This is a genomic window from Evansella sp. AB-P1, from assembly GCF_029688925.1.
Lineage (GTDB): Bacteria > Bacillota > Bacilli > Bacillales > Salisediminibacteriaceae > Evansella.
The window spans coordinates 1-230,686 of record NZ_JARUKY010000001.1 but is presented as its reverse complement, the minus strand read 5'-3'; the positions used below and the strand labels follow the sequence as shown (position 1 = coordinate 230,686).

General features: G+C 35.8%; 204 protein-coding genes, 5 pseudogenes and 8 riboswitches (1 of these 217 cut by a window edge). Of the genes and pseudogenes, 58 read left to right on the top strand and 151 right to left on the bottom strand.

Annotated features, from left to right (window positions below; translation table 11 throughout):
* Positions 1-1,635: the 3' portion of a hypothetical protein gene (locus QA612_RS01045; RefSeq protein WP_278282109.1), read on the top strand. It extends 45 nt beyond the left edge of the window; the window shows 1,635 of its 1,680 coding nt (coding positions 46-1,680); the start codon falls outside the window, past its left edge; the stop codon is at positions 1,633-1,635.
* Positions 1,636-1,930: 295 nt separating this feature from the next.
* On the opposite strand, the gene QA612_RS01040 is transcribed toward QA612_RS01045, so the two are convergent.
* The 6 genes from QA612_RS01040 to QA612_RS01015 form a co-directional block, all read right to left on the bottom strand.
* Complete coding sequence (locus QA612_RS01040) at positions 1,931-2,953, bottom strand: thiazole biosynthesis adenylyltransferase ThiF (protein ID WP_278281873.1); 1,023 nt, start codon at positions 2,951-2,953, stop codon at positions 1,931-1,933.
* A gap of 21 nt (positions 2,954-2,974) precedes the next feature.
* The gene (gene thiS, locus QA612_RS01035; protein WP_278281872.1) at positions 2,975-3,178 is read right to left on the bottom strand and encodes a sulfur carrier protein ThiS; all 204 of its coding nucleotides are present in this window, start codon (positions 3,176-3,178) and stop codon (positions 2,975-2,977) included.
* The gene (tenI, locus tag QA612_RS01030) at positions 3,175-3,786 is read right to left on the bottom strand and encodes a thiazole tautomerase TenI (protein WP_278281871.1); all 612 of its coding nucleotides are present in this window, start codon (positions 3,784-3,786) and stop codon (positions 3,175-3,177) included. Before tenI ends, thiS begins: the two co-directional genes overlap by 4 nt.
* Before the next feature lie 71 nt (positions 3,787-3,857).
* Positions 3,858-4,961, bottom strand: coding sequence for a 2-iminoacetate synthase ThiH (gene thiH / locus QA612_RS01025; RefSeq protein WP_278281870.1), 1,104 nt, complete (start codon positions 4,959-4,961; stop codon positions 3,858-3,860).
* Positions 4,962-5,294: 333 nt separating this feature from the next.
* Positions 5,295-6,062, bottom strand: coding sequence for a thiazole synthase (locus tag QA612_RS01020; RefSeq protein WP_278281869.1), 768 nt, complete (start codon positions 6,060-6,062; stop codon positions 5,295-5,297).
* 161 nt (positions 6,063-6,223) lie between these two features.
* Positions 6,224-6,330, bottom strand: a riboswitch (TPP riboswitch).
* 156 nt (positions 6,331-6,486) lie between these two features.
* A riboswitch (TPP riboswitch) is annotated at positions 6,487-6,624 on the top strand.
* 353 nt (positions 6,625-6,977) lie between these two features.
* Positions 6,978-7,514 (bottom strand): hypothetical protein, encoded by a 537-nt coding sequence (locus QA612_RS01015; protein ID WP_278281868.1) that lies wholly within the window; start codon positions 7,512-7,514, stop codon positions 6,978-6,980.
* A 314-nt stretch (positions 7,515-7,828) separates the two neighbouring features.
* Here QA612_RS01015 and thiD point away from each other — a divergent pair, with 314 nt between their 5' ends.
* The 4 genes from thiD (at position 7,829) to QA612_RS00995 (ending at position 10,818) form a co-directional block, all read left to right on the top strand.
* Positions 7,829-8,674, top strand: a complete 846-nt coding sequence (gene thiD / locus QA612_RS01010; protein WP_278281867.1) for a bifunctional hydroxymethylpyrimidine kinase/phosphomethylpyrimidine kinase — start codon at positions 7,829-7,831, stop codon at positions 8,672-8,674.
* Complete coding sequence (gene thiE, locus QA612_RS01005) at positions 8,647-9,297, top strand: thiamine phosphate synthase (RefSeq protein WP_278281866.1); 651 nt, start codon at positions 8,647-8,649, stop codon at positions 9,295-9,297. Before thiD ends, thiE begins: the two co-directional genes overlap by 28 nt.
* A 474-nt stretch (positions 9,298-9,771) precedes the next feature.
* Positions 9,772-9,978 (top strand): DUF1657 domain-containing protein, encoded by a 207-nt coding sequence (locus tag QA612_RS01000; RefSeq protein ID WP_278281865.1) that lies wholly within the window; start codon positions 9,772-9,774, stop codon positions 9,976-9,978.
* A gap of 141 nt (positions 9,979-10,119) precedes the next feature.
* Positions 10,120-10,818, top strand: a complete 699-nt coding sequence (locus QA612_RS00995; protein ID WP_278281864.1) for a DUF421 domain-containing protein — start codon at positions 10,120-10,122, stop codon at positions 10,816-10,818.
* Positions 10,819-10,938: 120 nt separating this feature from the next.
* Here the strand turns inward: QA612_RS00995 and cshA are convergent, their stop codons facing one another.
* Both cshA and QA612_RS00985 read right to left on the bottom strand, forming a co-directional pair.
* Positions 10,939-12,465, bottom strand: a complete 1,527-nt coding sequence (gene cshA, locus QA612_RS00990; RefSeq protein ID WP_278281863.1) for a degradosome RNA helicase CshA — start codon at positions 12,463-12,465, stop codon at positions 10,939-10,941.
* 471 nt (positions 12,466-12,936) lie between these two features.
* Positions 12,937-16,212: a DEAD/DEAH box helicase gene (locus QA612_RS00985; protein ID WP_278281862.1), complete on the bottom strand. Its 3,276-nt coding sequence runs from the start codon at positions 16,210-16,212 to the stop codon at positions 12,937-12,939.
* Positions 16,213-16,537: 325 nt separating this feature from the next.
* Between QA612_RS00985 and QA612_RS00980 the strand changes: the two genes are divergently transcribed.
* The 5 genes from QA612_RS00980 (at position 16,538) to QA612_RS00960 (ending at position 21,715) form a co-directional block, all read left to right on the top strand.
* Complete coding sequence (locus QA612_RS00980; protein ID WP_278281861.1) at positions 16,538-17,473, top strand: TraB/GumN family protein; 936 nt, start codon at positions 16,538-16,540, stop codon at positions 17,471-17,473.
* Positions 17,474-17,887: 414 nt separating this feature from the next.
* A complete protein-coding gene (locus QA612_RS00975; RefSeq protein ID WP_278282108.1) occupies positions 17,888-18,826 on the top strand; it encodes an AAA family ATPase in 939 nt (312 codons plus the stop codon).
* The gene (locus QA612_RS00970; protein WP_278281860.1) at positions 18,823-20,040 is read left to right on the top strand and encodes a DUF58 domain-containing protein; all 1,218 of its coding nucleotides are present in this window, start codon (positions 18,823-18,825) and stop codon (positions 20,038-20,040) included. Before QA612_RS00975 ends, QA612_RS00970 begins: the two co-directional genes overlap by 4 nt.
* Complete coding sequence (locus QA612_RS00965; RefSeq protein WP_278281859.1) at positions 20,021-21,232, top strand: hypothetical protein; 1,212 nt, start codon at positions 20,021-20,023, stop codon at positions 21,230-21,232. Before QA612_RS00970 ends, QA612_RS00965 begins: the two co-directional genes overlap by 20 nt.
* A 9-nt stretch (positions 21,233-21,241) precedes the next feature.
* Positions 21,242-21,715 (top strand): DUF3231 family protein, encoded by a 474-nt coding sequence (locus QA612_RS00960; RefSeq protein ID WP_278282107.1) that lies wholly within the window; start codon positions 21,242-21,244, stop codon positions 21,713-21,715.
* Between the two features lie 234 nt (positions 21,716-21,949).
* Here the strand turns inward: QA612_RS00960 and QA612_RS00955 are convergent, their stop codons facing one another.
* Together QA612_RS00955 and QA612_RS00950 are read right to left on the bottom strand one after the other, a co-directional pair.
* The gene (locus QA612_RS00955; RefSeq protein WP_278281858.1) at positions 21,950-22,789 is read right to left on the bottom strand and encodes a hypothetical protein; all 840 of its coding nucleotides are present in this window, start codon (positions 22,787-22,789) and stop codon (positions 21,950-21,952) included.
* A 99-nt stretch (positions 22,790-22,888) separates the two neighbouring features.
* On the bottom strand, positions 22,889-24,031 hold the full coding sequence (locus QA612_RS00950) for a DEAD/DEAH box helicase (protein ID WP_278281857.1): 1,143 nt from the start codon (positions 24,029-24,031) through the stop codon (positions 22,889-22,891).
* Positions 24,032-24,313: 282 nt separating this feature from the next.
* Here QA612_RS00950 and QA612_RS00945 point away from each other — a divergent pair, with 282 nt between their 5' ends.
* The gene (locus tag QA612_RS00945) at positions 24,314-25,870 is read left to right on the top strand and encodes an ABC-F family ATP-binding cassette domain-containing protein (protein ID WP_278281856.1); all 1,557 of its coding nucleotides are present in this window, start codon (positions 24,314-24,316) and stop codon (positions 25,868-25,870) included.
* A 158-nt stretch (positions 25,871-26,028) separates the two neighbouring features.
* Positions 26,029-26,754: an SIMPL domain-containing protein gene (locus QA612_RS00940; RefSeq protein WP_278281855.1), complete on the top strand. Its 726-nt coding sequence runs from the start codon at positions 26,029-26,031 to the stop codon at positions 26,752-26,754.
* Positions 26,755-26,871: 117 nt separating this feature from the next.
* Here the strand turns inward: QA612_RS00940 and QA612_RS00935 are convergent, their stop codons facing one another.
* From QA612_RS00935 to QA612_RS00925, 3 genes are all read right to left on the bottom strand, one after another.
* A complete protein-coding gene (locus tag QA612_RS00935) occupies positions 26,872-27,477 on the bottom strand; it encodes a flavin reductase family protein (RefSeq protein WP_278281854.1) in 606 nt (201 codons plus the stop codon).
* On the bottom strand, positions 27,477-28,097 hold the full coding sequence (locus QA612_RS00930; protein WP_278282106.1) for an alpha/beta hydrolase: 621 nt from the start codon (positions 28,095-28,097) through the stop codon (positions 27,477-27,479). Before QA612_RS00930 ends, QA612_RS00935 begins: the two co-directional genes overlap by 1 nt.
* A gap of 169 nt (positions 28,098-28,266) precedes the next feature.
* Positions 28,267-28,713 (bottom strand): hypothetical protein, encoded by a 447-nt coding sequence (locus QA612_RS00925; RefSeq protein ID WP_278281853.1) that lies wholly within the window; start codon positions 28,711-28,713, stop codon positions 28,267-28,269.
* A gap of 310 nt (positions 28,714-29,023) precedes the next feature.
* On the opposite strand from QA612_RS00925, the gene QA612_RS00920 reads away from it, so the two are divergent.
* Positions 29,024-29,644, top strand: coding sequence for a methyl-accepting chemotaxis domain-containing protein (locus tag QA612_RS00920; protein WP_278281852.1), 621 nt, complete (start codon positions 29,024-29,026; stop codon positions 29,642-29,644).
* A 173-nt stretch (positions 29,645-29,817) separates the two neighbouring features.
* Here the strand turns inward: QA612_RS00920 and QA612_RS00915 are convergent, their stop codons facing one another.
* The 3 genes from QA612_RS00915 to QA612_RS00905 form a co-directional block, all read right to left on the bottom strand.
* Positions 29,818-29,952, bottom strand: coding sequence for an anti-repressor SinI family protein (locus tag QA612_RS00915; protein WP_278281851.1), 135 nt, complete (start codon positions 29,950-29,952; stop codon positions 29,818-29,820).
* A 32-nt stretch (positions 29,953-29,984) separates the two neighbouring features.
* Positions 29,985-30,087, bottom strand: a riboswitch (cyclic di-GMP riboswitch).
* Positions 30,088-30,328: 241 nt separating this feature from the next.
* Positions 30,329-31,039 carry a response regulator transcription factor gene (locus QA612_RS00910; RefSeq protein WP_278281850.1) on the bottom strand — a complete coding sequence of 237 codons (711 nt, stop codon included), beginning with the start codon at positions 31,037-31,039 and terminating at the stop codon, positions 30,329-30,331.
* 35 nt (positions 31,040-31,074) lie between these two features.
* The gene (locus QA612_RS00905; RefSeq protein WP_278281849.1) at positions 31,075-34,416 is read right to left on the bottom strand and encodes an ATP-binding protein; all 3,342 of its coding nucleotides are present in this window, start codon (positions 34,414-34,416) and stop codon (positions 31,075-31,077) included.
* Positions 34,417-34,642: 226 nt separating this feature from the next.
* Between QA612_RS00905 and QA612_RS00900 the strand changes: the two genes are divergently transcribed.
* A complete protein-coding gene (locus QA612_RS00900; protein ID WP_278281848.1) occupies positions 34,643-35,050 on the top strand; it encodes a DUF4870 domain-containing protein in 408 nt (135 codons plus the stop codon).
* Positions 35,051-35,197: 147 nt separating this feature from the next.
* Here QA612_RS00900 and QA612_RS00895 read toward each other — a convergent pair whose 3' ends face one another.
* Positions 35,198-37,840: a winged helix-turn-helix domain-containing protein gene (locus QA612_RS00895; protein ID WP_278281847.1), complete on the bottom strand. Its 2,643-nt coding sequence runs from the start codon at positions 37,838-37,840 to the stop codon at positions 35,198-35,200.
* Between the two features lie 289 nt (positions 37,841-38,129).
* Positions 38,130-38,723: a hypothetical protein gene (locus QA612_RS00890; protein ID WP_278281846.1), complete on the bottom strand. Its 594-nt coding sequence runs from the start codon at positions 38,721-38,723 to the stop codon at positions 38,130-38,132.
* 184 nt (positions 38,724-38,907) lie between these two features.
* Here QA612_RS00890 and recQ point away from each other — a divergent pair, with 184 nt between their 5' ends.
* Positions 38,908-41,058: a DNA helicase RecQ gene (gene recQ, locus QA612_RS00885; protein WP_278281845.1), complete on the top strand. Its 2,151-nt coding sequence runs from the start codon at positions 38,908-38,910 to the stop codon at positions 41,056-41,058.
* 183 nt (positions 41,059-41,241) lie between these two features.
* On the top strand, positions 41,242-42,345 hold the full coding sequence (gene desB, locus QA612_RS00880; protein WP_278281844.1) for a Delta(10) desaturase DesB: 1,104 nt from the start codon (positions 41,242-41,244) through the stop codon (positions 42,343-42,345).
* Positions 42,346-42,485: 140 nt separating this feature from the next.
* Here the strand turns inward: desB and QA612_RS00875 are convergent, their stop codons facing one another.
* Positions 42,486-43,130, bottom strand: a complete 645-nt coding sequence (locus QA612_RS00875) for a thioredoxin domain-containing protein (protein ID WP_278281843.1) — start codon at positions 43,128-43,130, stop codon at positions 42,486-42,488.
* Between the two features lie 173 nt (positions 43,131-43,303).
* Positions 43,304-44,386, bottom strand: coding sequence for a nitric oxide synthase oxygenase (locus QA612_RS00870; protein ID WP_278281842.1), 1,083 nt, complete (start codon positions 44,384-44,386; stop codon positions 43,304-43,306).
* 317 nt (positions 44,387-44,703) lie between these two features.
* Between QA612_RS00870 and QA612_RS00865 the strand changes: the two genes are divergently transcribed.
* Positions 44,704-45,981 carry a helix-turn-helix transcriptional regulator gene (locus QA612_RS00865; protein ID WP_278281841.1) on the top strand — a complete coding sequence of 426 codons (1,278 nt, stop codon included), beginning with the start codon at positions 44,704-44,706 and terminating at the stop codon, positions 45,979-45,981.
* Between the two features lie 245 nt (positions 45,982-46,226).
* Here QA612_RS00865 and QA612_RS00860 read toward each other — a convergent pair whose 3' ends face one another.
* Positions 46,227-46,688, bottom strand: coding sequence for a cupredoxin domain-containing protein (locus QA612_RS00860; RefSeq protein ID WP_278281840.1), 462 nt, complete (start codon positions 46,686-46,688; stop codon positions 46,227-46,229).
* 219 nt (positions 46,689-46,907) lie between these two features.
* On the opposite strand from QA612_RS00860, the gene QA612_RS00855 reads away from it, so the two are divergent.
* Both QA612_RS00855 and QA612_RS00850 read left to right on the top strand, forming a co-directional pair.
* Positions 46,908-48,056 carry a trypsin-like peptidase domain-containing protein gene (locus tag QA612_RS00855; protein WP_278281839.1) on the top strand — a complete coding sequence of 383 codons (1,149 nt, stop codon included), beginning with the start codon at positions 46,908-46,910 and terminating at the stop codon, positions 48,054-48,056.
* Between the two features lie 224 nt (positions 48,057-48,280).
* Positions 48,281-48,625 carry a hypothetical protein gene (locus QA612_RS00850; protein ID WP_278281838.1) on the top strand — a complete coding sequence of 115 codons (345 nt, stop codon included), beginning with the start codon at positions 48,281-48,283 and terminating at the stop codon, positions 48,623-48,625.
* 40 nt (positions 48,626-48,665) lie between these two features.
* Here the strand turns inward: QA612_RS00850 and QA612_RS00845 are convergent, their stop codons facing one another.
* The 3 genes from QA612_RS00845 to cax form a co-directional block, all read right to left on the bottom strand.
* Entirely contained in the window at positions 48,666-49,439 is a 774-nt protein-coding gene (locus QA612_RS00845; RefSeq protein WP_278281837.1) for an ABC transporter permease, read from the bottom strand.
* Positions 49,417-50,400: an ABC transporter ATP-binding protein gene (locus tag QA612_RS00840; protein WP_278281836.1), complete on the bottom strand. Its 984-nt coding sequence runs from the start codon at positions 50,398-50,400 to the stop codon at positions 49,417-49,419. Before QA612_RS00840 ends, QA612_RS00845 begins: the two co-directional genes overlap by 23 nt.
* Positions 50,401-50,622: 222 nt before the next feature.
* Positions 50,623-51,672: a calcium/proton exchanger gene (gene cax / locus QA612_RS00835; RefSeq protein ID WP_278281835.1), complete on the bottom strand. Its 1,050-nt coding sequence runs from the start codon at positions 51,670-51,672 to the stop codon at positions 50,623-50,625.
* An 859-nt stretch (positions 51,673-52,531) separates the two neighbouring features.
* On the opposite strand from cax, the gene QA612_RS00830 reads away from it, so the two are divergent.
* The 4 genes from QA612_RS00830 to QA612_RS00815 all read left to right on the top strand — a co-directional run bounded on the left by QA612_RS00830 (position 52,532) and on the right by QA612_RS00815 (position 54,220).
* Entirely contained in the window at positions 52,532-52,876 is a 345-nt protein-coding gene (locus QA612_RS00830) for a cupin domain-containing protein (protein ID WP_278281834.1), read from the top strand.
* 114 nt (positions 52,877-52,990) lie between these two features.
* Positions 52,991-53,263 (top strand): hypothetical protein, encoded by a 273-nt coding sequence (locus QA612_RS00825; RefSeq protein WP_278281833.1) that lies wholly within the window; start codon positions 52,991-52,993, stop codon positions 53,261-53,263.
* A gap of 37 nt (positions 53,264-53,300) precedes the next feature.
* Complete coding sequence (locus QA612_RS00820) at positions 53,301-53,594, top strand: type II toxin-antitoxin system RelE/ParE family toxin (protein WP_278281832.1); 294 nt, start codon at positions 53,301-53,303, stop codon at positions 53,592-53,594.
* A gap of 293 nt (positions 53,595-53,887) precedes the next feature.
* Complete coding sequence (locus QA612_RS00815) at positions 53,888-54,220, top strand: hypothetical protein (RefSeq protein WP_278281831.1); 333 nt, start codon at positions 53,888-53,890, stop codon at positions 54,218-54,220.
* A gap of 99 nt (positions 54,221-54,319) precedes the next feature.
* Here QA612_RS00815 and QA612_RS00810 read toward each other — a convergent pair whose 3' ends face one another.
* The 6 genes from QA612_RS00810 to QA612_RS00785 all read right to left on the bottom strand — a co-directional run bounded on the left by QA612_RS00810 (position 54,320) and on the right by QA612_RS00785 (position 60,309).
* Positions 54,320-54,481: a hypothetical protein gene (locus QA612_RS00810; RefSeq protein ID WP_278281830.1), complete on the bottom strand. Its 162-nt coding sequence runs from the start codon at positions 54,479-54,481 to the stop codon at positions 54,320-54,322.
* 84 nt (positions 54,482-54,565) lie between these two features.
* Positions 54,566-54,934 carry a YybH family protein gene (locus tag QA612_RS00805; protein WP_278281829.1) on the bottom strand — a complete coding sequence of 123 codons (369 nt, stop codon included), beginning with the start codon at positions 54,932-54,934 and terminating at the stop codon, positions 54,566-54,568.
* 306 nt (positions 54,935-55,240) lie between these two features.
* Entirely contained in the window at positions 55,241-57,088 is a 1,848-nt protein-coding gene (locus tag QA612_RS00800; RefSeq protein WP_481804404.1) for an ABC transporter ATP-binding protein, read from the bottom strand.
* An 8-nt stretch (positions 57,089-57,096) separates the two neighbouring features.
* A complete protein-coding gene (locus tag QA612_RS00795) occupies positions 57,097-58,824 on the bottom strand; it encodes an ABC transporter ATP-binding protein (RefSeq protein ID WP_278281827.1) in 1,728 nt (575 codons plus the stop codon).
* 230 nt (positions 58,825-59,054) lie between these two features.
* A complete protein-coding gene (locus tag QA612_RS00790; RefSeq protein WP_278281826.1) occupies positions 59,055-59,993 on the bottom strand; it encodes a PadR family transcriptional regulator in 939 nt (312 codons plus the stop codon).
* Positions 59,980-60,309, bottom strand: a complete 330-nt coding sequence (locus tag QA612_RS00785; RefSeq protein ID WP_278281825.1) for a hypothetical protein — start codon at positions 60,307-60,309, stop codon at positions 59,980-59,982. The genes QA612_RS00790 and QA612_RS00785 overlap by 14 nt, the downstream gene beginning before the upstream one ends.
* Before the next feature lie 95 nt (positions 60,310-60,404).
* Between QA612_RS00785 and QA612_RS00780 the strand changes: the two genes are divergently transcribed.
* Positions 60,405-60,695 (top strand): transposase, encoded by a 291-nt coding sequence (locus QA612_RS00780; RefSeq protein ID WP_278281824.1) that lies wholly within the window; start codon positions 60,405-60,407, stop codon positions 60,693-60,695.
* A 50-nt stretch (positions 60,696-60,745) separates the two neighbouring features.
* On the top strand, positions 60,746-61,285 hold the full coding sequence (locus QA612_RS00775) for an IS3 family transposase (protein WP_278282105.1): 540 nt from the start codon (positions 60,746-60,748) through the stop codon (positions 61,283-61,285).
* Between the two features lie 125 nt (positions 61,286-61,410).
* Here the strand turns inward: QA612_RS00775 and QA612_RS00770 are convergent, their stop codons facing one another.
* The 9 genes from QA612_RS00770 to QA612_RS00730 all read right to left on the bottom strand — a co-directional run bounded on the left by QA612_RS00770 (position 61,411) and on the right by QA612_RS00730 (position 70,321).
* Positions 61,411-62,838 (bottom strand): amidohydrolase family protein, encoded by a 1,428-nt coding sequence (locus QA612_RS00770; RefSeq protein WP_278281823.1) that lies wholly within the window; start codon positions 62,836-62,838, stop codon positions 61,411-61,413.
* An 89-nt stretch (positions 62,839-62,927) separates the two neighbouring features.
* On the bottom strand, positions 62,928-63,419 hold the full coding sequence (locus QA612_RS00765; protein ID WP_278281822.1) for a YajQ family cyclic di-GMP-binding protein: 492 nt from the start codon (positions 63,417-63,419) through the stop codon (positions 62,928-62,930).
* 321 nt (positions 63,420-63,740) lie between these two features.
* Complete coding sequence (locus tag QA612_RS00760; protein WP_278281821.1) at positions 63,741-64,073, bottom strand: hypothetical protein; 333 nt, start codon at positions 64,071-64,073, stop codon at positions 63,741-63,743.
* A gap of 591 nt (positions 64,074-64,664) precedes the next feature.
* Positions 64,665-66,287 (bottom strand): ABC1 kinase family protein, encoded by a 1,623-nt coding sequence (locus QA612_RS00755; protein WP_278281820.1) that lies wholly within the window; start codon positions 66,285-66,287, stop codon positions 64,665-64,667.
* 837 nt (positions 66,288-67,124) lie between these two features.
* Positions 67,125-67,922 carry a hypothetical protein gene (locus tag QA612_RS00750; protein WP_278281819.1) on the bottom strand — a complete coding sequence of 266 codons (798 nt, stop codon included), beginning with the start codon at positions 67,920-67,922 and terminating at the stop codon, positions 67,125-67,127.
* Entirely contained in the window at positions 67,919-68,461 is a 543-nt protein-coding gene (locus QA612_RS00745) for an RNA polymerase sigma factor (protein WP_278282104.1), read from the bottom strand. The genes QA612_RS00750 and QA612_RS00745 overlap by 4 nt, the downstream gene beginning before the upstream one ends.
* Positions 68,462-68,710: 249 nt before the next feature.
* On the bottom strand, positions 68,711-68,965 hold the full coding sequence (locus QA612_RS00740) for a hypothetical protein (RefSeq protein ID WP_278281818.1): 255 nt from the start codon (positions 68,963-68,965) through the stop codon (positions 68,711-68,713).
* 170 nt (positions 68,966-69,135) lie between these two features.
* Complete coding sequence (locus tag QA612_RS00735) at positions 69,136-69,912, bottom strand: class I SAM-dependent methyltransferase (protein WP_278281817.1); 777 nt, start codon at positions 69,910-69,912, stop codon at positions 69,136-69,138.
* A gap of 22 nt (positions 69,913-69,934) precedes the next feature.
* Entirely contained in the window at positions 69,935-70,321 is a 387-nt protein-coding gene (locus tag QA612_RS00730; RefSeq protein WP_278281816.1) for a VOC family protein, read from the bottom strand.
* A 168-nt stretch (positions 70,322-70,489) separates the two neighbouring features.
* On the opposite strand from QA612_RS00730, the gene QA612_RS00725 reads away from it, so the two are divergent.
* Positions 70,490-71,338: a LysR family transcriptional regulator gene (locus tag QA612_RS00725; RefSeq protein ID WP_278281815.1), complete on the top strand. Its 849-nt coding sequence runs from the start codon at positions 70,490-70,492 to the stop codon at positions 71,336-71,338.
* A 33-nt stretch (positions 71,339-71,371) separates the two neighbouring features.
* On the opposite strand, the gene QA612_RS00720 is transcribed toward QA612_RS00725, so the two are convergent.
* Entirely contained in the window at positions 71,372-71,647 is a 276-nt protein-coding gene (locus QA612_RS00720; RefSeq protein ID WP_278281814.1) for a type II toxin-antitoxin system RelE/ParE family toxin, read from the bottom strand.
* Entirely contained in the window at positions 71,648-71,932 is a 285-nt protein-coding gene (locus QA612_RS00715; protein ID WP_278281813.1) for a hypothetical protein, read from the bottom strand. It abuts the gene before it with no gap.
* Positions 71,933-72,151: 219 nt separating this feature from the next.
* Between QA612_RS00715 and QA612_RS00710 the strand changes: the two genes are divergently transcribed.
* From QA612_RS00710 to QA612_RS00700, 3 genes and pseudogenes are all read left to right on the top strand, one after another.
* Entirely contained in the window at positions 72,152-72,292 is a 141-nt protein-coding gene (locus QA612_RS00710; protein WP_278281812.1) for an LPXTG cell wall anchor domain-containing protein, read from the top strand.
* Between the two features lie 164 nt (positions 72,293-72,456).
* Positions 72,457-73,038: pseudogene (locus QA612_RS00705) on the top strand (HD domain-containing protein).
* Positions 73,039-73,111: 73 nt separating this feature from the next.
* Positions 73,112-73,339: pseudogene (locus tag QA612_RS00700) on the top strand (HAD family hydrolase); the annotation flags it as partial.
* A 122-nt stretch (positions 73,340-73,461) separates the two neighbouring features.
* Here QA612_RS00700 and QA612_RS00695 read toward each other — a convergent pair.
* From QA612_RS00695 to rlmD, 24 genes are all read right to left on the bottom strand, one after another.
* Positions 73,462-74,913: a phospholipase D family protein gene (locus QA612_RS00695; protein ID WP_278281811.1), complete on the bottom strand. Its 1,452-nt coding sequence runs from the start codon at positions 74,911-74,913 to the stop codon at positions 73,462-73,464.
* Positions 74,914-75,232: 319 nt separating this feature from the next.
* Positions 75,233-76,297 carry an Ldh family oxidoreductase gene (locus QA612_RS00690; RefSeq protein ID WP_278281810.1) on the bottom strand — a complete coding sequence of 355 codons (1,065 nt, stop codon included), beginning with the start codon at positions 76,295-76,297 and terminating at the stop codon, positions 75,233-75,235.
* 222 nt (positions 76,298-76,519) lie between these two features.
* Positions 76,520-77,251 (bottom strand): response regulator transcription factor, encoded by a 732-nt coding sequence (locus QA612_RS00685; protein WP_278281809.1) that lies wholly within the window; start codon positions 77,249-77,251, stop codon positions 76,520-76,522.
* Positions 77,252-77,256: 5 nt separating this feature from the next.
* Positions 77,257-79,077, bottom strand: coding sequence for a sensor histidine kinase (locus tag QA612_RS00680; RefSeq protein ID WP_278281808.1), 1,821 nt, complete (start codon positions 79,075-79,077; stop codon positions 77,257-77,259).
* Positions 79,078-79,195: 118 nt separating this feature from the next.
* Complete coding sequence (locus tag QA612_RS00675; RefSeq protein WP_278281807.1) at positions 79,196-80,224, bottom strand: TRAP transporter substrate-binding protein; 1,029 nt, start codon at positions 80,222-80,224, stop codon at positions 79,196-79,198.
* A 193-nt stretch (positions 80,225-80,417) separates the two neighbouring features.
* Positions 80,418-81,701: a TRAP transporter large permease gene (locus QA612_RS00670; protein ID WP_278281806.1), complete on the bottom strand. Its 1,284-nt coding sequence runs from the start codon at positions 81,699-81,701 to the stop codon at positions 80,418-80,420.
* A 1-nt stretch (position 81,702) separates the two neighbouring features.
* Positions 81,703-82,209 carry a TRAP transporter small permease gene (locus tag QA612_RS00665; protein WP_278281805.1) on the bottom strand — a complete coding sequence of 169 codons (507 nt, stop codon included), beginning with the start codon at positions 82,207-82,209 and terminating at the stop codon, positions 81,703-81,705.
* A 211-nt stretch (positions 82,210-82,420) separates the two neighbouring features.
* Entirely contained in the window at positions 82,421-82,978 is a 558-nt protein-coding gene (locus QA612_RS00660) for a DUF1404 family protein (RefSeq protein ID WP_278281804.1), read from the bottom strand.
* Positions 82,979-82,980: 2 nt separating this feature from the next.
* Positions 82,981-83,613, bottom strand: coding sequence for an SCO family protein (locus QA612_RS00655; RefSeq protein WP_278282103.1), 633 nt, complete (start codon positions 83,611-83,613; stop codon positions 82,981-82,983).
* Between the two features lie 73 nt (positions 83,614-83,686).
* Positions 83,687-85,369: a cbb3-type cytochrome c oxidase subunit I gene (locus QA612_RS00650; protein WP_278281803.1), complete on the bottom strand. Its 1,683-nt coding sequence runs from the start codon at positions 85,367-85,369 to the stop codon at positions 83,687-83,689.
* Between the two features lie 13 nt (positions 85,370-85,382).
* Positions 85,383-85,850: a cytochrome c oxidase subunit II gene (locus tag QA612_RS00645; protein WP_278281802.1), complete on the bottom strand. Its 468-nt coding sequence runs from the start codon at positions 85,848-85,850 to the stop codon at positions 85,383-85,385.
* Between the two features lie 13 nt (positions 85,851-85,863).
* Positions 85,864-86,010, bottom strand: a complete 147-nt coding sequence (locus QA612_RS00640; RefSeq protein WP_278281801.1) for a cytochrome c oxidase subunit 2A — start codon at positions 86,008-86,010, stop codon at positions 85,864-85,866.
* Positions 86,011-86,538: 528 nt separating this feature from the next.
* Entirely contained in the window at positions 86,539-86,691 is a 153-nt protein-coding gene (locus QA612_RS00635) for a hypothetical protein (protein ID WP_278281800.1), read from the bottom strand.
* Positions 86,692-87,121: 430 nt separating this feature from the next.
* The gene (cyoE, locus tag QA612_RS00630; RefSeq protein WP_278281799.1) at positions 87,122-88,018 is read right to left on the bottom strand and encodes a heme o synthase; all 897 of its coding nucleotides are present in this window, start codon (positions 88,016-88,018) and stop codon (positions 87,122-87,124) included.
* Between the two features lie 57 nt (positions 88,019-88,075).
* Complete coding sequence (locus tag QA612_RS00625) at positions 88,076-89,509, bottom strand: DHA2 family efflux MFS transporter permease subunit (protein WP_278281798.1); 1,434 nt, start codon at positions 89,507-89,509, stop codon at positions 88,076-88,078.
* A gap of 72 nt (positions 89,510-89,581) precedes the next feature.
* Positions 89,582-91,390, bottom strand: coding sequence for a DNA methyltransferase (locus QA612_RS00620; RefSeq protein WP_278281797.1), 1,809 nt, complete (start codon positions 91,388-91,390; stop codon positions 89,582-89,584).
* Between the two features lie 39 nt (positions 91,391-91,429).
* Positions 91,430-91,714: a DUF6407 family protein gene (locus tag QA612_RS00615; RefSeq protein ID WP_278281796.1), complete on the bottom strand. Its 285-nt coding sequence runs from the start codon at positions 91,712-91,714 to the stop codon at positions 91,430-91,432.
* Between the two features lie 45 nt (positions 91,715-91,759).
* On the bottom strand, positions 91,760-92,644 hold the full coding sequence (locus tag QA612_RS00610; RefSeq protein ID WP_278281795.1) for a DUF6671 family protein: 885 nt from the start codon (positions 92,642-92,644) through the stop codon (positions 91,760-91,762).
* A 284-nt stretch (positions 92,645-92,928) separates the two neighbouring features.
* Positions 92,929-93,879 carry an NAD-dependent epimerase/dehydratase family protein gene (locus tag QA612_RS00605; RefSeq protein ID WP_278281794.1) on the bottom strand — a complete coding sequence of 317 codons (951 nt, stop codon included), beginning with the start codon at positions 93,877-93,879 and terminating at the stop codon, positions 92,929-92,931.
* A gap of 260 nt (positions 93,880-94,139) precedes the next feature.
* Entirely contained in the window at positions 94,140-94,484 is a 345-nt protein-coding gene (locus QA612_RS00600) for an ASCH domain-containing protein (RefSeq protein WP_278281793.1), read from the bottom strand.
* Positions 94,485-94,837: 353 nt separating this feature from the next.
* Positions 94,838-95,692, bottom strand: a complete 855-nt coding sequence (locus QA612_RS00595; RefSeq protein WP_278281792.1) for a malate synthase — start codon at positions 95,690-95,692, stop codon at positions 94,838-94,840.
* A gap of 565 nt (positions 95,693-96,257) precedes the next feature.
* A complete protein-coding gene (locus QA612_RS00590; protein ID WP_278281791.1) occupies positions 96,258-96,950 on the bottom strand; it encodes a M23 family metallopeptidase in 693 nt (230 codons plus the stop codon).
* Between the two features lie 128 nt (positions 96,951-97,078).
* Positions 97,079-97,714, bottom strand: coding sequence for a TetR/AcrR family transcriptional regulator (locus QA612_RS00585; RefSeq protein ID WP_278281790.1), 636 nt, complete (start codon positions 97,712-97,714; stop codon positions 97,079-97,081).
* Positions 97,715-98,236: 522 nt separating this feature from the next.
* On the bottom strand, positions 98,237-99,610 hold the full coding sequence (gene rlmD / locus QA612_RS00580; RefSeq protein WP_278282102.1) for a 23S rRNA (uracil(1939)-C(5))-methyltransferase RlmD: 1,374 nt from the start codon (positions 99,608-99,610) through the stop codon (positions 98,237-98,239).
* Between the two features lie 678 nt (positions 99,611-100,288).
* On the opposite strand from rlmD, the gene QA612_RS00575 reads away from it, so the two are divergent.
* The 5 genes from QA612_RS00575 (at position 100,289) to QA612_RS00555 (ending at position 105,801) form a co-directional block, all read left to right on the top strand.
* Positions 100,289-102,034: a carbon starvation CstA family protein gene (locus QA612_RS00575; RefSeq protein ID WP_278281789.1), complete on the top strand. Its 1,746-nt coding sequence runs from the start codon at positions 100,289-100,291 to the stop codon at positions 102,032-102,034.
* 66 nt (positions 102,035-102,100) lie between these two features.
* Positions 102,101-102,397: a cory-CC-star protein gene (locus QA612_RS00570; protein WP_278281788.1), complete on the top strand. Its 297-nt coding sequence runs from the start codon at positions 102,101-102,103 to the stop codon at positions 102,395-102,397.
* Between the two features lie 26 nt (positions 102,398-102,423).
* Positions 102,424-103,374, top strand: a complete 951-nt coding sequence (locus QA612_RS00565; RefSeq protein ID WP_278281787.1) for an ArsA family ATPase — start codon at positions 102,424-102,426, stop codon at positions 103,372-103,374.
* A 519-nt stretch (positions 103,375-103,893) separates the two neighbouring features.
* A complete protein-coding gene (locus tag QA612_RS00560; protein ID WP_278281786.1) occupies positions 103,894-104,361 on the top strand; it encodes a DUF948 domain-containing protein in 468 nt (155 codons plus the stop codon).
* Positions 104,362-104,562: 201 nt separating this feature from the next.
* Entirely contained in the window at positions 104,563-105,801 is a 1,239-nt protein-coding gene (locus QA612_RS00555) for a DUF418 domain-containing protein (RefSeq protein WP_278281785.1), read from the top strand.
* Between the two features lie 319 nt (positions 105,802-106,120).
* Here QA612_RS00555 and QA612_RS00550 read toward each other — a convergent pair whose 3' ends face one another.
* From QA612_RS00550 to QA612_RS00530, 5 genes are all read right to left on the bottom strand, one after another.
* Complete coding sequence (locus QA612_RS00550; protein WP_278281784.1) at positions 106,121-106,618, bottom strand: P-loop nucleotide/nucleoside kinase family protein; 498 nt, start codon at positions 106,616-106,618, stop codon at positions 106,121-106,123.
* A 249-nt stretch (positions 106,619-106,867) separates the two neighbouring features.
* On the bottom strand, positions 106,868-107,083 hold the full coding sequence (locus QA612_RS00545; RefSeq protein ID WP_278281783.1) for a hypothetical protein: 216 nt from the start codon (positions 107,081-107,083) through the stop codon (positions 106,868-106,870).
* Between the two features lie 889 nt (positions 107,084-107,972).
* Positions 107,973-108,932, bottom strand: a complete 960-nt coding sequence (locus tag QA612_RS00540; protein WP_278281782.1) for an ABC transporter permease subunit — start codon at positions 108,930-108,932, stop codon at positions 107,973-107,975.
* 15 nt (positions 108,933-108,947) lie between these two features.
* Positions 108,948-109,886, bottom strand: coding sequence for an ABC transporter ATP-binding protein (locus QA612_RS00535; RefSeq protein WP_278281781.1), 939 nt, complete (start codon positions 109,884-109,886; stop codon positions 108,948-108,950).
* Between the two features lie 518 nt (positions 109,887-110,404).
* A complete protein-coding gene (locus QA612_RS00530; RefSeq protein ID WP_278281780.1) occupies positions 110,405-111,319 on the bottom strand; it encodes a diacylglycerol kinase in 915 nt (304 codons plus the stop codon).
* A gap of 334 nt (positions 111,320-111,653) precedes the next feature.
* On the opposite strand from QA612_RS00530, the gene QA612_RS00525 reads away from it, so the two are divergent.
* The 4 genes from QA612_RS00525 (at position 111,654) to QA612_RS00510 (ending at position 114,484) form a co-directional block, all read left to right on the top strand.
* Positions 111,654-112,133, top strand: coding sequence for a hypothetical protein (locus QA612_RS00525; protein WP_278281779.1), 480 nt, complete (start codon positions 111,654-111,656; stop codon positions 112,131-112,133).
* A 281-nt stretch (positions 112,134-112,414) separates the two neighbouring features.
* A complete protein-coding gene (locus tag QA612_RS00520; RefSeq protein WP_278281778.1) occupies positions 112,415-113,272 on the top strand; it encodes a dimethylarginine dimethylaminohydrolase family protein in 858 nt (285 codons plus the stop codon).
* A 416-nt stretch (positions 113,273-113,688) separates the two neighbouring features.
* Positions 113,689-114,180 (top strand): GNAT family N-acetyltransferase, encoded by a 492-nt coding sequence (locus QA612_RS00515; protein ID WP_278281777.1) that lies wholly within the window; start codon positions 113,689-113,691, stop codon positions 114,178-114,180.
* A 52-nt stretch (positions 114,181-114,232) separates the two neighbouring features.
* A complete protein-coding gene (locus tag QA612_RS00510) occupies positions 114,233-114,484 on the top strand; it encodes a hypothetical protein (protein ID WP_278281776.1) in 252 nt (83 codons plus the stop codon).
* A gap of 230 nt (positions 114,485-114,714) precedes the next feature.
* Here the strand turns inward: QA612_RS00510 and gatB are convergent, their stop codons facing one another.
* From gatB to QA612_RS00460, 10 genes are all read right to left on the bottom strand, one after another.
* Positions 114,715-116,148: an Asp-tRNA(Asn)/Glu-tRNA(Gln) amidotransferase subunit GatB gene (gene gatB / locus QA612_RS00505; protein WP_278281775.1), complete on the bottom strand. Its 1,434-nt coding sequence runs from the start codon at positions 116,146-116,148 to the stop codon at positions 114,715-114,717.
* A 13-nt stretch (positions 116,149-116,161) separates the two neighbouring features.
* The gene (gatA, locus tag QA612_RS00500; protein WP_278281774.1) at positions 116,162-117,616 is read right to left on the bottom strand and encodes an Asp-tRNA(Asn)/Glu-tRNA(Gln) amidotransferase subunit GatA; all 1,455 of its coding nucleotides are present in this window, start codon (positions 117,614-117,616) and stop codon (positions 116,162-116,164) included.
* A gap of 14 nt (positions 117,617-117,630) precedes the next feature.
* On the bottom strand, positions 117,631-117,921 hold the full coding sequence (gatC, locus tag QA612_RS00495) for an Asp-tRNA(Asn)/Glu-tRNA(Gln) amidotransferase subunit GatC (protein WP_278281773.1): 291 nt from the start codon (positions 117,919-117,921) through the stop codon (positions 117,631-117,633).
* Positions 117,922-118,257: 336 nt separating this feature from the next.
* Positions 118,258-119,490, bottom strand: a complete 1,233-nt coding sequence (locus QA612_RS00490; protein ID WP_278281772.1) for a CamS family sex pheromone protein — start codon at positions 119,488-119,490, stop codon at positions 118,258-118,260.
* A gap of 40 nt (positions 119,491-119,530) precedes the next feature.
* The gene (gene ligA, locus QA612_RS00485; RefSeq protein WP_278281771.1) at positions 119,531-121,543 is read right to left on the bottom strand and encodes an NAD-dependent DNA ligase LigA; all 2,013 of its coding nucleotides are present in this window, start codon (positions 121,541-121,543) and stop codon (positions 119,531-119,533) included.
* A gap of 14 nt (positions 121,544-121,557) precedes the next feature.
* On the bottom strand, positions 121,558-123,849 hold the full coding sequence (gene pcrA / locus QA612_RS00480; RefSeq protein WP_278281770.1) for a DNA helicase PcrA: 2,292 nt from the start codon (positions 123,847-123,849) through the stop codon (positions 121,558-121,560).
* Positions 123,850-123,915: 66 nt separating this feature from the next.
* Positions 123,916-124,602 carry a heptaprenylglyceryl phosphate synthase gene (gene pcrB, locus QA612_RS00475; protein ID WP_278281769.1) on the bottom strand — a complete coding sequence of 229 codons (687 nt, stop codon included), beginning with the start codon at positions 124,600-124,602 and terminating at the stop codon, positions 123,916-123,918.
* Positions 124,603-124,839: 237 nt separating this feature from the next.
* Positions 124,840-125,145, bottom strand: coding sequence for a YerC/YecD family TrpR-related protein (locus QA612_RS00470; RefSeq protein ID WP_278281768.1), 306 nt, complete (start codon positions 125,143-125,145; stop codon positions 124,840-124,842).
* 40 nt (positions 125,146-125,185) lie between these two features.
* Positions 125,186-126,304, bottom strand: coding sequence for a DUF3048 domain-containing protein (locus tag QA612_RS00465; protein WP_278281767.1), 1,119 nt, complete (start codon positions 126,302-126,304; stop codon positions 125,186-125,188).
* A gap of 49 nt (positions 126,305-126,353) precedes the next feature.
* Positions 126,354-128,102, bottom strand: coding sequence for an adenine deaminase C-terminal domain-containing protein (locus tag QA612_RS00460; protein WP_278281766.1), 1,749 nt, complete (start codon positions 128,100-128,102; stop codon positions 126,354-126,356).
* Between the two features lie 106 nt (positions 128,103-128,208).
* On the opposite strand from QA612_RS00460, the gene QA612_RS00455 reads away from it, so the two are divergent.
* The gene (locus QA612_RS00455; RefSeq protein ID WP_278281765.1) at positions 128,209-128,466 is read left to right on the top strand and encodes a YgaP family membrane protein; all 258 of its coding nucleotides are present in this window, start codon (positions 128,209-128,211) and stop codon (positions 128,464-128,466) included.
* A 118-nt stretch (positions 128,467-128,584) separates the two neighbouring features.
* Complete coding sequence (locus QA612_RS00450; protein WP_278281764.1) at positions 128,585-129,316, top strand: hypothetical protein; 732 nt, start codon at positions 128,585-128,587, stop codon at positions 129,314-129,316.
* A gap of 108 nt (positions 129,317-129,424) precedes the next feature.
* Here the strand turns inward: QA612_RS00450 and purD are convergent, their stop codons facing one another.
* From purD to purE, 12 genes are all read right to left on the bottom strand, one after another.
* Complete coding sequence (gene purD / locus QA612_RS00445) at positions 129,425-130,702, bottom strand: phosphoribosylamine--glycine ligase (protein ID WP_278282101.1); 1,278 nt, start codon at positions 130,700-130,702, stop codon at positions 129,425-129,427.
* Between the two features lie 71 nt (positions 130,703-130,773).
* Positions 130,774-132,309: a bifunctional phosphoribosylaminoimidazolecarboxamide formyltransferase/IMP cyclohydrolase gene (gene purH / locus QA612_RS00440; protein WP_278281763.1), complete on the bottom strand. Its 1,536-nt coding sequence runs from the start codon at positions 132,307-132,309 to the stop codon at positions 130,774-130,776.
* Positions 132,310-132,312: 3 nt separating this feature from the next.
* On the bottom strand, positions 132,313-132,894 hold the full coding sequence (gene purN, locus QA612_RS00435; protein WP_278282100.1) for a phosphoribosylglycinamide formyltransferase: 582 nt from the start codon (positions 132,892-132,894) through the stop codon (positions 132,313-132,315).
* On the bottom strand, positions 132,894-133,925 hold the full coding sequence (gene purM / locus QA612_RS00430) for a phosphoribosylformylglycinamidine cyclo-ligase (RefSeq protein ID WP_278281762.1): 1,032 nt from the start codon (positions 133,923-133,925) through the stop codon (positions 132,894-132,896). Before purM ends, purN begins: the two co-directional genes overlap by 1 nt.
* Positions 133,926-133,940: 15 nt before the next feature.
* On the bottom strand, positions 133,941-135,356 hold the full coding sequence (purF, locus tag QA612_RS00425; protein WP_278281761.1) for an amidophosphoribosyltransferase: 1,416 nt from the start codon (positions 135,354-135,356) through the stop codon (positions 133,941-133,943).
* Positions 135,341-137,563 (bottom strand): phosphoribosylformylglycinamidine synthase subunit PurL, encoded by a 2,223-nt coding sequence (gene purL, locus QA612_RS00420; RefSeq protein WP_278281760.1) that lies wholly within the window; start codon positions 137,561-137,563, stop codon positions 135,341-135,343. Before purL ends, purF begins: the two co-directional genes overlap by 16 nt.
* The gene (gene purQ, locus QA612_RS00415; protein ID WP_278281759.1) at positions 137,547-138,230 is read right to left on the bottom strand and encodes a phosphoribosylformylglycinamidine synthase subunit PurQ; all 684 of its coding nucleotides are present in this window, start codon (positions 138,228-138,230) and stop codon (positions 137,547-137,549) included. The genes purL and purQ overlap by 17 nt, the downstream gene beginning before the upstream one ends.
* Complete coding sequence (gene purS, locus QA612_RS00410) at positions 138,227-138,481, bottom strand: phosphoribosylformylglycinamidine synthase subunit PurS (RefSeq protein ID WP_278282099.1); 255 nt, start codon at positions 138,479-138,481, stop codon at positions 138,227-138,229. The genes purQ and purS overlap by 4 nt, the downstream gene beginning before the upstream one ends.
* Positions 138,481-139,197 carry a phosphoribosylaminoimidazolesuccinocarboxamide synthase gene (gene purC, locus QA612_RS00405; protein ID WP_278281758.1) on the bottom strand — a complete coding sequence of 239 codons (717 nt, stop codon included), beginning with the start codon at positions 139,195-139,197 and terminating at the stop codon, positions 138,481-138,483. Before purC ends, purS begins: the two co-directional genes overlap by 1 nt.
* A gap of 24 nt (positions 139,198-139,221) precedes the next feature.
* The gene (gene purB / locus QA612_RS00400; protein ID WP_278281757.1) at positions 139,222-140,517 is read right to left on the bottom strand and encodes an adenylosuccinate lyase; all 1,296 of its coding nucleotides are present in this window, start codon (positions 140,515-140,517) and stop codon (positions 139,222-139,224) included.
* Positions 140,518-140,540: 23 nt separating this feature from the next.
* The gene (purK, locus tag QA612_RS00395; RefSeq protein ID WP_278281756.1) at positions 140,541-141,665 is read right to left on the bottom strand and encodes a 5-(carboxyamino)imidazole ribonucleotide synthase; all 1,125 of its coding nucleotides are present in this window, start codon (positions 141,663-141,665) and stop codon (positions 140,541-140,543) included.
* Positions 141,662-142,147 carry a 5-(carboxyamino)imidazole ribonucleotide mutase gene (purE, locus tag QA612_RS00390; protein WP_278281755.1) on the bottom strand — a complete coding sequence of 162 codons (486 nt, stop codon included), beginning with the start codon at positions 142,145-142,147 and terminating at the stop codon, positions 141,662-141,664. Before purE ends, purK begins: the two co-directional genes overlap by 4 nt.
* 334 nt (positions 142,148-142,481) lie before the next feature.
* Positions 142,482-142,583: riboswitch (purine riboswitch) on the bottom strand.
* 293 nt (positions 142,584-142,876) lie between these two features.
* Between purE and QA612_RS00385 the strand changes: the two genes are divergently transcribed.
* The 4 genes from QA612_RS00385 to QA612_RS00370 all read left to right on the top strand — a co-directional run bounded on the left by QA612_RS00385 (position 142,877) and on the right by QA612_RS00370 (position 146,881).
* Positions 142,877-144,379, top strand: coding sequence for a spore germination protein (locus tag QA612_RS00385; protein ID WP_278281754.1), 1,503 nt, complete (start codon positions 142,877-142,879; stop codon positions 144,377-144,379).
* 5 nt (positions 144,380-144,384) lie between these two features.
* Complete coding sequence (locus QA612_RS00380; protein ID WP_278281753.1) at positions 144,385-145,476, top strand: GerAB/ArcD/ProY family transporter; 1,092 nt, start codon at positions 144,385-144,387, stop codon at positions 145,474-145,476.
* A complete protein-coding gene (locus tag QA612_RS00375; RefSeq protein ID WP_278281752.1) occupies positions 145,473-146,582 on the top strand; it encodes a Ger(x)C family spore germination protein in 1,110 nt (369 codons plus the stop codon). Before QA612_RS00380 ends, QA612_RS00375 begins: the two co-directional genes overlap by 4 nt.
* Positions 146,583-146,695: 113 nt before the next feature.
* Positions 146,696-146,881 carry a hypothetical protein gene (locus QA612_RS00370; RefSeq protein ID WP_278281751.1) on the top strand — a complete coding sequence of 62 codons (186 nt, stop codon included), beginning with the start codon at positions 146,696-146,698 and terminating at the stop codon, positions 146,879-146,881.
* Positions 146,882-147,260: 379 nt separating this feature from the next.
* Here the strand turns inward: QA612_RS00370 and QA612_RS00365 are convergent, their stop codons facing one another.
* From QA612_RS00365 to QA612_RS00270, 20 genes are all read right to left on the bottom strand, one after another.
* Complete coding sequence (locus tag QA612_RS00365; protein ID WP_278281750.1) at positions 147,261-147,473, bottom strand: hypothetical protein; 213 nt, start codon at positions 147,471-147,473, stop codon at positions 147,261-147,263.
* A 451-nt stretch (positions 147,474-147,924) separates the two neighbouring features.
* Positions 147,925-148,128 carry an NETI motif-containing protein gene (locus QA612_RS00360; RefSeq protein WP_278282098.1) on the bottom strand — a complete coding sequence of 68 codons (204 nt, stop codon included), beginning with the start codon at positions 148,126-148,128 and terminating at the stop codon, positions 147,925-147,927.
* A 125-nt stretch (positions 148,129-148,253) separates the two neighbouring features.
* Positions 148,254-148,778 carry an isoprenylcysteine carboxyl methyltransferase family protein gene (locus QA612_RS00355; protein ID WP_278281749.1) on the bottom strand — a complete coding sequence of 175 codons (525 nt, stop codon included), beginning with the start codon at positions 148,776-148,778 and terminating at the stop codon, positions 148,254-148,256.
* 6 nt (positions 148,779-148,784) lie between these two features.
* Positions 148,785-149,873: a type III polyketide synthase gene (locus QA612_RS00350; protein ID WP_278281748.1), complete on the bottom strand. Its 1,089-nt coding sequence runs from the start codon at positions 149,871-149,873 to the stop codon at positions 148,785-148,787.
* A 153-nt stretch (positions 149,874-150,026) separates the two neighbouring features.
* Entirely contained in the window at positions 150,027-151,337 is a 1,311-nt protein-coding gene (locus QA612_RS00345) for an NCS2 family permease (protein WP_278281747.1), read from the bottom strand.
* Between the two features lie 158 nt (positions 151,338-151,495).
* Positions 151,496-151,598, bottom strand: a riboswitch (purine riboswitch).
* 130 nt (positions 151,599-151,728) lie between these two features.
* Positions 151,729-153,267: a glutamine-hydrolyzing GMP synthase gene (guaA, locus tag QA612_RS00340; protein ID WP_278281746.1), complete on the bottom strand. Its 1,539-nt coding sequence runs from the start codon at positions 153,265-153,267 to the stop codon at positions 151,729-151,731.
* Positions 153,268-153,613: 346 nt separating this feature from the next.
* Positions 153,614-153,714: riboswitch (purine riboswitch) on the bottom strand.
* Between the two features lie 169 nt (positions 153,715-153,883).
* Positions 153,884-156,169 carry a DUF4129 domain-containing transglutaminase family protein gene (locus QA612_RS00335; RefSeq protein WP_278281745.1) on the bottom strand — a complete coding sequence of 762 codons (2,286 nt, stop codon included), beginning with the start codon at positions 156,167-156,169 and terminating at the stop codon, positions 153,884-153,886.
* Positions 156,170-156,185: 16 nt separating this feature from the next.
* Entirely contained in the window at positions 156,186-157,418 is a 1,233-nt protein-coding gene (locus QA612_RS00330) for a DUF58 domain-containing protein (RefSeq protein WP_278281744.1), read from the bottom strand.
* Positions 157,418-158,362 (bottom strand): AAA family ATPase, encoded by a 945-nt coding sequence (locus QA612_RS00325; RefSeq protein ID WP_278282097.1) that lies wholly within the window; start codon positions 158,360-158,362, stop codon positions 157,418-157,420. The genes QA612_RS00330 and QA612_RS00325 overlap by 1 nt, the downstream gene beginning before the upstream one ends.
* 642 nt (positions 158,363-159,004) lie before the next feature.
* Positions 159,005-160,375, bottom strand: coding sequence for a magnesium transporter (gene mgtE, locus QA612_RS00320; protein ID WP_278281743.1), 1,371 nt, complete (start codon positions 160,373-160,375; stop codon positions 159,005-159,007).
* 23 nt (positions 160,376-160,398) lie between these two features.
* On the bottom strand, positions 160,399-161,112 hold the full coding sequence (locus tag QA612_RS00315; protein WP_278281742.1) for an MgtC/SapB family protein: 714 nt from the start codon (positions 161,110-161,112) through the stop codon (positions 160,399-160,401).
* Positions 161,113-161,233: 121 nt separating this feature from the next.
* Positions 161,234-161,396, bottom strand: a riboswitch (M-box (ykoK) riboswitch).
* Between the two features lie 2 nt (positions 161,397-161,398).
* Entirely contained in the window at positions 161,399-162,769 is a 1,371-nt protein-coding gene (mgtE, locus tag QA612_RS00310; protein WP_278281741.1) for a magnesium transporter, read from the bottom strand.
* 158 nt (positions 162,770-162,927) lie between these two features.
* A complete protein-coding gene (locus QA612_RS00305; RefSeq protein WP_278281740.1) occupies positions 162,928-163,068 on the bottom strand; it encodes a hypothetical protein in 141 nt (46 codons plus the stop codon).
* A 114-nt stretch (positions 163,069-163,182) separates the two neighbouring features.
* Positions 163,183-163,348, bottom strand: a riboswitch (M-box (ykoK) riboswitch).
* 114 nt (positions 163,349-163,462) lie between these two features.
* Positions 163,463-164,833, bottom strand: coding sequence for a UDP-N-acetylmuramoyl-tripeptide--D-alanyl-D-alanine ligase (locus QA612_RS00300; RefSeq protein ID WP_278281739.1), 1,371 nt, complete (start codon positions 164,831-164,833; stop codon positions 163,463-163,465).
* Positions 164,834-165,013: 180 nt separating this feature from the next.
* Positions 165,014-166,102: a D-alanine--D-alanine ligase gene (locus tag QA612_RS00295; RefSeq protein ID WP_278281738.1), complete on the bottom strand. Its 1,089-nt coding sequence runs from the start codon at positions 166,100-166,102 to the stop codon at positions 165,014-165,016.
* Between the two features lie 228 nt (positions 166,103-166,330).
* Complete coding sequence (locus QA612_RS00290) at positions 166,331-167,314, bottom strand: siderophore ABC transporter substrate-binding protein (protein WP_278281737.1); 984 nt, start codon at positions 167,312-167,314, stop codon at positions 166,331-166,333.
* A 139-nt stretch (positions 167,315-167,453) separates the two neighbouring features.
* A complete protein-coding gene (locus QA612_RS00285) occupies positions 167,454-168,209 on the bottom strand; it encodes an iron ABC transporter ATP-binding protein (RefSeq protein WP_278281736.1) in 756 nt (251 codons plus the stop codon).
* Positions 168,203-169,156, bottom strand: a complete 954-nt coding sequence (locus QA612_RS00280) for an iron chelate uptake ABC transporter family permease subunit (RefSeq protein WP_278281735.1) — start codon at positions 169,154-169,156, stop codon at positions 168,203-168,205. Before QA612_RS00280 ends, QA612_RS00285 begins: the two co-directional genes overlap by 7 nt.
* Positions 169,149-170,099, bottom strand: a complete 951-nt coding sequence (locus tag QA612_RS00275) for an ABC transporter permease (RefSeq protein WP_278281734.1) — start codon at positions 170,097-170,099, stop codon at positions 169,149-169,151. Before QA612_RS00275 ends, QA612_RS00280 begins: the two co-directional genes overlap by 8 nt.
* A 315-nt stretch (positions 170,100-170,414) precedes the next feature.
* A complete protein-coding gene (locus QA612_RS00270; protein WP_278281733.1) occupies positions 170,415-170,882 on the bottom strand; it encodes a MarR family winged helix-turn-helix transcriptional regulator in 468 nt (155 codons plus the stop codon).
* Positions 170,883-171,177: 295 nt separating this feature from the next.
* Between QA612_RS00270 and QA612_RS00265 the strand changes: the two are divergent.
* A pseudogene (locus QA612_RS00265) lies at positions 171,178-171,507 on the top strand (antibiotic biosynthesis monooxygenase).
* A gap of 32 nt (positions 171,508-171,539) precedes the next feature.
* Here the strand turns inward: QA612_RS00265 and QA612_RS00260 are convergent.
* The 7 genes from QA612_RS00260 to sufU form a co-directional block, all read right to left on the bottom strand.
* Positions 171,540-171,707 (bottom strand): aspartyl-phosphate phosphatase Spo0E family protein, encoded by a 168-nt coding sequence (locus QA612_RS00260; protein ID WP_278281732.1) that lies wholly within the window; start codon positions 171,705-171,707, stop codon positions 171,540-171,542.
* 527 nt (positions 171,708-172,234) lie between these two features.
* The gene (locus tag QA612_RS00255; protein WP_278281731.1) at positions 172,235-172,363 is read right to left on the bottom strand and encodes a cyclic lactone autoinducer peptide; all 129 of its coding nucleotides are present in this window, start codon (positions 172,361-172,363) and stop codon (positions 172,235-172,237) included.
* Positions 172,360-172,983, bottom strand: a complete 624-nt coding sequence (locus QA612_RS00250; protein WP_278281730.1) for an accessory gene regulator B family protein — start codon at positions 172,981-172,983, stop codon at positions 172,360-172,362. The genes QA612_RS00255 and QA612_RS00250 overlap by 4 nt, the downstream gene beginning before the upstream one ends.
* Positions 172,980-173,813: a sensor histidine kinase gene (locus QA612_RS00245; RefSeq protein ID WP_278281729.1), complete on the bottom strand. Its 834-nt coding sequence runs from the start codon at positions 173,811-173,813 to the stop codon at positions 172,980-172,982. The genes QA612_RS00250 and QA612_RS00245 overlap by 4 nt, the downstream gene beginning before the upstream one ends.
* A 785-nt stretch (positions 173,814-174,598) precedes the next feature.
* Positions 174,599-174,991, bottom strand: a complete 393-nt coding sequence (locus QA612_RS00240) for a (2Fe-2S) ferredoxin domain-containing protein (RefSeq protein WP_278281728.1) — start codon at positions 174,989-174,991, stop codon at positions 174,599-174,601.
* 15 nt (positions 174,992-175,006) lie between these two features.
* On the bottom strand, positions 175,007-175,993 hold the full coding sequence (locus QA612_RS00235; protein WP_278281727.1) for a CobW family GTP-binding protein: 987 nt from the start codon (positions 175,991-175,993) through the stop codon (positions 175,007-175,009).
* 104 nt (positions 175,994-176,097) lie between these two features.
* Entirely contained in the window at positions 176,098-176,547 is a 450-nt protein-coding gene (gene sufU / locus QA612_RS00230; RefSeq protein ID WP_278281726.1) for a Fe-S cluster assembly sulfur transfer protein SufU, read from the bottom strand.
* Positions 176,548-176,827: 280 nt separating this feature from the next.
* Between sufU and folE2 the strand changes: the two genes are divergently transcribed.
* Both folE2 and QA612_RS00220 read left to right on the top strand, forming a co-directional pair.
* Positions 176,828-177,724, top strand: a complete 897-nt coding sequence (folE2, locus tag QA612_RS00225; protein WP_278281725.1) for a GTP cyclohydrolase FolE2 — start codon at positions 176,828-176,830, stop codon at positions 177,722-177,724.
* A gap of 90 nt (positions 177,725-177,814) precedes the next feature.
* Positions 177,815-178,741, top strand: coding sequence for a CobW family GTP-binding protein (locus QA612_RS00220; RefSeq protein WP_278281723.1), 927 nt, complete (start codon positions 177,815-177,817; stop codon positions 178,739-178,741).
* A 109-nt stretch (positions 178,742-178,850) separates the two neighbouring features.
* Here the strand turns inward: QA612_RS00220 and QA612_RS00215 are convergent, their stop codons facing one another.
* From QA612_RS00215 to QA612_RS00190, 6 genes are all read right to left on the bottom strand, one after another.
* Positions 178,851-179,261, bottom strand: a complete 411-nt coding sequence (locus QA612_RS00215) for a Fur family transcriptional regulator (protein WP_278281722.1) — start codon at positions 179,259-179,261, stop codon at positions 178,851-178,853.
* A gap of 116 nt (positions 179,262-179,377) precedes the next feature.
* Positions 179,378-180,187 (bottom strand): TIGR03943 family putative permease subunit, encoded by an 810-nt coding sequence (locus tag QA612_RS00210; RefSeq protein ID WP_278281721.1) that lies wholly within the window; start codon positions 180,185-180,187, stop codon positions 179,378-179,380.
* A 12-nt stretch (positions 180,188-180,199) separates the two neighbouring features.
* Positions 180,200-181,201 carry a permease gene (locus tag QA612_RS00205; protein WP_278281720.1) on the bottom strand — a complete coding sequence of 334 codons (1,002 nt, stop codon included), beginning with the start codon at positions 181,199-181,201 and terminating at the stop codon, positions 180,200-180,202.
* A gap of 211 nt (positions 181,202-181,412) precedes the next feature.
* Complete coding sequence (locus tag QA612_RS00200) at positions 181,413-182,402, bottom strand: CobW family GTP-binding protein (protein WP_278281719.1); 990 nt, start codon at positions 182,400-182,402, stop codon at positions 181,413-181,415.
* A gap of 103 nt (positions 182,403-182,505) precedes the next feature.
* Positions 182,506-183,057, bottom strand: a complete 552-nt coding sequence (gene dcd, locus QA612_RS00195; protein WP_278282096.1) for a dCTP deaminase — start codon at positions 183,055-183,057, stop codon at positions 182,506-182,508.
* A 21-nt stretch (positions 183,058-183,078) separates the two neighbouring features.
* Positions 183,079-184,278, bottom strand: a complete 1,200-nt coding sequence (locus tag QA612_RS00190) for a GTP-binding protein (protein ID WP_278281718.1) — start codon at positions 184,276-184,278, stop codon at positions 183,079-183,081.
* A gap of 201 nt (positions 184,279-184,479) precedes the next feature.
* On the opposite strand from QA612_RS00190, the gene rpsN reads away from it, so the two are divergent.
* The 4 genes from rpsN to QA612_RS00170 all read left to right on the top strand — a co-directional run bounded on the left by rpsN (position 184,480) and on the right by QA612_RS00170 (position 187,939).
* Positions 184,480-184,749, top strand: coding sequence for a 30S ribosomal protein S14 (gene rpsN / locus QA612_RS00185; RefSeq protein ID WP_278281717.1), 270 nt, complete (start codon positions 184,480-184,482; stop codon positions 184,747-184,749).
* 99 nt (positions 184,750-184,848) lie between these two features.
* Positions 184,849-185,715 (top strand): CobW family GTP-binding protein, encoded by an 867-nt coding sequence (locus QA612_RS00180; RefSeq protein ID WP_278281716.1) that lies wholly within the window; start codon positions 184,849-184,851, stop codon positions 185,713-185,715.
* Between the two features lie 248 nt (positions 185,716-185,963).
* Positions 185,964-187,448, top strand: coding sequence for a transposase (locus QA612_RS00175; protein ID WP_278281715.1), 1,485 nt, complete (start codon positions 185,964-185,966; stop codon positions 187,446-187,448).
* Between the two features lie 248 nt (positions 187,449-187,696).
* Complete coding sequence (locus QA612_RS00170) at positions 187,697-187,939, top strand: hypothetical protein (protein WP_278281714.1); 243 nt, start codon at positions 187,697-187,699, stop codon at positions 187,937-187,939.
* A 139-nt stretch (positions 187,940-188,078) separates the two neighbouring features.
* Here the strand turns inward: QA612_RS00170 and QA612_RS00165 are convergent, their stop codons facing one another.
* The 11 genes and pseudogenes from QA612_RS00165 to QA612_RS00115 form a co-directional block, all read right to left on the bottom strand.
* The gene (locus tag QA612_RS00165) at positions 188,079-192,419 is read right to left on the bottom strand and encodes an InlB B-repeat-containing protein (protein WP_278281713.1); all 4,341 of its coding nucleotides are present in this window, start codon (positions 192,417-192,419) and stop codon (positions 188,079-188,081) included.
* Positions 192,420-192,825: 406 nt separating this feature from the next.
* On the bottom strand, positions 192,826-194,811 hold the full coding sequence (locus QA612_RS00160; RefSeq protein WP_278281712.1) for a glycoside hydrolase family 127 protein: 1,986 nt from the start codon (positions 194,809-194,811) through the stop codon (positions 192,826-192,828).
* Between the two features lie 426 nt (positions 194,812-195,237).
* The gene (locus QA612_RS00155; RefSeq protein WP_278281711.1) at positions 195,238-197,589 is read right to left on the bottom strand and encodes a TOTE conflict system archaeo-eukaryotic primase domain-containing protein; all 2,352 of its coding nucleotides are present in this window, start codon (positions 197,587-197,589) and stop codon (positions 195,238-195,240) included.
* Between the two features lie 554 nt (positions 197,590-198,143).
* Positions 198,144-199,526 carry an ABC transporter substrate-binding protein gene (locus QA612_RS00150; protein ID WP_278281710.1) on the bottom strand — a complete coding sequence of 461 codons (1,383 nt, stop codon included), beginning with the start codon at positions 199,524-199,526 and terminating at the stop codon, positions 198,144-198,146.
* Positions 199,527-200,089: 563 nt separating this feature from the next.
* Positions 200,090-200,398: a type II toxin-antitoxin system RelE/ParE family toxin gene (locus QA612_RS00145; protein ID WP_278281709.1), complete on the bottom strand. Its 309-nt coding sequence runs from the start codon at positions 200,396-200,398 to the stop codon at positions 200,090-200,092.
* A complete protein-coding gene (locus QA612_RS00140) occupies positions 200,388-200,672 on the bottom strand; it encodes a type II toxin-antitoxin system Phd/YefM family antitoxin (protein ID WP_278281708.1) in 285 nt (94 codons plus the stop codon). Before QA612_RS00140 ends, QA612_RS00145 begins: the two co-directional genes overlap by 11 nt.
* Positions 200,673-201,298: 626 nt before the next feature.
* Positions 201,299-202,769: pseudogene (locus tag QA612_RS00135) on the bottom strand (transposase); the annotation flags it as partial.
* A 76-nt stretch (positions 202,770-202,845) separates the two neighbouring features.
* Positions 202,846-203,247 carry a cupredoxin domain-containing protein gene (locus QA612_RS00130; RefSeq protein WP_278281707.1) on the bottom strand — a complete coding sequence of 134 codons (402 nt, stop codon included), beginning with the start codon at positions 203,245-203,247 and terminating at the stop codon, positions 202,846-202,848.
* 857 nt (positions 203,248-204,104) lie between these two features.
* Entirely contained in the window at positions 204,105-205,025 is a 921-nt protein-coding gene (locus QA612_RS00125) for a cytochrome b family protein (RefSeq protein WP_278281706.1), read from the bottom strand.
* Positions 205,026-205,635: 610 nt separating this feature from the next.
* Complete coding sequence (locus tag QA612_RS00120) at positions 205,636-206,280, bottom strand: TVP38/TMEM64 family protein (protein WP_278281705.1); 645 nt, start codon at positions 206,278-206,280, stop codon at positions 205,636-205,638.
* A 16-nt stretch (positions 206,281-206,296) separates the two neighbouring features.
* Positions 206,297-206,442: pseudogene (locus QA612_RS00115) on the bottom strand (multicopper oxidase domain-containing protein); the annotation flags it as partial.
* A 648-nt stretch (positions 206,443-207,090) separates the two neighbouring features.
* Here QA612_RS00115 and QA612_RS00110 point away from each other — a divergent pair.
* Positions 207,091-207,219 carry a hypothetical protein gene (locus QA612_RS00110; protein ID WP_278281704.1) on the top strand — a complete coding sequence of 43 codons (129 nt, stop codon included), beginning with the start codon at positions 207,091-207,093 and terminating at the stop codon, positions 207,217-207,219.
* Between the two features lie 448 nt (positions 207,220-207,667).
* Here the strand turns inward: QA612_RS00110 and groL are convergent, their stop codons facing one another.
* Together groL and groES are read right to left on the bottom strand one after the other, a co-directional pair.
* Complete coding sequence (gene groL, locus QA612_RS00105) at positions 207,668-209,308, bottom strand: chaperonin GroEL (RefSeq protein ID WP_278281703.1); 1,641 nt, start codon at positions 209,306-209,308, stop codon at positions 207,668-207,670.
* Between the two features lie 66 nt (positions 209,309-209,374).
* Positions 209,375-209,659, bottom strand: a complete 285-nt coding sequence (gene groES / locus QA612_RS00100; RefSeq protein WP_278281702.1) for a co-chaperone GroES — start codon at positions 209,657-209,659, stop codon at positions 209,375-209,377.
* Positions 209,660-210,329: 670 nt separating this feature from the next.
* Here groES and QA612_RS00095 point away from each other — a divergent pair.
* Entirely contained in the window at positions 210,330-211,049 is a 720-nt protein-coding gene (locus QA612_RS00095; protein WP_278281701.1) for a CPBP family intramembrane glutamic endopeptidase, read from the top strand.
* Positions 211,050-211,250, top strand: coding sequence for a DUF4305 domain-containing protein (locus tag QA612_RS00090; RefSeq protein WP_278281700.1), 201 nt, complete (start codon positions 211,050-211,052; stop codon positions 211,248-211,250). It begins immediately after the preceding gene.
* A gap of 58 nt (positions 211,251-211,308) precedes the next feature.
* Here QA612_RS00090 and QA612_RS00085 read toward each other — a convergent pair whose 3' ends face one another.
* From QA612_RS00085 to moaC, 3 genes are all read right to left on the bottom strand, one after another.
* Positions 211,309-212,742, bottom strand: a complete 1,434-nt coding sequence (locus QA612_RS00085; RefSeq protein ID WP_278281699.1) for an MDR family MFS transporter — start codon at positions 212,740-212,742, stop codon at positions 211,309-211,311.
* Positions 212,743-212,915: 173 nt separating this feature from the next.
* Complete coding sequence (locus tag QA612_RS00080) at positions 212,916-213,551, bottom strand: redox-sensing transcriptional repressor Rex (RefSeq protein WP_278281698.1); 636 nt, start codon at positions 213,549-213,551, stop codon at positions 212,916-212,918.
* Between the two features lie 73 nt (positions 213,552-213,624).
* Positions 213,625-214,113, bottom strand: coding sequence for a cyclic pyranopterin monophosphate synthase MoaC (moaC, locus tag QA612_RS00075; protein WP_278281697.1), 489 nt, complete (start codon positions 214,111-214,113; stop codon positions 213,625-213,627).
* Positions 214,114-214,259: 146 nt separating this feature from the next.
* Here moaC and QA612_RS00070 point away from each other — a divergent pair, with 146 nt between their 5' ends.
* Positions 214,260-216,197, top strand: coding sequence for an ATP-binding cassette domain-containing protein (locus QA612_RS00070; RefSeq protein WP_278281696.1), 1,938 nt, complete (start codon positions 214,260-214,262; stop codon positions 216,195-216,197).
* 56 nt (positions 216,198-216,253) lie between these two features.
* Here QA612_RS00070 and QA612_RS00065 read toward each other — a convergent pair whose 3' ends face one another.
* From QA612_RS00065 to QA612_RS00035, 7 genes are all read right to left on the bottom strand, one after another.
* On the bottom strand, positions 216,254-218,482 hold the full coding sequence (locus QA612_RS00065; protein WP_278281695.1) for a hypothetical protein: 2,229 nt from the start codon (positions 218,480-218,482) through the stop codon (positions 216,254-216,256).
* A gap of 341 nt (positions 218,483-218,823) precedes the next feature.
* Complete coding sequence (gene tsaD, locus QA612_RS00060; RefSeq protein ID WP_278282095.1) at positions 218,824-219,837, bottom strand: tRNA (adenosine(37)-N6)-threonylcarbamoyltransferase complex transferase subunit TsaD; 1,014 nt, start codon at positions 219,835-219,837, stop codon at positions 218,824-218,826.
* A 5-nt stretch (positions 219,838-219,842) separates the two neighbouring features.
* Positions 219,843-220,295, bottom strand: coding sequence for a ribosomal protein S18-alanine N-acetyltransferase (rimI, locus tag QA612_RS00055; RefSeq protein ID WP_278281694.1), 453 nt, complete (start codon positions 220,293-220,295; stop codon positions 219,843-219,845).
* Position 220,296: 1 nt separating this feature from the next.
* A complete protein-coding gene (gene tsaB, locus QA612_RS00050; protein WP_278281693.1) occupies positions 220,297-221,022 on the bottom strand; it encodes a tRNA (adenosine(37)-N6)-threonylcarbamoyltransferase complex dimerization subunit type 1 TsaB in 726 nt (241 codons plus the stop codon).
* Positions 221,019-221,480, bottom strand: a complete 462-nt coding sequence (gene tsaE, locus QA612_RS00045) for a tRNA (adenosine(37)-N6)-threonylcarbamoyltransferase complex ATPase subunit type 1 TsaE (RefSeq protein ID WP_278281692.1) — start codon at positions 221,478-221,480, stop codon at positions 221,019-221,021. Before tsaE ends, tsaB begins: the two co-directional genes overlap by 4 nt.
* Before the next feature lie 15 nt (positions 221,481-221,495).
* Entirely contained in the window at positions 221,496-222,482 is a 987-nt protein-coding gene (gene thiL, locus QA612_RS00040) for a thiamine-phosphate kinase (RefSeq protein WP_278281690.1), read from the bottom strand.
* Between the two features lie 265 nt (positions 222,483-222,747).
* A complete protein-coding gene (locus QA612_RS00035; protein WP_278281689.1) occupies positions 222,748-223,878 on the bottom strand; it encodes a trans-sulfuration enzyme family protein in 1,131 nt (376 codons plus the stop codon).
* A gap of 599 nt (positions 223,879-224,477) precedes the next feature.
* On the opposite strand from QA612_RS00035, the gene QA612_RS00030 reads away from it, so the two are divergent.
* The 3 genes from QA612_RS00030 to QA612_RS00020 are packed head-to-tail and all read left to right on the top strand — an operon-like array spanning position 224,478 to position 229,230.
* Positions 224,478-226,097: a gamma-glutamyltransferase family protein gene (locus tag QA612_RS00030; protein ID WP_278281688.1), complete on the top strand. Its 1,620-nt coding sequence runs from the start codon at positions 224,478-224,480 to the stop codon at positions 226,095-226,097.
* Between the two features lie 14 nt (positions 226,098-226,111).
* The gene (locus tag QA612_RS00025) at positions 226,112-228,253 is read left to right on the top strand and encodes a M20/M25/M40 family metallo-hydrolase (protein WP_278281687.1); all 2,142 of its coding nucleotides are present in this window, start codon (positions 226,112-226,114) and stop codon (positions 228,251-228,253) included.
* Between the two features lie 14 nt (positions 228,254-228,267).
* On the top strand, positions 228,268-229,230 hold the full coding sequence (locus QA612_RS00020; protein ID WP_278281686.1) for an N-formylglutamate amidohydrolase: 963 nt from the start codon (positions 228,268-228,270) through the stop codon (positions 229,228-229,230).
* A 153-nt stretch (positions 229,231-229,383) separates the two neighbouring features.
* On the opposite strand, the gene QA612_RS00015 is transcribed toward QA612_RS00020, so the two are convergent.
* From QA612_RS00015 to QA612_RS00005, 3 genes are all read right to left on the bottom strand, one after another.
* On the bottom strand, positions 229,384-229,677 hold the full coding sequence (locus tag QA612_RS00015; protein ID WP_278281685.1) for a hypothetical protein: 294 nt from the start codon (positions 229,675-229,677) through the stop codon (positions 229,384-229,386).
* A 267-nt stretch (positions 229,678-229,944) separates the two neighbouring features.
* Positions 229,945-230,226 carry a DUF6773 family protein gene (locus QA612_RS00010; protein WP_278281684.1) on the bottom strand — a complete coding sequence of 94 codons (282 nt, stop codon included), beginning with the start codon at positions 230,224-230,226 and terminating at the stop codon, positions 229,945-229,947.
* 28 nt (positions 230,227-230,254) lie between these two features.
* Positions 230,255-230,449 carry a helix-turn-helix transcriptional regulator gene (locus tag QA612_RS00005; protein ID WP_278281683.1) on the bottom strand — a complete coding sequence of 65 codons (195 nt, stop codon included), beginning with the start codon at positions 230,447-230,449 and terminating at the stop codon, positions 230,255-230,257.
* Between the last annotated feature and the right edge of the window lie 237 nt (positions 230,450-230,686).

Genomic DNA, 230,686 nt, shown 5'->3' with positions numbered 1-230,686 from the left:
CAATTGGAGTGGTGGCGAGGAAAGTTTTTTAGAAAATGGATACCTGCCCGATACATTTTAGGATTTATTTACGGAATTATGTTGTTTTATGTTGGTTTATTAGACCAAACGGTAACTGCAATTATTACGTATTATCTACCAATTATCGGTATTGGCTTAATCGTTGATAATTCTATTGTTTTTTCCTTTAAAAAAACGTTCCGAAAACAGTCAGCAGTAACTGGAGCTGGAGCTGGGGTTGTTATTCTTTTAGCCTTTATTATTTTTTGGATCATTCAACCGCTATTCTTAGCTGACGCAAAGTACAACATAGCTGGTGGGGAAGAAGTTACAGTTGAAGACTTAAATCCCGTTAGCGAACAGAATATACCTGTAGTTCCTTTGAATTTTGCACGTTATCGTTCAGATGTGCTTATGGGGCAATTAGATAACCCTGCTTTTTACGACTTAGGAGAAACTAGAATACAACGTATTAATGAAACACTTTTTTGGGTAACACCAATTGAATATGATGGAATTTTTCGTTGGTATCGCAGTAACGCAGCTCCTGGATACATTATTGTAAATGCAGAGAATCCACAATCGGAGCCTGAATTAGTTCTTCATGATATGACGTATGTGCCATCTGCTTTTTTTCATGAAAACTTAGAACGTCATGTCCGATCGGCATATCCTGATGTATTGATGCTAGATACTACATTTGAAATTGATACTGAAGGTAATCCATATTACATTATAAGTTATGGACATTATACAGAATTTCGTCGCGTTGCAGATGTAGATGGTATTATAATCGTTGATCCTGCAACTGGGGAGATGGAGCAATACCCAAAAGAAGATGCTCCAGAATGGGTAAATCGAATTTATCCTCCTCATATTGCTGACGAACGTAACAATTGGTTCGGTGTGTATAAGCACGGTTTAATGAATCGTTATATTGGACGTGAAGGCTTAACACAACCGACAGCTTGGGGAGTAGATGATTCAGTGACTGGAGTTATTGATTCTGAATTGAATCAAAATTGGTTTACAGATCATATGCGACTAGTAGGGGAAGGACAAAACTCTAATTCTATGGTAGGATTCACAATGTTTGATGCTAGAACCGGTGAGCTTCGATATTTCCGTGACGCCAGTGGTATGTTAAATGGTCGAACAGCAATGAACCTTGCTGAACGTACCTTTGTCCGCGATGATTATGTAGCCGGTGCACCAACCCTTTATAATATTTATGGGCAGTATACTTGGGTTGTTCCGTTAATGGACCGTAACTCTGTTTTACGACAGATAATGCTTGTAAACGCAAGCAGTGAAAGTGTTTATGGTTACGGCCCTACAAAAAGAGAATCCTTTAGCGCCTATTCATTAGCATTATCTTCTAGAATTGACGATGATGTTATACCTGGTGAAATTACGGACCTTGTTGAAATTACGGCTAATGTTGAACGGGTATATAAATGGGACCGAGAAGATACTGTTACTGTACGTATTTTGATTGAAGGCTACGATCGAATATTTACAATTAATTCTTCCTCCTATCCTCGTGCAGTTTTTATCGATGAAGGTGACGAGATTACGATCCGATTTATGGACACTGGTGAGGACGTCCAGCCAATTGAGGAACTAGAATTTTAATAGCTAGTCTAATTATGAAGCCAAATAAAGAGAGATTTCCTTCAATAATTGATGGAAATCTCTCTTTCTGTATAAAAAACTATATACTCTACCCTGAAAATAGAACCGTTCAGTAGTGGAAGGCAGCGACTCCAGTGGGATCAGAGTGCGAGCCGAAAATCCCCTAAAAGCTTACTGTGTAAGTTTTAGGAAGTTGAGGCCGCGCCCCACGGAAAGCGCCTGCCTGAAACGAATGAACACCTTAGTAAGAACATTTTCATCCCCCATGGTGCAAATTTCCACTTGCATTGGAGGTCTACCCTATGATTCGATGATACAGCGTCTTTGCTTCTGAAATATCATTTGTACCATGAACAAGAACACGACCATCCTTAAAAAATACCATTCTTTTTTCTCCAAAGGTATATGAAAGTAAATAAGGATTTTGCTCAATAGTTCCTGTTCCTTGATTTGTTAAAATATCCTTTAATTGATTTAAATCTCTGTCCACTGGCTTTGGTGGACGAATTTGCACAGTATTCCTTCCACATAAAACCGTTGACTTCGTTTCATGTTCATATGATAAAAATGGATAAGTAGGATTGTCGCCACAAGATGGACAGCTTGATTTTTTCACTTTATCTACATTAATAGACATATGATCATTTTTCCATAAATCAAAAGATACAAGTTTCTTCCGAAGTGATTCCTTATCACCAACGAGCAATTTAAGTACTTCCGTTGTTTGATGGGCAACCACCATTTGGACGACAGGACTAATAACTCCTACCGTATCACAAGTAGCTCCTCCTAATGGAACCGTCTCTAATAAGCAATTTAAACAAGGGGTTTCTCCTGGTATAATTGTATAGCTTAATCCATAACTGCTTACACAAGCACCATACACCCAAGGTATATTGTATTTCTGTGCAATATCATTGATTAATAAACGAGTGTCAAAGTTATCTGTTCCGTCAACGATAATATCTACACCTTTAATTAAGTCTTCCAGTTCTTCCTTCGTAACATCTAGTACATGACTCACAATCGTCACATCTGAATTAATTTCTTTTAATCTTTTTTTAGCAGCAACTGCTTTAGGAATGCGATTTATAGCATCACTTTCAGTATAAAGCTGTTGTCTCTGCAGATTGCTAAATTCCACGTAATCACGATCAACAATTGTTACTTTTCCTACACCTGCTCGAACAAGATTTTCTCCTAAACCTGTTCCTAGAGCTCCTGCACCAACCACTAGAACATGTTTACTTTGTATTTTTTGTTGACCTTGCTCCCCTATATTTTGGAACAAGATTTGCCTTGAATAACGATTAGTCACGCTGACTGCACTCCTTCTTTATCATCCACCACCAACGAATTGAACGAGTTCTATTTTATCTCCCTCTTGGATAATTGTATTGTCATGTTCGTTTCGATCTACAATCGTTTCATTCATTTCGACAATGACTACTTTTTTATCCAATTCATAATGAGCTAAAAGCTCAGCTATTGATTTAATTGAATCAGGGAGCTCACTTCTCTTCCCATTGACTTGAACTATCATTCTTTATTCCCCCTATTCACATATGATTTTATCATAGATAGCGGCTCTTCTGCCTCTAGAATACCTGACATAATAGCAAATCCGTTTGCTCCCGAGTCTACTATTTCGTTTACATTATTCGGATCTATACCACCAAGTGCTATTACAGGTATGTTTATTAATTCTGTCATTTCCTTTAATACTCCCGTTCCTCTAGGCTGAAGATCGGGCTTTGATTTAGATGGGAAAATATGACCGAATAGAACATAATCAGCACCAGCTCTTTCAGCTTCTTGCGCTTCTTCTATAGAATGGACAGATTGACCAACCCGTAGTTTTGGAAATGTGGATTGTACTTGTTGAGTAGCTAAACTATGATAAGCCAATTGGACACCCACTGTTTTCATTGCTACTGCAACATCTACTCGATCATTTATGATGATTTTTGATAAAGGAATCCCTGCATGAACAAGTAATTTAACTCCTTCCACAAGTTCCTTTGCTGAACGTTCTTTTTCCCTAATATGAAAATAGCTCACGTACGGGTCAATTATCGTTGCCTTTTCAGCAAACTCATTTAAAGACAGCTTTCCATTAGAAATAACATGAATCTCAATGTTGTTACTCATTATTACACTCCTAAGTAATCATGCTTCCGTTCACAAAATTGTCGGGGAACAGGTTCCCGACAATTTTGTGTCTATACGAGTTCCCAGTCTTTTAGTACTGGTTGGTAGCCCTTTGATTTAAGAAGGTTCTTTATTTCTTCCACAGAACGATCATCTGAAATTTCAAATTGACTTTGAGTCACATCTGGTTCAGAATATCCCCCTACAACAGTGGAGGATGCAGCTGACATTTTCGTTACCCCTAAAGGAAGCAATGCTTCTCTAAATTCAGGTGTTTCTCTTGTAGAAATATTAATGCCCGATCGAGGTAAGAATAAACGAATTGCCAATAATGCTTGCACAAGATTTTTATCCGTAACGTTGACTTTCGGTTGGAAGCTTCCTGCATGCGGGCGCATTCGCGGGAAAGAAACTCCTACCTCAGTCTCTAAAAATTTATTTTGCAAATAGCTTGCATGTAATCCTGTAATGTAGCTTTCCTTTCTCCAGTCATCCATCCCAAGTAATGCACCAATATTTAACGATCTCATTCCAGCTTTTGCACCACGTTCTGGTGTATCTAGCCGATAGCGGAAGTCCTTTTTCGGACCTTTCACATGAATGTCACGATAAATTACTTCGTTATAAACCTCTTGATAAACAGTTAACCCATCAATTCCATGTTTAAATAATTCCCCGTACTCATCTTGATCAAGTGGCTGAATCTCAATTGCTATTGATGAGAAATATTTTTTTAATACCTTTAAGCTTTCCTTTAGGTAATCGATAGAAGAATGTAGCTTTGATTCTCCTGACAATAAAATAATGTGTTTAATACCCATATCTGCAATGACCTTTGATTCTCTATCAATTTCCTCCATCGTTAAACGACGTCTTGGAAAATCATTGTCTAAGCTAAAGCTACAATATTTACATATGTTCACACAGTGATCAGACAAATACAACGGAAGATATAATTGCATTGTTTTCCCAAAATGCTGTACTGTAAGCTTGTGTGCTTTTTGAGCCATTTGCTCTAAATAATTTTCTGCAGCCGGTGATAATAGAACAAAATAATCTTGTTCTGTTAACCGTTCTTTTCCAAGAACTCGTTCCACATCTAATGGTGTTACTGCTTGGAACATATCATGGAAAGGTAAATCTTTTACCTCTACGAATTTATTATAAAAAGTCATTTTAAAACCACCTTTTTTGTTCATTTGGTGCCTTAGCTGATTCATTAAAAGCTAATTAGTTTTCAATGAAGGTCTACCCTGAAAATACACAGGTTCAGTTGTGAAGGGTGACGACTCCAGTAGGATCAGTGCGACATCTGCTCTGCTTCACTACGTTCCGCAATCACAGTGTCTTCTCCGCTGGTGATCTGCCAAGCCTCCTCAGGCTATGCCTTGCCGGTGTCTCGTCTCGATCACTCTCCCGCAGGAGTCTCGTGGGATTCCACTCATTCCAATTGGATTGTAATTAGCTTTCATTCTCCATGGTGCAAGTCTTCACTTGCATGGGCCGGCCTACCCTAAAAATCCTGTTAGCGGTGAAGATGCGTTAGCCTTTGTTGATACAGGACCTAGTCCAGATAAATAACCGATTCGGCCAGCTTTAACCGCATAATCAAAGGCTTTTGCCATTTGAATTGGATCTGCAGCTGTTGCAATAGCAGTATTTACTAGTACTGCATCTGCTCCCATTTCCATCGCTTCCGCTGCTTCTGATGGTTTACCAATACCAGCATCCACAATGATAGGCAAGTCCATTTCATCAACCATAATCTGAATCATTTCCTTCATGCGAATCCCTTTGTTAGATCCTATTGGGGCACCTAAAGGCATAATTGCAGCAGCACCAGCATCCTTCATCCGTTTAGCTGCCATTAAATCAGGACTCATGTAAGGTAAAACAACAAATCCTTCCTTTGATAAAACTTCAGTTGCTTTCGTTGTCTCATCATTATCTGGTAATAAATATTTGTGATCTGAAATCACTTCTATTTTAATCCAATTCCCCATGCCACATGCCTTTGATAAACGAGCAATACGAATCGCTTCCTCTGCATTTCGAGCACCAGACGTATTTGGCATTAACGTTATATTCTCTGGAATATCTGATAAAATGTCCTCTTCATTTGCCTCTACGTTTACTCTACGTAGAGCAACTGTCACTACCTCTGAAGAAGACGCTTGAATCGCTTCTTTCATTTCCTTATGATCCGCATATTTACCAGTACCTACAAATAGTCTGTTTTGCAGTACCTTCCCTCCAATAATTAATTCATCTTTCATTTTGGATCCTCCATTCTTGGGCTGTTAATTACTTTATTAAAAATAAAGTTATGAATTGTTACGTTATGAACAAATATGACAGTGTTCTGACTAAATATTCACTGATAAATATAGAAAAGCCCGCCGTTGGAGGCGAGCTCAATAAACTGTAAAAATAAATTACGTCTACTAGTTCGCTTCCCTACGTTGGTTTTATCCAAGTCAGGTTCAAAGGGTTGGATTTTTCATCATCCTCTCAGCCAAAACATGGGCACCCCTAGCTAATATTTTTCTATACTTATTAACTTTCCATTAACATCATAACAAACAACCTCACTCTTGTGAACCATTTCTACGACTAATCCAAGTTTAAAACCTTCACATCATCCTGAACTATATGGTAGGATTAAATAAACTCTGTATGTGTTCATTTTTAATATAAAAAAATAGCCACTAGGGGCGCTATACGAACATGGATTATAAACATTAGTATCAAGGCATGTTGAGCTGAGACAAGGATTTCCTTGGTCCCTTGGAACCTGATCTGGTTCATACCAGCGTAGGGAAGTGGGATGGATTAGTTAAAATTAAATGAGATTCAGAATATTGATTTTTACTCTCATTTGGATTTTTAATTTCACCGTTCCCAAAATGGAATGGTGTTTTTTAATGACTAATAACAGCGACTTCTGATTAAAGAATGATTCGGCAAAATAACTTAGACGTGCAATTTTCATACGTCCTGGTGCAAACTTCACTTGCATCGGGTCTACCCTGAAAATAAAAACAGTTCAGTAGTGAATGGTGACGACTCCAGTGGGATCAGTACGAGTCCGAAAATCCCCTACCACTTACTGAGTAAGTGGTAGGAAGTTGAGGCCGTGCCCCACGGAAAGCGTTCACCAGTAACGAATGAACCAACCTGATGTATAATTTTCATCCTTCATGGTGCAAGTTTTGCTTGCATCGGCGGTCTACCCTGAAAATAAGATAGAAGCCGCCAATGAGCCTGCAAATCGGTAAAAGAAGTTTGCGGTAATATAGATGGCCGCCAATAAGCCTGCAAATCGGTAAAAGAGGTTTGCGGTAATATAGATGGCCGCCAATAAGCCTGCAAATCGGTAAAAGAGATTTGCGGTAGTATAGAAGGTCGTCAATAAGCCTGCAAATCGGTAAAAGAGATTTGCGGTAATATAGAAGGCCGCCAATAAGCCTGCAAATCGGTAAAAGAGATTTGCGGTAGTATAGAAGGCCGTCAATAAGCCTGCAAATCGGTAAAAGAGATTTGCAGTAGTATAGAAGGCCGTCAATAAGCCTGCAAATCGGTAAAAGAGATTTGCAGTAGTATAGAAGGCCGTCAATAAGCCTGCAAATCGGTAAAGGAAGGTTTGCAGGAATATAGAAGGTCGCCAATGAGCCTGCAAATGGAGATAAGAAGAATTGCGGGAAGGTAGTATACTTTAGAAAGAACATTTTCATGCGCCATGGTGCAAGCCTTCACTTGCACGGGCGGTCTACCCTGAAAATACGAAAATGCGGGAAGAATGAAGCCGTCATTCTTCCCGCAAACGGCGGAAGATCACAAATACGGGAAGGGAATGTACCTTAGAAATAGATTTTCATTCCACATGGTGCAAGCCTACACTTGCATATGCGGCCTACCCGTAAAATAGAAACGTTCAGAAGCGAAATTCGGCGACTCCAGCGTGTGAAAAGTAAACGTTTAATAAATACAAAAAAACACTTTATTATAATTAACTATTATTATTTGAAAGGGTGAACGAAACATGATAGCAAGAGCATTAACAATAGCTGGATCAGACAGTGGCGGAGGGGCAGGAATACAAGCAGATTTAAAAACCTTCCAGGAATTAAAAGTATTTGGTATGTCTGCAATTACGGCTATCACAGCTCAGAACACATTAGGTGTTCAAGGTGTATATCCAGTTGATGTGGAAGGGCTACGTCAACAAATTACTTCTGTTGCGGAGGATATTGGTGTAGATGCTGTAAAAACTGGGATGCTTTTTGATGAAGATAGAATTCGTGTTGTTGCTGAAAAAATTCGTTTTTATAAATGGAAAAACGTTGTGGTTGATCCCGTGATGATAGCAAAAGGTGGTGCTTCTTTATTAACAGAGAATTCAACGAATGCTTTAATTGATGAACTTCTCCCTTTAGCTACCGTTGCAACTCCAAACATACCCGAGGCAGAAGCAATTACCAGACGGAAAATAACAACGATAGATGATCGAAAAAAAGCTGCCCAAGATTTCTTATCAATGGGTGTAGATAGTGTTGTCATTAAAGGTGGGCATGATGCAGATAATAACAATACAATCGATCTTTACTTTGACGGGAAAAATTATCATTATTTCGAATATCCAAGAGTTGATACGAAAAATACACACGGTACTGGCTGCTCCTTTGCCTCTGCAGTGACAGCAGAATTAGCAAAAGGCTGTACATTACTCGAAGCAATTCGAAACGCTAAGGAATTTATTCATTTTGCTATACTGCACTCCTTAAATATTGGCGGCGGACATGGACCAACTCACCACGGAGCATATGGACTATTTAAAAATCAAGGTTCGGAGGGAAAAACATGGCAAGAGTCTCTGCACAAGCAATAAGAAATATGCTGAAAGTTTACTTTATTGCAGGAAGTACCAATGTAACTATATCTCTTCCATCAGTCCTTCAACAAGCAATAGATGGAGGAATTACACTTTTTCAATATCGTGAAAAAGGCTCTTCAGCATTTGTTGGGATAGAAAAAGAACAGTTAGGTTTGGAATTAATAACTATTTGTAAAAATAATGGAATACCATTTATCATGAATGATGATGTGGAACTAGCATTAAAATTAGATGCAGATGGCGTACATATCGGTCAAGAAGATGGTAATGTAGAAGAGATAAGAAAAAAAATTGGAGACCGTATTCTTGGGGTTTCTGCACATAATTTTGAAGAAGCCAAAGCTGCGTTAGAAGCTGGTGCTGATTATTTAGGGGTTGGACCAGTTTTTCCAACTACCTCAAAAACGGATACAAGTGAAGTATGTGGACCGCAGTTTATTGCTGAGCTTCGTGAATTGGGCATCGAAGCACCGATTGTAGCTATCGGCGGTATTTCAATAAACAACGCTTCAGAGGTTGTAGCAGGAAAAGCAGATGGATTATCAGTAATATCTGCAATTTCAAGTGCGGAAGCACCTGCTATTGCAGCAAAAGAATTAAATAAAGCTTGGGAATAGCATTAAAAAATATAAGGGTGCTAAAGTAGTGGACACTCATTTCAGATTCCAATGAAATACATTATTACAGAAAGGAAGTCTAGTCAAAACTAGACTTCCTCTCTTTTTGTATTTAGGGTGTTTGAGGTTTTAGAGGCTAGCTTGTTTTGGTCCTAGTGAATCAGCAACTTATTTCCATTTAAATATAAAAACTCTTTCTTGATCACAGCACTAACCTTTATATTTTGACTCTTTAACATATTAAGTTAACTAGCTCCTTTTTGAGCTATGAGCAAAATGAGCATTTTCAATAAACATTAATAATTCTCTATTATTTTCCAAATACTATGCATACATGCTAATCAATAAGGGGTTTCACGGTTATGCTAAAATACGCATCCCCTATTTAATTCCAATAAAATTTACACAATATAATTTTCAAATATGGAAATCATATAATCGTAGCTTTTTATTAAACATAAGGAGATCTGATCCATGACCGTTAAAACACAAGTTCAACAGGCAATTGCATCTGCTCAAAGTGTACAAGCTAGTTTAACACAATTTTCATTAGAAACAGAAAACCAACAAGCTAAACAATTGTTTGAGCAATTAGCTCAACAACAGAAAAATATTACAACTCAATTAGAAGGTCGCTACCAACAAATTTTAGAAGAAGAACCGCAATTTAATCAAAGCTAAGTTATTCAATGGAGGACTCAAGATGAAGGCTTGAGTTCTTCTCTATATACATAAATGGAATATAAATAGCTAATCTTTATTATCCGATAGTATGAATTCCAATGGTCATTTTATTACTTCAGAAAAGAAAGGTGAAAATCTATGTTTGAGTTTTGGTCTGGTGCTGAGGATCTTCCTATTTACGGCTTTTTAATTCGAGCTACTATTATTTATGTATACGTTTTTATTTTAATAAAAATTTTAGGACAACGTTCTATGGGATCTATTAACCCAATCGATTTTATTTTTGGTGTCATTATTGGTGATGTTCTTGGGGAGCCTCTATCAAGTGGTGAAATCCCTCTAGGTGGGCCTTTAGCTGCAGCAGCACTAATAGGTGGTTTTCATTTAGGGTTATCATACTTAGCCTTAAAGACCCCTCGATTTCGAAGGGTTATTGAAGATGAACCAATTATACTAATTGAAAAGGGTAAAGTCTTGCACAATCAAATGGCAAAGGCAAAAGTAACCGTTGAATCCTTAATGATGGATCTACGACTTATGAGTGCTTCTATAAATGAAGTTGACTATGCTATCCTGGAAGCAAATGGTCAAATTAGTGTTATTAAGAAAAGTGAATATCAGTCATTAACACCTAAAGATATGTTAAAAACTCCTTCTCCTACTGGATATCCAAAGGTATTGATACTTGATGGGCGGATCATACACGCCAATTTAAACAAGGTTGGCACTATATCTTGGCTAAATGACCAAATCATGAAACATGGTGTTAAAAATGTTGAAGATGTCTTCTTATTAACAATGGATGAAGGCGGACAGTTTTATTTTAGCGAAAAATAAATACACATCCCATATATTAATTTCTCCCATCGATCGCAACAAAAATAAAAACCTTTAGACATTTAATATTAAAAATGCCTAAAGGTTTTTTCTTTTTCACTACTTGAATTTAACTCGGTACTATCGCTTTTTACGACTTCTTCTCTCGTCACGTCCACCGCTGTGTCCTGATCCTCCACGACCAGAACCGGCACCACCACCAGTACCTACACGATCTCGTTCCTTTTTAGAAGAACGTTTTTTAGCATTTACTCTTAAAGGTCCTCCAGTACCACGATCCTTCTTACGACGGCCACCACTTGATTCTCTTTGTGGCTTTCGTTTAGAACGTACTGGTGCTTCTCCAGTGATTTTAACCTGTGTTTTACTAGGTTCTTTCGTTACCATTTTAAGAGCTGCTGCAATTAACATAACAGGATCATTTTCAGATAAAAGCTTCTTCGCTTCACCAGTCAGTTCATGATTTCCTGGATCATTTACTGCATCCATCAACTGCTTTACAGCTTGGTCATGTCTTCCACTCAACGCATCTGCATACGATGGTGCATCAACTTGCTTCATTTTTTTCTTCGTGCTCTGCTCGATATAAAGAAGATGATCCTTTTCCTTAGGTGTAACAAAACTGTAGGAAATACCCTTCTTTCCAGCTCTACCTGTACGTCCAATACGGTGAACATAACTTTCTGAATCTTGAGGTAAATCAAAGTTAATAACGTGAGAAACATCGTTAACATCTAATCCACGTGCTGCAACGTCTGTAGCTACCATTACTTCAATAGTTCCACGCTTAAACTTACGAATAACCTGGTCACGACGTTCCTGCTTCATGTCTCCATGAAGACCCTCTACTCGGAATCCACGGATACTCAAGGACTCCGTTAATTCATCTACTCGACGCTTCGTACGCCCAAAGATAATAGCAAGCTCTGGTGTTTCCATATCTAGTAAATTACATAGTACATCGAACTTTTCCTTCTCAGGTGAAACAATATAGCGCTGCTCAATATTTTCCACAGTCAATTGTTTCGCTTTTACTGCCACATTGACAGGATTTTTCATAAAACGATCTGCAATGGTCTTTAAACGAGGTGGCATTGTTGCAGAAAATAACATCGTATGTCTTTCTCCAGGTACTTCTTTAAGAATCGTTTCAATGTCCTCAATAAAGCCCATACTAAGCATTTCATCCGCTTCGTCTAAAACAACAACCTTTAAATATTCAGGTCGAATTGTTTTTCTGCGCATATGGTCCATGTAGCGACCAGGTGTAGCCACAATAATTTGAGGCTTTTTCTTTAATGCAGTAATTTGTTTATGGATTTCTTGCCCTCCATAAATAGGTAACGAGTGAATTCCTTTGTATCGACCAAGTTTATTTAACTCCTCAGATACTTGAATTGCTAACTCCCTTGTAGGAGTTAATACTAATGCTTGTGGATGCTTTTCATCTGTGTTTACCTGCTCTACACACGGAATTCCAAAAGCAACAGTTTTACCCGTACCAGTCTGTGCTTGCCCAATAATATCCTTACCTTCTTTTCCAATAGGAATTACCTTTTCCTGAATGGGAGTTGTCTCAGCAAAACCCATTTTTTCAATAGCTTTGACTATTGATGGTTCAATGTTTAATTCATTAAAAAGTGCCAAATTTTATTCTCCTTTACTTATCGCATTTTCTATACGATGTTGAACATCCTAATAAATGTTTCTATATGTTAACTACGCTTATTATTTATCCAATAAAAAAAGCTTATTCTTCCTACATGGAATAAGCTAAAAAATCGAAATTTTATGTTCTTATTCGTATAAAAAAGACTCCATTTTTGTAATTTATATACAATATGAAGTTACATGCAATTCTTTTAACTTTTCTACTCTACCACACTTTGCCAGCAAATGATAGTTTTTTTTAAAATCCAAGCTTAAAGCCATTATAATTAAGGGATAGGAAGCTTCTTTTGAGCTGTCACATAAAGATTCTTTTGCTTCATAAAACGACTGCCAAAATGTTTACACAACACAGTTCAGCAGTCGTTTTGCTTTTTCTAAATGTTAATAACGTGAAGATTTCACAGCTTACTGCACTTTTAAACTTCAGTAGTTTAATACAGCTTTAAATTAAATTTCTAATAGCTCTTCAATGTCCTCTTTACTTAAGGATGAAATCATCGTTTCTCCAGGTTGAATCACCCGATCAAGAAGCTCTCGCTTTTGCTCCTGAAGCTTATGAATTTTTTCCTCAATCGTTCCTGTTGTAATGAGCTTCGTCACTTGAACCACATTCTTTTGACCGAAGCGATATACACGGTCTGCTGCTTGTTCCTCTACTGCAGGATTCCACCATGAATCAAACAAGATTACAGTATCCCCACCCGTTAAGTTTAGTCCGGTTCCACCAGCTTTCAAAGAGATGAGGAAGAGATTTTTTTCACCATTATTAAACCTTTCAGCTAGATCGACCCGTTCTCGCGAAGGTGTGGAACCGTCTAGGTAATGATAGTCCCATCCCGACACCTTTAAGCGTTCTTTAATTAATCCAAGCATTTGTGTAAATTGACTAAATAAAACGATTCTTCGTCCAGATGCAATGGCCTCCTCTAAATATTCAAATAAACGTTCCATCTTACCTGAACCACCATCGTATTCCTTCATAAATAAGGATGGATGGCAGCAAATTTGCCGTAGTCTTGTTAATCCAGCAAGAATTTTCATCCGATTTTCCTGTAACGTCTGTGAATCAATGGCTTCCTTTGCATCACTACGAATGAGTCTTAATTGGGCTAAGTATACTTTCTTTTGCGTTTCTGTCAGTTCCGTATACTGAACGGACTCCATCTTATCAGGAAGCTCTGTTAGTACATCCTTTTTCAAACGTCTTAGTACAAAAGGACGAATTCTTCTTGCTATTTTCTCCTGGTCCATTGCTTTAAATGCCGCTTTATTTTTAAATAACCCTGGTAAAACAAGATCAAAAATAGCATTCAATTCATTTAAGGAGTTTTCAATTGGTGTTCCACTTAAGGCAAAAACTCGTTTTGCCTGAATTCCTTTAACTACTCTCGATGTTTTCGTCCAATCATTCTTAACGTATTGGGCCTCATCTAAGATTAATGTAGAAAATACTTCATCTTTATAAAAGTCAACATCACGTCGAATAAGTGGATACGACGTAATAACTATATCAACGTTACTCGTTTCCTCAAGAGCTTGCTTCCGTTCCTCTATGGAACCACTAACGACAGTTGCTGAAAGCTCTGGTGCAAAACGTTCTATTTCCTTTTGCCAATTGTAAACAAGACTAGATGGGCAAATGATTAACGTTTTTTCTAATAAGCCCTCTCTTTTCTGATCCACTAAATAAGTGATCATTTGCAACGTTTTCCCTAGGCCCATATCATCTGCTAAAATTCCACCAAAACCATAGTAGGACAATGTTTTCAGCCATTTGAAGCCTATTTTTTGATAATCGCGGAGAATCGGATCTAACGTTTCTGGTACGACTACATCTACTTCTTCTGGATGGAGCATTCTTTCTAGCAAGCTTCGAAGAGTCTTCCCTTTTTTTACAGCAAAATGGTTGTTTTCCGTTAATTGAAAAGCCTTCATCATAGGCACCTTTGTACGATGATGAATGTCCGATCTAGACATATCTAGCTCTTCAAGCATTCCCTTCATCTGCTGAAACTCATCATTTTCTAAATTTAAGAAGGAACCACTTGATAAGCGATAATACTTTTTATTCGCTAACAGTGCTTGTAAAATTTGATCAATCTCTTCTTCCTCAATTCCATCCATCTGAAACTCAACATCTAACAAATTTAGACGTTCATCTGCCTCTACTTTAATGGAAGGTCGATCAGGGGGATCATAAACTAAACCTTTTACTCTCGATGTAGCAAAAACATCTAACCACTGTGAAAACAGGGGTAGATCATCCATTACAAAATCTAATATTTCATCAAAGTCCTCTAAATATAACTCACGCCCATTATACTTAAAGGGAACCCTTTCTATATGAGATAGTAAGAAATATTCCTTCTCCATATCCCTTACAGTCACCCGTCCACTGAAAGGTTGTGGTGGATCAAAAGGTGAATACTGCTCCTCACCATATTGAAAGAGCAGCTCTGCAGTTAAGCGATCATCCTCATAATCTACATATAGCTTCCCCTTTAATGGTGCCATATGGATTTTTTCCCGAACATTCTCTACCACATCAACTTCTCCAACATTTTGGAGCTGTGGTAAAACAAGAGAAGCAAAATTTTCTAGCTGATCTTGAGTTATTGTCATCTCTGCTGGATGATACTTTGTCAGATGCTCAATTAACAGCTCAATCGCTTCCCCTTGGCCTTTCTCCAATTGAAAAAACTTTCCTTGGTAAAATAACACCTCGTAATCTGTACCAAAAAAACCAATTTCCTCATCATTGATCCATTTAAAATAAAACTGTCCTTCGTGCTCATCAGAGTTTCCAATTGAAAATTGTAAGGGAAGTGATCCCTCTACAATTTCAAAGCCTTTGTATTCATACCCCTCTATTTCCACAATCACATCTCTTGATTGTGATTGGAGCATTTCTAATAACTCCATTACAACTGGAGCTGGAATATCCAATGATCTCTTTTCTTCCTTACGACTTGAACGATAATAGCTAAAGGAATAGCTCCGATGATCATCACGGAGATGAAATAACCTCCAAAGCCAGCTTAAAATAGCTTCGTCTTCCTCAGAAAATATATAGTCCGCTGGATCATACGTAAAGTGCTTTGCGAATTTCAAAGTTTGTTCCCCGTGGACAACACGAAGAAACTCCTTTAAATCTTTTACAACGTATAAGCGTTGAGGACCCACTTTTACTTCAAGCTCAATAGAACCTGTGTGGTGTGAATAGAGCTTAGGTTCTAGCTTTAATATATATTCCACTCGTAAGGTTTCTCTATCATGATATGTTTCTTGTTTCTTTAAATATATTTGTTGAAAAGACTTTATAATGCTGTTTGCCTTCGTTCTTTCATAGTAATCCACTACGTTTGTCATCTCCAATTTTTCATCTGTCCAAGAAGATTCTATCGTCTCTTCCTTATTTAAGAATGATTCCCCACCATAACTTTTTATTTCAAAAAGTACTGCAACAATATGCTTACATATACCTGGATACTTCTCATAAGCAGGGCATGTACAATCATATTCCATTATCTCCCCATTTGCTTTAACAGAAACATCAATTTCATACATTGCTGATCCGTGTACAACTGCAGTGAAACTCCTACTATTATCATCAAAAAACAAATCTTCTACTTCACTTCGATAATAATAATTTTTTCCTCGCTGTAATATGGACTCATTACAAAGCTTTTTTATTTCCTTTTCCGTTATCGTATATATATCCATATGTTATCACCTAAACCCTTAAACATGACTTTTGAGAAGATCGGTTATGTAAAAAAATAAATTGAAACGTAATGCTCCTTTACCCGTAGCAATACTATGTGTAAATATTGGGAATTCCACCTATCCTTCTATCATTCTTTCATTCTAACAATGTTTCTATACTATATTAAAAGATTTCCTAAAATTAATAAAATTTTATAGTATATTTTAACAAGATTAGGGAGGAGATAACAAATATTCAGGATAGAAATTAAAGAAAAGGTAGTCTATGGTAAACTAGCTTAGTAGATTTAATTTAAACTGGTGTTAAGGGGGACTTCTATTTATGAAAAAATATTATACATTCTTTTTTACAATCCTAACGTTTCTTATCCTTATGGGATGTACAGCCACAAATGAAGCAGTAAACCAAGAAGACATCACTGACGATCCATCAAAAGGTGTTTTTTATAAATTGGAGGAGGGGAGTAATACTGTTTATTTGTTAGGCTCCATTCATATTGGAATGGATGAATTATATCCCCTTCATGAAACAATTGAAGAAGCCTTTTCAGGGGCAGATTACTTAGCAGTAGAGATTGACATGACAGAAATAAATGAAATGGAAGTTGGACAATTTATGCAGGAGATCGGTATGTACCTTGATGGGAGAACACTAAATAGCGTCGTTGGTGACGAAACCTTTGGTGAACTTGTTTCTATACTTGAACCTCATGGCTATAGTGCTGGAATACTGAATATGTTTAAGCCATTCATTGTTCAAGACTTACTTACGATGACTGCTGCATTGGAAGCTGGATATGATTCTGATGAAGGAATTGATATGTACTTTATGAACCAAGCTGTAGAAAATGATATAGAAATTATTGGATTAGAAACATATGAAGACCAATTAACTATTTCAACGATTTTATCAGAGGATACACAAGTTCAACAGCTAGAAGAGACTGTTACGAACTTTGATGAATTGAATACAGAAGTGGAAGAAATGATGAATATTTGGATAACTGGAAACATAGAGGCACTCCTTGAATTTAGAGAGGTGGATGAATCTGCTCCAGAGGATTATCACGAGTATATGTATGCACTTATGGACGAACGTGATAGAAAAATGGCAGAAAAAATTGAAGCATTTCTTTTAAGTGACAATGAAGAAACTTATTTTGTTGTTGTAGGTGCTATGCACTTAGTTGGTGATACTAGTATTGTAGGTTTACTGGAACAACAAGGATATACCGTTCAAGAAGGAATTGCATATTAGAATAATCTTTATTTTCAGGGTAGACCTCGATACAAGTGAAAAAATATGCACCATGAAGTATGAAAATTAATTTTAATCCAATTGGAATGAGTGGAATCCCACGAGACTCCCGCGGTAAAGAAGACACTGTGATTGCGGAACGTAGTGAAGCAGAGGATATGTCGCACTTATACCCTTGTGGTGAAAGCGAAGTGGGATGGAACGAATGATTAACCTAACCTTTATTTGCTAATATTGATAAGTTCGATAACAGCTATTTTCAGAGTAGCTATACCCACAAGCAAATCACAGAATATTATGATAAAATCGAAACCGAACTCTTTCGTTATTCGTAATAATAAGAGATTACACTAAGGAACTTGTTTACAAATTATCAATTTATGAGGGAGTGTAATTATGTTGAAGCAACAAGAAATGTTACATGAAATAAAAAATTCAATCAGTAAAGTGCTAGTAGGGAAAGAAAAAGTAGCTGAGCTCGTTCTAATAGCGTTATTAAGTAGAGGTCACATTTTACTAGAGGATGTACCTGGAACAGGAAAAACAATGCTAGCCAAAACGATAGCTAAGCTTATGGAAGGAAAATTTCGCAGAATCCAATTCACCCCTGATGTACTTCCAAGCGATGTTACTGGAATACATTTTTTCAACCCAAAGGAACAAGCATTTGAAATGAGACCAGGACCAGTTATGACAAATATTCTCTTAGCAGATGAAATTAATCGCGCTACCCCTCGTACACAGTCTAGTTTGTTAGAGGTTATGGAAGAAGGACAAGTGACGATAGATGGAGAAACGCTACAATTACCAAAACCTTTTATAGTTATTGCTACGCAAAACCCGATCGAATCTCAGCAAGGAACATTTGCCTTACCAGAGGCTCAAATGGATCGATTTTTGATGCAAATAAATGTAGGCTATCCCACATTTTCCGAAGAACAAGAAATGATGAAAATGTATAAAGAGCAAGAGCCAATTGAACATTTGTCATCTATTATTTCTTTAAAAGAAATTGAAGAAATGCAGGCTGAAGTTCGAAAAGTAACTATCTCTGACGTTATGGAGAACTATTTATTACGAATCGTTCATGCAACGAGGGATTCAGAATATGTTGATGTAGGAGTTAGCCCTAGGGGAACCATTGCACTAATGCACAGTATCCAAACTAGAGCCTATTTAAAGGATCGAGATTATGTCATTCCAGAGGATATTAAATTTCTAGCACCTTTCGTATTAAGTCACCGACTCGTACTAACGATGGAGAGCTCAATGAGAAGGACAAAGGAAGAGATTTTTGAAGAAATCCTAAACAGCATTGACGTTCCAGTGGAGTCAGGAGCTGTTCAAAAATGAAGCAATGGAAAAAGGAAGAGCACTTTTCCAAGCTTTATTATTTTCTTAGCTATACCCTTCCATTGATCATTATTTTAGCAATAACGCTAAATGAGCTATTCTTATATAGTATTGCCTTTCTATTTATACTTTTTATTACGTTTAATAAGCTTTATTTGAATTACATTACAAAAAATATAGTAATTCCTAATGAAGCAGTGGTTAAAAAAATGTTTATAGGAGATCAAGTGAATCTAGCTATCCCTTTTGAAAACCGGGGAAAGCTTCCTATTTTTAACGCAAAATGGCTGCTATTTTTATATGATTCTGATGAATGTGTAAAGTTACTCGAAGACGATGAAAAAAATAAATACTTGTCTAACCAAGAAAGATACTTATTTATTCCTCCAGCAACACGTCGTTATTTTACTGTACCACTTCAAGCCGAAAAAAGAGGAGTTGCACAAGTCCGTTCTATGGAGGTTGTGCTGTATGACTTCTTTAAATTGAATTTTGTCCGCTTGTCGTATGAAGGACAATACCGAGGAGAAGCAATCGTTTACCCTACACCTCAAACTATTATCGGATTAGAGAATATGATACAACAACAAAAAGGGAACAAGCCTCAACGCTATTCCTATTATGAGGATGTTATGATGACGACAGGGAATAGAGATTACACTACTGGAGATCCCTTTAATCAAATAAATTGGAAGGCATCTGCCCGTTCCCAAAGTTTACAAACAAAAATGTATGAAAAAATGACATTGTCCCAGTATACATTAGTTTTAAACATAAAAAATGAAAATCCTTATCGACAAACCTTAGAAAATTTAGAAGAAGTATTAAGCTCTGCAGCATATGCCTGTCAATTCGCTACAAAAAAGCAAATCTCCTTTGACATGTATATTAACGTAAAAATCCCAGGGTCTTCTACTGGACTATATTTACCTCTTGGCAGTGGGGAAGCTCATTTAATGAGGGCTTTGGAAATGCTAAGTCGAATTAGGAAATCAAATGTTATCGTACCAATTGAAAATACACTCTATACGATTTTTAATGGGAAAAATACCTCACCTTACATTATACATTTTGGAACTTATACGCCAGAGATAGACGAGAGTTATAGAATGTCGAACCGTAATAGATCTCATATTTATCGGATAGATAGTAGTAATGGTCAAACTCAGCTTTTTCCAGTTGGGAGGCATAGTAGTGAAACGTTGGCAAATTGAATTTATTCGTTGGTATAGCTATAGTGTTGAAATGGTGCTATTATACGTATTGCTCCTTCCACTCTATGCAATTTTAGATGGTGTACAATCCATTCTTCCTTTCCTCCTTGTTGCTATTACATCTGCAATTATTTATGGAGGTATTCTATATAAAACTCGTTCTATCGTTCTATCTGGCATTGGTATCATTGCCATAACTAGTATTGGTTACTTCATGGGAATTGATTTTTTTGTAGCACTATTTTTATCAGTCGTCATGTTTTGGCGGGCCGTCTATTACTATGAGGGCTATGATCAAGCTAATGAATTCCTTCTTTTCTTAATAACTATATTAATTGGAGCTTTTCACTACTTGTTCTTTCCAAACCCAGAAGTAAGAGCAGCAATTTTAATTGTTGTTTTTATACAATTCCTTTTAACTATGGGGCTTAAAAGTATTTCCGTTGCTTTTCATTCCACAGACAACTCTGACCAAAGAAAATATCAACTTAAATGGCTTGGAGGTATACTTGGAGTTATTGGAGGGGCATCTATCCTCCTTGGGTTTATTTTCGTTTTAGGTGAAGGCTTAATAGGCAGATTTTTTCAGCTATTAGCTATGCTAGGTGGATTAATTGCCATGCCAATATTATATTTAATCTCTTTCATAGATGTTGATTTTTGGATTCCTGAAGAATCTCAGGTTATTGATGTGACAGCTGAAGGAGAGCAGGCTGAACGTGGTATTTTTGAACTAGCAACAGAATATTCGAACATGCCATTCTCAATTATTGCAGGCATATTAATTGCAGTAGCACTATTTTTTATTTTAAGAAAGTTCAAAAGGTCAAAACAAAAAGAAGTAGATTTACAATCCTTTAGGGATGAAAGACTTTATGATGTTGATCATAAAACACCCTCCTTTTTATCCGCATTTCGAAATAGATTCACGACAAAAAATGAAGTCCGAAAGCTTTTTTATGAACTAGAAATATCATTAGCAAACGATGGATTTGGTAGAAAATTTAACCAAACTGTAGATGATTGGTTAGACGGTTTAAACATTGATGAATCGTTACGAAATCCTATTTCAAAAACATATAAAAAGGTTCGTTATGGTGATAAAGACATTGAACTCGATGAACGAACCACCTATAAGAAAGCAATTAAACAAGTAAAAAAGCAGCTAAAAAAAGAAAGACAAAAAACTTAATAATAATTTATAGAAAAAGCTTTAGAATTTCTAAAGCTTTTTTCAATTGCAGAAGCAAATGCTCTTGGAAAAGCTACAAATATGGCATTCGGTCAAGTAGCACAAGACAAAAAAGTTCAACAATTCATTTTAAGAGGAAAAGAAATGGCACATAAATATGTAGATGTATTCAATTCCATATTATTGGAAGGAGACATTTCTACCGTCAAAACATATGATGGTGAAGTTACTGACAGTACGGAGCCACCTTTTTCAGACAGACTTATGTTGTTTCATACAAACTTACTAATAACTTCTGGAATTGGCACATATGGAATGGCAATGGCTAAAAGTAATAGAAAGGATTTAGCCGTACACTACTCTAAAATTTTGGCAGAGGTTTCTTCTTACGCTTTAGATGGTGCCAAACTCCTTATAAAAAATGGCTGGATGGAACAGCCACCAATGGCAGCAGATAGAGACAATTTAGCTAATAAAAAGTAATCGTTACGGGATTTTTTCACCTATAGTGCGTGTTCAAAAGGAGGATAAAAATAGCCGAGTCGGCTAAAGTCACAACGTCCTGTTGCAACGCCGACACTAGCACGTCCTGTGCGTCGAAAGATCAAGGCGGCGTAGCTTTGAGTACCGCAGCGTATGCGTTTAATACGTGAGGAACGGAAAAGCAAGCCAACGCAGAGATTCGACAGATGTTTTTCCCGGACTTTATGAACATCCTCATATAGTTTTCTTTCTACTATCATCCTGATAAAATTGGTTAATTCCTTTTCCGAATACAATGAGGAAAGCGTGTAATGGGAAAAATGTCCATAACCAATTTTTTACCTTAAGGACTTTAAAGTTTATTAATAGCATATCAATTGTCACTAGGAGAATAAGAAAATAAAAATTAGTCATAAATGACTTCCTAAAGGAGTTAATTGTATAGAGAACTGATAATATTAGTGTATAAAGTGGTGTAACGATAAAATGCTCTCTTAAATCAACTTTCTTAAAGCCAAAACGAACAAACTTTTTAACAACATAAAAGTATAAAGTATTGATATGGATTACAACAAATGCCAAATAAATGGAGATCGTTGTGAATGGACGAGACCCTATTCGTAATTTTTTATACCAAAAGTCAACGATATAAAAATACACCGGGATTAAAAAACCTGTATAAAACGTTTTCCACCATAAATTATTGTGAATTTTCAAATGGAGAAAAACCCTTTCTACAATGACTAAATAAGTAGTAAATAACCCTTTCCAAACAAAACCTAATCTAAATATAGTTATGAATATTGCTGATATGGGGACATATACAGCCTGCGATAAGATAGCACCAAAGACATTATCTAGGTGAGTATCCTTGAAAATTTTTGGAGAATAAACATATGACCTAAATAGATTTAATACAAAATATTCAAAAATATAAGCCATTCCAATACTACTAATTAATAGTCGTACTGTATTCTTGAAGCCACGCTTATATATGGTGAATAGTAATAAGAAAATATGGACTAGCAAAATAAATAGAAAAGGAAAGCTTTTTTTGTTTAGTTTATAAAACATTACAAGCCCCCCTAAAGAATAATGTTCATTTTATTTTGGTTTTATCATAAAACCTTTATTCGTATTATGAACATTTATTTAAAAGGGAGGCTTGTTTATTCATTTACTAGTGGTATAGTTTAAATTTCCTTTGTAGAAATTTTTCTCTTGAAGATTTATATTAAGCTTTTTGCTTAATTTTAATAGTATTGATGCTTCACGACTTGTGACGATAGAAATGACAGTTCCTTTCTTTCCTGCCCGTCCCGTTCTTCCAGCTCGATGGGTATACTGCTCCATATCTTTAGGGACATCAAGCTGAATAACATGTGTTAAACCTTTAATGTCTAATCCCCGTGATGCCACATCGGTGGCCAATAAAAGGGGATAATTCCCTTGTCGAAAACCTTTGATAGCATTTTCTCTTTCCTGTTTTGTCGTGTCACCATGAAGAACAGCCAATGATTTCCCTTGATACGAAAGCTTTGCAGAAAATGTTTCAATTTGGTCCGTATTATTCGAAAAAGCTAATCCTTGAAAGTTTTCTAAATTCATCAATTTCTTTAATGTTGAAATCTTATCTCTTTCTTCACAAACAATGTACGCGTGCTCTAAGTTTTCTCCCCGTAAAACATCCTCGTTTATTCGAATTACTTCTGGGCTATTCATTCTTTCATATGCCTTACTTTCAACCCCTTTACTTAAAGTTGCAGAAAAAACAACAATCTGTCGGTCTTTTAAAGTTGACTTTATAATTAGGTCTACCTCTTTAATATGCTCTGAAGAAAAAAGCTGATCTCCTTCATCAAACACTAGTGTTTTTACTTCGTGAACCTTAAGCTTTTTAGACTGAATTAATTCAACAATTCGTCCTGGAGTTCCAACTATAATCTGAGGCTTTTTCTTTAATTTATCTAACTGTCGCTTTACGTTAGCTCCACCAATAAGGGATATGCGGTCTATTCCACTACCTTCAGACCATATTCGAATTTCCTCCAAAATCTGCATTACTAATTCACGAGAAGATGCTAAAATAATAGCTTGAGCATCTTTTTTCTGTGGATCTATTTTCTGAAGTATGGGAAGTAGATATGCTAAGGTTTTCCCTGTCCCTGTAGGAGACTCTCCAATGAGATCCATCCCTTCTAGTATTTTAGGAACAGTCTCATATTGAATCGTCGTAGGCTTGGTAAATTTTGATTTATCCCAAGCCTCTTGTAAAAATGGCTTTAAACTAGGTATGATAGACCATGTATTGTTCATTTATAACTAACTCCTTTTTTATTGTCTTTTTATTTTCAGAATACCCTGTAATAGCAATTACTTAAAATAAAGGCCAGTAAATATAGTATCAATAATGTTTAAGGAATAAAAGGCAGCAACTCCTGTGACGAGCAGAGGTTATTTAATACACTGATTTTATCTCACTTTAGTTACATGATGCAAAATTGTGTTAGGAACAAAGCTATCAAAGGATGAACAAATGTTAGTCAATCAATCTTTTTTTAAGATAAATTTACGTGGTAAAGGTGTGTGTATATAGAAATGAGTATTTTAACAGTAAAAAATTTAAGTCATGGCTTTGGTGATAGAGCAATTTTTAATGATGTTTCCTTTCGTCTTTTAAAAGGAGAACACATTGGATTAATTGGTGCAAATGGCGAAGGGAAATCTACCTTTATGAATATTGTAACTCGTCAGCTAGAACCAGATGCCGGGAAAATTGAATGGGCTAAAAATGTTCGTATCGGTTTTCTTGATCAGCATACAGTTTTAGAAAAAGGACAAACCATTCGTGACGTATTGAAGGGCGCCTTTCAATATTTATTTGATTTAGAATCAAACATGAATGGAATGTATGAAAAGATGGGTGAGGTTGGGCCTGAAGAAATGGAGAAGCTACTGGAAGAGGTAGGAACTATCCAGGACATGCTCACGAATAATGATTTTTACACCATTGATGCTAAAGTGGAAGAAGTTGCTCGGGGACTAGGGCTAGATGAGATTGGATTAGAACGGGATGTAAATGACTTAAGTGGTGGTCAACGAACAAAAATATTATTAGCAAAGCTATTACTTGAAAAACCAGATATTTTACTATTAGACGAACCTACAAACTATTTAGATGAACAACATATAGAATGGTTAAAGCGTTATTTGCAGGAGTATGAAAACGCATTTATTTTAATCTCCCACGATATTCCTTTTTTAAATAGTGTAATTAATTTAATTTATCATATGGAAAATCAAGAGTTAAATCGCTATGTTGGAGATTACGATCACTTTATGCATGTTTATGAGGTGAAAAAACAGCAGCTTGAGTCAGCTTATAAAAAACAACAACAGGAAATTTCAGAGCTTAAGGATTTTGTGGCTAGAAATAAAGCTCGTGTGGCTACACGTAACATGGCAATGTCTCGCCAAAAGAAATTAGATAAAATGGATGTCATTGAATTGGCAAAGGAAAAACCAAAGCCAGAATTTCACTTTAAGAAGGCACGAACACCTAGTAAAACCATATTTGAAGCGAAAGATCTTGTTATTGGTTACGATGAAGCCTTATCACAGCCTTTAAATCTACGTATGGAACGTGGACAAAAAATCGCTTTGGTTGGTGCAAATGGTATTGGTAAAACGACCTTACTACGAAGTTTAATTGGAGAAATTACTCCTTTAAGCGGTAAAGTAGAACGTGGAGAATTTTTGGAGATTGGTTATTTTGAACAAGAAATAAAAGTAGATAACCAAAATACATGTATTGAAGAAGTCTGGAGTGAATTCCCAAGCTTAAATCAAGCAGAGGTTCGATCAGCTTTAGCAAAGTGCGGTCTCATGACAAAGCACATTGAGAGTAAGGTTTCCGTCCTCAGTGGTGGGGAAAAAGCAAAGGTACGTTTGTGTAAGTTAATGAATAACGAAACAAATGTCCTTGTCCTAGATGAACCTACAAACCATTTAGATGTAGATGCGAAGGAAGAATTAAAACGAGCATTAAAAGAATATACTGGAAGCATCCTACTAATTAGTCATGAACCTGAATTCTATAACGATGTCGTAACAGACATATGGAATGGAGAAAGCTGGACAACAAAAGTATTCTAAAAATTGTCAGAGACCTGGTTCCGAACAATTTTGTGACTTTATCACAAAATGTTCACGAACCAGGTCTCGTAATATTTTGTGAACATGTTGGAACGGTGGATAAGTAATCGGAATATAGTGGAGAAACTAACACTGTGATGAAGAGGAGGTTCCTTCCTATGTATGGTTCAACAGTAGGTAACATTTCAAGCCCCACAATTAATGAATCATCCTATTCTACAAACGTAAGTAAACATCAATTTGATAATGAACTAGGAGAGGTAAAGGTTTTTGGAGAAGGAGTCATTACGGTCCAGCCCAATCAAGCTACAATTATCTTAGGTGTTACCCTTGAAGAGCAATCCCTTCAAAGGGGACAGCAATTAAATAGTGAACGAATATCTCACATTAAACAAGCACTTTCTGATCTTGGTATACCACCTAATGATATACAAACCTCTGATTACCGCATTGATATTAATTATGATTATATAGATGGGAAACAAGAATTTAGAGGATTTCGCATATCACACCTCTTAACCATAACAACAAATTCAACAAATCAAGTTGGTATGATCGTAGACACAGCAGTAAAGGCAGGAGCTAATACAGTGAGAAATCTCGCTTTTTCATTGACTTCTCATTCTAGAGATGAGCTATATAGACAAGCAATAACTGCAGCTACAAACAACGGTCTAGAAAAAGCTAGGGTCATAGCTAGTTCTCAAAACCTCCACCTTCACTATCCACCTAAAAAAATTGTGGAATGGGTTGATCACCACCCAATCATCCCTTTTCACGAAACGGTTCTTTCCCAAAGTGAAGTATCTTCCACACCTATTCAACCAGGAACAATTAAAGTGGTTTCAAAAGTGGAAATGACATACGCTTACAGCTTGAATTAAAAGAAATACAAGTTTAAAAAGTTCAGAGACATGGTCTAGTACAATTTTGTGACAAGTTCACAAAATATTCCATAACCATGTCTCTGACATTTCCGTGAAAGTTTAGGATAAATTATTTTATTCCGGTCGTTCTAACGAGAAAATTTCCCCAAGCTTCATGTAATCTTTCCCTGATAATCGTCCGATTGGCTTCATTTCCGATACGTCAATTTTCCCATCGTTGTACACATTTTCAGCAACATGATATTGTACTACTCTTCCTACGATAAAATCCGTTGCTGTCTCTCCTTCTTCAAACGTTAAGTGCTTCTCAAGCTTACATTCGAATCTAACAGGAGCTTCCTTTAAACCCGGTACCTTCACTAGGTCACTCTTTACTGGTGTAAGCCCAACCTTTTCAATTTCACTCTCATTCGGAGGAAGATTCATAGCCGTATCGTTCACTGCCTTCACATTCAGCTCATCCGTAATATGAACAACAAATTCCCCTTGCTCTAAAATATTTCTAGCTGTATCCTTTTTCTCCGTCCCTTTCCTACCAATTGAAATAGAAATCAACGGTGGTTCTGAAGAAACAACATTAAAAAAACTAAAGGGAGCACCATTTAGAACTCCATCTTTATTTATAGAAGTCACAAAAGCGATAGGGCGGGGTAAAATTGCCCCAGCTAATAAGCCATAATTCTCTCGCTTACTAAGTGACTTAGGATCAATTGATTTCATTAAGAATCCTCTCCCTTCACCTTTTTCTTAAACCAAACAGATGCTTGTTCAACCTCTTCTCTCGTTAATTGATGCCCCATATTCGTCCAAAAAACCTCAACAGATGCACCAACTCCACTTAAATCCTTTTCTAAATCTACCGCTTCTTGAGCTGAACAAATAGGATCATTTTTTCCTGCACCGATAAAAACAGGTATCCCCTTTAATGATGGTAAATTAATTCCTCTAAGAGGGACCATGGGATGTAACAGTGCCGCACCATTTAAAGCATTCTCATAATGATATAGAATGCTACCAGCAATATTAGCACCGTTAGAATAACCAACTGCTACAACTTTACTTCGATCAAAACCATATTTTCTAGCAGCATCATCTAAAAAATCCTTTAATTCCTTTGTACGAAAGATGAGGTCCTCCTCATCAAAAACCCCCTCAGCTAGTCTTCTAAAAAAACGGTTCATTCCATTCTCATTCACATTTCCTCTCACGCTTAGGACAGATGCATCAGGATCTATCATGCCCGCCAATGGCATCAAATCATTCTCATCTCCACCTGTTCCATGTAAAAGTAAAAGAGTCCACTCGTTGCCTTCTTTCCCTTTTTCAAAAATATGCTCCATTGTCATATGCTTTTCCTCCCTTTTATAATAAAAACCGTTTAGTCACTATACAAAAGTAAGTAATACAACTTCCATTTTAAACGTTTCCATTACATAGTTCAAAATATTGATATTCCTTATAAGGATAGTCAATGAGAAAACAAGCATATAGTTTTAACAAAATGCTGCTTTAAAATAACCTCTCAATTGTTTGACGTATCGTTTCTACATGTTGAAGATATAAACGAGTATAAGAAACAAACAGTATTACAGCACCTAAAATATTTATCATTTGTAGAATTTCAATTTTGGACTTTGGATACAAGGTCATTTCTTTTTTCACTAAAAGAATGAGAAAAAATATACAAAAAGATAAACTTAAAGCAACTGTTAATGCTGTATTTCGTAATTGATCTATCTCGCTAGCAACGATGTAAACAGAAAGTTCATCTACTTCACTTCTATCAAAAACATAATTGGTAGGAGTTAAAACCCCTTCCTGGACGACAATCTGGTCCTCCATCATTTCATAAGAAAAGCTATATGGATAAATATCAAAAAAATAAACAATAGAAATAAAGACAATGGAAATAATAAAGTATGTAATTGACATAATAAAACCACGATTGTTCTTCACATTTTTTCCCGTTGAAATTGCTATCACCCCATTGCAATAATTAAAACAAATATTAGGCTCTCTATCAAATTTATGTAACTCGTCTAAAATACATCTACTTAAATTACATAGTTACATACCCTTTCACACATTTATTTGACATATTTTTAATTTTTCATTTTACACTAATGCTCTTCAAATGGTAAACTTCAGGTAAATAATAGTATATTTTGGAGTAATTTGTCCTTTTCACTTCTATTTTTAAAAAAGTACATAGTCGTAATATATAATAATTAACCTTGTTGAAGAATGAAGTATAGGAGGAATTTATATGAAACTCCTTACTGCTATTAAGCAGATGGATGAAATTGTTAAGCATCTTAAAAAGCGTTCTTCTGAGATGGAGCATACAGTAGATGATATTTCTTACATTGTCGAACAAACGAAGCTTTTACTAATTAAAACTGCCATGGATATATCTCAAACAAGAGAAACTTCAGAGAGTAATGATTCAGTTTTAGAAATTGGTCTTTTAACAGATCATACTTATAAACACGTAACTATAATTTCTAATAAGATTAAAAATTTATTAATGGAAACAAATGAAACGAGTAAGATATTAATGGAAACAAATGAACTCGTTTATGAGGAATTAGAGGATCGGTCTGAAGCAAGAGATTTATTTAATAAAATTGTAGATGATATGAATACCGTTCATAATAATGTTGTAAGGATGAATGAGAAAAACAGAGATAATATTAACAAGTTAATAAACTCTAAACAAAATTTACAGCAAATCACTTTAACTTTTAAAGATTTTAGTTACGAATACATTTCTGCGACTATCGAAATGGAGTTAACGAATTCAAAGTCACAAGCTAATTATAATAGTGAAGTGAAACACAAAGTTAAAGAGCTATTAAAGAGATTAGATCAACTTGCCAAGAATTAAATAAAAGGAATAAGACTTTCCTCTATAATATAAAACCATAAAACTATCCATTTAAAAAAACATTCATTAATTTTACATCTAAATAAATTACACATAAATAAGTTCTTCCTACTAATCTAGGAAGAACTTTCATATTGGTAAGTAATACCTAATTATAATTACACAATTTTATTTCATGGTTTTTTATTACTTCCTTTTAATAAAAATTCCCGTACTTCACTTGGTGTTAAGCCAATCTTCCTTGCTTCTTCTAGTAACAAAACCCATTCCCTGTCTAATCCTGCCTTTTTAGCCTTTACTTTTTCCATTCCCCAATAAGTCTCCCTTCATAGTTACCTTGCTAGGTAGCCTGGCAGTCGTAGAAATTAATATTAATGAAATTAATCACCCTTAGACCCAAGGTTTTGCGCCTCTATTTTTCAATAGATTTGCCCTTATCTAGAAGGAGCCTTTAATGTACTCAAGATAAAACGTATTCATTACATAATAGGCCAAAAATAATACTATTACTTTATGAATTCTTTTGCACTACCACCTCTTTCTTTTTCACCTAATATGACAATAAAAATAAAATACACCAAAAAGGTTAAAAATGGTTAAAATAAATCATGAAATTTTTAAAATATACAGTCTATTATGGTCTTCAGTATACTTTTTTCATCAATCTGAAATAAAATACTCTTATTAATTGTCTGTTCCACCAGGAGGACTAAATTTGTAACCAAACCCTCTAACTGTCTGAATAAGCTTCGGTTTAGTAGGATCCTTCTCTATTTTCCTTCTTAAATTACTAACATGAACCATTACTGTTTTTAAATCTCCTAAACTATCTATTCCCCATATTTGGTCATACAACTGTTCTGCACTAAACACTTGGTTTGGATTTTCCACTAACAATAATAACAATTTCAGCTCTTTTTTAAATAATGCTATTTTCTTTCCTTCTACATAAACATCATAACTATTAAAGTCAATTTCTAGATGGCCAAATACAGCTATTCGATTATTATTACTAGAGAAACTTTGTAATTTATTTCTCCTTAAATTGGCCTTCACGCGAGCTTCAAGCTCTGCCAAATCAAATGGCTTTGTTATATAATCATCTGCTCCAACCTCTAATCCTTTCACCTTATCTGCAGAATCACGTTTACAGCTAAGGAATAAAATTGGAACATCGGAATTTAACCGTATTTTTTCACATATTTCGTAACCCTGCATGCCAGGTAACAATATATCCAATATAACGAGTTGTGGGTTTTCATTATTCAATTTATTTAAAGCATCATAACCATCACCTGAAGTTAGAACCTCATAACCTTTATTATTTAAATACAGCGAAGTTAATTCACGAATATCTCCATCATCTTCTACAATTAAAATTTTTTCCTTCGTCATTTAATCTCCCTCCTTGTATGAGTATCTAACTTATATTAATCATTTTGACTCAATTCAATTGGTAGAGAAAAATAAAAACTGCTTCCTATACTCTCTTCGCTTTCAACCCAGATTTTCCCTTTATGATATAAAATTATTTCTTTCGTTATAGCTAATCCAAGTCCTGTTCCTCCATTAGAGGTTTTACTCGTTCCTTTGTAAAAGCGATTAAATAAATATGGAATATCTTCTTCTTTTATACCTGAACCATTATCAGCTATTTCAATTACTACTTCTCCGTCAAAGTCATCATTCTGAAATTTACTTAAGTTTTCCACATTTACGTGAGCAATGATTGAAATCTCTCCACCAGGTCCCGTATGCTTTATTGCATTATAGATTAGATTACTAAAAACTTGATCAATTCTATCCGTATCAATAAATATGGATATGTTTTGCCGTTCTTCTAGTTCATATATAATTTGTTTTTTAAAATTTAGATTACTTTTTTGAACATCTAATTCGAATTTGCCATATACTTGATTTAACCACTCCTTCAAGTCTCTACGTTCTATATTCAATCTATTTTTTCCTGACTCAAATTTCGCTAAATCAAATAAATCTTGAATTAGTCTATCAAGCATTTTAATTTTATTTTGTACAGATTCTAAGTATCTACTATTATTCGCCTCAATTATTCCAGCCTGAACAGATTGGATATAGGATTGTAAATACGTTATAGGTGTTCCTAATTCATGTGAAATATTTGATAATAAATGCTTTCTTGATTCTTCCATCTTCATTAACCCTTCATTCGCTTTCTCTAATTCACGATTCGTTCGCTGGAGCTCCTTCGTTCTTAATTTTACTTTTTCCTCTAAGTTTTCATTTACATTAAATAATTCTTGATTTATTCGATCAAGTTCAACAGCATGTTCCTCTACCTCACTCATTGCTTTTTTCATATTAACTAATGTTTGAACTCTTGAAAGTAACTCATTTTTATTAGCCGGCTTTGTTAAATAATCATTAGCACCCATTTCAAAAGCAGTAACTCGGTCTTCCATTTGATTTTTAGCTGTTAACATCAGAATAGGTAGTTTCGTTAATGAGTAATGCTTTCTCAGAGTACGACACACTTCATAACCAGACATTTTCGGCATCATAACATCTAAAATTAATAAGTCATAGCCATCTTGTTTATTAACACGATCTACTGCTTCAACTCCGTCAAAAACAGTGTCCACTTCATAGTCATGTAATGATAATTGATCTACTAAAATTTGGAGATTTATTGGTTCATCATCTGCTATTAATATTTTACTTCCCTTCTTCGATTGAGGTAGTAAAATGGGAGAGTCATCGTTTATATCGTCCGCTTCACTGTTAAATATTGAGGGAGGTGCTGTAGCTGCAACTTCATCTCCATCTCCATATATCTCTTCTTGATAAATTGGGAGAGTAAACTGAAATACAGAGCCTTGCTCTATTTTAGAATGACAGGAAATTTTCCCATTATGTAATTCAACTAAACGTTTCGTTATACTCAATCCAATGCCTGTGCCACTATACTCCTCAATAATTTGGTTATTCCCTTGATGAAATGGTAAGAATATCTCATCTATAAATTCCTCAGAAATACCAATTCCAGTATCAGACACAAGGACACACACCATATTTCCCTCTAGTGTTGCATCGACACATACATGACCACTTTCCGTATATTTAATTCCGTTACCAACTAGATTATATAAAATTTGTTGAATTCGGTTTCCATCTGCATATATAGGTGGTAATTTACTGTCTACTTTATTAATAAGGACAATAGATTTGTTCTTAACTAAGGACTGGCAAATTGATAAAACAACTTCAGTAATATCTTTTAAATGTACTTTTTTAGCATTTATTTCTAAACTATTATTCTTTAACTTAGAAAAGTCTAAGAGGTCATCAATGAGATGAGATAATCTTTGTCCACTCTTAATAATCATAGACAAATGATGCTTAGATGGTTTGTTTAGCGGACCTACTGCACCATCATACATGGATTCTGCAATTCCAATAATACCGTTTAATGGGGTTCGTAATTCATGAGAAGTAGAAGCTAAAAACTCATCCTTTAATTTATCTGTTCTTTTTAAACTTTCTAAAGCTAACTTATGACTTTCGACAGCGTCTTTTTCTGCAACCTCCTTTTCCTTTCTCATCGTATTTATTTTATCTGCTAATGCAAACGAAAGGAGGATAAATTCAATAGAAAAAGTGAGTTGCCATGCATACTTCGTACCAAAATTAAGAGGAATGATTCCTGAATCTGCTAATAAAGAAATAACTGTACCAATAATAGACACATGCCATGCTAACAAAAAATAACGTGATGGACGATAGCCTTGCCCATAGCACAACAACGCTGCAAGTATTATGGTTGCTGCAGCTACACCTGTCCCTACAACAACTAAGGTTAGTGCAATTGGATAATTTATAAATAAAAGAATAATAATAAAGAAATTTCCAATTGCTAAATAACTCATTGCATCATCTAGTTTTTTCACATACTTTTTTGTATCTAAAAAGCTCTTCGCAAATAATAAGCCAATAATACTAGACATAGCCATGAAAAATACAATGGAACGATTATTCCACCAGCTATATTCTGGCCAAATGTATTGATAAGCCGCACCTGTAAATGCTAAATGGATAAAAATATTAGATACAATGAATAAGACATAATACAAATAGCTTCGACTTCGAAGGGAAAAATATAAAAACAAATTATAGATAACCATGATGATTGTAAATCCAAAAAATATTCCTAATAATGAATACTCAATTTGAGCTTTTTTAATAAATTCGTCTGGATGCCATAGTGTTAAAGGAAGTTGCATTGCCCCTTCCGATTCAAAACGCAAATAAATTTCCATCGATTCCTCTTTTGGTATTTCTAAGCGGAATATAAAGTTCCTATGCTCAACATCCCTTTCTTCAAAAGGGAGCAGGTCTCCAGTATAGCTTCCCTCTTTATAATCCATCGAATTAGTTGAAAAATATAAAGAAATATAATCCATTGTGGAGTTATCGATTTCTAAAAGCCAGTCATTAAACATAGATGTATTGTTTACTTGAAAGCGAACCCAATAAGCAGAAGAAGAATAACCAAAGTTAGGGATACCTTTATAGTAAGGGTGAAACTGATTATCAAATTCTTCAGAGCTTACATCCTCAATAGTCCACGCCTTCCTTTCATCCTCTAAAATTTCTATGTAATCATTCAAATTTATACTTTCGGTAGAATCCATTAGATTGATAGATTCTTTAGAAAAGGAATACGTAATTTCAGAAAAAAATGTAAGGAAAAATACTAATAATAACGTTACCTTAACAAAGGATCGACCTAGCAATGAATTCACCTCCTACTATTTTCAGGGAAGACCTCACATGCAAGTGTGAATTTAAGTTTATTCGTGAAGCATAAGCTCGTCACTGGAGTCTCCGCCTTCCACTCCTGAATCAATACTTATTTTCAGGGTAGGCCTTAAAAAAGTACAAATAATTATACTTTAGGATAATATGTTTATTTAATAAGATTTGCTACGATGAAACCACAAAATGTGCAGGAGGTATAATATGAGTCCAGAAACAGAAAACAAAAATTCAACAGAAGAAACGGAAAAAACTGTAAATGAAAAAAGTGCATCTTCAACTGGTTTAGAACCAAATATCGGCGGTGTTGTAGCATATTTATTAGGAGCTCTCTCTGGCATTATTCTATTCGTAATGGAAAAGGAAAACGACTTTATTCGTTTCCATGCCCTCCAATCTGTTATTGCATTGGGAGGACTTACCGTCTGTGCGATGATCTTAAGCATCATACCATTTTTAGGGTGGATCATAGTTCTTCTATCTGTTCCTCTATACATGGTTTTATGGATCTTCTTGATGTACAAAGCTTACCAAGGAGAACGATATAAGCTTATGTTTGTTGGCGATATCGTTGAACAACAATTAAATAAAGGTAAAAGTGAAGAAATATAAGAAACGTCCTACTATGCTTCTTGCTACATGAAAGGATGCTCAATTAAGGAGTATCCTTTCATTAGCGAGAATTTAAAGCAATCAGCACCATGGCCGATTGCTTTTTTATATAGAATAATAAATAATCATATAATATAAAGACGAGACCTAATGAAACAAATTTTGTTCATTTGCAGTTAGAATTGCATTTGTACGGTTTTTCACTCCTAATTTTTGATAAATATGCTTGAGATGAACCTTCACAGTAATAACACTTATGAACAACCTTTCTGCAATCTCTTGATTTGAATAACCGTCACATAATTGCTTCAATACTTCTAACTCTCGTTTCGTCAGTTGAGAATCTTTATTTTTTGTTTTTCTATTTCTATTTCCTAACTCCGATCGTTCTTTCTGTTCTGTAGGAAAACCATCGAGAAGTTTCTTTACATACTTATTTGATCCTACATCCTTGTGCATTTGACTCTCACTATTTTTATTAAATTGTTTTAGAAGCTTTTTCATAGGTTCTCCCTCATCTAAGTAAAGACGATAGTAACCATTATTAGCTCCCAACATAACACTTTTTAATAGAAGTTCATTGCCTTTCTTTTGCTCCTTCTTATTATGCAAGCATAGTGCTTTTAAATTGTATACTTCGATTAAAGTTCCTACTCCTCCCTCTTGTTCCACGGTAGGTAACAATCGCTGCAGTAGCAATAATCCTTTATCAAAGTCCTTTTTCCACATCAAAGCACGAACATAGGTGATAAATTCAAATGCTTTATCAATTTTGATTTCTCCGTTTACTGATAAATCACATTGATCTAACCATTCGTTTATTTGTTCTTTTTCATTACTTTTCATGTAAATCCTAGTTTTTTGAGCTCTTATGATTCGTAGCCAATCGTAATAGTTTAATTCTAACGCTTTCGTTTCAACTTTCTTTATAACTTCCAAGGCAGAATAGTAATCCCCTTCAGCTAATTTAACTTTCGAATTTATAATCTGGACTGGAGCTAATAATCCAAAATCAGATCTAGAAGTTCCACTTTTATTCACTCTAGTCACATATTCCATGGCCTCATTTAAGTTATTTCTTTCATAAAATATTTCACTTAACATGGCATTCACATGGCATATTGGAGCTAAATTTACTCTCGATGATTCCATTCTTGAGATAAAATCATGGTAGTAATCCATAGCTCTATTCAAATTCCCCTTTTTACCTAATTCACTTTGCAGTAGGGATGCTTGGTTGTTTTTATACGTTACAAAGGAATAACCTTTAAGACCAGTATTCTTAAGGAAATCACAAGCTTCGCTATAAAAACGCACTACATTTTTATCTCCACGAATAAAAGAAAGTATGGCTTCAATAATTAAAAATTCATATTTAAAGCTTTCTGTGTTATGGTCCTCAGAAAATGTCTTCATAGCGCTTTTAAGCTCACCAAATGCTGCACAAGCTTTATCAAAATCACCGTTATAAATCATCAATTTAATTTGATAAATCCATATTATAGGAAACCTTTTAATTACTTCCGTAGGTATTTCTTTTATCCATTCACTAACTTCCGCTACATCCTTTAAGTGGGAAAATCTTAGCGTATATTTTTCTATTAACTTCCCTGCATTTTCATATTCTTTTCCTTTTATTGAATGGTAAATAGCTTCTCTAAGGTCATCATTTTTCTCATACCAGCTTCTGGCTTTTTTGTGAAGATTGACTAATAAGTCCGGATAGTCTTTTTTTAAGCATTCGTATAAACTTTCTTTAAACAAATAATGATACCTATACAAATTTCTCTCCTCATCTAACGGTACAATAAATAAATTTAAGTCCTCAATCTCTTCTAATGTACTCTGTGAATTATCACTCCCAATAACGTAATCACACAAAGTTGAATGAAAGGTCCTAAAAATGGAAGTTTTTAATAAAAACATCTGTAATTGTTCCGTCTGCTTAAGTATTATTTCATCTGCAAAATAGTCTTTAATATGCTTCTGATTCGTTTTTACTTCCTTTACAATCTGCTTATTGTCAATTACATTCTTTATTGACTGAGAAACTAACTTCAAAGCACAGATCCAGCCCTCTATCTTATTATCTAAATTAGTAATTTGCTCTTTTGATAAAGAAACATCCAATGCTTTTTTGAAAAACTCATATTCTTCAGTCAAACTGAAACGTAAATCCTTCGTTTTAATTTCTACTAATTCTCCTTTGGCTCTCATTAAGGATAACGGTAGCTTCGGAATTGTTCTTGTAGAAATAATGATCCGAACATTTGTTGGAAGATACATAAGAAAATAACTCATATGCTTATCGATCGACTGATTTTTTATATGATGGTAGTTATCTAAAATAATCGTTACTATATCTTCTTGTGCATTTAATTCATTGATTATTGTCATAATTATTTTTTTGTAGTTTGGTACATTCGAATGTAGTAGCATATTTAATATTTTTTTTCTAACATTAGAGTTAAGTTTTGGAATGGACTGAATGAAGTAACTCCAAAACTGGGGTTCATCATTATCTTCATCATCTAATGTTAACCAACAAACTGGTAGACTGTATGTTGAAGCCCAATCAGCTAATACAGTAGACTTTCCATAACTTGCAGGAGCACTTAATAAAATTAACTTTGTTAATCTTTGATTCATAGCTTCATTAACTTTTTTAGTAAGTCGGTCTCGAGATAATAGATCTGAACATAATAATGGCATGGTTGACTTTGTTTTTAATAGTTGTAAATTATCATGCTTGAATGGCAGTAAATGTTCCGAACCCCGGACATTTTCCATTTCTCATTACCTCCTTTTTATCAAGTTCCTTTAGCACTTATAAACTATATACGTCAAAGGTTAAAATTACTTAAAATTAACTGAATATTTTTTATTTTTAATTTTATGTTGCAGTAACATTACCGAGACTAAATCTATAGAACTACGTTAGTACAGAATAAATAGGGATTTTTGTCGAATTAAAAAACCGCCAAAAAAGTTAGTTTATAACTATTTAGCGGTAAAAAGGTATAAATGTTTTTAGTTATTGCTAAATGAAAAAATTCTCCTTCGTAATAAATAGGATTAATTACTCATTTTCGTTTTCATCTGAATCAGTCGGTTCTTTTTGTTCTACTAATTGAACCGTGAACACTTTTTCTTCATCCTCTCCCATTACAGCAACATTCATCTGTTCATTTCCTCTTTGTCCTCTTAAAACAATATTGCCTAGTTCATGTTCATCTTCAAAAATTTCGTATCCATTACTCGTTATATAGTCTCTATATTGTGCCAACAATTGATCCGCTTCATCACTATCTACTTTAAACGAAAGCATAAACCCTTCCCCTTCATTATTAGAAAATTCTGTTACAAAGCTTCCTACAGCACTAACATCATCTCGATTAGGTACAGGAATACCACTTGGAAAGTGATCTGGTATTTCATTATAAGTTTTTAAGCTTCCTTCATCAGAAGAAAAAGAGATACCATCCTCACTTCCAGAAAATTCAAAGTACCCGTCCTCCCCATCTACAGCAATGCTAAAGACACCATCATCTCCACCGATTTTAATAGAATTACCGTCCCCTAACGGTATAGTAATTCCACTAAAATTAAAACAACCTGTAAGGAGAAAAAGACAAGTAAAAGTGGAAGCAAAAAATACTACTGTTTTTTTCATTTTTATTCGTTCCTTTCATTTTTACATTAGAATTATTAAAGCTTTCATAAAAAAAATTTTACAGATGAATGAAAGAAATAACTATTATCCTTTCGTATAGTTTTTTTACTTTACTTTCTTGTCGAAATTCATTGCATTGCCATGTACAATATAGACAGATATAAAAAAACATATGGAGGTAACTATGATTGACCAAGCTAAATCTCTTCTAAAACACCATTACGGATATAGCTCCTTCCGACCTGGACAAGAAGAGATTATTTTAAATCTCCTAAACAATATACGAACGATGGGGATCATGCCAACAGGTGGTGGGAAGTCTATTTGTTATCAAATCCCATCCCTTCTTTTACCAGGACTGACTGTAGTCATTTCCCCTCTCATATCATTAATGAAGGATCAAGTAGACGAATTAAGCGAAATAGGAATACCCTCCACTTTTATTAATAGCTCCATTTCTTCTAATGAGGTTAACGAACGCCTCAATTTAATGAGAAATGGCCACTATAAATTAGTGTATATTGCACCAGAGAGGCTCGATACAGCCTCCTTCACACGAGCATTGAGAAGCCTACATGTTTCACTAGTGGCAATTGACGAAGCCCATTGCTTATCTCAATGGGGACACGACTTTAGACCAAGTTATATGCGAATTCCAGAGCTCCTAAATGGTATGGAAAATACCCCAGCTATTCTGGCATTAACTGCTACAGCTACCCCTACAGTAAGAAAAGATATTTGCGAAGCGTTATCCATCGATGACAACGCAGTAGTACAAACTGGTTTTAGTCGTGAAAATTTATCCTTTCACGTCCTAAAAGGTATTGATCAGGACGCATATATTAAGGAATATTTGCAAAGGAACAAAACTCAGTCAGGGATTATATATGCTGCCACCAGGAAAGAAGTAGAACGTCTTTATCTAGCCATTGAAGGTTCTGGCATATCCGTAGGAAAATACCATGGTGGGTTAACGTCTGAGGAAAGAGAGAGAATGCAAGAACAGTTTGTTTATGATGAAATTCAAGTAATGGTGGCTACCAATGCTTTTGGTATGGGAATTAATAAATCGAATGTTCGCTTTGTTATTCATTTTCAAATGCCTCGTAATATTGAAAGCTATTATCAAGAAGCTGGTCGCGCCGGAAGAGATGGAGAATCAAGTGAATGTATACTTTTATTCTCCCCTCAGGATATTCGTATTCAACAATTTCTTATCGAACAATCTATGTTAAGTGAGGATAGAAAAGAAAATGAATATCGAAAACTACAGGAAATGACAAACTATTGTCACACAGAAAGCTGCTTACAGTCCTTTATTCTGTATTACTTTGGAGATACTCCATCGGAAGCTTGTGGTAAATGTCATCACTGCATGGACGATCGAGAAACGGAGGATGTTAGCCGAGATGCACAAATGGTGTTCTCTTGTGTAAAACGAATGAGAGAACGTTTTGGAAAAACAATGGTTGCTCAAGTATTAGTAGGATCGGCAAATAAAAAAATAAAAGAAATGCACTTCAACCAGCTCTCAACCTATGGACTGATGAAGGGAAAAACACAAAAAGAAGTGAGTCAATTTATTGATTATCTCGTGGCTTCTCAATACTTGTCTTTAAGCGATAGTAGCTATCCTGTACTTCAATTGACAGACAAAGCAGTGTACGTTTTAAAGGGAGAACAACAGGTACAGCGTAAAAAAGAGAAGAAGCCTACTCAAATTGTTAAATCTCATCCATTGTTTGAAAAACTAAGAGAATTACGTTCTCAATTAGCAAAAGAAGGAGCAATCGCGCCTTATATGGTTTTCTCAGATAAAACGTTAAATGAATTATGTAGCCATCTCCCTACTACTAAAGCAAAAATGCTTTCCATAAAAGGTGTTGGAGATCAAAAGTATGAACGCTATGGGGAACAGTTTTTAGACGAAATTATACTATTTATTGATGAAAATCCTGATTATTCTACTACTCAAACAAGTGTAGAACGTAATGAAAGTGACAGTGTTGTACAATCTAAAGAAAAGGAAATGGATGATAAAATTCCAAGCCATATTCAAAGCTATACCTTATATGAACAAGGGAAATCATTACAACAAATAGCTGAATTACGAGGTATTAAATTAACTACAGTGGAAAGTCATCTCCTACAAGCTTCTTCTGAAGGTAACGATATTGACTTTTCAAACTTAATAAATAAAGATACCTTGGAACTTATACAGCAAGCAGTGGAAAAAGTAGGCATGGAAAATGGTCTAAAACCAATAAAAGAGTCACTTCCAGAGGAGATTAACTACTTTTCCATTCGAGTGTGTTTACATCTGATAAACAACTAATAAAAAGTTCCACATTATATATAATGTGGAACTTTTTTTATATTTTTTTTTGAAAAAATGTTTAATTTCCCCTCATTTTTCAAACTATACTATATAGAACTTTAATCATAGAATATTGTTTAAGCTAAAAAAGCTCTTTTAAAAAAAGTAAATGGAAAGAGAGAGGAGTTAATAAAGAATATTATGAAAGACCTTCACACATTCGGTTGGTACGCAGCACGTATTTCAAAACATTTACCAAAAGAAGCATTTAAACCAGTACCTAAACGTCTATTAGGGGGATTAGCTTATTTATGTATCGTCATCCTTGGTTTTCTAACGATAGGATTTTTTCCCCTTCACCCATTCGTTAATTTACTTATTTCTTTGATCATTGGATTTTGTTTTTCAGGACTAGGATTTTTAGGTCATGAAATTCTTCATGGAAATGTTGTTAAAAAACCTTGGTTAAGAGATTTCCTTGGCGCTATTGCTTTTTGGCCCCTAAGTACTGGCCCGCAGCTTTGGAGAAAATGGCATAACATGAACCATCATGTACATACTCAGCACGATGAAAATGACCCAGATGCCTGGCCTACTTTAGAGAAAATTTCACAAACAAAATTTTTAAATTGGATATATAAACTACCCTTTTTCATTCGTTCACTTTGTGCATTTGCATCTTTAGGAATTCAATTTACTGCACATTCAATAAAGTGTTTCACCATTTATATAAGAGATTTCCATCCAAAAAAACAGCCAAAGGTATGGATACAAGCAATTTTACCTTGGGGAACGTGGATTGGATTATTATTCGTTATGGGCTTTAGCAATTGGTTTTTTGCTTATTTACTTCCACTGCTCATCGCTAATTTTATTGTAATGGCATATATTGCAACAAACCATCGGTTAAACCCACTCGTACCTGTGAATGATCCACTAGCTAATAGTTTGACAGTCACAGTTCCAAAATGGGTTGATGTATTACATTTTAATTTTTCGTATCATACAGAGCATCACATATTTCCAACAATGAGTTCAAAGTATTATCCACTAGTAAAGAAGCATATAAAGCGAATGTGGCCAGAAAGGTACCATGAGATGCCTATGTCAAAAGCCTTGTTAGCCCTGTTAAAAACTCCAAGAGTCTATTATCAACAGGATGACCTCGTTGATCCAAATGGAGGGAAAATATATGGTTCCCTCGGAAAAGGATTAAATCCTGAAAATATTCAGCATAAACAAATAGACGGCTTTTACACAAACAAAAAGGATACACACATTCAATCAAATGACAAATCGTTATAATGATTAAGAAAAGCGTAAGGCGCCTCCTTACTAAATAAAGTCAGTTCTACGAAAAAAGGGTGTACCACCAACTATCAATGATGGTAACACCCTTTTTCGTTTTATGATTTCCCACTAAAATACACATCATGTAAAATTCACTACTCTAAGCCGATCATATGCTCCTTCATTAACTCTAAATCAAAAGGATCTTCCATTTTCACACCATTTATGAATACTGCTGGAACACTCTCTATATCAAGTGCTCTCGTGTACCTTCTAGTAATATTAATCGAATCTCTCTCTGGCTTTGTACGCCATAATTCATCTGACAAGTTAAATTTTGAAGCTTTTTCTTTAATATATTCTTCTGAACCCCAACCTTCTGGTCCGTCATCCCCTGCCTCAGATATGATATCTATAATAACAGGAAAATAATTATCTGGATCATGCTTTTTTATGTTTTGGTCAAAATCTGAGAGGCGTAATGAGTTTTCATTTAGAAAGACCATTGTTTGTGTTCTAAATTTTGCATTCCCATTTTCAATCCAGTTTTCATCAATAATTGGAAAAACATCGTCCATCCAAACTTTACACCAGGGGCATGAATAATCAAGCACAAACAATATTTCGTTATCTGCTTCTTCGTCACCTAAATAAACAAGGTTTTCATCATTCCCTAATACGTTTGTATCTAATGAATTGGAAGCCTCCTCTTGCCCTTCGGAGTTTTTATCACTACAACCCGTGATCACTAGTAACAAGGCAAATAATAAACTCAGTTGTTTAACAATTAATTTGTTCATTCCATTTCTCCTTAAAATTGGTATGAAGTAAATTGAATTTAATCCAATTATTTCTATCATACTTCTCCATTTCGAGAAAACAATAAATTTCTATAATAATTCATAAAAAAGCCACTAGTTGTCATTTAATTTACTATTACTATGTTGCTAACGACTATTGATATCTCCTTATTTTATTCATAGGGTGGTTTTTGATAAAAGAAATTTGGCATGATCAGTTCATCGTTGTAGTTATGATGAAAAATATGTGTAGCTGCTGGGGATATAGGTGGAATCAACCAGCTCCAATTTCCTGTTACCTCTCTTTCAAGCTCCTTTTCATTTCTTTCAAATCGCTTAAATTGTTCCGCAGCAGTATGATGATCAACAATGCTAACTCTAGCTTTTTGATACGAATAAAGGACGGCTCTATTTAATTCAACTAGTGCTCGATCTTTCCACAGAAAGGAATGACGAGAAATATCTAAATCAAATATAGAAGCTACCTTTGGTAACATGTTATATCGATCTTGATCAGCCAAATTCCTCGCCCCTATTTCCGTACCCATATACCAGCCATTAAAAGGAGCAGCACTATATACAATCCCACCAATTTCTAATGACATATCTGAAATAGCTGGTAAAGCATACCACTTTAGCTGAAGATCCTTAAATTGATCATTTTCTGGATGCTCCAGATCAACCTCCATTATTATCTTTTTTGGGATATCTCTCAAAATTGGTTCAGAGTCCTTTAGTTGTAGGACAAGTGGAAGAATATCAAAATGACCATTCTCCCCCTCCCAACCTAACTCTTCACAAACTTCTGTAAATCGCACAGACATGGGATCCCCTATTATACCTAATTCTGTTTCATATCCAGCATAGCGAACCAATTGATGATTCCATATTCTTACTTGATCAGTTCCTTTCTGCTGTGGTGCAAATACTGTAATCATAGGTTTGATTTTTCCCTTATTGGTTGCTTCAACAATATGTTGTTCCAAAGATTCTATAATTTCCTGTGCTTCCGTAAGGTGTCGTTTATCTCTTACCGTTAACGTATCCCAGAATAAGCGCCCAATACATTTATTACTATTACGCCAAGCCATTTTTGCTCCGTGCTCCAATTCCATCATAGAGTGAGTATAGGAGCCAGTTTCGTTAATTTCTTTTTCTATTTCAGTTAAGCGCGATGAGATCATTTCTGCTTTGTTTTTTTCTGTGTAGCATTGAACAATAAATTTTTTCCCTTTATCAAATAATGCATTTAACATACTTCACACCTCTTTTTAACACCATTCGTCAAAATAATGCATGATTATAATCTTTATTAATATTTTTGGTGAAAATATTGCGTAATCTTGTAAAATCTTGGATGCTTGCTTATACTATAAAAAGTATTCATTTTCAATCACTTTGATTTTAGAATCATACTCAAAAAAGTAGTATCTCTATTTCAATTCGAATTTATTAATACATAATTCTCTTCTCTAAAATTTACCCTACTATACCACTTAATTTAATACTTTTATTTCATAAAATAAAACATTTTATTAATCCAGTGTTTTATTCCTTGAAAGGAGGATTTGTTTTGCACCTTGGCAATAGATTAAAAAGGATGAGAAAATTAAGAGGACTATCTCAAGTGAAGGTTTGTAAAGGTATAGTGTCGCCATCACATTATAGCAATATCGAAAGTGGACGTTACGATGCTTCCAACGATATACTAGAATTAATCGGGGAGAGACTACAAGTTCCGACGAATTATTTAATTGATATTCATGAACAGCCAAATGCCATGGACCTTCTTATCCGGCGTTTTGAAGATCTAGTGAAAACAGATTTAAAAATGGCAAAACAATTTCTTGAAGAGAATGAAAAAGAATTCGACTATATTCCTTCTATTCATCAAGAAATGGAGTATCTATTAATTCGATGCTTATATGAACTAAAAATTCGTAATATTGAAAAAGCAAAAAGCGTTCATACAGAAGTTTCTTTTTATATACAAGAAGATAATATAAGTGGTCTTTCAAAAAAAATAAAGTATCATTATTACTTTGTTGCTGGACAATTACATTTTTTTCAACGTAATTTTGTTGAAAGCTTTGATTTATATAACGAATCATTAAAATATGTTTCATCCGAGATGGAAGGTGCAAAAATTCGTTTTAATTTAGCTCTCATTTGCTACAATTTAAACGATATAAATAAAGGACTATTGTTCGCTTTTGAGGCTAAAAAAACCTTTATGGACCTCCATAAATGGAAAGAAACGATTGATGTATATATTCTTTTAGGCATACTTTATACTGAAATGAAAGAATATACCGACGGAGAAAAAGTGTTAAAAAAAGCACTAGATTTATCTAGAGAAAATTCATTAGATTTATTAGCTTCTAAGGCTTTGCACAACCTAGGACTCATTTATTTTTATACAAAAGAATTTGATAAAAGTTTGAACTACTTTTACGAAAGCTTAGAAAAGAAAAAAATATGTGATCCATCAAATCTATTTCTAACTTACTTATGTATACTTAATGTCAATATAGAAAATAAACAATTGGATAATATAGCAGAAATTATTTATTCAGCACAAGAATTGTGTAAAAATGACTTTGAGAAATATCGACTAAAAAAGATTATTGCAAAAAAAGAGCTTCAATTACAAAATTATGATAATTATGTGAAACTAATGGAAGATTGCATCGTATACTTTAAAGAAGAAAAGTATTGGGATGAAATAATAACAAATGCTAAAGAGCTTAGTGAATTTTTTTATGAACAAAGAAAATACAAAAAGGCTTACTATTTTTTAGAAGTTGAGCTAGAGGCGAATATTAATATGTATAGGGAGAGGCACTTATGATCAAGATGATAATAAGAATTATTTCTATTAACTATATATTCGTACCTATTCATCTTTATAATTCGAGGGCTAAGCTTGGTGACCAACCTGATCCAATGACAGTCCAGTTAACTTAGATAAAAATTCTGTAATTTTTAATTTGTATGTTCTCTTACCATGAACATAAATGTTGTTGTCATGCAATCAAAAGAGTGATGTCCTGTGCATCACTCTTTTGGTTTTCTTAGAAGAAATTTATTTGCTTATTAATCTACAACAATATAAGCAATCATTGGACCATTATGATCTTTATCTGCATGCTTTGGACAAATTAATCTGTATACCCCTTCCTTCTCAAACTGGAGAGACACCTTCGTTTCCTCTCCCTTTTTAACTGTCCCTTGAATATTCGTTCCTTCAATAATAAACGGATGCTCTTCTCCATTCACTCCATAAATGATTAAATCAACCTTTTCACCAGCTTCCATAAAAATTGTTCCCGGATCCCAACGATACGATTCTATTTCTTTCCCATCCTTTGTCGTTGTCTTAAACTCTGTTGTAATCATGTGAATTTCTCTTACATCGCCTTTATTTTGTTCTCCCTCCGCTGTCATTGCTGGAACATCCTTTAGAAAAACATTAGATGAAACCCATACTGACACAAGTGCCAACCCTAATACAAAGAATCCTAAAATCGTCTTCTTTTTTAAAACTAAAAATTTCATAGTTTTTCTCTCCTTCCTCCTATTCACATACTCCTTTCATGTATATGCATGACTAGGTAGGAAACTTGTCTATTTTTTTGGACAAATAATAAGAAAAGCGCAAGGGGCCTCTATTTTACCTAAAAAGACTTCCTCCAAATTTTTTCATTATTCACCGAAACTCATTAGTAGTATGATATAATTATTATTTAATAATTTTGTAGAAAGGATGAGGTGACTATGTACTGTCCTCATTGTGGAAAAGAAAGGATAGATAATACTCGCTATTGTCCACATTGCGGGAATAAAAGACAACGTGATACGTTAGTCGTCTCCCTAATTTTTTCTGTATTAATTAGTACTGTAATTATAAGTGCTACTATTTTTATAGTTCAAAATCAATCAGCAGAACCGCCGCCTGATGTACCTTCTGCTAATCTACAAATGCTACGATCGAATGATTTTTATAAGGGTGAACTATCTTCACTTCCAGTAGCAGTAAGAAGAGAGTTAGAAGAGGATCAGAGGCGTGAATTAACTGAAATTATTGCAGACGCCCAACAAACCGTTTTCACAATTTACGGTAATTATAATCAAGGATCTGGGTTTTTATATAATGATCAAGGTATTGTCATTACAAATGCTCATGTAGTAGAAGGGGATTATGAGGTCACAATTAGAACCATTAACGGTGTGGAGTATATGGGAACAATTATTGGCTATTCAAACGAAACTGATATTGCTGTCGTTAATGTTCCTGAACTCGTTGGTACTAATGCGTTAACTTTAGAAACCTCTGAAAGTGTTATGGTTGGTGAGGAAGTAATTGCTTTAGGAAGCCCACTCGGCTTTGAAAACACTGCAACAATGGGCTATGTAACAGGTATCGATCGAAATTTTGTAATTGATAGTTATATTTACGAGAACTTATATCAAATTTCTGCACCAATTTCACCTGGTAGCAGTGGGGGACCATTACTGGCAAAAAACACAGAAAAAATCATCGCAATTAATTCTGCTCAAAATATTGATGATACATCTATTGGATTTAGTATTCCACTTTATACAGTTGTTGAACGGATAGAAGAATGGATACATACTCCAATGGACGAGGAAGAAATACTGGCACAATATTACAGAATGTATGACGAAGATTATTTCGATGAAGAATCACCTTTTGGAGAGTGGTTTTTCGATGGTGGATATTATTCAGAGGAAGATTATTACGAATACTGGGAGTATGACTTTTACGACTTTTGGAATGAATACGGATATGATTACTGGGACGATTACTTTGAAGAATGGGACTATGAAGACGAAGAGTGGTATTATGATGAAGATTTCTTTGATGAATGGATAGAAGAATGGTACAGAGAGTATGGTTATTAATAGAAGTAAGATAGCTCGCTGAACATCACCGTATTGGGCTAACTAATTAGGATTACCTTAGAAGTTACAAGTTACAAAACTATTTTAATGGGACTACCTTTGATGGGAAAACAATTCACTGGTAGTAGCGAAGTAGTAATGAAGATTACTAGTTACTTCTCTACCAAAACTGAATTTCTTCCTATTGTCGGTAGTCTCTTTGATTTTTTCAAGGTAGACTGCCCATGCAAGTGGACAATTGCACCATGGGGGATGAAAATGTTCTTTCTAAAGTATACTACCTTCCCGCATTTCTTCTTTTCCTGTTTGCAGGCTCATTTGCGACCTTCTATCTTCCTGCAAATCTCTTTTTCCTGTTTGCAGGCTCATTGGTGGCCTTCTATATTACCGCAAACCTTCTTTTTCCGGTTTGCAGGCTCATTACGACCTTCTATCTTCCTGCAAATCTCTTTTTCCTGTTTGCAGGCTCATTGGCGACCTTCTATCTTCCTGCAAATCTCTTTTTCCTGTTTGCAGGCTCATTGGCGACCTTCTATATTACCGCAAACCTTCTTTTCCTCCATTTGTAGAAACATAGACGGCTTCTATCTTATTTTCAGGGTAGATCTTTTAATAGTGAGCCAGTAAACCTTTATTCATGGCAACTCGTTCACAGAAGAAAAAGAAAAGTAATCCCCCTATGAAATAAAAGACTGCATTAAAGGCTAAAATCATGAAATCTACCGCTGCTATTTGACTAAGGGTTACCCCGTCAATCATCACATCACGGACTAGATCAACCCCTTTTACAAATGGGAAGAAGGCCAACATCGGTGCTACAGATAATGGTACAAACGTTAGTCCTGCCAAAATAAACTGTAAGATTTGTAGAAAAGCTTGAACCTGCTTCAAAATAATTGAAATACCAGCAATGATAAAGCCTAGACCAAACATACTAATAATAGTTAGAACAAAAATTGGCTTTATTGCGAGAACATCCACATTTAACCATTGCCCAGATGTAAACATAGATAAATACAGTAAGGCAATGATTAAAATAAAATTAATTACCGTAGAAGCTATTAGTCTACTAAGCATGATTTTCCAAAGACCCATCGGAGACATACAAAGCTGTTCTAGTGTACCTCGCATAGCTTCATTTGTAATTTGCCAGCCTATATTATTAATTACCATCATTGCTAAAAACCAAAAGATATAATTTACTATTGCAAATTGAATATTAATATCTTGTGTTGTAGGATCTCCAATTATTTGAATACCGAAAAACATTCCTAAGAAGATAATGTAAAACGTTAATACAAGTGCTAGCGTATTCGGTAAATACCGTTTCAGTTCGAGGTACTCCTTTTTCGTATTTGCCTTAAGAAGATTGAACCAATACATCTGACATATCCCCCTTTACAATTTTCATGAAAATTTGTTCGAAATTGATTGTTTTACGATCAATAGATTCTACAGGTGTCGTCTCTATTTTTAAAATATCAAATAATTCATAGATTTCTTCGCTTTGCTCTAAATCCACCTCAAGGATGGACTGAAACGTATCAGGGCTATAGCCATAGCTAGGAAATTTTTGTTCAAGGAGTTCCTGCTGGCGATCACTTAACAAACCTCCTAGTGTGACTTTATAAGAACGTACATCGAATAAACGAAGAAGATTAGCTACCTTATCGTCCGTGACAATTTGACCCTTATTGATAATCACCGTTCGTTCACATAGATCCTGAACCACGTCCATGTCATGAGTACTGATAATGATTGTTCTATTGTAAGTTTTCACAATCTCTCGCAACAGTTCTCTCACTTCATAACCTGTTTCCACATCTAGGCCAAGAGTGGGTTCATCCAGTAATATGACTTCACTATCTGCTAGCATAGCTACAGCAATGGCTAGCTTTTGCTGCATTCCCCGTGAAAGTCTGTTTACTAGTTCATTCTCTTTGCCTTTTAGATGAAACTTTTGTAAAAGATCGTCCACTCTTTCTGCAATATCCTTACGAGACTCCCCACGATTACCAGCAAAATATTCGAGGTTTTCCCTCACTGTCAACCGCCAGTAAAGGTTTCGGTTCCCCTCTAGGACTGCACTGATTTGTCGTAAGGAAGCTAAACGCTTCTTTTGATTATTCAATCCGTTTATTGTAATAAGTCCAGAGTCTGGAGTTAGTAATCCGCATATCATTTTAATGGTGGTCGTTTTCCCTGCACCATTTGGTCCAAGGAGCCCGAGAATTTCTCCGCGATTTACAGTAAAGGACACATCCTTCACCGCATGTATCACTTCCTTCGTTTTTCTTTTTTTATACGACTTCATCAAATTTTCCACTATAACGATCGGTTCCATCCTCTCATCCCTTTCCCTTCCTGTTAAAACCAAAATGTATTTCCTAATCCTTAGTTAAAATAATATAAGGTTAATGGACTTCATTCTACAACCTTCAGAACTAAAAAATCTCCGCCTGCGGACGGAGATTTGAGTAAGTAATAAAATAGTTGTTTTAAAAATTTTATTAAAAGAAAGCCACATACATGGTGTTATACTATCTTTAAACAGGAATGAATGCATTCACATGAAATAAAAGCCGATCGCCATAATGATGTAGGCAGAGAGAAGTGTTAATCCTTCGAACCAGTTCGTGTCACCATCATTAATAATCATAATAATAAGTAACACAGAAAGGACCATGGATACTAACGCCTCCATTGGAAAGATGAGGCTTAATGGTGTACCAAAGGCTAAAGATAATAGGACTAGCAGTGGTGTAACAAACATTGCTATTTGTAAAGTAGATCCTACTGCAATTTCTACAGATATATTTGCTTTGTTTTTTAAAGCCATAAGAATTGCCGTGATGTTCTCTGCAGAGTTCCCTATGATGGCAACAATAATAACACCAATGAATACCTCACTCCAGCCGAAAGAAGTTGCTACACTTTCAAACGTATCTACCAATTGATCACTTACAAAGGCAACGGCAAGTGCTGCTAACGCTAAAATAATAATAGATCTTTTTTTATTCCATTCAGGTTCCTCTTCCTCGTCCAAATCATCCTCAAGAGCATATACCCCTCGATGAGTTACAAGTTTGAAATATAATGCTGCAAAATAAAGAAGTAGCATGACGATGGCTATACCAAGACTTAGAATAAAGGTTTCATTGTTTGTTAGATGAAAGGAAAAAATGTATGGGAATGCAAAGGAAACAACTACTGCAAACATGAGTAGACCCATATTATGTCTGGCATCATGAATATTAAAGGATTGTCGTTTGAATTTTAATCCTCCTATAAAAAAAGACAATCCAGCTACTAAAAGGAGATTACTTATGACCGCCCCAGTTAAGGAAGCTAATACGATAGTAAAATACCCCGCCTTTAAGGCAAAAATAGAAATGGTAAGTTCTACAGCGTTTCCGAACGTAACACTTAGTAAGCCACCTATTCTAGGACCCGAAATAATGGATAAGCTTTCTGTTGCCCTTCCAATGTAAGAAGCTAGTGCTAGTATTGTGATTGCATATATACCAAACATAATCGTAGCTGGCCAATTTAAAAGCATTCCGATTATAGATACAGGTACACCAGTCATCGTGGTCCAGAAAAAAATCCGATTCATCCTGTTTCAACCTTTCCTCTAAGTTCCTATCGCTATAACTTATAAGGATTAGGTTTTTCCAAAATAAGAAAATCATGCAAATATGGAGAAAGTTGTTGTTCGTAGTTGCATTATAGTACGTTGGAAATGTTTTCTTCTACATATATCAATGTGATTCCCCTTGTGAATTCTAACGTAAAAGAGAGATATTTGGATATTTATGTTAAAATAAAAGCGGAATATACAGAGTTTGTGATGCAATGTACTCAAAGTAAAAGGTGAGTTTCGTTGAACAAAGTCAATTGAAAAGGGAGGAGAATGTTATTTTATTCAACGGAATTATGTTTTTAATATTTATGTTTTTTATTATGGTCTTTGTTTTTTTTGGTGGAGCGACAATTGAAATTGCATTCGGCGTTTTTGCAGTATTATCGTTCATGTTTAATATTTATTTAGTTTTTCAAATAAATAAATTAAAAAAGGGAAGCGAAAGGAAGTAGGTTATGTTTACACTAACGGGTAAGCGATAACATAATAAGCTGTTATGGCTGTTGTGGAGCAAACGGGATGTTTGAAGAAGAGTGAAACATTTTGTTAGTGTAAAAGTGTATACAATATTATTGAATTAGAAAATGTACCAAAAGGAAGTAAAATAGAAGTTCTATTAACCGATCTCGAAATGAATCATGTAGACCCAACAACTATAAGTACAGTTCAATCGATAAAAAAATTAGATTAACCTCGTTTTACTATTAAGCTATTGAGTTAGTCTTAACGAAAGAAGCAGAGGTTCTGTAATGATGCTAACGGGTAGAAGAGTTCCATAAGGGAACGGAACATAGGTATATTATTTATAAAGCAATAGTTAGGAGTTCAACCGATGAAAACAAGCAAAAGTAATGGAGAACATTATATTTGGGGCGATAATTGCGATGGCTGGTATTTAGTTAATAATAACGATTTAAGTATTATTCATGAACGTATGCCCCCAAATACATATGAAGTAAGACACTATCATAATCACTCTCAGCAATTTTTCTTTGTCTTATCAGGAACAGCTACGCTTGAGGTTGATGGAATTATAATAGAATTAAATTCACAAGAGGGCTTCGAAGTTCCGCCACTTGTTCCACATCAAATGTTCAATAAAACTAATCAAAACTTAGAATTCATTGTAACTTCCCAGCCAAATAGCAAGGGTGATAGAGTTTTAACAGCAGAATAATCTTGCAATAACGGAGAACGATAGTTATACAAAGTTCAGAACACATGGTGCAAATAATATAAGAATGGAATTCCTGATTCTAAATTTGATATAATATATCTGAGGTGATGTTAAGTGAATTCATTAAGTGAACATGCAAAAAAAGAATTATATAATGCATTGCAAGGGAAAGAGTCAGGTGCTGTTGTTATAAATGGTAAATTGTTTTCTATTGAAGTTGAAAATGAAGATACAGTTGTCAATAATGAGGAAATTGATAGGTTATCAAAAGAAATAGATGAATATCCTGAACTTAAAGCATCTTTGTCAAGGTATTTAGACACCCCAGAAATGAAAAGGTATTCTGGAAGCGAGCTGAAATCTAGACGTAATGAAAAAAGAAAATAGCAATCATTATACCGTGCTTTTTACTGAGGAATTTGAATTGTGTTTAGATAATATTCAGCAATTTTTCTCTAACCAAGGAGAAGAAACTTTAAAATGGTGGTTTTCTAAAGAAAATGAAATAATTGATTACATTGAGAAAACACTCTCTAGAACCCCTTTTATAGGAAAATCTGTTGAAAGTGGTAGTTTTAAAGGTCTAAGACGAATAACCTACGGTAGAAGTAGGCATGTAATGTTAAATTATATCATTTACTATGCAGTTCATGAAAATGATGGCTATATTGATGTCATTAACATTTTACCCTCAAGAACACAGCGAAAACGAATATAACAATGGTGGTTGCTTAGAAGTAATAATCATTGTTCTTTTTTGTGTTACTTCAGTTTTGGCGTTATGACTGATAGATAGTCTACTGGAATATTTGGATTTTGGATATTTGTGAACCATTGCACTTAAAGTAACAGGCGTGCGTTAGTTGAATTAGAGAGTTGCAATGTTGCAGCTTTTTTGTACCAGTTTGCTGGAAAATGATGTTAAACTAAGGGGCGTTTACTGAAGGATGAGGTTTTTAAAATCAGTGTACAAATTAATTGTATAAACGAAAAGGGTGTGGAAATAGCGTAGTGAAATATTTATTCTTGATTAAAACGTTATTATTTTTAATGCTTTTCCTAGTAAGTTGTTCTCCTGATTTGGAGAAAGACCAATATAATGTCTATATTTATGACGAAAATTTAGTACATTTCACCCCACCTCAAGAATATATTGAGGAATTTGAGGCTTTAATACGTTCAGAATACATTAAACACATTTCATATAGGCAGACTCTACCCGATGATCACGAAGAAAGTCCAGTTATAATTGTTACACGTTCGGCTGGAATGATTGGCCCCTTTGAATTGGAAACAAATTATTATGAAGTTTTATTCGATTTTTTTATTGGATTAAATGAATGAACGGACTTAATTTTTATACATTCGTTAATTATCAAATGTAAATGATAAAATGATAATAAGATGCTGTCTTCCTGTGCTAACGCAACCCCGTTTGTTTAACTACAATTCAAAATTCTTTTTCTCATAGGTACGAATAAAATATTCAAATCTCATGGCAATCCATATCAACACCATTGCACTGATACCGTTCCAAAATCCTCCGAAAAATAAACCAATTCCTCCACCGATTAGGATATAAAGCAGCAATTGTTTAGGTATCATAATATTCCTCCCATTTTGACTCCCAATTTGTGCAATAAGAACAGCCACAACTTCTTTGTGCTTTCGCAATCCGTTTGTTCAATACTATGACAAACTACTCAAATGTTCATGTATTAACTTCCATTCATTATTATCCGTCTTTATAAATATGTTTGTTGCCCTTCCGTTACCTGACACTAATTTACCGTTATGATATCCTTCATAATGGTATGAGTAAATACATGTTGCTGAATTTTGGTCAGTTGAAATCCAACGAATGTCATTAGCTGTATAAACCTCTTCTTTAATAAGTTCCCAGGAGTTTTCAAAGTAATTTTGAATTTCACTTATATTGTTACATGTTTTATCTGTAAACCAATAAATAGCTTTCTCATGAAGCACCTTCTTTACATTATCAAAGTCATGTGTATTAGTAGCTTCTATATATTTTTGTAATGCTTCCTCATAATTCATTGAATATACTCCTCCTCTATTTAACTAACACAACTTTTAAACTAAACTCCTCGATAGTTAAAGTAATTTTTTCACAATCAAAGTCTTTACTATTTAATTATACTACAAAATTTTCCATTACCCTGCCAAAATTAGCAGAATTTAAACGTAGCAAACATGACCTAATTAGATTCATGTTTAATAGCTTTTTTATGATAAAAAACGAGACAAATCCACTAAGTGAAAAGGTCTCGTTTTTACTGTATATTTTTTAGTTTTCTACCTCTAAATGGAACTACTCGGATCACAGCCGTATAAAATGTCATCCTAACCAGACATCACTTCTTGCTTCAGCTGGCTATGATACAATTCTGAATAAAAGCCTTTCTCCTTCAACAACGAGGCGTGAGTCCCTCTTTCAATAATTTCTCCATCACGTAAGATAAGGATTTGGTCAGCCTGTTGAATCGTATTTAGACGATGAGCAATGACAAAGCTCGTTCTACCCTTCATCAATCGCTGCAGAGCTTCCTGTATTTTTATCTCTGTCACTGTGTCAATGCTGCTCGTTGCTTCATCTAAAATTAATATCTTCGGGTTTGCTAGAATTGCTCTTGCTATAGATAACAATTGCTTTTGACCCTGACTTATTCCACCACCATCATGGTCAAGAACGGTATCGTATTTTTTCGGAAGGCGATGAATAAAGGAGTGAGCATTTGCCTCTCGAGCCGCTAGCTCCACTTCCTCGTCCGTCGCATTCAATCTACCGTAGCGAATATTTTCTCGAATGGTACCATGAAATAAAAATGAATCCTGTAAAACGAAAGCCATGTGACTTCTTAGGCTCTCTCGTTTAATACCCTTTATTTCATGACCATCGATAAAGATGTTCCCACTGTCTGCATCATAAAACCGTGATAACAAATTAATGATTGTTGTTTTACCAGCACCTGTTGGACCAACGAGTGCTACTGTATCCCCAGGAGATGCACGAAAACTAACATCATTAATCGTATCTCCATCGGCTTCATAGGAAAATGATACATTCACAAAATCTATTTCACCAGTGACATCCTTTATTTCCTCAGAACTATGTTCATCTGCCATTTCTTCTTGTTCATCAATAATTTCAAACACTCGTTCCGCCCCTGCTATTGCAGACAGCATTGTATTAAACTGGTTAGCTAAATCATTTAATGGTCGGGTGAACTGACGTGCATATTCTACAAAAATCACAATCATACCAATCGTTACAACGTCACCTGTCAGGGCAAGGAGTCCACCAATTCCTGCAATAAGGGCAAAGCTCATATTATTCAACATATTCATGAGCTTTGGAATAAAACCAGAAATCGTTTGTGCCCAAAAGCCAGCCTTTCTAAGTTCGTCATTTCGTCCTTTAAATTCAGCTATAACTCTTTCTTCCTGAGAAAAGGTTTTGACAATCCGCTGCCCTGACATGGTTTCTTGAATATGGCCGTTAAGATTCCCGATATGCTTTTGTTGCTCTTTAAATAGCTTACTCGTACGCTTCGTAATCCATTTCATCCCTAAAACTAACGAAGGAACAATAAGCAATGTGATAAGTGTTAAAATTGGACTCAAGTAAATCATGACCGAAAAGGTACCTACAAGAACAAGTACACTTGAGAATATCTGAATGACAGATGTATTTAACGTAGCACTTATTTGCTCAATATCATTTGTTACACGGCTCATAAGATCTCCATGCTGCCTTTTATCAAAAAAAGGAATTGGTAGCTTATGAAGCTGACGAAAAAGCTGTGTTCGCATTGTATAGACTGTTTTCTGTGCTACACGTATCATCCAATAGTTTTGTAGCCAAATGGACAAGGAATGAAGCAAATAAACGACTACTAATGCTCCCATCAGTAAAAGTAAGCCATCCGTATTTTGAGTATAAACAAATTCATCAATACCTGTTCCAACTAATAATGGACCAAGTAGTACCATTCCCGAACTCGTAATAATCATAAGACAAACGAGAACTAGACGCCCTTTACTTTCAGCAAGATACTTCCAAATTCTCTTTAATGTTCCCCACCAATTTTTTGCCTTTGGCTTCTTCTTTCCGTCTGTACCCTTCTCTTTTGAATGAATGTCTATATTAATTTTAGGATGTTGAAAAGGCTCTAGAAACTTTTTAAACAATCGTTTAATCATTGGTTTCCTGCCTCCTTCCCAAACTGAGATTCATAGATTTTTTGATACAGAGGTGACTCCTGTAATAACTCTTCATGACTACCTTTCGCTAAAAGCTTTCCATCCTCCAGTAAAAGTACAATATCACAATTCATTGATGTACTAATTTTTTGAGTGATCATAAACGTAGTGCACGAGTAATTCTTTAATGCGTTAAGGAGATTTTTTTCTGTTTTCACATCTAAGGCACTCGTACTATCATCTAATAGTAAGAGCTTTGGTCTTCGAATTAACGCCCTTGCTATAGAAAGTCGCTGTTTTTGTCCACCAGAAAGGTTAACCCCTTTTTGACCTAGAAGTGTATCAAATTTTTCCGGAAATTCCTTTATCGTTTCATACAATTGAGCATCCTTGGAAGCTTGAATGACTTCCTCCATGGTTGCATTTTCTCGTCCCCAGAGGATATTATCTTTTATCGTACCAGTAAAAAGCATGGCCTCCTGTGGGACAAAACCTATTTGTTTTCTCAACACATCGAGCTTTAAGTCTCGAATATCCTTATCATCAATACGTATTCGGCCACCATCAATATCATACAGACGAGGAATGAGCTGAAAAATGGTAGATTTCCCTGCTCCCGTAGCCCCAAGGATTGCAACCCGTTCACCAGGTTTCACATGGAAGGACAAATCCTCTAGTATATATGTTTCCGTTCCTGGATATCGGAAGGATACAGATTCAAAGGAAACCTTTCCATCACTAATTTTATTTTTCTCCGAGCTTTCGGCCGTGTCTAGTAGATCAATGTCAGCATCTAGTACATCTGCAATCCTAGTTGCAGAAGCTCTTGCCCGTGAAAAAAACATAATAATCATAGAAAAAATAGACATAGCCGCTGTCATCCGGGTTGTATAATTTATAATAGCAACAACTTCACCAACTGTTGCTCCTCCTGCACTCACCTCAAAGCTACCAAACCATAAAATTGCCATAATACTCCCGTTCATGATGAGCAAAATAACAGGCATACCAATCTCAATGGTGCGCAACGCTTTCACAGTACGATTCCTTAGATTTTCACTCGCTTCTGTAAAACGTTTATCTTCGTGTTTTCTCCTAATAAAAGCTTTAATAAGACGAATTCCAGCAAGGTTTTCTTGCATGACACTATTCACTTCATCAAGCTTTCCCTGAACCGTTTTGAATAAATTTCCTGCCCGCTTCATCACCCAAAGGAGGAACGTTAACAAAACTGGAATAGCAAAGACTAAAATAAGAGCAAGCTTCACATTCACTAATAAAGCCATAATCACAGATCCAAGCACGAGCAACGGGGCTCTCAACATAATCCGTAGTGCCATGAACAATGTATTTTGAATTTGCGTAACATCGTTCGTCATTCGAGTAATAAGAGAAGAAGTTGGATACTGGCTAAAGTTTGAAAAAGAAAAGGATTGCACCTTTTTAAATAACTTTGCCCTTAAATCATACCCCGTACCCTGACTAGCATGAGCTGCATAAAAGGAGTTTAAAATACCCGAAGCAAAAGCAATAATGGAAAGTCCCACTAATACACCACCCCAAGTAAGTACAACCGATAAATCCTCTTGCATGATCCCATCATCTATTATTCTCCGCATGATAAAAGGTTGAACAAGCTCAACAGATAATTCTGTTAACGTGAAAAACAGGGCTACCGCTACTGCTAATTTATAAGGTCCAAGGAAAGATAGTACCTTTTTCATATAGAGTCCTCCAAACAATAATTTCTATTTCTCTATGTAATCGTTTTTATACTATTTTCAAAAGATAAGTGAAAACTTGTTTCGAATCACGAAATAATGCACTTATTTAAATAGATTATCACAAAATAGACACATTTACAGAGAGAAGGCATTAAAAACAATCTACAAAACTAATTTATGTGTATACCGTCTTACTCATCCCATTTTGCAATACGTTACTTTTATATAGATTATTTATCTTTTTCTGACCACTGAATGAGGGCTTCCCTACCATTTTTTATGATTTCAGCAAGTTCTTCTGTAAGCGATGGATCATGCATCACATGTCTCACAGCATAAAGAAATTCCAACTGATATTTTTCCATTTCTTCTCTTAGCGAAGCTGCTTCCTTTGATTGCTTCCACAACAGTCGAATTCGCCAATTCTCCCAAAACTCCTCATCATCTTGAACTGTCTCTGAGAGCAACTCCAACCCTGCAGCTGCGATGGAATATACTTTTTTATCTGTTTGTTCGTCAATTGAAATATAGTCTCTTTCTAATAAATCTTGCAACGCTGGATAAATTGTTCCTGCACTTGGGGAATACACTTCACCACTTCGTTCTTCTAATAGCTTCATTATTTCATATCCGTGACGAGGACCTTCTTTAAGTAAAAGGAGTATAGCCTTTTGGATAAAACTACTTCGCTTCGATTTTTTTTCTCTTCCAGTTTTCCTTTGGTGGAAATTGTTTTCGTAAAACAAGTGTGCTTCTTTTAAACCCTTTTCTGATATAGAAAACACACCATCTTTGTTTACGATCAATTTTTCATGATCTAAATGTTCCATTACTTTTTCCAGATTAAATACTTTATTACTTAACTTTTCTATTAATTCTTCCTTACTCATCTTCTTACGACTAACATAAGCAAGGATTGTAAGTATATCTCGCTTTTTAAAATGTGTCATTAGCACATCTCCGCCCTTCTTTCTATTACGATTTATTTTAATCGATATATCGATAAATAACAATAGATATATCGTTTTAAACTTTTCGACACTCTGAAAAACCAGGCAAAGCTGCCCGGTCATTGTTACAACTAATAATTGCCCAACAAATCTTCCCGCATTTTCGTTTTTCCCTGGATGCAGGGACATTAGCATTGTATCTCTTCTATGCGCCTGCAATCCTCCTTTTCTCTTTTTGCAGGAACGGGGGCTCCTTCCCCTGTGCCTGCAATCCTCCTTTTCTCTTTTTGCAGGAACGGGGGCTCCTTCCCCTGTGCCTGCAATCATCCTTTTCTCTCTTTGCAGGAACGGTGGCGCCTTCCCCTGTGCCTGCAATCATCCTTTTCTCTCTTTGCAGGAACGGGGGCTCCTTCCTCTGTGCCTGCAATCCTCCTTTTCTCTCTTTGCAGGAACGGTGGCGCCTTCCCCTGTTCCTGCAAACATCTTTTTCTCTCTTTGCAGGAACGGGGGCTCCTTCCCCTGTGCCTGCAAACATCTTTTTCTCTCTTTGCAGGAACGGATATAGACTATAAAGTGGACGCGTTTTGGAGAGACTGTTTAAAAACAGTATCTGAACGGAGGCGTGTCAATATGGGTAGAGTTTACGATAAGGAATTTAAGGAGTACATTGCAAAGTTAGTGGTAGATGAAGGAAATAAAGCATCAGAAGTCGCTAGAGAAATGGATTTATCTCCTAAAACGATATCTCGATGGGTTAGGGATTATCGTAAAATGATTAAATCGAAACAAGAGGGGATTGATTACATTACACCAAGTGAATATAAGAAACGGGAGAAAGAATGGATAGATAAAATCAATGAGTTAAAGGAGGAAAATGAAATTATAAAAAAGGCCGCGCACATCTTCATGAAAAGCCAGTAGTCGTTTATACCTTCATATTTGAGCATCGAAAAGAGTTTCGAATAGTGAAGATGTGCGAAGTCTTAGAGGTTTCTAAAAGTGGTTATTACAAATGGTTGAAGAAGAGAAAAAACAACAGTCCAAACAAGACTAGGAAAGAGAAGATAAAGGCAAAGATCCGTCGACTTTTCTTTCAAAATAAAAAGGTATACGGTAGTCCTAGAATTACGAGAGAGCTGCATAAAGAAGGGGTAAAAATAACGGAAAGAACCGTTGGAAGATATATGCGTGAAATGAACTTACGAGCAATACCGGAACAAAAATTTGTAGTAACAACCGATTCTAAGCACAACAACCCTGTTTACCCAAATCTACTTGGGCGAAAGTTTAATCCAGGTAAGCCGAATATGGTATGGACAACGGATATTACGGGGCTCCTTCCCCTGTGCCTGCAAACATCTTTTTCTCTCTTTGCAGGAACGGTGGCTCCTTCCCCTGTGCCTGCAAACCTTCTTTTTTCCATTTGCAGGTTCATTGGCCCATTCCTCTGTGCCTGCAAACCTTCTTTTTTCCATTTGCAGGTTCATTGGCGCATTTCTATGTGCTTGTAATTTACGTCTTCCTGTTTCCAAGATAATATAAGAACAGAGCAAGACGTCCTCTCATCACCTAAACAAAAAAACTGAGCTGAACTTAGCCCAGTTAATCAAATCTATCTTCATGACATAATCCTTCGTTATAAAAGCCCATCCTCCATCATCTTTAAAATATCACTATCTGCAGCAAGAATGTCCTCGTAGGCTCTTTTTTCCATGTTATTTGCTGCTTGTTGCGCTTCTTTAATGGCCATCTGTTCATCAATCGTAGTGATTTTCCGATCCTTCATTACTATTTTTCCATCAATAATAGATGTTTCCACCTCATGGCCACGGGCAGAATATACAAGATTAGGAATTATATTTCTCACGGGGGTCGTAATTACTGGAGTAAACGTTGGATCCTCCAAGTTCAGTAAAATAACATCTGCTTTTTTTCCAGGGCGTAATGAACCGACCTCATGATCTATTCCCATTACCTTTGCTGCCTCTATCGTTGCTGATCGAACTGCAAGTGTTGCGTGGAAAACGGTTGGATTAGCACGTCTCACCTTGTTTAATATAGCTGCAAACTTCATTTCGTTAATCATATTGTTGCAGTTATTACCTGGTGCTTGATCTGACCCTAAGCATGCTGTGCCCCCACTTTCTAAAAACTTCAGCATTGGTGGAACGATTCCGTCAATAATCCCAATACTCCCGGCACAATAAATCATCTTTGCACCACTTCGAGCAACTTGTTCCGTCTCTTCGTCCGTTGCCTCCGTTAAGTGAACAGAAATTAAACGATCGTTTAAAAATCCGTGTTCATCTAAAAATGCAACACTTCTTTTTCCGTATCGCTTCACCATTTGATCAATTTCTCGATCTCCTTGAGCAACGTGCATATGTAGTTTAGAGTCATATTTTTCTGCTAATCCCTTCATCTCCGTTAGTAGCTCTAAGCTCATCATGTCTGGTCCTTGAGGTCCTAGAATACATGTAATCCTCCCTTCTTCTGTCTCATGATAACGTTCCATTAGTTCGATGTTTCTCTGCAGTTTTTCCTCCCCAATAGCTGGATTAAATGAATACAACTCTCCAACTTCTAGGTCCCCACTATTAGGTGGAAGTTCGTTAACCATTTCTGCAACTCTAGCCCGTGCACCTATACTCTTATAGTTTTGGACAATATCTGTCATATGACTATCATAGTCACAAAAGGTTGTTGTACCTGCTTTTATTCCTTCAATAATATTCACCATGGAGCCTTTAACCGTATCCTCCACAGTAAGGTGCTTCATGAACGGCCAAATTCCCTTTTGCATCCAATTGGACATATCTTGGGCAACACCACGAATAATTGCAAGACCTGAATGTATGTGTGCATCAACAAACCCTGGCATGACGAGCTTGTTTTTTGCATCGATCAAACGTTCAGCAGTATAGTTTCTTGTTATCTGAGCCGTCGGACCAACGGCTTCAATTTTATTTCCTTTAATGGCGACGGCTCCGTCTTCGATCATACCTACACCATTGCCTTCCATCGTGGCGACAAAACCGTTCGTAATTAAAATATCTACTTTCATAAAATCCCTCCTAGCTTTCTTTAATAATTGAGAAATAAAACAAAGCTTAGAATTCATCTTTGGGATGTTTTCTAAGCTTCAGAAATTGATCAGCGATAATTTATGAATTGAACGTCGATGGAAAGGTCTGCTTCGCGAATGGCAGCGATGATGGCTTGTAAGTCATCTCGATTTTTACCTGTCACTCGAATTTGATCATCTTGAATTTGACTCTTCACCTTCACACCACTGTTTTTAATAATAGTATTGATCTTTTTTGCTTGCTCCTTATCAATTCCTTGAATGATTTTCACTCGTTGACGAACAGTTCCTCCAGAAGCCCCTTCTACCTTACCGTAATCTAGATTTTTAATAGAAACTTCTCGTTTAATGAGTTTACTTAATAATACGTCTTTAAGTTGCTCTAATTTATACTCGTCGTCTGAAACTAACACAAGCTCTTCGTTGTCTAAGGAAATATCACTTTTACTCCCTTTAAAATCATAACGATTGGTTATTTCCTTTTTAGCCATTGTAATTGCGTTCGTCACTTCTGAAAAGTCAATCTTCGAAACAATATCAAATGAACTGTCTTTTGCCATGGCTGTGCACCTCCGTGTTTTTTATGTAGATAATTTTAAAAATTTTAGACGGTATGTAAGATCTCTAGGAGAAAGGATGTCAATTGATTTACCCGCTGTCTGACAAACGTAGAAGTCCATAGGGTAAATTAGCCGCCTTGCGCTTTTCTTATTTTATTATATTGCAAAATAGATACACGCTTCAACTCATTGTGATATCCAACCTATATTATGTACTTTATTTTTGTATCCCGGCATGTTGAAAGCTTATTTCTCCCCATCTTAAATTATATAGAAATAGATTTTAGAATATTCCGTTATTTTATGACGCACTTTCTTACTTTAAAATTCTATCTGATAATATGTACCATCCTCATGTTCACGTGGAGTCAATTCAAGTTCATAAATTTGATCTTTACTACCCACATTATAAAGAAATTCTCCTACTTCTAATCGACCATGTTCAACCTCTAGTAGTGCTTCCAAGGCTTTTATGTCTTGTTCTAACTGATCAATTGTATTTCTTAAAGTACTTATTTCCTCTCTTAATTGGACTGTCTCTGATTGTTCATCAGAACTCTCCTCTCCTTCAATGGTATCATCGAATAATAAGAAAAGCCCAATAACAATAACAGCAATAACAATAAAACTACTATATCCACTTTTTCTTTTCAAGGCCACACTCCCTCACAGGTAAAAAAATTAAATATTCCGTCATCTCACTCTATTTTAACACTACATATCCCTTGTATGGGAAAAAAGAAAAAAGAACGGAAATCCGTCCCTTATAATTTTGATTCTATTTAGAAGGGTTAAATAATAATCAGTAGAGTTTGTTTTACAATTTCGTAAAAGTAGTAGTTTAATCTTACTTACTTTACGGTTAGGTTATGGTGGATTTTCGTTCTTATCAATAATTTTTCTTTGGCCCTTTGGATGTTACGTCCCCAAAACACTAGCTTATAGCTACTACATTGAGAACTTCATTTCTTGTGAACAGACAGACTTGTGCATTACCAGTATTACTTTCTAAGTTTCGTCATTTACTAAAGTAATCGAAGACCTTTGAAAGAAACACAAGATGCTACTAAAAAGAAAACGGTGAAACGGTATTCACGTTCGTTTAGCTTCTGAGTCTGATCAACAAACAGTGCCGGGCCTAACATTTGAAATCACCCCCCTTCATTTTATATACATAAATATATAGATTGGGCTAAGGTGGTTCCGCTTGTGTCGGTTTATTTTCTTCTTAATTCTATTTTACTATTATCCTCTCCGTTTTTCATGCATATACTTCATCCATTTTTTCAGCTTGGAGTTGCATATGATGTAACCTACAAAACCAATGGCCGCTACTCCGGAAGCTAACTGCCAAATTACTGAAATAGAAAGATAAACCCCAACGCCTATACCAATAATACCGAGATACATTAATTGAAATAGATGTTTTTTATAGTTTTCATAAATCGTAAATTGGAATTGTCGCCTTTGCTCCACTTCCTTTAATTGCTCCAGTTTCGCTGGAGTCTTAAGAAATTCATTTATGTTATGAAAAAATTTAAATAATGGTTGAGATTGAAGCCAATTCCAGACAAAAGTCCATTTGCTATTATCTTGTTCTTGCAACCAATCTATAAATACAGGTTTGACTATGTCAACCATTTCTTCTTCTGGAGCCAACGTTTGGAGAGCCCCTTCAATAGTAATAAAAGAACGGCCAAGAAAAACAAATCTTGTTGGCACTTGAATTGGGAGTGCTTGAATAATGTCGTTCATTTCAAGCTTTAATGCGATCATATCCATTTCTTTAAGTTGGGATGGTTGAAAGGATAGAAATTCAGCTAGAAGTCTTTCCATTGTTCTTGGATCTGCTTCAGGGAGTAAAAAGCCTAAGTGAATTAAATTTTCTACTGCGTTGGAATAATTTTTTGCTAGAATACTTTCAATTAATTTTTGAAAATGTATTGCATCCCTTTTAGAGATTTCTCCCACCATTCCATAATCTAATAAAATGATCTCCCCCTCTTTTGAAACGAGGACATTTCCTGTATGTGGATCAGCATGAAAAACGCCGGGCTCAAGCCATTGTGGGAGAAATACTTCCATCAGGCGGCGGCAAAGCTCCTTTCGGCTAACCTCTAATTGATCTAATGCTTTTCTATCAGTAAGTCTTATTCCATCTACCCATTCCATCACTAGAACCTTCTCTGTAGTAAGCTCCTCATAGGCTGAAGGGATTTTAATAATGTTGGATCCACTAAAACGTTCTTTAAATGAAAGGAGAGAGGATAGTTCCTTTGAAAAATCTAGTTCCCGTTCAATTACTTCCTTTAATTCCTTAAACAAAACCTTTAAATTAATAAATCCTTTAGGTAACGGAACAAAATGATCAGCAAACCAAATAATAATACTTAACGTTCGAAAGTCTGTTTTAACAATAGACTGGATATGTGGTCGCTGAACTTTTACAGCAACCTTCGTCCCATCCTTCAATTCCCCTTCATATACCTCTCCTATTGAAGCTGAAGCAATGGCTTCTTTTTTAATAGATTTAAGTTTCTCCACAATAGAAACTCCCCACTCCTCTTCAAGTATTGCCTTAATTTCGTTCCATTGAGAAGGTGGTACATGGTCTGTTAAATCTTGAAGTTGATGAATAAACCGTTCTGGTAACAGATCACCACGTATACTTAAAAGCTGTCCTATTTTAATTAATAAGCCCTCTAGTTCAAATAGAGTATTACGGAACCTTCTACCAATTTTCTCCCATAACTTGTCCCATTCAGCATCAGGTTTTTTTCTAAGCTTGTACCAATAGACTTGTATAAAAATAATAAATGCCATTGATAGAACTTTCCACGTACGAATGAACTTATTTTTAATTTTCATCAGTAGTCCTCGTTTCGTCTAAAAAATGTAATAAAGAAGAGTGTAAGACTTAATGTAAAAATGTTGCTAGAATACTGTAAACTCCCAAAGAATAAAAAAAATGTGTAACACTATCCGTTTATTAGAAGCATTCCGTTACTTCATACCTTCGTATATCCATTTTTCCCCTAATACCATCCGTTTGAGATATTATGGTTTAAATCTATTTCCGAATAACTCTTTTGTATAAACGATCAGACTTTTCATAGACTTTCTGATAAAAATCATCAAAAAAATGCCTTACTATCCATCTTACTAGAGAAAAAAAAATAGAAATTATCATTATTACAAATAAAATAACCAGTCCTAGTTTTAGCGGTTCCATTAAATCACCCCTAATTAAAGTTTACCGTTTTTGGTTTACTCACAATACTTTAGCAACCGTAATTACAGTTTCTTTTGCTACGTCCAAACGTTAAAAATTACTACATAATTTATCCTATACCCCTTTAGTTTAACATCATTTTCCAAATTATGAACACAAAAATAGAGTTTCACACGCAACTCAAAATTTACCTTAACGTTCCGGTTTAGTTGAGGAAAATATCTTCTCTATGTTTAAGTACATTTAAGACAGTCTGCTGATTACATGTATTTTCACATATAAAAATGACCAGACAATATCTGAAGTCAATATGTCTAGTCATTTATCGAAAGTGTGATTGTGAAATTGTTTTATTAAAGATAATAATGTAGTTTGTTCTATTTGGTTTAGTGAATCCCCTTGGACCTTTTTTTCAATTAATCCACGATTTCCAATAGATTTTACAGTTTCAACTCCTTCAATTGTTTGGTTTTTTATTGTGCTTCTGTATACCTTATTATTTTCTTAAACAAATCGTAAAGACCTTCATTTGTTAATTTGTCAAAATCAGAATAGTCATTTCTACCCTGAAACCCCATTGCTATAAGTTCTCCATTTGATTCCTTATAAACGGCCCCCTCTATTACGACTTCATTATTAGGATTAGTAATAGTAGTGGTTACCATGACCGGCATATCGTCAACTTCATCAACTATTTCAAGTTCTACTCGTCCATCATTACCTCCACCATAGTATTTTTCAATTAATCTATCAATAAATTCATCGTAGCTTTCACTTTCTTGATATAAAATACTTGTGATATAAGATGTATTTATGGAATCTGTTGGGACGATTCCCATATTGAAGGTTAGAGATATATCTTCCCCTTCAGCTGGATAACCGTCAGTTAGCTTATTTAAAGGATAAATGATTAAATTATCATTTAAGTCAATATAATCCCACTCTTTTGGTAGAACGGTTTTGATTGTTTTTTCATCATTTTCAATAAATATCATGCCATCTGGTGGAGAGATAGTTCCATGCATTGGGTTATTAAAAATTGTCGTAGCAACAAATACAAAGGCAATTAATGAGGCAATTATTGCAAAAGCTCCAGCACCACTTAACAACGGTTTCATTAGTGAGTGTCTTTCTTTCTTTTCCTCAAATTTAGAATTTACATATAGATCCTTTAAAGATTGTTGAATTTGATCCTTTTTCTTGTTATGAAGGGGAGGTTTAGGCATAGATTTTAATTTCTTTTCTAAGTCACTAAAACGATTCGTCTTCATTTTTCAAACCTCCTATTCAAACATTTTTTTAAAGCAGACTTTGCTCGAAAAAAGGTGATCCGGACTTTACTTTCACTCCATTTTAAGACGGAAGCCGTTTCTCGAACAGTTAAGTCTTGTATTCCTCTTAAAATAATCACATCACGGTATTTCGGTTTCAATGATTGGATCGCTTGGTACAACTCTATTGTTTCTTCTTTTTCTAAAAACAGTGTGTCAGGTGTGTCAAGTGTTTTGGGTTCATCCGTTGTTCGAAATGGAGCCATCTTCTTTCTTGTTTTATGTTCTTTTTTTCTATATTCGTCAATCACCACATGCCTTGCTATACTTATTAGCCACGTTTTAGGATGTGATCCCCCTTCAAAAGAATGAACTCCCTTTAATGCACGTATAAAAACTTCTTGAACTAAATCCTCTGCCTCAGTGGGTCCGACGCGATACAATAAATAATGATAAACGGAATCACTATATTGTTGAAACCAATCGGTTATAACTTTTTCACGATTCATTTCATCTCCCCCGTTTTTTCTGTCTACTATATTTGTCGTAAAACAAAAAAATATATTTCGTTTTTTTAAGATTATATTTTTATTATTTATTACTTTTTTTAAAAATGCTAATTACATCCATTGACTAATTCAACATTTTTAGCAAGCTTTAAAAGCACAAAATAGTCCATACCTGGTCACTCAAGCATGGACTATCGTATGATGAATTCCGTTTTCTACTATACGGTTGATAAAAAATATAAATGAAGGATGCAATGTGCTTTGGAGATGAAGAAGGTCTTAATTGTACAACTTATTTAATAGACTCTTTATTTCTTTTAAAAGAAGGAGGATTACCCCCAAAAGCATCAGTATAATACTTAAAAAATAAGGTATAGTTACCATAATGTCATTACGAGCTGTTGCAAATTTTCCAGGTGGAGTGCTCCATCCAGTCATGCTAGGTACATAATTGGCTATTGCCAAATGAACGAGACCAAACAATAGAATACCAGCTATAAATAAAGTAGATCCGACAAAATCAACCCTATTCAATTACATCCCTCCAATAATAAAATAACAATATAATTGAAAATTATGATGAAGACATCTCCTATATTACAAATAAAATGCCGTCCTCAATCTAATAATGACATTATTCACCATTATAAATGGCGGCAGAAATAGAAAACTCCCACTGTACGTAAAATCCCCATTCTATTATCCTATTTAACCGCCTTCCAAATGGTCCATCTATCTTTTTCTACTATAGAATCATAGTTACGTATAACCGTATCAAGGTAAGAAATTAGATTCTCCAATTCACTCTCGTTTAAATGATGTAATATACTTCTTCCTGTCCGTCCTCTAATATCTTCTAAGAAGGCTTCTTTTGTTTTATGAATTTTTCTTACTTCCCAAAGCTTTATCTCTTCAATTTCCATGAATCCCAGCTCTTTCAATGCACTAATGACCTTTTTACTACTGTGTCTACGCTTTGTTTCATATTCTATTAGCTTAGGAAACCTTGAAAAGAAATAGCCTCTAATGTGTTCGTCACTTCCATCAAGCAAACAATCTTCTTTTGTTCTATCTTGAATAATAAGATAACCATCATATTTTAATAGACGATGTGCCTCTTTAAAGGCAGCGTTTAAATCTTCAAGATGATGAATGACTGCCCGTTCTAATAGGAGGTCAAATTGTTCACTTGGAAGTCCCGTTTCATGCGCAATTCCATATTTAAATGTAATTTGATCGTACTCTTTGTTACGTTCTTTAGCACTATCTAAAATCGTCTGGGAATAATCAACAGCTGTGATAGATTTAATTCCCATTTCGGAAAGAGCCCTCGAATAAATGCCACCACCACATCCAATATCTACTGCCCTTTCAATGTTTTCCACTGGTACCAACGCTTTTATCCTATCTTTCCATGATGAATCCACTTGTCGTGACGCATACGATAAACGGTTCTTGTCATGATGAAAATTTATTCCCATCACACTCACTCCCTTCCATTTTTTAATCTTTTAGTCCTTCTTTATCCCATTCTAAAAACTCCAATCTATTACCGAATGGATCGTGAACATAGATGCGATTGGCATTCGGAAGATGATGATCCACTTCAAATACAACACCATGATCTTTGAGATACTCCTTTAGGTTTTCTAGGTGATCTACTTCAAAGGCAGGATGTGCTTTTTTAGCCGGAGAAAAATCCGCATCTATTCCGATATGAAGCTGATAATCTCCAAATGCAAACCAAACTCCTCCTCGTTTTTTCAACACCTCGGGTTTTTCAACCTCCTCAAAACCTAATATATCTTTAAAAAACGTTCGCGCTTTTCTTTCTGAACCTGTAGGAGCTGCAAGCTGAACATGATCAATTCGTTTAATATAAAAAGACATTCGAATCACTCCAATTTGATATAATTTTCAACCATAATATTTTTGTACATTACATAAAATAACTGTTTTTCCCTTTCATCCTTAGTTTAACCGTTATAAAATAATAAGAATAATACTATTTTTTTATATAAAACGATAAGAAAAACTTATATTAGAAGGGTGTTGCTCATGAAAGTGGATGATTATCGATTGTTACTTACGATAAAGCAGATTGGTACTATTCGTGGCGCAGCAAAGGAATTACTTATTTCTCAACCTGCAATTAGTCAGCGATTAAAGCAAATAGAAGAAAATTGGGGAGATAAAATTTTTGTCCGAACACATAAAAGAGTAATTGTGACTCCAGTTGGAGAGAAAATCATTGCCTTTGGAGAAAAGGTAGTGAAAGGCGAGGAAAAGTTGTTGGACAGCCTTGCTAATATGTCCACTACGATAAGTGGTAGGCTCTCTCTTGGCGTTTCTTCTGTCGTTGCCCAATATCTACTACCGAATATACTTAAGACATACATAGAAAAATTCCCAAATGTGAAAATGGAGTTATTTACAGGGTTAAGTCACGAAATTACAACCGCTGTGGAGAACTTCCATGTTTCCATCGTTCGTGGTAATCAAATAAATGGATTGAACTGTACGGAGTTGTTTACAGACAAATTATACTTAATCAGAAAAAGCACATTAAAGAGAAATAACCTCTTAATAGAATTCCAAAGTGACCAAAGCTTTCATACAGCTGTTAATGAATGGTTTTTAGATCACCCAGAATTTAAGCCATCTGGAAAAATAAAAGTAGATCAAATAGAAACATGTAAGCAGCTAATGTCTCACGGAATTGGCATGGCAGTTTTGCCTGAAATAGCAATTAAAGACTATTTTGACATGGAGGACTATACTCTCCAACCGCTTATTACGAATAACAAACACATCAGTAGGCCCACATGGCTGTGTTATTCAGAGGCAGCAATGGAACTACCACAGGTCAAAGCCTTTTTGGATATATCAAAGGAATGTATGAGGTGATCATTACAAAGAACCCACTTTTATCCAGTTTAATTAATACTTTTTATTTTGTTTTTCATGTTGAAAAGCAATAATCGTATAAACTTCTTTTTTTGGAAAGTATTTAAAGGATATTATATAAGGTTTAACTTTAATATAATATCTGTTTTTGTAATTACGAGAAGGAAATAATGTTCCAGTGGTAATGACTTTCTCTTCTATTTCAAGAACAAGATGTTCTTTATAATCAGCGGTTTCTACTTCGCTAAAACGATCGCTTTTGATTTGTGATAATTTATTTAAGGCTGTTTCGGTCCATTCAACATTCATTTAAATTTCTCCGCGCCTTATTTTGGCTAATACATCCTTAGTTGAATGTACTTTGCCTTGCTCTATGTCCTGTTCAGAATCCTCAACCATCTTACGCATTTCTGGATCACGTTCAAACCGCTGAATTTCTGCTTCGCTTACAGATGAGCTATTTCTTTTTTCCTCGATAAGATTTATCATGGATTCTAAGTCATAATTTACACCATTATACTCTACGACGGCTTTTTCGTACTGATCTTTATATATCTTAACAACATTCCCGCCCTTTACTTCTAATTCAAACATATCATCCACCTCCTCTTTTCATTATAATATATTCGTTGAAATAAACGAAAAATCTTTTGATCAAATTTAACAAAGATGAACCATTTGTCAATCATTTTAAGTTTTCGCAAGAACAGAAAAGACCTATGAACTGGATAATAATGTTAAACTAAAAGGGAAGTTCATCAAAAGACTTTTGTTATAATTGCCATAACAAGTTTAGAAGAGGGGCTGATTTAAATGGGTTATGCGACTGCAACTTACCAATATCAAGACACTACTTTTTTTGTTTTACATCCTTCGTTTTATGTACTAATAGGTTTAGCATTACTGGCAGGTATTATTTTCATAGGATATAAAAAGAGAAAAGCAAAAGTTTAATATCGGTAAATATATATTTTTTTTACGGACGAATAAATGCTTTTATGAGGAAATTTACTTAAACTAACTAATGCAAAGTTAGCTAAATTAAGAGTTGCAATGTTGCAGTTCTACTTTTGAAGGGACTAAAAAAGAAGTGCATCAAGTTAATAGGAAGTGAAAATATGAAATATATTTTGGATAGAAACTATGCTAGAGAACTACTTGAATGGGCGAATCGACAAAACCCAGGACCTTGGTATAATCATTCTATTAATGTTGCTAATGCTACCGAAAACATCTTGTTAGAATTAAGTGAAGGTGGGTACGACCTTAATATTGACTTAGGGTACAATGCAGCTTTATTACATGATATAGGTAGATATAAAGGTTTTACTGGTAATGGGATTATATGTGTCACACATTCCTTTCCGTGTAAAAATGAGAATATTGAAAATGCTGCTGAGTGGAACCTTGTTTCAAAATATATGTAGGAAAAATTGGTTGCAATCCTTAATGAAAATAAAGATTACGATATTTACAATAAAGTAATTACTCTATGTGATGCTCTTGCTGATGCTGAAGGCTTTACCACACTCGAAAAAAGGCTGGTTTCTGTTGGCTTACGTCATGGTACAAATTCACATACCTCATTACATTGGAAAGGATTTTACTCCATTAAAAATGAATTGGAAAAACAATTAAATAAAAGTATTTATAAGTTACTTCCAAATGTAGAAGACTCCATTTATACAAATATAGAATAGTAACATTTTATAAGTTCAGTAGATAGTAGTTTTTCTTTTGAAGGATATTTTAGTGATAAAGGATGTGTTAATTATTAAAGCGATACTGTTTGATTTTGATGGTACACTTGCTGATACGTTACCTGTTTGTTTTTACGCCTTTCAAGCCGTTTTTAAAGAGTACGATAATAGAGAGATTACATCAGATGAAATTAAAGCTATGTTTGGACCATCTGAAACGGGAATCATCAAAGAAAATCTTAGGAATAAAAATATTGAAGAAGCAATCGAATTATACTATCAAAAATATAGTGAAAAACATACTTGAGCTAGTTATTAGGATGCAAATACGGATACAAATTAGCCTACATTTTCAATTGTAATTTACAATTTTGCGATAGGATACGGAACCCATTAGGAAATGTTTCTCCCCCTACCTTAACGTTATAGCATATAATCTAAAAATCTGGTAATCCATGATAACATGACTGTAACTGACCTTTTTACTACTGAAGCTTCCTCTTCTGCAACGGAAGGATGAGGATGATAGCTCCCATCTGGACTAACCTGAAGACTTCCCTCATGAATATAATGGTCTATCTCCCTGTTTAATTGATCAGCAAACTCCTCGCTATCAATTACCACCATTACTTCTGTGCTAAGATACGCACTTCTCGCATCTACATTAAAGGAACCAACAACACTGATTCGATTATCAAAGATAAATGTTTTTCCATGAAGTGATTCTGTTGGACCTTGAAATTCATACACATTCGCTTCGGAACTAGCAATAGTTTCCCGATGCATTCGGTAGCCTGAGTAAGCCAGTACATTTGGTGTAGCCGCAAGGGAGTTCGTTAGGAAACTCACTTCCTTTACAGAGATTTCGTCTTGATTTACATGCTGTAGCATCTTATCTGTAGGAATGATGTATGGACTTTGGATAAAAATAGATTGTTCTGCTATGCCCATTAAGCTTGTAATTTCATACCAAACCCACGGTTCCTTATTTAAGCGTTCAATAGGATTGTGAATGAACGTTACATTATTCGTTGGCACAGATTTTTCCAACCAATTAATTTCTTGATGAAACAAATCTGAATGGGATTCATGCATCGATTCAAGAAGTACCCTTAATTCCTCCGTTCTATTCCGTCCCCTTCTTTCCTGATTCTCCGTCAGTTCTGATACAGCATAGTAGGAAAACTCATGATTCCATACATCATCAAAATAGTTTTTCATCGCATAAATTGCGCTATCCTCAAAATTTCCTAAGTCAGTATTAATCAAAAGAACGTCTCGATCGTTAGAGGCACCATTATACCCGTCTGGACCAAAATACTTATCTGCTATATTCCTACCACCAATCATCGCTAGTTCATTATCAACAAGTATCATTTTATCGTGTAGTCTATTATTCCAAGTCCATGGACGTAACACATCTAATGGTTCATAGAACTTCAATTCGATATTCGGGTGATAGGAGTAAGAATACATAACATCCTTCAAATCCCCCCGTAGATTGTGAAATAAACCATCGAGGAGAATTCGCACGTGAACACCACGGTCTGCTGCATCTACTAAACTGGCAAACAAAATATCACTGGAAGTCCCAGCATGCACCGTATGGTAAGATAAATCCAAACTCTCTTGAGCATTTTCAATCACGTTTATACGGGCTATTCCTGACTCAAATCTATCTTCCACAAGAACTACTCTATCTTGAGATATTTTCTCCCCATAGAAACGCGTTGGGTCCAATGACTCCATATAGCTACTATTTTCATGATCATGAAAAGCAAAAATAAATACTCCAGCTATCAGAGCATAGAGAATATAAACAGTGACTAGCGTTCCTGTTAAAAGAAATATCTTTTTTATTTTAAAATCCCTCAAGGCTTTTCACCTCGCACATTCATAATTGATTTCCTATGGCTTGTTCACTATAAATTTATGCCTTTTTTACAAAGTTATGAAATCATTTCAATGAACAAATGTAAAAAAGTGTGAGACAATCTTTTTTCAGGAAAATCCACATATACAAGATTGATTATAAGAAACAATTATGAACGACTGATGAATGTAAAAACTGTATTTTCTGAATATAAAAACATCTGTAAGTATTCAAATACATAAAAAAAGAAGAAGCATTGTATTAGAAAATGCTTCTTCCTTTGGTTTTGGGAAAATGTAAGTATGGAATACAAACAGCCTATTATACTTTCATCTTTATAAACTCATCTATTTCAACACCGTATTGATGTCCAGTCCTCTTTAGTTCTTCATAAATTTCATTAGATAATTGGACTCCTTCTTTCAATTGCTTCCTTTTCTTCTCTTCTTCTAATTCACCTGGCATGTATACACGTTCGAACCCTTCCATCGGTTCACTATTTACTGTTTGCTCTACACGTTCCTCCATCCGTTTATAGAAATCCTCTAACGGCATGAAAGAAGTAATATCAATGGCACCAAAGAAATGACCTAGTCTCTGCGGTTCTGGATCTTCATACATTCTAGGGACATTACTACCAAAGAGAGCCCCTGTTAAAACGGAAGATAAAATATCAACAATGATGGCAAGACCAGAACCCTTTGGTCCCATTGGAAGTAGGTACCCTTCCAACGCTTTAGCAGGGTCTGTCGTACGTTCACCATCCTTTGTTATTGCCCAATCATCAGGAATTTCTCCACCGATTTTATTAGCTAACGTAATTTTCCCTCTCGCTGTATTCCCTGTGGACATATCTAACACAACGGGTGTTTTTCCTTCCCCAACGGGTACTGCAAAGGAAATAGGATTAGTACCTAAAGATGGTTCTTTTGATCCAAAAGGTACCATTAGTCCAGATGCATTTGTGGTTGCGATTCCTATACATCCCTTTTCCGCTGCCATTTTCGTATAATAAGAAGTGATGCCAAAATGATTGGAATCTCTTACACCTACAAAACTACTTCCACTTTTTAAAGCCTTATTAATGGCAGTGTTCATTGCTTTTACAGAAGCATACTGCCCCCATCCATTATTCGCGTTATATACTGCAGTAGTTAGTGTTTCTTTATCTAACGTTAAATCCGTTTTCCTTTCAATTAATCCATCTTCCATTCGTTTTAAATAGTCTGCCACTTTACAAACACCGTGAGAATGAAAACCTAGTAAATCCGCCTCTACTAGATTATCAGATACAACATCTGCCTCTTCATAGGGGATCGATTGTGCAAACACTTCTGTACAAAATTTTCTTAATTCCTTTGAATCTACTTTAACCAATTCATTCATCTCCTCTAGTTTTCGAAATGATGACTACTAAAATTTTCTATCTACTAAAAAGCCATTCTTACAATTCATTGATATCTGATATATCAATATATATATTTATAATATCACATCCAAATAAGTTGTTGCGTGAAATTTATAAATATTCAGTTTTTAAAATATGCATTAATTTATACGCTACATATCGAGCAAATTTTAGTAACCTCTAAAAAAGGTTATGAACTATTATTTATTATCATTTCGATATTTTGATGGAGTTGTTCCATAGAACTTTTTAAATGAATTTGTAAAATATGCAAGGTCTGAATAACCTAGTCGTTCTGCTACTTCTGATATACGTAATGATGTTCTTAATAAAAGATTCTTTGCTTCCGACATTCTTACCTCTTTAGCGTATTCGTTAAAGTTTTTACCGGTCTGCTCTTTAAATAGTTGGCTTAAATAGCTTGCGTTGAGATGAACTTGATTGGCAGCTTCTTTTAGACTAATACTCCCTGGAGTGGCTTGCCTTATTATTCGAATTACTTGTTCAATAGACGATAGTTCTTCATTTATTTCTTCTTCTGTTCGAACTTCTTTGTGATCTTCTTTCAATTCCATCCATTTTTTTAAGCAATCTTCCATATCCTTATGTTCAACAGGTTTAAGTAAATAATTAAAAACACCTGATTGAATAGCTTGTTGGGCATAGTTAAATTCATCATGTCCACTTACAATAATAATGTCCGAACGTATATCCTTCTCCCGAATGTACTTTGTTAATGCAAGTCCGTCCATTAATGGCATTCGAATATCTGTTACAATGAGAGATACTGTATGAATTTGCAGCCAGTTAAGCGCTTCCATTCCGTTGGTCGCTTCCATAACTACTCGAAAAGGAAGCCCTGTTTTTTCAATTACCTTTCGGATTGCTGTCCGAACCCATCGTTCGTCCTCCACTAGTAAAATATCATACATGCTTCTCACTCCACTTCTTTGTCATAAGGAAGATGAATACCTATTACTGTGCCATTTCCATTAGTGTCTTTAATGACAAGTCCATACTTTTCTCCAAAGTTAAGTTGATTCCTCCTGTGGACATTCACCATTCCTATATGGGAGCCACCAGTAGAAATATCCTTTTTATCTAAATCCTTTTGCAACCGTTCTATAATTTCCGTGGTCATCCCTTTTCCTGTATCCTTTATCCAAAGTACAAAGGCGGCTTCAGATTGCTTTTCTGCAGTAACTTCTATCATTGTACGTCCAGCACAAGGCTCTACAACATGGACAATGCAGTTTTCAATTAGCGGTTGTAATGAAAAGCGTGAGATCCTTTGTTCCATACACCAGTCTGGTAGGTTAATATTATAGGATACTTTGTCTTCAAATCTATATTTTTGAATCCGTAAATATAACTGGATCATCTCTTTTTCTTGTTCAATCTTTACAATATTATTCTGTTCCCTAAGATTGTATCGTAGCAGTTTCCCCATGGAAGAGGAGATTGTTGCAATATCATCTTTATCACTTTCTAAAGCCATCCCCCGAATTGTTTCTAAGGAATTGTATAAAAAATGAGGGTTCATTTGAGACTGTAATGCCTTTAACTCCGTTTCTTTTTGACGTAACCTTAATTCCGTCTCTCTTATTTGAGCATTATATACTTCATGTACTAATGATGAAATTTGATCCATCATTTTATTAAATCCATCAGACAATTGTCCAACTTCATCAATTGATTCTACTGGTACTCTTCTTGAAAAATTCCCATCCTCTACACGCTGCATATATTTTTGAAGTCTTTTAATTGGGCGTAATATATTTGTGGAAAAGCTGTATGCAATTATAAATACAACTAGGAGTGAAATAATTACCGTCTTAAAAATTATATCCTTTATATAATCAATTCCTTCTGTTACTTCATGAAAAGGTGTTGCTGTAGCTAGCGTCCAGTCTAATTGCGACGATTGACTATATGTAATTAAATCAGGTTCCTTATAGGAGTTCAAAAATGACCCAGACGTTTCTCCTTGCATAAGTTCCTGATACTCTGTTGTATATTCCGTACCTATTTTGCTTGTTGAGGGATGATATACATATCTCCCCTCTTGGTCAACGATAAACAAATAACCTGATTTTCCAGGGGTTATTTGCCTTGCAACATCTCTAAGCCGTTGATAATTTAAGTCAATAATAAGCATACCAAAAGGTTGAAGTGTTTGAGGATTTGCTATTCTTTTAACTACAGATATCACCGGTAGCTCTCTACCGTGCCATTGGATAACCCTACTAACGATACTTGGTCCTCCTACACCTGTAATTGTTGAATACCATGATTCTTCCATTAACTGAGAAGCTGTCTCTCTATTAGCTAACCCAGCAGAGTCTACAATTGCCTTATTTTCAAGGACTAAAGTAATGTTTGCTATATCAGATTGCGAAAATGCATGATTCCTTAATACATTCGTTATTAATTGATTCATGCCCCTTTCTTCCATTTCGTTCTCACTACTCATTCGTAAAAAATCAATTGTATCTGGATGATTTACGATTTTTAATGTAGTAATTTCATAGTCTCGCAAATAATCTTCCGTGTACATTTTTACTTGTTCTATCATTTGCCAGTTATATTCTCTTGCTTCATGTTCCAACACTTTTGAAGAGTGCATGTAAGATATATACCCTACAGTAATTAAAGGAACAACTACAATGACAGTAAAAATAACGATCATTTTTTCAGTTAATGGTCGGTCAATCATTAGTAGTATTCTCAAAAATGTATTCTTTTTCTTATATATCAAATTAACCACCTACTTAACTGATAATGTTTCCTATAATATAAATATAGTTGGAATGAAAGGAACAAACAAGAGACTCTATTTGAAAAGAGCCTCTCGTTTGTTATTCGTAATCTATTATTTACGGTCGCGATGCATCGATAGCATCTAAAATCTCTCGATGCTCTTCACCATGCTTTTCTAATACTGACTGAACAGCTTCTTGCCACACTGAAACATCCTCTACCTCTGTAATCGTTACACCAGCAGCACGAACTTCTTCCTCAGCTAACTCTTCAAATTTTGCCCATTCTTCTCTTTGGAAATCAATAGAATCCTTTGCTGCTGTACGAATGATCTCTTGGTCTTCCTCAGATAATTTATCCCATGTATTAGAGGATACCATCAATACCTCTGGGACACGCTGATGACCATCTAGTATATAGTGTGGGGCAACTTCGTAATGTCCTGTAGAATAATAACTAGGATAGTTATTTTCTGCCGCATCAATTACCCCTGTTTGTAAACCACTGTATACCTCACCAAAAGCCATTGGTGTTGCACTTGCACCAAGTGCCTCTATCAAGTCAATATTTACAGCATTTTGTTGAACACGGATCTTTTGCCCTTGTAAATCTTCTAAGCTCGTAACAGGATCCGTTGAATAGAAATGGCGAGCTCCTGAACTATAATATGCTAACCCAATCATGCTAGAACTTTCTAAGCTATCTAGCAATTGATCCCCATGTTCACTCAGTAGAAAATTCCACACGTGCTCATCACTATCAAAAATATAAGGTAAACTAAACACGGCATAGTCTTTATTGAATTCTGCTAATGGACCTGCACTTGTTCTTGTAAAGTCAATAGCGCCAAGCTGAACCTGTTCAATGACTGCAGCTTCTTCCCCTAAAGCTGCAGATGGGAATACATCAATCTTTATTCGTCCATCAGAACGTTCAAAAACTAATTCCGCAAAATGCTTATCAGCTAAGGTTGTTGGATAATCTGGAGCATGTGTTTCTGCTAATCTAAATTCATAGGTCGGCTTATCATCATCTCCACTACCTCCGCCTGTTTCACTATTCCCACCACTACCGGAACAACCAATTAGAACAGATAGAGCTAACAGGACAGTAGACAATAAAAACAATACACCTTTTCTCTTCATTTTGATGGCCTCCTTATTTTTAATAGATGAGATTTAAGTATTTTGTAAATGTAGAAGAACAATAAATCGACGCATTGATAATTCTAAATTTACTAAATACTCAGTCTATTTAAAATCTAACACTATTGTATTTTGAAAACGCTTTCAGTGGTAGGTCAATATTTTTATATATTTTTGTGATTTTTTTAGAACATTATCCAAACTTATTCGGAAGCCACATCACAATTTCTGGAACAAAGGTTAATAGTAATAATATGGCGACCATCACTAAATAAAATGGAATTAACGCTTTTGCTCCCTTCTCTATGGATACTTTTCCAATAGCACAACCTGTGAACAATACAGTCCCTACTGGAGGAGTGATCAGTCCGATTCCTAAATTTAGAATCATGATTATTCCGAAGTGTATTGGGTCCATCCCTAATGTTCCAACAACAACTGGATGAAGGATCGGAGTCATAACTAAAATGAGTGGAGCCATATCCATCGGTGCTCCGAGTAGTAACAAAAGTACAGTAATAATTAACATAATAACAACTGGATTATCTGATAAGGCTAAGAAAAACTCCGTTATCATTCCTGGAATTTGTAAGTAGGCTAATATGAATGCAAATGCCTTTGAGGCTGCAATTAAAAATAAAACCATGGATACAGTTCTAAACGTTTTCTTCAAAATTACCCAAATATGTGATAATGGAATTTCTCTATACACAAAAAACACGAGAATAAACGCATATAAACAAGCTATTGCACCAGACTCTGTTGCAGTGAATTGACCAGAAAATATTCCCCCAAGGATAATTACTCCTGTCATTAAAGATAAAAATCCGTCTAACAAAATTTTTGGTGCTTTTCTTAGTGGTACAGGCTCTCCTTTTTCATAGCCTCTTTTTCTCGCAATAATATAAGCAGTAGTCATCAAGCCAATCAATAAAATAAATGCAGGTACAATACCAGCAAGGAATAAGGAAGAAATGGAGACACCACCTGCTGCTAATGCATACAAAATCATGTTGTGGCTTGGAGGCATAATGACCCCTTGAATGGAGCTAGATGCGGTAACTGCCACTGTATAATCCTTATCATAACCTTTCTTTTTCATCATTGGAATCATTACTGATCCGACGGAAGATACGTCTGCTACTGCTGAACCAGAGATGTTTCCAAATAGTAAACTCGTAAAACAGTTCACCATCGCTAATCCACCACGAATCATTCCTACAAAAAGGTGAGCCATATTGATCAATCGTAGTGCAAGACCACCTTCACTCATGAGCTGACCTGCTAAAATAAAGAACGGAACTGCTAATAACGTATACGAATTAACACCTTGTACAAGGTTAGGAACTACAGTAGCTAATGAAATATCCAAAAACCACATCGTAATTAATGTAGAGCAAGCTAGTACGATGGCAACTGGAAATCCTAAAAGTAATAAAATTGTAAAGCTAACGAACAAGACTAATACTCCTGACATATCAATCCACCTCCTCGTCGTCATCTAAACCTATGTGTCTTCGTGTATCGATACCAAAGAATTGTAAGGTAGAGTAAACACAGATCATTGCGCCTGATATGGGAACAATCAAATATTGGACACTACGAGGCCAACCAGTGGCTGACAAAGTATTTGAATGCATCAAATCAGCATATTGCCAACCGTAAACAAGCAAGTATAGTCCAAATATAAATACGGTTACAATGATTACCTGAGAAAGATATTTCCGTATGGGTGGTGGTAAACGACGAGCAATGGAATCCATTGATAAATGTAGCTTTTCTCTAAATCCAATGGCAATACCTAAAAAAGCGGTCCAAATTAATAGTAGTAACGTTATTTCTTCAGACCAATAGTAAACGAAATTACCAAATGTCCTTGTAAAAACTTGAATGGTTACGATAATGACTAAGGATGATAATGCAGTCAATGCAAAAATTTCAAAAAGCCGATCAAAACCAAGTGCGAGTTTTTTTAAGCTAGACATACCCTCCCCTTACCTCCTTCTACATTAATTATCACTATTGTAAAGGAGGAACCACACAATGGTAACGCTTTCATTTATAGAATCATTTGTGATTTTTTTAGGTATTTTCAGAAATTTCTATTAACTTGTTGTGTTATACATAAAAAAACACCGCACCCCCTGACGAAAAACACTCATCAAAAGGTACGGCACTTTTTTTCTATTTCAATTTCTATTTATAATCAGCAGGATCCACAATGGCATCATATAGTAAATAAATCACCATACAAATGGCCATCGTAATAAAGCCCCAGCCTAACGTCACTTGTTCAATAACTAAATAGTTATTGCATAGTTGCTCCGGTGAAAAGATATAGAGGAAGCCCATTGCAAAAAACATTAAGGTAAAAATAGTAATTATGACGATTTTCCAAGCTTTACTTAACTTTGGCCAACTATCTCGAAGTGGAATACCCGCTAGAAATGGTAAACTAATAAACTTAAAAACCTGCACGCTTGTTAATACTAAAGCGTCATCCATCGTTCTCGGAATCATCCAATAGACCATGATAATAATAAACAACAACATACCCGGAAAGCCGTTACTGTTCCACTTTTCAAAAAAGTGAGGAAATCTTTGTTGAAAATATTTTGCCATCAAAAAGCCAGCAATGACTAACAACGGCATCTGCATATGCATGTGCATAATCATAATCGATTCTAGTAGATTGGAAACAGGGGGTAGAATCATAAAAATCCATAGCAACAAACCGATTGTAAATTGATTCATTTTTATTCCCCCTCATCCTCTTTAAGTTCGGATATTACACGTTCAGCGGCTTCATCAATCTTCGTAAAGTCCATTACATCAATAAGTGTTCCTTCTCGGTTGACAAAATAGAAAGCAGAGTTATGTCCAAAGTTACCTGTTCCATCAGGAATAACAATAACACCGAAGGCTTCCAGTAAATTCTCTAGCTCTGTTTCATCATTAATTCTTGCCATCCTCCATGTTTCGCCGTCTGCATAATAGTTATCTTTATACATATCCAATGTTTCTGGATCGTCCCTCTCTGGATCAAAGCTGATGCTTAAAAATATAATATCTTCCCCAATATAGTTGCTGGGAATTCGATCATATACTTGCCCCATATTCATTTCTAATACAGGACATACGGTGGTACAGGCAGTATACATAAAGGTAATAAAAACATATTTACCTTCTAAATCAGAAATAGGATAAATTTTTCCATTACTGTCCTCTAACGTTACATTAGGAAACTGTGGTTGATCCTGTGTTAACTGATATACTCTTGCAGTTTCAGCAGTATATGCTCGAAACCCGTCTGTCCCGATATAAAACAAGAAAAGTCCAAATAAAAGTACGACAGAAGAAGCGATAATCGTATGTTTATTATGTTTCATCATTTAATCACTTCCCAAAGTAAACTTTAGATAAAGAGATAGCCCGTAAGCTATCTCTTTATCTATAACTCTATTACCATGTTCTAAATGGTGGTGATCCCGGTGGTGCATTGGTGATAAATTCAACTAACGGAACAACATAACCCATTGCAATGACTAGTAGCATGATAACGATAATTCGTCCCCAGCTTTCTGTCCAGAAAGGCGTTTTCGTTGCGTTATCTTCTACGTCAGCTACAGGGAATTCTGTATCTCCTTTTGGTGCAAAGAACATCATCTGGATAACTGCATATACTTGCAGAAGCACTGCTACCATCAACAATGTTCCACCAACTGCTAAGAACATTAAATATGGGTCCCAACCTAAAGCTGTTGCATTATCTCCATAAGTTGTATAGGACGTTCTTCGCGGAGAACCTAATACACCAACCCAGTGCATGGCAATAGACATAAATGCCATACCTGATATCCAAAGTATAGAGGTAACGACCCCAATTTTATTAATTGCTGGTGTTAATACTCGTTTAGAGATAAATGGAATTAACCAATAACTAATCCCAAAGAAGGTAAGAGCAACTGTTGTACCAAGTGTTAAATGGAAATGCCCTACAACCCATAACGTATTATGGACTACTTGGTTTAATTGGTTCGTACTTTGTACAATTCCTCCAGCTCCCCCTGGAATAAATGCGATCATGGCAAGCATTGGTGCCAAGAAACGAACGTCTCCCCATGGAAGCTTTTTGAACCAAGCGAAAACTCCTGTTCCACCTTTTTTCTTAGATGTTTTTTCAAATACAGAGAACATTGCGTAAGCTGTCATTAATGATGGGAAACCAACAGCCAAGCTCATAAATACGTGTAAATATTTCACTGATTCCGTAATACCTGGGTCAATAATTTGGTGATGGAATCCTCCTGGAATGTTTAAAATAACTAATAATGCAATAACAACACGTGTTAATGTATCACTAAATCTTCTTCCCCCAATAATTTTCGGTACAGCTACATACCAAGCAGAAATGGCTGTCAAATACCAAATATTAACGAGAGTGTGTCCGAAGGCCCAAAACAGCGTTCGAGCAAGCATAACATTAATTGTTTCAACCCAACCAATAGACCAAGGAATAATCAACACAATAACTTCAATTGCTACAGGAACACTTCCAAAGAATAAGAGTACGAAAACCCCTGTTGCAAAATAAGATAAAATTGGAAGGTGCTGTCCCTTATTATTTTTACGCCAATTAGCTACCTGAATAAAGGAAGCGAAGGCGCACGACCAAATACCTAAGACAATAAAAACGAGACCGAAGTAAAAGACTGGTGAAGCTGCCATTGGCGGATAGAATGTAAACATAACTGTTGCATTGTTCATAAGTATCGGAATAACCGCTACAACAAGACCAACTACTTTCAGCCAAAACCCTATCCACGCCATCTTTCTTACTTTAGGAATTAGTCCACCCAACACATGGGAATGAGCAGCAAAGAAATAACCTGTAGTAAAGAATGATGTAAATACAAGAATTAATAATATTCCGTGTGCTGTTAGCACTTGATAATACGTAAACCAACTTGGTAAATCAAACAACCCTGCTCTATTTAATCCTTGGATTAACCCTAACGTTCCTCCAATTAACAATGCCGCAAATGAAACGAGCATAAATGTTTTCGATAATAGTGCATCCTGCGGGTTTATCCCGAGCATTTTATTCGCTTTTTCTTTAAATGAATGCTTTCGTGCTGTATCCATCTTTCTCCCCCCCTTAATACACCGTTATAGTAGTAGCCATGTGCTGATGGCCAATACCGCAATATTCATTACATAACACTAAATACTCCCCTGGTTCATGAAAGGTTTGTGTAATTGTTTGAATATGTCCTGGTGTTACCATGGCGTTCATATTTGTTCCTGCAATTTGGATTCCATGAATAACATCCTTCGACGTCATCGTAAAATGTACCGTAGAGCCGGCTGGAATCTCGATATCTCCTGGATTAAATCTAAAAATCTCTAATATCATGACTACTTCATATTCATTTTCACCAATTTCATATACACCTGGTGCATCAAAAGGTGCTGTTTCCTCCACCTTTTGTGGATCAATTGTTTCCATATTACTTGGTGGTCCTAAACCTAATACAAAAGTTTGATAGCCTGTAAAAATAGTAAATAACATTATCATTCCAAAGCTTAATATTAGCCAAATTTTTTCATCAAGATGCATTTTCATTGTTTATCCCTCCCTATAATCTCGCCATGTACACCCCAAACAATAGAATGTACGTTAAAACAATAAATCCTCCAACTATCCCTAACGAAACCCATGTACCCATTGAAGCCCCAAACTTAGATTCTGTCTTCTCTTCTTCCATCAGTTTCCGTTCTGCCATTCTCATCAACCTCCCTTATATTCATTTCTTACCTTTATGTTAATGGAGAATGTCTCTCCTGGAGGTGAGGTGCATCACCTTTAAGAAAAAAAGTTACAGGAAGGATGTGGAAATGTTGAAAAATGTTCAAAAATTAGAAAAGCACAAAGGGCCCGTTACGCCTAGGTACAGTGGACGTCCTGTAGGCAACGACGTAAACTTGTTGTCTTGATTCTGGCGACAAGGAAATGAATGTTCTGGATGTAAAAGCGCTTTTTGTTTTTTTTAGCTGGCAGGATATATGACTTCGAGCAGATGGGGGCTTCTATGTTACTGCAAATCGCTTTTTCTCCCTTTGCAGGATCGGGGGACTCTTCCTCCGTTCCCGCAAACCTACTTTTCTCCCTTTGCAGGATCGGGGGACCCTTCCTCTGTTCCCGCAAACTTACTTTTCTCCCTTTGCAGGATCAGGGGACTCTTCCTCCGTTCCCGCAAACTTACTTTTCTCCCTTTGCAGGATCGGGGGACTCTTCCTCCGTTCCTGCAAACTTACTTTTCTCCCTTTGCAGGATCGGGGGACTCTTCCTCCGTTCCCCAAAACTTACTTTTCTCCCTTTGCAGGATCGGGGATTCTTCCTCCGTTCCTGCAAACTTACTTTTCTCCCTTTGCAGGATCGGGGGATTCTTCCTCCGTTCCCGCAAAATTACTTTTCTCCCTTTGCAGGATCGGGGGATTCTTCCTCCGTTCCCCCAAACTTACTTTTCTCCCTTTGCAGGATCGGGGGACTCTTCCTCCGTTCCCGCAAACTTACTTTTCTCCCTTTGCAGGATCGGGGGACCCTTCCTCCGTTCCCGCAAACCTTCTTTCCTCCATTTGCAGGCTCATTGGACCCTTCCTATACTCCTGAAAACCTCTTTTTCCATTTGCAGGATCATTGGACGGCTTCTATTCTCCTGCAAACCTTCTTTTCTTCATTTACGGCAACATATAAGATAAACGATCACTTCCTCTGTATCCCAAACCCTTGATAACTTTCGAAGAGTCAACATTTTATAAATCATCAAACAAAAAACTACTACCATCTTTTAATAAGACGATAGTAGTTTTAATATCATAAAATCTCATTCTCTTTTATTGAAAAACAGGCAATGTTACGATGATCATCAAGATAAATAAAATCATTAAATAATTAACAGAGTACAAAAAGCTTACTCGCGCCCACTTAAAATCATCCTTTACTCTAAAACCATATAAGCTCAACCCTATCCACCCTAAATTAAATATAGTTGCAATGACCACGAAGAATGTACCGATTTCCCATAAGAAAAATGGGATAGGTAACAAGCAAAGAACATAAACAAACATATGCCATTTCGTTTCTCTAAACCCTCTCACAACTGGAAGCATAGCAACTCCTGCTGCACGATATTCCTCACTCTTTCTCATGGCAATTGCATACGTATGTGGCATTTGCCAAATAAAGATTAGTAGGAATAACAGAATCGGAATAGGGTGTAAGCCAGGTTGTATAGCAGCCCATCCAATAAGTGGTGTTACCGCACCTGATACACTCCCAATCACAGTATTAATGGTATATCTCCTTTTTGACCACATCGTATATGGAAAAACGTACGTAACCCAACCGACAAGAGCATAGAGAACTACCTCAATATTAGTAAAAAATAAAAAGATAAAGCCAATGATGGAAAAAATAATTCCTATCCACAAGACAACAGGAAGAGGTATACTCCCTGTCACAGTTGGTCGTTGTTTTGTCCTATCCATCAAGGTATCTATATCAACGTCATACCAATTATTGATGACAAGAGCTCCACCCATCATGAAAGTACTTCCGATCATAGTAATGATAAACAGCCCCCAATAATCGATAAATGGACTATTAGTAATAAAAAGCGCTAACCAAAATCCAGTCAAAACTGGAACCACATTGGATATTAAAACTAAAGCCTTAAACAAAGACTTTATATCAGAGAAGAGTTTCGATTGTCGATCTGTTGTTGTTTCCACCTTTATACTATCCCCCTTTTAATCAAGGAAAGGGATATCCCCCTCCCACCTTCGTTCTTATATGTCTTCTTTTGCTACTTTCCTGTCCTCTGCAGGGGTTGTCCCCTTAATAAAGAAGGACAAGATAAAACCTACTAATGTAATTATAGTAGCAACTAAAAAGGCAATGTTCACACCATGAATCATCTCATTTGGAGTAGCAGTTGCACCCGTCTGAAGTGCCGTAGTCGTCATAATTGTCACCAGCATCGCTGTCCCTATAGATGCTGCCACTTGCCGCATTGTATTGTTCATGGCTGTACCATGGGGAATTAATCGTAATGGCAATTGATTTAGTCCAGCCGTAGTCACAGGCATCATCACCAATGTCATCCCTACCATACGAATAGCAAAGACTACAGTTAAATAGGTAAAGGAGGTTGATTCAGACAGGTTTGTAAACATAAAGGTTGTCACAGTCATGATGCCTAGTCCTGTGATCGCTAGCTTTCTAGCACCTATTTTATCAAAAATACGACCTGCAATCGGTGACATTAATCCCATTAATAGTGCCCCTGGAAAGATCATAAGTCCTGATTCCATGGCAGAAAAACCAGCCATGTTTTGCATATAAATTGGTAAAATTGTTTGAGCACCTACTAACCCAATGAAAATAACAACACCTATGATTGTGGTTAATGCAAAAGTTCGATTTTTAAATACTCTAAATTCAAGAATAGGCTGCTTTAACTTGAATTGTCGGAGTATAAAAAACGTTATAGAGATGGCTCCAGCTAATAATGAACCGATAACAAATACATTATTCCATCCTACATTACCAGCACTACTAAATCCATATAATAATCCTCCAAAACCAATAGTGGAAAGGACAATGGATAAATAATCCACCTTCGGAAATGTTCGTTTCGTTACATTCTTTAATAAAAAGTAAGCAAGAATGATATCAATGATAATGAAGGGCATAATGATAAAAAAAAGAACTCGCCACGGATAATTTTCCACAACATAACCTGAGACAGTCGGCCCAATAGCTGGTGCAAAGGAAATCACCAATCCAACGAGTCCCATAGCTGCCCCTCGTTTTTCAACAGGAAAAATGGTTAAAAGCAGTGTCATCATTAATGGTAGAATAATACCAGCTCCACTCGCTTGTACAACTCTTCCTGCTATAAGAATACTAAAGGTTGGTGAAAAAGCACAGATAATTGTTCCCACAGCAAATAATAGCATAGCAGTTAAAAATAATTTCCTTGTCGTAAATGTCTCAATTAAAAACGCTGTTATGGGAATCATAATTCCATTTACAAGCATGAAAATAGTCGTTACCCACTGTGCCGAGTTCTCCGTAATTTGAAAGTCAACCATAATGTATGGTACTGCGATTGCCATTAATGTTTGATTTAATATGGCAACAAATCCACCAGCTAGGAGGACAATTACGATTAAGTTACGATTAAAGCTCGGTACTTCTTCTGTTACAACCGTTGTCACAAATACCCCTTCTAACTTCTGTATATTTGTCTAGCTTTGCTCTCCACTAACTGTATTTCTTCGTTCTAGTTATTATTTGAGCATCTCTAATAATCTTAACAATAGCTCCTTCTCAAATAAAATAATTTCCCTACATTCCTTTGCGTCTGTAACTGGAATATAATCCTTATGTGCAATATTGTTTCTATGATTGAGAACTGATTTAAACTGGTTTTCTAAAACGGATCTTTTACTGTTGTCAAAAATATCAGCATTATCTTTGAATAAATTTATTTCTTTCACAATTGCTTTTATGCTCATATAATCTCCCTTGTTATCCCAATTGAAGAACAAAATATGGACAATCATTCCGAAAGTAAAGGTTCTTTGCGTTAAACCAAATTTATTTTTTACCACTAAAGTTTTTGGCCATTTCTTTAAATCGTCTTTCCGATGCCCAAACCTTTCTGAACAATAGCTTACAAGTGGCTTGTACACTTTACAATAAAACTCATTTTCAATTGCTTTCGTTAACGTAATAACAGCAGGGGAGAAATCAAGCTCGTTATCAAAAATCGTGTGATCCATATTATTGTAAATAACTTCAGAAGTCTTTAAATACTTCATCGTATCCTTTTCTAACACTCCGTTTTCCCAAAAGCGACCGAAAAAAGCTTCTAATTCCCTTTCTGCATTTGCTAATTGTTCAATTGGGGCACGTTCAGAAAATCGATTTACGTTTATTATCCAATCCTCCATACGATTAATAATTTCCTCTTCTGTACTTCCTTCCATTTTCAATAACTCTTTTAGTCTAAATAAATTATCTGTTAGCTTTTTATATTGAACCTGTAAAGCAGCAATTTCCTTTGTATGAACAACAATATCTTTAAATGTAAGAGAAATAGGCTCCTTTGATTTAATTAATTCACTTTCTTCAATACGTGTATAAGAAACAGTTGGACCAAGGTCGTCTTTAAGCCTTTTCTCTGTAACCTCCATAACATCCTGTAAGTAATCCACACCAATCCAGCTTCTTTTAAATTTTTCTGCAGCGATTAGCGTGGTACCGAAGCCTGCAAATGGATCAAGAATAAGGTCTCCTTCATTGGATCCAAATGTAATGATTCTTTCCATTAAGCTAAGTGGTTTTTGCCCAACTGATATTTTCTTATTATTTGAGACCATTTCGTTTAACGGAACTCTTGTGGTTAAATCATTCCAATTTGTACCTGCTCTAGTTTCTGTCGCATATTCTTTTAACATTGGAACAGCTGTTGAACTATCTATTAACCCTTCCTTGTAAAAATAATCAAGCTTCTCCTTTTTAAAACTCCAGCTTTTGTTTTCAGGAGGTGTCATTCCCTTCCATTCAAACCTGCCATGTTGAAAAACAGAATGAATCATTAACGGCCGTAATCTATAGTTCCCTTTCTTATCCTTCCATCTATAAGGCTTCATTTCTTCACTATTTAACGGTCTAGTTACTTCGTTTAAATGAAACAGACCGGACTTGCTATATACTAAAATACTATCATAATCATAAAGAAGGCCCTTTGGCTTCAAGTTAATTTGGTGGTTAAGCGTTAGTTCCAAAGGAGGAGTAAAGCCCCTTTCAAATACTTGCTCCAGAATTAAGCGAAAATTAATTGGTGAATTTGGAATATAATAAAGGAATAGTAGCCCGTCCTTTTTTAAAATCCTTTTCGTGTGCTGAAAAACCTTTGATAAATATTCAGAATAAGCAACGATGGATTTTTCTTCTTCTCTTTTAGGTGCATAAAAATTCTCCGTATATATTGGATGCATAGGTGGGTCCAAAAAAGCCAAGGCAGCACTCTCACTATCAAGTCTTTCTAGTACGTTTAGGGCGTCTCCTAAATAAAGTGTATTTGTTACCATGTTTTATCAGTCCTTTTGCCGTTTATAAAAGTGTGATAATTAAAAATTTCTAATGACTTTCCCTTGATACAATCCTTCTACATCTAAATGGACATCACTATCTATTGCAAACGCTACAATTTTAGATAATAGGTTTTCTTCGATGATTGAATGTAAATAAATTAAACAAATTGTTCCTTCATCTGTTTCTTCTATTTCTTCATATGAATGAAGTTTATAGAAAACAATGGCTTTCCTTACTACCTCTTTTATGCATTCCTCATTTTTTGTATCAAAATTTTCTATTTCATTTATTGTTTCATTAACAAAATCTTGTAAATTCATTGTTCTTTTCCTTTCTCCTAAAGAAATGGCTATAGTAATAATTATTTAAGGATTACATATACGGCAATAGGTCGGATCAGCATATTCTTCTCTATTCGGGTACAGATTCTCTTTTTCATAGCCACATTTATTACATTCATATATGTGTGAACGAACCGTTTCTGTTGGAAAACCACATAATTGGCATGGGAGACCCTTCTTCACTTCTTTTATACTGAATCCAGGTGTATCACAGTTTGGACATAACGATTTTATTTTTGTTAATAGATCTTCAGTAGCTAGTTTAATGTTTTTCATCCGACTGGGATTAAACATAGCTCTCATATCAGTCTCCATAAAAAGAGGCTTCTGTTCTTTTCTATCAATAGAATGTATAGGTAGCCATTTAGTTATCGCTTTTTCTAAAGCTTCTTCGGTTGAGATTCCTTTTATTATTTCATATTGATTGATTGTTTCTTTATTCTTCTTCACAATTAATCCATGTTCAGGAAAGCCAACAGTTTTAGCAAATTCAAGGGCTGCCTCAAAGCTTTTTACTTCTTGATGTGCGTAATTTGTATTACTATTTGCAACATACCCAGTGATTTCAAGTTCATTCTTTTTATCAATGAATAAAATTAACTCTCTATTGTAAGGTACCACTGATAAAATAGGATGTGGCCTAAACGACCCTTCACTTGAAATACCTATATCAAGATTATATTGCTCCATAGCTGTTTCAAGCTTTTTCCTTGCTGCCTCTAATTGATTCCCTACTCTCTCAACTTCTCCCGTAAAGGTTCCAAAGACATCTGAACTGAAGTTTTCAGGAACGATAAACTGTAATCCTAATTCTTCCTCTAACAATGGGCCAATGACTTGCTCTTTATGATGCATCGTTGCAATAATAGCCTTGCGCTTATTAAACAATCGTTTAAGATTCCTGTCCATATATTTTGTGGCTCCTTTTTATAAAAGCAATTTCAAATTAAATATATATTTATTATAGCAAGAACGACAGACGCCAGGTACTTGTCGAATAACCTTTATTAAGAACAAGAAATATATGTCTAGAGACGGTATAGAGCTGTGTAAAGCTCCAAAATCATTAAATGCAAAAAAAGTGATGTAACCTACGATTGTAATAGGTTACATCACTTTCATTGAGTAGTTAAATTAGAAATCAACTAATGACATTGTAGAATACTTATTACATTAACCTAACTTGGAATGTATCAAGAACTCTGTTTTTGACTTATCCAACTCTCAACGACATTTGGAACTCCATCTTTATATGTTGGATAATGAAATGTAAATCCTGTTTCTTTTAATTTTTTATTACTAAAATTAGTATGGGCTGTGGCGTATTCAGTTAAGACTGGCCCTAGTAACAAATTACAAAGCCATTTTGGCACCTTTCTCGTCTGAACTTGTTTATTCATCACTTCTCCAATGTAATTACAGAGGTCCGCTGACGGTATTGGCTGATCATCTACTAATAAGTATCGTTCACCTGCATTACCACTTATTGCTAAATGCAAGATTGCTCTTCCACAATCTTCTACATGAATAGTAGACATCACAGGATTATAACCCTTTAATCCTGTTACCGGTTTTTCTTCATATATGTTATTTAAGTATAGCTGGGGCATCCAGGAATCAGGTCCATACACTTGACCAGGAAAGGCAGTAATAATTGGAAGCCCTTTACTTACATACTCTGGAATTAGCTCTACCGAAGGAGCAATATATGGTCCCCAACCCTTTGGATCTGCTGCCATCTCCTCTTTTTGAGGCTCTTTATCTCCTGAATCCCCAAAATAGCTAGTTCCTGCAATATAAACGATCTTTTTTAAGTCACTACCTACACATGCATCAAGAAATCGTTTTGTCATTTTTTCATGACCTTGTTGAAAATTTTGTGCAACCTTTTTGGTCACTTTCTTCCCCCAAGTTGGTGGTGATGCTAGAAAAACTGCATAATCTACTTCCTTTATAATACTTTGCCATTCTCCATCTTGATATAAATCCCCTACTACTGTCCGTATATTCTCTTGTTCTAGATTCACTGCATTTTCCTTTGACCTTGTAAGTGCGATGACTTCTAAATCATCTTCCACTGCTGCCTTAACTGTAGCTGAACCAATATAACCTGTTCCACCAGTAATAAGTACTTTTTGTCCCAAGAGCACCAACCCCTACTAATAGATTAATAATAACGAATGATGAAAACACAAATTCTACATTATAGTAACATAACCAATGGTTAAATTTCAGTATTTTCTAAAAAATCAATCAATTATTATATTTATTAAATTACTTAATTTGTATTTTGTTCTACTATTGATCTGGTACCAAATTTTAAAAGCACAGGAATTTGATTCCTGTGCTTTTCTCTTCTTAAATGTTATTCTATTTTCGCATCAAAAGAACCGTCCCCATGAGTTTACTCATCCTCTACGGGTGAAAATTCATGTGCCCAAACCTTCATTTCTGGCTTCCAAGGCATACCTGGGTGAATGGACAAAATGGAGTTTTTATATTCTTCCACACTATTAAATCCCTCTTGGACAGCAATCTCATCCGTTAAATCACCTAAAGTCTGTCTATACACACGTTCTATTTTAAAGCGTTCCCCTTCAAGAACCATTATTTCTCCTGGGTCCGCATATCTACCATTCCTTCTCGTGGCCGTCTTCTTTCCTGCAAGTACTTTTTTAATATCCTCAGGTTTCGTAATCATTCTGTCAACTTCACACGTTTTCGGTGGTAAAACTTCTTCATTTTCCATACTGTGGTCCCCCTCTTCTCTATCACATATTCTACACTAATTTATGATTTAAAGTAACTTTTGATAGTTAATACCATAATAATATATCCTGTTCCTTACAAATAATGTATGTCACTCTTTACCCTAAAACGCCTGTCGAATCAACGTTTTAATCTTTCTTTTATCTGTAAATCACTATAGATGTGAAAAAAAGCAATTTAGTGGTCTGCAAATAGGAAAAGAGGATAGACATAAAAAAGACCCAGATATCGGAAATTTTTATTTTCACGAAAACCGGATCTGAATCGGAAATATTTATTTTTATTTGGAAATGTGTCAGTCCCCTGTCATTTTTATTATCTTTGGACTAACGTCTAAATACGCATTAATGCACCATTGGGTTTTGGTAACTCTTGATCTGTTAACTGATTCATTTTACAAAAATGATCAAAAAATTGTTGTGCCAACTCTCGTTCTTTTGGATCACTTTTCAACGAAACTATATCATGCAAAATTTGAGCCATCCATGAATTTTCAAAATAACGATATTTACCTGTATTCCACGTCATTTTGTGGGGGAATTTTTCATTTATATAATATTTCCAGAAGAGCATCTGATCCGATTCCTGTTCTGTAAGTAGGAGTTTGTATTTTGAATGCGCAGGAATATATCCATCTTCACAAAGCTTACCAATAAAATTTTCATCTACCATATAGACACCTAAAATACGTCTGTCTTTTTCAGGCATGTTGGGATCAATTGCTGTTAACAGGACAGCACTGTTTTGGTGCAAGCGGATGGGTTTGTTTGGCTTCCCTTTGTTATTACCACTTTTTACTACACCTGAAAAAACCTTCCACTCCGAAAAAGAACTATTCTGTTCTTCTTTATCACACCAAAAAACCATTTGTGATTCGGAATGAAGTTTATGATTTTTCATAAGTTTATTATGTTCCTCGCGAAGTTCCAGGTTTCTTCGTTGTAGTTTCTTTTCCTCTTCCTTTCTCCATTCTTCCTTCCTTCGTTCCATTTCCTTTTTTTGTATAATTTCATCAAGTGAATTAGCATCACTTTTATCATGTAGTTGTAGGTGTTTTCCAAATACATCAGGGAAAACAAACTTTTTATTTTCCGATGCAAAATGTATTTCAATAATCGATTCATTTTGTTTAACTATACTCCCCGTACCAAAACGCTTGTGTGTCACTTTCTTGTTAATTAGATTCATTATTCTAGTCCTCCTTAAAGAATAAAAACTCGGTTACTATAAGATAGTAAATTGATATTTTTATTCAACTTACTTACCTTTAAAGCTCACACAACTGTTTTAATTTTTCTTCGATTTAAGTAAGGATATTAAAAAAACGTATCCATAATTTTATCTGCAAAAAAATACAGCCAAATTCGGAATACGATTGAAAAAACAATTGTAAAATTATTATAACATTTTTTAAAAAATATTACAAATTTATTGTTGACAAAATATTTTATCATGAGTTAAAATGTAGTTTTATTCACTCAATTCACTTGAGATGAGGTATAAAAAATGACTCCAAAAAGTCGTGAAAAATCTGGAAATCCCCTATAAATAACCACCTTTGTTCAGTGGAATGATTCCACAATTAAACTAATTTAATCTAACCCTCTTTACGTTCGAGACTTAGTTCAAGGACGTCCTAGGCAACATATATTTAAATTCTTAAGATGTTAACATATTGTTCAGTTCATTTAACTTCTTACTCGAAATATGAAGCCCAATAGCACAAACTTCTGCTAATCAGCTATTCATTGGATTAGTAAACAAACCTTATCCTATCTTTATTTGTAGGAATACCATTAACTACTTTTTGCCACTCACCATCTTGGAATAGTTCATATTTTTCAAAAGCACAAGGCAATCCGCTTGCAGTAGATATGTCACAACTATCCATTAGCTGAAAATGCAAATGTGGAGCAAAAGAATTACCTGAATGGCCCACTTTACCAATAACTTCACCTTTTTTTACACCCTGACCGACTGAAACCTGGATAGATCCTGTTTGAAGATGGACTAAGGCAGCATAAACATTGTCGCCACATTCCATAATGATGTAGTTCCCAGCAACTGATTGTACGTCGTCTTTATTCGGATCGAAATAACGGGCATTTTTATAGGCTTTAGACATATCTGAAAGTAAATTCGTACGTGCTCGTTCTTCATAACCATCCTCTGCTTGGACAACGATTCCGTCGCAAGGTGCATATACATCTTGGCCCCAACAGTAATAATCACTTAAGGAAACCCCGAAAATAAGATATTGCGGCAAGCTAACACGATAGGCAGGCCAGCCCGTTCTTTCCCAATCCACCTGTATAAAGTCATAAGCATATCTTGTTCCAAACTGGTCTGTTCCGTGACTTGGAATTTTTGTTCCTGGAGTGTTAGGTGAGAGCCATTCTCCTCTCAAAGGAAACTCTACAAGTATCGGTTCACGCGCTTCAATCATCTCATACCTCCTCGTCCATTCTTTATTTAGATTATTGAAAATGACTATCGCTAAAGTGCTAGAACGATACTAATACGTGCAGGCATGTGCTTTTTCCATTCCCATTGTAACTAGCATTTCCAAACCCTTCATTCACTGCTTGATGTATAGAAAATTTTTCTAAGTTCGTCAAAGTATTCATCAAGTGATGAAATGATTTGTTTATAATCCAAATTTGAAGTTTTCGAATTTCTAATCTCATCCAAAATTTGATTAGTAAAACCTATATTAGACCACAAAATAATCTGTTTACACTTGTCAATATTTAAACCAGCTCTAAACTTAGAAACATCAATCATATCAAATATTTGTTCGTCGCATGATAATTGCTTTTTGTTGACTCTTTTCTCAAGTGCTTTGTTGACCTCATAAGAGTTTGTCACGATAGAAAGTTTGTTAAACTCAAAAATCCACGGATACTGTTTTAGTAATTCAATTTGAAGAAGATACGATTGCCGTAGCCTATCAAAAATATCTTTTTCAGTAAAATCCATTTTCATAAAGTATTCTTTATTAAGAAGTTCTGTGAAGTAGTCATAAACAAGCAGAAAAAGTTCCTGTTTATTACTTACATAATGAAACATCAGTGCTTTAGAAATCCCTGCTTCTTTAGCAATTATATTTGTGGAAGCCTTGTCAAATCCTTTTAGTGCAAATTCTTTTAAGGCGGCATTTAAGATAGCGTTGCGCCTTAAAGGATCTAAATCCAATAATTTTTTTGGCATATTCAATATCCCCTTGAAAATCTCCTCTATATTGACCTATTAGGTCAACGTTATTATGCCACCATTTACCTAAAAGGTCAATATTTTTTTAATTTGCACAAGTTTCCAGCCTTGAGTTGAATATATTTCACAACTATAGATATGTTCTCAAAGAACAAAAAAAGATGCCAATGTCTAACCACCAGCATCTCAATTTATCTATATTTACTTAAAACCTTGGTAAATCAGCCTTTGATCCTTCTTTCCATGACAGTCAGACCAGGCACTCCACATGTAGCGAACTTGGAAATGTGTCGAGTTGTCTGAAAATGTTTCCGTTTAAAAGTGCATTTGCCCTCATATTTTTGCACTAAAATGTGCACCTCAATCATTACGCAAAGCTCTTCCCCATATCTTTCAACATCTAATTCCGCGTAAAAGTTAGACCACCGGGGTCAAAAAATCCCCCGAACCAATAGTCCGAGGGAACATAAAACACACTTCCATATTCAATTAAAAATCGCCAAACCTATTGATACCAAGCTATTTCAACTCTATCAACGCTACACACTCCACATGTGTCGTATGCGGAAACATATCGACAGGCTGAATTTCCTTCGCTTCGAAGCCGTGTTCTGCGAGATATTTCAGGTCTCGTGCTAATGTTGCGGGGTTACAGGATACGTAAACCACTCGATCTGGTTTCATGTTTACGATTGTTTCCAGAAATGCTTCATCGCAGCCTTTCCGTGGCGGATCTACAACGATTACATCTGGTCGGATTCCTTGTGCGTACCACCATGGCATTACTTTTTCAGCTTCTCCAACAGCAAAATTAACGTTTTCAATGTGATTTAAACGCGCATTTTTCTTTGCATCAGCAATCGCTTCGGGTACAATTTCCACACCATATACATGCCTTGCTTTTTGTGCTAAAAATAAGCTAATCGTTCCAATTCCACAATACGCATCAATAACAGTCTCTTTTCCTGTTAGTTTTGCGTACACTAACGCTTTGTCATACAGCACTTTCGTTTGCTCTGGATTTACTTGATAAAAAGATCGGGCTGAGATCGCAAACTTAATGTCTCCAATAAAATCATAAATTACTTCCTCGCCCCAAAGGACTTCCGTTTTATCCCCAAATACAACATTAGTTCGCTTAGGATTTATATTTTGTACAATGGATTTTACGTTCGGGATACTCGAACGAATTTCTTCGATGATATTCTTTTTATTTGGTAGCTCTTTCCCCTTCGTTACGAGCACGACCATGATCTCTTTTGTTATTTTACCGTAACGGACGACAACATGCCGAAGTGTTCCTTTATGTTTTTGATCGTCGTAAGCACGGATTCCATATTTTTTCGCGATCGTTTTAACAGTCTGAACAACTTCATCATTTGCTTCGTGCTGAATCATGCAGCTTTCCATATCGATGATTTTATGACTCCGTTCTGCATAAAAACCAGCAACTAGTCCTCCCTCTTCTTCCCCAAATGGAACCTGCGCTTTGTTTCGGTAACGCCATGGTTCATTCATCCCTAAGGTTGGATGGACAACAGCATTTGTGATTCCACCTATTCGTTCTAATACATCGCGGACATGCTTTTGTTTATGCTTTAACTGTCCCTCATAGCTTAAGTGCTGAAGCTGACAGCCTCCACACTCTTTAAAAATAGGACACGGTGGTTCGGTACGGTGTTGGCTTTCTTCTATCGTTTCCATCAGTCGGCCAAAACCATAGTTTTTCTTCAATTTTACAACCTTTATTGTTGCTCTCTCTCCAGGCAAGCCTCTCTGGACAAAGATCGGAAAGTTATCTATTTTTGCCACTGCTGCACCATCGTGAGTCAAATCCTCGAAGGTCACTTGTAGCAATTGGTTTTTTTCAACAGGCAATTGGTCTTTTGTCATTATGTTTAATCCTTTCACGGCAATTTCTGATATTGATTGTATCATAACGAACCCCTAGTATTAAATCGAGACAGTATTAATCTTTTTCAGTTGACTGCCATAAAAATAGAAACAGTTCAGTAGTGGAAGGCGGTGACTCCAGCGACGAGCTTTTACTTCATGAATTGTCTTGACTGGTAAAGCTTCTGAGCAATACTTTGCAAATTTGCAAAGGTAGAGAAATAAGCGCTATAGACTTCTGGAAAGAGAGCTTCTATCTTCCCGGAAAGTATGATCATACAATTTGCGGGACAATAGGGAGCCATCTAGAAGACCGCAAAACAGAAAATAGAAGTATTGCAGTCGACAAGTAACGTTCTAGACGACGCAAACCATGAAATAAAAGAAATACTGTAGAGAGACACCGTTCTACACGACTGCAAAACCACTAAAACGCAAAACAATGTTGATGCATTACTTTCGTTTCTGAACACACATTCATAGGCATGTATTGCTTATCCAATCATATAATTTATTAGCTTTTCGAAATAGTTTAAAAATGAGAAAAAAGGAGGGTGAAGGAGAAAATAAATGTAAGCGCTTTATTTGTTGGTAAAACTGGTCTTTTTCGTCTTTTTCCTTTATATGGACATGGTGCCATAATGTAGTTGTATGACATTATACTGGGAGGGATATGCCATGAATGCCGTTTTATTAGCTTTAATAGGAATGTTTGTCTTTTTCCTAGGTTATCGCTATTACTCCAAGTTTGTTGCAGAAAAGATTTATAAGCTCGATCCGAATTATGTAACACCTGCCCACCAATTCAAGGATGGTGTTGATTTTGTACCTACAAACAAGTGGGTATTATGGGGTCATCACTTCACCTCCGTTGCAGGGGCAGCACCAATCTTAGGACCTGCCATTGCCATCTATTGGGGTTGGCTACCAGCTGTAATATGGGTACTATTAGGGACTGTATTTGCAGCAGGTGTTCATGATTTCGGTGCACTCGTTCTATCAGTTCGAAATAAGGGACAATCAGTTGGAACGTTAGCGGACAAAATCATTGGTCAGCGTGCGAAGATCTTATTCTTATTTATTATCTTAATCCTTGTTTTAATGGTTAACGCTGTTTTTGCATGGGTAATTGCAAATTTATTTATAACATTCCCATCTTCCGTGTTATCCGTATTTATTCAAATTCCACTAGCGATTTGGATAGGTTATGTCGTTTATCGAAAAAAAGGTGGAATGCTTTGGCCTTCATTAGCTGCTTTAGCCACCATGTACATCGCAGCTGTTGTTGCTTCAAAAGTACCAGCTTTACAAATTGATTTACCTCGATATTTTGGAGGCGAAGAAAACATTGTAGCCTTCGGATTAAATGGTGTCGCATTCTCCTTCTTCGTTTGGATAATCATCTTAATGGTTTATGTTTACATTGCATCTACTTTACCAGTTTGGAAGCTACTACAACCTCGTGATTACATTAACTCTCATCAATTGGTCGTTGGTCTAGCCATTTTATATCTTGGATTATTATTCTCAAATCCATCCATTACAGCACCGATGACAAATAGTGCAGCAACAGATACTCCTTGGTTACCAATACTCTTTATAACCATTGCTTGTGGTGCCATATCTGGATTCCATGGCCTCGTTGCATCTGGTACAACTAGTAAACAACTTGATAGAGAGCCCCAAGCCCGTATGGTTGGGTATGGTGGAGCTGTTGGGGAAGGATTATTAGCGCTAGCATCCATCATTGCCGTTGCCACATTGTTTAGTAGTTCTGGTGACTTTCTAGGTGCCTATAGCAGTTTTGGTGATGCAAGCAGTGGTGGTTTAGGAAACTTCGTACAAGGTGCTGGACAATTAGCAACCGGACTATTTATTCCTGCAGATGTTGCTAATACCATCGTGGCGGTAATAGTCGTTAGTTTTGCCGCAACAACGTTAGATACGTCCGTTCGTCTCATGCGCTATATCATTTCAGAGCTTGGTAAAACATATAATATTAAGTCCATTACTAAAACACACGTAGCTACTACTATTGCAGTTGGTTCAAGTGCTGCACTTGTACTACTTCCAGAAGGTCCTCAAGGATTCGGATCCGGAGGTTATGTATTATGGCCATTGTTTGGTACATCAAACCAGCTTTTAGCAGCAATTACATTACTTCTTATCACGTTGTGGCTAAAGCGACAAGGAAGAAACTTCCTAGTATCACTCATACCAATGGTCTTCTTATTAGCCATGACCTTGTACGCAATGGGACTTCAAATCATTACAGAATGGTCCTTCTTTGCTGGAAGTAACCCTAGTTTACTCCTATTTATTTTAGGCTCCATCATCTTTGTTTTTGCCTTCTGGATTCTACTAGAAGCAGTAGCAGCCTTAGGTAAAAAAGATCCTGCTAAGCCAAAAAATAAGGCTATGTAAAACGCATAAGAAGTAGAGGTTGGCTTCTCTTTCATAAAAGATGGAGAAGCCTTCTTCCCTTCTTTTATGAAGAGATTGTTATTTCATCCTTATAAAGGACGGTGTCATCCATTGAATTTAAAGCGCATTCTAGAATTGTATGATGAAGTATTACGAACTGGACACCGATCAGAAATTTTGAGGGAGCTTAGAGACGAAGACGATCTTTTTATGCTTCTTCTTTATTCTGATATGCTCGGTATTCCTAATCCAGCTTTTTATTACACACTTGAATTGTATCCGCACATGCTAGAGAAATTTCATCAATGGCATTTAAGAATGGGAATGGATAAATCACCTTTAACAGGATTTCGGTGTTGTTAAGAGGCTCTAATAGGATGGTGATAGTTATGATTGATAAGATAAATATTTTAAATAAAAAAGTTATTTTTGTTGGCGGGAAAGGTGGAGTTGGAAAATCTACCTCTGCAGCCGCTATCGCACTCGCAGCAAAGAACATTGGAAAAAAAGTACTTTTGGTTTCAACAGATCCTGCTCATAATCTAGGTGACCTATTTCATACAAAGCTAAAAGGAGAACCTAAAAAGGTGGAAGGGAATCTCTTTGTAATGGAGATTAACTCCGAAAAAGAAAATGATCGTTACATTGCTAGTGTAAAGAAAAACCTTGAGGGGCAAGTACGATCTTCCATGATTGAAGAGGTCCATCGACAAATAGATATGGCAAAGACAACACCTGGTGCAGATGAAGCAGCACTCTTTGATCGAATCACATCATTAATATTAGAGGAGTTAGACAGGTTTGATTTACTCATTTTTGACACAGCTCCTACTGGACACACTTTACGACTCCTATCTTTGCCTGAAATGATGGGGGTATGGATGGATGGCATGCTAGAACGTCGTCGAAAAACCAACGAAAACTATATGCAATTAATAAATGATGGTGAGCCTGTCGACGATCCTATATTTAAAACATTACAAGCACGTCGTGATAAATTTAGTCAAGTACGGAAAGTCCTTTTAAATGGAGAAATGACTGGATTTTTATTTGTTCTTAATCCAGAAAGACTTCCAATCCAAGAGGGAAAACGGGGGATTGATACATTAAAACAACATGGAATTCCCGTACTAGGAATTGTTGTGAATAAAATTTTACCGGACGAGGTAGACGGTATTTTTTTTCAAAAGCGTAAAATTCAACAATTGTCGTATTTAAAAGAAATTGACAAGCTTTTTACCGGAATTCCTCAAGTAAGATTAGAGCTCTTGGATGAAGATATTTCTACACCTTTACATCTTAAAAAAGTTTCAAAAAAATGGGAAGAATTAATTTGTTAGTACGATGTTTAGTATATATATTGGTAAGAGTCATACAAGTGAATAGCTATCCATGAACAGCCCATAGGCAACTGTCTGTGGGCAATTATTTTATGCCCTCAATACATTCAATTTTCTGTCTTTTCCACTTTCTCCACCATACCATGACCCCTCACTCAAAAAAATTCTTAAAAGAAAATTTTTTTTGGAATCATAATATAGTAGTTTTCCATATACTTATTACTAAGAGACTTTCCATTCAGTAATTTCAGTCACCGGTTTTTTCCTCAAGGTTTCTCACACACTTTTTTCACCGTTGTTTATATATTTAAAAGTTCGGGAAATGATTAACAGTTCTCACAATAATATTATGAATGTAGAAATTTATTGATTTATTCCTTCCTTATTGTGAGTATATTGTTCAACTACTTGATATAATAGAAACGTAATCGTTTACTTTTTGTAATAAAAAAATAAACTCACCGCTTTCTTCATTTGATTGTATTGAGTATAACTATTTTCCATAAAGGAGTGGAGCATATGGACTGGTTAGGAATTGGTGTATTTGTCATTGCTATAGGATTTGCAGTAGTTGTTATTTTTCTTGTGCCTGTTTTAAAGCGCTTGGAGCAAACGTTAGGTTCTACTGCTGAAACAATAGATAAAACGCAAAAAAATATTGAGAATATATCTAGTGAAACAACATTAATGCTCTATAATGCAAACGAAACGATATTAGATATTAATAACAAATTAATGAAGCTAGATCCTTTATTTCAAATAGTTAATGATACTGGAGAATCAGCAAACCATCTTACCTCTTCATTACTGAAGGTAACGTCATTGACAGATAGCAAAATAGATAACAATAGGGAGACTCAACCCAATGAGACTTCTTCCTTGTTTGATCGAAATAAACTACAAGGTCTCGTTCGGGGAGCAGCATTCATTTACTATTTGCTCGAAGCAAAAAAAGTGATTGAAAAACGGAAATCAAATTTAAATTAAATTGTCACAAAAAATTCAGGGACATGGTCCCTGAATTTTTTGTGACAATGAACTACATTTATCCGTCGCATTAGTAAATTTTTTCTAAAACAACAATTTCAAAATACGTAAAAGAGGTTTATTATATAAGTGTGTAGGGTATTTTTTCCTATTAACCAAAAATTTGTATCATCATAATCTTAAAATTAAAGGAGATATCTAATGGATAGCAAAAAGGAACCAGTCCAATCCGTGCAACAGTTAACACCGTTGTCTGGAAAGGATCGTCTCAATCATATTGATAGTTTAAGAGGTTTTGCCTTACTCGGAATTCTAATCGTAAATATGCTAGCTTTTCAATACGGTATTTTTGGTCAAAAATTTATTTTCCCGATCTTATCTACTGCAGATCAATCTACACATATCTTAGTCGAATGGTTCTTTCAAGGAAGCTTTTATCCCATATTCTCCATGCTCTTTGGTTTTGGTGCTATTATCATGTGGGAACGAATACAAGCAAATAACCGATCCTTTACACTTTTATTTATACGAAGGATACTCATTTTACTCGTAATTGGTTTTGTGCATCTCTATTTTATTTGGGATGGAGATATATTAGTTACATACGCCATAACAGCTTTTATTTTTGTCTTTTTTATTAAAAGAAAGGCTAAAACACTCCTTATCTGGTCCTTAGTCATTGGTGGACTTCTCACAGCTATAGGATTAGTTCCAGATGATGGAGAGGAAATTTTAGGCTTTGAAGCATACGGTGAATATGAACAGAATGTCTTAAGGGATGGTTCGTACACAGAAATTGTTCATTTCCGATTAACTTCTAACCCATTTGAAAAAGTCGATTTTGGAATGGACCTTGATCCCCTCGAAAGAGAAATCATGATTACTACATTCGTTATTATTTCTTATTTTTCTGTATCGTTACAAACCTTTTTCTTATTTTTACTCGGTGGTTTTTTTGCAAAAATTCGTTGGCTTCATGACGTTAGAAAGCATAAAGGCATATTAATAAAATTAACAGCTATTACAATACCAATTGGCCTTCTATTAAAGGGAGCAATGGTGTTTACAGACAATAGTATGCTAGATTATGTTGGGTATATAACTGGAGGTCCAGTTCTTGCCGTTGGCTATGTAACAGGTTTTTGTTTATTATTTTTAAAATTTAACACTCATAGAATTTTCAATGGGGTTGGTTATGTTGGGAGAATGGCTTTAACGAATTACTTAATCCAATCCATCGTAATGACCTTCATCTTTTATGGATACGGCTTCGGGTTATTAGGAGAGATAGGAACTCTATTAGGGACATTGTTGGCTTTTGCATTATTCCTTTTACAAGTACTCTTTAGCAAATGGTGGCTAAACAGATTTCATTATGGACCTATGGAATGGTTTTGGCGAACGGGCACGTACTTGAATGTACAAAAACTGAAAAAGTGAAATGATATTTCAAAATAAAGAAAGGTGATTCACAGGACTTGAACCTGCTGAATCACCTTCTCTTTTCTAAGTAGAAATGGTTAATACTAACTTCATCCCCTATAGCTTAACATCATTTTCCAGTTTGTGGACATAAAAAAAAGAGCTGCCAATCGCAACTCGTTTTTTTTACGCACTCCGATTAGTTGAAGAATGAAGAAATTCTTAATCTGGTTTAATCCCTCCACCCCATAAAGAAAAATTATGTCCTAATACCTTTAAATTGCCCGTTGCAAACGAATTTTTCTTCTGGTTCTATAGCGATGTGTTGAACTCCTTGTTATTCTTTTCCGCTAAACTCCAATATATTTAAACCCTCGGATGCTTCTGGTGCTTCAAAAAATTTAGTAACATGATTAAACACCGCTTCCGTGTCAAAAGCTGCTCTTTCCGGTTGTTCATTACGCCTTTGTGCAATGTTACGTAAGCATTGCTCTTTATTTAGATTAAGAAAAATTAGTTGATGGCTTGCGTTTACCTCTGACGCCATATCCAAAAACCACTTTCGAAGTTTTTGAGTATTAGCTGGAAAATCCATCACTACATCTGTACCGACACTTAATATGTTTTGGACATGCTTTTTCACCAACGGTTTGAGCTGAGTTGAGAATTTTATATAGTCCTCAAATGATGCAATCTGATTGGGATAAAGAGATGCAAGCCATTCATCCTCAGACAACAGTACAGCATGTTTATCTATCGCCAATTTTTTTGATTTAGTTGATTTTCCTGCGCCCATTTTTCCACAGAAAAAGTATAGCGTCCCCATTTTTTTCATATTCCTTCCCTCCCCCCCCGACCTAATTAGTGGTTGTTACTTGTAAAACAATAATTATTGAAGATATCTGTAACTACTTCTTCTGCTTGAATATGATAATAAAAATTATATGGATTGAAAAATAATAACGCGGCAATTAAAGTCACGAAACACAAAGCTAATATTATATATTTTTCTTCATTAAAAACTCATCCAATTTAAGCGTTCCTATTTGATACAGAAACGGAGAGTTTAGTTGAATATGTACTACTATATTTTTCCTTCCTTTATCCATGTCCAAATTCGATAACTACCGAAAATAGATACTAAAAAAAGAATAATCATTACAAATACCCATATACCCAATCGGCTTATTTCTTTTAAACCTTCTGCATTTAAAGCTATAAAACTTGAAAAGCCTATCAACATTAGGTAACAGAATACATTAGGAATAATCCAAGCAACCCTTAATTTGGTGTTCTTCAAAAAATCTCCCCTTTTTCAAGTGTCCCTCTCGTTAGTTTTAAAAAAAGGTTTGCTCTTATTGTGCAAAACTCTCCGTTTGTTTAACTATAGGTTTTCACATTGTTTCAAAATATATATTACTTTTTTCTTTCATGAACGTTATTATTTCCGTTCTCAGCTAACGTAAAAAGAAGAAATACAATCCCTAAATTTATATAGATTACGCCATATGACTTAAAGAAAAAGAAATTATCTAATAATAATTCGTATATTAACAAAGTAATACCTACAATAAAAAATATTATACTTGAGACAGAACAAACTTTTCCCCACTTGGACGCTTTTTTCCATTTTCCCATTATACTCTTATATAAACCTCCCCGTTTTGTTGAAGTGTATGTGTTCACAAATGTTGCTTTTTACTGTTGATAGAGTTTTTGTTATTGTTATCACTCTCAGCTAACATAAGGAAGAATAAAAAAATTCCAAAATAATGAATGGCCTAGTAGGTTACTAAATTGTAAAACCTTCTACTGATAAATCATACATTAACAAAACTAGACCTATCGCTAAAAAAATCAAATTTGATATAAAACAAAACTTTGCCACTTGGACATTTCTCTCCATCTTTTTATCATACCTTTTTATAAATGCTCCCACGTTGTTTAAGTGATTATATCCATATTTTAACATATTTAGTTCGATTACTTTCTGAATTATTCATATAAATCATCAACTTTAAATTTTAATGTATCTGGAATTGTATATAAAAACGTCCATAACACTAGCTAGTGTATATGGACGTTTTGTACAGCATTTTATGATACATATTGTCAAATTAGTATACAAATTTGGAAAAGAATTGAAAATACATTTCTGATATTTATAATAGGAAACGGAACCCTTTAGGTTAATACGCAATATCCTTTTTCTGAAAATAAACCGTAGCTAACCCGAGTAGAATAATGACGTAAACTGCCAGAACAGCTAACGAAAATGGTAAGGTTACCCCTTCTATTATCGTATCGTGTACTACGTATTCCGTTAAACTTAAATGGGGAATAATAACAAATTTGTACCAAGCTGTATCGGCTAATAAAAAGTTTAACGCTTGGGACATGGTCGTTGCAAACAATGCAAAGATCCCTACACCTACTGCTAACGCTTGACTTCTAAATAACGTAGACAGTGAAAAAGAAATAACAACAAATACTAGCATATTTAATGTATACAACCCAATTTTTGAAAAGATAAGGTTAGCAGCTGTTGTCTCCACCATTGCACCTTCAAAGGAACGTTCAATCATTGCCGTATTCCAGCTGGCAGTATCGAAAAGGATCAGTCCTAGAATATAATTAGTTACAAATAGGGTAACAATTAACACGATGGAAAAAAGTACGACAGTGATGAATTTTGAAACTAAGAATTGCCACCTTTCATACGGACGAATAACTAACTGTTTTATGGTACCTGTATTCATTTCTGATGAAACGATTGAACTGGCCACTATAACGCTGAAGAGAGTGATGAAGGATGCAACACCAAGTAGTGTATCATTCATGTAAATTAAATTGTTGAACTGTCTTGGATTAATTCCACCTTCTAAATAAGCTGTATTTTCTTCAATAATCATTTCTGCGAAATCTTTTTCCCATTCAGAGGCATCTTCAGATTGTAAGATTTCCCGTTCCTGCTCGATTTCTTGCTCTAATTGCATCTGCCATTCATCAGAGTCTAGAGCAGTATTTGCCTCAAAACTATAGTACATCAATGTAAATAATAGCGTAAAAACGATAATTAAACCAACAAAAATCCATGGTTGTTTTTTCGTCCAGAGCTTAATCCACTCATTTTTTAATAAAGATAGCATGTGTCATTTCCCCTCCTATTCCTCAGCTTTTTTTCCAACTGCGGTAAGTTGTAAGAATCGATCTTCTAATGATGTCTTCGCTGATTCAATAGCAAATACATCGATATCATTCTTTACAAAAAGTTGATTTATTTTCGGTATATTTTCATAGCTCATACTCAATGTAACACTTTCATTTTCAGCTTCTACTATTTCTATACCAGATGTGCTATTTGCAAGTACTTCTTTTGCTTTTTCTAAGCTACTCACAGTAAATGAAACAAGATTAACTTCGTCTCTTTGAATGTTTAGCTCAGATATATGAGAGATGTCAATGATTTTTCCATGCTCCATAATGGCTACTCGATCACACATTAATTGCATTTCACTTAATAGGTGGGAAGATACTAATGAGGAAATCCCTTGTTCTGTTAAAATTTTTAAGTAGTCTCTTAAATCACGAATACCCTGAGGGTCTAAGCCGTTTGTCGGTTCATCTAAAATTAAGACAGAAGGCTTATGTAGTATTGCTTGTGCAACACCGAGGCGTTGTTTCATTCCAAGGGAGTATGTTTTCACTTTGTCATGTATTGCATTGTTTAATTTTACTAAGTCAACTACTTCACGCAACCGTTCATCTGTTATATTCGTACGTGCCATTCGTGCGTATTGCTGAAGGTTTTTGTACCCAGACATATGGTCATAAAATGATGGATTCTCTATAATTGCCCCTATATCCGTTTTACATAGCTGTCCAGCTTCATCTAAATCCTTTCCATTAATGATGACTTTTCCTTCTGTTTTCCTAATAAGTCCAACAATCATCCGTATGGTCGATGTCTTTCCGGCACCATTAGGCCCTAGTAATCCAAATATTTCTCCATGCTGGACTTGGAAGGATGCATCATTAACAATCCGTTTATTCTTCCCAATTGTCTTAGTGAGGCCTTTTACCTCTAATGCATATTCTGTCATGTTATCACCTCGTATTCTTTCTATTGAATAATACTACCCTGAAAATAGGTACACTTAATCTACCCCTATACCTATTCATCAAATATTGCAAAATTCATTTACATAGTTTACTAATACTAAACGAATAAAATATAACCACCCCTCATTATAAACATAATTTAACACAAATGGAAATTTATTCATTACGAAACATTACGAAACACCTACAAATTGGTCACGAACCATGTCCCGTACTATTTTGTGACAATTTGTATGACGCATCAGCTGACTAATCTATTCTTTTGTACTCTATTATACTAATACGAATCAAAATTAATTTGGATTCATTTATTTTATATTTTTATTTAAGGATGGTGGTTTGGACAAAAGTTGAGGACGACAGAATATTGAGGACTTTGGTGTAATTTCATCGACATGATTCGGCCGATATGGAAAAGTTTAAATTAAACAAAAGGAGACTTTACTTCGTTTGTAAGTCCCCTAAATATTTTTTCATTCATTCAAAAGTGAGGTACTAATTAATATAACTTTTGAAAACATGTTAAGTCTTTGTTTGGTACTAACATCTCTATATGATTATGAAGGTTCACAAATTCTCCAGGGAGCATTCCCCCGTATTCTCCGTCTAAATTTAATTGAAGCTCGTTTACACTATGGACCTTTATGCGGCTAGCTTGTACATAAATTACTCGTTCATCATGTATGTGCTCACCACGCATTGCAGAACTTACTAGTCTTGCAACATCCGCCAAATTTGTTTTCTTTAAGATGATTAAATCGAACAAGCCATCATTTAAATACGCATTAGGAGCCAGCTTTTCAAATCCTGCAACAGAATTCGTGTTTGAAACAAGAAACAGCATAATTTCACCTTCAAACCATTTCCCATCATACTCAATCGTTACTTCGCTTGGTTTTATTCGAGGGAGTTTTTCAAACCCTTTTACATAATAAGCAACTTGTCCAATCATCGTTTTTAATTTACTAGGTACTTCATACGTTAGCTCCGTCAAGGCCCCTGCTCCAGCTATATTTATAAAATATTGAGAGCCTACCTTCCCAACATCTACTGACTGTAATTTTCCTTCCGTAAGTACTTCGCATATTTCATTTATGTCCTTAGGTAGGTGTAAAGCGCGGGCGAAATCATTTGTTGTACCTCCAGGAATAATACCGAGAGTGGGACGATTCTCTTGCTCTGAAAGTCCATTTACTACCTCGTTAATCGTTCCGTCTCCACCAGCAGCTATTACTAAATCAAACTCTCGTTCACAGGCCTTTTGGGCTGCCTTTTTAGCACAATCTTTCCCTGTTGTAGCATGTGCGGATGCTTCATAGCCTGCTTGTTCTAGACGTTCAAGAATGATGGGCAATTGCTTTTTCATTTGTTCCCTTCCAGATGAAGGATTATATATTAGTCTCGCCCTTTTCATAAAAAAACCTCCAAAGTTCAAATAATTTCCACATTTTATGGACAGTATATCACTACTTTTATTAAAAAAGAACGAAAACCTCTCCAAATAATTCTTCCCAAAGTTTTTTCTTTAAAACTTTCTATTATATGTATTTGATCGGTAGTACAAGTATGCTCCTCAATTACAATCATCTTAACTTCCACAGAATTACTAAAAATTAAAGAAATTACAATTTCTTTACCACTTCAAAACTTGTCGTATATTATCAAACGATTTTTTTAAATGTGTGAGCAAAATCATTTCTGTTTCCTTCTAAATGAGATAAGATAGTCTCAAAAGGAGGTTCACAAAAATGTCAAAATTCTTTCACAGATTCTTCATATCTGTACTGTCAGTTGTTATTTTTAGTGCATTGCTAGCTGGATTTCAATATCATTTTAGTGCAGCGGGTGAACTTGGTTTTGGAATGTTATTAGGAATTTACGTATTTTACACTGCTCCAGTATTTATTCTTGGAGGAATTCCTGCTTCTTATGCCGTGGACGCCTTTTTAAAAAAGGACAAAAAGGAACTTGCATCAAAACTCGAAACGTATCTCCGTTCAGTAGGAATGTACGGTGTAGCCGGAATTGTGGTAGCTATGATTTATTCCGCACTTACCTCATTAGCTAATGGACAACTATTCTTTACATTTGCAGAATCGTTCCAAAGTATCTTAATTGGTATTGTTGCTGCAATCGTGTATTACAACATCAGCCTTCTACTACAAGTTAATTGGGAAAAGCTGAAAGAGCAGCATAGAGAAAGAGAACAAGCAAATGAGTCCTACTAAAGACTAATAAATCCAATTACACCTTTAAACGCTTGAAAAGTTAATTAAAATAGAAAAAAGGGTATCTCAAAAAGTAAGGGAAGCTTTTTGAGATACTCTTTTTGTATTTTACTGAAAGTGCATCGAACAATTATGGGAATATGATAGTTGCTTTAGCTATTCTAAGACGTATTTTAAACATGTTAAGATAATTTTCTTACCTTAAAGTCAGACTATCATTCATATCACAGAAAATTAAGGAGAACCTATTTATAAATAATTCATATTTAATGGAGGATACTATGTCTTTATTATCTAAACAAAGTGAAAAAACGTATTGTCGAACTGAATATGATAAATTAAAACGAGTCATCTTATGTGAACCAGAACATATGACCATTCATGGTGAGATTAATGAAACTCAAAAGCATTTTAAGGATAAAGGATTTCACATTGAAATTGCCAAAGAACAGCATCAAAACTTTGTAAAAACGTTACAAAAGCATGGTGTTGATGTTATCCTTTTGCCAGTTAATAGCAACTATCCAGAACAAGTCTTTACTAGAGATATTGGCTTTACATTAGGTCAGACTATTTTCGTAGCAGAAATGGCACACGGTAGTCGCATTGGAGAAGAAAATGTCTTAAAGGAATGGCTAGAAAAGGAAGAAATTTCTTACTATAACTTAATTGGTGACATGATTGAAGGTGGAGATGTCATTGTGAACGGTCATCAAATATTTGTGGGACTAAGTAATCGCACAAACCAAAATGCAATCGATCATCTCCAACGGTTGTTACACGAATATGAAGTCATTACCATTCCTTTCACAGAAAAATATCTACACCTTGATTGTGTATTTAATATTATTTCAAAGGATGAAGCTCTCTATTTTCCAGGAGCCTTTGATAAAAAAGAGGAAAAAATTTTGGCAGACCATTTCGATTTAATTGAAGTAAATGATGAGGAACAATTTACTCTCGGCACCAATGTTCTTTCAATAGGAAATAAGAAAATCTTTAGTTTACCAGTCAATCGAGAGGTAAATCAGCAACTTCGTATTCGTGGATATGAAGTTGTGGAAGTAGATATTACGGAGATCATTAAATCAGGTGGATCATTCCGATGCTGCACTCTCCCAATTTTGAGGGAAAAATAACTTATCTATTAACTATTCAAAACACCGCTGTCTCAACCGTTCACCTTTTGAACAGTTGAAGACAGCTTTTTTTGTATAATAATTGTTTCGAGTACAGAAGTAATTTATGATAAAAGAAACATGTTGAAATACACTTTACACATCACTAGTCCTTACATATGTTTCTTGATTTTCAAGTGAGGTTAGTCTAACAAAGAAAAGGAGGAGAAGGAAAGTTGTGGAAACAATCATCAATGGAGAGACTGTATACTCCTTAGAAGAGAACTAATGTGAATAACCCGAAATGATGGGTTCATATACCAGGTTCGGGTTTTTCATTACAATGAAATTCATAAAAAAACTACCACATAACTGACCGATTTTAGGATGAATGTTATACTTATAACGGAAAAAAATTGACAATATGGAGGAATGACATGATAAGGAATATTACATTTTCACCAATGACAGAACAATGTGCTACCGCTATTGCATCATGGACGTTCGATCCGCCTTTTGAGCTTTATAGTATGGACAGTTCTGCAGAAACAATAGATGAGATTCTAGATGAACAATTCTTTGCTGCTCATAATGAACGTGAAGAATTAATTGGATACATATGTTTTGGAGAAAGCGCCCGTGTTCCCGGAGGATACAATTTTGGTATTTATGAGGATTCATCTGTTTTAGATATTGGCCTCAGTTTAACACCCAACCTAACAGGCAAAGGATATGGCAATCAATTCTTACATGAAATTATCCACTTTTCAAAAAGGTTTAACAAACCAACATTACAACTGGTTGTTGCTACGTTCAATGAAAGAGCTATAAAAGTTTATAAAAAGGCAAGCTTTAAACCAAAAAATCAATTTCTTAGTCCTGTTGACGGTAAATACTACGAATTTATGCAAATGCAATATCATTATTAACTCAAAGAAACTTATTACCTTATTTCAGCATTGCTTTTTAGGAGGCCTTGTTTTGCTTAATAATATCTTTGCTTATATATTTCTCTTTCTAATAGGATATCAAGTCTATTTTATTTATTACCTATTTTCTTATTCTATTACAACCCCTTCCCTTTCACTTGCTGTTAGTGTCCTTGGCATATTTTTAGCCATTACTGTTATCTATAGAAAACATAACTATAAGAAGCACATTCAGACGATGGCTGTATCTGTGAATATATTGTCAGTTTCTGCAATAATGACTTACCTATTTATTATATTTTAGCGATACAAAAAACTAGTGTTGCCTTTTCTGTTTGTGGGGTTATTGGGTGAATTCTATATTACCGCAAATTCACTCTTCCACTATTTGCGGAATTATTGGACCCTTCTATATTTATTGCAAATTTACTTTTCCACTGTTTGAGGGAATTTCTCTATATATGTACCGTAATACAGAAAAATAAAAAACTCTGCACCTATAGAAATAGGGCAGAGCTTTCTTTATTTATTCACCTAACGTTTATTGATTTCCTGTACTAACAGTTGATTTACTAATTGTGGATTAGCCTTCCCTTTTGAAGCCTTCATTACTTGTCCAACAAGGAAACCAATTGCCTTTTTCTTACCTTCCTTAAAGTCAGCGATGGATTGATCATTTTGATCTAATACATCATTAACCATTTTAAGAATTTCACCCTCATCAGAAATTTGGACGAGACCTTTGTCTTTTACGATTTGTTCAGGATCTCCACCTTTTTCGATTAGTTCACTGAAAACCGTTTTTGCAATTTTAGAAGAAATTGTTCCTTTTTCAATAAGTGTAATCATTTTCACTAGGGCCTCAGGAGTCATTGGAACATCTTCTATCTCCATATCATTACTATTTAAATAACGATTCACTTCTCCCATTAACCAATTGGACACTGGCTTTGCTGGACCACCATGCTTTAGGCACACTTCAAAATAATCACTCATTGATTTTTGCTGCGTTAACACAGATGCATCATAAGGAGGAAGATCTAATTCTTCCACATAACGTTTTCGTCGAGCATCTGGAAGCTCAGGTATTTGCTTTTGAACCTTCTCTCTCCAAGCCTCATCAATATGGAAATCAACAAGATCTGGATCTGGAAAATAACGATAATCATCAGATCCTTCTTTTACACGCATTAGTAAAGTCTTATTTCCATTCTCATCCCAGCGACGAGTTTCTTGAAGAATTTCTCCACCTGATGATAATACCTCTGCCTGACGGACCTCTTCATATGCAAGACCTTTTTGTACGTACGCAAAGGAATTTAAATTCTTTAATTCAGTCTTTGTTCCAAATTCTTCTTGACCAGTTGGACGTAAAGAGATATTTGCATCACAGCGTAATGATCCCTCTTCCATCTTACAGTCAGATACTTCAATATACTGCATGATCGCTTTTAATTTTTCCAAATAAGCATATGCTTCTTCTGGTGTGCGAATATCTGGCTCCGATACGATTTCAACAAGTGGTGTTCCCACACGATTAAAATCTACTAACGAATGACCTAAGCCATCCACATGAGTAAGTTTCCCAGCATCCTCTTCTAAATGAATACGAGTAATTCCAATTCTCTTTGATTTCCCATCTACCTCAATATCAATCCAACCATGCTCTCCTACTGGCTTATCAAACTGAGATATTTGATATGCTTTTGGATTATCTGGGTAAAAATAATTTTTTCGGTCAAATTTCGTAACTTCTGCAACTTCACAATTCAATGCCATTGCTGCTCGCATAGCAAACTCTACCGCTTGTCGATTCAAAACTGGGAGAACACCAGGGTGACCAAGACAAATTGGGCAAGTATGAGTATTTGGCGGTGCACCAAACTCTGTCGAGCATCCACAAAATATTTTTGATTTCGTTTTTAATTCCACATGGACTTCAAGTCCGATAACTGTTTCAAAGCTCATTCCTGATCCCCCCTTAAAGTTTTGGTTTCAACTCATTAAAGTTTGTTGCTTGTTCGAAAGCATGAGCTACACGATAAATAGTTGCTTCGTCAAAGAACTTACCGATTATTTGAAGACCAACCGGCAATCCACCTGCTAATCCGCTAGGAACACTGATGGCAGGAACCCCAGCTAAATTCACTGGAATTGTTAAAATGTCCGTAGCATACATCGTTAATGGATCATTTACTTTCTCACCAATTTTAAATGCTGTTGTCGGTGCAGTAGGTCCAATAATGACATCAAATTTGTTAAATACCTCTTCAAAATCCTGCTTAATTAATGTTCTAACTTTTTGAGCCTTCTTATAATAAGCATCGTAATAGCCAGAGCTTAATGCAAAAGTACCAAGCATAATTCTTCGCTTCACTTCGTCTCCAAATCCTTGACTACGAGATTTTTTATACGTTTCTATTAAATTATCCTCTTCAACACGTACGCCGTAACGAATTCCGTCAAAACGAGCTAGGTTTGCTGAAGCCTCTGAGGATGCTAATAAATAATAAGCTGCTGTTGCATACTTAGAATGAGGAAGGGAAACTTCCTCCCATGTAGCTCCAAGTCCTTCTAATGTTTTTAGAGATTGCATCACTTGTTCTCGCACCTCTGTACTAACACCTTCACCTAAGTATTCTTTAGGAACAGCGATCCTTAATCCTTTAACCCCTTCGTTTAATCCTGCAGAAAAATGAGGGACATCTACATTAGCGCTTGTAGAATCCATTTTATCGTGACCAGATATAGCTTGAAGGACGAATGCATTATCCTCAACGGTACGTGTTATTGGACCAATCTGGTCTAGTGAGGAAGCAAATGCCACTAATCCAAATCGTGATACTCGTCCATATGTAGGCTTCATTCCAACTACACCACAAAAGGAAGCTGGCTCTCGAATAGATCCACCAGTATCTGATCCTAAGGAGAAAAATACTTCTCCTGCTGCAACAGAAGCTGCAGACCCACCACTAGAACCTCCTGGTACTCGATCAAGATCCCACGGGTTTCTCGTTGGTTTAAAACCAGAGTTTTCATTAGAAGAGCCCATTGCAAATTCATCCATATTTAATTTACCAATAGTAACTGCTTGTGCATCCATTAATTGATTTACAACAGTTGCGTTATGAATTGGTTCAAAGTTCTCTAATAGCTTACTTGCACAAGTGGTACGAACTCCTTTTGTAACGATATTATCTTTAATTCCTACTGGAATACCAAACAAGCTACCAGACAGCTCATTTGCAGCTACCTTCGAATCCAGCTCAGCTGCCTTTTTTCGTGCAGCCTCCTCTGTTAAATGAAGAAAAGCGTCTACTTTTCCTTCTACAGACTGAATTCTTTTATATGATTCATCTACTAAATCAGTAACAGTCAACTCTTTTTTATGTAACAATTCATGTATATCTGATATTCGGTGATCAAACAAACTCATTCTTATCCCCCCTTTTACTCAAGAACAGATGGAACTTTAAATTGTCCATCTTCATGATCTGGCGCATTTTTCATAACATCCTTTTGATCTAATGAAGGCTTTACTTCATCTTCTCGAAGTACGTTTTTCACATCTAAGACGTGAGATGTTGGTTCAACATTTTCTGTATCAAGCTCGTTTAATTGCTCTGCATACGAGATAATATCATCTAATTGCTTTGCAAACAGCTCAATTTCCTTTTCTGAAAACTCTAGACGAGCTAAGTTAGCAACATGTTTCACTTGTTCCTTTGAAATACGTTCCATTTTTTCCACCTCCAACTTCCTCTATAACCTATGTTTTCCACTGCATTACAATAGTATGATAATACCAAATAACAACTAGACAAGCAATGAGCTAACAAATTTTACTTCATGATTTTTTAGACTAGTTAAAATATTTCTGTGTCACTTTAATAAGAAAAGCGCAAGCCGCCCCAATTCCGCCTAAGTACAGCCTACGTCCTGTAGGCAACGGTTAAATCATCGAGATCCTGTCTCCTAGACACCTTACTTAGAGTGAAAATTTTTTACTTTCTATCTTTAGAAAAAACAAGCGAATGGGTGTAATCATCCGCTTGCCTAGCAACTTAAAAAAAACGTTTATTTATAAATATGGATATACGGTTCCTCATTAGGATAATAAATAATTAGGCTTTCTGGACCATGTACAGAGTTTACATAAACATATATAGGCGCCGATGCAGTGAAAATATTATTCACCCGATTACTTATAAATTGTGTCAAAGCAACAATTTCAGGCTTTCCATGGGATTGTAAATTTAACTCAATGGTCATTTCTTCTAAGAGTTCGTTCTTATATCTCCCTTTCCCTACAATGCCTATAGATCTCCCAAAGAATTCCTCTACTTCAACTCTAAATTGGTTAAAGTTATTTGACTCATTCGGGTACTCTCTACGAGCTTCTGCTGATGGGAAAAAGTAATATTCTTCATTAATTGCCTCCCAGTCATCTATAACTGCCTCCTCTGCATCTAAAGAAGTCATAGAAATAAAGCTACCAGGTACAATGGATCCCCTTCTTTCTTCACGATATAATGCTATTGTAATAGGAATTTCTTCTAATCCAGGTCTCCCTCTAAGTCGAAACACAACTTCTTGAGCAATCTCTCTCCCCTTTGTTTCAATCATTTCATCAGTTAAAGGTTGCTCATGGAACGTATATAATCCCCTATCATCCTCTAAACGAAAATAGTAGACAGAGTTTAATGCTAGACCTATAACAATGCCACCTAATTCAACCCTTTCATCTTCCGTTTGATAGAAGTATTGATGTTCAATTAGATGTGATAATACCTGTGGTCTTTCTCTCATTCGTTCCTCTAATTCCTCTAGTGATAACTCTTCTTCTTCAGCTGTTTCATTACCTTCACCATCTACTTCAATATCATATAAGGAAGGATTTAATCCGTGACGATACCTGTCCTCATTCGGATTATATCTACGTAACCAGCTATTTATTTCATTACCACTTAACGTATTTCCTTCACGAAAAAAATAACGATCTTGGCTAAATCTCGTTGTCGCTACTTCCATCAATCCTAATTCAAATTGATTAATATCGATCCTGTTGTTCATAAATGGTGCAACCGTTCCTCTTGCAGGGCTACGATAATAAGAACCATCTTCCTGTAGCACATTTCGATAAAAGTTTTCCGGTGTATCAATGGTTGGTGTAATTATATATTGCTGCTCTTCTACTCCATCCGACTCTTCTACTATAATAATCTCATTTTCCCCCCGTTCAAGGGAAGGAACACATCCTGTTAAAACGAGCAAAATGGAAACGATAATTATCGTTAGTTTACTCTTCATCCTTCCATCACACCTCTCACCATTTTACCTCTTCAGTAAATCAATCATTATTTTGTAATTCTTGGAGTAATCGTTCCTCGTTCCAAATTTCAATGTTTAAGTCCTGTGCCTTTGTAAGCTTTGACCCTGCTTTATCACCAGCAATCAATAAGTCTGTCTTTTTACTCACACTACCAGTAACATTTCCACCTCTTGCTTCTATTTCTACTTTTGCATCATCACGGGTCATCTGTTCCATTGAACCTGTTAAGACAATCGTTTTCCCACTAAAAAATGAAGTACTTTCGTTTTCCGTCTGTAGTCGAGGTCCTTTATAATCTGTATTTACTCCTTGTCCTTGCAGCTCCTCTATCAAAGCATTTACCTCTGGCATTTCAAAATAGCTTGCTATGGAGTCAGCCATTTTCTCACCAATCTCATCGATGGCTTCCAGCTCTTCACGATTTGCTCCCTGAAGCTTTTCTATCGTTTCAAAGTGCTGTGCAAGGGTTTTGGCAGCTTTTGACCCTACGTACCTAATTCCTAATCCGAATAAAAGCTTCTCTAAAGAATTTTCTTTACTTGTCTCTATTGCCTTTAGAAGATTATCAACAGATTTTTCACCCATACGTTCAAGCTTTAATAATTCCTCTCGATGTAGCTTATATAGGTCTGCTACATCCGTTACAAGGTCATGATCAAATAACTGTGTAATCACTTTCTCACCTAAGCCATCAATATTCATAGCATTTCTCGAGACAAAATGTATGAGACCCTCTCTAATTTGTGCAGGACATTTTGGATTTACACAGCGTAACGCTACCTCTCCTTCTATACGGATAAGCTCGCTATGACACTCCGGACATTCTTTTGGCATGTTAAAGTCAAGCTCATTGCCAGTTCGATGGCTAGTAAGTACATTTACTACCTCTGGAATAATGTCACCTGCTTTTTTTATCGTAACTTTATCTCCAAGCTTTATATCCTTTTCGCGAATAAGATCTTCATTATGAAGGGATGCTCGTTTTACTGTTGTACCAGCTACAGAAACAGGTTCTAGAATAGCTGTAGGTGTCACAACACCAGTTCGCCCAACACTTAATTCTATATCTACTAGAGTAGTTACCACTTCTTCTGCAGGGAATTTATAGGCTGTTGCCCAGCGAGGGCTTTTCGCAGTAAATCCCAGTGCCTCTTGATCCTTTAACGCATCTACCTTAATAACAATTCCATCAATTTCATAAGGTAAATCTGCACGCTTACCTAACCAGTCCTCACAATAAGCAATGACTTCTTCAATGTTTCTACAATATTTATGCTGGTCATTGGTTTTAAAACCTAATTGTTTAACAAATTCTAACGATTCGTGGTGGGACGCCATTTCTTTCCCCTCTAGTTGGCTAACAGAGTAGATAAAAATGTCTAGATTTCGTTTAGCAGCAATTTTTGGATTTAACTGCCGTAATGACCCAGCAGCTGCGTTTCGTGGATTAGCAAATAGAGCTTCTCCGTTCTCTTCCCTTGCTTCATTTAATCTTATGAAGGAACGCTTTGGCATAAATGCCTCTCCACGAACCTCTATCGTCACATCCTCTTTTAATCGGAGTGGAATGGATGGAATCGTCTTTAAATTGTTTGTAATATCTTCCCCCGTTGTCCCATCGCCCCTAGTTGCACCTAGAACAAAACGACCTTTATCATATTTTAACGTGACAGCTAGACCATCAATTTTCAGCTCACAACTATAAGACGGTTCATGACCTAGGTTTTGTTTCGCACGTCGATCAAAATCTCGCAGATCATTTTCATTAAAGGCATTAGATAAGCTTAACATTGGGATATCGTGCTGTACTTTTACAAAATGCTCTAATGGCTGTCCCCCAACCCGTTCACTAGGCGAGTCATCACGCTTAAGCTCAGGATGCTCCTCCTCTAATCTCTTTAACTCATTTAATAGCTGATCATACTCGGCGTCAGACACTTTCGGCTGGTCAAGTACGTAATAATGATAAGCATAATCATTTAATACATCAGTTAAACGATTAATCTCGTGCTGTACATCTTTCACTGTCATTTTATTATCCCACCCTATTGTTTCGTAATCGGTGCAAATTTTGCAAATAAACGTTTAATACCTACCTCTGGAAAAGCAATATCTAATTCAATATTCTCTCCATCACCCTTCATACTAACAACTGTGCCGATCCCCCACTTTTTATGTGAAGCTTTATCTCCTACAGCCCAATCAAAGGATTGACCACCAGTAATTGTCGTATTAGAACGTTGTTTTACAGGAGTTCTACTAGGTTGTCCACTTGTAGTACTTCTTGAGGAACGATCATTCATACTTCCTCCAAATGAGGCTCCTCCCCCCATTCCCGTTCGGTGAGATGATCTCATCCAAGCAGGCATGGACTCTTCCTTCGATTGATTCATTCCATCTAATAACTCCTCTGGAATTTCTCTCAAAAATCTTGACGGAGGGTTCATATTTGTTCGACCGTATAGTGTTCTCATTTTCGCCCGTGATAAAAACAGTTGCTTCTCTGCTCGGGTTATCCCTACATAAGCGAGGCGACGTTCTTCCTCCATCTCAGCCTCTTCCATAAGAGAACGGCTATGTGGAAATACCCCTTCCTCTAAGCCAATCAAGAACACTAATGGGAATTCTAAACCTTTGGCAGAGTGTAATGTCATAAGAAGAACTTGGTCCTGTTTCTCCTCCTCTTCATCAGCTCCTACTTTATCTATATCTGCAATTAATGCTAAATCAGTTAAAAAAGCAATAAGGGTTTTATCCTCACTACTTTCTTCAAATTCTTTTGTAACAGATAAAAATTCGTTTATGTTCTCTAATCGACCTTCTGCTTCTAAACTTTTTTCATTTTTCAGCATTTCTCGATAACCTGTTTTCTCTAGTAACTCCTCTACAAGCTCTGTTACAGAAAGGTAGTCTTGCATTTGTACCCAACCGTTTAGCTGATGAGCAAACTCAGTTAACGTTTTTTCAAATCGGGCACTTAATCCAATATGTCTCACTTCATTTATCGCTTGAAAAATAGATAAATCATTCTTTGCTGCATAATCCTCTACTTTTGCTAGTGTAGTTGCTCCAATACCTCTTCGTGGGACATTTATTATCCGTCTGAAGCTTATGTCGTCATTTGGGTTCGTGACTAGGCGTAAATAGGCAAGTAAATCTTTAATTTCTTTTCTGTCGTAGAACTTTGTACCTCCCACAATGGTGTATGGAAGATTAGATTTAACAAACATCTCCTCAATCACACGAGATTGAGCATTCGTACGATAAAGAACGGCAATTTCAGAGGGCTTAAATGCCCCTGAATCAGTGTACTCTTTTATTTTACCTACCACAAAGTGAGATTCCCCATGCTCAGAATCAGCTTCGTAATAAGTAATATTTTCCCCGTCATCATTTTCTGTCCACAGCTTTTTAGGTTTCCGATTCATATTGTTTTCGATCACTTCATTTGCAGCTCGTAAAATCTTTTTCGTAGAACGATAATTTTGTTCAAGCATAATGGCAGTTACATTAGGATAATCTTTTTCAAAGGATAAAATATTTTCAATATCTGCACCTCTCCAACGATAAATAGATTGGTCTGAGTCACCAACTACACAAATATTATGGTGTCGTTCAGCCATCATTTTTACTAATACATATTGTGCACGATTTGTATCTTGATACTCATCCACCATCACATACCGAAAACGACGTTGATAATATTCCAACACCTCTGGTACTTGTTTAAATAGTTTAATCGTTGTCATAATAAGATCGTCAAAATCTAACGCATCATTTTTTTTCAATTCCTTTTGATATGCTTCATATACTTGAAGAACGGTTTTTTCATATGGTCCCGCTGCTGTCTTTTCATAATCCTTTGGTGTTTTTAATTCATTCTTAGCAGAGCTAATGGTCCCTAAAATTGCACGAGGTTCAAACCTTTTCGTATCAATATTCAGCTCTTTTAAAATTCGTTTTACTACCGTAAGTTGGTCTGAACCATCTAATATAGTAAAATTTCGATTTACCCCAATTCGATCAATATCTCGTCTTAAAATACGTACACACATAGAATGAAAGGTGGAAATCCAAATTTCATTTGATGCTCCACCAACAATACGCGCTACACGTTCCTTCATTTCCCTTGCTGCTTTATTCGTAAATGTAATAGCCAGTATAGACCAATGAGGTACACCTTTTTCACCTATTAAATAAGCAATGCGATGAGTTAGTACTCTTGTTTTTCCACTACCTGCACCTGCCATAATTAATAATGGTCCATCCCCATGTTTTACTGCTTCCTGTTGTTCCTTATTTAATCCTTGTAAAAGTTGATCCTTCATTCTTTCCAATTCCTCCACCACCCAAACATACGTTCTTTTAACTTTATTTTATCGTAATTACTAAAATTTGTATACTTAGTTCTTTACCGCTTTTACAGTTTCTAATGCCATATTTAAATCCTTATAAATAATATTTCCAACTATAATTGTATCAGCAAATGCAGCCATTTCCTTTGCTCTTTCTGGCGTGTTGATCCCTCCGCCGTAAAAAAGCTTTGAATTTTCCATCACCTGGCTCACTTCCTTCACGATCTGCGGATCTCCATATTTGCCGCTATATTCCAGATAAAATATAGGCATATGAAAAAGCTTGTCCACCATTCTGGCATAAGCAATAATATCCTCATTATCTAGGTTAGTTTGTGCATCTGTAAGCTGTGCTACCTTCGAATCACTATTTAATACACAATACCCTTCTGCTAACACTTCATCCCAGTCCATTATAGGACCAAAATCTTTAATTGCACGATGATGTAGACCGTTGATCCATGTGGCGTTCGTTGTATTTAATACAGAAGGAATTAAATAATAGTCAAACCCAGGAACGATAGAATGTAGATTAGAAACCTCTAGAACACAGGAAACGGAATATCGACGGATTTTCATCAATAATTGAATCGTGTTCTCTTCTGTTACTCCATCACTTCCACCTACAATAACTGCATCAGTTCCAGATTCACAAATCAATTCTAAGCTTTCATCAGAAAGTTCTTTATTCGGATCTATTTTAAATGCATGCTTCCAATCTTTGTATGCTAACATTTTTGTTCCTCCACCTCACTTAGATAGGTGCCTTCATTGTTAGTTACCCTGCTGAATAGTATATCAAAAAAAGACAAGTTCCTCATTAGAAGAATAGAAAATCGTATCTCCAATTAAAGGAGATACGATTATATGTTAAATATTTATGCATGTGATGAAAGACGTCCGCCCATCATCGGATGAACCACCTGATGAAAATTGCATGCTACATAGTGTAAATTTTTATTTACTGTTCCTTTAAGGATTTGGTTTACTTTCACGTACACGATCTAATGTCATCTGATAGCCGTCATTCCCATAATTAATGCAACGCTTCACACGGGAAATTGTTGCAGTGCTCGCACCTGTATCTTTTTCAATTCGCTGATAGGTGTAACCTTCCATTAGCATTCGAGCAACTTCAAGACGTTGCGCTAACGACTGAATCTCATTCATCGTACATAAATCATCAAAAAACTGATAGCATTCTTCTTTGTCTTTAAGACTTAAAATAGATTCAAATAATTGATCCAATTCTTTTCCTCGTAATTTATCAATTTGCATCAAATAGTCTCCCTTCCAACAGTTATGATTAACAGAACGATTATTCGTTTTCGTTTAATAGCGTTACATTAGTCTCCATTCCGCCGTTCCCTGATGGCACAACATTAATCCACGTTTGGCCACGTAAGAATGGAACAAGTTCCCCATCCTTATAAGGAAGGATAATACCATCCTCATTTTTCCACTCTACTTCTTGAACAAAACCTTCTTGAATTAAGTATCCACGGCCACCAGAAGTGATATCAATTTCTCTTCGGTTCGACCCTGCATCCACATGGTTTTCCCCTTTAGGAATCACTCTATGACTCGTTTCTATAATAAAGACATTTTTGGGAGCTACTGGTTCTCCCGTTTCTTGATCAATTGAGGCTTGGCCACCATTAAATCTATGATAAGCTTTTCGTTCCTCATCGTATTCAAACTGCACACTATCAATTTGACTTCCATAGTTTATCTCTACTCTCGTAACAGCTTCACTTTCCTCAGCTTCAAGTTCATCTGCAAAATAAAGCTCAGGAGGTCTTCTGTTCATTTCGTAACCAATTTGTTCAGCACCTGCAAGCAAATCATCATACGTTGTATAGGCATTATGAGGTGCTACTCGATCTGTTGAACGGGAGAAAAAACGTCCTTCATAAAACCGTCCATCTATATTATCTACATAATCACTCCCAGCTAATTCTACCCCACCTGGACTTCCTCCAAAATGTGCATAAATAGCATCAAAGCCTCTGTTTAAATGTACATAATAAGCGCGAGCACTTCTTAATGGACCAATCCGTTCTGGCTTCTGACTATGATACAAAGCTAAAAATCTCGTTATTGTATATTCTGATAATATCTCGTAGACAATATCTGCTTGATATAAGCCAGAATGTGGTCTAGCAGGATTAGAATTTTCAATCATAACCCCAAAAGCTCTATAGTCTATATCTGTACCCTCTTCAGCACCAAGTCCTGTTAAAGGGTAACGAACAGTAGGCTCTACCTCTTCTTCTATAGGTTCAATTTCTTCCTCTTCATTCTCATTTTCTATTAAATTATCGGGTTCATTGTTATGATTATTGTTCGTAGATGCTTCATTACTAGATCTACATGCTACAAGAACAGTTAACGAAAGTATAAGTGCAACAATTAGGAGGTTTCTTGCTAGTTTCATGATAAGATCAACCTTTCACTTTTTTCTTTAATCTATTCACTTTATTAGTTTAACGCATAATTGAAGGGAAGAGTACTTTTTTCTTTTTTACGTCCACTATTCCTGTTTGAGTGACACGAATATACGGTAAGTGCGTTGCTGTGAAAAATAATAGGCTATAAATTGGATCAGCAAAAGAATATCCTCGTTTAGCTAAAATATCTTTTAGATGCTTTTCCTTATTTATTAGCTCTTCCACAGGTTGATCTGACATTAATCCGGCAATTTCTAAAGGAATAGATGCAACTGGTCCACCTTTTTCAACAACAACAATACCACCTTTTTGTTTTTTTAGTTCGTGAAAAGCCTGCAAAAGGCCCTCCTTATTTTTACCTATTAAAATAATATCACCAGAGCTTGAAAAAGAGCTTGCTAAACCATGTAAGTTTTTCGCAAATCCCTTTATTGCGGTGCTTAAGCTCCACTTACCATGACGATCAATAAGCATAAAGAAACATTCATCTTTTTCATCATGTAATGATTCTAACGTTAAATCTTGATCGACCCGATAAGGCTTTAATATTACCTCGTTCACCATTTCTAGCCCTACTGGAATAGAAAAGTGAAGGTCCTCTTCATTAAGATCCCAGTCAAGGTCGAACGATTTAAAGCCATAATTCTCCCATGGGAATTTCTCGTTAAGGCTGAAAGCTTCATTATCTTTTCTTAACCACTGTCCCTTCCCAAGAACATGCTTAGGAAGAGGATTATCTAATGAAGAAAGTATATTTATATTCGCTAATCTTCCTGGAGCAATCATTCCTAATGTATCATCTAAATGATAATGCTTTGCAACATTATACGTACACATCCCTATAGCCTCTATTAACGGCACCCCATTATCCATAGCAATTTTAATTAGCTCATCCATAAATCCATTTTTAAAAAAGCTAGGAGGTGAACCATCTGTCGTCATTAATAATTTGTCATAGTGTCTCATCCCACTGTCATGAAGCTCTGTAAGTAGCTTCGGTAAATCTGGTCGAATAGAAGAATGCCTTAAAGAGGCTGTCATACCTAAATCAATACGTCGAATGACATCTTCCCCAGACATAGATTCATGGTCACTATCAACACCAAGAATTGCCATTTGCGTCAACGTCTTTTCTCCAGCACCAGGAAAGTGTCCTTCAATAGGCTTTCTAACATCTTTCGTTTCTAACATCCAATGAAGAATTGTATCATCACCATCTAATACACTTGGCCAGCCTGTCAATTCTCCCCCTTGAACTACATAAGGGTGATCCAACCATGCCTTAAACGTTGAATAAGCGAAAAGTTCTTCTTCCTTTAGAAGCTCTGTTTGACTATCAAATCGAACCCACCAAAGTAACGTTGCAGACGTATTTTGCAAGTCGTTCAATAAAGTAAGCGCTTTCTTTTTATTTAACTGTAAAAAGAAAAGTAGGTTATCATTAATTAAAGTTGTTGTTCCTAATTGACATGCATACTGAGCCAAAGTTAGGGGATTATATAACTGAAAAGGATGAGCATGATGCTCGATATAACCAGGGACCACATAGTGGTCTGTAGCATCAAAAACTTCCGTTTCACTATCTATAAACTTCGGTAATCGATCACCAACATAAATGATGCGATCGTTATAAATCCAAATGTTCCCTTCCATCCAGCATTTTCGAACACTATTTAACCATTGGGCATTAGTTATCACTTTCGACGGGGCAGTATTCCCACGAATGACTTCTAGTTGCTTACGTATTTCTGCTTTAGTCCAATAATGTGAAATTCCTTTCACCATTTTGATCACCCAGTTTTTTTAAGTCTTTTTACTATGTTATCATATTTACCCTTTAAATCGTTAAAGATTATATTACAAAATCATTAAATTTGGAGGTTTTTTTGATATGAAACCAAATATCGGCTTATTGAATGCTTTAATTAGAATAACATGTGGACTTACAACCCTTGCATGGGCTACCTCTAAGCTCGTTCGTCGCCCCTCAGAGTCTGGACCATTTTTTATAGCAATAATGGGTGCCATGAAGGTTGCAGAGGGGATAACCCGTTTTTGTCCTATAACATATTTATATCAAGAAAGAGTTCATGATAACGTTGAGGAAGTGGAAACTGAAGGAGAGAAGTTACCAATAAATCCAACTTAAAGGAATTTGTAAAGAACCGGGCATAATCGCCCGGTTCTTTAGTTGAAATACTACTAGTCAAATAAGTTTCCTACAACTATTCTTTTACTATTTGTGGGAAGAAATATTTGCGGGTTCAATGGACATCTTCCTTCTTCCTGCAAATCTCTTTTTTCCTTTTGCAGGTTCATTGGCGACTCTCTATATGCCTGCAAACCTGCTTTTTCCTTTTGCAAGCTTATTGGCGCCCCTCTATACGACTGCAAACCTGCTTTTTTCCTTTTGCAGGCTCATTGGCGCCCCTCTATACGACTGCAAATCTCTTTTTTCCTTTTGCAGGCTCATTGGCGCCCCTCTATACGACTGCAAATCTCTTTTTTCCTTTTGCAGGCTCATTGGCGCCCCTCTATACGACCGCAAACCTGCTTTTTTCCTTTTGCAGGCTTATTGGCGCACCTCTATACGACCGCAAACCTGTTTTTCCCTTTTGCAGGCTTATTGGCGCCCCTCTATACGACTGCAAATCTGCTTTTTTCCTTTTGCAGGCTCATTGGCGCACCTCTATATGCCTGCAAACCTGCTTTTTCCTTTTGCAGGCTCATTGGCGCACCTCTATATGCTTGCAAATCTTCATTTTCCTTTTGCAGGTTCATTGGCGCCCCTCTATACGACTGCAAATCTTATTTTCCCTTTTGCAGGCTCATTGGTGACTCTCTATACGACTGCAAATCTCTTTTTTCCCTTTTGCAGGCTCATTGGTGACTCTCTATACGACTGCAAATCTCTTTTTTCCTTTTTTGCAGGAACAATAGCGATCCTTTTCGTAGAGAAAAAATTCTTACCTTTCAAGAAAGACGAAAGAGCCTTATGAGACATCTCTCATAAAAGCTCTTTCCTTTGTGTTTCTTAGAAGAGGGATTGCATAAGCCCTTGCAACCCCCCATAACTTTTACCTCTCTCGCGCCCACATGCTAATTCATTATTCTTTATCCTTCGACAATGATAAAGCTCTCTTGCCAATATCAGATCGATAGAAAAGACCATTCCATTCCTGTTTGTTCAACGACTCATACGTCTTTTCGAAGGCAAGCTCTAAATCTGAACCTAACGTCGATAACAAAATAACTCTTCCACCGTTCGTTACCCAACCGGTATCTGTTTTTTTCGTACCTGCATGAAACCACTTTTGGTCTGTATCAGCTGCTTCAGGTATCGACATTAACGTACCTTTTTCGTAGCTACCAGGATAACCTTCCGATGCTAACACGACCCCTGCGCATGCCTTTTCAGACCATGATAATTTCAACTCATTTCCATTAAGAACCTGTTGAAACACTTCTAGCAAGTCTGTTTGAAGTCTTGGTAATACCACTTGTGTTTCAGGATCACCAAAGCGAGCATTAAACTCAATAACCTTTGGACCATCCTCAGTCATCATTAAGCCTGCATATAAGATCCCCGTAAAAGAGACTCCTTCTACAACCATTGCTTTTGCCATTGGTCGTAAAATCGTTTTTTCCGCTTCCTGAACTAGGCTACTATCAATATGAGGAACAGGGGAATATGCACCCATACCTCCAGTATTTGGACCAGTATCACCATCAAATGCACGCTTATGATCTTGAGCAGGAACCATTGGCACAACAACCTCACCATTTACAAAAGCCATTAAAGACAATTCTTCACCACGAAGACATTCCTCAATAACGACAGAAGCACCTGCTTCACCAAATGTTCGTTCACCCATTATTTCATCTAAGGCATCCAATGCTGCTTCTTCTGTTTCTGCAACAAAAACCCCTTTTCCAGCAGCTAAACCATCGGCCTTTACTACGATCGGAGCACCTTGCTTTTTTACATAAGCTTTTGCTAGATCAATGTCCGTAAACACTTCGTATTCTGCCGTTGGAATATGATATTTTCTCATGATTTCCTTTGCATACTGTTTACTGCCTTCAATAGCCGCTGCTCCTTTTGTAGGACCGAAGATCGTTAAGCCTTCTTTTTGAAAAACATCGACAATACCACTAACAAGGGGCGCTTCAGGACCAACAATCGTCATTCCAATATTGTTTTCCTTAGCAAAATGCAGTAATCCATCGTGATCTCCTTCAGCGATATTTACCGTTGTTATTCCGTCTTTAGCCATTCCGTCACTACCTGGAGCTGCAAAAACCTCGTCAACTTCCATCGATTCTTTAAGCTTCCAACATAGTGCGTGCTCTCGACCACCAGTGCCTATTACTAAAACCTTCAACATGATCGCTCCCCTTCGTCTATATAGAAGCCATAAAGCATTAGCTCTATGGCTTCGGTTAATCATTCATTTTAATGTTTAAAGTGTCTTACTCCAGTGAATACCATTGCAATTCCATATTCATCTGCTTTATCAATAGAATCTTGGTCTCGAACGGAGCCACCAGGTTGAATAATGGCTGTAACTCCAGCTTTAGCTGCTGCTTCCACTGTATCATTCATTGGGAAGAACGCATCTGAAGCAAGTACAGCACCCTTCGCTTGCTCACCTGCTTGTTCAATGGCAATCTTAGCAGATCCAACGCGATTCATTTGTCCTGCACCAATACCAATTGTTTGATCAGCCTTCCCTAACACAATGGCATTAGATTTAACATGTTTGACAACCTTCCACGCCATTTTCAACTGCTTCCATTCTTCCTCAGTTGGTTCACGTTTCGTTGCCGTTGTAATTGTAGCATCTTCAAAGCTTAGCTTATCTACTTCCTGCATTAACGCACCACCAGCAACGCTAGTAACGTACTTTTCTACCGGTTGGTTTTCTTGGAACTCTACAGTTAGTAAACGTAAATTCTTTTTCTCTGTAAGGATTTGCATAGCCTCTTCTGTAAAGCTTGGTGCGATAATGATTTCTAGGAAAATTTCTTTCATTCTTTCTGCAGTTTGTCCATCTATTTCACGATTAGAAGCAACAATTCCGCCGAAAATGGACACTGGATCCGCTTCATAAGCCTTCATATAAGCATCAAACACTGTTTCACCGATACCAACCCCACATGGGTTCATATGCTTAATTGCTGCAACTGCAGGGTCTTTGAAATCACGAATAACAGCTAATGCTGCATCTGCATCGTTTATGTTGTTATAGGAGAGCTCTTTTCCATGAAGCTGCTTCGCACGACTAAGTGATGTAGGATTCCCTAAAGGCTTTTCGTAGAAGCTAGCTTTTTGATGAGGATTTTCTCCATAACGGAGAGTTTGCTTTAGGTTGTATGTTACTGTAAGCTTTTCAGGTGCTTCCTCTCCAACTTCCTTCGTTAAGTATTCTGCAATTAGTGCGTCATAAGCCGCTGTATGGCGAAATGCTTTTGCTGCTAGCTTTCGCTTACTTTCTATAGATAATTCTCCAGCAGACTCAAGCTCTGCAACAACACCATCATAATCAGTAGCATCTACAATAATTGCCACTGAAGCATGGTTTTTTGCTGCGGAACGGATCATGGAAGGTCCACCAATGTCAATGTTCTCAATAGCATCGGCATACGTAGATTCAGGATTTTCAATCGTTTGCTGGAATGGGTAAAGGTTCACGATAACATAATCAATTAACTCAATGCCATGCTCTTTTGCTGCAGCTAAATGAGCTTCACTGTCTCTTCTTGCTAATAATCCCCCATGAATATTTGGATGAAGAGTTTTTACACGACCGTCCATCATTTCAGGGAATTGTGTTACCTCTTCAATACCAATGACCTTCACTCCAGCCTCTGCTAAAGCCTTCTTTGTTCCCCCAGTAGAGATGATCTCTACACCTAGCTCTTCAAGCTTTTGTACGAATGGAATAATACCTGTTTTATCTGAAACACTTACTAATGCTCTTTTTTTCACCGGTTACACTCTCCTCGTCATTTGTTCAATTACCCGTTGTAACGTCGTTGGGTACAAATCATGTTCTATCTGCTGGATTTTTCTCTGAAGATCTTCCTTCGTATCACTTTCTTCTACCTTCACAGATTCTTGAGCAATGATTGGTCCAGTATCCATCCCTGCATCAACATAGTGGATCGTCACTCCGCTAACTTTTACACCTGCTTCAAAAGCTTGTCCGATAGCATCTAAGCCAGGAAAAGCTGGGAGTAACGATGGATGAATATTAATAATACGGTGCTCAAAAGCTGCTAGTAGCGTTGGGCCTATTAGCCTCATGTAGCCAGCCAAAACGACGAGATCCACGTTCCAATTTTGCAATTCACATAAAATCTCTTCTTCAAAAGCTGCTTTCGTCGGATAGTTCTTCGGTTGAAACAAAAAGACAGGAATTCCATGATTTTTTGCTCGTTCAATGACATAAGCGTCTTTTTTATCACAGACGAGTAGTTTAATATCTGCTTTCAACTGTCCCTTTTCAACTGCATTAACTAAAGATTCAAAATTGCTTCCACTTCCAGATGCAAATACTGCCAGGTTCATGATTATTTCTCCTCCTTCATATTCACACCTGAACCTGAAACAACTTTCCCTATCACCGTTGACTCTTCTCCATTCTCCTTCAACAAAGCTAACACTTCTTGTTCCTTTTCAGGACTAACCGCTAACACCATACCGATCCCCATATTAAAGGTTTCATATAAATCAAGCTCTGTTAAATTCCCTTTTTCACCTAACCAGTGAAACACAGGTGGAACTGTCCAAGAATTTTTATAAATTTCAACACCTAAGCCTTCTGGGAGCATTCTCGGTACATTTTCCATAAAACCGCCACCTGTAATATGAGCAGCTGCATGAATAATCCCTTTACTGAAAAATGGTTTCAAGGCTTTCACATAAATTTTCGTTGGTTCTAAAAAAACATCTCCTAACGTTTTTTCCGTCCCCTCAAAAGAATCAGACCATGTTAAGCCGTGATCGGAAACGATCTTTCTAACAAGGGAAAAGCCATTACTATGAACCCCGCTTGACGGAAGACCAATAAGGACATGGCCCTCCCGTACATTGTTAGGATCTAACAATTCGCTTTTTTCTGCGATTCCAACGACAAATCCAGCAACATCGTATTCCTCTGGCTTGTAAAGTCCAGGCATTTCAGCCGTCTCTCCACCAATTAACGCAGCACCTGATTGGCGACAGCCCTCTGCAATACCAGCAACTACTTTTTCAACAACCTCAGGATCATTGACACCCAAAGCTAAATAATCTAGGAAAAATAAAGGGGATGCTCCTTGTACGACAATGTCATTTACACACATTGCTACAGCATCGATACCAATCGTGTCGTGCTTCCCCACTTCCTGTGCAATGAGAAGCTTCGTTCCAACACCATCTGTACCAGAAACGAGAACTGGCTCTTTATATGAGAAGGAAGAAAGGTCAAACAATCCTCCAAAGCCTCCAAGGGAACCCATTACTTCAGGACGTTTAGTAGATTCAACATGCTTTTTTATTCTTCGGACTCCTTCATATCCTGCTTCAATGTTTACACCAGCAGATTCATAAGCTTTTGACATGATAATCCCCTCTCTTCAGCATTTCTCTTGTGGATGGTCTGATTCTGGATAGATTTCTGTTGGATATTGACCTGTAAAACAGGCAAGACACTGTCCGCAATTTTCCATTTCTTTCGAACGACCAATACCTTCCTGTAGTCCTTCTACACTTAAGTATTCTAATGTGTCAGCTCCAATTTCTTCTCGAATTTCCTCTACTGTCTTAACAGAAGCAATCAATTCCCCTTTAGTAGATGTATCGATCCCATAGAAGCAAGGATTTGTTATAGGTGGTGAACTGATTCGAACGTGCACTTCCTTTGCACCAGCTTCACGTAATAGTTTTACTATTCTTCGACTGGTCGTTCCACGAACAATGGAATCATCAATCATGACAACGCGCTTTCCTTCTACAACCCCTCGAACAGCAGAAAGCTTCATTTTTACCCCTTGCTCACGAAGCTCCTGAGATGGCTGAATAAAAGTTCTACCTACATAACGATTTTTAATTAGTCCTAATTCATACGGGATCCCAGCAGTTTCTGCATATCCGATCGCGGCAGATATACTTGAATCTGGCACACCAGTTACAACATCTGCTTCAACAGGCTTTTCTTCTGCTAGCTGTTTCCCTAGATTTTTCCTTGCATGATGGACATTAATTTCATCAACATTACTATCTGGACGAGCAAAATACACATATTCCATAGAACAAATGGCACGTTTCGGTGAAGAAGAGAAACGTTCACTACGTAAGCCTTCGTCATCAATAATGACAAGCTCACCTGGCTCCACTTCTCTTTCATACGTAGCTCCAATAATATCAAAGGCACACGTCTCAGATGAGAGGACATACCCGTCCCCTAATCTCCCAATAGATAAGGGGCGAAGTCCATTTGGATCCAGTGCTGCTAGTAGCTTACCTTCCACCATGAACATGAACGCATATGCCCCTTTCACCATTGTGAGTGCATTTTTTATTTGATCTTCTATCGTTTCATAGCCACTTCGTTTAATTAAATGGGCCACTACCTCTGTATCTGATGTTGTTTGAAAAATACTTCCTTGTCTTTCTAACTGACGCTTTAAGGCATTTGCATTTACTAAGTTTCCATTGTGTGCTAAAGCAAGACTTCCACCTGTTTGAGAGTTAAAAACAAATGGCTGTACATTTAGAAGGTTACTTCCACCAGCTGTCGTATAACGGACATGGCCGATGGCCCCTTTACCAGGCATATGATTAATTTCACCTTTACTAAACACTTCGTTCACTAACCCCATACCTTTATGATCCATTAGCTTTTCTCCATCACTTACAACAATTCCTGCCCCTTCTTGTCCCCGATGTTGAAGACTATGAAGGCCGTAATATGCAATAGGTGCTGGATCTTTATGACCCCAAACTCCGAATACCCCACATTCTTCGTTTAATCCTCTTATTTCAGCAAGCATGAAATGGCACCTCTCCATGTGTCTTCAAGTGTTTGAACCGCTTCTTTCACTACTACTTCTCCAGTGGCACCTTTTACATCAATGGTAGATTCTTCTGTCACTTTACCGATGCATATAGCTTCAGGTACTAGTTTTTCAAATTGCTCTTTCTGTTCTTGAGAAACAGTCAAAATATATCTAGAAGGAGATTCAGCAAAGCATTCTTTCACAACGTTCTCTCCTTGTAATTGAACACTTGCACCAAATGTTGTTCCGAATGTACTCTCTGCTAACGCTACTAGAAAACCACCTTCTGCTAAATCGTGTGCAGATGAAACGGTACCGGCTTGAATAGCAGCTAACACTTCCTCTTGACGCTTTTTCTCTACATTTAAGTCAATTGCTGGTGCTTTTCCTGAAATAGTACCTTCTAACAACTTTTGCAGTTCACTTCCACCGAAATCATCTCCAGCTTGCCCAACAACATAGATGTTGTCTCCAGCTTGTTGGAATTGCTGACGTGTAATGTGATCTACATTTTCCACTAACCCTACCATACCGATAACTGGTGTAGGATAAACAGCTACACCGTTCGTTTCATTATATAAGGATACGTTACCACCGATAACAGGTGTTTCTAGTATTTCACACGCTTCACTTAAACCGTCAGTAGACTTTTCTAGCTGCCAAAAGATTTCTGGTTTTTCTGGATTTCCGTAGTTTAAACAATCCGTTACACCTAATGGCTTAGCTCCAGAACACACTAAGTTTCTAGCAGCTTCCGCAATAGCAAGCTGGCCACCAACTTTCGGATCTAAATAAAGATAACGAGAATTACAATCTGTCGTCATGGCTAACGCTTTTTCTGTTCCGCGTATACGTAAGACAGCAGCATCAGAGCCTGGTGAAACGACCGTATTCGTTCGTACCATATAATCATATTGATCATAAACCCATTCTTTACTTGCAATTGTAGGCTGTGCTAATAACTTCTTCAACGTTTCATTAATATTAGCTACATCTGGACTGTACGCTTCTTGCTGTTGAAACTGACTGTAATAAGCAGGTTCAGCAGAAGGCTTGTGATAAACAGGCGCATCCTCTGCTAGTGAGTCAACAGGAACGTCTGCTACTACTTCCCCTTTATGAACTAAGCGCAGTTTCTTATCGTCCGTAACTCTACCAACAACTTTTGCTTCAAGACCCCAATGTTCAAATAAATCAATCATTTCTTGCTCTCGACCAGCTTGAACAACAAGAAGCATTCTTTCCTGTGATTCGGAAAGCATCATTTCGTATGGTGTCATCCCTTTTTCCCGTTGTGGTACTTTATCTAAATCCATTTCAATACCAGATCCAGCTTTACTTGCCATCTCTGCAGATGAAGATGTAAGGCCTGCAGCACCCATATCTTGAATCCCAACGAGTGCATCATTCTTAATTGCTTCTAAGCAAGCTTCCAATAGAAGTTTTTCCATAAATGGATCTCCAACTTGAACTGCAGGACGCTTAGACTCATTTTCCTCACTAAGCTCTTCTGATGCAAAGGTTGCACCGTGAATACCATCACGGCCAGTACTAGCACCAACATAAATAACGGCGTTTCCAACACCTTTTGCTTGTCCCTTTTGAATATCCTTATGGTCGATTAAACCAACACACATGGCATTTACTAGTGGATTCCCTTCATAACAAGAATCAAATTGAACCTCTCCACCTACCGTAGGGATTCCAATACAGTTACCATAGCCAGCAATACCCGCTACTACTTCTTCAAACAAATATTTCACACGAGAATTAGCTAATTCACCAAATCTTAAAGAGTTTAATAAAGCTACTGGTCTTGCTCCCATGGAGAAAACGTCACGAATAATACCACCAACTCCAGTAGCCGCTCCTTGATAAGGTTCTACTGCAGAAGGGTGATTATGGCTTTCGATTTTGAAAACTACCGCTTGCTCGTCTCCAATATCAATAATTCCGGCACCTTCACCAGGTCCTTGAAGAACTTTTTCACCTGTTGTCGGGAACTTCTTCAACAATACTTTTGAATTTTTATAGCTACAGTGCTCCGACCACATAACAGAAAACAATCCAGTTTCTGTATAGTTAGGTAATCTTCCTAAAATATCTTCTACCATTTGGAACTCTGCATCCGATAAACCCATTTCAGCATAAATACGTTGTTCCTTGATCATTTGTGGAGATGGTTCATGAAGTAATTGCATTTCGTTCCCTCCAGTGACTTAAAATCGATTTAAATAAGCGAAGACCGTCGTCCGAACCAAGTAATGAATCTACTGCCCTTTCTGGGTGGGGCATCATGCCTAATACGTTTCCTTGTTCATTCATTATTCCAGCAATATCTAAAACAGATCCATTGACTTCATCTTTATAGGAAAAAACAATTTGATTGTTTTTCTTTAGTTTTTCTAGTGTTTCATCATCACAATAGTAGTTACCCTCACCATGAGCTACTGGAATAGTAATCTCTTCTTTTTGCTCATAGCCGTTTGTAAATAATGTATTATTGTTCTCAACAATGAGCTCTACGGGACGGCAAATAAATTTTAGGTTTTGGTTTCGTCTCATTGCACCTGGTAATAATCCTGCCTCAAGAAGGATTTGAAATCCATTACAAACCCCAAGAACTGGTTTACCTTCTTTAGCCGCTTTTATCACTTCATCCATGATTGGTGAAAAGCGTGCAATAGCTCCTGTACGAAGATAATCTCCGTAAGAAAATCCACCAGGAAGGAGAATGCCATCGTACCCTTCTAAACTAGTATCATGATGCCAAACATACTCTACTTCCGTACCAAGTTCATCTTTTACTGCATGGTACATATCTAAATCACAGTTGGAGCCTGGGAATACAATGACCGCAAACTTCATTGTGAAACTACCTCCTCAATTTCAAAGCGGTAATCCTCAATAACTGGATTTGCTAGAAGCTTGTCACACATTGATTTCACTTTATCTTCAATTTCCTCTTTATTGCTCTCTATGCGTAATGACATTACTTTTCCAATTCGTACGTCTTCTACCCCTTCAAAACCAAGGTGATGTAACGATCCTTTAACAGCACTACCTTGTGGGTCTAATACAGCTTCCTTTAATGATACGTAAACCTTTACTTCAAACATCATGAATGTTTTCCTCCCAATCGTGTTAGTATCGTTTCATAACCATCCTGCAAGCTTCCAAGCTGAAAGCGAAATAAATCTTTGTCAAAGGATTCTCCTGTTTTTTCATCCCACAAACGACATGTATCTGGTGAGATTTCATCCGCTAAAAGAAGAGAACCAGTGTGATCACGACCAAATTCAAGCTTAAAATCCACTAATTGAATACCTATATTTTTAAACAACTGTTTAAGTTGTTCATTTACCTTTAATGCCATTTCTTTTAATTGTGCCACTTCGTCTGTAGTGGCAAGATTCATGACTCTAATGTGCTCTTCTGTCATAATCGGATCACCAAGGGCGTCATCTTTATAATAAAACTCAACGATTGGTGGTGAAAAAACTTGTCCCCGTTCCAACCCTAAACGCTTCACTAAACTACCTGCTGCTACATTTCGAACAACTACTTCTAAAGGAACGATCTCTACTTTCTTAATTAATTGTTCATTACTTGAAAGTCTTTCAATAAAATGACTTTCAATTCCCTCTTTCTTTAGCTGTGTAAAAATAAGGGAACTAATTTCATTATTTAATCGTCCTTTTCCTTCAAGAACATCTTTTTTCTCTCCGTTAAAAGCTGTAGCATCGTCCTTGTATTCTACCCATAATACTTCCGGTTGTTCTGTTTCGTAGATTCGTTTTGCTTTTCCTTCGTAAAGACAAGCTCCTTTTTCCAAGGTGCTCCCTCCATTCGTTTTCGTTTAATTTAATCCTAATCTGTCAAAGATTGTATCCACGTGCTTCAAGTGGTGATTGTAATCGAAGCAGTCGTCAAGCTCCTCTTTCGATAAGTGACTCATAATGTTATCATCTGCTTCTACTAGTGTTCGGAATTGCACTGCTTTTTCCCAAGCTTCCATTGCTTTAGGTTGTACTAAGTCATAAGCTTCTTCTCTTACCATACCCTTATCTATCAATGTTAAAAGAACCCGTTGTGAATAAATTAAACCGTATGTTCTTTCCATATTTCGTTTCATATTTTCAGGGAACACCGTCAAGTTTTTCACAATGTTTCCGAATCGGTTTAACATGTAATTTAACAAGATCGTTGCATCTGGAAAAATGATTCTCTCTGTAGAAGAATGGGAAATATCTCTTTCATGCCATAGAGCAACATTTTCATAAGCTGTAACTACGTGACCTCTTAACACTCTCGCAAGTCCAGTCATATTTTCAGAGCCAATCGGATTACGCTTATGAGGCATTGCTGATGATCCTTTTTGTCCTTTAGCAAAGAACTCCTCAACTTCTCTCGTTTCACTCTTTTGTAATCCACGAATCTCCACTGCCATTTTTTCAATGGATGAAGCAATTAAAGAAATGGTAGCAATATAATGAGCATGTCGGTCTCTTTGTAACGTTTGTGTAGAAATTGGTGAAGCTTCAAGTCCTAGCCCTTCACATACATATTTTTCAACGAATGGGTCAATATTTGCGTATGTTCCAACAGCACCAGAAATCTTTCCAACTCGTACCGTTTCTGCCGCATGACGGAAGCGTTCAAGGTTACGTCTCATTTCCTCATACCAAAGTGCCACTTTAAGTCCAAAGGTAGTAGGCTCTGCATGAACACCATGTGTACGCCCCATCATAACAGTCATTTTATGCTCTTTTGCCTTTTCTTTTAAAATATCTATAAAATTGATAATATCTTTTTCGAGAATCTCATTTGCTTGTCTTAATTGGTAGGAGGTTGCTGTATCAACTACGTCTGTTGATGTTAACCCGTAATGAACCCACTTTCGTTCTTCCCCTAATGTTTCTGAAACAGCTCTAGTAAAAGCAACAACATCATGACGAGTTTGTTCTTCAATTTCTTTAATTCTATCTACGTTGAAACTAGCATTTTCACGGATCTTCTTCACATCTTCTTTTGGTATATCCCCTAGTTCTGCCCACGCTTCACATGCTTGTATTTCAACCTCTAGCCAAGCTTGAAAACGATTTTCTTCTGTCCAAATTGCACCCATTTCTGGGCGAGTATAACGTTCGATCATATTTTTTCCTCCTAATGATTAGCTTATTTCCAAATTGGTGAAGCTTGTACATGTTCTAGAATTTCTTCTGTTGTTGAACCAAGAATATTTACATGGCCCATTTTTCTCCCAACCTTCGCTTCTGCCTTACCGTATAAATGAAGCTGTGCACCTTTAAGGTCTCGAATATGTTCCAGTACATTAGGCACATGCTCCCCTAGTATATTAACCATAACAACTGGTTTTAACAATTCTGTACTACCTAATGGCCATCCACAAATGGCACGAATATGCTGTTCAAACTGCGAGGTTACACAAGCATTTATTGTATAATGTCCTGAATTATGTGGTCTTGGAGCTAATTCATTCACATAAATTTTTCCGTCAGCAACAAACATTTCCACAGCTAAAGTTCCAATTAAGTGGAATGATTCAGCTAAGTGCTTAGCAATTTTTATTGCTTCATTCTCAATTTCTCTTTCAATTCTTGCTGGGACTATCGTTTGATGCAAAATATTATTCACGTGAATATTTTCTGCAATCGGGAATGTTGTTACTTCACCATGAACACTTCTCGTAACAATAACGGAAATTTCTTTTTCGAAAGGCATCCATGCTTCCAATACAAAGGGACTGTTATCCCCCATTTCCTTCCATACATCCTCTATTTCATTTATATCCTTAAAAACATGTTGTCCTTTGCCGTCATAACCACCTCGTGTCGTTTTTAAAACAGCAGGTAACCCTAATTTTTCTATGCTATTAATTAAGTCATCCTTTGTATAAATAGCCTCAAAGGGAACGACTGGAACATGGAAGGATGTGATTGCTCTCTTCTCTAAAATACGATCTTGTGTAATAGAAAGGAGATCACTTCCTTGAGGTAAGTATAAGTTTTCCTCTAGCCATGTGGCTGTGATGGAATCAATATTTTCAAACTCATATGTTAAAACATCGCAGTGCTTCGCCATTTTCCTAGCAGCAGTTAAATCATCGTATGGTGCTGCTATTTGTATATCTGCAACCTGCCCACATGGGGAATCAGGTGTTGGTTCTAATACAGCAATACGGTAACCCATTTCTCTTGCAGATAATGCCATCATTCTTCCTAGCTGCCCACCACCAAGTATACCAATCGTTCTACCAGGTTCTATCCATCGTTCGTTCATTGTAACTCTCCATTTTCAAGAACATCTTTTCTTTTAGCTTCGCGACGATCCTCAAGTTTTTTTCTTAAATTGGAATCATGAACAGCTAGCTGTTGTGCTGCTAGTAATCCAGCGTTAGTAGCACCTGCTTTCCCAATGGCAACTGTAGCAACTGGAACTCCTGCAGGCATTTGCACGATAGATAATAAGGAATCCATTCCATTTAATGCTTTCGTCTGAATAGGTACCCCTATTACAGGTAAAATCGTTTTCGCTGCCACCATTCCTGGTAAATGAGCAGCACCACCAGCACCAGCAATAATCACTTCGATTCCTCTACTTTGAGCAGATTCTGCATATTCAAACATATAGTCAGGAGTTCGGTGTGCTGATACGACCTTTTTCTCATATTCAACTCCTAGTTCATCTAAAGTTTCTGTAGCGTGCTTCATCGTCTCCCAGTCAGAAGTAGAACCCATAATGACGCCTACCTTAGCAGTCATAACGACGCCTCCTTATATATTTTCTTAATTAAACTTCGTTTTAAATTTTTCCTTCTGTAGACTTACACCTGAAGTCTACCCTGAAAATACGCGGGATAAAAGCTCAACGAAGTATAGATAAAAATGCTTGTTTTCATCCCCCATAGTGCAAAATTCTAACTTGCATGTGAAGTCTGTCAAGTTGTTAAAAATACCCAAACAAAAAAACGTGTCCTTTTGTCACAGAGAGGGGACAAAGGAACACGTTAGCGGAATTCTCCATAACAATAGAGAGGTCTTATCCATTCTCGACAAACGGAGCAATGCCCATAGACCCAATCTATTCGTTTTTACTTCTGTGTTTAGTCACCCTCATAGTCTGATAATTTACGGTTATCAGGTAGAAACTTTTGGGCCATATTCCCATGATTATATGAGGTAATTATTATCTTCAATTTTCTATTTCTATCATAACAAGATGGGAAATTAAAAGTCAACTAAAATTCGAACATTATTGTTTAATAAAGTTTTATCGTTCGTGTTTTACTCGTATTTCACGAGAGATATTCTCTCATGTGTTCACATTTGTTTACTCTAGGCGTACAAACAGGGATGAAATATATGAAGTGCATAAATTTTCCGTATTTGTAACAACCTAATTTTTAGGTTGCTACATAAACCAGTGTTTCGGACAAATAGTGTATAAGTATCTCACTACAATTATTGATAGGTTGAGGATGGTGATCATGAATGCTATGGAATTGGTTTAAAAAGAGTATAAATAAAACAATTTCTCAACAGCAAGAAAATCAAGATCAGACCTCACAAGCACCAGAAAGAGTTACAGTGGAGAGTTTGAAAAATAAATTAAAGAACATTGATGATATAGAAATGAAAGAAATATCAATTAAAGGTGAAAAGGTTTTCTTAATTTATTTATCGACCTTAACAAAGTCTAGCACCTTACAAGATTTAGTTTTAAACCCACTAAATAATATAGGAGATGCTACTCCAAAAGAGGTACTGAAAAATAGTACCGATGGGGATATAAATGACCTACAGGCTTCCCTTCACGACATCATGAGTGGGTATTCTGTTTTGTTTTTCGTTGAAAGAGATGCGTTACTAAAAGTAAATACCTTTAGCGTGGAAGAACGTTCAATCACTACTGCAGAAAATGAAACAACCATTTTAGGTCCACAAGACTCCTTTACAGAATCGTTAATGACTAGTCTATCGTTGATTAAAAGGAGAATTCATTCACCTAATCTTAAAACAACATTAATACCTATGGGTACAGAAACAAATGATACCGTTGCTGTTGTTTATATGGAGAATATAGCAAATAAAGAAAATGTTGATCGAGTTCTCTATCGTATAAAAAATATTGAATACCAAGGATTTGTAGCATTACCTCTGTTAAAGCAAGCTTTAGAGGATAAACCCTTTTCCCCATTTCCACAACACGGGTTCACTGTACGTACGGATTATGCAGTAGAGTCTTTACTTGATGGAAGAATTATCGTCATGCTAAATGGGAGTCCAGAGGTTGCTATTTTACCAGCAACATTTATTGAAATGTTTATAACAACAGAGGATCATTATAATCGCTGGACAACCGCCTCATTAATTCGCGCCATCCGATTAGGAGGATTCTTCGTTTCTATTTTACTAACATCGACGTATGTATCTGTTTTAACGTTCCATCCAGAGATGCTCCCACCGCAGTTATTGGTTACACTTTCTGAATCAAGAGCGCAAGTGTTCTTCCCACCTGTCTTAGAAGTATTAGTAATTGAAATGGTAATTGAAATTCTCCGGGAAGCAGGTGCGAGGATGCCGACAAAAATCGGTCAAACGATCGGTATCGTTGGAGGAATTGTTATAGGAACTGCCGCTGTTGAAGCAGGTCTTGCAAGTAATGTTCTTATTGTACTTGTTGCAGTTACCGCCTTACTCTCCTTTATACCACCAAACTATTTAATGAGTAATGGCATTCGCTTTATTAGATACGGCTTTATTATTGCTGGAGGTTCTTTAGGTATATACGGACAAGCAATTTTTTTTGCATGGATGATGAATCATTTATCTAATTTAACATCTCTTGGTTCACCTTTTATGTCACCAGTCATTCCGAGACAGTGGACAGACCTATTAAATAGTGTTTTACGGGCGCCAGTCAACTTTTTAGTTACAAGATCCGGAATGTCAAGGGCAAAAAAGCAATTGACAAGGCCATTAGATGAGGAGTAGGGGATATGGATAAGGGAAAATTTAAAAAATTAAACAAGTACCACGTTATATTTCTCACGAATTGTAGCCTAGGTGGTATGTATAATTTTTCTATATCTCACAATTTAAGTACTGTTGGGCATAACTTATGGTTAATCCCATTTATTTATTTTATCTTAGCTACAATCTTACTTATACCGATGTTACGTTTATGCAGTCATTACCCAAGTGACACGTTATATGTGATAAACGAAAAATTAGTTGGAAAATGGTTAGGAAAAGGAGTAAATGTACTAATACTTCTTTACGCTATTTTCCAAGTAGCTAGTGAAACTCAATTACATGTAAGAATTGTTCAATCAGTTACATTACCTAATTATACGATTTTATTTACGACAATTACTTATTTTCTTGTCATGGTTTGTATTGTCAACGGAGGGATTAAATCCATCGCCCGCTTTAGTATGCTAGCTTTTTTTATGACAGTTTGGATGGGGTATTACAGTCAATGGGCCTTCGGTGATGCCATATTCACCCACCTATTTCCAAGGATTGAACAAGGAGTGTCCCATTGGATTTTAGCTATGCATCAGGGAAGCCATACGATGCTAGGATTATCTTTAATTCTTTTTTATTACCCTTATATTACAGATCAGAAAAAAGCTTATAAGCATACCATCATTGGTGTTTTACTGTATATCTTACTACTTTTATTAATTTGTATCGCTAGCGTCGTTTACTTTTCTACTTGGCAACTTGAAAATCTATTATATCCACTCCTTAACTTATATCAAGCAGTGGAGCTTTCTAACGTAGAAAGAATTGAAAACTTAGGGATCACTTTGTACATTTTCTTATCTTTAGCTAAAGCATCCATTTTTTTATGGGTAGCCAAAAAAGGACTAGATGCAGTACTCAGCAAGCACAAAAACAAAACGAGACACCTGTATATACTAAGTGTTGTTTCTGCATTTATAGTAGCAGGTCCAATTCCTAATACTTTCCAACGATTAGCATATGATAACTGGGTTGTATACGCAGGCTACGTGTTATTTTTACTGCCAATATTTTTGTTGATGCTTCACAAGATTAAAAGTAGAAAGGGGTCTAGCACATGAAAATAAAACTAGTTATTTTTATAATGTGCATCTCTTTATTAACAGCCTGTAATATACAATATGAACAACCGACCATAGAAAACTACGGTATGGTTGGCGTAATGGGCATCGATGTTTCAGACAAGGGGAAAATGGAGATTACATTAACGTTACCTCAACCTGAAAAAGATGCTGAAACGAAAACACAAGTATATACAACGAAAGTAAACTCCCCACACGAAGCACTTATGGAGGGATCTACCATATCAGAAAAAATATTATCTACAGCCCAACTTCGGGTTATTTTGTTCAGTGAGGAGTTTGCAAGGGAAAAGGGCGTATGGGAAACACTAGAAAACCTATATCGAGACCCTCGAGTTGGAACAAATACATATGTAGCTGTAGTGAAAGGATCAATGAAGGAATTTCTCACGAAGGATTATACGGATAAACCTGATATTAATCGATATTTAAATAAACTGTTAGAACCAACTACAATAACTGCTTTTAGCCCCTTTACTTCGATTCATCAATTTATTCGCCAATCTACAAATAGAGTTTCAGATCCAATGGTGCCATATCTTGAGAATGTAAGTAATGAGTCTATGAAAATTTCCATGGTCGCATTATTTAAAGGGGAAAAGATGGTCGGTACAATGGAAAGAGATGAAGCAAAAATCGTTGAAGCCTTGAGAAAAAACCAAAAAATAGCTGATATATCGTACGTTATTGATGAGAATAACAATGAGGAACGAACGAAGGTAATAATTAATTTTGTTCGTTCTAGGAGAAAAATAAAATCCAATGGTGATCCTAATAATCCTGAAATCTTTTTACACGTCTACTTAAGTGGTGCCGTTATTGATTATACAGGAGAACTGAATTTAGAAATTCAAGAGGAACGACAAAAGCTAGAAGAAAAATTAGCTGAGCAAATTGAAGGTAGAATCGTTTCTGCTATCAATACATTCCAAGAGTTAGAAATTGATCCCATTGGCATTGGTCATTATTTTCGAATGAAAGATAGGAGTAAATGGGACAAAAATCATTGGAACGATGTCTTTAGTCGTGCAACAGTTACAACACATGTGGAATCTAGAATTATAACTACAGGTACTTTACGATAATGCTAAAATGGCTAATATAAAAGCTCTCCTCATTTTTAATTGAAGGAGAGCTCTTTAGGATAGACTTCTCATGCAAATGTTGATTTGCATCATGGGGGGGAAATACTCTCTCAATGCTAGGCATCTCATCATTTTGCTGCTTCGCGGTCGTCAATGAACCTGCAAATTGGGAAAAGCAAGTTTGCAGGAAGATAGAAGGTGTCCTATGGGCCTGCAAATGGAGGAAAAGTGGTTTGCAGGAAGATAGAAGACCTCCTATAAGCCTGCAAATCGGAAATAGCAAGTTTGCGGGAAGATAGAAGACCTCCTATAAGCCTGCAAATCAGAAAAGCAGGTTTGCGGTAACATAGAAGCCCTCCTATAAGCCTGCAAATCAGTAAAAGCAAGTTTGCGGTATTATAGAAGACCTCCTATAAGCCTGCAAATCAGTATAAGCAAGTTTGCGGTATTATAGAAGACCTCCTATAAGCCTGCAAATCGGAAAAAGCAAGTTTGCAGTATTATAGAAGACCTCCTATAAGCCTGCAAATCAGAAATAGCAAGTTTGCGGTAATATAAAAGACCTCCTATAAGCCTGCAAATCAGAAAAGCAGGTTTGCGGTAACATAGAAGACCTCCATTAAGCCTGCAAATCGGAAATAGCAAGTTTGCGGTAATAAAGTAATCTTCTATGTTCCTTTAAAGGGAAAGAATTAATTTGCTTGGTTTAAGCAGGAATCTGGAGCCGAAGAATGTCGGAGAAATAGCAAATGCGTAGTCAATGAGCCTGCAAAAAGAGAAGAAAGCAATTGCAAGAATATAGAAGACCTCCAATGAACCTGCAAAGGGAAAAAGAAGGTTTGCAGTAATATAGAAAACCGCCCTTGCAAGCAAAGCTTTCACCACAGGCATAAGTGCGACATCTGTTCATGCTTCACAGTGTCTTCTTTACCACGGGCAATGCCTCAGCCTCCACACTTCGCACTAACGTGCCGAATTGTCGGGTCTTCTGCTATTGCTTTTCCCGCTGGAGTCACCGCATTCCACTCCTGAACTAATACTTATTTTCAAGGTAGACTGCCCATGCAAGCGAATTTAATTTTACACCATGAGGGATGAAAATTTTTTAACTAATGTATACTACCTTACCGCAAATCCACTCTCCTACTATTTACGGGAACAATATGGAGTCTTCTTTCTTATTTTCAGGATAGACTTCCATTCAAGTCGAACATGTACCATGAAATATGAAAATTCCCCTTCAATGCTACCACATCTCATGGTTTTGTATTGCTGCTTTGCAGTCGTCTTGAGTGATTTTGAGTTCAATAAAGAGTCCTATTAGTGGAATTAGCCAGCTTTCTCAGGATTGAAATTTCCCCTCAAAGCATATTCGCTGTTTTGCAACCTCTACTTCTATCACACCATTCTTTTTTACCTCTTTTAAAACAGGCTCTTCCATTCTGCGAACTGGAATATACCCATCTTTTTTCATCCGATCTAAGCAATCATCAATTGTTTCCCCATCTTCTACATAATAACGCATCTTCGTTTGTTTTTTTCCCATAAAAGCTTCAGACAAACTCCTTTCCTATATCAAATACCTTTGAATCTATACAGATTATACAACACTAAGTATGAGCTAAAACGAAACTTTTCATAAAAAATCCATGCAATTTATCATGAATCTCTTTAAGCTTCTTGCCGTTCCATTAATAGATTCAAAGCTCGTTCTTCTTGAGGAATACGTATAAAAAGTAAAACAAAGGCATTTAATATTGTAAATACAACCATAGTTATATACGCCTGAAACATTAAAGGTAGGATGAATATTTCAATAGCTACAATCCAATAATTTGGATGTTTAATCCATTTATATGGCCCTCTTTCAACGAGCTCCGTTCCCGGTACTATTAATATTTTTGTATTCCAATATCTCCCTAAGCTAGAAATAACCCAAACTCTTCCTAATTGAACGATAATGAAAATACCGAGAATAAATAGCCAATAAGTAAATAATTCTCCTCCCTTTAACCATACTTCAACAGAGAAAAATAAAAGGAAGCTTATATGAAGAAGGACAATCCAACGATAATGATCCTCTCCGAACTCTTTACCCCCTTGATTTTTTAGCCATCGTTCATTGCGCTTTGCTATGACAAGCTCTATAATCCGCTGGAGTGCTACGATACTAAGAACGATCCAAAAGATAGTCATTACAACTCATCTCCATTCTAATAGCATTAATTCTGAACTGAAGCCTGGTCCTAAAGCAGTCAGTAGTCCTAAGTCACCTTTCCTTGGTTCTCTACGCATCGTTTCTTTCAATACGTAAAGGACGGTAGGGGAGGACATATTTCCATTGTCCCTGAGTACCTCACTAGAAATACTCGTCATGTCCGAACCATATCCAAGTGCCGCTTCGTACGCTTCAATTACCTTTTTCCCTCCAGGATGAGCAACAAAATGAGAAATATCTGTTAGCTTTGCATTATTCCCATTGAGGAATTGTTCGACATTCGGTTTTAACCACTTCTGAATTACAGTAGGAATGTCTCGTGAAAAAATGACGTATAACCCTTCATCTCTCACATCCCATCCCATAACATCCTCAGAGTCTGGCATTAAGGTGGATTGTGTATTCATGATATGAGGGCAGTAAGAACGGGAAAGCTCTTCTTTTTGTAAAACCTCATCACCTACCACTAAACTACATGCAATACCATCTGCGAAAAGAGATGTTCCAACTAAATTACTTTTTCTCAAGTCATTACGCTGAAAAGTAATGCTGCACATCTCAATGCAAAGGACAAGGACTTTCGCATCTGGGAAAGCGAGGCAATATTCATAGGCTCTACTTAAGCCTCCTCCTCCACCAGCACACCCTAATCCCCATAAAGGTATTCGTTTAGTATGAGGGGAGAATGACATTTCATTCATAATTCTAGCATCTATCGTCGGTGTAGCTAGTCCTGAGCTAGAGACGAATACAATGGCATCGATCTCCTCTTCATGAATTTCTCGATTAAGTGATGAACGGTTCACCAAGCATTTTTTAATGGCATCCACACCATATTGTATTGATTCACGAATATATAAATCATTTTTCTCAGAGAAGGAATGCTCTTCTTGAAACCATTCTTTCGGTACAATAAAATTCCGTTTTTCTATTTGGCCGTTCCCAAAAATTTTTATAAGTCTATCCATATCAGTGAAGCTACTTTGAAACAGCTCTTTCACTATTTGTTCTGTTTCATTTTGACTGATTGTATGTTTCGGTATGCTTGAACTTACTGAAACGATAGCAGGCATGTAAACTCCCTCTTTTCATAGTTTTATGATGCCAAAGTTTAACAGTAGTTTGTGTATACCCGTTCATTTTCATTCTCAATCAGGAGCACAAAACAAAAATCCACTTACAGGTATTGTACCTGCAAGTGGACTACATATTTTGGTTAATATTTATTAGTCATGGAAAATGAAGTATGCGATAAATACGAAGAACAATACGTACATAATCGGATGAACTTCTTTTCCTCTTCCTTTCGCAAGCATCGTAATTGGGTACATGACAAACCCTAATGCGATACCTGTGGCAATACTATACGTTAACGGCATTGCAATGACTGTAAAAAATGCTGGTACTGCAATCTCGAATTTTTTCCATTCGATGTTTCCTAATGCACCTGCCATCAATACACCAACTACGATTAATGCTGGTGCTGTTACTGCTGAGGTCACAACAGTAAGTAATGGAGAGAAGAATAGTGCAGCTAAGAATAATAAACCTGTAACGACAGATGCGAAACCGGAACGTGCACCTGCTGCAATCCCTGATGATGATTCTATATAAGCTGTTGTTGTTGACGTACCAAGAACAGCACCAATAGCAGAAGCTGAAGAGTCAGCTATCAAAGCTTTTTTAGCTCTTGGAAGCTTATTATCTTTAATAAATCCAGCTTGATTTGCTACTGCATATAATGTTCCTGCTGTATCAAAAAAGTCTACGAATAAGAATGTTAAAATAACAATAACTAGATTTAGTGTAAATATCTCAGCAAAGGATTGCTCAAAAAATGGTGTTAAGAATGCACCAAATGTTGGTTCAAGACTTGGAATAGGTGCAACTGGGTTACCTGGTAAATCAATTAACCCTACAATTATACCTGCGACAGCTGTGATAATCATACCGTAGAAGATACCACCACGAAGACCTGCTGCCATTAAAATAACTGTGACAATTACACCGAAAATCGCTAATAAAGTAGTACCACTAGTAAAGTCACCTAGTGCAACTGCAACCGCCTCATCTGGAATAACAATTTCTGCTCCTTGTAGCCCGATGAAAGCGATGAAAAGACCGATACCAGCCGCTGCTGCATATTTTAATTGCATTGGAATTGCGTTTATAATAATCTCACGAAGTCCTGCTACAGTAATAATGATAAAGATGATACCTGAAATAAATACCCCTAATAATGCAGTTTCCCAAGGAATACCTAACCCTATAACAACAGAGAAAGTGAAGAAGGCATTTAATCCCATCCCTGGTGCTAATGCGATCGGATATTTAGCATAAACACCCATAATAATCGTACCTATTGCTGCTGCTAGAGCAGTTGCTACAAAGACTGCATTTTCATCCATACCTGCCATGCCTAGATAATATGGATTAACGAATAATATATAAGCCATTGCTAGGAAGGTAGTTAAACCACCTAACGATTCACGCTTATAGTTTGTTCCTAATTCTTGAAAGCGGAAAAATTTGTCCATTTTTTAAACTCTCCTTTTAGTTATTATCGTTACCAAAAATAAAAACTCTAGTCGATTTCAATTTCGACATAGAGCTTCCTAGTAAAGGTTAACTAAAACGATAAATGACGGTAAGGGGTTTACTAAGTAAATATTATAATATCAAAAGCTATACCCTAAACTATATCATCACCATTCGTAGTCAAGCCATTTACGGTAGCTCGGTAGAAACTTATGGGCCATATTCCCCATAGATATACGAATCTTACAAAAATAAGTTTACCAATCACAATTGTACCTGTCAATACAAAATACGAATATTATTGTTCATTTCGATGAGAACATTCGTATTTAGAAACCCCCTAGTAACAAATCACTCATTACTAGGGGGTTTTATTATTTTATATTCCCTTTATTCCCATTCAATCGTTGATGGTGGCTTAGAAGTAATGTCATAAACAACGCGATTTACATTCTTCACTTCGTTTACAATTCTCGTTGAAATTATCTCTAAAACATCATAAGGAATTCTTGCCCAATCCGACGTCATTCCGTCAATAGATGTAACTGCTCGAATACCTACTGTATAATCGTACGTTCTTGCATCTCCCATTACTCCTACACTACGCATATCAGGAAGTGCTGTGAAGTATTGCCAAATTTCACGATCTAATCCTGCTTTTTTTATTTCATCACGGAGGATCGCATCTGATTCACGAACAATTTCTAGTTTCTCTTCCGTAATTCCCCCTAAAACACGAATACCTAAACCTGGACCTGGGAATGGCTGCCTCCAAACAATTTCATCTGGTAGACCAAGCTCTTTTCCAACTTCACGGACTTCATCCTTAAATAGCGTATTTAACGGTTCAATTAATTGAAAGTTCATATCTTCTGGCAGTCCACCAACATTATGATGGGACTTGATCGTCTGCGCAGTATCTGTTCCACTTTCAATAATATCTGTGTACAGGGTTCCCTGCGCTAAGAAATCGATTCCTTCTAACTTACCTGCCTCTTCATCAAAAACATATATAAATTCGTTTCCTATTATTTTACGTTTTTGCTCAGGATCCTTTACACCTTTAAGCTTTGATAAAAAGCGTTCTTGTGCATCAATTTTAACCACGTTCATATCAAAGCCTTCTGAAAATGTCTTCATGACACTTTCAGCTTCATTTTTACGTAATAAGCCATGATCAATAAACATACAAACTAACTGATCACCAATTGCTTTATGAATAAGTGCAGCAACAACAGAAGAATCTACCCCACCACTTAATGCACATAAAACTTTACGATCACCAACTAATTCTCTCACTTTTTCTATCTCTATATCAATAAAGTTCTCCATGGACCATTTCCCTTTACAGAGACAAACTTTAAAGACAAAGTTCTTTAACATTTCAATACCATATTCAGAATTACGAACTTCAGGATGGAATTGAACCCCGTATAACTTACGGCTCTCATCACTCATAGCAGCAATTGGACAGGATACATTTGTTGCATCAACTGTAAATCCTTCAGGTGGAGCAACAACTAAATCACCATGACTCATCCACACAGACTGCTTGTCCTCTAATCCATCGTATAATTTGCTTTTATTTTCAATGTTAATCATCGCTTTCCCGTATTCACGATGATTTGCCGCTTCTACCTTACCTGCAAAGTGGTGGGTCATCAATTGCATACCATAGCAAATCCCTAAAACTGGAATGCCTAAATCAAAGATTCTCTCATCACAACGAGGTGCACCATCTGCATATACACTCCCTGGTCCCCCAGAAAAAATAATTCCTGTTGGATTCATTTCTTTAATTTCTTCAACGTTTAATTTATGTGAGTGTAATTCACTATAAACACCGAGATCTCTAATTCTTCTTGCGATCAGCTGATTGTATTGTCCCCCAAAGTCTAGTACGATAATTTTCTCTTTGATTTCTTGCATGTTTCATCCACCTTTACATCTTATTTTCATTCAAGATTCTTTGCTATCAGTATGAGCTTTGAGCCTAACCTTTCATTCATCTATATTATTACATAGAAAGCAATGTTTTTTTCTAGTTTGCTACATATCACATTAGTTGTATTTTTAAGAAAAGCACAAGGCACCCCAATTCCGCCTAAGTACAGCCTACGTCCTGTAGGCAACGGCCTAATATCGACACCCTGTCTCCTAGACACCTTACGTAGAGTGGAAATTTTATACTTTCTATTAAAAAGTTAATGCAAAAAAACTAGAAATTCTAATAGTGATAAACACGAAGGCAGAATTTCTAGTTATACATACAGCATAAAAAGTATCTAACCTTCATAGTCAAGTTGTTTACGGCAACCTGGTAGAGACTCTTAGGCCAATTCCTAAGGATATATGAAGCAATAAAAATAGATTTATGAATTTTATAGTACATGAGTCATTTTTATCATTCACTATTTCATTTTAAAACACGAACATTTATACATAATAGTTAAATTTAATTCGATCTCGGCTTCTGACGGATCAAATTTAAAAATACTATCAAAAAAACACAATGAAATCATTTTATCAGTACATAATAAGGTGGTCAAGAGTTCATTAATTTCACAATTTCTTCCCAACTACTTCTATTTCTATCCCACTCTCCATCTGCTACTTGTCCACCATAGTATAGTTTTTCGTACGTTCGTGTTAATTGTGACATTGTACCTGAATTTAGCATCCGATCAATACGAATAGCGTACTCTCTCAATGTTTCATCTTCTTCTCGCGGTAACCCTTCATTACTTAATATCCATAGGAGCCTTTGATAAGCTGATTTAAACGTTTCATCGTTCCCTATCAACCGATATCGAAGGAGAAAATATTTATTTTGGATAATATTTTGCTTTCGATAGGCTAGAAAAACAAAAAGGATAACTATAAGAGAGATCCAGAAACTTTTAGCAGAAATAGATGTTGACAATAAACCTCCATCTCTTTCCCTATCAGAACCACTACCTGGACTAGATGAAAAATCATCATCGTTTTCACCAAAATCAACTAAAGGATCCCGATCATTTGAAGGAGTATCGTTTTCATCATTCGTTCTATCCGTATCAATATCAATTTCTATTTCTTCTCTTTCCTCGTAAAATTCAACATTATTATCAAACCCTTGCGTTGGTTCAAATGGAACCCAGCCTACTTCAGGAAAAAACACTTCAACCCAAGAGTGGGCATTACTATTAGAAATTTCATAACGTCGCACGCCATCTTCTAGGGTGTCAATTTCTTCACCCTCTGTAAACCCCTTTACCCAGCGTGTAGGAATATCTAACGTCCTAAGTAAAACAGCCATAGCAGTTGAGTAATTATCACAGTAGCCATATTGTGTTTCAAAAAGAAACTGATCTACGTAATCTTGACCCTCTTCTGGTATCGGAACATCAGTCGTACGATATTCGAAACCATTTCTCGAAAAATACTGTTCTACTGCAACAACCTGGTCATATCGATTATCATAGCCTTCAACAATTTCCTCAGCTAAGTCACCGATACGATCCGGCAAATCCTCAGGAAGCTGCAAGTAAAGCTCCCTTATACTTTCTGGATCATCCCCAGGGTCATTTTGTAAAGCATTAATGGAAAAACTAGGGTTATCATAGCTTAACGTATACTCTATTAAAGAAACATCGTCATTTTCATTAGCCGTTTGGGCAATAATTTTCCCTGCATTCACATCCGTCATAAAAGTAAGAGGGGCATTAGACCCACTATCTCCATTTACAGCGTAACGATGCGCATCTGTATCATACGATGTTAATTGACCAGGATAAAACAAATGGTTAAAGCCAACACCGTCCCCCATTGTAATGGTAACTTCTAGTTCATCTACTTCAACAGAATCTCGGAACATATAATAATCTATTTCTTCTTCAAAAACAGCATAGGAGTCCCTCATTACAGGTTCATTTGTCCAGCCAAAGCCTGTATATTCGTGCTTCGATTCACCTCTCCAGTAAGAAGGCTCTTCCACCTCTGCATAAAATACAGTACCAAAATCTTGTACAAATCCCCCACCAAGTCGTTCGTCATTTTCTCCATAACCGACCCGACGAGTGCCCGTTCCTGTTCCAGATTCACCTAGCACATACTGCTTAAAGGTTGGGACAGGATCAGCCCACTGAGGTTCAAACTTTGGTGCAGCATACCCTACTGATGTTGCAATTAAAATCATGAAAATTAATGTATACATCCAAGCTGAGGAAATAAATGTATTACTTCTTCTCCCCACTTCTTTTTCTTCATCTTGAATTTTTAACATGTGTAAAAGTGTCATCATGAAAAAGCCAATAACCACAACACGGATAATTGCCATGGATGCATCAACAACTGTAAATGTATCTAAAACAGTAATATAAATAATCGATGCCAATAAAAAGAAAAATATTTTACGTGTATGGAAAATCCAAAAATATAATAAATAACAAATTAAACCTAGTAATAAAAACAATAAAAAGGTTCTAAAAAAAGGGGTCAACGAACTTAGTTGCCACGTAAACATAAGCTGAAAATTATAGAGAAAATCAGAGAGAAAATACTTTACCGTTTCAATACCACCATCTCGACTTAAAAATGGCGCTTGGTTATTAAATATATAGTGAAGACCATATATACTTCCAATTAATAGAGACGGTATCATATATACTAAGTTCACCCTTAAATAAATCATAGCCGCACTAAAAAGTGCAAACCATACAAAAACTTCAATCTGCCCTGTATTTGTAACAGATGGAATTGGTCTTAACCATTCCCACAAGATTAGAAATGCTAGTGCATATATAAATAAATGCGTGATGGATGAGGGTTGTTTATTGAACATACGTTTCATGACTTAATCACCTACTTTATGATGGGATAGCATGATCAATATTCCCACCAGATAATAAATACGCTTCAGCTCCATAGCCTTTCAGTTCTCTAAACCTTCTCTCGTCCAAAGAACTCATTTTGCCACTTTCGATTAGACAAAAGTATACTTGAATTCTTCTTGAAAGGTATACACGAAATCTTTCTAACATACCGTCTGTTAATTCTGTAGAAACTACTAGCAACGTTACCCCTAATGGAATTTTGTCATCAAACTCTTTAATGTTGTTCGTAAAATCTCCCGATATATCACCTTGAATTTTTGATAAATGATATATTAGCTGTTTTTGTTGTTCTGATCCTGCATCTAACGGAAAAGAACTACTTTCCTTACCAATTGTCCATAGTCCTAACTGTATTTGCTTTCGGTTAGCATGCATTATGAATGATGTTGCTAATTCAATGGATTTTTCATATGCATCTAATGTTTTGGAGTCTACATCTGGAAGATGATTATTTAAAATAACGAGGAACCTTTGTCCTGTATATTCTTCAAATTCTTTCGTCATTAATTTCGTTGAACGAGCTGTAACCTTCCAATCGATACTAGTAAGCTTATCCCCGGGCACATATTCCCTAGCCCCAGCAACAGAGGTAATGTCTTCAATAAAATCAAATGAAGATAACCTCGTTTCCGTTTCTCTATTTTCTAACGCTGACCACCGTTCAATTTCATGATAATTCGGATATACCAAAAGGCTTTCCTCTAAAGGAATAAATTTTCGTTTATAAAAAACACCAAACATATCACTTGTTTCAAGATGAACACCCTTTAGCACATATTCTCCTCGTTTCAAGTTGGGAATAGCATAGGTAAACTCTAACTCTCTTTTTAACGTCGGATAAAAGATCATTTTCATTTGCTTATGAGGTGTTAGATTTTTTAGTTTTCTATCCATTTCATCAGATACAGATAAATAAAGAAATGGAAATGGCCATTTCCGTTTAACAATTATTTTTATTTCCACTTCAGATCCAGCTGCTATGGCGCTACCGCCACTTAACTCTCGTTTCACATGAAAATTACCTAAAGGGATAGCAACATAAGCTAACATTAAAATCACAAGTATGGTAATAGAATAAAAAAGAAACCAGCTAACAAAACCACCTTGAAACATAGCATAGCTAAACATTCCCACGAATACACCAATAACAAGAAGTAACTTAAATAGATGCTTACTATAATAGAGTAATTGATCCATTCTTTTCATTAAAAAGATTTTTCTCCTACTGGAATAGGCACTTTATCAATGACATCCTTAATTACCCGTTCATTGGTCGTATTTGATAGTTTAGCATCTGAATTTAATAGGATACGATGTTGCAAAGCAAATGGCGCTAAGGCTTTAATGTCATCTGGGACTACAAACTCTCTATCCTGCATAAAGGCATATGCTTGTCCTGCCTTCATTAGTGCTATGGAAGCTCGTGGACTTGCTCCTAAATATACAGAATGGTGTTCTCTTGTTGCATTTACAATATTAACAATATATTTTTTCACAGATTCATCTACATACACATTTTTTACTTGCTGTTGTATTGTCACTAGATCATCTAATGATAGTACTGGTTGTAAACTTTCAATTGGGTGTGTTTTTTCTACACGATTTAAAACGTCGATTTCTTCCTCTATCGTTGGGTAGCCAATTTTAAATTTGAATAAAAACCGATCAAGCTGTGCTTCTGGCAAAGGGTATGTTCCACCATATTCTATCGGGTTTTGTGTAGCCATCACGAAGAATGGATTTTGTAATTCACGAGTTTCTCCATCTGTAGTAACACTTCCTTCTTCAAGAGCTTCTAAAAGTGCCGCTTGGGTTTTTGGAGAAGTACGGTTAATTTCATCTGCTAGCACAACATTAGCCATTACAGGCCCAGGTCTAAACTGGAATTCCATCGTTTTTTGGTTAAAAACTGATACACCTGTAACGTCAGATGGAAGCAAGTCTGGAGTAAACTGAATCCGTTTAAAATCAGCACCTAATGTTTTAGCAATGGCCCTAACCATCATTGTTTTTCCTACTCCTGGTACATCATCTAATAGGACATGCCCACCACTTAATAGGGCTATAAAGCTCAATTCAATTTCTTTCGTTTTACCTACAACTACTCTTTCCACATTCTCAATCATTTTATAGACTTGTGGTTGTTTCATAGCTGATGCTTCATCTCTTCTTTTCAATATGGCAACCTCCTATAAGCTGATAATCTAATGTAAGTAAATACTAATTTAGAACAAACAGAACTTTCAATATAAAAAAAGTATTTTAATAAACAAAAAATTACATATAAACTATCATATCACGAACCTATGAATAGTAGTTGAAATTTACCCGTCAATATAATTGAAAATAAAGAAAACTTTACCATTAAACATATATCACAAAATTGTACCAAACCTGGTTGTTGAATTTTTGATGAACTTTAAAATTTTTGATTTCTCTCTGATTTTTTTATTGTTATCATACATCTTTTTGATTGTTGATCTAAAAAGAGTATCGAATCCAAGGGAAAATGTATATAATACAATAACTAAGTTTCCTTAAGGAAACATTCTTATATAAATAAAAACCTATTACAAGGGAGGAGAGATAATGACAGAAACAATCGTAATAATCCTAATTATTTTACTTTCCATCTCTACAGTTAAAATAAAATCAACTTTCAAAAAGAAATATATAAAATAAAGGAGTCTTTATGGTACTAACCGCTAATGCAAAATAAAAAACACGTATCCTATGCAAGTAACATGCATGAATACGTGTTTTTTAAGGGGAATTACATATAATGATGAACACTATAATGTGTTTAATAAGGACGTAGCGATCATAAAGTAAATAAACAAAGCAATAACATCATTTACTGTTGTAATAAAAGGACCTGAGGCTACAGCTGGATCGATTTTAAGTTTGTTTATCAATAACGGAATGATAGTACCTGTCAAAGTTGAAACAACTATTGTCATAAAAAGAGATACCCCAACTATTAACCCTAATATAATATTTCCTTGTGGTATCATTACAGCGATGATTGATACGATAACACCACAAACAATCCCCATATATAGACCTGTTAATCCTTCTCGTTTTAGCAATTTTAGTACTGTCTTCCGATCAAATATTTCTAATGCTAAGCCCCTTACGACCACAGCCAAAGACTGTGTTCCTGTGTTTCCTGCCATGTCCGCAATTAAAGGTATGAATAATGCTAATAAAGTAATTTCAGCTAATGTCCCTTCAAAGCTCCCGATCAAACCCGCTGTCAACATACCAATAAACATTAGTAAAACCAACCAAGGTAGCCGTTTTTTCGTAGCATGATAGGCTGAAACATCAAAATCGAGTGCTCCTTTCACGGCAGCAAACTCTCCAATATCCTCTGTATTTTCTTCATCAATGACATCTATAACATCATCTACTGTAACAATTCCTATCATTTTCTCTTCTGAGGTGACGACAGGTAAAGCTAATAGATCATAATCCTTTATGAGTGCAGATACATCCTTCTGGTCCGCTAAAGGAGAAACAGAAATCACTTTTCCCTTCATTATTTCCTTCATTGTCACATGCGGCTCTGCTGTAATGAGTTCACGAAGAGAAACCACTCCAATTAATTTATCTACCTCACATAATACGTATAGATAATAGATCGTTTCAGCCTCAAGCCCTTCACGCCGTAGCCTTTCCATTACTTGTGAAACCGTCTCGTTTACCGATAATGAGATGAATTCAGTTGTCATTAAGGAACCAGCTGTATCCTCATTGTAAGACAATAATAATTTTATATTGTCAGCTTCTGATTTCTTCATTTTTCCTAATAAGTAAGTAGCAACACTTGCTGGTATACTACCTAAAAAATCTGTAATTTCATCTGCTGGCAAATCCTCTAACATACATAGGGCGAAGTCATCCTCTAATTCTGTAAATACGGTTTTTTGATTATAAAGCTCCAGCCCTTGAAATATCTCTGCAAACTCTTCTGGTGATAACATATCATACAATGAATTCCTTCTATCTTTACTTATCTGTTTAAAGATCTCAATTTGATCTGTTGGATGAAGATTTAAGTATTCACTTCGAAATTGCTCTTTCTCCTTATTTTTTAAATGTAAAAAAAGATAGTACGTAAACTCTTCCCGATTTTTAAAATTATTCTTAGCTTTTTTCACCTCATTTCACCCCTTTCCTTCTTTTACAAATGTTCTACATCAACAGTTAATACGTAGTCTATCTTCTTTATAAGATAGTAAATTTCAGTAGTATATTGTTTTTCAGGAGCAGAAATAGTTAAATCAATTTGTTGATTACCATTCGCTAAGTCTTTTAATTTAATGTTTCGAATATTTATATCACTTTTCTCGTTCTCACTTAAACCTTGTCCCTTTTGTTCTACCGCTTTCAGTAATTCGGTCATTTTATAATTAGGCTCCATCACGATTTTCACCGCTACATCACGTTCTCTTAATGTAGCTGGCCCAACAGTTTTAATAAGTGTTGGTAAGACATTAACAGCAACTATTAGTAAAACTACAGCAACTAACCCTTCAAAATAAAAGCCAGCACCTACAGCAATTCCAAGACCTGACGCTGCCCAAATCATCGCAGCACTTGTTAGGCCAGAAATAACATCATTACTTCTTCTTAAAATTACTCCTGCACCAAGAAAACCTACCCCACTTACAATTTGAGCCGCTAGTCGCATCGGGTCCATTGCATTAAAGGTTGGAGATGCAAATTGGTGAAAGGATTGAATAGATACAATGGTTACTAAGCAACTAGCTACACATATGACCATACTCGTTTTTAATCCTAGAGGTTTGTGCTTCAATTGCCGATCAATGCCAATCAACATTCCAAAAAATAATGCAATCGATAATTTAATTATGATTACTAAATCAAATACCATTGGAACTCCCCCTCTCATCTCACAGCTGCTGTCCTTAAGTTTCCCAAAAGGATAAAAAGTAAGTGAGTTGTTTTATCAAAAAAGACACCTTCAACGAAGAAGGTGCCAACACGAAAAGTAAAAACATCTTCCATCGTTGAGTTTTAGCACTGTGTGACATAGGGTACACCCAGCTGCATTAAAAACCACCTTCATCGATAGTTCTTGTTGACCCATTGGTGTGTCTCCACATTTCTGGGCAGCAGCATATCTTCACACAGGAGCCTCACCTAACGAAGATCCTATTTTATCTTGGTAAATAATCTAATAACGCCGTAGCGATAGAAAAGTAAATCAATAAACCTAAAATATCGTTTACTGTTGTAATAAATGGACCTGATGCGATGGCTGGATCAAGCTTTAATTTATTTATTGCTACTGGTACAACAGCACCAATAATAGTAGCAATACTAAGAGTTAAGAATAAGGAAACACCCACAATTGCAGCTAATACTAAGCCACCTTCATATAAGAAAGGAATAACAATTATTAAAACAACCGCACAAATTAAACCAAGCATAACCCCCGTTCCAAATTCCCTTTTGATCGTATGGAGTAACCCTTTTCTCTCAAAGGAACCTGTCGCTAAAGAACGTACCATTACTGCAAGAGATTGTGTACCAGTGTTACCTGCAGAGTCCATAATAAGCGGTATAAATACTGCCAAAATCACTATTTCTTCAAGAGTTTCCTCAAATCGACCAATTACACCTGCTGTAATTAAACCAAAGAACATTAACATTATAATCCAAGGAGATCGTTTCTTTGCTGCAGAAAATGATGTAATATTTACATCCGTTGCCCCTTTAGCTGCGGTAAAGTCATCAAAGTCCTCTGTTGCTTCTTCTTCTAACACATCCATCACGTCATCAACCGTTACGATACCAATGAGTTCATTCGTCGTTGTCACGACAGGGGCTGCTAATAGATCGTAATCTTTGATTAATTGCGCAACTTCTTCTTGGTCAGTATGAGCTTCAACAGAAACCACTTGTGTACTCATGATATTTTCCACTTTTTCTGTTAATGGGGTTATAATTAAATCTCTTAATGAAACAACGCCAACTAATTTATCCTTTTCATCTACGACATATAGGTAATAAATGGTTTCTGCTTCAGGACCTTCATTCCGCAAAATATCCATTACTTCAGAAGCTGTGTTTCCAGCTTTAATGGATATAAATTCTTTCGTCATTAATGCCCCAGCAGACTCATCTGGATAGGAAAGTAATTCAATAACTTCGTCCGCTTCCTCTTTGTCCATTGCCGCTAATATATCCTTTGCATGTGGTTCATTAATTTCAGCTAAGAAATCAGCAATATCGTCTGCCTGCATATAATTAAACATTCCTGCTGCATATCCCTTATCGAGCTCTAATACAACTTCTTTTTGCTCCTCCAACTCTAACCCCTGAAAAATATCGGCAAATTGTTCTGCTGATAAGTATTCGTAAAACATCGGTCTCTTATCTTTGTATAACGCTTGAAACAATTCCACCTGATCGGTAGGGTGTAATTCTAAAAAATACTCTAAAAAGATGTTCTTCTCTTTATTTTTTAATGCTTTGAAAATAGAATCAAAGTATTGCTCTCTTGCTTCCTCGTTTAATCTGTTCATTTTTTGCCTCCTCCTAACAATTAAAGACCGGTACTATGTTTTAAAGTTTCATAAAACATTCCTTCCTATTCAACTATTTCTAAATTCCATACCCTCATTTTTCAATTTTTAAAAACGATTTTACAATTTTACTTATACTATTACGACAACCTAATTCATTATCCAATATGCCTACAGGAGCATGGTAATGAAAACGAGAACCACCAGTCATTCATTTGTCTACTATTATTACTATTTTTCTCATTCTCTTTCTGACTTAAATACTGTTGTTCTGACAAAGGATCACTATCCACTTCCACACCACCCCCTAAACGTTAAAAAACCACCTTCATAACAAATGAAGGTGGTTTTGTACACATCCTAATAATTGCATCAAAATTGCACACCTAAAAATAGGCATAGCGATGCAGCTAGCGATTCCTCCATTCGTAGAGCTTTAGCACTGTGCGGCATAGGAAAATTCCAGCTACATTAAAAACCACCTTATGTCGATGGTTTCTGTTGACCCATTGGCGTCTTTGGACATTTTTGGGCAGCAGCGTATCTCCAGCACAGGAGCCTCACCTAACGAGGTTATTAAATTTACCTTGTTTAGAATAAATCACTTATCAAAATATGTCAACGTTTTTTTACCTTTTAAACCTTGTTTGATTTAATTGTTAAAATCATTATTTTCAGCAATTACATGAAAACTTAAGACAATGCACTCACAACTTCTTCTAGTTTCATCCCACGGGATCCCTTTACTAATACTATATCACCGTCTTCTACAATTTCTTTTAAATTTGTAATTAACGTAGCTTTATCATTAGTTGATATAACCTTACTTTCTGAAAAATTAAATTTCGCAGCTTCGGCAATTTTACTACCTAGTCTCCCAAGCGTGAACACAAAGTCGATTTTGCTTGGATCTATTTTTTTTCCAACATCATAGTGAAAGGACTCTTCCTTATCTCCAAGTTCAAGCATATCACCTAAAACCACAATTTTTTTCTTATACCCCTTTAAATCTTGAACTAATTCAATAGCGTAATCCATGGATGTAGGACTTGCATTGTAAGCATCATTAATTACGGCAACTCCATCTGCACCTTGAATCAATTCCATGCGCATAGCAGTGATCTTTATCCTTTCCAATCCTTTTTTTATGTTAGAAATAGTAACGTTCAACATTTCTGCGATGGCTATGGCTGAAAGAGCATTATTAATATTGTGTTTACCAAGAACAGGGATAAAAAGCTCAGTATCTTCACGGCCATTTATTGTAAAAAAGGTACCGTCGTTATTCTGTTGAATGTGTACCGGAAAATAGTCATTTTTATCAGTGCTTCCGAAAGTAACGATATGAAATGGGCTGTTTGCCACTTTTTCTGTTAAAAGCGGTTCATCCCCATGTATCACCAATGTCCCTTTTTCTTTTAGCCCTGTTGTAATTTCTAATTTTGCCTCAGAAATCCCTTCTCTTGATCCCAAATCCTGCAAGTGGGATTCACCAATGTTTGTAATAATTGCAGCTTCAGGTGTTGCAATGGTGGAAAGAAGCTCGATTTCTCCTCTTCCACTCATCCCCATTTCCAATACCGCTATCTCCGTATCTTCTTCTAACTGTAGAATCGTCAACGGCAACCCTATATGGTTATTGTAATTCCCCACTGTCTTCTGTACTTTATACGTTGTTCCCAATACAGAACTAACCATATCCTTAGTTGTTGTTTTCCCATTACTTCCAGTGATCCCCACAACCTTTGCAGGAAGAGTTTCTAAATAGCTTTTTCCTAAGTTCTGTAATGCTAATAGCGTGTCCTCTACATAAAGAAGTGGAACATCTTCCGGCGGAGATGGCTGATTCTTTTGCCAAAGAGCGCCGACAGCGCCATTTTCCACAGCAACGTTCACAAAATCATGACCATTAAAATTTTCACCTACAATAGGAATATAAAGATTTCCTTTTTGTATTGTACGTGTATCTGTGGACACGCCCTTCACTTCCATATTAGTATCCTTTAGGTTAACAACTTCCCCGTTTACCCAAGGAGCAATGTCCGTGAACTTCTTATTTATCATCGTAATCTCTCCTTCTTATCAAAACATACGTTAAGCCTTTTATGGTACGCATCACTCAAAAATATTGTTTTCAGTTTAGGAAGTATGTCTATAGTCTGTACAAATGAATTCTTTCATCATTGATTCTATTTTACGAAAAAGGAGGCTGACTCACAATGCAGTCAACCTCGTTTCTTTAACTTAAAAAGTGTATTTAATCTTCTGTTTTTCCTCATGACGTTCTACTCCAAGCCCCACTAATTTTTCAATGAGTTGTGAGTAAGGCAACCCTGATTCCTGCCACAGCATTGGGAACATACTGAATGGCGTAAAACCTGGCATTGTATTTACTTCATTCATGAGGACTTCACCATCTTTTGTTAAAAAGAAGTCAGCACGGACTAACCCTGAGCAATCGAGAGCTTTAAAAGACTGGATAGCAACCCGCTTAATCTCTGCATATTCTTCCTCCGTAATGTCAGCGGGAATGATTAGTCCCGTGTCTCCATCCTCATATTTAGCTTTATAGTCGTAAAAGTCTGTTTTGGGAACAATTTCGCCCACAACAGAGCATTGAGGATCATCGTTTCCTAAAACTGCAATTTCCACTTCTCGACCGTCAATTCCTTCTTCTATGATGATTTTACGATCATATTCAAAGGCTTCCTCAAAAGCTTTTACTAAGCTTTCACGATCCTTACATTTGCTTATTCCAACACTTGACCCTAAGTTTGCTGGTTTGACAAAACAAGGGTAACCAAGGGTTTCTTCCACATTTTTATATGCCGCTTCGGCGTTCTTTTCCCAATCACTACGAATGTACCAAACATAGTTAGCCTGTTTAATACCAGCCTGCTCATAGATGTTTTTCATCATTACTTTATCCATTCCAGCCGCAGATGCCAATACACCATTTCCTACATATGGAATGTTCAATAGTTCTAATAACCCTTGGACAGTTCCATCTTCTCCGTTAGGTCCGTGTAGCAATGGGAAAACTACATCAATTTTGTCATCATTTGTTTGATTTGCTGATACAGGGAAAATTTCCGAATTTAACGCAACTGGAGAAAGGGGCTTCCCTTCTTCTTTCAATTGAAGCTTACTCACATCTTCCACTGGGCCTTCAAGCTGTGCTCCTCTTACCCACTCACCAGTTTCTGAAATATATATTGGATGGATTTCATATTTAGTTAAGTCTAATGCTTTAATAACAGCTTTTGCCGTTTGTAGTGATACTTTATGTTCTGCTGATTTTCCACCATACAATAATCCAAGTTTAATCTTCATATTCACCCTCCATAACCATTTTCCATTATTATTGTAACACTATCACCCTTTAATTAAATACTAATTTTTCATTCGTATCCACTCTCGCACTGGCCCATTAGCCTATTAGTAACTAATGTATGTAAAAATCTTTTCTTTGGGCATGTTCATAGGGAAGTTTTTGTTTTAAAAAGAATGGAATCTTGTTCGAATCAAAAAACGAGCTACCCAAAGGATAGCTCGTTTTTCTTATTGAAGTGCTTCTTCGATTGCTTTCACCATTTCATTCAGAGAAACCAGTCCGCCACCAGCTACATACCAATAGCTTGGGTCTAAATAATAGATGTTATCATTTTGATAAGCTTTCGTATTTTGTACTAATTCATTTTCAATTGTATTTTTCGCTGCAGACTCACCAGTAGTTACTGCATCACGATCAACTACAAATAAATAATCAGGATCTTTGTCAACAATATACTCAAACGATACGTTCATACCATGTGTTGAAACCTCAATACCCTCATCAGCTGGAGTAATACCAAATTCATCATGTATAATACCAAACCTAGAACCAGTTCCGTAAGCATTAACATTTCCTTGATTAGCTAAAACAACTAGACCTGTTTCTTCAGCGGATACTTTTTCATTAATAAATGCAATTGCCTCATCAATCGCCGCTAATTCACTTGCAATAAACTCTTCTTGATCAAATATTTGACCTAAGATTGTCATGTTATTTTTAAATGAATCTAAATAATTGTTATAGTCAATGGCCATATAAAGTGTAGGACCAATACTACTTAATTCATCGTAGTGCTCTTGCTGTCTACCTGAGATAACAATTAAATCTGGATTGATTTCTGCAATTTTTTCAAAATCAATCTCAAAAAATGAACCAATGTTTTCATAACTAGCATCTTCATATTTGTCTAAGTATGATGGAATATTCGCTTGAGGAACACCAGTTACTTCTACACCCATTTTATCTAATGATTCCAATGTGTTCATATCAAAAACAACTACTTTTTCTGGATTTAACGGTACTGTTACTTCACCAAATTCATGTGTAATTGTTACTTCACTAGGCTCTTCCGAATCCACATCTTCTGATGATTCTGAATCATTTTCATTTGATTCTCCAGATTCATCTCCACTAGCTTGCTCTCCTCCGCAAGCGGCAAGAACAAAAATTAGCATGAGGGCTAAGAATAGTAATAATACATTTTTTTTCATTGACCATTTCTCCTTACTCATTGTTATATATTGTAATGTTATAATTGATAGCTTCATCTTTAGAAATAGTTGATCAGGCTATTTCAGGAAACAATCAACATAACGTATTACCAAATGTTTGTTTTTACTTTGTAGCAAACTAAAAATAAACACAAATACGATTTTGGTTAATTTTCTCTATTTGAATATCCATATCATAGATTTCCTTTAACACCTCTGGGTTGATAATCTCAGGGGTGGTTCCCTTCTTGACAATTTTCCCATCTTTAAGAGCTACGATATGGTCCGAGTAACAGGAAGCAAAATTTATGTCATGAATAACGACAACGACTGTTTTTCCAAGTTCATCTACTAACCTTCTTAGTACGTGCATGATCTGAACGGAATGTTTCATATCTAAATTATTGAGTGGTTCATCTAGCAAGACATACTCAGTGTCTTGCGCTATAACCATTGAAATAAAGGCTCTTTGCCGTTGACCACCACTAAGTTGATCTAGAAATTTATGCTGCATATCACCAAGTTCTAAATAATCAATTGCTTGATCCACATGCTTCCAGTCTTCCTTCGTTAAGTTCCCTTTTGAATATGGAAATCTCCCAAAGGAAACTAGATCACGAACAGTTAACCTTATATTTAAGTGATTCGATTGCTTAAGTATAGAAATCTTTTTAGCAAGATCCTCACTCTTACATTCACTCAATTCCTTTTCATCTATACTTATCAGACCACAGTCCTTCGCGATCAAGCGACTAATCATAGATATTAATGTACTTTTTCCAGCTCCATTCGGCCCAATAAATGATGTAATTGTTCCTTTTTCTATTTCAACGGAAACATCTTCTACCACATTTTTATTTCCGTATTTCTTTGAAACCCCTTTTACAACTACCATGACTTATTCCCCCTTAATAGTAAGTAGATAAAATACACACCACCAATAAAGTTAATGATCACACTGATGGGTACCGAGAATGAAAATAGTCTTTCAACTAAAAACTGGCCGCTGACTAGAGAAACAACACTAATTAACATTGCGCATGAAATGATATAAGAATGCTTATAGGTTTTAAGAAATTCATAAGTCACATTAGCTACGAGTAAACCTAAAAATAATATTGGTCCTACAAGAGCAGTGGAAATAGATACTAGAATAGCTACAAGAATTAGTAACCGCTTCACCACATGGTCATAATCCACTCCTAGATTAACCGCTGTATCCCTTCCTAGAGAGAGAACATCTAAGTACTTTAAATATTTCCAAAAATAAAAGGTTACAAAAATAAATAGAATGATTGATATGGTCAAGATATCGGTGTTCACATTATTAAAGCTCGCAAACATACGATCTTGAACAATGAAAAATTCATTCGGATCAATTAACACTTGCATAAAGGTAGAAATACTTGAAAATAATGTACCAAGGACGATCCCAACTAGAAGTAAAAAGTAAATATTTCTCCCTTGTTTAAATATAATCTTATAAAATAGTCCAGCAAAAACAATCATCATAACAGAAGATAATAGAAAGTTAGCTTCTTTATTTATAACTAGAAAACTAGTAGATCCAAATACAAAGATTAAAAAGGTTTGGATCAATAAATAAAGTGAATCAAATCCTATAATACTTGGCGTTAAGATTCTATTATTCGTAATCGTTTGAAAGACAACCGTTGAAAAAGCAATGGCCGCACCTGTAACGATAATCGCTAAAATTTTAGCTCCACGTCTTGGTAATATATACTCTAAATTACTGCTGAAATTGAGATTATAAAAGATAAACAAAGTCGTGAATAAAAGTGCTAAAATTGCTAGTATAATTAATTTCGTTTTATTACTCATAGGCTTTTCTCCTCATCAATAAGTAAAGGAAAATCGCACTTCCCATAACTCCAACCGTTGTTCCAATTGGTATTTCATATGGATAAATTACTAGGCGCCCCAAAATGTCACAAATAAGCACAAACACTGCACCAAGTAATGCTGTATGAGGCAAATTCCTCTTAAGATTATCTCCATTGTAAATACTTACGATATTAGGAATAATTAATCCTAAAAATGGAATCATTCCAACTGTTAATAAAACAACTGACGCAACCGCAGCAACAATGATTAAACCTATATTTACGATCCTTTTATAATTAAGTCCTAGATTTATAGAAAAATCTTCGCCCATCCCTGCAACCGTAAAACGATTTGCATATAGATAAGCAATAATCATTAGGGGAATACTTATGTATAAAAGCTCGTAACGCCCTCTTATAATCAATGAAAAATTTCCTTGTAACCAAGAAGACATGTTTTGAATTAAGTCATTTCTATAAGCAAAGAATGTTGTGACAGAACCAATAATACTACCAAACATTAACCCTACTAATGGAATAAAAATAACATCTTTATGCTTCACCTTCTCTAGTATTTTCATAAAAACCAATGTACCTACTAAAGCGAATGCGAAGGCTACTAGCATTTGAACAAATGCTCCTGCTGTAGAAAAAAGCATTAACGATACTAAAACACCAAGTCTTGCTGAATCGAGGGTACCAGCTGTCGTTGGAGATACAAACTTATTTCTCGTTAATTGTTGCATTATGAGACCACATACACTCATACCAACCCCTGCCAGGATGATACTAACTAATCGTGGGAATCTACTAATCCACAATATTTGTGCTTGTTCTTCTGTTAAGTTGAAGATGTCTAACGGACTAACTCCTATTACTCCAATAAATAAGGAAGTGATTGATAATAGAATTAGTGCTAGAAACAAATACCTTAATTTCATATTCTAACCCTGCTCTCTACGCCAATAAATGAAAGTAATAATCATTATCAATGTAAGGTTTAAAAAATAATCTAGGAGTCTTTCAACTTCTAATTGATAATGATTATCTTTACCACTGTTACAGTATATTACTAATTGATAATGATTGTCAATGAGAAAATATAAATTAATTGTGCCAACAAGTATTTTTTATCAGTTAAACGTATACAGAGATTGACTTTTGTTTTAGAATGATATAAACGTTTGTTTCAAACAAGCATTTTAAGACAAAAAAACACCTAGCAGCTTTCCGTTTACCACTGCTAGGCGTTTCCGTCATGTTTCTTTCACATTGAATTCATGATTCGTTAAATTTTCGTTTACCTTACTTAATACTTCCAAAAATGTTTTCATATCTTTGGGGTCAATCCCATCAGAAATTTCTTTTATCGTCTTTACCGCTTGTTCTATCAAGCCAATTTGCATTTTCTTACCTTTTGTTGTCAAAAATATTAAATTATTTCTTTTATCTACAGGATGCGGAACTCTCGTTACTAATTCACTTTTTACTAGACTATTGATGATCTTTGAAACATTTGCTTGATCTCTTCCTGTTAATGTAGAAAGTTTACTTTGAGTTAATCCATCCTCTACCCATAACTGAATCATGATTGAATATTGTTCATGATTCACTGGATAATCCTTTTCTTTGAAATTAGAATTCAAACGATTATTGACTAATCTTGCTGTAGTCGATATTTGATACCCAATCGAATTGGATAATATATATTTGCTATAATCCATATACTCCCTCAATCCTAAATATATTCTATAATTTATTATACACGATATGAATAACCTTAAGCATTACATAAATGAAGGTTTTACAACGGAAAAAACTTGCATGTTCTACGTAAAAAATCTTTTAGTGAAAAATAGGAAACAAGTAAACCATGAGTCTAGACCTTCGCAAAGAGAAATTTACAAAACAGGTTTCCAGTAATAATGCAGTAGAAAGACAGATCAATTATTTACAGATTCGGATAGTACAGGAACGTTCTCCTGATAAGATCTATAGAAAAAGATTGGGGATAAAAACATGTTCATACAATTAAGAAAAGTGACAGTAAAAGAAGGGAATGCAAAGCAAGTTATCGACAGATTCAGCAGACCAGGCATTATTGAGGAGCAGGAAGGATTTGTGGACCTAAAGATTATGGTGAAAAAAGGGACAAAAGGAGAGGAAGAGGTTGCTATTCTTATCACATGGGAATCGGAGGAATATTGAAAGAAGTGGGAAAAAAGCGACGCACATATTGCAGGACATAAAGCCAATAGAAACAAACCAAAACCAGACCACATCCTAGATATTGAGGTAAGTAAATACGAAGTTAAAGCTTATAAAAAACCCATTAAAAATAACAATTAAAACACCAACTGATATTGTTATCAAATAATCTTTCATGTCCCTTCACTCCGTTGGTATTTATTTAATAGAACATCTAGCTCTTGACTACATTTTATAGTATCAGGATGGTTAAATCCTTTTGATTGAGCTAAAAAAATCATACAAATCCGAAATGTTTCAATTTTGTATTCCAACTCTATCTTTAAGTACTCTTTTTCCATAACTATTCTCCTGCTTTGAAGTGAATTAAACAACATCCATCATTTTATAGAAGGCATGAAGGACTGTTAATGGATTCGACGATAATTCCCGATAAATCTACAAATCCTTTTTGAAGCTATATTATATGAAAAATAGTAGTGGTACAAATGTATAGTTAGACTAGTCAAACTATTGGTGAGAACGTGCTTCAAAGAAGTATAATTATTGAAAAAGGGCCAAACTAATAGGAAAAATTAATTTGACCACCTTGTACAATTTGTCGTTTACTTTAATAAAGGAATCCAATTGTTAACTTAAACTTTCGTACAACTAGCAGACTGACTAATAAGGTGATATGTACAGTCATAACTCCAGCTAAAAAACCTAACCAAGGACTCTCTACAATTTGTTCAAATGAAATAACAGCATTAAAAAAGCTTCTGGGAAACGATAATAAAAGTAACTAAACCAATGGCTCCTATAGAGTTTCTAGGATAATAAAATTGCATTATATCATGAGAGCTACTGTTAAAGTAAATTATTATGTTTACTCATTATCCTTAGGTAGTTTAGGTTGATATAGTAGACTAGAAGATGCTGTAGTTACCTCAGCTTTTGCTATAAATACAATACACGTTACTACAAAGCCAACAATAATTTTAGCGAATTTTTTCAAGTGTTTTTCCTCCTTTCTAGTATTAGTTCAACTTTATTAACTATCAAATAAGAATATGGATGTATAGTTCCTATTTGAAATAAAAAGCCAAAAAGTGAAGCTAAAACAATTTCAGTTGAATAAGAGGTCAGAATTAGGCTATAGATTAGTAAACCCCAAATAAGAATAGCTGCTAGTGAGTATTTTTTAAGCTTCTTTTTCTGACTCTCAGTCATTTTTTTGTAAAAATGATTGGATGGGGCATATTTATAAGATAAAAATAGACCAACCAAAACAGAAAAACATAACAAAGTTAAAATTCCTAGAAAATCTATGAAAAAGGCTAATTTGATCGAGATAAAAGAAATTAATAGCATGATAATAAGGCCTGCAATCAAGCAACGGAGGTATGTAGAATAATGATGCCCCCCTGTTAAAAATCGAAAAATGATAAACGTAAGCAGAACAGAGAGCATTGGAAAAAATAAATCTAATAAATACGCTGCTAAAAGTAAAACTGTGATTTTAATAGTTCCCCTAATTAAAATTTCGACCCCATAACGAATATAATCAACTTCAGCTGCTCTATCAACATAAGTACTTAACGTTTGGGCGATCTTTTCACTAACATAACTGATCATTTTTCCAACCCCATCGGAAAAGTAATTTCAAAAATTATTAAACTATCATTCGAACTAATTACTAATGAACCATTGTATTTCCCAGTAATTTCTTGGACTATTGCTAAGCCATATCCCCTGTCAGAATTAGCTTTGGTAGAATAACCCTGTTTAAAGTGGTTTTCAGTAATCTCGTTCAAAATAGATGTATTTTGAACAGATATTTTCACCTTTTCATTGACTTTATGAATTTCTAATTGGATTTTACGATCTTCAATAGGTAGTTCGACTGTCGCTTCATAGGCGTTATCAAGCAAGTTGCTAATTAACCTTATTAAATCAGTAGAAGAAATTACAGTAACAATTTCTTCATTTGTTATATTAACCTCAAATGGTACCATTTCCCTTTGGTACTTATCCATTTTAGAATATAGTATTGAAGCAAGAGTGGGGTTTTTAATTGTTAATGCTTTACTATTAATCCGAATATCTCCAATCATATCTTGGATATATTTATTAGCAGCATCATAGTTATTTATTTTCATTAGACCAGAAATCACCGTTAAGTGATTATTTAGGTCATGGCGTTCAGATCGGACAGAAGCAACTAAAGATCGAAACTCTTGAATGTGAGTTAATTCTGCATTATAAACTTTTCGTTTCTCCTCACGTTTATAAATTTTCCCTAATATGTATAATGAAATAACATTTAACAAAACTACAAAAATCAAGTGAATTGGGATTCCAATGATATCAAGTACATCATCCTTTAAGACTACAATTGAAATAATAGCCATGAAAACTAATAATAATTGAATTAGAACGATAAGTACTACAGTGATTATATTCATAACACAGATCATTTATGGCCTATAAAAAATGAAAAAAGCCATTTACCCCTTTACCTTTTATTTAAAATAAAATTATACCATAAAAAATAAGCAGTTTTATGTCGGAATTCATAAATTGTGTTAATATAAATGCTTTTTTGCTAGAGAAAATAACTCGTTATTCACGCAATATAAGAGTTTGATCAGTTGAACAGCAGAAATTATATCTATTTTTGTGTGAGTCTGAATTTCCTGAAATTTTAATAAGATTGTTAAGAAAACATATAACCCTTATTAGTAAACAAAATATATTAACATCATAGCAAACTTAAATGTTAAATATCTAGATGAACTACTTCCGTTTGTTCGAAGTTTTGGTCTATTGAGAAAGAAGCAAAAAGGTTAACATTAAGAGAAATGCAATATATAACTAATTTCCCTCATCAAAATTTTCATTAAAAGTAGCAGAAAGGATGCTGATTAGGAAATCAATCAATCTATAAAAAACATTAGCTGAATCTAATACATTAGAAGAAAACCTAATCAATCAGAGTATTTTAAGGTAGAAGCCAAAGAGTAAGAATCTATTTATTCTTTTTATAAAAAAGAGGCTTCCACAATTTTGATCAACTTATGAAAAACCTCCAATAATATTATCTCAATGTTAGCAATTTCAAGCAAAACGCCTGTTGGCGTTGTTCACACTCGACATGGCTTTATTGGTTATCGTAGATAGAATCGTGTCGTTGTATTTGCCCAAATTGAGTAGCATATACCTACTTCTTTTTGATTTCAATACCGTATTCTTATAACTTCTTTGAGACTTTCTCAACTGTCTCTCTCTCTTTTTCTAGACCGATAAAAGTACCTTTTGTAGGCTGAAATCCATTTCCATTAAATGAAAGACTTAATTTCTCTTCCATCAATTCACCTGTTATTAACGATTCAATAAACTCAGGAACGTCTTCACTTGTCATCTCCTTATACCAATAGCCATCTGGGTAGGAAATTAAAACACATTTGTCTTGACACCGCCCATTACAGAGTGTTCTAGACGTATGTATTCTATCATCCAATCCCTTTTTTCCAATTTCAGTTCTAACAGCCTGAACTAATTGCTCAGCTCCTGCTTGCGTACAACTTCCTCCATTACAAATTAATAAATGATGCTGGGTATCCCTTAAATCCCATGTAGCCAATTTAAATCCCCCTTCTTAAGCTGAAGTGCATTTTTCAAATTGTTCTTGGAACCACTTTTCATCTAAATCTGTACCTATTACCACCATTTCACTTGTTCGTTTTTCATTTGATCTCCAGTGTCTATCTGCATGTCCAGCAAAAAGCATATGAACGCCTTGAAACACTACTCTTTTATCTAAATTATCTATGTTAAATATTCCTTTATAACGGTACATACTAGGTCCAAGTATTTTAATCACTGTATCCATCCACATTTCTACTTTTTTAAGATTTAATGGTTTATCTGTTCTTAAGACAATAGCTTTGACATGGTCATCATGATGATGGTGTCGGTCATTTAGAAAATTAGGTGCTATTTCAAGCTTTTTATCTAAATCAAAGGAATATAAATCAAGAAGTTTATCTAAATCCACATGACTGTGCTCTCCATATTGAATGGTGGCAGATGGATTCATCCTCTTTAATCTGTTTTCTAATATCGTTATTTCTTCTGCACTTACTAAATCTATCTTGTTTAGTAAGAGTACATCTGCAAAAGCAATTTGTTCTTGCGCTTCGTGTGATCTGTCTAACTGATCATGGGCATGATAGGAATCCACTACAGTAACGATGGAATCTAAATGATAATATTCAGATATAGAAGGATCTACAAAAAAGGTTTGAGCAACAGGACCTGGATCTGCAAGTCCAGTTGTTTCAATAACGATGCGGTCAAATTCTAGTTCTTCCTTACGATCACTTCTTTTTTCTTTCAATTCATGTAAAATACGAATCAAATCTCCTCGTACTGTACAACAAATACACCCATTGTTCATTTCAAAGATTTCTTCATCGGCACCAACTACTAATTGGTTATCAATGCCTACTTCTCCGAATTCATTAACAATAACCGCAATCTTTTTCCCATGATCGGCACTTAACATATAGTTTAATAATGTTGTTTTTCCGGCTCCTAAATATCCAGTTAAAACCGTAACAGGGATCTTATCATTTTTACTCATTTGTAATTCCTCCTATTTAAAATTTCATCTCATGAAAATAATAATCATTACGATTTATCGTGTAAAAAATTACTTTTCTTTAAGAGAATTTTATAAAGCACTGCCTATTTCTCAATTCCTTTATAAGCACTTACATCCGATAATAGTTTATCCAATGCTTGCCAAGCCATTAAAGCACAGTTATGACGGGCTCTTAATTTGTATACTCCCTGTAATGACATCGCATCCCCAAGATCAATATCACCAAGTGGTTCTTTCCCCTCACGTATTAAATGCTCGAATTCATTCCTTATAATTGAGACATTTCTTAAATCCTTATTTTTAATTAGCTCTGTCATCATAGAGGCGGAAGCCATACTAATACTGCATCCCTCCCCTTCGAAGGTTACATCCTTAATTTCTTCCCCTTGTAATTGTAGGTATAATGTAATGACATCTCCACATGTAGGATTTTTATAATGGACCTTTCTTACATTCTCTCCATCTAACTTCTTGTGATTACGTCTATATTTGGCATGCTCTATGACTATTTTTTTGTATAAATCATCCAGCATATCCTATCTCCTTTCATTTCAAAATACTGCTTCATATACTTTACCAATTGCAAAGTCAACCACCTTAAATAGTAATTATTACTATTTGTATGTTATTGTAATTGTTTTTATGTTCTTGGTCAAATGTATATACTCAAATTCTTAACTAAATTTCAGTTACTTCTTTAATAATGGACACCTATATTTTATGTAAACATGAGCTTAGTCAAAGATTTTCCGTTAAAGAACTGGTATAATAATTAAATTGTAATGATTACTATTTATTAAAGGGGATATTACTATGAATAAGAAGTACTTACCTAGTAAAAAAGAACGTCATAAAAGATTTGGATCCGTACCTCCTATAATTGGAAACAAGCCTATAAATAAAGAAGACATGACTGATCTTCAAAATACACCGAATGATTTTTTATTCTCTCTTGACTCCGTAGGTATATGTAATGCAAAACACCCAGTCATTGTTCAATCTAGTTATGACCCCAAAACACAAACTACAATTGGAACATTCTCATTAACAACAGGATTGCAGCAGTTTAATAAAGGTATTAATATGAGCCGCCTTACGGAATTACTTCAAGAGTACCATGTTGAGGGATTTGTTCTAGATTTAGAAAACTTGTATTCTTTCGTCAAGAAACTAACAGAAAGAATGGAACAAAAAAGTGCTGAAATTAGTGTACGTTTTCCATGGTTTTTTAATAGGATAAGTCCTTTATTAAAGAAAGATGGTTTAGCACATGCTGAAATTGGTATAAACGTAACATTTGATCAAGATAATGGATTTAACCATGAAGTTAAATTAAAAGTTGCTGTTACAACTCTATGTCCTTGTTCAAAAGAAATAAGCGAATACAGTGCACACAATCAACGAGGATACGTGACCATTAAGGCAGCCTTCTTTAATCCCTTTGAATTAACACAAGATTGGAAAGTAGATTTACTTAAAGCTGCAGAATCAAATGCAAGCTCCATGTTGTATCCTGTATTAAAAAGGCCAGATGAAAAGTCTGTAACGGAACATGCATATGAAAACCCTCGTTTTGTAGAAGACATTGTTCGTTTAGTGGGAGCCGATTTGTATGAAAAAGAAGAAATAAAATCTTTTACGGTAGAATGTAGGAACGAGGAATCTATTCATATGCATGATGCAATTGCAAAATTATCATATATAAAATGATAGGGACTTTAGAAATTCAATCTTGTAATACTAATTAGCGAGATAGATACAAGACTCAAATAAATAGAATTAAAAGGAGATTAATTATACATGAGTAGTAAAGTTGATATATTTATACTTAGTGGCTTTCTAGGAAGTGGAAAAAGTACATTATTAGCTAAATTAATTGAATTTGAACAGAAGCAAGGGAGAAACATTGGAGTTATTATGAACGAAATGGGAGAAATCAGCATTGATAGTCAACTCATCCCAAAGGATACTCCAATAAAAGAATTATTGAATGGATGTATATGCTGCAATTTGCAAGGAGAATTAAGCTTACGACTAGAGGAATTATTATCAACCTATGAATTGGATGCCATATATATAGAGTCGTCAGGTGCAGCTCACTTAATAGAGACTGTTGATGCTTGTACACACCCAGTACTAGCAAATAAAATTGAAATGAAAGGTATTATTACTGTAGTAAATGCTAAGCAGTGGCTTATGGGACAAATGAGTATTAAACTAAAAAAACTTATAAGAGAACACATAAAATATGCGGATGTTATTGTTGTCAACAAATTAGATACAGTCCAGGAAGATATGATCGACTCGTTAATTGCAAGCGTTAAGAGAGAAAACAGAGATGGAACCATAATTCCTGCCGTACATGCAGATATCAATCCGAAAATAATATTCTCTACAAACCATACTTTGAAATCACCATCATATGCCAGTCATAAAGAAGAACATGCCCATTTCAACTTACGTACTTTTACTTTCCGTATAGAACACCCAGTCAATCGTATACGTTTGGAAAAATGGTTAAACAAGTTACCCGGACAATTATATAGAGCAAAAGGCTTTGTTAAATTAGATGAAAGTCCAGGAATATATCTATTCAACTATTCCTATGGAGGAATAATGATAGAACGTTACAGAAATCAAAATGATTATTCAACACTAATGGTCGTTATAGGAGAAAATCTGGATTTTGAACATATGAATGCAACATTAATTGAGCTTCAAGCATAGTCATTAAAGGTTTTCTCTACAGCTATATAGCTTAACAAGTATAATAAGAAAAGAGGGAACTTAAATTTAATTCGAAGTCCCTCTTTTTTATAGTTAATACCTTTGCTAGTTATTTATTACACTCATCACAGCACCCATATATTTCAAATTTATGGCCAGTTATTGTGAATCCAGGAGGGTTACCATATATGGCATCCATTGGACATATATTAATAGCTTTTACCTTCCCACATTCTGTACAAATAATATGATGATGATGTTGATCTTCACAAGAAAACCTATAGACTTTTTCCCCATTTAAATCTGTCGTTTCTAAAATCTCTGCCTCTTCAAAGAAGGAAAGATTAAGGTAGACCGTATTTAAACTAATGGTAGGATAGTCTTGTTTTATTTTTTTGTAAACGTCTTTTACAGAAAGATAACCGTTTACTTTCGTAAATATTTCTAAAATCTTCTCTCTTTTTTGAGTATATTTATATCCTTTTTCTTTTAATTTTTGCATAGCTACTTCTACTTTCATTACATTCCCTCACTCAAATAAATCCATTGATCTTATAATTTATAATATAATTATACTTTTATTATCCTATGAAATAAATAGTATTTATTATTATTTAAAATAGCTTCCCTCTTACATTACGGATAAATATATGGTGCTTCTGGTTGATCTATTTGTTTCCATTCCTTTACTTGAATAATCGGTATTTCTATACCATTAGTTTCCAATCTTTTAATTTGTCCGTTCACTTTAACCCAACCATTTATATTTCGTAGATTTTCATCATCGTTTGATAAGAGCAATCCTGTAACATGGGCATCTGCAACACAATGTGTAACTAAAAACCTACCCAAGAGTGGATGATGAGACAATGTATCATCCATTAATATAAATCCCTCTAATTCAATAGGTTTTTCATTAAATAACTCAGGATAGGTTATGATGTTGTTCACATAATCCAAAAAATTAAAGTTATCTAAAATAAGAACAGGACTTCTCACCATTTCGTCAAGAGTTTTATTAGACGTTTCTAATACCTCTGAATGACTTGAATGCTTCTGGATTGGCGTATAACAAATCCCTCTTTTTACAGCCTCTGCTGCTCCAAGTTCCTTATACGGAAACAATAAACCTGTTACCAAGGGAAGTAGGATAATGGAATAAACTACACCAGTCTTTAAAGAAACTTTTCTCTTATCACCCATTTCATGATTACACCCTAATATCGTACAGTAATCATGATCTTCCGCCTGCTCTCTGGATATAAAGATTCTAGGGACTTGAATAAAAAATAGTAACAAAAAAATAACTGAAGCTATCTGGCTAAATGCTGTGTATTGAGGATTAATAAATTTTGTAATCTCTCCTGTATGATGAAGCATAAAAATAAATCCGGAAAACAGTAATAATACGATTGCTTTCACCGCTTGCTGAGTTTGCAAATACAACGAACTACCTCCTCATATCCAAGGATGAACAAACGTCAGTACACCAAAGACGCTAATTGTTATAATGATCATTAACACCAATACAAAACGAAGTTTAAATACAGCAAGCATCATTATCGTGTTTTTTAAATCAAGCATTGGACCATAAATAAGAAATCCTAATATTGAGGTTTCTGGAAACACATGACGAAAGGAGGCGCCGATAAAGGCATCTGCTTCTGAACAAAGGGATAAAAGATAAGCAAGCCCCATCATGATTGCTGTAGAAAACATCATTCCTTCTCCTAATCCTATCAGGTAATTTGTAGATACATAGGTTTGAACCAATGCAGCTAACATGGCTCCAATTATTAAATATTTAGCAACATCAAAAAATTCATCTACAGAATGGATCAACATGGCCCTTATTCGTAAAAGGAGGGGAAAACGTTTGGTAGACTGCTCAGGTTCAAGGAGAGTCGCTGTTTTTTTTAATTGATTCCCCTTAAATAGAAAACTAATACTCACGGCAATAACAAGTGCAATGAGCAGTCCCAGTCCCATTCTTATTAACGCTATTCTTAGATCCTGACCAAAAGCCATATAGGTGGAAGCAATAACAATCGGGTTTATGAGTGGGCCAGTCAAAAGAAAACCTACGCCCGCAAAGATGGGCACCCCCTTATAGACTAGTTTTCTTACAATTGGAACGATCCCACATTCACATGCTGGAAATAAAGCTCCCAACATACAACTCATCCCTACAGCCATGATTCTATTTTTAGGGATTAGTTTTTTTATATGCTCTTCTGTAACAAAAACTTGTATCAGCCCCGCTATAAAAACTCCAATTAGAACAAAGGGGATTGCCTCAATTAAAATACTAAGAAAAATCGTGTTGAAGGCTAAAAGGGATTCTGGCAATAAAATTGTTTGCACAGTCCAACGTTCATTGACTACCACAAGATAAAATACAGAAACTAGAATAATAAAACCTGTTATTTCTGCCAAATTCTGTTCAATACGCCGTATCATTAGATCCTCCACTATTTATATTTACTGAAAATATATTCGGACAAGGTAGGATCATGACAACAAATCCAAATAATTACGATTTAACAAGAAAAGCTACAGGCGCCCTAATGTGCCTGTAGCTAGATAACTTTCGTAGAGTAAAAATTTTATAAATTCTTATCATTCAAAAGAAAAAAACAACAAAAGAAAATTCCTTTGTTGTCTTTATTCATTATACATTCAATTTTGCCCATTCGTTTTCTACTTCATTTATATTTAAGTCAATACCAATCATCACTAAGTAATGTCTATCCATATATTCTGATGGTTCCAAGTAAGTTCTTTTCATTACGTGTTGTAGTAAGTAGCTACCATCTTTTAAAGGAATATAACCTTTTGCCCTTAACAAGTTGGGCCGCCACTTCTTTAAAAATTTATCCACTTTAGCAGGTTTCGTCTGGTGGTTAAAATCCAATGTAATTGTATTTATTCGTGCATAGGATCGGTTTTGTTTATGTTTGTGATTGTGTTTATGTTCATGGTTATGTTCATCATGAGAATGTGTATGCCTTTTTTTGTGTAATGATAATTTATTCTTGATTACCTTTATATCTCTTAACAAAAGGTTAATATCTACTTCACAATAAGAGGTAAAATAAACAGGGGATACTGTATTTTGTTTTTTAATTACTTTCTTTACTTTTTCCTTATGAGATTCTGAAATTAAGTCTACTTTATTGACTATTAATATATCAGCAACTTCTATTTGCCGTCTTGTTGTTTGTACCAATTCTCGAACAGAATCAAAAATACTGTTATACTCAAGAACATTCTCCCCATCAAGGACTGTTATCACTTTTTCTAAGTAAAGATTATCTATCATTTCAGGTTCAGTCAAAGAATCTACCACTTCCTCCGGATTAGCAACCCCTGTCAATTCAATAAAAATGACATCTGGCTGATTTTGAAGGAGTTTTTTGATTGAATCGGAAACTTCACTTTTTTTACTGCAGCAAATACAACCATCCAATAACTTCTCAATAATTTGTTGTTTATTCTTTTCGAGAATAATCTCTCCATCCATATCTGTTTTCCCTATTTCATTCATTAAAACAGCAGGAGTAACTCCCTTTTCTTCACATGTTTGTAGTAATTGCTTTAAAAGTGTTGTTTTACCACTCCCTAAAAATCCACTTAGAACGAATACTGGAATTTTTTCCATTCCCTACCTCTCCCCTTACGATATCCCTTTATTTTATCTTACCTTAATTATATTGAGGTAAATCGTAATTATTACTATTTGTATTTTTGAGCTATTGTATCTTTTATACTTTACTATTGATTTTCACTTCCTCGTCTTGATATATCTTGCTGTTAGTAGCACCCGACTGGTAAAGATACTTTCCCTTATATGGCTCTGCCTCTTCGTTTACTTCTGCAACCACTAACTGACAAATCCTTCTCCCCACAGTTAATTCGATAGGAAGACTGTTTGCATTAAATAATTCTAATGTAATCTGTCCTTTAAAGCCTGGGTCTACCCAGCCTGCATTTTGAATAAACAATCCTAAGCGTCCGATAGAACTTCTTCCTTCTACAAATGCAGTTAAGTTGTTTGGTAGCTCTAGCGTTTCCATTGTAGTTGCTAACAAAAAAGTATGGGGTGGAAGAATTATTTTCTCTTCTGTCTTAATCTCTCTATAGTTCCCAGGTTTTTCTAAAGAAATTGCGGCATTTTTATGTTCGTCAATAGCTAGAAAATGTGTACCTAAACGTAAATCAATGGAGGCTGGTTGAATTTGCTCCAAAGTAAAGGGCTCTATCATGATTTCTTTCCTATTTATTTTTGAAAATATGGTTCTTCCAGATAACACCAATTTCATTCCCCTCATTTCTCCTTATGCTTTTTGTAATTTCCAGTTAAATGGGTCAGGTAACATCCCCCAGTCCGTATCGTACTCTGATGGGGTTAATAAACACTTATCCAATTCCCTTGTAATTTCACTAGGATCAATATCAACACCTATAAACGCAAGCTTCGTATGCCGATCACCATATTCAACATCCCAGTCATCTAGTAAATGTGGATTTTGTTTTATAAGGTGTTCTTGTTCCACCTTTGGTAGAGACGCTACCCAATAACTAATCGGTTCGACGGAAACAGATGGTCCAGCTTGAGACATTATAAGAGCTACATTATTCCTTGTTGCACACCAAACAATCCCCTTTGCTCTTACCACTTCCTCTGGCATAGAATGTATCCAATTATTAAAACGTTCTGAATGAAATGGGAGCCGTCGTTGATATACAAAAGATGAAATCCCATACTCCTCTGTTTCAGGAGTATGCTGCTGGTGTCCTTGGGAAAGTTCACGAATCCAACCTGCAGATGAACTAGCCTTCTCAAAATTAAATAAACATGTATTTAAAATTTCTTTTGGAGAAATACATCCGTTTATAGTACGAATAATTTTTGCCTTTGGTTGTAAAGTTCTGAGTACCTTTTCAAGCTTCTCTAGCTCGAGTTCTGATACAAGGTCACATTTATTTAATAAAAGAACATCACAAAACTCAATTTGATCAATAAGTAAATCGGCAATTTCCCTAGTATCCTCTTCTCCAAGAGCTTCCTTTCGATCAAGTAAGCTTTCTCCTGATCTAAAATCCTTCCAAAAACGGTTGGCATCCACTACTGTTACCATCGTGTCTAATTGGCAAAACTGTGTTAAGTCTATACCAAGCTCTTCATCAATGTAGGAAAAGGTTTGAGCCACTGGCGTTGGTTCACTTATACCAGTTGATTCAATGACGATATAATCAATGTTTCCAGCCTTCGCTAGCTTCTCTACCTCAATTAATAAATCTTCCCTTAAAGTACAACAGATACAACCATTAGACATTTCTACAAGCTTTTCTTCTGTTCTCGAAAGCTCTCCTCCTTGTTTTACTAACTCAGCATCAATGTTGATCTCACTCATATCATTAACAATAACAGCTACTCTAAGCCCCTCTCGATTTTTAAGTATATAATTAAGGATTGTTGTTTTTCCTGCTCCTAAATAACCGCTTAAAACAGTAACTGGTATTCTTTTTTTCATTGGATATGCCCCCGTCTCATTGTTTTAAAACGTAATAGTTACGATTTATGTTATATATTAAACCGACAACCATTACTTGTCAAAAAAATAAATATCTCCTCCCGCCCCCTTCCTTTACTTACTGAAAATTTTTCGGTATGATAAAACCACAGCACAAAGCGTAATGATTACGATTTAAATAATAAAAGGAGGAAAATAGTAATGGCTAAAAAATCAATGGTAGCAAAGGAAAGAAAACGCCAAGCATTAGTTGCTCAATATGCTGAATTAAGAAAAGAATTAAAAGCTAAGGGCGATTATGAGGCATTACGTAAACTTCCAAGGGACTCTAATCCTGCTCGTCTTACTAGAAGGTGTGAAATGACAGGGAGACCTAGAGGTGTACTTCGCAAGTTTAAACTTTCTAGAATTGCATTTAGAGAGTTAGCTCACAAGGGACAAATACCCGGAGTAAAAAAGTCAAGCTGGTAAGTAGTAAAACGAAGGTAAAATCAATGTATGTATAGAAGCCCATCCATACGGGCTTCTCCTTTTATTAGTTATCATTATGTTACCAAAAGGGAGGTTTCCATGATTGAGGACAAAGAAATTCCTGTCACATTAGTATCTGGTTTGTCTGACAGCCTCAAACTGTCTTTTATAAAGGAAATCAAATTACAAAAGAATTCTAAAGTTATTCTTTTACGTGATCCAACTGTTGTTTATGAAGATATTTCGGCGGAAGATTTTTATCAAGAAAATATCCTAACAGAAGTAGTTCATGATAGAGAAGCATGTACTAAAAAAGACCTGGTTTCTATTATAAAAGACCAGAGTAATAAAGAGGTTGATCAACTTATTATTGATCTAGAGAAGTTTTCAAATATCCAATTATTATTCCCATATTATTCGAATATGGAGGATGATTATCTCCTTAACTTAAAACATATTCATATAATCGATACCGGTAATTTTTGGTTTCAATACTCTTCTAATGAATATATTGTGTCACAATCATTTAACGGAGAAGAAAAAAACGAAACCTCAGTAGGTGAGCTTTTAATATCTCCATTAGAAATGGCTGACCTCATTCTTCTAGGCAACGTTGATAAGATTAATCAAGAACGTTTAGCTGAACTAAATTGGTTTTTCAGTAAACTTAACCCATTAGCTAAAATTATTACAATTACGGATTTCACCAAAGATAATAGTCTTTCAAGAAAACAAGACAGTATAAAAAAGCATACGCCTCACGAACTTTACACATATCAATTACATCAATTTGAGCAAAGCAAACCGTTAATGCTTGTTGGAGATTATGGGATCGATGTATATATTTATCGAAGTACTTCACCTATTTCAATGAAACACCTTGAAGATTTTCTTGCAAAACTTCCAGAAGGAATATTACAGATTTTCCGAACGAGAAAGCCCATGCAGGGCGTAGCCCGTCTTTAGACATGGGATGATAGTGAGGTCAAATACGGATCGCCACACATAACCGAAGGTTTTGTGTGGCGATTCAAGTATTTGAAAATTCATTTATTCTTCATAATATATTGTGTAGTATGCGTTTAAAACAAATACAATGGATATATGGATAAATATAGAAGAACAAACAAAACTGTTTCATTTTAAAAATTTCATTTTTTTCCTTCCAAGAAAGTCAAAAGAATAGGAATGAAACGGAAAGGTGATGAAAACCAATGGCAAGAAAGACAACACCAACCTATACAATCGAATTTCCTTTGCACCTCCCGACGTGGCAACAACATCGTCTGGAAAAGAAATTCAAGGTGGCCAGGCTTATCTATAATTCTTGTCTAGGTGAGGCTTTAAAACGACATAAAGCCGTAAGAAGCGATTCGGAATATCGTAGATTTCTTAAAGAACCTAAGTCTCGAGAAAATAACAAGAAACTTGCAGATATTCGTTTGGCTTATGGTTTTTCTGAATACGGACTACATAAATTTGTACAAGCAGCCCAAAGAAAATTCAAAGAGCACATTGGTAGTTTCGAGGCGCAAAAACTGGCAACGCGGGCTTTTAAAGCCGTCGAAAAACGCCATTTTGGCAAATCAAATAGCGTTCACTTCAAAAGCCTGAGTGATAAAATTTCAGTTGAAAATAAATCCAATGATTCAGGTTTGAGATTTGTTGAAGGAAATATTCTTTGGGGAGATCAACCAACAAAGAAGAATCCTAAACCTAAAAATTGGCTTTCCATGGCGGTCAGGCCAAAACCAAATGATGAATATGCCCATCTAGCCTTGATGGACAGGACAAAGTATGTTCGTATTTTTAAAAAGGTAGTACGAGGAAAAGTTCGCTACTTTGTTCAGCTCATTCAAGAAGGGTATCCGCCAATAAAAAGAAACCGCAAGATTGCCAATGATGAAACAAAGCGTGTTGGAATTGATATTGGCACTTCTATGATTGCTTTTAGCAGCGAAAGTAGCGTTGAATTGCGAGAACTGGCACCTGAATGTAACATGGATGAAAAAGAATTAAGACGCATACAACGGAAAATGGACAGGTCCAAACGTAGGACGAATCCAGACAATTTCAACACAAATGGAACGATCAAAAAAGGTAAATTAACTTGGGTGTATTCAAAAAGATACGAACGTCTGAATCAGAGACGAAAAGAACTGTTTCGGAAGGTTGCCGTCCAACGGAAAATGTCACATGAAAAATTAGCAAATGAACTTTTGGCTCTTGGTTCCGATATCAGAGTAGAAACGATGCGGTTTCAATCCCTCCAAAAACGTGCGAAGAATACTACTCGGAATAAGAGGAATGGTAAAATCAACCGAAAAAAACGATTTGGAAAATCGATAGCCAAACGTGCCCCTGCCTTGCTTTTAAGGATAGTAGATCGAAAGCTTGGGTATCAAGGACGTTCCTTGAAGAAAATAGACACCTATGCAACAAAAGCAAGTCAATTCAATCATGTGACAGGAGAATATAGTAAAAAGCAACTATCGGAACGTTGGAATACCATTGAAGGATCTCTTGTCCAACGTGATCTATATAGCGCATTTTTAATAGGTAATACAAGTGAAACGCTTGATTCAGTAGATATAAGTTTATGTAATGCACAGTGGAATTCCTTTTTAGAACGACACAATTGTGAAATAGAACGTATCAAACAAACTCAAAGTAAATTATTGCGTTGGTTTGTCGCATAAAAACCAAACCTGATTGGTCATGACACCGCCCAAAAGAAGCGGAACGAAAAGCATATCAAGAGTCAGAATAGGCTCGTTGAGCGAAGTGCCTTGCCTTTGTGCAATACGTCCGTTAATGTTCTAGAAGAACCTACACCAGTGCGTTGGTAGAAACTCTTTCCAAAAGGAAAGATAAGGGTACCAATGAGAAGTGTAATGGATACGTTTATCCAATGTATTCTAAAACCCCACTGCTTTAGCTGTGGGAGTTGTCAGGTACAAAAGCTATATGTCACAGCCCCTTAGAAAACCAAATTTATTATATATCACAAATTGGGCCATCTATCGAAGTATTTTCAGAGGAACAACGTTATTTTAAACATTCGCCAAATAATGTTTTATCAGAGTTTCTATTTATCGGAAATCAATTAGATCCTCATTCTATTAAGAATCGATTGGATCATTACTTATTAATAAATAACAGCCTTCCTGAAAAGAAGTTGTCTAAATAAAGAAAACTCGCCGAGCAGCGAGTTTTCACAAAGCACTGGAAGGTGCATCCGTAGCTGTTTATTTTTTAATGAATGAGAACACACTTTCAATTGCCCCTTGAGGCGACGACACACCTTCCACGTATAGCGACTTGAAAAGTCAGGGGTGCATTATAACACTTCGGCGATACAAAACATAAATACATATACCCATAATCAACATAATCATTCCTGCCAGTAAAAATTGATATGTCCCTGTTGCCGTATGTGGTAATTTTTCTCCTGTCTCTTCAGCCTTTTCCTCTTTGTTATCTTCTTCAGTGATTTCCTCTTCCTTTTCCTCATTGTTTTCTTCTTCAATCACATCGTCTTCTACGGAAAATTGACTAGGATGAAAGACTGCAAATACACTAAAGTGGTTCGTCTTAGCATGAATATAACCATTACTGTAAGTCCCGCCGATCAATTCCCATTCTTGAGCATCAGGATTAAAGTAATACACTTGAAGTTCTTCTGAATTCGTTTCTCCGATATTTACTATAGGAAATGATAATTGAATCTCATGATCGAATACAGAAATATGTTCCCCATCCTGATCAATATTAAATTTATAAATCGCACTGGCTGATCGTTTTGCATAAACGAATGCATCCGTATTTTGATCCTGCCTCTGAATCGTTACAGTTAAGTCTTTGCCTGATTCAAAATTAGCGAAGGGAATATGCATTAACATATCTTCCTTGACTACTTTTACAAACGCCCCTTTCCCCTGTAAAAGTTGCACCTGATACTGAGTGAACCTGACTTCGGTCACATCATCCAAATCACCTTGCAGATCAACCTGGAGGGTTCCTTCATCATCCAATATGTGGATTTGTTCATCATCAAGTGTCACATAATGACTCTCTCTAGTCAGTTGGGCAACCTGATCAGTTACTCTCCTAGTGACATCAACGGTGTAAGTATATGTTGATCCATCCTCTGCCGTTATGTCGATTAAAACAGTGTTCAGTCCCTCCTCTAACGGAATGGAATTTGACACTTGCCCGTTCGTTGCCTCGTTTTGATTGATCTTTATCGTAGATCGTGTATCCTGAAGCGTCGGCGTTATGGTGATAGCTGTCACCTGATGACCAACTTCCACCGCATAGTGAGCATAATCAGCTTCAAAAACCGGGGTTAATGTCCCCTGACTAATGACTAATTCACTCAACCAGGCATTGTTACTGGCCCATTGTGCATACAGGGTGAAAGACTCGGTTCCCATATAGAAGGTGTCTCCTGGCTCAAAAGCATTTCCACTACCGTCTCGGTCCGTGTTCCAGCCTGTAAAGGTATACCCGTCCCTGGCTAACGTGCGCTGATCGGCCACGGTCGCCTCACTGTCATACGCGAATGTCTCCGTCAGTGGGGCCTCGCCACTGTCATAATCATTGCCATCATAATGCACAGCGTACTTGTTGATTTCCCACTTAGCATATAACGTCATATTTCCGGCTACCGTATCGGTTTCAAAATCCCACTCTTCTGTGAACGACTCATCTTTATACCAGCCCACGAATGTATGCCCTTCTTTTTCCGGTGATGTTGGCTCAGTGATGGATGATCCATACTTTGCATCTACAGCCGATACCTTGCTACCGCCATTCGATTCAAAACTGATGGTATAGACGTTGATTTCCCACTGGGCATACAACGTCATATTTTCAGTAACCGTATCTGTTTCAAAGTCCCATGCTTCTGTGAACGATTCATCTTTATACCAGCCCACAAATGAATGGCTTTCTTTTTCCGGTGGTTTCGGCTCGGTGATGGATGTACCATACTCTGCCTGTACATCCGATACTGGGCTGCCACCATTCGATTCAAAATTGACCGTATATTCGATGATTTCCCACTGGGCATACAACGTTATATTTTCAGTAACCGGATCCGTTTCAAAATCCCATGCTTCTGTGAACGATTTATCTTTATACCAGCTCACGAATGTATGGCCTGATTTTTCAGGAGAGGCCGGTTCTGTGATGGATGATCCATATTCTACCTCTACTGCCGATACTGGGCTGCCACCATTCGATTCATAACTGACGGTATAGACGTTGATTTCCCACTGGGCATACAACGTCATATTTTCAGTAACCGTATCTGTTTCAAAGTCCCATGCTTCTGTATACGACTCATCTTTATACCAGCCCACGAATGTATGGCCTTCTTTTTCTGGTGGTGCTGGCTCGGTGATGGATGAACCATACTCAGCCTGAACAGCCGATACCTTGCTACCGGCATTCGATTCAAAACTGATGGTATAAACGTTGATTTCCCACTTAGCATATAACGTCATATTTCCGGCTACCGTATCGGTTTCAAAGTCCCACACTTCTGTGAATGATTCATCTTTATACCAGCCCACAAATGAATGGCTTTCTTTTTCCGGTGGTTTCGGCTCGGTGATGGATGTACCATACTCTGCCTGTACATCCGATACTGGGCTGCCACCATTCGATTCAAAATTGACCGTATATTCGATGATTTCCCACTTAGCATACAACGTCATATTTCCACTGATCGTACCAGTTTCAAAATCCCATGCTTCTGTAAACGACTCATCTTTATACCAGCCCACGAATGAATGACCTTCTTTTTCCGGTGGGGCAGGCTCGGTGATGGATGTACCATACTCTGACTGTACTTCCGATACTGGGCTACCTTCATTCGATTCAAAACTAACCGTATATTCGTTGATTTCCCACAGAGCATACAACGTCATTTGTTCAGTAACTGTATCCGTTTCAAAATCCCATGCTTCTGTGAACGATTCATCTTTATACCAGCCCACGAATGAATGACCTTCTTTTTCCGGAGTTACCGGTTCTGATATGGATGATCCATATTCTGCTTCTACATCCGATACTGAACTGCCTCCGTTTGATTCAAAAATGACCGTATATTCGTTAATTTCCCACTGGGCATACATGGTTATGTCTTTTGCACCCATAACAAAACTGCCAAACGCTGGGTTGTATGTCTCCCCACTCCCATCCATAGCTGTATTCCATCCACTGAAAGAATAGCCTGTTCTGGAAATATTCCCATGGTCTGCCACCCAAACGGTATCTCCCCGACTATGTATTTCATCAGAAGGTACATCACCTTCATCACGTTCAGCCGCTTGATAAGTCACTGTAAAGCGTAAGTCATGATCAGGATAAGCATCGGACTGTATGGTCCAGACCCTACCAAAATCCCAATCGACATTTTCAAATGTTGACCGATCCTGCATATCCTCCGTAGACAAAGGAGTACCTTTTCCTGTATCATTCTGTCCAGTCGTATCTTCATCATAGAAACTGTTGTCGACTGTTCCAGAAGAAAATCCTCCTCCATTCATTCCGATAAGACCACCGACATTAGAAGCACCCGATGCCTCAATCCGGCCTACGGCATAACTGTTTTCCACATCGCCCGAAAAATTTCTTCCGATGAGACCGCCAATACCCTCACCTGTGGATGGTGATGTCACCTCTCCTACAGCAAAGCTGTTGCGAACAGGCGAACGTAAACTATCAATCTGAATTTCACCAATTAATCCACCAACTGAAGAATCTCCAGTAACATCACCCGTGGCATAACTTGCTTCAATCTCAATACGTACACTGGTGCCGATCAATCCACCAACCCTTTCCATCCCGTCCACATTACCGATAGCATATGAATAATAAATCTCTCCTGATGCATTACCGACCAACCCTCCAATCCGGTTAAGCCCACTGACATCACCAGCAGCGTGAGAATTATGGATAATCCCGATTATTGTAGTATTGTTGGAAGCGTTTCTTCCTACCAATCCACCGACTTCATGTCCCCCGTTCACATCGCTTCTGACATTTGAATTTCGAATTTCCCCATGGTTAATACCGACTAGTCCTCCTAAATAGGAAGAATCGGATGACAATGTGATTCCATCCTCTATTTCCACCGACACGTTATCGATGACGCCGTAACTATATCCAGCCAAAGCGCCAACATATGCAACTGCAGCTTCTACTTTAATGCTGTCCCCTGTTAAGCTGAGATTGCGCACAACTCCGTTATCACCGATATAGCCAAACAACCCAATATAATTACCTTCTGTTCGGTCGATAAAAAATCCCACTATTTGATGCCCATTTCCATTGAAGTGCCCTTTAAACGAGTTCGTATTGTCACCGATCGGCTCCCATCCAGTATCACCCCATTGGCTATACCCGTGACCACCTGGTTCAAGATAGGCCGTCAGATCGATGTCTTGAACCAACTGAAAGTGAATTCCCTCTCCCAAATAGTTGCGAACATTGTCCATATGTACAGCCGTTTCTATTAGGTAAGGGTTCTCCTTTGTGCCATCTCCACCAGCAAATGCTGAACTTTCTGCTTGACCTTGAGAATTATATAAGGCATAAGTCACAACAATGAATACACAAATTATAGCTACCAATAAGTTAATTTGCCTTATCCTCTTCACACAGTCTCCCCTCTTCAACACAATTCAATTAATTTATTTAAACTTTCTACTACACACATCTTGTTAACCTCTACATAAAACTTTAAATTTCCTTCTTAATTGACAACTGTAAAGCCGAAGAACAGAAAAAAAGCTTCTCACATAATTAAACAAACAATGAGAAGCTTGCAATAATATTATTATTTCAGCAAGATGTTAGCACCTTACTTTCACCTTATATTGAAAATCTTTCATATCAAGACTTTGAAGACAGCTTACTACATCATGCTGCCTATTCTTGACACAACTGTCGCATCATATTTAATAAGCAAAGAACGTATATTTGTCGCACTTTCATTAGAAACCCTTTTTACAAATGAAGAAAGTTGAGCTGCTTTGTCACCAATAATAGAGCTGCAATCAATTATCAACTAAGTTCTCCAAAATATAATGGCAACCACACCATCATTTCACCATTTCCACGGTTATCCCATGCGAAATAAGGAATCATTCGGACACCAACTCGTTCCGCCCCTTCTATATCCAAGGTCTGATATAAAGCCTGTCTATCCTTTTCTTTATTCCAATTCAACGTTAACCCTTCCGTTTCTAGTGAAAGGACAGTCTTACCACAGATCTCATAAGGATCTGTTTTAAATGTTGCAGAAGCCGGCAACATGAAATCTCCTAATTCTGAAAGAGGCACATCCAGCGACTCAAGGCAATACAACAAAGGACCTCTCTCCACCGCAACCTGGTTGATGTTCTCCTCCACATGAGAATGACTCATAGTCAGACGAACAGGCATATCCATTTGCAACTCGATCCTTGTTCCAGCTAGTTTTTCAATATCAACACTGTAGTAGCTTGAGGCATGACTTTTGTCCAAAACCGAAACCTTTTCGCCATTTACCGTAATGTAACCACTTGTTAACCATCCTGGAACACGCAATTTGACCGTAATAGCTCTATCCTTTTTTACATCACCAAACTCCATTACTACACGTCCATCCCAAGGATATTCTGTCTTTTGTACGATAGTAAAGTCTGCACCATTACTCATACGGAACTCAGCAGTATTAGCTCCATACATACCTGTATAAACAGAATCATCAGAAATCATATAGGCATATTCACTAGATTCTGCAATAATCCTCGCCATATTGGGCGGGCAACAAAAACAAGTCAACGTTCCTGTTCTTTCCAATGGCCACATTAATTCATGATCTAACTTTTTAACCCTTCTCAATGCGTTTTGGTAAAAGTATCGATTACCTGATAAACTAACAGATGCGATAGATAAATTCAGCATGGAACGTTCAATAATGTCAAAATATTTAGCTTGTGGATCTATAGCGAACATCCTTAAGTTCCACATAATATTTCCTATCGTCGCACAGGTTTCATTATATCCTGTAATATTTGGAAGCTGGTACTCATATCCAAATGCCTGATGGACAACGTTTCTACTCATATCAAAACTAAATTTTCCATAAGGTGATGTACCTGAATAAAGAGCGCCACAACCACCATTTATGTAGAGTTTCTTATCTACACAATTCTCCCAAACAGAATCCAGTACCGTCTTCAGCGCCTCTTCCCCTTTTTCAAGATAAATATCTGCTACTCCTGAATATAAATAGGTAGAACGAACACCGTGGCCAACAATCTTTCGGTGTTCTCTTACTGGCAATCTGTCCTGATTATCATCAGTTCCATTTTTAACCAAGTCTCGTGCTTTAAGAGCCATCTCAGCTAGTTTCAGATATTCATTCTTCCCGGTCGTTCTATACAATTCAACAATCCCCATATAGTGAGATGGGCAAACCTCTGTTAATGACTCTCCCTTTCGAATTTGCTCTTCATAAAGATTACTCAAATATTTAGCTGCTTTTTCCGCTACACACAGAAAGGAATCTTTTCCTGTAATTCGCTTATATGCACAGGCTGCAGTCATCAGGTGCCCGAAATTATAGACTTCAAAATCATTTACATTCCCTAATCGGCTATTACCACCGCTATTCATATCCGCTATGATCTGCTTTGTGGAGATATAACCATCAGACTGTTGTGCCTTGCAAATGAGTTCAATATAAGCATCTAAATCCCTTTCCAACTCTTTGTCTCCACGCTTGGCCATAACATACATAGCAGCTTCCATCCACTTATAAAAATCACCGTCTCCAAATGGTGTTCCTGCATGTTTCCCCTCATGAACCCCAGCTGCCACTCGGAAATTTTCAACAACATGAAAAGTCGTTGAATCATCTTCAAACTGACTCCTTATATGTGGAACCGTTACATCTGCGCATACATCAAACCTTTCTTTCCAGAATCCTTCATTCCAATTAATAGCTTGTACGGGCAAAGAATAAACTTTGGCATACTTACTTTTTCTTGTATCTATCAGCATTCTATTTCCTCCTCGTATCAATCTATTAAATCCCTTTGCAATAAAGCAGCAAAGACATTTTTCAGAACTTCCATTACCTCGTCACCAGGTTTGGACGTCAAAATCGTCCCTTATTCATTCACACGTTTTCAGGAAAGCGTTCACATTTTGAAAAAAAAATAAATTAAAAGACAAGAATGTCTTTTAATTTATTTTCTCATGAACGAGATACAATAAAAATAGTAAATATTTCAGAATTTTATATTTATTTAGAATTTTCTATTCTTTGTAGCTCTTGGGGTCAGACCCCGTACTTGAGAAACAATTGATTTTTCTTGCTTTTTAGCATTTCTATTTATTTCTTCACTGAGAACAGGCTTAGCTGTTAGAATCCTATCGAACTTCTTCTCATAGAACCTTTTGTTAAATTATTTATAAAGCGTTTTTCTAGAATAATTGAATTTGTTGGCTTTTCTCTTTGTTTTCACCATATAAACTATAACCAATATTTTTATATCCCTTTATTCGCTTTTCAAACATTCTCTGTAATACATCAACGTTCGAATCTACATAATCAAACACTTTCACTTCACTTTTATCACTATGATTACGGTGAAGCCGTCCTACATACTGTTGTAATGTTCCTTTCCAAGAGATCGGCATGGTTAGAAAGAGTGTATCTAATCTAGAATCATCAAATCCTTCTCCAACATACTTTCCTGTTGCAATTAACAATCTCTCTTCACTATCTGGTAGTTTAATTAATTTTTGTAGTGCCTGTTGTCGTTCTTTCTTCTTCATAGCTCCTGATAATATAATAATATTTTTAGCAAACCCCTTAAAAAGCTCATATAATTCATTTACATGGTCTAAACGTTCCGTTAACACGATAGGAGAACGTCTTTCATCTAGAGCTTGTAGAACATCATTAAAAATCATTTCGTTTCGTTCTTTATTAGTAGATATCAAAGAGTATAAAGCTTGTATATCAGTTTCATCGGTTTTCATTAATGTTTCTCTTTTAACAAGAATTTGTTTGAACGGGCGAATATTGGCTTGCTGTTTATTATTCGTTTTATATCTTATAGGTCCACATTGCATAAATATTATTGGGTGCAACCCATCTTTCCTAACTGGAGTTGCTGTTAAACCATACACTTTTTTTGCACGGACAGCTTTTAATACCTTTTCAAAGCTGACAGCAGAAATATGATGACATTCATCCACGATAATTTGCCCGTAATGATGTAACTCAGGCTTTATTACTCCATTATGATTAAGTGATTGAATCGTAGATATATCTATGTTATAGGTTGGTTTATTTTTCCCACCACCAATTTGACCAATTTCTTTTACTGGGATATTTAAAAAAGTGGATAATCTCTCTTTCCATTGTTCCACTAATTGTGTTCGATGCACAATTATGAGTGTATTGATTTTATTTCTACTAATTAAAGCTGCAGCCGTCACTGTTTTTCCAAAACCAGTATCTGCTGCTAATACTCCGTTGTTATAATTACCTATAGAAGTAACAGCATCCTCTTGTTGGATAGTTAGTTGACCATGAAATTTAGCATCGATGGTCTTCCCTACAAATTGATTCGTTAGTATTTTAAGAGGTATTTTATATTTTAAGAAGAGTTCCTTCACTTTTTCCATAAGACCTCTTGGTAAAATGAGCATGTTTTCATCATTCTGTGTACAGTCAATCATTCTAGGAATTCGATGAGTGGAAAAACGCTTTGCTTGCGCTTTGAAATACTCTGGATTTCCAAATGTCGCAAGTTTTTGTAATTCAATTAGTAACTTACTAGGTAATAATATCTTAGGAATTTCAATACCTTGATTTAATTCGATAGTAACTTCTTTTGGCAAGCTAAAATTCTCAACTTTTTCTTTTACCTTCATAGAACTATCTTCCTCGGAGAAGTTTGTTACTATTTGTCTAATATTTTTTTCATTTATCTTTTTTATCGACGATAGATATTGCCATTGATTCTCAAATTCCTCAAATGAATCATTTACAAACACACTATTGCCTTTCATTTTCGCTTGTTTCTGCAATGGAAGTGCAATTAAATTACCAAAACCACCTTTAGGTAATATATCTTGATTAGGAAACATTCTATCAAAAGAATCTATACCAACTTCAAATCGTTTTTCTCTAGTTTTCGATAATAGAATCATTCCTAATTTTCTAGCTAAAGATGCACTTATTGCCTTTTCAAAAAAGAACCATATATGGGCCCCTTCACCTGATCGGGAACGTTCGATGTGATATGGTAATCCTAAATTTTTACATGTTTCAATAAATGCTCGTACATCATCTTGCCATCGTTTTTTATCAAAGTCCACAGCCAGAAAATTACATGTATTATCTTCAAGTAACGGAAAAATCCCTACAGTTTTTATGCCACTTAAATGTTCGTAAATCACTTTGGGAGTTAAGGTAGTAAATAATCGATGAGAGCAATCCTGACATTTGACTTTAGGCTTTCGACAAAGCTCTTTATTCCACTCATTTTCACATGCAGGTGAATAACCAGATTTACCTGTAGTATTTGATTCCCACCTTTGAGCAAAAACATCAGTTCTTCCCCGGAAAAGGTTCATAAATAGTAAAATTGCAGCTCTCTCTTTAGGAGTAAAATCCGTCGCTGTTTTTGTGGTAATAGATGTTCGACGATAAGATGTGGTGCGACCTTGTGCTTTATAAAGATCCTTTTTTAATTGTAAATTTTCTTTCTCTAGTCTATCAATCTCTTTTAAAGCTTGATTTAGTTGTTCTTGAATATCCATAAGGCTACTCCAATCATTCAAGTCTTTAACTCTAGTTTAGCCAAGAAAGAACTCAATTAACAGTATAAAACTTATGAGATTACTCATTACGAAGGTCTTAACGTCTTTATGATGAAAAACTTTACATAGTAACTTGACTGGAGTTGATAAACCTTCTAATTTATACAGATGTTGATTAGATTACCAAAAATGTCTATTATTTTTGGCGCAAGAATTAAGAAAAGCACAAGGCGCCCCAATTACACCTAAGTACAGCCTACGTCCTGTAGGCAACGGCGTAATATCGACATCCTGTCTCCCACCGAAATGCAAATGTTCTGGCCGTTTAAAAGTGCTTTTTACTTTTTATACAGACAGGTTATTTGACACGAGGTGATGGCGCATGGAACTAGACAACGTTAGAAAAAAATTTATAAATTCTTACCTTTTTAAAAAAACCTCTCAAAAGTTCGCTGAACTCATGAAAAGCGAATAACATGATTATTTAATACTTCTCCTCAACCTCAAAAAAGATGCCCTCCCCAAGGAGAACACCTTTTTTTGAAAATTATACCTTAATCATCTGCTCTTTCAATAATGTTAACTACACCTTCACGATATTTCTCAAGGGCTTCTTCAGGAGTTGCCACTCCGTAGCGAACCTCATCGATAATATCGTCAAAGAAGGCATCCACTTCTTGGCCAATTGCCGGTGGTGGTGGTGGTGCTTGAGAAGCGTATTGACTAATTAACTCAATGTAGTCAAACTGTTGTTGTACTGTATGTTCAGCATCATGGTATAAGTGTTCACGAATTTCTGCAGAAATCGGTACACCTAAGTCGCCTTGCATGATTTCATGCGCTTCCTTATTATTTGTCATAAAGTCTAAGAATAGAGCAACTTCATCAGGGTGTTCCGTGTTTGCATTCATTGCTATGAACATAGATGCACGAATATATTGTCCTGTTTCACCATTTTCATGTGATGGTAAAATAGTTAATTCAAAGGGACGATTTGCAGTTTGAGTTACAGCTACGATTTGGTTACTGTGGAAAACTTGCATAGGAATTTGTTCACGAACAAGTAAAGCATTTTCAAGGCCTTCTGCAGCAGCAGTTACGTCTACTGGAGGTGCAATTCCTTCATCAATAAGATCCATCCAGAAGTCAACATAATCTAGGAATAAATCGTCATCTTCCCAGCCAAGGCCAGTTGCATCTTCGTTGTACAACCAGTACCCTTGTTGTCTTAAGTTAATACCAAATTCGCGATCGTGTGTTGCGTCCATTTGAACTGCATAAGGTAAACCTAATGCATCTCGCACTTGGACACCCATTTCAACGTACTCATCCCAAGTATAACCTGGTTCTGGGTAATCAACTCCAGCTTCGTCAAACATTTCAGGGTCAAATATTAAAGTAAATGCATTACTTCCAGCGTTTAATGCTACTAACTGATCACCAATATACCCTGGTTCTAATGAAGATTGCTCAACATGATCTGTATTGATTGCACCTGAATCAATGAACGGCTGTAGATCAGCTAATAATCCAGCTCCTGCATATTGCGGTAACCAACGATCAACGATGTGGAAGATATCTGGCGCGTTACCAGCAGCAGATTGAGTTGCAAGTCTCTCGCCAAAGTCACCGAAACTTAAGAATTCATAGTTAATTGTAATATGTGGATTTTCAGCTTCAAATAAGTCGATTAATTCTAGAATTCTATCATGACGAGTTTGGCTTCCCCACCACATATAACGAAGTTCAACTTCCTCAAGGTCTCCATCATTGTTATTGTTATTATTGTTATTATTATCATTCACTTCATTATTGTTATTATCGTTATCATTATTATTGCCCGATCCTGTAGTTTCGTTATTACCGGAACAACCAACGACCACTAATAGTAGAGATAAAATAATTAAAGTTAAGAAAATTCTGAATTTTTTAGCCATTAATATTCCCCCTGATTTTAGGATAGACCCACCTAACTCATCATTTCATGAATGTCTAATAATTTAAAATATGAATTTATGTATTTAGACTATCACCTCTTTCAAAAATATTCATCACATTTTGTAAGGAGCACATAGTTGACTTTGTTGATGTAACAACGTTGTAAAGTAATAGTAACAAAAAAATAAAGCGCTTACAACAAAATATTTTTACTTTTCTGAAAAATCTAACTAGTTAGTAGATAAAACTCTTGTACCTCAATAGTTTTATTCACATAAATTGTTTGTTTTTTCTATTTACTAGCAAAATGTTAGCATCTTTAAGCACAGTACTATTTTAGTAAACTTAATTCATAATCCAAGTTAATCAACTTGACTTAAAATGACCACCTAGCCATCGATTTCCAAGAGGGTTCTTTTACTACTGAATACAAAGCGATTTCCAACCTCTTTTTGAATTCATTTTTAATAACTTGAATATGAATTTCAGCTTTAGTATAGAGAAAAACAAAAACGTTTTTGAATGTTATTGCTAATTAGTTGATTTGTAGGTTGCTTTAATATCACTTTATAAACTTGGTCAAATCCATCTTTCCGTAAACAACTCTGTGAATTTCAACGACCTCTTCTTTAACAATATAGAATACAACATAATTCTTCACTGGTAAAAGCCTATATTCATTCTCCAAGGGCTGAATCGACTGGTAAATTTTATAAGAATAAGGGAATTGCTGAAGCATGGATATGGAATCATCCAGCGCATTCAAGAAGTCCATCGCAGCCTCTGGAGCTTTAAGTGTATCAGTTATATAATCTGTAATTCCCCTTAAATCCTTTAATGCCAAAGGCAAGTATTGTAACTTATACATCATCTTTAACCTTTTTTGTGATTCTTTCCTTTAAATCAGAGAATACTTCTTCATGAGAATACCGCTTATTAGTAGAATTTGCTTCCAATTCAGCTTCTTTTAACTTAAAATATATCTCACTTTCAAACAATTTACGTTCATAAGCTTCAATACTCATAACAACCATGTCACCATATCCATTCTTAGTCAAAAACACTGGTTCTGCTGTTTCATGAACAGTTCTTGAAATATCAGCGAAGTTGTTCCGTAAATCCGAAACCGGTCTAATGTATGGCATGTAATCACCCCTTCCACTCACTAATTATCATTACTTTATCACAATTACGCTAAGTCATCCAATTATTTTACGATTTGTAATTACCCATTGTCACACTCTTATACTCATTCGATTGATTCACCACTAATAAATATTCGAATGCCAATATCGTAACTTCTGAAACAAAAAAAACTCCAAAAGAGTTAGCTTTGGAATTTTTTTTTTTATTTGTGGTATATTTATAGAAAATTACTATATTAATGAAGCGTCCCTCTTCCTTCGTACTGTAAAATATCTAGAGAAATTTTGTTGTAAATCAAATTTTTGCGTCAGTGATTCTTGATTCACTTACGGTTAATGTATAGTTTTTAGGACTAGAAGTTATTCTTCCAGACACATATACGCTACCATAAACAGTATCCCCTCTCCAACTCCTAGTTACAATGGCATAAGTTATGGACATTGTGTTTCTAAAATCGAAGGAGCATTCGAAGTCGGACGGAGTTTCCAAAGTAGAAGTAAGTTTAAAAGAGAATAAGGTATTTATTGAGTTGGATATTTCAAAAATTCGGGTCCATCATATCGAGCAAGCAATTGAAAAATTAGATTATAGTATCACTTGTCATTAAATAGAAATCTATGAGAGATTATAAATGAGGCTGGGACATAACTAGCCAATAATAATGAAAAAGGGTTCCAAACATCAATAACTGATGATTGGAACCCTTTTTTGTTGGATTATTTCCATTATCTATGGATGAATGTAGTGTTCTAGCGGTGTACTTTCTCAAGTTCACCGCCATGAATGCATACCCTAATTCATTTTTTACTTTCTTTTTTTCCTCTCACGGACATTCGAGTGAAACCCAAATTAGCCTTCAAAAATCCGAAGACTGGCTCTACATCAATTTTACGCTTGCCGTAGATTTCACCCGTTTTCTCTTCTGAAAGCATTTGTCTAATATACTCTTTTTGTTGTTCCCATTCTTCGTTATATTGTATTTTCCGATTATTCCCTTCTTTTACTTTGGTACATTGGAAACGAAATGGGCATCCAGAACAGTCCTCGCACTCATAAACTTTAAACTCTCTCGTAAATCCATCTTTGTCTCTTCGATTTGACGTGTAACGGAAGGCCACCTTTTTCTCATTTGGACATGTAAAAGAATCACTTTCTTCATCATATTCCCAATTCGTAGAGTGGAATGGGTTAATTTTTTATACTTCTTTTTCTTCTCTTTACGGTACATGTTATATGTAATGAGTGGCGTGCATTCTCTATTATTTATTATGTCTTCGTAATTTTGTTCACTACCATAGCGTGCGTGTGTCCGTGGGATTAGAGAAAATATCATAAGCGAGTATGTATTGACCTTCTGTAGCTATCTGTACATTATAACCAGCTTTTAATTGACCGTTCCTCATATAATCATCTTTCATACGCATAAACGTTGCATCGTAGTCCGTCTTGGAATAACTGTTGCGTCCTCCGAAGATTTCCATATCGTTTTCGTATTTTTGTTTTCTCTCTACCATACCGTTATATTGTTTCCGGTATTGTTTTGGTGCTTTCCTCTCCGAACGAAGTTGTTTCCGTTCACTCACAACTTTACTCGCTTCTAATTTTTGATCATATTCTTCCACCTTTTCCTCCAGCTTTTCTAGTATTTTCTCGAGTTCTTTGGTGGATAGTTCTTCTAGACTTTCACGTTCTATTTCTGGAATGATTTCTTTCTCCAATAATTCATCATATAGTTGGTTGGACTTCTCTACTAAATTGGCACTGTACTTTTCAACTGCTTTACGCCAAACAAACGTAAACTTATTGGCGTTTGCTTCAATCTTCGTGCCATCGATAAAAATCGCTTCTTGGTCAATAACTTTTTCCTCTACAAGTTGACAACGAAATTGAACAAAGCACTGACGCAATAATTCCTTCACCTCAGGGTGAACACGGAAACGATTAATTGTACGATAACTCGGCTCATATCCTTGAGCTAACCACATCATACGAATACTATCTTTGAGTAATGACTCGATCTTTCTGCCAGAAAAAACGGACTGCGTATAGGCACATAAAATCACCTTCATCATCATTCGTGGATGGTACGCTGGCCGCCTTTCACTGAGCGAAAAAGAAAAAAGAGGATGATAACTATAGTAGTTATTTCATCCTCTTTTTATCTATAATGAACTAGTCTACTACCACTAAGTTGATTGACATGTCATGGTGACCATCCCCACAAGGAATAGAGCATAGAATTTCAAATGTTCCTGTTTCTGTTGCTTCGAATTGTATGGTTTCTTCTAGACCGCCAGTAACATTAAATCCTGGGATTTCAAGACCGTGAACACCTTCCTCATTCACTATATGAATAGTAACGTTATCGCCCTTTTTTACTACTAACTCCTCATCTATAGTAAAATCAAAGTTTGTAGCTGTAATAGTAAACTCTTTGTCACCAGCTTCTACTTCCTTATCAACTGTTATTTCTTCTAGTTCTGCTGTATTTGCTTCTGCTTCCCCATCATTTCCACAAGCTGCAAGTGATACTAAGATTGTAGCTGAAAGCATTAATGTAAGTAGTTTTTTCATATGAATAACCTCCTGTTTTGTATTTCAATATAATTATATAATAGAGAGTATTATTTTTGATAAAGCAAATATGTACAAATTTTGAACTTTACACTATTAGCACGGTGTTAAAGTGATATATCGGCATTTTTAGTTTGTAACTATTAGAAAGGCTCTGGTAGCGTTTAATGTTGATTTTTTATAATCGAGTAGGCGAGGGTAATTAGCCCCCGACCTCCCACACCACCGTACATACGGGTTCGTATACTGCGGTTCAATAAGTTAAGTGGTTTTAGATAATCTTTCTGATACAAGTTTTCTAAGTTAAGAAGTCCCACATGTGCTGAAATTTTATTGGAAACTGCCTAATGTAAGATTTGTTTTTTTGAAATACGCCAATATCATTTCCTGGTGTTTGCCCATTTCCAAGCTTTCTGCTTAGGTATTTTTAGTTTCGTGAGGTTTTTGAAGCGAGTTTTGACTCTATTTCACCTTTTCCATAGAAGTTGTCTTAATCTACGTTGTTGTATCCATTGCTCTATTTATTTGATATATCCTTTCACAAAGCCGATACCTTAGTAATTAATCCACTCTCTAGTGGTTTGATTTAGTTCCTTTATAATCTATCGGAACTCTCCCGGTCTTTTCCTCGACGTAAGATATCGGATATTTTATTCCAACCTCTTTTTTCATTTCATATGTGGTCGAATATATGCAGAAACCTAAACTTACGTTTCGTAGGCCTTCTTACTTCACTTTTGTCCTTATGAACGGTGAAAATAACCGAGGTAGGATGAAATAAACCGTTGATTAAAAATAAAAACCGAGGTTGTCTCCAAAGGGTCCTCCCCCCTTTTTAAGGCAACCTCGCCGCTTGCTCAAGTCAAAATATATGAAGATTCTTCTTGGATTAATACATAAGGCTGGGTAGATGATTGTCCAATAGACATAGGTGCTTCTTTAATGGAACGACTGTCAAAATACGCTACTGTACCTAGAAGAAGCAGTATTGGCATAACAAACATTACCGCTACACTGATTACAAAAGCGACCTGAAGGCCCCCCCTCTTTTCTTTGCCATGTTTCTGTTGAAGTACTGTCTTCACAAAAGCTGCTGCCTGAAGTAATACAACGATGACGGCCATACCTAGAAAAACATATAAGAACCAAATCGACGGATACTCTCTCCAGTTTGGCGGTGAGAATTGAAAAAAATAAAACAGATAAAGAACGCCACGAAGGATTGCAATATAGAAAATGACATTAATTAATGAGGTATGCAACCATTTCCAAGAAGATACTCCAAGAAGTTTTACTGCTTTATCAATGGAAGTAACAGCTAGTAAAACAATCATCGGAGCCATTACAAGGCCCATCATGTTCATGATGCCGACTTCCGGCCGAAAAAGAATATAACCACCGACTTCCTCAATATATTCAAAGCCGAATAACCTTGCCACTTCCCAGTCCGCCCAACGATCCCAAATCGCATATCCATGGCCGAAGGAGAGTATTGCGAACCAGATTCCAAATTCCCGTCTCCATGTGGTAAATTTTTTTATCGGATGCCAAAGCTTTGCAGCTGGCGATAGAATTAGAGTAAGAAACAAGATTACATACGCAGCATGTGCCCAAGCACGCCAGAATGGATGATCCATTCCCCAATCGGGCCACAAAGATGGAATAACCCCCCATGTGTAATAAGACTGATAAAATAAATATACAAGAAGAAAAGAAAATGCAGCTACACTCAGATGACGTAGTAATATTTCCTTTTTACTTTTTATCCCCTGTAACATAAGCTTCCTCCTTTTACTAGAAATCTAGTACTATTTGTATTTTCACCTCGAACCATCTATTTCCGGCATCAAAATATCTAAAAGAATAATAGTAAATATGAATAAGGGGTAAGGCAAAATCGAAGCAACTTCTTCATTTCCTGTTCATCATCAACAAGTAATTATATCATCACTCATACTAAACCTTCCATCTCTTTTCAACCTTCGTATAGCCATAGTTTTAAACTCTTTTTCATTTTCGGGGTTTTGTTTTACATAAGTTTCTACATCACCACTATCTAATGGAGAAATATTAAATTCCCTTTGATCCGTTCCATCCATATTTATGGATATTAAACCTTGCTATAATCCGTAATCGCACTAATATAGAATCTCCATAATCAAACGAAACTGCCGTAACACTCCTATTTTCAATCAAAGGTACGAATGAATCTCCGTAATCCTTTGAAAGATACACTTAACACAGGGTTACTAATATAAACATAGTACTTATATGGTAACTAGATTTGTTGAAGTTTTTGTGAAGTTTCTTTCATGAAATAATTTTGTTAATCAAAAAAATATTTAGATTACCTGACGGTAACAGTTCCATCGCTGAATTTTTTCGCGTTTAAACTTTCATTCGATTCTTAAGTCTCTTTTTCCTTAGTTTTATAACAGCAAACACTAACAAACTAATTGTTAGAAGTACATATATTGCATTTTGATATTCTAGCGCTATGACTCCAACTGAAAACAATGAAAGCAAAAGTACAAATACGGTATTACCAATGAACGTCGCTAATACGAAATCTTTCGCTTTTATTTTACTCAAACCACTGCCTATATTCACAATACTTGCAGGCATAAACGGGAATAGTCGCATAAATAACACTACCTTAAATCCGTTCTGTTCTATTTGTTGTTTAAACTTCAGGTGATTGTATTGATGTCCCCATTCCTGAAAGCCGTACCTTGCTAAATAAAATACCAAGACAGACCCTAAAAAGTTTCCCATTAAACTCCATAAGTATCCATTTAGAAACCCGAATAACCAAATGTTAAACATCGTTAAAAACAGAAAAGGGATGAGGGAAAATACATTTTGCATAATCATAAAGATAAATGTAATTAATAGAATTAATAACAATTCTTGCCCCATAATTTCATGAAGTGTAACCCAATCACCAGACCTAAAATAAATAAGCCAATCTTGTTGATTGTATAATCCAAAACTAATGAGAACAAATAATAGAATTAAAATAAAGTATTTCAATTTTTTCCTCCAGTAATACAATCTCATAAGATTCTTCTCTTATTCCGTTTAATGTTTCTTTTTTTATTGGAGACCCAGATATAGATTCTCCGTTTCGTGATAAAACATAAAGAAATGTCCGTGAAGATGCATCGGATGATCGACATCCGTATCATTGACGATGTTAACTTGATTCCATTAGTATTTCTCAACTTTCACGACGAATAATTATGGTTGACGACAAATAATACTTAATAACTTTTTCATAGTGATTAAATTATAATTTGGATTATTGTAGATTTTGTGAAGTTGAAATCCTATTTATAAATATTTTGAGCTGAAACAATCAATATTAATTATTGTATGTCCTTAATCCAGTAAACCTAAAAGATTTCTAACCCTTAACAAATGCAGATAAATTTTTGACTGAAATAGTTTTCAGTTATGGTAAAAATTGATTGAGAATTTATAAGAGGTTATGTTCAGATCATTTAGTTTAATTAATTTGCTATAAACAAGTAGGTTGCATCAATTTAAATTTATAATAGCTTAGCATATATCTTACTTTGATAGTCTTAATAATAATTAAAACATAACCTTATAGAAGACAGTTATCATTATGGTTCTTACTGTTATGGATATAGGAAAAATTTATCCTACCATTAAAAAAATTCCTCTGTCCAAAAAGTCCATTTGTAATTTGGCTTACGGTTTATAAAGGATGAATACGATAAAGTATACATATCAATCTTTAAAGAGGTAGATTTTTATGAAGAAAATTGCTATTCTTGTTCATGCTTCAGAAAACGAGGGTGCCAAGGCGTTGCATGCTTGCTCTATTCGCAAGAACTATATGAAGCAGGTCATGTCTTAAAAGTTATCTTTAATGGTGCTGTGACTGTTTGGGCAAAAAACTTCGAAGATCCTGAAAGTAAGTTCCATCCGATTACAATGCAGTAAAGAAGCTAGGATTCATCGAAGGGGTTTATGAATTTTGTGCCGGTGCTTTTGGAGTGGAAGAAGTAGAAAAAAACATGGCTTTTCATCACTAGGGGAAGTTAAGGGCATCCAAGTTTAGTTCAATTAATTGATGAAGGATATCAAATCATAACTTTATAACAAATAAGGCTTCTCAATAGTTGTATTAACTGACGAGAAGCCTCTTTTAAATTTGTATTATGTTAGCATTTTGTTAGCAAAAGCCTTTATTTAAATAAAAATTAGTCAATAACTGATTTACTTTCCCTTGCAATCGTTTTTCAACTACCACCGTTGTCCTTCGTTCGATACAAATACCCTTCAAAGGTTCCAACAGAAAATTCTTCGTTAGACAAAAAGAGACTTCTCTTAGGATTAGAAAACCCATTGAGAAGTCTCTTTTAAAAATATCTGGGATTCGGGGCACTTATTACATCATGCCGCCCATTCCACCCATTCCGCCCATGCCGCCCATGTCAGGCATGCCGCCACCGCCGTTTTCTTCCGGCTGATCAGCGATTACAGCTTCAGTCGTTAAGAACATTGCTGCAACGGATGCTGCATTTTGAAGTGCAGAACGAGTAACTTTTGTAGGGTCAACGATTCCAGCTTCAACCATGTTTACATATTCTCCAGTTGCTGCGTTGAAACCAATACCTACAGATTCACCTTTTAATCTTTCAACAACGATAGATCCTTCAAGACCTGCGTTATGTGCAATTTGACGTACTGGCTCTTCAAGTGCACGAACAACGATATTTACACCAGTTGCTTCGTCACCTTCAACAGTTAATCCTTTAACTGCATTGATCACGTTCACAAGTGCTGTACCACCACCGGATACAATACCTTCTTCTACTGCTGCACGAGTAGAGTTTAGAGCATCTTCAATACGTAGCTTGCGTTCTTTAAGCTCAGTTTCTGTTGCGGCACCAACTTTAACTACAGCTACTCCACCAGCAAGCTTCGCTAGACGTTCTTGAAGCTTTTCTTTATCAAATTCAGAAGATGTTTCTTCGATTTGCGCTTTAATTTGGTTTACACGGTTAGCGATTTCAGCAGAATCTCCAGCACCTTCTACGATAGTTGTGTTGTCTTTTGTTACAACAACTTTAGAAGCGCGACCTAATTGCGTAATGTTAGCAGATTTAAGGTCTAATCCAAGATCCTCTGTAATTACTTCCCCACCAGTTAATGTAGCAATGTCTTCAAGCATAGATTTACGGCGGTCACCGAAACCAGGTGCTTTAACAGCTACTGCGTTGAATGTTCCACGAAGCTTATTCACCACTAATGTAGCAAGAGCTTCCCCTTCAACATCCTCAGCAATAATTAAGATTGGCTTACCTTGTTGTACAACTTGCTCAAGAACAGGTAGAACTTCTTGAATGTTACCAATCTTTTTGTCTGTGATTAAAACGTATGGATCTTCTAGTACAGCTTCCATCTTATCAGAATCAGTTACCATATAAGGAGATGCATATCCACGATCGAATTGCATACCTTCTACAACCTCAAGCTCTGTAGTAAATCCTTTAGATTCTTCAACAGTGATAACACCATCGTTTCCTACACGTTCCATTGCCTCAGCAATTAATTGTCCTACTGTATCATCAGCAGAAGAAATAGCAGCAACTTGTGCAATAGACTCTTTGCTTTCGATTGGGTTAGAGATTTTTTGAAGCTCTTCAACTGCTATTTTAGTTGCTTTTTCAATCCCTTTACGAATACCCATTGGGTTAGCACCAGATGTAACATTTTTCAAACCTTCAGAAATCATTGCTTGGGCTAAAACAGTTGCAGTTGTTGTACCGTCCCCAGCAATGTCATTTGTTTTACTTGCTACTTCAGATACAAGCTTTGCACCCATATTTTCAAAGTTATCTTCTAACTCAATTTCCTTAGCAATCGTTACACCATCATTTGTAATTAATGGTGAACCGAACTTCTTCTCAAGAACAACGTTACGTCCTTTTGGTCCAAGTGTTACTTTTACTGCATCAGCTAATGCGTCAACACCGCGTTTCATAGAACGACGCGCGTCTTCGCTGAACTTAATGTCCTTTGCCATGCTATCATCTACCTCCTATTTTATATGTAGTCTTTTATTGTAAGAAGTTAAAAAGTTGACTTTCTATTAGCCAATAATAGCTAATACGTCTGATTCACGAAGAACTAAATATTCATTACCTTCATACTTTACTTCAGTACCTGCGTACTTTGAGAAAATAACAGAATCTCCAGCTTGTACTTCAAGAGCAACTTTCTCTCCGCTTTCCGTTACGCGTCCAGTACCAACAGCAACTACTTTACCTTCTTGTGGCTTCTCTTTTGCAGAATCAGGAAGAACGATTCCACTTGCTGTTTTTTCTTCTTGCTCAACTAACTCAATGACAATACGATCACCTAATGGTTTTAACAAGGAAAACAACCTCCTTTAATAATGTTTATTGCGAATACCTTTACTTATAAAAATAAAAGTGTTTCGCATTTTTTATTATTGTTGTTGTTAGCACTCGATCAACTTGAGTGCTAACACAATTATAATAATAATCAAATGCTATTTCTTTTGCAACCCTTTTACACCAATTTTTATTTGAACTTTTACAATTTTACATAAAAGTACAAACTTCAACACAAAAGATTGATTCTTAGCTGAAAATAGATACATTATACTTTCGACTTTACCATTTGAAAATATACGTGCTAGAAAAAAAAAGCTTGTCATTCTGTATTCCTAAATATCATATGTTACAATAGTTACCGATAGTTACTATTTCAATTAAATAAGGTAAAGTATTTTTCAGAACAAGTGCTAGCCAATGAAAGTATATACGATAGAAAATACATATACAAATGGAAACCATTCTTCATTAAAAAGAACTTTTATTTCTAAATCATAGGAAACATTATATAATATATTGCTAAATAAGATAGACCCCCATGAAAGTAGAAATTTGCAACATGAAGTTAAGTTTATTCGTGAAGCATATGCTCGTCGCTGGAGTCACTACATTTCACTCCTGAACTATTTGTATTTTCAGGGGAAACTTTTTAAATCTTCTATAATAAAGAATAAAGGAGATAGGACGTTGTCAAAAAGATATTGGATTATACTCATTAGCTTTATTGTTATTCAGCTCGCTACATCTGGTACAGCTGCACTACTTATTGCTTTTGGCTTCTCTGGAACCTTTGATGAACTAGTTGGTATTTCAGTAGCCATTACATTTTCTATAGGTTTTTTAGTTATTTTGTACTTAACACTTACTGCAAAACCAGATGAGGAGTTTTCACGGAATAAAGCTAGTGTAGGTGAAACCATTCTATGGTGTATACTCGGATTCTTTATGGTTTACGCAGCACAAATTGTAGCCAACCTTATTCAAATCAACCTCTTTGGGATTGAACCTGGATCAGAAAATACACAGGATATTGTTGCTTGGGCAACTGCTGTTCCATTTGTAATAATCGTTGTTTCTATTTTAGTCCCAATTATGGAAGAGATTGTTTTTCGGATGGTTATCTTCGGAAGCTTATATAAACGTTTCGGTTTTTGGATAGCCGCCTTATCAAGTGGATTTATATTTGCTCTAGTGCACTTTGATTTTCAGCATTTAATTGTATACATGCTCCCTGGTATCGTATTTGCCTATCTATATGTAAAAACAAAACGAATTATTGTTCCAATTATGGCTCATGTAGGAATTAATTCATTTGTTATGCTCGTCCAAGTTGTGTTCGGAGAGGATATTGAAAGAATCTTGGAGCAGATGGAAAATATGCAAACTATTATTGGAGGATTATTTTAAATGGGATCAGCCAAAGCTAACGGTTACTTTTACTTTATTCTAGCAACGATTTTTGTGTTTTTTGCTATTAGTTATCATAATAGGATTGGAGAATGGAGCATCATTACACTTTTAATTATCGGTGTTGCCACCATTGACTATATGATATCCTTTCGCTATTTTGGCAAGGCAGGAAAGGAAAAAAATAAGAAAAACGAATAACCATTATGTAAAAAAGGTTGGGAGACGTTATCTAGCGTCAACCAACCTCTTTTATTCTTTATGCCCCTGTTTTTTGAGGAGCACCGTCACCTTTCGATTGTTTCTTGTATACTTTCCCTAGCAAAACCCCAGCTGGAATAGTTAATAGCGTCAATATAGCAATCGCAATAAAACCCTCATTAACCGCTTGTAAACTTGCTTCTTCTATGCCCAATCCATTTCCAGCTACAATTTGTGCTCTTCTTACTTCAAAATAAACGGAAATAAACACGATACCTAGAGCCGAACTCATCTGTCGAAATACATTATTCATGGCGGATCCTCTTGAAATCATATTCCCAGGAATAGAGTTCATTCCTGCGGTAGTTGCAGGCATAGTACTTAAACCCATACCTAGTCCTCGAACAGCATTTAGGAGAAAGATAACCCATAGAGCTGTTTCCATCGTTAAAAATCCTAAAAATGCATTTCCAATTGTAACAACCGTTAAGCCTGAGGTTACTACAAATGCTGGTCCATGACGATCGAGCATTCTCCCACCAATACTCATAAAAATTCCCGTTATTAAAGCTGCAGGCAAAAAGATTAATCCTGTAAGAATGGCTCCATATCCGTAAACATGTTGAATGAGTAATGGGATTAAAAATATTCCCCCAAATAAGCTAATAGAGCTTATACTAGATATCCAAATACTATAACCATATGCTGGTATTCTAAATATAGATAAATCTAGTAGTGGCTGCTCTTTACGATTTTCGATACGAACAAATATAATGAGAGCAATAAATCCAAATACTAACAATGAAATATTCACCACATCTTGTAAATGAGCTAATTCAGAAACTCTTCCAAGTGCCAGCAATATTGCCCCCACTCCTAAAGTGACCGTAATAAATCCTGATAAATCGAAGGTAATTCCTTTCACCTTCGCTGTTTGTTTTAAGTAAAAATAAGCAAAAATTAAACCAATGACACCGGTTGGAATATTACATAGAAAAAGCCATTGCCAAGATCCCATTTCAATAATAAAACCACCTAATGTTGGTCCGATGGTTGGCGCTAGCATCGCTGCAATTCCGTAAATCCCTGTAGCTAATCCCCGTTCCTTACGAGGAAACACTTCAAAAATAAGTGCCATAGATGTTGGCATCATCATGCCACCACCAATGCCTTGTAGCCCTCTAAAGAAAATTAATGACGACAAATCCCAAGAAAGTGCCCCCAATATAGAGCCAATAACGAAAATACTTATACCAGCCATGTATAACTGCTTTTTCCCAAATTTATCACCTAAGTAGCCAGTCACAGGCATGGTAATACCCATCGTAACCATAAAGATTGTAATTACCCATCCTGTTGAGACAGCATCTGCTTCAAATACATTCATTAAATGGGGTATAGAAGGATTTAACATACTGTTATTTAAAATAATCGTAAATGTACCTAGAAGGACTGTAATAACAACTAGCCATTTATGTGGAACTTTACTCAATTGCTTCACCCACTCTTTTCGACTCTCGAAATAATACTTCTACTATATCATGATATTAGAATCCTGTGAATGATAGAACGCTTACAAACTTTACACAGAAAAGAGGCTATCTCCAAACAGCAAAAACCGTGTAGAGATAACCTCTTTTAAATTTTGAGAAAGATTATAAAAGATTAAATTGGATAATGCCTTAAAAAATAAATAAGAGACTGTAATTCAACTGATAAGTCTATGTGATGAATGCGAACGTTTTCTGGTACTGACAATCTAGCTGGTGTGAAGTTTAAAATTCCTTTAATTCCTGAAGCAACTAGCTGATCTGCAATCACTTGGGCAGCATGTGCAGGAACAGTAAGAATCGCCACCTCTACGTCATCTCCAACCTTGTCCGGAAGTTGGTCTAAATGATAAATGGGAACGCTTCCAATTTCCTCCCCTACCTTATCTTTATCCACATCAAACGCCATCTCAATTCTCGTACTATTACTCTTTGTAAAGTTATAGTTTAAAAATGCTGTACCTAAATTACCTACACCTACAAGAATGACCTTTGTGATTTCATCTTGATCCAATGTCTTACGGAAAAAAGTTAATAAATAGTTTACATTGTATCCATATCCTTTTTTTCCTAAGGCACCGAAATAAGAAAAATCCCTACGTATCGTAGCTGAATCAACTTTTACGGCATCACTTAACTCCGAGGATGAAACTCGGTGTTTACCTGAAGCTTGTAAGCTTTCTAAAAATCGATAATATAATGGTAATCTCTTAGCTGTTGCTTGCGGTATTTTTGCTTGATCCACGTCCATAATTAGTATTCCCTCCTACCATTGCATTTTTTATATTTAGAAAAGCCTTTCTCACACAGTTAAATCCCATCAATTACTTGTTATCTCTTTTGAAATCGCCATTTTTCCCACCAGTTTTTTCGACTAGATAAGTTTCACCAATGACCATCCCTTTATCAACAGCCTTACACATATCATAAACAGTTAACGCCGTTGCAGTTGCAGCTGTTAATGCTTCCATTTCTACTCCAGTACTTCCCTTTGTTTTCACATTAACCTCTATATGTAAAGTATAATTTGAATGACTTAAATCCCAGTTAAATAAAATATTTACGCCAGATAATGACAAAGGATGACACATAGGAATCCATTGTGATGTATTTTTTGCAGCCATTACCCCTGCTACTTGTGCCACAGATAGGACATCACCCTTCTTCATTGTTCCTTCTCGAATGTTGTCGTAAATTTCTTTATTTACTTGGATACTGCTTTTCGCAATTGCTGTACGAACAGTTTCGGCCTTATTGCTAATATCAACCATTTTAGCACGACCCTGTTCATTAAAGTGTGTAAACGTATCCATCGTGCCAACCTCCTTTACTCCTCTATTGTACACTATTCATTCACAATCTGCACAAACCTTTTTCATGTTTTAAGTTGCTACAAGAGGTTACCTTCATGTAAACTTACTTTGTGAAACGTATGGATAAGACGGTGAGGATGAACGAAATGATTTTATTACAATGTGTACAGTTGTCAAAATCCTTTGGGGCCGAGATGATACTATCAAATGTAAAACTCGAGGTACAATCCCGTGATCGAATTGCTCTAGTTGGTCGTAACGGTGCAGGGAAGTCTACCTTATTAAAAATCATTGCAGGTGAGCTTTCCTATGATTCTGGTGATCTCATTATTCCTAAAGGAGTCTCCATGGGTTATTTAGCCCAGGATAGTGGACTTATATCAGAACGTTCCATTTGGGACGAAATGAATACTGTTTTTCACCATTTAAAGGCTATGGAAAAGGATTTACGTGAATTAGAGGAAAAAATGAGTGATCCTCTTATTGATAATATTGATAAGGTTATGGAGGAGTATGATCAGCTGCAGCAGGATTTTAAAGATCAAGGTGGATATCAATACGAAGCTGATATTCGGAGCATTTTATCTGGTCTAAATTTTTCTCAATTTGATTACACCACAAAAATCAACTCCTTAAGTGGTGGTCAAAAAACTCGACTTGCCCTAGGAAAATTACTCTTATCAAAGCCTGATTTACTCATTTTAGATGAACCTACTAACCACTTAGATATTGAAACACTTACATGGTTAGAAGGTTATTTATCCGGATATAGTGGCGCCATTCTTGTGGTCTCCCACGATCGTTACTTTTTGGATCGAATCGTAAATCATGTGTACGAGCTTTCTTTTAACCAGACGAAAAAATTCACAGGAAATTACTCGAAATATTTGGATGAAAAAGGAAAGCAACTTGAAATTGAACTAAAGCGATTTGAGAAACAGCAAGGTGAAATCAAAAAGTTAGAAGATTTTGTTCAACGAAATATTGCACGGGCTTCTACGACAAATCGGGCAAAAAGTAGAAGAAAACAGCTTGAAAGAATGACAGTAATGAACCGTCCTATGGATGACGACCATTCTGCAAACTTTAGCTTTCAAACGGAAAAACAAAGTGGAAATGACGTACTGACAGTGGACAACCTCTCCGTAGGATATGACGATGAAAAGCTTTTTGAAAATATTAATCTTCATCTCAATCGAGGAGAAAGTGTTGCACTCATTGGTCCTAATGGAATTGGAAAATCTACATTAATTAAAGCTATATCCAAGAAGCTACAACCTTTAGAAGGTACTATTAAATATGGAAGCAATGTTTCTATCGGTTATTATGACCAAGAGCAAACAGAGCTTACTTCAAATAAAACAGTCCTTCAAGAACTCTGGGACGATTATCCACAAACGTTAGAAAAGGATATTCGAACGATTCTTGGAAACTTTCTATTTAGTGGGGATGACGTATTAAAAATTGTAGCAGACCTAAGTGGTGGGGAAAAAGCTCGTCTTGCCCTTGCAAAGCTTATGATGAAAAAAGCAAATTTATTAATTTTAGACGAACCTACGAACCATCTCGATATAGATAGTAAAGAAGTACTTGAGTCAGCTTTAATCCATTTTCCTGGGACTCTATTATTTGTTTCTCACGATCGTTATTTTGTAAATCGTATGGCTACCCGTATTGTAGAGCTATCTCCTACGCAGATGAAAAACTACTTAGGAGACTATGATTACTATCTAGCTAAAAAACTTGAACAGGAAGAATGGAAGCAGCTTGAAAGAGAGAAAGCTGCCGCTAAGGATGGCAATAAAGAAGCTGCAGAACCTGAAAAGCAAGCCAAGCGTGATTATGAACGGGAAAAAGAACTGAAGAGACAAGAACGGCAACGACAGCGCCAAATTGAGGAACTGGAATTAAAGATCGAAAAGGAAGAAGAAAATATTAGTGGTTGGGAAGAAGAATTATGTGATCCTGACGTATATCAAGACCACGAAAAATCGTTACAATTAAACGAGTCCATTGAAGCATCAAAGAAAAATATAGAAACTTGGCTTGAGGAATGGGAAGAGCTTCAATTGGAAGAGGAATAATAAAAAGTCTCTCAAAAGGATATTACTCCTTTTGAGAGGCTTTTCTTACTAGCTGGTTATCCTTTTTCTTCTAATTGATTGATAAAAGACCACCCGTAACAAACACTTAAGGTTATGAACATGGATGTGGCTGCCGCTACAATACCTGAATCATTCAATATAAGTAACGCTAACGACCCTACAACTGCACCATTAAGTAAAAAACGCTGTTGCTCATGTAGCTGGTCTTTTTTCTGTCTCCACAACACAATTCCAATGAGAAAATAGCTCGTAATGAATAGCTGGGTCCAATATGAGATTCGGAATATTTTCCAATTCATTTGTAGCTTTCTTTCTATCGTATTCCAAATGATAGACCACTCTCCTTGAAATAATGATTGAAATGCTAGTGAAATGTGACTATTAGGCTGTCCCATTTGCAATAAATAGAGAGCTACAAATAATATAATGGTTACAAATCCGATAATACTACTTTTTACTACTAAATTATTTTTTTTCAATAATAAACAATACGAGACAAACAAAAAGACCATTCCAGTAGAAATACTAGCTCCTGCATTTGCCCCAAGAGTGGATGCACCAAGTACAAATATAATTAACAGAAGCATAAATGCCGTTTTCGTCCAATTCTTAAGCTTTTCTTTCCTTTTTTCATTGTGCACGTCATTCAGAAATGGTGTGACTGAAAATAAACCACAAACTAAAAAGATGCCAGCATATTCATTTCCAATACCATAATATCTTGCTCCTATTACTGGATCATAGCTAAGAAATGATCGATGGGTCAAATAACTCCCTAAAGAAACGTCCACAGCTAATGAAAAAAATGTAAAAAAACAAGCTAAGCTAAAGGGATGTTTTGTTAGCCTTTTTAATAATAATGCCAACACTATGCTCCCAGCCATGATAAACAACACATAAATTAGTGGAGGAACGTTTATTACCCAAGGCGATGAAACTAAAAATAGAAATGGAGATAACACTCCACTTAACAGTAATAATATTGCTCCATTTCTCCAGCTCAGTCGTTCATTGAATAACCATTTAACGAATGTCACTATTATCAACAACACGACTAGTGAAGATACATAGCTTGAAAGAACTGCACCCCTTTTATCAAAAACATAGTTAATTTCTTTTAACCTTTGTTGAAATTTAGGAATATACCAATCATCACTTGAGAAATCCTCTATAAAATCAATAGACGAATTCTGGTCATCATTTTTTGAAGTAAAAGCGTTTATCCACGTATCTGCTAAATCTGTGTTACTAACAAGTGAGGTTCGCCGTGTTGTATTGGAATATAACATGCCTTTTTGTCCCCGTTCTTCTTTCCAAACCCAAACTGGCCCTAATTGGTTCTTACGCTTATAAGCCTCTGTATTTACATTAGGGGAAACCATCCACAACTCACCTTTTGTTTCAGCAAAAAGAGAGTATATTGTTTTTTCTAAATTAGCTAGCGTTTTTGTATATTGATCTTCATAATGATCAGCTTCCATTAACTCTGCTTCTGAAAAGAGACGATGTAAATCCCCCCATTCCACAACAATGAATGTACGACCTTGTTCTCCTTGGATTTGATTTATTTTATCCACAAGTTTTACCGAATCTGTTTTTTTTCCTGTAGGAAAGGAATAGTTATCCACAATCACACTATGAAGATCTCCATTTCCATTGCCTTTTTGATCCATTGTAAATAAAGATCCATACCGAGTTTTTTCATTTCGTACATCTGAATTCCCAATAACATATGTATATACTTGCTGTTGATTGAGGTTTTCTCCTAACAAACCTATTGTTGGCTCAAAGCTTCCTTCCTTATTTTTTTTCTCTAATAAATGAAAATATGGATGCACAATGGAGGATAGTGGTGCTTTCCCATACCATTGTAGAAATAATTCATCTACAGGCGTACCATCTATTAACTCCTCTCTTTCAAAGGCATTCCATCCCTTCACCCCTAAGCCTCTTTTACCAGTACTTAAGGATACAGCATTATTTAAATAAGAATAGCTCCCATCCGGCTTTAGATTGATTGAACCAAATGCACCGCTGGACCATAATTGTTCATAACGGGCTTCCTCAAGAACTGCATCCATCTCTTCAAATGACAATCCTGGTATTAGTAGAACAACAATATTTTTTTCAGATAAATCCTCACTGTTCTGTACTCCGGCTCCTTTATATACTTCAGACTGCCCTATTATCCACAATATAAAAATACAGAATAAACAAACTAGTCTTAAATAAACATTTCTATTACATATCCACATTATCCACATCACTATCCACATAATTTAGTTAGATTTATCAATAGTTTTTACATGTTATTCACAAATTAGTGTACTTATCCACAATTTTGTTGTTAACAAGTGCAGTATTGGTGGAATAACTGTTTTTTGATTTATCCACATTATCCACAGACTGTTAATAACATGTTATTAACAAGATCATATATTCGTATTTATAAGAATGGGAAACCCTGAAGGAGTCGCAATCTTGTGAACATTTTTGCTTTCCTCATTGACTTAAATTCCTTCTTTTACAGAAAACACTTATCCACAACCCTACAGTCGTATCACAAAAAACCTTCTTATCCTATTGTGGACAAGAAGGTTAAAACTTATAATACAAGACCAGGCTGGCCGTTTAATCTGTCATTCGACCTTTTCCCTTGCAAGTACAAAATTGTACCTGCCGCCCCTATCATTGCAGCATTATCTGTACACAATGATATAGGTGGAATAGTCAACTCTAAACCATGCTTACTACAAGCAGCTGTTAATTCCCTACGGAGACCTTTATTTGCAGCAACACCACCAGCAAGTAAAATCCGCTTCACCTTTTTCTCCTTTGCTGCTAGCATTGTTTTTGTAACAAGAACATCAATCACACTTTCTTGGAAACTCGCAGCAATTTCTTCTGTTGATAGTTCTTCTCCTTTTTGTTTTGCATTATGTAGCTTATTAATAACGGAAGATTTCAGACCACTAAAACTAAAATCATAGGACCCTGACTCTAACCAAGCACGAGGGAAATTGATTGTTGCCTCTCCTTCATGAGCTAAACGATCAATATGAGGTCCACCAGGATACGGTAATCCTAACGTTCGAGCCACTTTATCATATGCTTCTCCCACAGCATCATCTCTCGTTTCACCAATCACCTCAAAAGATCCATGCTTCTCCATGTAAACAAGCTCCGTATGTCCACCAGACACAACTAGTGTTAATAGAGGAAAGGTTAGCTCCTCTACAAAATGGTTTGCATAGATATGCCCTGCAATATGATGTACTCCTATTAATGGAATATTATGAGCAAATGCAAGAGCTTTTGCAGCATTTACCCCAATTAATAATGCACCTACTAATCCTGGACCTTCTGTAACTGCTATGGCATCAATGTCTTCAAAGGTTACTTCCCCTTTTTCCATTGCTTCTTCAATAATAAAGGTAATTTGTTCTACGTGATGCCGTGATGCAATTTCTGGCACAACTCCACCAAAGCGCTCATGACTTTCAATTTGTGAAGATACTACATTACTTAAAATTTCACGACCATTTTTAATGACAGCTGCAGAAGTCTCATCACAGCTTGTTTCAATTGCTAGTATAATAACATCCTTATTACTATCCATCTCTATCATTCTAAACCCACCCACATAATTCGTGCATCCTCTTGATTATCTGTATAATATCTTTTCCTTATGCCTCCATACTGAAAGCCATTTTTCTTATACATGTTTTGCGCACGTATATTTGAAACTCTAACCTCTAATGTTAACTTTGTTGCCCCTAACGTTTTCCCTAACTCTATGGCACCTTTTAAAAGTAAATCCCCTATTCCTTTTCTTCTATAGTTGGAATGTACAGCAATATTTGTGATATGGCCTTCATCTACAATAATCCACACCCCTATGTATCCAACTATACGTTTATCAATCTCCGCTACTAAGTAATAGGCAAATTGATTTGTCGTTAATTCATTAACAAATGCTGCTCTGCTCCATGGGGAAGTAAAGGAATCATGTTCTACTTCCATCACTTGATCCAGATCATCTATTTCCATGAGTCTAATTTGTACCTCAGTCCCCATATTATTCACCTTTATTCTTTATTTCTTCTCCTTGATTCCCTTCAAGCCATTTTGATTCAGCCTCAGCAAGACGTATGTAATTTGGGCGGAAATCGTGAGTACCTCCCTCAGTTCCCTTGTTCATCCCAATACGAAGCATTTCTCGTGGTCGTAAAACTAAATCTGTATTTTCAGCAATGACAGCTTGATCTTCTAACTTTTGCACTAAAGCTTCTTGATGCTTGTCCATATCTGAGCTTATAAATAATATTCTTTCATCTGTAAAACGATCCTTTAGCTTTTCTAACCAATCATGATGTAATGTAAGCTGATCATTCATTTCTCTAATTATCATGCCATTCTTATAGCGATAAAGCCCTGTATATACTTGTCCACGTCGCGCATCAATAAAAGGTGAAATAAGTCCATCAAAGTAACGTCCATTTTGAGCAAGGATTTCAAGACTCGAAATACCCACAATCGGAATGTTTAACGACCAAGCTAATGTCTTAGCAGTGGTAACGCCTATCCGAACCCCTGTATAAGAGCCTGGCCCTTCCGAAACAATAATTCGATCTAATTCTTTAGGCTTCATTTCCGCTTCCTCAAATAATTGACGAATGGCAGGCATTAAACGTAAAGAATGATTTTTCTTCAGATTTGTCGTAAATTCTCCTACTAGTTGACTATCTTTCATTATGGCGACCCCCATCACAAAGGTAGAGGTATCTATAGCTAATCCATTCATTTTTCAAAAATCTCCTTACAAATTGAAGTATACCTTTCTCCGTGTGGAATAAACGTTAACAAACGAACCATTTCTTCCAGTCGCTTAATCGTTATTTCTAATCGATTATTGGGAAGCTGATCCAAAATCATACTTGGCCATTCAACAACGGTTACCCCATCTCCCTCGAAATACTCTTCTAACCCTAAGTCTTCACAATCATCCTCAATCCTATAAGCATCCATATGAAAAAATGGTACTCTTCCTTCATATTCTTTTATGATCGTAAATGTAGGACTATTAACATTTTTCTTTACACCAAGGGCTTTAGCTAAACCTTTTGTAAAACTAGTTTTTCCAGCACCTAAATCTCCCTCAAGTGTGATGATATCACCACCAAGTAAAAATTCCGCAAGTCTCTTAGCTAACTGTTCTGTTTCCTCAGGGCTAGATGACGTATACTCCCAGCTTAAGCTCATAATTTTAACCTCCAACTACAAGTGATCATATCCTGTTTTTGTAATTAATCGCATTCCATCTTTGTTTCTTACTTGAACCTCTCTATTTCCCTGTGTGACAGAGCCGATGTTAAAAATACTAAGGGATTCCTTTTCAAATAAATTTGTCAAACTTTCCCAATTAACCTCATTGACCGTACCTACAAGCTGGAAGTCTTCTCCCCCATATAAAACCCATTCCTCTTGTTTTTCAATTGGATATGTTTCTATTAATGGAAGCTTTGGCACCTTGTCCCAATCAATTTCAATGGAAACGTTACTAGCCTCTGCAATTTCCTTTGCTTCACTTGCAAGACCATCACTAACATCATTAAGTGCAATGCGAAAAGGACAACCTGCAAGAATACGCCCTCCATCTATTTGCGGTTCAGGCTCTTGATGTGCTTTTATAAAAGGCTTTAATTTAGCAGCATTAATGAGTTTCCTATACCCTGACTCTAATAGTTTTTCCAGTCCATAAGCAGAACTTCCTAACGGGCCGGTTACAAAAAAGACATCACCAACTTTTGCATTAGTGCGAAGAAGTCTTCTATCTTTTTCGATTTGGCCAATCACAGTGACTGTCAACACAAGCTTATCATTTGTTGACACTGTATCCCCACCAATTAAATCCATGTTATATCTACTTCCTAATCGATTCATCCCTACATAAATAGATGATAACTCTTTTTCTGTCCAACCTGATTTAGGTATGGCAATAGAAACTAAATAGGATAATGGGATGGCCCCCATGGCAGCTAAATCACTAATATTCACAGCTAGGGCCTTGTAACCGATAGCCTCTAACGTCATTGTTTGTTTTGTAAAATGGATATCTTCCACCATCGTATCAACAGCAATTACCGTTTCCATTCCTTTTTCTTGCTCTATAATTGCAGCATCGTCACCAATGCCAACCTTTACTGCCTTTTGCCTTATTTCTGATGGTGTAATACTTTGAATCCATTTTATTTCCTTATTCATAAAAGTCACCAACTTATATTTACTCGTTCATCATTACTTACTATATTAAAAGCGATAAAATACTGCATGAATAATATTGAATCGTTATATCGTTCTTCATTATAACAAAAATAAGAACTGTAAAACTAGAACAGATAACTTATTATTGATTTAAATGGTAAAAAAAGATCGCATATGTAGGTTAAGATGATCTCTAACTATGGTGCCTTATGATAGCAAAAAAAAGAAGGGTACTGTCCACCCTTCCTTTTAATTAAACGTTTGATTAATTTGCCTTTAATGCTTTTTCAAATGCTTCTACAATATCCTCTTGATCTTCAATTCCCACAGAAATACGAACCATAGAATAAGTAACACCTAATTTACTCCTAGTTTTTTCAGGAACTGGTCGATGTGAGGTTCCAACAGGATGCGTAACGGACGTCTCTACACCAGCTAAAGTAGGAACAACCTTTACCCAGCTTAATTGTCTAAAAAATTGATGCACATCCATATGATCCCCTAAAGCAATTGTAACAATTGCTCCATTTCCTTTCTCCGATGCTTCAGTTGGATAATATACTTTCTTCACATTCGGATGCTTTGACAAAGCTTCTGCTAAAAAAGCAGCATTTTTACATTGCCGTTCCATTCGTAAGCTTAGCGTTTTTAATCCTCTACACCCTAACCAACCATCAAAAGGTCCAAGATTACTACCTAAGTTTGCAATTTTCCCCTTCGCTTTTTTCATCAGAGTTCTACTACCAACAACCACTCCAGCTGATAAATCACTATGACCTCCAATGTATTTCGTAGCGCTATGTACAACTAAATCCACACCAGCTTCAACAGGACGAATCAAAAATGGTGTTGCAAACGTATTATCAATCATTGTTTTTAAATCATATTTTTTTGCTATGTCTACCAATTCTTGAATATTTTCCACTCTTAACAAAGGATTTGTAATCGATTCAGAAAACAGTAATACCGTATTGTCCTTGATTGCTTCTTCAATTGTTTCTCTCTTGGAAAAATCAACAAAGCTCACATCAATACCGAAATCTCGTAACTCTTTTGCCATTAACACATACGTTCCACCATATAAATCCTCTGTCGCTACAATATGATCCCCTGTTTTTGCAACAGCAAGGATTCCAGCTAAAATAGCTGAAATACCTGATGAAGAGGCGGCTCCCATTTCAGCACCTTCTAGCTCCGCAACCCCTTTACCAAGGTCATCTGTATTTGGGTTTCCTATACGTGTATAAAGATAAGATTTATCCCCTTGAAAAAAAGCTTCCATATCATCTAAATCATGAAAGGAAAAAGCGGATGTTTGATATATCGGTTTTGCTTTACTAAGCTCTGCAGAATCTAGTTTTTCTTGAAAATGAACATTTTTTGTATTAAAACGCATAACTCACACCCCTATTAAAATCTTTCTCTTCCTATATAAAATATATTGTACCATTTTCTTTATCTCCTACGATATCAATGAAGACTATAGCATACTATTTCCTCTTTTTTGCACATTTGTGCAGTCTTTTGAAAATACTAATATGACGGAGTTTTTTTGGAAAAAAATAAATTATTTGTTCACGGAAAATAATGATCTTTTTTATAAATCTCTGTGGTAAAATATTCGCATCAATATACAAAATTATTTGTTGCGTTTAGCTATTTTTAAAGGATATCTCCCTTGTAAATGAATAGTAGCACCATGGAGGATGAAAATTAATTTTAATCCAATTGGAATGAGTGGAATCACACGAGACACCGCAGGCACGAAGAATCACTTCTTGCTCTGCTTCATAGTGCCGATGTAGGCTTGGCAGGTCGTCCGCGGTAAAGTAGACACTGTGATTGCGGAACATAGTGAAGCAGAACAGATGTCGCGCTTATACCCTTGTGGTGAAAGCGAAGTGGGATGGAACAAATTATAAGTATATCTGTATTAGGCCTTAGCTATTTTAATAAATGGTACTAATTTTTAAATCCTAGAATGGGAGTACACCAATGAAAAATAGTAATAAAAAATCCTCTGCAGCACAAAGTGATTATGGAATGGTTTCAACTGCCTCAAAACAGGCCACAGAAGCAGGCATTCGCATGCTTGAAAAAGGTGGAAATGCCATTGATGCAGCTGTTGCTGCTGCTTTGTGCCTTGGAGTAACAGAACCTCAAGCTTCAGGCTTAGGCGGTCAGTCTATGGCATTACTATATTTAAACAACAGTAAGCGTGTTTTTGTTATGGATGGATCATCTAGAGCCCCTTTCAATATTCAGCCTAAAAAAACGCCAGAAACACCTATGAAATTTGGGCTGCGATCATCAACAGTCCCATCAACTCCTGCTACACTCGGTTACATGCAAGAAAAGTATGGCAGATTATCATTTTCTGATGTTATTGAACCTTCTATAGTAGCAGCAAAAGACGGCTTTGTTGTTACACCGTTAATTAATCGTCTATTGAAGAAGGAGTCCGAACATTTACGAAAAGATCCGACCATTGTTAAAAATTATTTTGAAAATAACGAACCAAAGGAAATTGGCAAAGTAGTAAAGCAGCCAGAATTAGCAAAATGCTTACAACAAATGAGTATGAACGGTTGGCAAGATTTCTATTTAGGTAATATAGGTAAAAGAATCGTCAAAGATATGGAAAACAGAGGTGGCTTAATTACGTATGCAGATCTCTGTCAAATACCGCAACCTATTGAAAGAGATGTATTAAAAAGCACTTATCGAAGCTATGATATTTATACCTTTCCACCACCAGGTGCAGGACGTGTCCTAGTTCAAATCCTTAACACATTGGAGGGGTTTCCTCCAGAGATGTTAAACCTGGAAGAACCAATGGGCTCCGTTATATCAGCTTTAGCTTTTCGTTTTGCATTAATAAACCGTCAAAGAGTACCAATACATCCTGATTACTATTTACAAACAGTTAATCAAATGATGATTGATAAAGGCTATGCTAGAGAGCTTACAAATCGCATTTATGATATTTGCAGTTATGCCTTACACGAAATCTATCCACAACCACCTCACTCAGGTGAAACAACTCATTTATCTGTTGTGGATAAAGAAGGTAATGCAGTAGGAATAACGCAATCAATAGAATTAGTCTTTGGTAGTAAAACGATGGCAGATGGACTTGGCTTTTTCTATAACAACTATATGAGTGCTTTTGAATACAAAAACATGACTCATCCATATTACTTATTACCAGGTGGAAAGCCTTGGAGCAGTGTTGCCCCTGTACTACTGTTCAAAGACGGTTCACCAAGATTTTTACTAGGAAGCCCTGGCAGTAGTCGCATCTCCACTTCTCTTGCACAAGTAATAACAAGATTGGTAGATAAAGGTGATGATTTACAAACAGCCATAGCGGCCCCGAGGTTTCATAGCTCTGATAAAGGGTTATTGCAGATCGAAGAAAAAAGATTCAATAAAGAAGTAATAGAGGCATTAAAAATGACTGGCTTTGACTTGAAAAAACGTAGCTCCTATAGTTTTTACTTAGGCTGTGTTCAAGGTGTTCAAATTCCACTTAAGGAGGGAGAGCCCTTTTTCGGTGTTGCCGATCCAAGAAGAGATGGTTCAGCTAAAGGTCCAAAATTATTTAAAAATTGAGAGGAGCAAGAAAAGTGAAAATTGCAGTTGTTTATAATCGGGAAAGTCAAGCTGTTATTAATTTATTCGGTACGCAAAATCGGGAAAAGTATGGCTTAGAAACAATCAAAAATATTAAAGAAGCATTGTTGTCAGGAGGGCATCAAGTAAAAACCTTTGAAGGAGATAAAAACATTATCTCAAAGCTAGAAGAATTTATGCCATCTGTCATATCTGGTGAAAGACCAGGCTTAGTTTTTAACCTAAGCTATGGCATTCAAGGAAAAGGACGCTACATGCACGTTCCTGGAATCTTAGAAATGCTAGGTGTACCTTATGTTGGATCAGGACCGGAAACGCACGCTTTAGCACTAGATAAAGTTGTAACAAAAATGATCTTAATACAAAAGGGATTACCTACTCCAAAGTTTACAGTAATGGACAAACCTGACTCTCCTATTTTAGATGACTTAGTCTATCCATTAATCGTTAAACCAAAGGATGAGGCTGTCTCCTTTGGACTAAAGATCGTTCATAACGAAGAGGAATTAAGAGATGGTGTAAAAACAATCTATGACACATTCCATTCTCCTACATTAGTGGAAGAATATATAGAAGGCCGTGAAGTGAATGTTGGTTTACTTGGTAACAATCCCGTTGAAGCTTTACCACCTGTTGAGCTAGTCTTCGGTGAAGGGGAACAAATCTATACGTATGAAGATAAGAAAAATAAAAGTGGGCGAACAGTGGAAAAGGTATGTCCAGCTCCTATTTCTGAGGAATTAACGAAAAAAGTACAACAGCTAGCCATTGATACATTCAACGCATTAGGCTGCTACGATAGTGCAAGAGTTGACTTCAGAATAGATAAAGAAGGAAACCCATATATTTTAGAAGTAAACTCCATGGCAAGCTTAGGAGCAGACGGTTCATTTGTTTTTGCTGCTGAAAAGGTAGGCTTAAATTATAATGACTTAATGAATCGCCTCATCGATGTTACATGTGAACGTTATTTTGGACCGTACTTCCTAAACAATACTGAAGATGCTCCTAATAAAGCCATTGATCTATTTAATTCTATAACGCAAAATAGAGATAAAATTGAATCAGAATTAAAGGCATGGACTAATATTTCCAGTAGAACTGAAGACCCTGTTGGCTTAAGTGCAGTAAGAAGAAAACTTGATGATCGCCTGAAAAAACTAGGATTAAAAGTGGTAGATGAGTACACAAACGGCCGATCTGCATGGACTTGGGAAACAAAAGCTGGATATAAAGATGGTACACTCCTAGTTGTTCCTATTGATATACCAGGTGATAGAACTGGCTTCCCAATTCCATTTCGAAAGGAACAAGAATGGATTTTCGGTGAGGGAATCGCATCTAGTCGTGGCGGCATCGTCACTATGTTAAGTGCACTTCAATCTCTTAAAGAACAAAAATTACTCACAAGTTCTAAGTTAGGTATATTCTTTTATTCAGATGAAGGAAGAGGAATGCGGTACAGTAGTGCCACACTTAAAAAAGCAGCTAGCGAAGCTAAACAAGTTATCGTTCTTCAACCAGGCTTTTCAGGAGGAAAGATATCTGAACAACGGCGTGGATCAAAAAAATACAGTGTCATTGTTGAAGGTGATCCATTAAGAGTAGGAAACCTTTCTAAACAATTAGATGTTTTAAGCTACTTCATTCAAAAAGCAGAGAAATTAAAAGAGATTAGTAGCTCTGACAAAAAAATAACTGTTGCTATTCAAGATGTACACTCTGAACGATACAGTGTTTTATTACCACACCGTGTAAACGCAACTGTTATCGTTACCTTTTTAAATGAAGAATTAGCTAAGAAGGCAGAACAAAAAATTAAGGAAACATTTACATCTAGTTCATCTAGCATGCGATCATATGTAGAAAATCTAGTGGAAAGACCTCCATTAATTCGTAAAAAAAATAATCCAACTACAAAAAAATTAAAAGATATTTGTATGGAATGGAATATTCCATTTGGAACAGAATCGAGTCTATTAGCAACAGCTGCAGGTGAGGTACCACAGAAAATTCCTGTTGTCTGTGGGTTCAGCCCTGCTAGTAAAGGGTTATTTACACCAAATGAAGCCCTTCATCGAGGAGAACTAATTCAACGTTCTTTATTACTAGCGTTATTTTTAATGGATCAATAAGCATGAGTGCTCCGGTGAAAAAACTACCGATAGTTATTTCCGTTCCCCATGGGGGAATGGAAATACCATCTAATTTATTATCGAAATTCTTAATGAACGAAAAAGAACTACTGCTAGACAGCGACACTTGGACAAAGGATCTATTTAATTTTCAAAAGGAAGTTGAAGAATATATAGATACTGACATTGCTCGTATTGTGATAGACATGAATCGAGATCCAAATGACTTACCTCCTCTTAATCCAGACGGTGTTGTAAAAACTGTAGCTGTTTCTGGAAAATCTGTTTGGAATAGTCCATTCGGCCTTGCAAGGGAAGAAATTAATATCTTAATGAAGGATTTTTATATTCCTTATCATAAAAAACTAAGAATAGCATCAATGAATCCTAATACAGCATTAGGCATTGATTGCCATTCTATGTTAGATATTGGTCCTTCTAAAAACGGAATTGTTTGGGAGAAAAGACCTTTATTTTGTATTAGCAATAAAGGTTCAGTAGTAAATGGGGAACAATTGGATCAGCCAATCACTGCAACTCCAGATCTCATGCTTCAATTTAAAATTTTATTAGAATTTCATTTTAGCTACCTGATCAAAGAAATAGAGGATGAACAAGCAATCTCTGTTGAGAATTTGGAAAATCAACTAGAACATTCTAAAGCTGAGGGCAATAGAAATATGGAAAATGATATAACTGCAATATCTGGACTAAGAAATAAAAGTGAATTTACCATTCCGTTTGTCACTATAAATGATCCATTTTCGGGAGGTTATATCACTAAGTATCATGGTACTCAAGGGACTATTCCTTGGATTCAACTAGAAATTAACCGAAGTGTTTATTTACCAAAGGCACCTTTACCATCCATAATACCAAGTAAAAATGACTTAATTAAAATTGGCGAAGTAAGAAAACGATTGTATCGAGTGTTTCAGGACTTATCCGAATATATCATTGGTACAAAAATCCGGTGAATTTATGTATGGTGCACCTTTAAAATAACCAAGTAGACTTTGTTTATGTGGTTTATTTGCGAGGTGCAAAATGTTGTAATTAGCTTCCCTCCAAATGGTTTTAATACAGTAGTATGTACTGCTTTCCTAACATAAAAAGGATTAGAATGTCTTCTATATTTTTTCTTCAATAACTGCAAGCAATTTTTTGTCTTTGACTACAACTCGTAACATATAAATACTAAACAACAAAACTAATAAAGTTGTTATCATCAGACCGTAAGAAGCTTTTAAATCAAATAGGATATTACTTATAAAATGAAAAGAGCTAATAGTTAATAAGAATCCTACGTATTTCCCTTTTCTCTTTGAGTCTCCAATTCCATCTTTATTGTACCTAATATATGTCAAGGATAGCCAAATGAAATAAGGAAAGTATAGTACTGCTAATATAATATATACTTCCAAGACTTCTCCTCCTCTAATTTCTTTTATATCCAATTAAAATATCATAAATGCCTTACAGTTCATGCAACAAAAATTATTTATGGGTAATTCATTCAGCTAACTTATCCGCATTCTTCTTTGATTTATCATTTGTCCATTTATCCCACAAATACATACCACTGCCCCAAAATATACTATAAAAAAGAAATTCTATTACCAGTTCTTGAATAGCTTTATCTGTCCCACTACTAATATAAGTCATAAAAAAACCAAAGAATATTGCTCCTATTATTGTGCCAATAAGCGTTTTTCTCTTAGCATGTTTTTTTCAGAAGGTATAAATATGCCGTTTTTTATACCTCGATATGTATAGTAAGCACAAGCAATTAGAAAAACTAAAAATGTGTCTATATAATAAACAAAATTTAAATCCAAAAAGACTAACTTTACAAAAGTGGATAGTAAAACATACCCTCCTAAAAAATAAAAACCCTGTGAAGCAAACCTTTCAGATAATGCTTGTATACGTCCATCAATAACTTCCATTTCTCTACCATCTTCTTTTTTCATTATTATAGGGTCCCCCTGAATGTGTTATCTAGCTTTCCCAAAAAATTTCATCTAACGTTTTGTTCAATGCTTTACAAATAGCATTACATAGTTTTAGAGATGGATTATAATTACCGGTTTCAATCATTCCTATAGTTTGTCTTGTAACTCCTACAACCTTTGCTAGTTGCTCTTGCGACAAGTCCATTTCTACTCTTGCAATTTTCATTTTTTTATTTTTCAAGTTTTTACCACCTCTCTTCCTCTTAAATTGTGATTTATAATTTACTTAATGTAAAGTATATATTGCAATATAAGATAAGTAATAAGCAACTTTTACGTATATAACAGTTGCTCATTGGTTTAGATTATATTTATATTAAAAAGATAGGTTGAACCCTTTTGCTTGTTTCCCTCGCTTCTTACCCTGTTTATTCTATTTCAAATTTACTTTAAACACTCTATTATTTCTTTAAAACAA

Coding starts and splice junctions, on each gene's coding strand:
- thiS (WP_278281872.1), bottom strand. CDS start 3,178: ATGATAGTTCAAGTCAATGGGAAGAGAAGTGAGCTCCCTGATTCAATT.
- tenI (WP_278281871.1), bottom strand. CDS start 3,786: ATGAGTAACAACATTGAGATTCATGTTATTTCTAATGGAAAGCTGTCT.
- thiH (WP_278281870.1), bottom strand. CDS start 4,961: ATGACTTTTTATAATAAATTCGTAGAGGTAAAAGATTTACCTTTCCAT.
- QA612_RS01020 (WP_278281869.1), bottom strand. CDS start 6,062: ATGAAAGATGAATTAATTATTGGAGGGAAGGTACTGCAAAACAGACTA.
- QA612_RS01015 (WP_278281868.1), bottom strand. CDS start 7,514: ATGTTCTTTCTAAAGTATACTACCTTCCCGCAATTCTTCTTATCTCCA.
- thiD (WP_278281867.1), top strand. CDS start 7,829: ATGATAGCAAGAGCATTAACAATAGCTGGATCAGACAGTGGCGGAGGG.
- thiE (WP_278281866.1), top strand. CDS start 8,647: ATGGCAAGAGTCTCTGCACAAGCAATAAGAAATATGCTGAAAGTTTAC.
- QA612_RS01000 (WP_278281865.1), top strand. CDS start 9,772: ATGACCGTTAAAACACAAGTTCAACAGGCAATTGCATCTGCTCAAAGT.
- QA612_RS00995 (WP_278281864.1), top strand. CDS start 10,120: ATGTTTGAGTTTTGGTCTGGTGCTGAGGATCTTCCTATTTACGGCTTT.
- QA612_RS00985 (WP_278281862.1), bottom strand. CDS start 16,212: ATGGATATATATACGATAACGGAAAAGGAAATAAAAAAGCTTTGTAAT.
- QA612_RS00980 (WP_278281861.1), top strand. CDS start 16,538: ATGAAAAAATATTATACATTCTTTTTTACAATCCTAACGTTTCTTATC.
- QA612_RS00975 (WP_278282108.1), top strand. CDS start 17,888: ATGTTACATGAAATAAAAAATTCAATCAGTAAAGTGCTAGTAGGGAAA.
- QA612_RS00970 (WP_278281860.1), top strand. CDS start 18,823: ATGAAGCAATGGAAAAAGGAAGAGCACTTTTCCAAGCTTTATTATTTT.
- QA612_RS00955 (WP_278281858.1), bottom strand. CDS start 22,789: ATGTTTTATAAACTAAACAAAAAAAGCTTTCCTTTTCTATTTATTTTG.
- QA612_RS00950 (WP_278281857.1), bottom strand. CDS start 24,031: ATGAACAATACATGGTCTATCATACCTAGTTTAAAGCCATTTTTACAA.
- QA612_RS00945 (WP_278281856.1), top strand. CDS start 24,314: ATGAGTATTTTAACAGTAAAAAATTTAAGTCATGGCTTTGGTGATAGA.
- QA612_RS00940 (WP_278281855.1), top strand. CDS start 26,029: ATGTATGGTTCAACAGTAGGTAACATTTCAAGCCCCACAATTAATGAA.
- QA612_RS00935 (WP_278281854.1), bottom strand. CDS start 27,477: ATGAAATCAATTGATCCTAAGTCACTTAGTAAGCGAGAGAATTATGGC.
- QA612_RS00930 (WP_278282106.1), bottom strand. CDS start 28,097: ATGGAGCATATTTTTGAAAAAGGGAAAGAAGGCAACGAGTGGACTCTT.
- QA612_RS00920 (WP_278281852.1), top strand. CDS start 29,024: ATGAAACTCCTTACTGCTATTAAGCAGATGGATGAAATTGTTAAGCAT.
- QA612_RS00915 (WP_278281851.1), bottom strand. CDS start 29,952: ATGGAAAAAGTAAAGGCTAAAAAGGCAGGATTAGACAGGGAATGGGTT.
- QA612_RS00910 (WP_278281850.1), bottom strand. CDS start 31,039: ATGACGAAGGAAAAAATTTTAATTGTAGAAGATGATGGAGATATTCGT.
- QA612_RS00900 (WP_278281848.1), top strand. CDS start 34,643: ATGAGTCCAGAAACAGAAAACAAAAATTCAACAGAAGAAACGGAAAAA.
- QA612_RS00895 (WP_278281847.1), bottom strand. CDS start 37,840: ATGGAAAATGTCCGGGGTTCGGAACATTTACTGCCATTCAAGCATGAT.
- QA612_RS00890 (WP_278281846.1), bottom strand. CDS start 38,723: ATGAAAAAAACAGTAGTATTTTTTGCTTCCACTTTTACTTGTCTTTTT.
- recQ (WP_278281845.1), top strand. CDS start 38,908: ATGATTGACCAAGCTAAATCTCTTCTAAAACACCATTACGGATATAGC.
- desB (WP_278281844.1), top strand. CDS start 41,242: ATGAAAGACCTTCACACATTCGGTTGGTACGCAGCACGTATTTCAAAA.
- QA612_RS00875 (WP_278281843.1), bottom strand. CDS start 43,130: ATGAACAAATTAATTGTTAAACAACTGAGTTTATTATTTGCCTTGTTA.
- QA612_RS00870 (WP_278281842.1), bottom strand. CDS start 44,386: ATGTTAAATGCATTATTTGATAAAGGGAAAAAATTTATTGTTCAATGC.
- QA612_RS00860 (WP_278281840.1), bottom strand. CDS start 46,688: ATGAAATTTTTAGTTTTAAAAAAGAAGACGATTTTAGGATTCTTTGTA.
- QA612_RS00855 (WP_278281839.1), top strand. CDS start 46,908: ATGTACTGTCCTCATTGTGGAAAAGAAAGGATAGATAATACTCGCTAT.
- QA612_RS00850 (WP_278281838.1), top strand. CDS start 48,281: ATGCAAGTGGACAATTGCACCATGGGGGATGAAAATGTTCTTTCTAAA.
- QA612_RS00845 (WP_278281837.1), bottom strand. CDS start 49,439: ATGTATTGGTTCAATCTTCTTAAGGCAAATACGAAAAAGGAGTACCTC.
- QA612_RS00840 (WP_278281836.1), bottom strand. CDS start 50,400: ATGGAACCGATCGTTATAGTGGAAAATTTGATGAAGTCGTATAAAAAA.
- cax (WP_278281835.1), bottom strand. CDS start 51,672: ATGAATCGGATTTTTTTCTGGACCACGATGACTGGTGTACCTGTATCT.
- QA612_RS00830 (WP_278281834.1), top strand. CDS start 52,532: ATGAAAACAAGCAAAAGTAATGGAGAACATTATATTTGGGGCGATAAT.
- QA612_RS00810 (WP_278281830.1), bottom strand. CDS start 54,481: ATGATACCTAAACAATTGCTGCTTTATATCCTAATCGGTGGAGGAATT.
- QA612_RS00805 (WP_278281829.1), bottom strand. CDS start 54,934: ATGAATTATGAGGAAGCATTACAAAAATATATAGAAGCTACTAATACA.
- QA612_RS00795 (WP_278281827.1), bottom strand. CDS start 58,824: ATGAAAAAGGTACTATCTTTCCTTGGACCTTATAAATTAGCAGTAGCG.
- QA612_RS00785 (WP_278281825.1), bottom strand. CDS start 60,309: ATGTTTGCAGGCACAGGGGAAGGAGCCCCCGTTCCTGCAAAGAGAGAA.
- QA612_RS00780 (WP_278281824.1), top strand. CDS start 60,405: ATGGGTAGAGTTTACGATAAGGAATTTAAGGAGTACATTGCAAAGTTA.
- QA612_RS00775 (WP_278282105.1), top strand. CDS start 60,746: ATGTGCGAAGTCTTAGAGGTTTCTAAAAGTGGTTATTACAAATGGTTG.
- QA612_RS00770 (WP_278281823.1), bottom strand. CDS start 62,838: ATGAAAGTAGATATTTTAATTACGAACGGTTTTGTCGCCACGATGGAA.
- QA612_RS00765 (WP_278281822.1), bottom strand. CDS start 63,419: ATGGCAAAAGACAGTTCATTTGATATTGTTTCGAAGATTGACTTTTCA.
- QA612_RS00755 (WP_278281820.1), bottom strand. CDS start 66,287: ATGAAAATTAAAAATAAGTTCATTCGTACGTGGAAAGTTCTATCAATG.
- QA612_RS00750 (WP_278281819.1), bottom strand. CDS start 67,922: ATGAAGACGAATCGTTTTAGTGACTTAGAAAAGAAATTAAAATCTATG.
- QA612_RS00735 (WP_278281817.1), bottom strand. CDS start 69,912: ATGGGAATAAATTTTCATCATGACAAGAACCGTTTATCGTATGCGTCA.
- QA612_RS00730 (WP_278281816.1), bottom strand. CDS start 70,321: ATGTCTTTTTATATTAAACGAATTGATCATGTTCAGCTTGCAGCTCCT.
- QA612_RS00725 (WP_278281815.1), top strand. CDS start 70,490: ATGAAAGTGGATGATTATCGATTGTTACTTACGATAAAGCAGATTGGT.
- QA612_RS00720 (WP_278281814.1), bottom strand. CDS start 71,647: ATGAATGTTGAATGGACCGAAACAGCCTTAAATAAATTATCACAAATC.
- QA612_RS00715 (WP_278281813.1), bottom strand. CDS start 71,932: ATGTTTGAATTAGAAGTAAAGGGCGGGAATGTTGTTAAGATATATAAA.
- QA612_RS00710 (WP_278281812.1), top strand. CDS start 72,152: ATGGGTTATGCGACTGCAACTTACCAATATCAAGACACTACTTTTTTT.
- QA612_RS00690 (WP_278281810.1), bottom strand. CDS start 76,297: ATGAATGAATTGGTTAAAGTAGATTCAAAGGAATTAAGAAAATTTTGT.
- QA612_RS00685 (WP_278281809.1), bottom strand. CDS start 77,251: ATGTATGATATTTTACTAGTGGAGGACGAACGATGGGTTCGGACAGCA.
- QA612_RS00675 (WP_278281807.1), bottom strand. CDS start 80,224: ATGAAGAGAAAAGGTGTATTGTTTTTATTGTCTACTGTCCTGTTAGCT.
- QA612_RS00670 (WP_278281806.1), bottom strand. CDS start 81,701: ATGTCAGGAGTATTAGTCTTGTTCGTTAGCTTTACAATTTTATTACTT.
- QA612_RS00665 (WP_278281805.1), bottom strand. CDS start 82,209: ATGTCTAGCTTAAAAAAACTCGCACTTGGTTTTGATCGGCTTTTTGAA.
- QA612_RS00660 (WP_278281804.1), bottom strand. CDS start 82,978: ATGAATCAATTTACAATCGGTTTGTTGCTATGGATTTTTATGATTCTA.
- QA612_RS00655 (WP_278282103.1), bottom strand. CDS start 83,613: ATGAAACATAATAAACATACGATTATCGCTTCTTCTGTCGTACTTTTA.
- QA612_RS00650 (WP_278281803.1), bottom strand. CDS start 85,369: ATGGATACAGCACGAAAGCATTCATTTAAAGAAAAAGCGAATAAAATG.
- QA612_RS00645 (WP_278281802.1), bottom strand. CDS start 85,850: ATGAAAATGCATCTTGATGAAAAAATTTGGCTAATATTAAGCTTTGGA.
- QA612_RS00640 (WP_278281801.1), bottom strand. CDS start 86,010: ATGGCAGAACGGAAACTGATGGAAGAAGAGAAGACAGAATCTAAGTTT.
- QA612_RS00620 (WP_278281797.1), bottom strand. CDS start 91,390: ATGGTAACAAATACACTTTATTTAGGAGACGCCCTAAACGTACTAGAA.
- QA612_RS00615 (WP_278281796.1), bottom strand. CDS start 91,714: ATGAATTTACAAGATTTTGTTAATGAAACAATAAATGAAATAGAAAAT.
- QA612_RS00610 (WP_278281795.1), bottom strand. CDS start 92,644: ATGGACAGGAATCTTAAACGATTGTTTAATAAGCGCAAGGCTATTATT.
- QA612_RS00600 (WP_278281793.1), bottom strand. CDS start 94,484: ATGGAAAATGAAGAAGTTTTACCACCGAAAACGTGTGAAGTTGACAGA.
- QA612_RS00595 (WP_278281792.1), bottom strand. CDS start 95,692: ATGAATCTAATTAACAAGAAAGTGACACACAAGCGTTTTGGTACGGGG.
- QA612_RS00590 (WP_278281791.1), bottom strand. CDS start 96,950: ATGATTGAAGCGCGTGAACCGATACTTGTAGAGTTTCCTTTGAGAGGA.
- QA612_RS00585 (WP_278281790.1), bottom strand. CDS start 97,714: ATGCCAAAAAAATTATTGGATTTAGATCCTTTAAGGCGCAACGCTATC.
- rlmD (WP_278282102.1), bottom strand. CDS start 99,610: ATGACAAAAGACCAATTGCCTGTTGAAAAAAACCAATTGCTACAAGTG.
- QA612_RS00575 (WP_278281789.1), top strand. CDS start 100,289: ATGAATGCCGTTTTATTAGCTTTAATAGGAATGTTTGTCTTTTTCCTA.
- QA612_RS00570 (WP_278281788.1), top strand. CDS start 102,101: ATGAAGAGATTGTTATTTCATCCTTATAAAGGACGGTGTCATCCATTG.
- QA612_RS00565 (WP_278281787.1), top strand. CDS start 102,424: ATGATTGATAAGATAAATATTTTAAATAAAAAAGTTATTTTTGTTGGC.
- QA612_RS00560 (WP_278281786.1), top strand. CDS start 103,894: ATGGACTGGTTAGGAATTGGTGTATTTGTCATTGCTATAGGATTTGCA.
- QA612_RS00555 (WP_278281785.1), top strand. CDS start 104,563: ATGGATAGCAAAAAGGAACCAGTCCAATCCGTGCAACAGTTAACACCG.
- QA612_RS00550 (WP_278281784.1), bottom strand. CDS start 106,618: ATGAAAAAAATGGGGACGCTATACTTTTTCTGTGGAAAAATGGGCGCA.
- QA612_RS00540 (WP_278281782.1), bottom strand. CDS start 108,932: ATGCTATCTTTATTAAAAAATGAGTGGATTAAGCTCTGGACGAAAAAA.
- QA612_RS00535 (WP_278281781.1), bottom strand. CDS start 109,886: ATGACAGAATATGCATTAGAGGTAAAAGGCCTCACTAAGACAATTGGG.
- QA612_RS00530 (WP_278281780.1), bottom strand. CDS start 111,319: ATGAAAAGGGCGAGACTAATATATAATCCTTCATCTGGAAGGGAACAA.
- QA612_RS00525 (WP_278281779.1), top strand. CDS start 111,654: ATGTCAAAATTCTTTCACAGATTCTTCATATCTGTACTGTCAGTTGTT.
- QA612_RS00520 (WP_278281778.1), top strand. CDS start 112,415: ATGTCTTTATTATCTAAACAAAGTGAAAAAACGTATTGTCGAACTGAA.
- QA612_RS00515 (WP_278281777.1), top strand. CDS start 113,689: ATGATAAGGAATATTACATTTTCACCAATGACAGAACAATGTGCTACC.
- gatB (WP_278281775.1), bottom strand. CDS start 116,148: ATGAGCTTTGAAACAGTTATCGGACTTGAAGTCCATGTGGAATTAAAA.
- gatA (WP_278281774.1), bottom strand. CDS start 117,616: ATGAGTTTGTTTGATCACCGAATATCAGATATACATGAATTGTTACAT.
- gatC (WP_278281773.1), bottom strand. CDS start 117,921: ATGGAACGTATTTCAAAGGAACAAGTGAAACATGTTGCTAACTTAGCT.
- QA612_RS00490 (WP_278281772.1), bottom strand. CDS start 119,490: ATGAAGAGTAAACTAACGATAATTATCGTTTCCATTTTGCTCGTTTTA.
- ligA (WP_278281771.1), bottom strand. CDS start 121,543: ATGACAGTGAAAGATGTACAGCACGAGATTAATCGTTTAACTGATGTA.
- pcrB (WP_278281769.1), bottom strand. CDS start 124,602: ATGTTAGCATACAAAGATTGGAAGCATGCATTTAAAATAGATCCGAAT.
- QA612_RS00470 (WP_278281768.1), bottom strand. CDS start 125,145: ATGCAAATTGATAAATTACGAGGAAAAGAATTGGATCAATTATTTGAA.
- QA612_RS00465 (WP_278281767.1), bottom strand. CDS start 126,304: ATGAAACTAGCAAGAAACCTCCTAATTGTTGCACTTATACTTTCGTTA.
- QA612_RS00460 (WP_278281766.1), bottom strand. CDS start 128,102: ATGGTGAAAGGAATTTCACATTATTGGACTAAAGCAGAAATACGTAAG.
- QA612_RS00455 (WP_278281765.1), top strand. CDS start 128,209: ATGAAACCAAATATCGGCTTATTGAATGCTTTAATTAGAATAACATGT.
- QA612_RS00450 (WP_278281764.1), top strand. CDS start 128,585: ATGGACATCTTCCTTCTTCCTGCAAATCTCTTTTTTCCTTTTGCAGGT.
- purM (WP_278281762.1), bottom strand. CDS start 133,925: ATGTCAAAAGCTTATGAATCTGCTGGTGTAAACATTGAAGCAGGATAT.
- purF (WP_278281761.1), bottom strand. CDS start 135,356: ATGCTTGCTGAAATAAGAGGATTAAACGAAGAATGTGGGGTATTCGGA.
- purL (WP_278281760.1), bottom strand. CDS start 137,563: ATGCAATTACTTCATGAACCATCTCCACAAATGATCAAGGAACAACGT.
- purQ (WP_278281759.1), bottom strand. CDS start 138,230: ATGAAGTTTGCGGTCATTGTATTCCCAGGCTCCAACTGTGATTTAGAT.
- purS (WP_278282099.1), bottom strand. CDS start 138,481: ATGTTTGAAGTAAAGGTTTACGTATCATTAAAGGAAGCTGTATTAGAC.
- purB (WP_278281757.1), bottom strand. CDS start 140,517: ATGATCGAACGTTATACTCGCCCAGAAATGGGTGCAATTTGGACAGAA.
- purK (WP_278281756.1), bottom strand. CDS start 141,665: ATGAACGAACGATGGATAGAACCTGGTAGAACGATTGGTATACTTGGT.
- purE (WP_278281755.1), bottom strand. CDS start 142,147: ATGACTGCTAAGGTAGGCGTCATTATGGGTTCTACTTCTGACTGGGAG.
- QA612_RS00385 (WP_278281754.1), top strand. CDS start 142,877: ATGCTATGGAATTGGTTTAAAAAGAGTATAAATAAAACAATTTCTCAA.
- QA612_RS00380 (WP_278281753.1), top strand. CDS start 144,385: ATGGATAAGGGAAAATTTAAAAAATTAAACAAGTACCACGTTATATTT.
- QA612_RS00375 (WP_278281752.1), top strand. CDS start 145,473: ATGAAAATAAAACTAGTTATTTTTATAATGTGCATCTCTTTATTAACA.
- QA612_RS00370 (WP_278281751.1), top strand. CDS start 146,696: ATGCTAGGCATCTCATCATTTTGCTGCTTCGCGGTCGTCAATGAACCT.
- QA612_RS00365 (WP_278281750.1), bottom strand. CDS start 147,473: ATGCCTGTGGTGAAAGCTTTGCTTGCAAGGGCGGTTTTCTATATTACT.
- QA612_RS00360 (WP_278282098.1), bottom strand. CDS start 148,128: ATGGGAAAAAAACAAACGAAGATGCGTTATTATGTAGAAGATGGGGAA.
- QA612_RS00355 (WP_278281749.1), bottom strand. CDS start 148,778: ATGACTATCTTTTGGATCGTTCTTAGTATCGTAGCACTCCAGCGGATT.
- QA612_RS00350 (WP_278281748.1), bottom strand. CDS start 149,873: ATGCCTGCTATCGTTTCAGTAAGTTCAAGCATACCGAAACATACAATC.
- QA612_RS00345 (WP_278281747.1), bottom strand. CDS start 151,337: ATGGACAAATTTTTCCGCTTTCAAGAATTAGGAACAAACTATAAGCGT.
- guaA (WP_278281746.1), bottom strand. CDS start 153,267: ATGCAAGAAATCAAAGAGAAAATTATCGTACTAGACTTTGGGGGACAA.
- QA612_RS00335 (WP_278281745.1), bottom strand. CDS start 156,169: ATGAAACGTATGTTCAATAAACAACCCTCATCCATCACGCATTTATTT.
- QA612_RS00330 (WP_278281744.1), bottom strand. CDS start 157,418: ATGAAAAGAATGGATCAATTACTCTATTATAGTAAGCATCTATTTAAG.
- QA612_RS00325 (WP_278282097.1), bottom strand. CDS start 158,362: ATGAAACAACCACAAGTCTATAAAATGATTGAGAATGTGGAAAGAGTA.
- QA612_RS00315 (WP_278281742.1), bottom strand. CDS start 161,112: ATGGTATTTGATTTAGTAATCATAATTAAATTATCGATTGCATTATTT.
- mgtE (WP_278281741.1), bottom strand. CDS start 162,769: ATGAACAGATTAAACGAGGAAGCAAGAGAGCAATACTTTGATTCTATT.
- QA612_RS00300 (WP_278281739.1), bottom strand. CDS start 164,833: ATGATAAATAAGAAGTTCACGGACATTGCTCCTTGGGTAAACGGGGAA.
- QA612_RS00295 (WP_278281738.1), bottom strand. CDS start 166,102: ATGAAGATTAAACTTGGATTATTGTATGGTGGAAAATCAGCAGAACAT.
- QA612_RS00290 (WP_278281737.1), bottom strand. CDS start 167,314: ATGAAAAAAAATGTATTATTACTATTCTTAGCCCTCATGCTAATTTTT.
- QA612_RS00285 (WP_278281736.1), bottom strand. CDS start 168,209: ATGGTAGTTGTAAAAGGGGTTTCAAAGAAATACGGAAATAAAAATGTG.
- QA612_RS00280 (WP_278281735.1), bottom strand. CDS start 169,156: ATGAGTAATAAAACGAAATTAATTATACTAGCAATTTTAGCACTTTTA.
- QA612_RS00275 (WP_278281734.1), bottom strand. CDS start 170,099: ATGAAATTAAGGTATTTGTTTCTAGCACTAATTCTATTATCAATCACT.
- QA612_RS00270 (WP_278281733.1), bottom strand. CDS start 170,882: ATGGATTATAGCAAATATATATTATCCAATTCGATTGGGTATCAAATA.
- QA612_RS00260 (WP_278281732.1), bottom strand. CDS start 171,707: ATGGAAAAAGAGTACTTAAAGATAGAGTTGGAATACAAAATTGAAACA.
- QA612_RS00250 (WP_278281730.1), bottom strand. CDS start 172,983: ATGATCAGTTATGTTAGTGAAAAGATCGCCCAAACGTTAAGTACTTAT.
- QA612_RS00245 (WP_278281729.1), bottom strand. CDS start 173,813: ATGAATATAATCACTGTAGTACTTATCGTTCTAATTCAATTATTATTA.
- QA612_RS00235 (WP_278281727.1), bottom strand. CDS start 175,993: ATGAGTAAAAATGATAAGATCCCTGTTACGGTTTTAACTGGATATTTA.
- sufU (WP_278281726.1), bottom strand. CDS start 176,547: ATGCTGGATGATTTATACAAAAAAATAGTCATAGAGCATGCCAAATAT.
- folE2 (WP_278281725.1), top strand. CDS start 176,828: ATGAATAAGAAGTACTTACCTAGTAAAAAAGAACGTCATAAAAGATTT.
- QA612_RS00220 (WP_278281723.1), top strand. CDS start 177,815: ATGAGTAGTAAAGTTGATATATTTATACTTAGTGGCTTTCTAGGAAGT.
- QA612_RS00215 (WP_278281722.1), bottom strand. CDS start 179,261: ATGAAAGTAGAAGTAGCTATGCAAAAATTAAAAGAAAAAGGATATAAA.
- QA612_RS00205 (WP_278281720.1), bottom strand. CDS start 181,201: ATGATACGGCGTATTGAACAGAATTTGGCAGAAATAACAGGTTTTATT.
- QA612_RS00200 (WP_278281719.1), bottom strand. CDS start 182,402: ATGGAAAAAATTCCAGTATTCGTTCTAAGTGGATTTTTAGGGAGTGGT.
- QA612_RS00190 (WP_278281718.1), bottom strand. CDS start 184,278: ATGAAAAAAAGAATACCAGTTACTGTTTTAAGCGGTTATTTAGGAGCA.
- rpsN (WP_278281717.1), top strand. CDS start 184,480: ATGGCTAAAAAATCAATGGTAGCAAAGGAAAGAAAACGCCAAGCATTA.
- QA612_RS00180 (WP_278281716.1), top strand. CDS start 184,849: ATGATTGAGGACAAAGAAATTCCTGTCACATTAGTATCTGGTTTGTCT.
- QA612_RS00175 (WP_278281715.1), top strand. CDS start 185,964: ATGGCAAGAAAGACAACACCAACCTATACAATCGAATTTCCTTTGCAC.
- QA612_RS00160 (WP_278281712.1), bottom strand. CDS start 194,811: ATGCTGATAGATACAAGAAAAAGTAAGTATGCCAAAGTTTATTCTTTG.
- QA612_RS00155 (WP_278281711.1), bottom strand. CDS start 197,589: ATGGATATTCAAGAACAACTAAATCAAGCTTTAAAAGAGATTGATAGA.
- QA612_RS00150 (WP_278281710.1), bottom strand. CDS start 199,526: ATGGCTAAAAAATTCAGAATTTTCTTAACTTTAATTATTTTATCTCTA.
- QA612_RS00145 (WP_278281709.1), bottom strand. CDS start 200,398: ATGATGTATAAGTTACAATACTTGCCTTTGGCATTAAAGGATTTAAGG.
- QA612_RS00140 (WP_278281708.1), bottom strand. CDS start 200,672: ATGCCATACATTAGACCGGTTTCGGATTTACGGAACAACTTCGCTGAT.
- QA612_RS00130 (WP_278281707.1), bottom strand. CDS start 203,247: ATGAAAAAACTACTTACATTAATGCTTTCAGCTACAATCTTAGTATCA.
- QA612_RS00125 (WP_278281706.1), bottom strand. CDS start 205,025: ATGTTACAGGGGATAAAAAGTAAAAAGGAAATATTACTACGTCATCTG.
- groL (WP_278281703.1), bottom strand. CDS start 209,308: ATGGCAAAGGACATTAAGTTCAGCGAAGACGCGCGTCGTTCTATGAAA.
- QA612_RS00090 (WP_278281700.1), top strand. CDS start 211,050: ATGGGATCAGCCAAAGCTAACGGTTACTTTTACTTTATTCTAGCAACG.
- QA612_RS00080 (WP_278281698.1), bottom strand. CDS start 213,551: ATGGACGTGGATCAAGCAAAAATACCGCAAGCAACAGCTAAGAGATTA.
- moaC (WP_278281697.1), bottom strand. CDS start 214,113: ATGGATACGTTTACACACTTTAATGAACAGGGTCGTGCTAAAATGGTT.
- QA612_RS00070 (WP_278281696.1), top strand. CDS start 214,260: ATGATTTTATTACAATGTGTACAGTTGTCAAAATCCTTTGGGGCCGAG.
- QA612_RS00065 (WP_278281695.1), bottom strand. CDS start 218,482: ATGTGGATAATGTGGATATGTAATAGAAATGTTTATTTAAGACTAGTT.
- tsaD (WP_278282095.1), bottom strand. CDS start 219,837: ATGGATAGTAATAAGGATGTTATTATACTAGCAATTGAAACAAGCTGT.
- rimI (WP_278281694.1), bottom strand. CDS start 220,295: ATGGGGACTGAGGTACAAATTAGACTCATGGAAATAGATGATCTGGAT.
- tsaB (WP_278281693.1), bottom strand. CDS start 221,022: ATGAATGGATTAGCTATAGATACCTCTACCTTTGTGATGGGGGTCGCC.
- tsaE (WP_278281692.1), bottom strand. CDS start 221,480: ATGAGCTTAAGCTGGGAGTATACGTCATCTAGCCCTGAGGAAACAGAA.
- thiL (WP_278281690.1), bottom strand. CDS start 222,482: ATGAATAAGGAAATAAAATGGATTCAAAGTATTACACCATCAGAAATA.
- QA612_RS00035 (WP_278281689.1), bottom strand. CDS start 223,878: ATGCGTTTTAATACAAAAAATGTTCATTTTCAAGAAAAACTAGATTCT.
- QA612_RS00030 (WP_278281688.1), top strand. CDS start 224,478: ATGAAAAATAGTAATAAAAAATCCTCTGCAGCACAAAGTGATTATGGA.
- QA612_RS00010 (WP_278281684.1), bottom strand. CDS start 230,226: ATGAAAAAAGAAGATGGTAGAGAAATGGAAGTTATTGATGGACGTATA.